This window comes from Paenibacillus sp. FSL M7-0420 (genome assembly GCF_038002345.1).
GTDB lineage: Bacteria > Bacillota > Bacilli > Paenibacillales > Paenibacillaceae > Paenibacillus_AQ.
On sequence record NZ_JBBOCJ010000001.1, the window covers coordinates 3805707 to 4036392 of the forward strand.

210 protein-coding genes and 2 riboswitches (2 of these 212 only partly in view) are annotated in these 230686 nt (G+C 53.4%); of the genes, 47 read left to right on the forward strand and 163 right to left on the reverse strand.

The features are described 5' to 3' along the window. The 7 genes from MKX51_RS16065 to MKX51_RS16095 all read right to left on the reverse strand — a co-directional run. Window positions 1-626, reverse strand: the 5' portion of a protein-coding gene (locus tag MKX51_RS16065) for a DMT family transporter (protein ID WP_340940413.1). It extends 289 nt beyond the left edge of the window; 626 of the gene's 915 nt are visible here — the first part of the coding sequence; the start codon lies at window positions 624-626; its stop codon lies beyond the left edge, outside the window. Between the two features lie 199 nt (window positions 627-825). Next, complete coding sequence (locus MKX51_RS16070) at window positions 826-1644, reverse strand: VanW family protein (RefSeq protein ID WP_340993123.1); 819 nt, start codon at window positions 1642-1644, stop codon at window positions 826-828. A gap of 168 nt (window positions 1645-1812) precedes the next feature. Beyond that, window positions 1813-2535, reverse strand: coding sequence for a 7-carboxy-7-deazaguanine synthase QueE (gene queE, locus MKX51_RS16075; protein ID WP_340995620.1), 723 nt, complete (start codon window positions 2533-2535; stop codon window positions 1813-1815). Then, complete coding sequence (locus tag MKX51_RS16080) at window positions 2528-3010, reverse strand: 6-pyruvoyl trahydropterin synthase family protein (protein ID WP_340993124.1); 483 nt, start codon at window positions 3008-3010, stop codon at window positions 2528-2530. The genes queE and MKX51_RS16080 overlap by 8 nt, the downstream gene beginning before the upstream one ends. Then, complete coding sequence (queC, locus tag MKX51_RS16085) at window positions 3010-3675, reverse strand: 7-cyano-7-deazaguanine synthase QueC (protein WP_340993125.1); 666 nt, start codon at window positions 3673-3675, stop codon at window positions 3010-3012. Before queC ends, MKX51_RS16080 begins: the two co-directional genes overlap by 1 nt. 45 nt (window positions 3676-3720) lie before the next feature. After that, window positions 3721-4221, reverse strand: coding sequence for a preQ(1) synthase (queF, locus tag MKX51_RS16090; protein WP_036726570.1), 501 nt, complete (start codon window positions 4219-4221; stop codon window positions 3721-3723). 82 nt (window positions 4222-4303) lie between these two features. Beyond that, window positions 4304-4347, reverse strand: a riboswitch (PreQ1 riboswitch). A gap of 72 nt (window positions 4348-4419) precedes the next feature. Continuing rightward, the gene (locus tag MKX51_RS16095) at window positions 4420-5160 is read right to left on the reverse strand and encodes a ZIP family metal transporter (protein ID WP_340993126.1); all 741 of its coding nucleotides are present in this window, start codon (window positions 5158-5160) and stop codon (window positions 4420-4422) included. Window positions 5161-5334: 174 nt separating this feature from the next. On the opposite strand from MKX51_RS16095, the gene MKX51_RS16100 reads away from it, so the two are divergent. Beyond that, window positions 5335-5670, forward strand: a complete 336-nt coding sequence (locus tag MKX51_RS16100; RefSeq protein WP_340940404.1) for a hypothetical protein — start codon at window positions 5335-5337, stop codon at window positions 5668-5670. Between the two features lie 96 nt (window positions 5671-5766). On the opposite strand, the gene murB is transcribed toward MKX51_RS16100, so the two are convergent. From murB to MKX51_RS16185, 17 genes are all read right to left on the reverse strand, one after another. Further along, window positions 5767-6681, reverse strand: a complete 915-nt coding sequence (gene murB, locus MKX51_RS16105) for a UDP-N-acetylmuramate dehydrogenase (protein ID WP_340993127.1) — start codon at window positions 6679-6681, stop codon at window positions 5767-5769. 167 nt (window positions 6682-6848) lie between these two features. After that, entirely contained in the window at window positions 6849-7658 is an 810-nt protein-coding gene (locus MKX51_RS16110) for a (2Fe-2S)-binding protein (RefSeq protein WP_340993128.1), read from the reverse strand. A 43-nt stretch (window positions 7659-7701) separates the two neighbouring features. After that, window positions 7702-8508, reverse strand: coding sequence for an ABC transporter ATP-binding protein (locus MKX51_RS16115; protein ID WP_340940398.1), 807 nt, complete (start codon window positions 8506-8508; stop codon window positions 7702-7704). 40 nt (window positions 8509-8548) lie between these two features. Next, window positions 8549-9583 carry a FecCD family ABC transporter permease gene (locus MKX51_RS16120; protein ID WP_340993129.1) on the reverse strand — a complete coding sequence of 345 codons (1035 nt, stop codon included), beginning with the start codon at window positions 9581-9583 and terminating at the stop codon, window positions 8549-8551. Beyond that, window positions 9580-10641 carry a FecCD family ABC transporter permease gene (locus tag MKX51_RS16125; protein WP_340993130.1) on the reverse strand — a complete coding sequence of 354 codons (1062 nt, stop codon included), beginning with the start codon at window positions 10639-10641 and terminating at the stop codon, window positions 9580-9582. The genes MKX51_RS16120 and MKX51_RS16125 overlap by 4 nt, the downstream gene beginning before the upstream one ends. A 152-nt stretch (window positions 10642-10793) precedes the next feature. Further along, window positions 10794-11831 (reverse strand): ABC transporter substrate-binding protein, encoded by a 1038-nt coding sequence (locus MKX51_RS16130; RefSeq protein WP_340993131.1) that lies wholly within the window; start codon window positions 11829-11831, stop codon window positions 10794-10796. A gap of 175 nt (window positions 11832-12006) precedes the next feature. Continuing rightward, the gene (locus MKX51_RS16135; RefSeq protein ID WP_340993132.1) at window positions 12007-13824 is read right to left on the reverse strand and encodes an APC family permease; all 1818 of its coding nucleotides are present in this window, start codon (window positions 13822-13824) and stop codon (window positions 12007-12009) included. Window positions 13825-13952: 128 nt separating this feature from the next. After that, window positions 13953-14113: riboswitch (cyclic di-AMP (ydaO/yuaA leader) on the reverse strand. A gap of 226 nt (window positions 14114-14339) precedes the next feature. Then, window positions 14340-14774, reverse strand: a complete 435-nt coding sequence (locus MKX51_RS16140; RefSeq protein ID WP_340993133.1) for a disulfide oxidoreductase — start codon at window positions 14772-14774, stop codon at window positions 14340-14342. Continuing rightward, complete coding sequence (locus tag MKX51_RS16145) at window positions 14771-15535, reverse strand: DsbA family protein (protein ID WP_340993134.1); 765 nt, start codon at window positions 15533-15535, stop codon at window positions 14771-14773. The genes MKX51_RS16140 and MKX51_RS16145 overlap by 4 nt, the downstream gene beginning before the upstream one ends. A 93-nt stretch (window positions 15536-15628) precedes the next feature. Further along, entirely contained in the window at window positions 15629-17548 is a 1920-nt protein-coding gene (locus tag MKX51_RS16150) for a sensor histidine kinase (RefSeq protein ID WP_340940394.1), read from the reverse strand. Window positions 17549-17709: 161 nt separating this feature from the next. Next, the gene (locus tag MKX51_RS16155; protein WP_340940392.1) at window positions 17710-19026 is read right to left on the reverse strand and encodes a hemolysin family protein; all 1317 of its coding nucleotides are present in this window, start codon (window positions 19024-19026) and stop codon (window positions 17710-17712) included. Between the two features lie 315 nt (window positions 19027-19341). Beyond that, entirely contained in the window at window positions 19342-19743 is a 402-nt protein-coding gene (gene gerQ, locus MKX51_RS16160; RefSeq protein WP_340995622.1) for a spore coat protein GerQ, read from the reverse strand. Between the two features lie 147 nt (window positions 19744-19890). Continuing rightward, on the reverse strand, window positions 19891-20313 hold the full coding sequence (locus MKX51_RS16165) for a cell wall hydrolase (protein ID WP_340940390.1): 423 nt from the start codon (window positions 20311-20313) through the stop codon (window positions 19891-19893). A gap of 238 nt (window positions 20314-20551) precedes the next feature. Then, window positions 20552-20950, reverse strand: a complete 399-nt coding sequence (locus MKX51_RS16170) for a DUF2500 domain-containing protein (protein ID WP_340993135.1) — start codon at window positions 20948-20950, stop codon at window positions 20552-20554. Between the two features lie 174 nt (window positions 20951-21124). Further along, window positions 21125-21301, reverse strand: coding sequence for a hypothetical protein (locus MKX51_RS16175; protein WP_179090460.1), 177 nt, complete (start codon window positions 21299-21301; stop codon window positions 21125-21127). A gap of 217 nt (window positions 21302-21518) precedes the next feature. Beyond that, on the reverse strand, window positions 21519-22766 hold the full coding sequence (locus MKX51_RS16180) for a WD40/YVTN/BNR-like repeat-containing protein (protein ID WP_340993136.1): 1248 nt from the start codon (window positions 22764-22766) through the stop codon (window positions 21519-21521). 85 nt (window positions 22767-22851) lie between these two features. Further along, window positions 22852-24237 carry an APC family permease gene (locus MKX51_RS16185; protein WP_340940383.1) on the reverse strand — a complete coding sequence of 462 codons (1386 nt, stop codon included), beginning with the start codon at window positions 24235-24237 and terminating at the stop codon, window positions 22852-22854. A 199-nt stretch (window positions 24238-24436) separates the two neighbouring features. Between MKX51_RS16185 and MKX51_RS16190 the strand changes: the two genes are divergently transcribed. Continuing rightward, window positions 24437-25360 carry an L-lactate dehydrogenase gene (locus MKX51_RS16190; protein WP_340993137.1) on the forward strand — a complete coding sequence of 308 codons (924 nt, stop codon included), beginning with the start codon at window positions 24437-24439 and terminating at the stop codon, window positions 25358-25360. Between the two features lie 324 nt (window positions 25361-25684). Here the strand turns inward: MKX51_RS16190 and MKX51_RS16195 are convergent, their stop codons facing one another. Further along, complete coding sequence (locus MKX51_RS16195) at window positions 25685-26614, reverse strand: tyrosine-type recombinase/integrase (RefSeq protein WP_340940380.1); 930 nt, start codon at window positions 26612-26614, stop codon at window positions 25685-25687. A 35-nt stretch (window positions 26615-26649) separates the two neighbouring features. After that, window positions 26650-27561 (reverse strand): LysR family transcriptional regulator, encoded by a 912-nt coding sequence (locus tag MKX51_RS16200; protein WP_340993138.1) that lies wholly within the window; start codon window positions 27559-27561, stop codon window positions 26650-26652. Between the two features lie 120 nt (window positions 27562-27681). On the opposite strand from MKX51_RS16200, the gene MKX51_RS16205 reads away from it, so the two are divergent. Then, window positions 27682-28956 carry an APC family permease gene (locus tag MKX51_RS16205; protein WP_340993139.1) on the forward strand — a complete coding sequence of 425 codons (1275 nt, stop codon included), beginning with the start codon at window positions 27682-27684 and terminating at the stop codon, window positions 28954-28956. A gap of 440 nt (window positions 28957-29396) precedes the next feature. Here the strand turns inward: MKX51_RS16205 and MKX51_RS16210 are convergent, their stop codons facing one another. Then, entirely contained in the window at window positions 29397-30773 is a 1377-nt protein-coding gene (locus tag MKX51_RS16210; RefSeq protein WP_340993140.1) for a DUF4179 domain-containing protein, read from the reverse strand. Continuing rightward, on the reverse strand, window positions 30770-31306 hold the full coding sequence (locus MKX51_RS16215) for an RNA polymerase sigma factor (protein WP_340993141.1): 537 nt from the start codon (window positions 31304-31306) through the stop codon (window positions 30770-30772). Before MKX51_RS16215 ends, MKX51_RS16210 begins: the two co-directional genes overlap by 4 nt. A 137-nt stretch (window positions 31307-31443) precedes the next feature. On the opposite strand from MKX51_RS16215, the gene MKX51_RS16220 reads away from it, so the two are divergent. Then, a complete protein-coding gene (locus MKX51_RS16220; protein ID WP_340993142.1) occupies window positions 31444-32394 on the forward strand; it encodes an alpha/beta hydrolase in 951 nt (316 codons plus the stop codon). Between the two features lie 140 nt (window positions 32395-32534). Here MKX51_RS16220 and MKX51_RS16225 read toward each other — a convergent pair whose 3' ends face one another. Both MKX51_RS16225 and MKX51_RS16230 read right to left on the reverse strand, forming a co-directional pair. Continuing rightward, window positions 32535-32891 carry a hypothetical protein gene (locus tag MKX51_RS16225; RefSeq protein ID WP_051478104.1) on the reverse strand — a complete coding sequence of 119 codons (357 nt, stop codon included), beginning with the start codon at window positions 32889-32891 and terminating at the stop codon, window positions 32535-32537. Window positions 32892-33005: 114 nt separating this feature from the next. Then, complete coding sequence (locus tag MKX51_RS16230) at window positions 33006-34226, reverse strand: aminotransferase class I/II-fold pyridoxal phosphate-dependent enzyme (RefSeq protein WP_340993143.1); 1221 nt, start codon at window positions 34224-34226, stop codon at window positions 33006-33008. A gap of 319 nt (window positions 34227-34545) precedes the next feature. Here MKX51_RS16230 and MKX51_RS16235 point away from each other — a divergent pair, with 319 nt between their 5' ends. Further along, window positions 34546-34719, forward strand: a complete 174-nt coding sequence (locus MKX51_RS16235) for a hypothetical protein (protein WP_340993145.1) — start codon at window positions 34546-34548, stop codon at window positions 34717-34719. Between the two features lie 76 nt (window positions 34720-34795). Here the strand turns inward: MKX51_RS16235 and MKX51_RS16240 are convergent, their stop codons facing one another. Next, window positions 34796-36580: an ABC transporter substrate-binding protein gene (locus MKX51_RS16240; protein ID WP_340993146.1), complete on the reverse strand. Its 1785-nt coding sequence runs from the start codon at window positions 36578-36580 to the stop codon at window positions 34796-34798. A gap of 145 nt (window positions 36581-36725) precedes the next feature. Between MKX51_RS16240 and MKX51_RS16245 the strand changes: the two genes are divergently transcribed. Further along, window positions 36726-37967 carry an MDR family MFS transporter gene (locus MKX51_RS16245; protein ID WP_340993147.1) on the forward strand — a complete coding sequence of 414 codons (1242 nt, stop codon included), beginning with the start codon at window positions 36726-36728 and terminating at the stop codon, window positions 37965-37967. A 513-nt stretch (window positions 37968-38480) separates the two neighbouring features. Here MKX51_RS16245 and MKX51_RS16250 read toward each other — a convergent pair. The 8 genes from MKX51_RS16250 to MKX51_RS16285 form a co-directional block, all read right to left on the reverse strand. Further along, entirely contained in the window at window positions 38481-39830 is a 1350-nt protein-coding gene (locus tag MKX51_RS16250) for an FAD-dependent oxidoreductase (RefSeq protein WP_340993148.1), read from the reverse strand. Window positions 39831-39843: 13 nt separating this feature from the next. After that, on the reverse strand, window positions 39844-40692 hold the full coding sequence (locus MKX51_RS16255) for a carbohydrate ABC transporter permease (RefSeq protein WP_340993149.1): 849 nt from the start codon (window positions 40690-40692) through the stop codon (window positions 39844-39846). Beyond that, the gene (locus MKX51_RS16260; RefSeq protein WP_340993150.1) at window positions 40676-41590 is read right to left on the reverse strand and encodes a carbohydrate ABC transporter permease; all 915 of its coding nucleotides are present in this window, start codon (window positions 41588-41590) and stop codon (window positions 40676-40678) included. The genes MKX51_RS16255 and MKX51_RS16260 overlap by 17 nt, the downstream gene beginning before the upstream one ends. Window positions 41591-41609: 19 nt before the next feature. Beyond that, window positions 41610-42302, reverse strand: coding sequence for a hypothetical protein (locus tag MKX51_RS16265; protein WP_340993151.1), 693 nt, complete (start codon window positions 42300-42302; stop codon window positions 41610-41612). Between the two features lie 86 nt (window positions 42303-42388). Continuing rightward, window positions 42389-43678, reverse strand: a complete 1290-nt coding sequence (locus tag MKX51_RS16270) for an ABC transporter substrate-binding protein (RefSeq protein ID WP_340993152.1) — start codon at window positions 43676-43678, stop codon at window positions 42389-42391. A gap of 130 nt (window positions 43679-43808) precedes the next feature. Beyond that, window positions 43809-44576 carry a response regulator transcription factor gene (locus MKX51_RS16275; RefSeq protein ID WP_340940356.1) on the reverse strand — a complete coding sequence of 256 codons (768 nt, stop codon included), beginning with the start codon at window positions 44574-44576 and terminating at the stop codon, window positions 43809-43811. Then, on the reverse strand, window positions 44569-46398 hold the full coding sequence (locus MKX51_RS16280) for a cache domain-containing sensor histidine kinase (RefSeq protein WP_340993153.1): 1830 nt from the start codon (window positions 46396-46398) through the stop codon (window positions 44569-44571). Before MKX51_RS16280 ends, MKX51_RS16275 begins: the two co-directional genes overlap by 8 nt. A gap of 204 nt (window positions 46399-46602) precedes the next feature. Beyond that, window positions 46603-47574: a helix-turn-helix transcriptional regulator gene (locus MKX51_RS16285; protein ID WP_340993154.1), complete on the reverse strand. Its 972-nt coding sequence runs from the start codon at window positions 47572-47574 to the stop codon at window positions 46603-46605. Between the two features lie 101 nt (window positions 47575-47675). On the opposite strand from MKX51_RS16285, the gene MKX51_RS16290 reads away from it, so the two are divergent. Then, window positions 47676-48623 (forward strand): Gfo/Idh/MocA family protein, encoded by a 948-nt coding sequence (locus MKX51_RS16290; protein ID WP_340993155.1) that lies wholly within the window; start codon window positions 47676-47678, stop codon window positions 48621-48623. A gap of 529 nt (window positions 48624-49152) precedes the next feature. Here the strand turns inward: MKX51_RS16290 and MKX51_RS16295 are convergent. The 5 genes from MKX51_RS16295 to MKX51_RS16315 form a co-directional block, all read right to left on the reverse strand. After that, on the reverse strand, window positions 49153-49641 hold the full coding sequence (locus MKX51_RS16295) for a flavodoxin domain-containing protein (protein ID WP_340993156.1): 489 nt from the start codon (window positions 49639-49641) through the stop codon (window positions 49153-49155). 11 nt (window positions 49642-49652) lie between these two features. Next, complete coding sequence (locus MKX51_RS16300; RefSeq protein WP_340993157.1) at window positions 49653-50552, reverse strand: hypothetical protein; 900 nt, start codon at window positions 50550-50552, stop codon at window positions 49653-49655. Window positions 50553-50562: 10 nt separating this feature from the next. Beyond that, window positions 50563-51186 (reverse strand): TetR/AcrR family transcriptional regulator, encoded by a 624-nt coding sequence (locus tag MKX51_RS16305; protein ID WP_340993158.1) that lies wholly within the window; start codon window positions 51184-51186, stop codon window positions 50563-50565. 189 nt (window positions 51187-51375) lie between these two features. After that, complete coding sequence (locus tag MKX51_RS16310) at window positions 51376-52398, reverse strand: hypothetical protein (RefSeq protein ID WP_340993159.1); 1023 nt, start codon at window positions 52396-52398, stop codon at window positions 51376-51378. A gap of 72 nt (window positions 52399-52470) precedes the next feature. Then, window positions 52471-52980, reverse strand: a complete 510-nt coding sequence (locus MKX51_RS16315; RefSeq protein WP_340993160.1) for a GNAT family N-acetyltransferase — start codon at window positions 52978-52980, stop codon at window positions 52471-52473. A gap of 135 nt (window positions 52981-53115) precedes the next feature. Between MKX51_RS16315 and xerS the strand changes: the two genes are divergently transcribed. The 4 genes from xerS (at window position 53116) to map (ending at window position 56691) form a co-directional block, all read left to right on the forward strand. Beyond that, window positions 53116-54210, forward strand: coding sequence for a tyrosine recombinase XerS (gene xerS, locus MKX51_RS16320; RefSeq protein ID WP_340995625.1), 1095 nt, complete (start codon window positions 53116-53118; stop codon window positions 54208-54210). A gap of 49 nt (window positions 54211-54259) precedes the next feature. Beyond that, the gene (locus tag MKX51_RS16325) at window positions 54260-55129 is read left to right on the forward strand and encodes a pentapeptide repeat-containing protein (protein ID WP_340993161.1); all 870 of its coding nucleotides are present in this window, start codon (window positions 54260-54262) and stop codon (window positions 55127-55129) included. Window positions 55130-55271: 142 nt separating this feature from the next. Then, window positions 55272-55898, forward strand: a complete 627-nt coding sequence (locus MKX51_RS16330; RefSeq protein ID WP_340993162.1) for a TetR/AcrR family transcriptional regulator — start codon at window positions 55272-55274, stop codon at window positions 55896-55898. A 43-nt stretch (window positions 55899-55941) separates the two neighbouring features. Beyond that, complete coding sequence (map, locus tag MKX51_RS16335) at window positions 55942-56691, forward strand: type I methionyl aminopeptidase (RefSeq protein WP_340993163.1); 750 nt, start codon at window positions 55942-55944, stop codon at window positions 56689-56691. Window positions 56692-57330: 639 nt separating this feature from the next. Here map and MKX51_RS16340 read toward each other — a convergent pair. The 8 genes from MKX51_RS16340 to MKX51_RS16375 all read right to left on the reverse strand — a co-directional run bounded on the left by MKX51_RS16340 (window position 57331) and on the right by MKX51_RS16375 (window position 63822). Further along, window positions 57331-58623: a molybdopterin molybdotransferase MoeA gene (locus MKX51_RS16340; RefSeq protein WP_340993164.1), complete on the reverse strand. Its 1293-nt coding sequence runs from the start codon at window positions 58621-58623 to the stop codon at window positions 57331-57333. A gap of 182 nt (window positions 58624-58805) precedes the next feature. After that, window positions 58806-59312, reverse strand: coding sequence for a DUF4178 domain-containing protein (locus MKX51_RS16345; protein WP_036695414.1), 507 nt, complete (start codon window positions 59310-59312; stop codon window positions 58806-58808). 41 nt (window positions 59313-59353) lie between these two features. Then, on the reverse strand, window positions 59354-59764 hold the full coding sequence (locus tag MKX51_RS16350; protein WP_036726501.1) for a DUF350 domain-containing protein: 411 nt from the start codon (window positions 59762-59764) through the stop codon (window positions 59354-59356). A 126-nt stretch (window positions 59765-59890) separates the two neighbouring features. After that, window positions 59891-60559, reverse strand: coding sequence for a PspA/IM30 family protein (locus tag MKX51_RS16355; RefSeq protein WP_340753376.1), 669 nt, complete (start codon window positions 60557-60559; stop codon window positions 59891-59893). A 68-nt stretch (window positions 60560-60627) separates the two neighbouring features. Beyond that, window positions 60628-60978, reverse strand: a complete 351-nt coding sequence (gene lpdD / locus MKX51_RS16360) for a prenylated flavin chaperone LpdD (RefSeq protein ID WP_340993165.1) — start codon at window positions 60976-60978, stop codon at window positions 60628-60630. Between the two features lie 87 nt (window positions 60979-61065). After that, window positions 61066-61998: a dihydroorotate dehydrogenase gene (locus tag MKX51_RS16365; protein WP_340993166.1), complete on the reverse strand. Its 933-nt coding sequence runs from the start codon at window positions 61996-61998 to the stop codon at window positions 61066-61068. Beyond that, the gene (locus tag MKX51_RS16370) at window positions 61991-62695 is read right to left on the reverse strand and encodes a dihydroorotate dehydrogenase electron transfer subunit (protein ID WP_340940340.1); all 705 of its coding nucleotides are present in this window, start codon (window positions 62693-62695) and stop codon (window positions 61991-61993) included. Before MKX51_RS16370 ends, MKX51_RS16365 begins: the two co-directional genes overlap by 8 nt. Before the next feature lie 86 nt (window positions 62696-62781). Beyond that, complete coding sequence (locus MKX51_RS16375) at window positions 62782-63822, reverse strand: NADH:flavin oxidoreductase/NADH oxidase (RefSeq protein ID WP_340993167.1); 1041 nt, start codon at window positions 63820-63822, stop codon at window positions 62782-62784. A gap of 173 nt (window positions 63823-63995) precedes the next feature. Between MKX51_RS16375 and MKX51_RS16380 the strand changes: the two genes are divergently transcribed. Further along, window positions 63996-64892, forward strand: a complete 897-nt coding sequence (locus MKX51_RS16380; RefSeq protein ID WP_340993168.1) for a polysaccharide deacetylase family protein — start codon at window positions 63996-63998, stop codon at window positions 64890-64892. Window positions 64893-65008: 116 nt separating this feature from the next. On the opposite strand, the gene MKX51_RS16385 is transcribed toward MKX51_RS16380, so the two are convergent. Continuing rightward, window positions 65009-65692, reverse strand: coding sequence for a 3D domain-containing protein (locus tag MKX51_RS16385; protein ID WP_340993169.1), 684 nt, complete (start codon window positions 65690-65692; stop codon window positions 65009-65011). Window positions 65693-65991: 299 nt separating this feature from the next. Between MKX51_RS16385 and ppk1 the strand changes: the two genes are divergently transcribed. Then, window positions 65992-68112, forward strand: coding sequence for a polyphosphate kinase 1 (ppk1, locus tag MKX51_RS16390; RefSeq protein WP_340993170.1), 2121 nt, complete (start codon window positions 65992-65994; stop codon window positions 68110-68112). Here the strand turns inward: ppk1 and MKX51_RS16395 are convergent. From MKX51_RS16395 to MKX51_RS16410, 4 genes are all read right to left on the reverse strand, one after another. Then, window positions 68060-69586 carry a Ppx/GppA phosphatase family protein gene (locus tag MKX51_RS16395; RefSeq protein ID WP_340993171.1) on the reverse strand — a complete coding sequence of 509 codons (1527 nt, stop codon included), beginning with the start codon at window positions 69584-69586 and terminating at the stop codon, window positions 68060-68062. The genes ppk1 and MKX51_RS16395 overlap by 53 nt on opposite strands. Window positions 69587-69695: 109 nt before the next feature. After that, window positions 69696-70418 (reverse strand): amino acid ABC transporter ATP-binding protein, encoded by a 723-nt coding sequence (locus MKX51_RS16400; protein ID WP_340993172.1) that lies wholly within the window; start codon window positions 70416-70418, stop codon window positions 69696-69698. Next, window positions 70405-71064 carry an amino acid ABC transporter permease gene (locus tag MKX51_RS16405; RefSeq protein WP_076079313.1) on the reverse strand — a complete coding sequence of 220 codons (660 nt, stop codon included), beginning with the start codon at window positions 71062-71064 and terminating at the stop codon, window positions 70405-70407. The genes MKX51_RS16400 and MKX51_RS16405 overlap by 14 nt, the downstream gene beginning before the upstream one ends. A gap of 135 nt (window positions 71065-71199) precedes the next feature. Then, window positions 71200-72024 carry a transporter substrate-binding domain-containing protein gene (locus tag MKX51_RS16410; protein ID WP_209873716.1) on the reverse strand — a complete coding sequence of 275 codons (825 nt, stop codon included), beginning with the start codon at window positions 72022-72024 and terminating at the stop codon, window positions 71200-71202. A gap of 283 nt (window positions 72025-72307) precedes the next feature. Between MKX51_RS16410 and MKX51_RS16415 the strand changes: the two genes are divergently transcribed. Together MKX51_RS16415 and MKX51_RS16420 are read left to right on the forward strand one after the other, a co-directional pair. Continuing rightward, the gene (locus MKX51_RS16415) at window positions 72308-74071 is read left to right on the forward strand and encodes an alpha-glycosidase (RefSeq protein ID WP_340993173.1); all 1764 of its coding nucleotides are present in this window, start codon (window positions 72308-72310) and stop codon (window positions 74069-74071) included. Continuing rightward, window positions 74064-74435: a nuclear transport factor 2 family protein gene (locus MKX51_RS16420; protein WP_340993174.1), complete on the forward strand. Its 372-nt coding sequence runs from the start codon at window positions 74064-74066 to the stop codon at window positions 74433-74435. Before MKX51_RS16415 ends, MKX51_RS16420 begins: the two co-directional genes overlap by 8 nt. Window positions 74436-75375: 940 nt before the next feature. Here MKX51_RS16420 and glgA read toward each other — a convergent pair. Together glgA and glgB are read right to left on the reverse strand one after the other, a co-directional pair. Beyond that, window positions 75376-76812, reverse strand: a complete 1437-nt coding sequence (gene glgA, locus MKX51_RS16425) for a glycogen synthase GlgA (protein WP_340993175.1) — start codon at window positions 76810-76812, stop codon at window positions 75376-75378. A gap of 46 nt (window positions 76813-76858) precedes the next feature. Beyond that, on the reverse strand, window positions 76859-78775 hold the full coding sequence (gene glgB / locus MKX51_RS16430; protein WP_340993176.1) for a 1,4-alpha-glucan branching protein GlgB: 1917 nt from the start codon (window positions 78773-78775) through the stop codon (window positions 76859-76861). A gap of 216 nt (window positions 78776-78991) precedes the next feature. Between glgB and MKX51_RS16435 the strand changes: the two genes are divergently transcribed. Beyond that, window positions 78992-80215, forward strand: coding sequence for a glucose-1-phosphate adenylyltransferase (locus MKX51_RS16435; RefSeq protein ID WP_340993177.1), 1224 nt, complete (start codon window positions 78992-78994; stop codon window positions 80213-80215). 100 nt (window positions 80216-80315) lie between these two features. Here the strand turns inward: MKX51_RS16435 and MKX51_RS16440 are convergent, their stop codons facing one another. The 5 genes from MKX51_RS16440 to MKX51_RS16460 form a co-directional block, all read right to left on the reverse strand. Beyond that, the gene (locus MKX51_RS16440; protein ID WP_340995628.1) at window positions 80316-81749 is read right to left on the reverse strand and encodes a sensor histidine kinase; all 1434 of its coding nucleotides are present in this window, start codon (window positions 81747-81749) and stop codon (window positions 80316-80318) included. Beyond that, entirely contained in the window at window positions 81746-82444 is a 699-nt protein-coding gene (locus MKX51_RS16445; protein WP_036695433.1) for a response regulator transcription factor, read from the reverse strand. Before MKX51_RS16445 ends, MKX51_RS16440 begins: the two co-directional genes overlap by 4 nt. Next, a complete protein-coding gene (locus MKX51_RS16450) occupies window positions 82437-83744 on the reverse strand; it encodes a hypothetical protein (protein WP_340993178.1) in 1308 nt (435 codons plus the stop codon). Before MKX51_RS16450 ends, MKX51_RS16445 begins: the two co-directional genes overlap by 8 nt. A gap of 33 nt (window positions 83745-83777) precedes the next feature. Next, complete coding sequence (locus MKX51_RS16455) at window positions 83778-84503, reverse strand: phosphonate ABC transporter ATP-binding protein (protein WP_036726471.1); 726 nt, start codon at window positions 84501-84503, stop codon at window positions 83778-83780. An 89-nt stretch (window positions 84504-84592) separates the two neighbouring features. After that, a complete protein-coding gene (locus MKX51_RS16460; protein ID WP_340995630.1) occupies window positions 84593-85753 on the reverse strand; it encodes an MFS transporter in 1161 nt (386 codons plus the stop codon). A 160-nt stretch (window positions 85754-85913) separates the two neighbouring features. Between MKX51_RS16460 and MKX51_RS16465 the strand changes: the two genes are divergently transcribed. The 3 genes from MKX51_RS16465 to MKX51_RS16475 all read left to right on the forward strand — a co-directional run bounded on the left by MKX51_RS16465 (window position 85914) and on the right by MKX51_RS16475 (window position 88455). Then, the gene (locus tag MKX51_RS16465; RefSeq protein WP_340993179.1) at window positions 85914-86831 is read left to right on the forward strand and encodes an ArsR/SmtB family transcription factor; all 918 of its coding nucleotides are present in this window, start codon (window positions 85914-85916) and stop codon (window positions 86829-86831) included. Between the two features lie 24 nt (window positions 86832-86855). Further along, on the forward strand, window positions 86856-87608 hold the full coding sequence (locus MKX51_RS16470) for an HAD family hydrolase (RefSeq protein ID WP_340940318.1): 753 nt from the start codon (window positions 86856-86858) through the stop codon (window positions 87606-87608). Window positions 87609-87717: 109 nt separating this feature from the next. After that, window positions 87718-88455 (forward strand): DsbA family protein, encoded by a 738-nt coding sequence (locus MKX51_RS16475; protein WP_209873688.1) that lies wholly within the window; start codon window positions 87718-87720, stop codon window positions 88453-88455. Window positions 88456-88539: 84 nt separating this feature from the next. On the opposite strand, the gene MKX51_RS16480 is transcribed toward MKX51_RS16475, so the two are convergent. From MKX51_RS16480 to MKX51_RS16490, 3 genes are all read right to left on the reverse strand, one after another. Further along, on the reverse strand, window positions 88540-90819 hold the full coding sequence (locus MKX51_RS16480) for a type IA DNA topoisomerase (protein ID WP_340993180.1): 2280 nt from the start codon (window positions 90817-90819) through the stop codon (window positions 88540-88542). A gap of 103 nt (window positions 90820-90922) precedes the next feature. Then, on the reverse strand, window positions 90923-91336 hold the full coding sequence (locus MKX51_RS16485) for a hypothetical protein (protein WP_340993181.1): 414 nt from the start codon (window positions 91334-91336) through the stop codon (window positions 90923-90925). 64 nt (window positions 91337-91400) lie between these two features. Then, on the reverse strand, window positions 91401-93131 hold the full coding sequence (locus MKX51_RS16490) for a proline--tRNA ligase (protein ID WP_340993182.1): 1731 nt from the start codon (window positions 93129-93131) through the stop codon (window positions 91401-91403). 524 nt (window positions 93132-93655) lie between these two features. Here MKX51_RS16490 and MKX51_RS16495 point away from each other — a divergent pair. After that, window positions 93656-95656 carry a methyl-accepting chemotaxis protein gene (locus MKX51_RS16495; RefSeq protein WP_340993183.1) on the forward strand — a complete coding sequence of 667 codons (2001 nt, stop codon included), beginning with the start codon at window positions 93656-93658 and terminating at the stop codon, window positions 95654-95656. A gap of 115 nt (window positions 95657-95771) precedes the next feature. Here the strand turns inward: MKX51_RS16495 and MKX51_RS16500 are convergent, their stop codons facing one another. The 7 genes from MKX51_RS16500 to pdhA form a co-directional block, all read right to left on the reverse strand. Beyond that, window positions 95772-97259 carry a glutamate synthase subunit beta gene (locus MKX51_RS16500; RefSeq protein WP_340940310.1) on the reverse strand — a complete coding sequence of 496 codons (1488 nt, stop codon included), beginning with the start codon at window positions 97257-97259 and terminating at the stop codon, window positions 95772-95774. Window positions 97260-97415: 156 nt separating this feature from the next. Continuing rightward, window positions 97416-97907, reverse strand: a complete 492-nt coding sequence (locus MKX51_RS16505) for a dihydrofolate reductase (RefSeq protein ID WP_339309993.1) — start codon at window positions 97905-97907, stop codon at window positions 97416-97418. Then, the gene (gene thyA / locus MKX51_RS16510; RefSeq protein ID WP_340993184.1) at window positions 97904-98698 is read right to left on the reverse strand and encodes a thymidylate synthase; all 795 of its coding nucleotides are present in this window, start codon (window positions 98696-98698) and stop codon (window positions 97904-97906) included. The genes MKX51_RS16505 and thyA overlap by 4 nt, the downstream gene beginning before the upstream one ends. Before the next feature lie 250 nt (window positions 98699-98948). Then, entirely contained in the window at window positions 98949-100361 is a 1413-nt protein-coding gene (lpdA, locus tag MKX51_RS16515; protein ID WP_076079331.1) for a dihydrolipoyl dehydrogenase, read from the reverse strand. 3 nt (window positions 100362-100364) lie between these two features. Next, on the reverse strand, window positions 100365-102020 hold the full coding sequence (locus MKX51_RS16520; RefSeq protein WP_340993186.1) for a 2-oxo acid dehydrogenase subunit E2: 1656 nt from the start codon (window positions 102018-102020) through the stop codon (window positions 100365-100367). A gap of 106 nt (window positions 102021-102126) precedes the next feature. Next, a complete protein-coding gene (locus MKX51_RS16525) occupies window positions 102127-103104 on the reverse strand; it encodes an alpha-ketoacid dehydrogenase subunit beta (RefSeq protein WP_036726449.1) in 978 nt (325 codons plus the stop codon). Window positions 103105-103119: 15 nt separating this feature from the next. Continuing rightward, on the reverse strand, window positions 103120-104187 hold the full coding sequence (pdhA, locus tag MKX51_RS16530; protein WP_340753349.1) for a pyruvate dehydrogenase (acetyl-transferring) E1 component subunit alpha: 1068 nt from the start codon (window positions 104185-104187) through the stop codon (window positions 103120-103122). A gap of 265 nt (window positions 104188-104452) precedes the next feature. Between pdhA and MKX51_RS16535 the strand changes: the two genes are divergently transcribed. Next, window positions 104453-105184, forward strand: a complete 732-nt coding sequence (locus MKX51_RS16535) for an alpha/beta hydrolase (RefSeq protein ID WP_076079333.1) — start codon at window positions 104453-104455, stop codon at window positions 105182-105184. Window positions 105185-105319: 135 nt separating this feature from the next. Here the strand turns inward: MKX51_RS16535 and MKX51_RS16540 are convergent, their stop codons facing one another. Continuing rightward, on the reverse strand, window positions 105320-105793 hold the full coding sequence (locus tag MKX51_RS16540) for a low molecular weight protein-tyrosine-phosphatase (RefSeq protein ID WP_340944521.1): 474 nt from the start codon (window positions 105791-105793) through the stop codon (window positions 105320-105322). Window positions 105794-105958: 165 nt separating this feature from the next. On the opposite strand from MKX51_RS16540, the gene MKX51_RS16545 reads away from it, so the two are divergent. Next, a complete protein-coding gene (locus MKX51_RS16545; RefSeq protein ID WP_340995633.1) occupies window positions 105959-106600 on the forward strand; it encodes a thiamine diphosphokinase in 642 nt (213 codons plus the stop codon). A gap of 281 nt (window positions 106601-106881) precedes the next feature. Then, window positions 106882-107421 (forward strand): C40 family peptidase, encoded by a 540-nt coding sequence (locus MKX51_RS16550; RefSeq protein WP_340940304.1) that lies wholly within the window; start codon window positions 106882-106884, stop codon window positions 107419-107421. Between the two features lie 76 nt (window positions 107422-107497). Here the strand turns inward: MKX51_RS16550 and MKX51_RS16555 are convergent, their stop codons facing one another. From MKX51_RS16555 to MKX51_RS16640, 18 genes are all read right to left on the reverse strand, one after another. Further along, on the reverse strand, window positions 107498-108256 hold the full coding sequence (locus tag MKX51_RS16555) for a response regulator (RefSeq protein WP_340993187.1): 759 nt from the start codon (window positions 108254-108256) through the stop codon (window positions 107498-107500). A gap of 133 nt (window positions 108257-108389) precedes the next feature. Beyond that, window positions 108390-108695, reverse strand: coding sequence for a Dabb family protein (locus MKX51_RS16560; protein ID WP_340993188.1), 306 nt, complete (start codon window positions 108693-108695; stop codon window positions 108390-108392). A gap of 16 nt (window positions 108696-108711) precedes the next feature. Then, window positions 108712-109755 (reverse strand): ThiF family adenylyltransferase, encoded by a 1044-nt coding sequence (locus tag MKX51_RS16565; protein ID WP_340993189.1) that lies wholly within the window; start codon window positions 109753-109755, stop codon window positions 108712-108714. 79 nt (window positions 109756-109834) lie between these two features. After that, entirely contained in the window at window positions 109835-111394 is a 1560-nt protein-coding gene (locus MKX51_RS16570; protein ID WP_340940299.1) for an ABC-F family ATP-binding cassette domain-containing protein, read from the reverse strand. A 145-nt stretch (window positions 111395-111539) separates the two neighbouring features. Further along, window positions 111540-113060: a serine/threonine protein kinase gene (locus MKX51_RS16575; protein ID WP_340993190.1), complete on the reverse strand. Its 1521-nt coding sequence runs from the start codon at window positions 113058-113060 to the stop codon at window positions 111540-111542. 127 nt (window positions 113061-113187) lie between these two features. Next, a complete protein-coding gene (locus tag MKX51_RS16580; protein ID WP_340940297.1) occupies window positions 113188-114225 on the reverse strand; it encodes an SAM-dependent methyltransferase in 1038 nt (345 codons plus the stop codon). After that, the gene (locus MKX51_RS16585) at window positions 114222-115004 is read right to left on the reverse strand and encodes an ABC transporter ATP-binding protein (protein WP_340940296.1); all 783 of its coding nucleotides are present in this window, start codon (window positions 115002-115004) and stop codon (window positions 114222-114224) included. The genes MKX51_RS16580 and MKX51_RS16585 overlap by 4 nt, the downstream gene beginning before the upstream one ends. Next, a complete protein-coding gene (locus MKX51_RS16590) occupies window positions 115004-115327 on the reverse strand; it encodes a thioredoxin family protein (RefSeq protein WP_340993191.1) in 324 nt (107 codons plus the stop codon). The genes MKX51_RS16585 and MKX51_RS16590 overlap by 1 nt, the downstream gene beginning before the upstream one ends. Window positions 115328-115329: 2 nt before the next feature. Continuing rightward, entirely contained in the window at window positions 115330-116181 is an 852-nt protein-coding gene (locus MKX51_RS16595; RefSeq protein ID WP_340993192.1) for a deoxyribonuclease IV, read from the reverse strand. Further along, window positions 116171-116986, reverse strand: a complete 816-nt coding sequence (locus MKX51_RS16600; RefSeq protein WP_340993193.1) for an Fpg/Nei family DNA glycosylase — start codon at window positions 116984-116986, stop codon at window positions 116171-116173. The genes MKX51_RS16595 and MKX51_RS16600 overlap by 11 nt, the downstream gene beginning before the upstream one ends. 45 nt (window positions 116987-117031) lie before the next feature. Next, a complete protein-coding gene (locus tag MKX51_RS16605) occupies window positions 117032-117820 on the reverse strand; it encodes a TIGR01457 family HAD-type hydrolase (RefSeq protein WP_340993194.1) in 789 nt (262 codons plus the stop codon). Between the two features lie 293 nt (window positions 117821-118113). Further along, on the reverse strand, window positions 118114-119064 hold the full coding sequence (gene rnz / locus MKX51_RS16610) for a ribonuclease Z (protein WP_076079343.1): 951 nt from the start codon (window positions 119062-119064) through the stop codon (window positions 118114-118116). A 235-nt stretch (window positions 119065-119299) separates the two neighbouring features. Then, on the reverse strand, window positions 119300-122677 hold the full coding sequence (gene metH / locus MKX51_RS16615) for a methionine synthase (protein ID WP_445322070.1): 3378 nt from the start codon (window positions 122675-122677) through the stop codon (window positions 119300-119302). Between the two features lie 168 nt (window positions 122678-122845). After that, complete coding sequence (locus tag MKX51_RS16620; protein WP_340993196.1) at window positions 122846-123268, reverse strand: FixH family protein; 423 nt, start codon at window positions 123266-123268, stop codon at window positions 122846-122848. A 280-nt stretch (window positions 123269-123548) separates the two neighbouring features. Then, window positions 123549-124334 (reverse strand): HAD family hydrolase, encoded by a 786-nt coding sequence (locus MKX51_RS16625; protein ID WP_340993197.1) that lies wholly within the window; start codon window positions 124332-124334, stop codon window positions 123549-123551. A 35-nt stretch (window positions 124335-124369) separates the two neighbouring features. Further along, window positions 124370-124897: a hypothetical protein gene (locus MKX51_RS16630; protein ID WP_036726420.1), complete on the reverse strand. Its 528-nt coding sequence runs from the start codon at window positions 124895-124897 to the stop codon at window positions 124370-124372. Window positions 124898-124944: 47 nt separating this feature from the next. Further along, entirely contained in the window at window positions 124945-125154 is a 210-nt protein-coding gene (locus MKX51_RS16635) for a DUF896 domain-containing protein (protein ID WP_036695465.1), read from the reverse strand. A 109-nt stretch (window positions 125155-125263) separates the two neighbouring features. Continuing rightward, on the reverse strand, window positions 125264-125680 hold the full coding sequence (locus MKX51_RS16640) for a LysM peptidoglycan-binding domain-containing protein (protein ID WP_340993198.1): 417 nt from the start codon (window positions 125678-125680) through the stop codon (window positions 125264-125266). 197 nt (window positions 125681-125877) lie between these two features. On the opposite strand from MKX51_RS16640, the gene lexA reads away from it, so the two are divergent. Then, the gene (gene lexA / locus MKX51_RS16645) at window positions 125878-126504 is read left to right on the forward strand and encodes a transcriptional repressor LexA (RefSeq protein WP_036695466.1); all 627 of its coding nucleotides are present in this window, start codon (window positions 125878-125880) and stop codon (window positions 126502-126504) included. Window positions 126505-126692: 188 nt separating this feature from the next. Continuing rightward, window positions 126693-127031 (forward strand): L,D-transpeptidase, encoded by a 339-nt coding sequence (locus MKX51_RS16650; protein WP_076079347.1) that lies wholly within the window; start codon window positions 126693-126695, stop codon window positions 127029-127031. A gap of 79 nt (window positions 127032-127110) precedes the next feature. Here MKX51_RS16650 and MKX51_RS16655 read toward each other — a convergent pair whose 3' ends face one another. The 4 genes from MKX51_RS16655 to MKX51_RS16670 form a co-directional block, all read right to left on the reverse strand. Continuing rightward, window positions 127111-127329 (reverse strand): hypothetical protein, encoded by a 219-nt coding sequence (locus MKX51_RS16655; protein WP_340993199.1) that lies wholly within the window; start codon window positions 127327-127329, stop codon window positions 127111-127113. Window positions 127330-127443: 114 nt separating this feature from the next. Further along, window positions 127444-127665 (reverse strand): hypothetical protein, encoded by a 222-nt coding sequence (locus MKX51_RS16660; protein WP_036695469.1) that lies wholly within the window; start codon window positions 127663-127665, stop codon window positions 127444-127446. A gap of 91 nt (window positions 127666-127756) precedes the next feature. Continuing rightward, window positions 127757-128116: a hypothetical protein gene (locus MKX51_RS16665; protein ID WP_340993200.1), complete on the reverse strand. Its 360-nt coding sequence runs from the start codon at window positions 128114-128116 to the stop codon at window positions 127757-127759. 15 nt (window positions 128117-128131) lie between these two features. After that, the gene (locus MKX51_RS16670; RefSeq protein WP_340993201.1) at window positions 128132-128401 is read right to left on the reverse strand and encodes a hypothetical protein; all 270 of its coding nucleotides are present in this window, start codon (window positions 128399-128401) and stop codon (window positions 128132-128134) included. 193 nt (window positions 128402-128594) lie between these two features. Here MKX51_RS16670 and MKX51_RS16675 point away from each other — a divergent pair, with 193 nt between their 5' ends. Both MKX51_RS16675 and MKX51_RS16680 read left to right on the forward strand, forming a co-directional pair. Beyond that, entirely contained in the window at window positions 128595-128720 is a 126-nt protein-coding gene (locus MKX51_RS16675) for a hypothetical protein (RefSeq protein ID WP_340940277.1), read from the forward strand. Window positions 128721-129083: 363 nt separating this feature from the next. Next, the gene (locus tag MKX51_RS16680; RefSeq protein ID WP_340993202.1) at window positions 129084-129671 is read left to right on the forward strand and encodes a GNAT family N-acetyltransferase; all 588 of its coding nucleotides are present in this window, start codon (window positions 129084-129086) and stop codon (window positions 129669-129671) included. A gap of 420 nt (window positions 129672-130091) precedes the next feature. On the opposite strand, the gene MKX51_RS16685 is transcribed toward MKX51_RS16680, so the two are convergent. From MKX51_RS16685 to mutS, 15 genes are all read right to left on the reverse strand, one after another. Beyond that, window positions 130092-131324 carry an IS110 family transposase gene (locus MKX51_RS16685; RefSeq protein WP_340990933.1) on the reverse strand — a complete coding sequence of 411 codons (1233 nt, stop codon included), beginning with the start codon at window positions 131322-131324 and terminating at the stop codon, window positions 130092-130094. 1293 nt (window positions 131325-132617) lie between these two features. Continuing rightward, the gene (gene glnA / locus MKX51_RS16690; protein ID WP_036724635.1) at window positions 132618-133946 is read right to left on the reverse strand and encodes a type I glutamate--ammonia ligase; all 1329 of its coding nucleotides are present in this window, start codon (window positions 133944-133946) and stop codon (window positions 132618-132620) included. A gap of 29 nt (window positions 133947-133975) precedes the next feature. Then, on the reverse strand, window positions 133976-134386 hold the full coding sequence (locus tag MKX51_RS16695; protein ID WP_019910684.1) for a MerR family transcriptional regulator: 411 nt from the start codon (window positions 134384-134386) through the stop codon (window positions 133976-133978). Window positions 134387-134662: 276 nt separating this feature from the next. After that, window positions 134663-135196 (reverse strand): AAA family ATPase, encoded by a 534-nt coding sequence (locus MKX51_RS16700; protein ID WP_340993203.1) that lies wholly within the window; start codon window positions 135194-135196, stop codon window positions 134663-134665. A 28-nt stretch (window positions 135197-135224) separates the two neighbouring features. Continuing rightward, on the reverse strand, window positions 135225-136478 hold the full coding sequence (locus MKX51_RS16705) for a methionine gamma-lyase family protein (RefSeq protein ID WP_340993204.1): 1254 nt from the start codon (window positions 136476-136478) through the stop codon (window positions 135225-135227). A 202-nt stretch (window positions 136479-136680) separates the two neighbouring features. Beyond that, window positions 136681-137970: a GTPase HflX gene (gene hflX / locus MKX51_RS16710; protein WP_340993205.1), complete on the reverse strand. Its 1290-nt coding sequence runs from the start codon at window positions 137968-137970 to the stop codon at window positions 136681-136683. 32 nt (window positions 137971-138002) lie between these two features. Continuing rightward, window positions 138003-138977 (reverse strand): AAA family ATPase, encoded by a 975-nt coding sequence (locus MKX51_RS16715; RefSeq protein WP_209880048.1) that lies wholly within the window; start codon window positions 138975-138977, stop codon window positions 138003-138005. 90 nt (window positions 138978-139067) lie between these two features. Continuing rightward, complete coding sequence (locus MKX51_RS16720; protein WP_340993206.1) at window positions 139068-139724, reverse strand: YdcF family protein; 657 nt, start codon at window positions 139722-139724, stop codon at window positions 139068-139070. Between the two features lie 3 nt (window positions 139725-139727). Beyond that, the gene (locus MKX51_RS16725; protein WP_076079356.1) at window positions 139728-140282 is read right to left on the reverse strand and encodes a DUF402 domain-containing protein; all 555 of its coding nucleotides are present in this window, start codon (window positions 140280-140282) and stop codon (window positions 139728-139730) included. Between the two features lie 158 nt (window positions 140283-140440). Then, the gene (locus MKX51_RS16730; protein ID WP_340993207.1) at window positions 140441-143092 is read right to left on the reverse strand and encodes a transglycosylase domain-containing protein; all 2652 of its coding nucleotides are present in this window, start codon (window positions 143090-143092) and stop codon (window positions 140441-140443) included. Between the two features lie 139 nt (window positions 143093-143231). Beyond that, window positions 143232-143471: an RNA chaperone Hfq gene (gene hfq / locus MKX51_RS16735; protein ID WP_036724623.1), complete on the reverse strand. Its 240-nt coding sequence runs from the start codon at window positions 143469-143471 to the stop codon at window positions 143232-143234. Between the two features lie 19 nt (window positions 143472-143490). Continuing rightward, window positions 143491-144471, reverse strand: a complete 981-nt coding sequence (gene miaA, locus MKX51_RS16740) for a tRNA (adenosine(37)-N6)-dimethylallyltransferase MiaA (RefSeq protein WP_340993208.1) — start codon at window positions 144469-144471, stop codon at window positions 143491-143493. Next, window positions 144461-145240 carry a class I SAM-dependent methyltransferase gene (locus MKX51_RS16745; RefSeq protein ID WP_340940257.1) on the reverse strand — a complete coding sequence of 260 codons (780 nt, stop codon included), beginning with the start codon at window positions 145238-145240 and terminating at the stop codon, window positions 144461-144463. The genes miaA and MKX51_RS16745 overlap by 11 nt, the downstream gene beginning before the upstream one ends. A gap of 41 nt (window positions 145241-145281) precedes the next feature. Beyond that, a complete protein-coding gene (gene mutL / locus MKX51_RS16750; RefSeq protein ID WP_340940256.1) occupies window positions 145282-147387 on the reverse strand; it encodes a DNA mismatch repair endonuclease MutL in 2106 nt (701 codons plus the stop codon). An 896-nt stretch (window positions 147388-148283) separates the two neighbouring features. After that, window positions 148284-151142 carry a DNA mismatch repair protein MutS gene (gene mutS, locus MKX51_RS16755; RefSeq protein WP_340993209.1) on the reverse strand — a complete coding sequence of 953 codons (2859 nt, stop codon included), beginning with the start codon at window positions 151140-151142 and terminating at the stop codon, window positions 148284-148286. A 1549-nt stretch (window positions 151143-152691) separates the two neighbouring features. On the opposite strand from mutS, the gene MKX51_RS16760 reads away from it, so the two are divergent. Then, window positions 152692-152946, forward strand: coding sequence for a hypothetical protein (locus MKX51_RS16760; RefSeq protein ID WP_340993210.1), 255 nt, complete (start codon window positions 152692-152694; stop codon window positions 152944-152946). On the opposite strand, the gene MKX51_RS16765 is transcribed toward MKX51_RS16760, so the two are convergent. The 7 genes from MKX51_RS16765 to MKX51_RS16795 form a co-directional block, all read right to left on the reverse strand. Next, a complete protein-coding gene (locus MKX51_RS16765) occupies window positions 152900-154756 on the reverse strand; it encodes a putative amidoligase domain-containing protein (protein WP_340993211.1) in 1857 nt (618 codons plus the stop codon). The two genes, MKX51_RS16760 and MKX51_RS16765, sit on opposite strands and share 47 nt — an antisense overlap. Before the next feature lie 372 nt (window positions 154757-155128). Then, window positions 155129-155686, reverse strand: a complete 558-nt coding sequence (locus tag MKX51_RS16770) for an outer spore coat protein CotE (RefSeq protein WP_076085230.1) — start codon at window positions 155684-155686, stop codon at window positions 155129-155131. A gap of 258 nt (window positions 155687-155944) precedes the next feature. Further along, the gene (locus MKX51_RS16775; RefSeq protein ID WP_036699042.1) at window positions 155945-156964 is read right to left on the reverse strand and encodes an HD-GYP domain-containing protein; all 1020 of its coding nucleotides are present in this window, start codon (window positions 156962-156964) and stop codon (window positions 155945-155947) included. 136 nt (window positions 156965-157100) lie between these two features. After that, window positions 157101-158090: an aromatic acid exporter family protein gene (locus tag MKX51_RS16780; protein WP_340993212.1), complete on the reverse strand. Its 990-nt coding sequence runs from the start codon at window positions 158088-158090 to the stop codon at window positions 157101-157103. A 95-nt stretch (window positions 158091-158185) separates the two neighbouring features. Further along, on the reverse strand, window positions 158186-158938 hold the full coding sequence (locus tag MKX51_RS16785) for an ABC transporter permease (RefSeq protein ID WP_445322071.1): 753 nt from the start codon (window positions 158936-158938) through the stop codon (window positions 158186-158188). Between the two features lie 80 nt (window positions 158939-159018). Next, a complete protein-coding gene (locus MKX51_RS16790) occupies window positions 159019-159798 on the reverse strand; it encodes an ABC transporter ATP-binding protein (protein ID WP_340940249.1) in 780 nt (259 codons plus the stop codon). Window positions 159799-159812: 14 nt separating this feature from the next. Continuing rightward, window positions 159813-160823, reverse strand: a complete 1011-nt coding sequence (locus MKX51_RS16795) for an ABC transporter substrate-binding protein (RefSeq protein WP_340993213.1) — start codon at window positions 160821-160823, stop codon at window positions 159813-159815. A gap of 82 nt (window positions 160824-160905) precedes the next feature. Here MKX51_RS16795 and MKX51_RS16800 point away from each other — a divergent pair, with 82 nt between their 5' ends. Continuing rightward, a complete protein-coding gene (locus tag MKX51_RS16800) occupies window positions 160906-161055 on the forward strand; it encodes a hypothetical protein (protein WP_340940247.1) in 150 nt (49 codons plus the stop codon). Here the strand turns inward: MKX51_RS16800 and MKX51_RS16805 are convergent. Further along, on the reverse strand, window positions 161052-161696 hold the full coding sequence (locus MKX51_RS16805) for a hypothetical protein (RefSeq protein ID WP_340993214.1): 645 nt from the start codon (window positions 161694-161696) through the stop codon (window positions 161052-161054). The two genes, MKX51_RS16800 and MKX51_RS16805, sit on opposite strands and share 4 nt — an antisense overlap. 183 nt (window positions 161697-161879) lie before the next feature. Between MKX51_RS16805 and MKX51_RS16810 the strand changes: the two genes are divergently transcribed. Continuing rightward, window positions 161880-162119 carry a hypothetical protein gene (locus MKX51_RS16810; protein WP_036699054.1) on the forward strand — a complete coding sequence of 80 codons (240 nt, stop codon included), beginning with the start codon at window positions 161880-161882 and terminating at the stop codon, window positions 162117-162119. A 148-nt stretch (window positions 162120-162267) separates the two neighbouring features. On the opposite strand, the gene MKX51_RS16815 is transcribed toward MKX51_RS16810, so the two are convergent. Further along, complete coding sequence (locus MKX51_RS16815; protein WP_179090468.1) at window positions 162268-162405, reverse strand: hypothetical protein; 138 nt, start codon at window positions 162403-162405, stop codon at window positions 162268-162270. 327 nt (window positions 162406-162732) lie between these two features. Between MKX51_RS16815 and MKX51_RS16820 the strand changes: the two genes are divergently transcribed. After that, the gene (locus tag MKX51_RS16820; RefSeq protein ID WP_340940244.1) at window positions 162733-163359 is read left to right on the forward strand and encodes an FMN-dependent NADH-azoreductase; all 627 of its coding nucleotides are present in this window, start codon (window positions 162733-162735) and stop codon (window positions 163357-163359) included. Window positions 163360-163883: 524 nt separating this feature from the next. On the opposite strand, the gene rsgA is transcribed toward MKX51_RS16820, so the two are convergent. The 4 genes from rsgA to MKX51_RS16840 all read right to left on the reverse strand — a co-directional run bounded on the left by rsgA (window position 163884) and on the right by MKX51_RS16840 (window position 167526). Next, complete coding sequence (gene rsgA / locus MKX51_RS16825; RefSeq protein WP_340993215.1) at window positions 163884-164987, reverse strand: ribosome small subunit-dependent GTPase A; 1104 nt, start codon at window positions 164985-164987, stop codon at window positions 163884-163886. A gap of 524 nt (window positions 164988-165511) precedes the next feature. Next, on the reverse strand, window positions 165512-166183 hold the full coding sequence (locus MKX51_RS16830; protein ID WP_340993216.1) for an HAD family hydrolase: 672 nt from the start codon (window positions 166181-166183) through the stop codon (window positions 165512-165514). 158 nt (window positions 166184-166341) lie between these two features. Next, complete coding sequence (locus MKX51_RS16835; protein WP_340993217.1) at window positions 166342-166809, reverse strand: DUF3939 domain-containing protein; 468 nt, start codon at window positions 166807-166809, stop codon at window positions 166342-166344. 120 nt (window positions 166810-166929) lie between these two features. Beyond that, entirely contained in the window at window positions 166930-167526 is a 597-nt protein-coding gene (locus MKX51_RS16840; RefSeq protein WP_340940239.1) for a DUF2087 domain-containing protein, read from the reverse strand. Window positions 167527-167724: 198 nt separating this feature from the next. Between MKX51_RS16840 and MKX51_RS16845 the strand changes: the two genes are divergently transcribed. Together MKX51_RS16845 and MKX51_RS16850 are read left to right on the forward strand one after the other, a co-directional pair. Continuing rightward, on the forward strand, window positions 167725-168711 hold the full coding sequence (locus tag MKX51_RS16845; protein ID WP_340993218.1) for a YpdA family putative bacillithiol disulfide reductase: 987 nt from the start codon (window positions 167725-167727) through the stop codon (window positions 168709-168711). A gap of 20 nt (window positions 168712-168731) precedes the next feature. Then, the gene (locus MKX51_RS16850; RefSeq protein ID WP_340940236.1) at window positions 168732-169175 is read left to right on the forward strand and encodes a DUF441 domain-containing protein; all 444 of its coding nucleotides are present in this window, start codon (window positions 168732-168734) and stop codon (window positions 169173-169175) included. Between the two features lie 105 nt (window positions 169176-169280). Here MKX51_RS16850 and MKX51_RS16855 read toward each other — a convergent pair whose 3' ends face one another. Further along, window positions 169281-171029: an ABC transporter ATP-binding protein gene (locus MKX51_RS16855; protein ID WP_340993219.1), complete on the reverse strand. Its 1749-nt coding sequence runs from the start codon at window positions 171027-171029 to the stop codon at window positions 169281-169283. A 119-nt stretch (window positions 171030-171148) separates the two neighbouring features. On the opposite strand from MKX51_RS16855, the gene MKX51_RS16860 reads away from it, so the two are divergent. Continuing rightward, window positions 171149-171664, forward strand: coding sequence for an ADP-heptose synthase (locus tag MKX51_RS16860; RefSeq protein ID WP_076085194.1), 516 nt, complete (start codon window positions 171149-171151; stop codon window positions 171662-171664). A 132-nt stretch (window positions 171665-171796) separates the two neighbouring features. On the opposite strand, the gene MKX51_RS16865 is transcribed toward MKX51_RS16860, so the two are convergent. Further along, window positions 171797-172099: a HesB/YadR/YfhF family protein gene (locus MKX51_RS16865; RefSeq protein ID WP_339310032.1), complete on the reverse strand. Its 303-nt coding sequence runs from the start codon at window positions 172097-172099 to the stop codon at window positions 171797-171799. A 519-nt stretch (window positions 172100-172618) separates the two neighbouring features. Between MKX51_RS16865 and MKX51_RS16870 the strand changes: the two genes are divergently transcribed. From MKX51_RS16870 to MKX51_RS16880, 3 genes are all read left to right on the forward strand, one after another. Next, complete coding sequence (locus tag MKX51_RS16870) at window positions 172619-174367, forward strand: ABC transporter ATP-binding protein (protein WP_339310034.1); 1749 nt, start codon at window positions 172619-172621, stop codon at window positions 174365-174367. Window positions 174368-174389: 22 nt separating this feature from the next. Then, a complete protein-coding gene (locus tag MKX51_RS16875; protein WP_340993220.1) occupies window positions 174390-176483 on the forward strand; it encodes an ABC transporter ATP-binding protein in 2094 nt (697 codons plus the stop codon). A 183-nt stretch (window positions 176484-176666) separates the two neighbouring features. Then, window positions 176667-177986: a winged helix DNA-binding domain-containing protein gene (locus MKX51_RS16880; protein ID WP_340993221.1), complete on the forward strand. Its 1320-nt coding sequence runs from the start codon at window positions 176667-176669 to the stop codon at window positions 177984-177986. A 416-nt stretch (window positions 177987-178402) separates the two neighbouring features. Here the strand turns inward: MKX51_RS16880 and MKX51_RS16885 are convergent, their stop codons facing one another. The 5 genes from MKX51_RS16885 to MKX51_RS16905 form a co-directional block, all read right to left on the reverse strand. Next, entirely contained in the window at window positions 178403-178867 is a 465-nt protein-coding gene (locus MKX51_RS16885; protein ID WP_339310040.1) for a hypothetical protein, read from the reverse strand. A gap of 146 nt (window positions 178868-179013) precedes the next feature. Further along, window positions 179014-179724: a hypothetical protein gene (locus MKX51_RS16890; RefSeq protein ID WP_340993222.1), complete on the reverse strand. Its 711-nt coding sequence runs from the start codon at window positions 179722-179724 to the stop codon at window positions 179014-179016. After that, window positions 179721-180665 (reverse strand): ABC transporter ATP-binding protein, encoded by a 945-nt coding sequence (locus MKX51_RS16895; RefSeq protein WP_340993223.1) that lies wholly within the window; start codon window positions 180663-180665, stop codon window positions 179721-179723. Before MKX51_RS16895 ends, MKX51_RS16890 begins: the two co-directional genes overlap by 4 nt. Window positions 180666-180870: 205 nt before the next feature. Beyond that, window positions 180871-181218 (reverse strand): four-helix bundle copper-binding protein, encoded by a 348-nt coding sequence (locus tag MKX51_RS16900; RefSeq protein ID WP_340940225.1) that lies wholly within the window; start codon window positions 181216-181218, stop codon window positions 180871-180873. Window positions 181219-181313: 95 nt separating this feature from the next. After that, window positions 181314-182315 (reverse strand): CobW family GTP-binding protein, encoded by a 1002-nt coding sequence (locus MKX51_RS16905; protein ID WP_340940224.1) that lies wholly within the window; start codon window positions 182313-182315, stop codon window positions 181314-181316. A 182-nt stretch (window positions 182316-182497) separates the two neighbouring features. Between MKX51_RS16905 and MKX51_RS16910 the strand changes: the two genes are divergently transcribed. Both MKX51_RS16910 and MKX51_RS16915 read left to right on the forward strand, forming a co-directional pair. Then, complete coding sequence (locus tag MKX51_RS16910) at window positions 182498-183013, forward strand: MogA/MoaB family molybdenum cofactor biosynthesis protein (RefSeq protein WP_340995634.1); 516 nt, start codon at window positions 182498-182500, stop codon at window positions 183011-183013. Between the two features lie 109 nt (window positions 183014-183122). Then, a complete protein-coding gene (locus MKX51_RS16915; protein WP_081751113.1) occupies window positions 183123-183338 on the forward strand; it encodes a hypothetical protein in 216 nt (71 codons plus the stop codon). Window positions 183339-183440: 102 nt separating this feature from the next. On the opposite strand, the gene MKX51_RS16920 is transcribed toward MKX51_RS16915, so the two are convergent. The 10 genes from MKX51_RS16920 to miaB form a co-directional block, all read right to left on the reverse strand. Further along, complete coding sequence (locus tag MKX51_RS16920; protein WP_340940223.1) at window positions 183441-184040, reverse strand: DUF1349 domain-containing protein; 600 nt, start codon at window positions 184038-184040, stop codon at window positions 183441-183443. Beyond that, window positions 184040-185248, reverse strand: a complete 1209-nt coding sequence (locus MKX51_RS16925) for an MFS transporter (protein WP_340993224.1) — start codon at window positions 185246-185248, stop codon at window positions 184040-184042. Before MKX51_RS16925 ends, MKX51_RS16920 begins: the two co-directional genes overlap by 1 nt. Window positions 185249-185496: 248 nt before the next feature. Continuing rightward, window positions 185497-187803, reverse strand: a complete 2307-nt coding sequence (locus MKX51_RS16930) for a thiamine pyrophosphate-dependent enzyme (RefSeq protein WP_036724568.1) — start codon at window positions 187801-187803, stop codon at window positions 185497-185499. Window positions 187804-187829: 26 nt separating this feature from the next. After that, window positions 187830-188840, reverse strand: coding sequence for a 2-oxoacid:acceptor oxidoreductase family protein (locus MKX51_RS16935; RefSeq protein WP_036724606.1), 1011 nt, complete (start codon window positions 188838-188840; stop codon window positions 187830-187832). A 395-nt stretch (window positions 188841-189235) separates the two neighbouring features. After that, complete coding sequence (locus MKX51_RS16940) at window positions 189236-190465, reverse strand: glycosyl hydrolase family 8 (protein ID WP_340993225.1); 1230 nt, start codon at window positions 190463-190465, stop codon at window positions 189236-189238. Between the two features lie 356 nt (window positions 190466-190821). Beyond that, complete coding sequence (locus MKX51_RS16945; protein ID WP_340993226.1) at window positions 190822-192273, reverse strand: nicotinate phosphoribosyltransferase; 1452 nt, start codon at window positions 192271-192273, stop codon at window positions 190822-190824. A 56-nt stretch (window positions 192274-192329) separates the two neighbouring features. Next, window positions 192330-192881: a cysteine hydrolase family protein gene (locus MKX51_RS16950; RefSeq protein WP_340993227.1), complete on the reverse strand. Its 552-nt coding sequence runs from the start codon at window positions 192879-192881 to the stop codon at window positions 192330-192332. Between the two features lie 48 nt (window positions 192882-192929). Beyond that, a complete protein-coding gene (locus MKX51_RS16955) occupies window positions 192930-193700 on the reverse strand; it encodes an NUDIX domain-containing protein (protein ID WP_036699096.1) in 771 nt (256 codons plus the stop codon). A gap of 142 nt (window positions 193701-193842) precedes the next feature. Continuing rightward, window positions 193843-194295: a RicAFT regulatory complex protein RicA family protein gene (locus MKX51_RS16960; RefSeq protein WP_076086829.1), complete on the reverse strand. Its 453-nt coding sequence runs from the start codon at window positions 194293-194295 to the stop codon at window positions 193843-193845. 24 nt (window positions 194296-194319) lie between these two features. Further along, entirely contained in the window at window positions 194320-195870 is a 1551-nt protein-coding gene (miaB, locus tag MKX51_RS16965; protein WP_340993228.1) for a tRNA (N6-isopentenyl adenosine(37)-C2)-methylthiotransferase MiaB, read from the reverse strand. A gap of 175 nt (window positions 195871-196045) precedes the next feature. On the opposite strand from miaB, the gene MKX51_RS16970 reads away from it, so the two are divergent. Together MKX51_RS16970 and MKX51_RS16975 are read left to right on the forward strand one after the other, a co-directional pair. Further along, entirely contained in the window at window positions 196046-196831 is a 786-nt protein-coding gene (locus MKX51_RS16970) for a MerR family transcriptional regulator (RefSeq protein ID WP_340993229.1), read from the forward strand. After that, window positions 196824-197300 (forward strand): hypothetical protein, encoded by a 477-nt coding sequence (locus tag MKX51_RS16975; RefSeq protein ID WP_340940214.1) that lies wholly within the window; start codon window positions 196824-196826, stop codon window positions 197298-197300. Before MKX51_RS16970 ends, MKX51_RS16975 begins: the two co-directional genes overlap by 8 nt. A 110-nt stretch (window positions 197301-197410) precedes the next feature. Here the strand turns inward: MKX51_RS16975 and MKX51_RS16980 are convergent, their stop codons facing one another. From MKX51_RS16980 to MKX51_RS17010, 7 genes are all read right to left on the reverse strand, one after another. Continuing rightward, window positions 197411-197593, reverse strand: a complete 183-nt coding sequence (locus tag MKX51_RS16980; protein WP_340993230.1) for a hypothetical protein — start codon at window positions 197591-197593, stop codon at window positions 197411-197413. Window positions 197594-198258: 665 nt separating this feature from the next. Further along, window positions 198259-199509: a BclA C-terminal domain-containing protein gene (locus MKX51_RS16985; RefSeq protein ID WP_340993231.1), complete on the reverse strand. Its 1251-nt coding sequence runs from the start codon at window positions 199507-199509 to the stop codon at window positions 198259-198261. A gap of 224 nt (window positions 199510-199733) precedes the next feature. After that, the gene (locus MKX51_RS16990; RefSeq protein WP_340993232.1) at window positions 199734-200828 is read right to left on the reverse strand and encodes an NADH:flavin oxidoreductase; all 1095 of its coding nucleotides are present in this window, start codon (window positions 200826-200828) and stop codon (window positions 199734-199736) included. A gap of 150 nt (window positions 200829-200978) precedes the next feature. Further along, a complete protein-coding gene (gene rhaD, locus MKX51_RS16995; protein WP_340993233.1) occupies window positions 200979-201824 on the reverse strand; it encodes a rhamnulose-1-phosphate aldolase in 846 nt (281 codons plus the stop codon). Window positions 201825-201911: 87 nt separating this feature from the next. Beyond that, window positions 201912-203168: an L-rhamnose isomerase gene (gene rhaA, locus MKX51_RS17000; protein ID WP_340993234.1), complete on the reverse strand. Its 1257-nt coding sequence runs from the start codon at window positions 203166-203168 to the stop codon at window positions 201912-201914. An 11-nt stretch (window positions 203169-203179) separates the two neighbouring features. Beyond that, the gene (rhaB, locus tag MKX51_RS17005; protein WP_340993235.1) at window positions 203180-204655 is read right to left on the reverse strand and encodes a rhamnulokinase; all 1476 of its coding nucleotides are present in this window, start codon (window positions 204653-204655) and stop codon (window positions 203180-203182) included. Between the two features lie 29 nt (window positions 204656-204684). Further along, complete coding sequence (locus tag MKX51_RS17010) at window positions 204685-205836, reverse strand: iron-containing alcohol dehydrogenase (protein ID WP_340993236.1); 1152 nt, start codon at window positions 205834-205836, stop codon at window positions 204685-204687. 264 nt (window positions 205837-206100) lie between these two features. Between MKX51_RS17010 and MKX51_RS17015 the strand changes: the two genes are divergently transcribed. After that, window positions 206101-206856 (forward strand): DeoR/GlpR family DNA-binding transcription regulator, encoded by a 756-nt coding sequence (locus MKX51_RS17015; protein WP_036724867.1) that lies wholly within the window; start codon window positions 206101-206103, stop codon window positions 206854-206856. 39 nt (window positions 206857-206895) lie between these two features. Beyond that, window positions 206896-207951 carry an ankyrin repeat domain-containing protein gene (locus tag MKX51_RS17020; RefSeq protein ID WP_340993237.1) on the forward strand — a complete coding sequence of 352 codons (1056 nt, stop codon included), beginning with the start codon at window positions 206896-206898 and terminating at the stop codon, window positions 207949-207951. 31 nt (window positions 207952-207982) lie between these two features. Here the strand turns inward: MKX51_RS17020 and MKX51_RS17025 are convergent, their stop codons facing one another. From MKX51_RS17025 to MKX51_RS17055, 7 genes are all read right to left on the reverse strand, one after another. After that, window positions 207983-209275, reverse strand: a complete 1293-nt coding sequence (locus MKX51_RS17025) for an L-cysteine desulfidase family protein (protein ID WP_340993238.1) — start codon at window positions 209273-209275, stop codon at window positions 207983-207985. 100 nt (window positions 209276-209375) lie between these two features. Continuing rightward, window positions 209376-209570, reverse strand: coding sequence for a hypothetical protein (locus MKX51_RS17030; RefSeq protein ID WP_340993239.1), 195 nt, complete (start codon window positions 209568-209570; stop codon window positions 209376-209378). Window positions 209571-210770: 1200 nt separating this feature from the next. Beyond that, window positions 210771-211664, reverse strand: coding sequence for a phosphogluconate dehydrogenase (NAD(+)-dependent, decarboxylating) (gnd, locus tag MKX51_RS17035; RefSeq protein WP_340940187.1), 894 nt, complete (start codon window positions 211662-211664; stop codon window positions 210771-210773). A 68-nt stretch (window positions 211665-211732) separates the two neighbouring features. Further along, window positions 211733-213271 (reverse strand): glucose-6-phosphate dehydrogenase, encoded by a 1539-nt coding sequence (gene zwf, locus MKX51_RS17040; RefSeq protein WP_340993240.1) that lies wholly within the window; start codon window positions 213269-213271, stop codon window positions 211733-211735. A gap of 189 nt (window positions 213272-213460) precedes the next feature. Beyond that, complete coding sequence (locus tag MKX51_RS17045) at window positions 213461-213691, reverse strand: hypothetical protein (protein ID WP_340940184.1); 231 nt, start codon at window positions 213689-213691, stop codon at window positions 213461-213463. A 6-nt stretch (window positions 213692-213697) separates the two neighbouring features. Next, the gene (locus MKX51_RS17050; RefSeq protein WP_340993241.1) at window positions 213698-214921 is read right to left on the reverse strand and encodes a Ger(x)C family spore germination protein; all 1224 of its coding nucleotides are present in this window, start codon (window positions 214919-214921) and stop codon (window positions 213698-213700) included. A 1-nt stretch (window position 214922) separates the two neighbouring features. After that, on the reverse strand, window positions 214923-216431 hold the full coding sequence (locus tag MKX51_RS17055; RefSeq protein WP_340940180.1) for a spore germination protein: 1509 nt from the start codon (window positions 216429-216431) through the stop codon (window positions 214923-214925). Window positions 216432-216608: 177 nt separating this feature from the next. Between MKX51_RS17055 and MKX51_RS17060 the strand changes: the two genes are divergently transcribed. Further along, on the forward strand, window positions 216609-217709 hold the full coding sequence (locus MKX51_RS17060) for a GerAB/ArcD/ProY family transporter (RefSeq protein ID WP_340993242.1): 1101 nt from the start codon (window positions 216609-216611) through the stop codon (window positions 217707-217709). 9 nt (window positions 217710-217718) lie between these two features. Here the strand turns inward: MKX51_RS17060 and MKX51_RS17065 are convergent, their stop codons facing one another. Continuing rightward, a complete protein-coding gene (locus MKX51_RS17065) occupies window positions 217719-219326 on the reverse strand; it encodes a glycoside hydrolase family 43 protein (RefSeq protein WP_340940176.1) in 1608 nt (535 codons plus the stop codon). Window positions 219327-219488: 162 nt separating this feature from the next. On the opposite strand from MKX51_RS17065, the gene MKX51_RS17070 reads away from it, so the two are divergent. Both MKX51_RS17070 and MKX51_RS17075 read left to right on the forward strand, forming a co-directional pair. Next, window positions 219489-220349, forward strand: coding sequence for an AraC family transcriptional regulator (locus tag MKX51_RS17070; protein ID WP_340993244.1), 861 nt, complete (start codon window positions 219489-219491; stop codon window positions 220347-220349). 102 nt (window positions 220350-220451) lie between these two features. Next, a complete protein-coding gene (locus tag MKX51_RS17075; protein ID WP_340993245.1) occupies window positions 220452-221558 on the forward strand; it encodes a glycoside hydrolase family 88 protein in 1107 nt (368 codons plus the stop codon). 264 nt (window positions 221559-221822) lie between these two features. Here the strand turns inward: MKX51_RS17075 and MKX51_RS17080 are convergent, their stop codons facing one another. Next, the gene (locus MKX51_RS17080) at window positions 221823-223940 is read right to left on the reverse strand and encodes a glycoside hydrolase family 52 protein (RefSeq protein ID WP_340993246.1); all 2118 of its coding nucleotides are present in this window, start codon (window positions 223938-223940) and stop codon (window positions 221823-221825) included. Window positions 223941-224116: 176 nt separating this feature from the next. On the opposite strand from MKX51_RS17080, the gene MKX51_RS17085 reads away from it, so the two are divergent. Further along, window positions 224117-225103 carry an AraC family transcriptional regulator gene (locus tag MKX51_RS17085; protein ID WP_340940168.1) on the forward strand — a complete coding sequence of 329 codons (987 nt, stop codon included), beginning with the start codon at window positions 224117-224119 and terminating at the stop codon, window positions 225101-225103. A gap of 44 nt (window positions 225104-225147) precedes the next feature. On the opposite strand, the gene MKX51_RS17090 is transcribed toward MKX51_RS17085, so the two are convergent. The 5 genes from MKX51_RS17090 to MKX51_RS17110 form a co-directional block, all read right to left on the reverse strand. Beyond that, window positions 225148-225978: a carbohydrate ABC transporter permease gene (locus MKX51_RS17090; protein WP_042141275.1), complete on the reverse strand. Its 831-nt coding sequence runs from the start codon at window positions 225976-225978 to the stop codon at window positions 225148-225150. A 7-nt stretch (window positions 225979-225985) separates the two neighbouring features. After that, entirely contained in the window at window positions 225986-226924 is a 939-nt protein-coding gene (locus tag MKX51_RS17095; RefSeq protein ID WP_340940167.1) for a carbohydrate ABC transporter permease, read from the reverse strand. An 82-nt stretch (window positions 226925-227006) separates the two neighbouring features. Then, complete coding sequence (locus tag MKX51_RS17100) at window positions 227007-228359, reverse strand: ABC transporter substrate-binding protein (protein ID WP_340940166.1); 1353 nt, start codon at window positions 228357-228359, stop codon at window positions 227007-227009. A gap of 240 nt (window positions 228360-228599) precedes the next feature. Continuing rightward, window positions 228600-229925, reverse strand: a complete 1326-nt coding sequence (locus MKX51_RS17105) for an ABC transporter substrate-binding protein (protein WP_340993247.1) — start codon at window positions 229923-229925, stop codon at window positions 228600-228602. A 37-nt stretch (window positions 229926-229962) separates the two neighbouring features. Then, window positions 229963-230686: the 3' portion of a cache domain-containing sensor histidine kinase gene (locus tag MKX51_RS17110; RefSeq protein WP_340993248.1), read on the reverse strand. Its footprint extends 1046 nt past the window's final position; 724 of the gene's 1770 nt are visible here — the last part of the coding sequence; the start codon falls outside the window, past its right edge; it ends in the stop codon at window positions 229963-229965.

Genomic DNA, 230686 nt, shown 5'->3' on the forward strand with positions numbered 1-230686 from the left:
TAATCGAAGAACGGTGTGCCGGTCACGAGATTGTAGACGGCAAATACGGCGGCCGCAGCGATAAATACAATCAGGCTGTACAAATAGGACGGCATACGCGCCACCAGCTTTTGTCCAAGCAGCATATGTGCGGCTACCGCTACGGTTCCGCCAACCGACAGCATATCGCCCTTCAGATTCTCAGCAGACAAGCCAATGTCTCCCCAGCCGATAAAAGTAACGCCGAAGATGGCAATCGCCATCCCCAGGATAGCAAAGACCGAATTACGCTCTTTATACAGTATGTACGCACCGAGCATAATGAATAACGGCTCCAGCGCCATAATCATCGTCGAGCTGGCTACCGAGGTATAATTCAGCGAACCCATCCACAGCAGAAAATGCAGGGCAAGCATGACACCGGACACTCCCAGCAGCAGCCAGTCCCTCCGCCGCAGCTGAAAGAGTGCTCCGCTATAGGGACGGGCGAACGGCAGCATCAGCAGCGAAGTGAACAGCAGCCGGTACATCCCTTGGACCGATACAGGCGCGGAGGACCATTTAATGAAGATGGAAGAGAAGGATATGGCCACAATTCCGATTACCATCAGGAGAGGCACGGGAACGGGCGGTTTATTGGTACGCATGACAGAACGCCCCTTCATAGGATGTAAGACTCATTATGTTAATTTAACGTAAATCGCCGAAAAAAGCAGCATTTTTTCAAAATATAGAATCTATATGTTGCTATTCAGCACAAAAAAAGGCACTGAATCCGCCTCTGACGGGTCCCATGCCTTATACTTGTTCTCCTTACACTAGGGTATAACCCCAACTCCACCGGATTTATCCGTGCAGCAGCGGAGAATACATCATCAGTGCGTGGTTCTCGGCCACTGCTTCGTCACCTGCCAGCTCCCCGCTAAGCGTAAGCACCCTACGACGGATCGCATTGCGCCGGATATACCCGCCCCACGGCTCCAGGCTGATGCGGTGGCCGTCTTCATAGATCTCATAACGGTAGAGCTGCTGTCCCTCACAGCGCCATTCCCCGTGTAGATAGGTCTCATCCAGATGCAGCTTAAGCTGATAAGCGTGCTGTGTATCATTGCGCAGCTGCAGATCCAGATAATTATACGCACAAGTAGCCCCGCTGCCAAAAGGCTGGGTCCGCTGCTCATCGGGAAAGACATCATAGCTGTGCCGGTGCCGTTCGGTAACCGTCAGCGGCGTATGCAGCGTCATCCAGTAGATGAGATTGGACAACTGGCAGAGCCCGCCGCCTGTGCCGGAACGGAACCCGCCATAATGGAGCACCATTCCGTCCAGGTAGCCTTTTCTCCGCGTGGGCTTGCCGATCCTGCGCCAATATGATAAGCTCTCGCCCGGTTGAATGACAAGCCCGTCCAGCTTCGCCACCGCGAGCCTCAGGTTCACGATTTTGTTGTGCTGAAGCTGCATATCCACATTTCGCAATTTGCGCAGCAGCGGGGTAGCATGGCTGGCCGCTTCGTACGGCAGAGCTTCACTGCGCTGTTCTGTAGCCAGACGTCCGCTGGCTGTGATCCATTTCCAGTATCTTTTCCAGGTGAAATACCGCTTGCCTGCAAATAATCGCAGCTTGGACCGCCGGATGGGCTTCATGTTGCTGATTACCGAATTCATGGAATGATTGCCTCCCTCTCCCACATTATTGTTCAATTATAGTACAACTGAACCGGCCGGAGGCTACAATTCTGTCCCATTTCTATTACAGCAAAAGACCGGAACCCCCCTGTAACGGAAGCCCGGCCATCAGTAACTCTATTCGGATTCATCCCGGCAGCGGGCGCGCTATTTCCCCCGCTTATTATGCCAGATCAGGGCATGCAGCTGCGGCAGCACCCGTGCGCGGTTCATCTGCGGATCGGCAATGACCAGGCCGAACAGCCATTCCAGCCGCCCCAGCAGACGGCCTGAGATGTCACCTTCCTCGGTGACGTTATCGTTGCCCGGCTGCAGGAACAGCGGGACCTCAGGGTGCCTGAAGTGAACCTTGCGGGCATACTCATAATCCTCCTGGTTAAAAACAACCACCTTCAGGCTATGCGCAGCCTTGCCGTTATCAGCGACTCTATTCATGATTTCATCCAGCTTATCCCAGTCCGTCTGCATCCCGGAGCTGGGCGGCTTGGGGCTGATCGTCAGCACATCCACCTCATGGAACCAGTCCTGCCAACGGCTGCCCTGCGTCTCAATCGCCGCCTGGATGCCCCGCTCGTGGAGGAGGGAGATGAATTCTCCCATCGCCTCCCCGATCAGTGCCGGGTTCCCCCCGGAGATGGTCACACAATTGAAATTCTCCCCGGCCAGCTCCAGCAACCCGGAGAGGATCTCCTGCGGCGTAAGCATCGTTACTTTATCCTTAGCCGAGCCGTCCCAGGTGAAGGCGGAATCGCACCAGCCGCAGCGGTAGTCGCAGCCGTAGGTGCGGACGAACATCGTTTTGACGCCAATGACCGCCCCTTCCCCCTGGATTGTCGGGCCGAACATTTCAATGACCGGGATTCTACTCATCATCGCAGCCTCCATACAGCCGGTAAGCCGGTCCCTCCTTGGGAATATCTGCTGCCAGCACCTCAGCCCAGGAGGTCGGAGTCTCCCATAGCTTGACTGAATACACCGGCAACGCCGCTTGCTTCAGCTCATAGGCAATGTAGGCAGACAGATTCTCCGCGGTGGAGCGGAAGGAGAGCAGCGCTACCTTCGAGCCGGTCGCCTTCAGCGTCTCCAGCACAGGCTCATTGCCCATCGCCAGAAAAGCATGATCCAGACGCCCAACCACCACCTCCTGCACAGCCGCCTTAATATCGCTGAAATCGATGACGAACCCCTCATCCGACTGTCCTTCCTGAACGGACGGCACACCTTTCAGCACTACCTCAAGCCTGTAGGTATGCCCGTGCAGATTACTGCATTTCCCCTTGTGTCCGATCAGCTGATGGGCAGCGTCGAAGGTGAATATTTTGCAGACGGCTACTTCGCCCCGCATTATAGTCCCGCCTCCTGACGCTCTGCCTCATACTGCTCCAGACCCCGCTTACGCAGAAGACAAGCCGGACAGGTGCCGCAGCCGCTGCCGATGATTCCGTTATAGCAGGTCAGAGTCTGCTCCCGCACATAGTCGAACTGGCCCAGCTCGTCTGCCAGCTTCCAGGTTTGCTTCTTGTCCAGCCACATCAGCGGGGTATGAATGACGAACTCCACATCCATGGACAGATTAAGCGTGACATTCAGCGACTTCACGAACACATCACGGCAGTCCGGGTACCCGCTGAAGTCCGTCTGGCAGACCCCGGTGATAATGTTGGAGTAGCCGAGCTGCTTGGCCAGAATGGCCGCGAAGGACAGGAACAGCAGATTACGTCCATCCACGAACGTGCTGGGCAGCTCTTCCCCTTCACCTGCGGTAATGTCAATATCATCCCGGGTCAAAGCGTTCGGAGCCAACTGGTTCAGCAGCCCCAGGTCCAGAATATGCTGCTTCACGCCGAACCTTGCGGCTATCGCCTTGGCGACTTCAATCTCGGCCGCATGACGCTGATTATAATTGAACGTAACCACCTGAACCTCCTGGAATTCCTGCAATGCCCACGCCAGGCAGGTCGTGCTGTCTTGGCCGCCGCTGAAGACGACTAATGCTTTTCTATTTACCATACTGATCTCTCCTCCTCATTGCTCTGTGAAGCTGGTTCCTGCGGATTAACGGTTGTCCACTTTCTCGGGATACAGATCATGATTCATCAGCCGGTGTTCGGCCATCGCCTCATATTTGGTTCCCGGACGCCCCCAGTTGCAGTAAGGATCGATGGAAATACCGCCGCGCGGCGTGAATTTGCCCCACACTTCGATATAACGCGGCTCCATCAGCGAGATCAGATCATTCATAATAATGTTGACACAGTCCTCATGGAAATCCCCATGATTGCGGAAGCTGAACAGATAGAGCTTCAGTGACTTCGATTCCACCATTCGGATGTCCGGAATGTACGAGATGTACATCACCCCGAAATCCGGCTGACCGGTCACGGGACACAGGCTGGTGAACTCGGGACAGTTGAATTTGACGAAATAATCACGGCCGGGATGCTTGTTATCGAACGCCTCCAGAATTCCCGGATCATAGCCGAATTTGTACTGCGTGCCTTGGTTGCCCAGCAGGGTAACCTCCTGCATTTCCTCTTGCATTCTGCCTTCTGACATGACAAAAAACCCCTCTCTTTTCCCTAGGCCCCTGGCCTGAACTGGAAAGAAGAACGAGATTTCGAAAACCTGGCTCTACTAAGAACGCTTAGTTTTTTATAGAGGGAGTTCGCGAACCTCTCCTGCGCGCGGCGCAGATTCCTTCTTTAGCTTGGTGCGTCTTGAACTATACCATGATTGCAGCGGGCTTGACAACCCTCACAGCTGATCCAGAATCAGCGAGCACAGCAGTCCCATCGCAGCGATGAATCCTGTTAGCGGCCCCCCTTCTTCGTAGGCTTCGGGCATCATGCTGGAGGACACCATAGCAATAATCCCTCCTCCGGCAAAAGAGGCAATCAGCGCTTCCGTATACCCGCTTGCGTGATCCATGAACGCATATCCCGCCCCTGAGGCCAGTGTGGAGATAGCGAGTACGCCAAGCCACAGCAGCATAATCTTGCCTTTGCCATAGCCGTCCTGCTTCAGTCCAGCCGTGCTGGACAAGCCTTCGGGAATATTACTGATGAAGATGGCAATGACCAGCAGTATGCTAACGCCTTGACCCGCAATGAGACTTGCGCCGATCATGATCGATTCAGGAATCGCATCCAGTACCGTTCCGGCAAAAATAGCCAGCCCTCCGCCCTTGGCATCGCTCTTCCCTGAAGAAGCTCTGGCTGAGCGCTTGCGTCCGGCTCCCCCTTTACGCGAGATCAGCCAGTCGAACAGCGTGAACACCAGCGCTCCGGCGGTGAAGCCGATAATCGTCGGGGTCAGCCCGCCGTCACTTGCTGAATCCTCTAACAATTCATACGCCGCCGCGCCGATCAGCACACCGGTCCCGAACGCCATAATGAAGCCAATCAGCTTGCTTCGAATCTGCAGGAATAAGGCCAAGAGCGCGCCAATCATGACCGCCGAGCCGGAGACTGCGCCCCATAGCAATGCATTCCCCATCCGATTCACCTTCTTGTAGGATATTGGCATCATTACAATGCATAAGAATAGTTTACACACGAATGAAGAACGGCAAACACCTTGCATAGTTCAACTAATTTGCACGGATTCATTTGTATGGAAAGGGGTAACTTAGAATTAACAATCTCTATTAACCGAAGGATGGGATCATCTATGGAAGCAAACGTACAGAAGCTTATCGATTGGCTGGAAGCCCGGAAGGATACGACCCTTGTTATCGAAAAACGGGAGCTGGAGGATCTGGACACCGTCCACTTCAAGCTGGAGACCGTTGACTACCGGAACGCTGACGATGTCATTGATGATTATCTGGACAGTGCGGTCATTCTGCGCGGCACAGGCAGTACCCTGAATGCGGACGGAGAGCTGGTGCCCCTGCCGCAGCCGGGATATGAGCTGGCAGTGAGCGGTCTGCAGCTTCATGAAGTGTCCGAAGCCAAGGTGGATCTGCAGACTAGCCGGGCGAAATATTCGCTGGCTGTAAGCTGATTATCCGGCGGCTCCGGCCGTAAGAATCTAAGGAGGGTGCAGTCCTAAGCCAACATTCCGGCTTAGAGCTGCACCCTCTTTTTCCACAACTATCGCCTACAATTCTTCCCCGATAATCTCCACTTCCGTCTCCAGCTCCACATCGAACTTGTGCTTCACCGCTGAACGTACATGCTGGATCAATCCGATATAATCACTGGCCGTTGCATTGTCGGCGTTAATAATGAAGCCCGCATGCTTGCGTGAGACCTCAGCGCCTCCGATGCGCGTACCCTGAAGACCGCTCTCCTGAATCAGCTGCCCCGCGAACCGGCCCGGCGGCCGCTTGAATACACTGCCGCAGGACGGATACTCCAGCGGCTGCTTCGATTCCCGGAGATAGGTTAACTCATCCATGGACGCCTTAATCGCGGCAGGATCGCCTGGAAGAAGCGCAAATCTGGCCTCCAGCACGATATACTTTCCGCTGGAGAAGATGCTTTTGCGGTAGCCCCATTGAAGCTGGTCGCTGTGCAGGGTCACAAGCTGGCCGTCCGGGTCAACGACAAGCGCACTGTGCAGCACATCCTTCACTTCCCCGCCATAGGCTCCCGCGTTCATGTAGAGTGCCCCGCCTACCGTGCCGGGGATGCCGCAGGCGAATTCCAGACCGGTCAGCGCCTGCTCCAGTGCATAGCCCGAGACATCGATAATCTTCGCCCCGCACTGCGCATAGAGCATCCCCTCGCGGATGCCCATCTCTGACAGATCGGAGGTCTGGAGCACGATGCCCCGGATGCCACCGTCCCGGATAATGACATTGGAGCCGTTCCCCAGAATCGTAAGCGGGATCTGATGATCATGGGCATAGGCAGAGATGCTCCGGATCTCTTCATATGTAACAGGGGCCGCCAAGATATCTGCTTCGCCGCCCATGCGGGTATAGACCAGATCCTTAAGGCTCTCACGGCGTTTCAGTGAGCCTGCTGTAATGAGCGGCTGCAAATCCTCATATATGTTGTCAATATTCATTCTTCATGCTCCTAACTCTATGAACAAGATAATAGTGGTACATATCGCCGGGCAATCACGCTTCAGCAACCACAACTTTAACAACGAACAGGCTCCCTTGTCAATGACAGGAGCCTGTTAAGAAGCTGCATACAGCATTATTATGTTTCGAAATTCCCATTTATACCCTATTCGCCTGCTGCTGCGCGCTCGGAGCGGAATTCCTCCCGCCGTGCGGACCGCTCCTCCTCCTTCATACGGGGACAGGTATAACACAGCCGCCCGCCCTCTGTCCGGTAATACATACAGCAGCGGTTGCGCATCTGCACCGTCTGCTGCGGGTCCGTGAGCGACTCGATTCTCCGCACCTTCACCTGGAACGGATTGCGCGGCAGCCCGAATACGGCAGCAGGCAGCTCATCCTTCAGATAGGCGTAATCCTCCTCCAGCCGGCGGAGCAGGGGCGGATCTGTAAGCTCAGCGGCAAAGGCTTCCGCATAATAATTGAATTTGGTCGGCATCTGTCCCCAGATCTCCCCAAGCGAAAGGCCGCTCACTTGTGAAGCCATGCGAATCAGCGGTCCGGCTGTACTCTGATAGAAGCTCGTGAGCACCTCATTGCGCCAAGCCTTCCGGCCAGGCTCATCTGCAGGAGCTTGTACAATACCCCATTCACGAAGCGAGAAGGCAACACGGCAGTAGCCATCTGCCGGAACAAGATGCAGCCGCAGATTTCGTAAGCTGAAGTCCGGTACGCATAAGAAGCCGGTCACGGAATATTGGACAGCGAGTGCAATAATGCTTAAGTAACCGCCGAAATATGCACCAGCGGCTTTATCATCGAGCGCCTTCATCAGCGGACGGTAAGCCTCCATGAAGGTCCTCATCCCCGCCTCTTCTGCCAGTTCAGCAGCGGCGAAGGAATGCACGGTTCCCTCTGGTACTGTAGAATGGAGATCGAACTTGGAGCTATATTCTTGCATCAGATGTTCATTCATGCTGCTGTCCACTCCCCGCTTGCACAATTCTGTATCATCCAGCCTATAACCCTACTGCCTTATATGCCGCCAGCTCATAAGGCAGACAGAGCGGCACGCCTGTACGCGGATCAGGCACAATATCTGCCTCAATGCCGAATACCTCACGCAGCACCGCCGGTGTCATTACCTCATTCGGAGCGCCTTCGCTGATCACATTACCGGATTTGATCGCTACCATATGTTGCGCGTAACGGGAGGCATGGTTTAAATCATGGACAACCATAATAATTGTCCGGCCTTCCTGCTCATTGAGCTTCTGCAGCAGCTGAAGCACCTCCAGCTGATGGGCCATATCCAGGAAGGTCGTCGGCTCGTCAAGGAACAGAATATCCGTCTGCTGGGCCAGCGCCATGGCGATCCAGGCCCGCTGCCGTTGTCCGCCGGAGAGACGGTCAATCGGCCGGTCACGGAATTCATTCATGCCGGTCAATTCAATCGCCTCGGCAATAATGCTGCGGTCTTCAGGCGTCAGGCTGCCGAAGCCCTTCTGATGCGGATACCGTCCATACCCTACCAGCTCAGATACCGTTAAGCCGTCCGGGGCCGTAGGATTCTGCGGCAGAATCGCCAGCTGGCGGGCCACCTCTTTGGTGGAGAGATTGTGAATGGACTTCCCGTCAAGCATTACATTGCCGCTCTTCGGCTTCATGATCCGGGCCATCGTCTTCAGAATCGTGGACTTCCCCGAGCCGTTCGCCCCGACAAGCGCTGTAATCTTCCCTGTCGGAAGCGACAGATTCAGCCCCTTTACAATCATAGTCTCCGCATATCCGATGCTCAGCTGCTCTGTATTTAAACGTTCCGACATGATACACACTCCTTAGTTTTTTTATTTATATCCATCCCTGTTACGCTTTCGATGTAGCCAAAAGATATAAAAAGTACGGGGCTCCAATAATCGCCACCACGATACCTGCCGGCACCTCTGCCGGCTGCAGAATCCAGCGCCCGATGGTATCTGCCGCAAGCAGCAGCAGGGCTCCAATCAGGGCAGCCGCAGGCAGCAGGATCTGATGGCGCGGACCGACCAGCCTGCGGGCCAGATGCGGCGCAATGAGCCCGACAAAGCCAATGCTGCCGCTGACCGATACACAGGCTCCTGCCAGCGCAACAGCCGCAGCCAGCAGCCACCGCCGTTCCCGTTCCAGTGGCAGGCCCAGTCCCTTGGAGAGCTCATCGCCCAGATTCAGTACATTGAGCACCCGGGCTTTGTAGAATGCGAAGGGCAGCAGGATCACGATCCAGGGCAGCAGGGCCAGCACAAACCGCCAGTCTCCACCCCAGATTTTGCCGGCCAGCCAGATGGCTACGAACTGATAATTCTGCGGGTCCAGTCTTAATGACAAAATAAGCTGAAAAGCATATATCCCGGCACCCACAGCAATCCCAATCAGGATCATCCTTGTCGGTGAGAGCCCGTCCTCACTCCTGTATGACAGGAAATAGACCAGCGTTGCTGTAAGTGAAGCTCCTGCCAGGGCCAGCAGCGGAAGCACAAGGATCGGAGCTGCTGTTGTAGCCGGTACGAAGGAGATAAAGATCAGCACTGCGAATCCTGCTCCTGCATTGATCCCCAGGGTGGAAGGCTCGGCGAGAGCATTACGCGACAAGCCTTGCAGAATTGCTCCGGCTACCGCGAAGCCTGCACCAATCAGCAAGGAGATCACGATGCGCGGCAGCCGGAAATCAAACAGAATCAGCTGCTGCTGCTTGGTACCGTTGCCGGATAGGGTATGTAGAACTTCGAGCGGTGACAGCCGCATTAGGCCGGTATTCATACTGACCAGAAACAGAATGACGATAAGCACAGCAAGCAGTGTCAGAATACCGGCCTCTCTGGAACGGCGCGGTTTGGCCGGGGGGAATGAGATGGGACGGTTCATTTCAGCTCCCCCTTGCGTTTGCTGGCCAGATAGATGAAGAACGGTACGCCGAATACTGCAATTAAGGCACCGATCGGTGTTTCGTATGGCGCATTAATCATTCTGGCCGCAATATCGGCCACCAGGACCAGAATGCTTCCAAGGACCGCGGAGCAGGGAATAATCCAGCGGTAGTCAACCCCGACGAGGTAACGCGTAATATGCGGAATCATTAATCCGACAAAAGCGATCGGGCCCACTGTGGAGACTGCCGCTCCGGCGAGGATGACCACAATAATCATCCCTGCGGTCTGTACCAGACCGGTGCGCTGTCCGAGACCTGCGGCAACATCCCGGCCCAGGCTCAGAAGCGTAATCGAACGCGACAGCAGCAGCGCACCGGTCAGGGCCGCCGCGACCCAAGGAGATATTACCTGCAGCTGCTTCCAGCTCGCTCCGCCAATCCCGCCAGCCATCCAGAAGGCGATATCCCGGGAGAGGCTGAACAGGATAGCAATACCCTGGCTGACCGCCAGCAGCATGGCGCTTACCGCCGCACCGGCGAGGGTCAGCCGGAGCGGGGTCAGTCCGCTATGGGAGAGTGAACCGATCCCGAATACCAGCAGCGAGGCCACAGCCGCTCCAAGGAAGCAGTACAGCATGATGTACGCGAAGGATAACGATGGCGCGAAGGCAAAAGCCAGGGCCAGCCCAACGCCCGCTCCTGCATTAAGACCGAGCAGTCCGGAATCCGCCAGCGGGTTACGGGTCATCCCCTGCATAATCGCACCGGCAACGGCAAAGCATGCGCCGACCAGCGCCCCTGCGGCAGCCCGGGGAATCCGCAGCTCACGGATGACCTGATGCTGCGGCAGCTCCGGATTGAACCGGAAGACCGCCTCCCATACGGTAGCCAGGCGGATATCCGCCGCACCAACCGATACGGATACCATCAGGCCGAAGACAATCCCTGCTATTCCCAGCACCAGAATAACAGTAGCGGCAAGCGGCCGCGACCGGACAGTTGTGTTCCCTTCATCAGAAGGAGCTTGTAGAGCAGAATCTGTGGATGAAGCCATATGCCGTCTCCTCATCAGGATTATTAGGGAAATATAGATGATTATGATTCTCATTATCGCAAAGATATGAATATTGTTCAACTTAAAAAAAGAGGCAGGCTTCTATATCCTGAGGATATAAAAGCCTGCACCATTCTCCGGCCGGTAAAGAACTATTTTACAAAACTGCTCAGAATATCATCGATAGTCTTGGAATTGGCTATAGGACCGCTATACAGCCAGCTGGTATCTTTGCCGAATTCGTGAACATTCCCTGCCTTAACGGCCGGAATTCCCTTCCAGACCGCCCCGTCTGTAATCTCTGCTCCGTCCGCTTTGTCACTGTTCACCAGAATGATATGCTCTGCAGTCAGCTCGGACAATTTCTCAAGTGAAATCGGGTTCCACGGGGCTCTGGACTCCGCAGGAATATCGGTCACGAGATTCGGGAGCTTCACTCCAAGATCGCCATACAATACTGCGCCACTGCTGCGGGTCTCGTCCACGATGAAGAAGTTCTTTGACACCAGCCACAGAACAGCTACTGAATCATCTCCGATCGCCGCAGAGACAGCCGCTTTGGCCGAAGCCGCTTTCTGGTCATAGTCTGCAATAGCCTTCTCAGCTTCTGGTGTTTTATTAAGCAGCTCACCGATTTTGAGCGTAGCCGCGCGCCAGTCACTGCTGACTTCGTCGCCCAGTACATAGGTTGGTGCGATTTTGTTCAGCTGGTCATAGAGACCATTCTGAACCGAGCCTTCCGACTGCACGATATGGAAATCTGGCATGAAGCCGGTGACGGATTCAAGCGGCAGATCATAGCTGATCGGCGGAACGTCCTTAAGCTCAGCAGCGAGGTACGCCTGAGTACCGTTCTTCGTAGACCACTGCGCAACCGGAGTCACGCCGAGTGCTACCAGATAATCCTCCAGATAAGAAGCAATTACACGCTGCGGATTAGCGGGAACGGTCACTTTATGTCCCATGGCATCCGTTACGGTCTTCTCCACAGCGGGTGCAGCAGTTGCTGCAGGTACCGCAGTGGCCTCCGCAGTCGCTTCCACGGTTGCTGCAGGTGCGGTGCTTGCTCCACCGTTACTGCCTGCGTTGCTATTATTATTTCCGCAAGCGGACAGCAGCAGTGTTGTAGTCATAAGTCCGGCCACCGCCAGCTTCCCGCTTCTTGATCCTTGCAGGTTGAACGAAAACATTAAAATACCCCTCCTGTATGTTGTCTTCATGATTGGCAAAAGTCCTTTTACCTTCAGCTTGTCTATACTGATGATATTGATTCTCATTCTCTATGTCAACCAATAACTTATAATAACGACCAAACGGCCGTCTCCGCATCAAGCAGAAACAGCCGTCTTCCTATAATCTTCTATATTATTTATGCAGATGGAAAGGAACCGTGGCGATGACAATGTCCTTCTGATTCATCAGATAGGAGCGGATGAACAGGCTGGTCTGATTATGCAGCACCGCCTGCCACCAGTGCTTGGTCACGAATTGCGGAATCAGGACGGTAATATGATCCGTTGAAGAGGTCTTCCACTCTACTGTATCGATGAACTTCACCAGCGGGCGGATAATGCTGCGGTAGCGGGAGCGCAGGACAATCAGGCGTACGCCGGGGTTCCACTCCTCCCACTTCTGCTCCATCTTGTGAATCTCTTCTTCATCGAAGCCTACATATACAGCGACCACATTATCCGTCAATGACTTCGCATAGCTGATCGAATGCAGTACAGCGCGAGTCACACCGGCGACCGGAACGACTACGGTGCTTCCTTTGATACAAGGCTTATCGGTAGCTGGACAGATCCGCAGCTGATCGGCAATATTCATATAATGGCGGTGAATCCGGTGGAACACGATGATAACAACCGGCAGGAAGATGAAGGCCATCCACACGCTGGAGAATTTAGTGATTATGAAAATCAGGGTGATCGTTAATGTAGTGAGCATCCCCACCGTATTGACGGCGAACTTGCTCTGCCAGCCTTTCGGCTTCGTTCTGTACCATTGGACCATCATGCCAAGCTGCGACAGCGTGAACGGAATGAATACCCCTACTGCATATAATGGAATGAGTCCTTCCGTATTCCCGTGAAACGCCGCTACCAGCACAGCCGACATGACACCGAGGAAAATAATGCCGTTGGAGAAGCCCAGCCGGTCGCCGCGCACCATGAAGGCATGGGGCAGATATTTGTCTTTGGCGAACATGAACGCCAGCAGCGGGAAGGCCGAGTACGCCGTATTGGCTGCCAGGAACAGGATAACCGCCGTAATCCCCTGAATGAAGAAGTACAGTCCGCCGCGGCCGAAGGTAGACTCGGTAATCTGTGAGACCACGGTAGCCTTCTCATCAGGCATGATACCGTACCAGTAAGCGAGCAGCGTAATACCTGTGAACATTACCCCGAGAATGAGGCCCATGAGCATCAGCGTTTTGGCTGCATTTTTCTCCGCCGGCGCTTTGAAGTTAGGAATGGCATTAGAGACTGCCTCAACCCCCGTCAGAGCCGAACAGCCGGAGCTGAAGGCCTTCAGCAGCAGGAACATACTCACGTTCGATACCGCCGAGCCAATCTCAGGAACATGGGCATGGGCGCCGCCGGTCATATATTTGAAGACCCCCGAGATGATGAGCACGAAGATGGAAACAACGAACAGATAGACCGGAATAGCGATGAAGGAGGCAGATTCGGTCACTCCCCGCAGGTTAACAATCGTTAAGAGCACGATAACAGATACCGCTATGAGGACAGTATGATTATGGAGATTTGGAAAAGCTGAAGTGATCGCATCCGTCCCCGCCGAGGCGCTTACCGCCACCGTCAGAATGTAATCCACCAGAAGAGAGCCGCCGGCCAGTAAGCCGGTATGAACCCCGAGGTTGGTTTTGGCTACAATATAAGCACCACCGCCCTGCGGATATGCAAATATCGTCTGCCGGTAGGATAGAATCAGAATGGCCAGCAAGCCCAATACGGCTAATGCAATTGGCAAAGAGTACCAGATAGCGGTGAACCCGGCGGCCACCAGTACAATCAGAATTTGTTCTGTTCCGTAGGCTACAGACGAGAGCGCATCAGAAGACAGGACAGCCAGTGCTTTCACCTTGGATAACTTTTCATGATCGAGTTCGTTCGACTTCATCGGACGCCCGATCAATAGTCGTTTTACCTTGCTTACCATTGTAGTAACAGTTCCTCTCTTGGTTAAGTTGAAATGGGCTTTCCCTGCGCTGTTTTCATAAGTGGATTTCATAAATGCAGGCACCAAAATAAGCATACGGAAATGATCCGCATGCCTAATGTGCATGGTCATTATCCCACTTGTAGCTTACGAGGTTAGCTGGCGGATTCGGACTGTGGTAGCCCTACGGTTACAGGCCCTTGCGGCCCGCTCCGATTCACCCCTTTTGGCCTTGGCCAAAGTGTGGTTCCCCCGTTTTTCCTTCCGGAAAATTCAGCGCATATTCAACTTCTCACAAGGACTAATATTAAGCTACAACACGTCTTCCGTAAAGCGTGGAAACAAATGAAAAAAGAATGAAAAGCACTCAAAACAACCAAATCCATCATCCGGTATGTCTTGATCTTTCATTCTCTTTCATTATCCCTTTAACACGTGATTTTACAGGGTTTTTGCATATTATTTTTTGCTAAAATTAAGGGTATTCTCTTCTCTTCCTTCTGCCCGTCAGCTTCTTACTCAGCAGGCTCTTCTTTGCGTCCTGTCCAGAGCAGAATGGAGATTAAGGCAAAGGCTATAAGTGCAAGCAAAGGGACTGTTACAAAACCGAACCAATTCAGATAATCCTTATTGCACGGTACGCCGATGGTACAGGGAAGCACCTTGCTGAGCGCCGGAATTTTTTGCTCCGCATAATGATAAATCGAGATGCAGCCGCCGATTAGGCTGAGCGGAAGCACATAAGGAATGATCCGCTTGTCCGCCCGGTAGGTGGCAATTCCCAGCAGGAACAGCTGCGGGTACATGAAGATCCGCTGGAACCAGCACAGCCTGCACGGTTCGTAATGCAGGACCTCACTGAGATACAGGCTTCCCGCTACAGCCACCACACAGACGAACCAGGCCAAGTAGAGACAGTTACGCCGGCAGAAGGCAGAGAAGGCGGTCATTGGGCGGCCCCTGCTCCCGCTGCTGCTGTTGCTGCCTGAATCTGGGCGTCAATCGCCTCCATATTGAAAGGCTCATTCACCTTGATTCCGTTCACGAACAAGGATGGCGTATTCGTTACACCCGCATCCGTGCCCACCTGAATATCCCGCTCCAGCTCATTTACATAAGTACGCTCGTCAATGTCCTTGCGTAGCAGGTCATAATCCACCGGCAGCTCCAGCTGCTTGGCGAGACTCACCAGGAAGTCAGGCGTAGCCCATTCCTCCTCTTCATTCCCCTGATTGGCATAGATCGCATCGAAGTACTTCCAGAACGCTTCCTGGTTCTGATGATACACCGATAGGGCTGCCAGGGAGGCCGTTCTCGAATCCTTGCCGATGAAGGCCAGATTCACGAAATAGAAGGCTGCTTTATTCTGATCTACATAGCCCTGAACGATCTGCGGCTTGATGACACCGGTGAACTGGGCGCATGCCGGACATTTGAAATCGCCGAATTCCACAATTTTGACCGGAGCATCCTCCTTGCCCAGCCGCATCATTTCACTGTAATTGAAGGCAACAGGCTTGCTGTCTGAGCCTGCAGGCGAAGAATCCTTGGAAGCAAGCATGAATAAGCCTACAAAAATAATAATGACGATGGCCACCGTACTCACGATAAGAATTCTCGTTTTCTGCTTCTGCTGCTCCTGTTCTGCCCTGCGCTTCTCCTGCTTGCTCATCTGGGGAGCCGTGACATTGTTCTTTTTTGTTTTGCTCAAAGAGAGTTCCTTTCCGTCCTCAGGACTATCGTGATAAAAGAATAGTTACTTTCAAATTATATAATGTTAACTCTCTTGTTGGCAATCGCTGTCTTATACGGCTTCATTCTCCTCTGCTGACTCCCCTTCCCCTGTATCCTTGCCGAAAAATACCTCCGGGGAATGCTCCTGCGACTGCAGCTTAATTCTGAAGAAGAATTGTGTGCCGCCCCCTTCTGCCGGTTCTGCCCAGATTTCTCCTTGCATCAGGTCTACAAGCTTCTTGCAGATCGCCAGGCCCAGACCCGTGCCGGGGTACTTGCGGGTATGCGACCCGTCCACCTGCGAGAAGGACTGGAAGAGCAGCTGTAGCTTATCCGGTGAGATGCCAATGCCGGTGTCGCGTACCATGAATTGCAGCGCCTGAGCGGTCTCCCTGACGCCATAGGACTCCACTTTAACCGTTACCGTGCCGGATGGCGTGAATTTCACCGCATTGCCGATCAGGTTGATGAGAATCTGGCGGATACGCGCAGCATCCCCGGTGAACTTGTCGGGAAGTCCCTCCTCGATCAGAAGCTCCAGAGATAACGGCTTGTCTTGTGTGCTCACCATGAACAGGTCCATACAGCCCTGGAGCAGCGCCTTCAGCCCGAAAGTATCCTTGTTCAGTGAGAGGCCATCCGCCTCCAGCCGGGAGATATCGAGAATATCGCTCATCACATGCAGCAGAGCGTGGCTGCTTGTACTCTGAAGCCGCAGGAGCTCCAGATGCTCAGGATTGCTGATCTCCTCGGACAGCAGCTGGTTGACACCGATAATGCCGTTCAGCGGCGTGCGGATCTCATGGCTCATGGTGGCGAGGAACTCGCTTTTCATCGTCACAGCACTCTCCGCGGCATCCCTGGCCTCCAGCAGCTCATACTGATACTTCATCAGGGCAGTCACATCCTCGGCCACAATATAGACCCACTGCTCCGTATGATGCAGCAAAGGAAAGACAGTGACACTACAGATCAGTTGCTCCCCGCCTTTGCTCCGTACCTTCAGTTCCAGCTTGGAGGACTGCCCCCGTGAAGCGCGCGTTATGGCATCCCGTACGGCCGCTTCATCCCGTTCGCTGTATAGTATCGCCTTATAATTCCCCAGTTCTTCGCTGCTATATCCGGTAATGTCCCGCAGAGCAGGATTAGCACTGATTATCTTCTTGCGAGCAGGATCAATGCAGATCACCATATCAGGGTTATGCTCGAACAGCGCAGTATACCGCTGCTCATTGAAGGCAGCTGACTGGAGTACCCGCTGCCGGTCCCTGTACAACAGGGCAAGGACGATCGACACAATGAACAGGAAGGAGCCGCAGAGGATCATTCCCAGTATCGAATCCTGCAAATAGAGCACGTGCGCGGCTGCACTGGACGGTTCTCCTAGAGGGAAGGAAGCGCCCGCCATGGCAGCGTAATGGATGCCTGTGAACGCGCCGGTCAGGGTCAGGACAAGCAGCAGCTTTTTGAAGCTGAACATATTGTAGGCCTGCTCCAGCCACTTCGGATCGTAGGATGCGGTGATCACCGGGATGATCAGGGCGAACAATACCGCCAGAATAATGGAAAAGGCGCCTTGCTCATACGTTGCCGTAAGTCTCATCGACAGAATGCCGCTGAAATGCATAATCAGGATGCCGCTGCTGAACAAGAGGCCGCCCAGAGCCAGATAGACCCTGCTGCGGGTCTGCGGGTTATTCAGCATAGCTAACAGCATATAAGAAGCTGCTACGGGAATTACTAGAGAGAACGCCAGTAGTGGCAGATTATACGATACCGGAACGGCCATATCCATTGCGCGCATCCCGATGAAATGCATGCTCCACAGGCCTGTGCCAAGCACCAGGGAGATGAGCAGGATGAACCGGGAGCTCCGCTGGCCGCGAAGCAGACGTTCCGTCAGATCGAGCGCCGTGAAGCAGGAGAGAAAGGCTATCGCAACCGACAAGAGGACAAGCAGATCATTGTAATTGTTGTGAGGATGTTCCAACGCTCCCGCCCCTTTCTTGAATCGGATATATTACATGTATTTACACTTCCTTACCCGCCTTAAATCCGGCCGAATCGGAGACAGGTCAGAACCATTCATCCTTATAATGACAAAAAAGCACAGCGCTGTAGTAGCGCCATGCTTATATTGTATGCAGCAGCTTATGCTCCGGCTTCTTCCGTCAATAACTGCAGCTTCAGCAGCTTGATCCGGGAAATCCGCTTATTATCGGTTTCTTCGACCACGAATAAATGATTGTCGAACTCAATGGACTGGCCCTTTTGCGGCGGATTGACCTCCAGCTTGGAATACAGCCAGCCGCCGATCGTATCATAATCATCAGTCTCCATATGGATTCCGAGCTTGTCGTTAATCTCTTCAATCAGCATCAGTCCGTCAACGGAGAACTCATCCTCTCCCAGCTTCTCAATGCCGGGCCGCTCCTCGTCGAACTCATCCTGAATCTCACCGACAATCTCTTCCATAATATCCTCCAGTGTAACCATCCCCGAGGTACCGCCGTACTCATCAATAAGAATGGCGATCTGGGTCTTGGCACGCTGCATGACCTTCAGGAGACTGCTGATCTGAATCGATTCCGGTACCGTCAATATCGGACGGATCAATTCATTATAGCTCGGCGCCTTCTCCCGGATCATATCCTTAATATGAATGAAGCCAAGAATATGGTCCTTGTCTCCGTCACAGACCGGATACCGGGTTCTCATTCCATCGAAGGCAATCTCCAGATTCTCCTCCGTCTCCAGATGCGTGTTCAGACAGATCATCTCGGTACGCGGAATCATAATCTCCCGGGCCATCGTGTCCGCAAATCCAAAAATATTATCCACCAGCGTCATTTCTGTGTTGTCGATGAGGCCGCTTTTGTTACTCTCCTGCATCAGGATGCGGATTTCTTCCTCCGTATGCGCAGTAGCCAGCTCGGAAGCCGGTGTCAGACGGAAGATCCGCAGCAGTCCCCGGGCCAGCCCGTTAACGACCCAGATGAATGGAAACATGATCCGGTAGAAAACGTTCATCGGTCCCGCAGTTAACAGAAGCACCGCCTCAGCCTTATTCACAGCAATGGTCTTCGGTGCAAGCTCGCCGAGTACGATATGAAGAACCGTGATGAACATGAAGGCAATAATCAGGGAGATGACAAATACAGTAGTTTCATCAAAGCCCAGACCCCTGACCAGCGGCCCCACAATCGTGGCCACGGCCGGCTCTCCGAGCCAGCCCAGTGCAAGTGAAGCAAGGGTTACCCCAAGCTGGCAGGCCGACAGGAAGCCATCCAGATTATGGACGATGTTCCTTGCGGCCAGCGCTCTCTTGCTGCCTTCCTCAATCAGCGATTCAATGCGCCCGCTGCGCACCTTCACCATCGCGTACTCCACCGAAACGAAAAAACCGTTAAGCAGCACCAGCAAAATAATAAGTCCTACATGTAATATACCGGGTAAAGGGTCGCTCAATTTATACTCCTATCCACCGTAATCTGTACGGCTGGATAGGCCCACCTCCTTCGTTTGCTCAAAATGTCAGACTCGATTACGCTAAGAGAAACCTTGCGTATCAATTCCCCAATGCCCTCATCTCCTATACAAAATCACGGATTATAAATAATACTTTCATTATATAAATATATTAGGTGAAACAGCAAGCATGCGTGTCCCCTCGAAAAATACAGCATATGTACGTACGGGAGCATAAGTAACGGCTGACCGCCTCAAACCAAGGCGGACAGCCGTTTTTGGATGATTCTATGGATAAATGGCCGGAAAAGCGGATTAACAGTTGCGCACTCCAAGCGGATTCCCGACAACGCCCGGATATTGATAGACGAGCGGCTCTTCGAAAGTAGCGTAATCAAAGTTAACCATCAGCAGCACCACCCGCTGTCCGGTAGCCCGGTCGCTGATAATCAGGTGGTCACGGCCCGCAGCTTCCAGCACCCCGGTATAGACCTTGGCATTCCAGTCCTTGTTGTTCTCATATGTGAAATAGAAGGTGCCCACCTTGCCCAGGTTCAGGCGAAATATATTCTCCACATAGGACTGTTCGTACACGGGCGCGGCTGTGGAGATCACGGTGCCGCCGGGCATCATGGGACTGCCGCTGCTGACCTGAGGCGGCATGGCGGCCATAGTGCCCATGTTTCCCATTTTCCCCATATTCCCGATGTGCCCCATGTTGTTCATGTTATTCATGTTCTCCATATTATTCATATTGTTCATGCTGCCTGCTGGATTGCTGCCCATCATATAAGGAACTGGGCGGTACGGTTGAACGATCATGTACGGATTACCTCCTAAATTGTAATAATGATTCTGTCCTGCTTAGTATACTGCCGGACAATCTCCCTGTGTCGGAGTGAAGAAGCAGTGAGCCTTGTAGCGTCCGGTATTCTGCTGATTGTACCAGGTCCCCGGACAGTCGCCGACAGGGCGGAAGAACCAGAGCGCATTCGAGGCCGGCCAGGTTCGCTCCCCGGCAATCGCACGTTTCGCGAGCCGGATATCGGCTTCCCGCGCCCGTTGATAGAAGTATCCCTTCTGCGGGGCTTCGAAGCCGCCGGGGCTCTGGTACACCATGTCGTTCACACTGCGGATGTTGTTGAAATCCAGACAATTGCCAAGAATCCGGTTCACGCCGACATTGCCGACCATCAGCATGCCTGACTCTCCATCCTCTTCAGCCTCTGCCCGCATCAGCCGTGCAAGCACTCTTACGTCCTCCGAGTTTGTTTTGATGACAGCCACGCGTTCTCCTCCTTACATTCATTTCATAGACGGGTGTAGCTATGCAGACTATGTGATTCTCCGTTGTTCTTTTGCTGCTCGCTGTATTGTATGTGTATTCGCCCAGGAGGTGACAGTCTGCGCCCAATTTGCTGTTTCCTCTTCTTCCGTCTCTATGCCGGATACACGCAAAAACCCCCTTGCTCCACAGCGGGAACCAAGGGGTCCTATCACCATCTATAATACATTGCCATCTTAGCTACTCCGCCGTGGAGTAGTGAGGACGCCGCTGAAAGCCATGATACCGTGTCCCCTGATACGTCAGTATGCCTTGATCCCCCTCAGCGCTCATCCCGTATTCCTGTCCCTCCACCTTGAATTCCCTGCGCACCCCATCCTCAGCTTCATAGGTAAGATAGTAGGTGGTGCTGGTCCGGCTGGAGAGACTATCCTCCTGGGACTGCTGCTGGCGCACTTCGGTCCGCTTGCTCACGATACGGGCGGGAATGGACTGCAGGGGGGCTTTATTGTTCCGGCTCCACTGAAGCAATCCCCGGCCCGCAGACACAGCGATGATCCCCAGGACCAGAGCGAGAAAGACCGGCAATACCGTTCCTGTAAAATCGAACAGCCAGGATGGATCACTCCCCGTTCCCATTGTCTCTTCCCCCTTATTCCCAAGTAGTTAGCACACCTGCCCATATAGGCTTCTCTACATGTATATGCCTCTTGTCTGTCTGGCAGCACCGGTACACACGGCAAAAAGACCATTCAGGCTCCGGTACTTCCGGGAACTTAAATGGTCTTCTATAATACCCGATTGGCGGTTACATTAAGCATGTACGAGGTCTAAGAGTTGTCTGGTTTCGTTCGTTTCTTCCGGCATCATACCGTTCTCTGCCCAGCAGGCTTTGCATTGTTCTTCAGTCTGGCACAGATGAGCGTCATCGCAGTTGTAGCACAGTTGCATCAGGTTTCTAGTCATATAATCCGTTTCAAAAGTTGTCATTGTAATCTCTCCTCTTCGGGTTGGAAGTTTGTGAAAAAAGTAACTTGTTCTCTATGTGTTAAATATATCACAGGATTCAAAGTTTGTCATGTGATTTTTTTCACATTTTTAAAGAAAATTTTAAATAAGATTTTTCCTTATATTGTAGAGGCCTTTAAACAGATTTAATGTGAAAAAAAGAGGCTGTCCGTCAGAACGGACAACCTCTTGTACAGTATTACATTACACGCCAGCTCTCGCCGCCGTTAGTGGTCTGAAGCAGGATCGACTTGCGGTCCTCCTCCTTCGAGATCAGCAGCCAGCCGACATCACTTGAAATGAACTGCAGCTTCACTACCTCCGGATACTCCAGGAGCTTGGATTGAAGCACCGTGCTGGCCGGGAGGGCCGTCCAGGTCACTCCTTGATTCACCGTCTTATAGAGCAAATTACCTTCCAGCGACCAGCCTGTCATAGAATTCAGGAAGTCAGGTGCCACATTCCGGTTCATGCCGGACAGCGCCGGCCGCCCGAATGTGGTGAATTTCCAGTTCTCTCCCCCATTGGCGGTAAAATAGCCGTTAAAGGTCATGCTGCCTTCCTTTTCCTTCTGACAGCCGACCGGCATCCAGCCCCCCGCTGCATGTTCTCCGAAGAATTCAGGGACACCTGTAACCACCCGGTCACATCCGGCAAAGCTGTCATTGACCAGGAATTCCGAACCCGATACCCATGTCGCTCCTCCGTCCCTCGTCATATAAATCTTGGGCAGAGCGCCGGTCTGCAGCATAACAAACCCCCGGCTCTCGTCATTAAAGATCATCCCGGTCGTTACCCCCGCATGCGGAATGGAACTAGTCGGCAGATTCGGATTATACTGCTCATTCTGCATCACCAGATTCCAGGTGGCTCCGCCATCCTTGGTAGCGTACAAGGCTTTGCTCTCTTTGGTCGCACTTGCATCCCACTTGGTCATCAGCCAGCCGCTGCGGCTAGAGCTGAAATAGATGGAGGACAGCTTGTTGGAATCGGGGAACGCTGAGATCTGCCAGCTGTGTCCACCGTCTGTGGTACGCAGCACCACGGTCTCGGTGGAGCCGAACGAGCTGCGGATGATCCAGCCATGCTCGGGGTCGGTGAAAAAAATCTCTTTGCCGTAGACCGGATTGCTTAGAAATTGTACATTCGTAGCTGGAGAGATATTCGCCCAGGTCTTGCCGTTATTGAGCGTCATGTACATTCGAAGCTCGTTGCGCGTTACCCCCCAGGCTAGTCCTGCTGAGGGGTTGAGCAGCCGGAAATCGGTCAGCCGCGTCTGAATCTGGTATTTCTTTGCATTTTCGGGTTCGACATTCTTGTTATCCGGGGTAATGACTGTAATCATCTGCCCTTCTTCCGGCGCTTCAGTCGGCTGAGGAGGCCGGGTAGCCTCCGGCGGAGGGGCGGACGAGCAAGCCGAGAGAATCAGCAGAGTCATAAGAAGCATCAACGCCACTCTTAGAACCTTGGAACATGAAGCTTTGGCTGACAATGCTCTCTCTCCTTTTCTGCATTAATGAGTATTTAAAAGATTATTTCTTCGTATTCAGATTACTGCGTTTGTAGCCGTACAATGAGTAAATTACCAGTCCGAACGCAACCCAGATGATGAAGCCAATCCAGGTCTCTCTGCCGAGATTATACATTAAGTAGCCGCAGGCTGCCGCACTAAGGAGTGGAACCAGCGGAACCCAAGGAACCCGGAAGCCTCTGCGGAGATCTGTCTTCGTCCGGCGGAGCATAATGACCCCGAGAGACACAACCAGGAAGGCAAATAAGGTGCCGATACTCGTCAGATTCGCCAGCCTGTCCAGCGGTACGAAGCCGGTAAGCACAGCGATCAGGCTGCCCACCATCCAGGTACTGCGCACCGGGGTATGCGTTGTGGCGCTAACCTTGGACAAGCTCTTCGGCAGCAGGCCGTCTCGCGAGATAGCGAACAGCAAGCGGGTCTGGCCGAACAGCATAACCAGCAGAACGGTCGTCATTCCGGCAATCGCCCCGATGGAGATCAGTCCGGCAATCATATTCTGGCCCACGAACCGCAGCGCAAAGGATACCGGATCGCTGACATTCAGGCTCTGATAAGGAACAATGCCCGTCAGGACCAAGGATACGGCGATATATAAAACTGTACAGATAGCAAGGGATGAGATAATCCCGATTGGAAGATCGCGCTGCGGACGCTTCACTTCTTCTGCGGCGGTTGAAATGGCATCAAAGCCGATATAGGCAAAAAATACAGTGGCCGCTCCGTTCATCACGCCATGAATCCCGAACGGCAGGAAGGGCGTCCAGTTCTCCGGCTTCACATAGAAAATACCGGTGATGATGAACAGCAGCACCACGGATATCTTAATGGCGACCATCACTGCGTTGAAGCGGGCGGTCTCCTTGACCCCCCGTGTCAGCAGATAGGAGATCAGCAGGATAATGATGACGGCAGGCAAATTGATGAATGTTCCCTTATCCGCATTATACGCTCCAGACAAAGCTGTGGGCAAATGTATCCCGAAGCCCTCCAGCAGACCCTGGAAATAACCGGACCATCCGCTGCTTACCGCTGCGGCGGCAACCCCGTATTCCAGGACAAGATCCCAGCCGAGCACCCAGGCCAGCAATTCGCCGAAGGCCACATAGCTGTAGGCATAGGCGCTGCCGGATACCGGCAGGGTCGATGCAAATTCAGAGTAGCACAAGGCGGACAGTACGCAGGCAATCCCCGCGATGATGAAGGACAGCACCAGTCCCGGTCCGGCATGCTCCGCAGCAGCCACACCTGTCATTACAAAGATCCCGGTGCCGATGATGGCTCCTACCCCAAGCATCGTCAAATCCAAGGCGCCCAGTGTCTTGCTAAGCTTCTCCGCTCCGGCATTCTGGGGAATAGCCAGCGGTTTTTTGCGGAATAAATCCATACTTCAGTTCGCTCCTGTCAAGTGGTTGAGTGGATAACAGAAAAATCGTTGTTAGCTTACCCTATTTCGGGTAATGGATGAAATACGGACAGCTTGAAAACACTATCCCTAGCGATTATGATGGATAAGATTGGACAGCAAGTGGAATGGCTCTGCCTTCCTTATATTACCAAAATACAAATGCTGGAGGAGATTTAACATGGCCCCATTTAAGCCCAATCGTGTTGTAGTCATCGGTACCGGTGCAGTCGGAACCACTACAGCCTATACGCTGCTGCTGCGTAAGCGCATGCCCGAGCTTGTACTGATCGATGTGAACCACCAGAAGGCGCTTGGTGAAGCGCTGGATATGAACCATGGTATGCCTTTTGTAGGAGGCGTGAAGCTTTGGGCCGGTACCTATGAGGATTGCCGCGAAGCCGACATTATTATCGTCACTGCCGGAGCCTCCCAGAAGCCTGGTGAAACCCGGATCGACCTGCTCCGCAAGAACATCTCGATCTTCAAAGATATCATCCAGAAAATCACGAAATACAACCATCACGCGATCCTGCTGATTGCGACCAATCCGGTCGATATCCTGGCGTACGCCACCCTGAAGATCAGCGGCTTCGACCGCAGACGGGTTATCGGCTCAGGAACGGTACTGGACAGTGCCCGCTTCCGTTACCTGATCGGGAAGCACAAGGAGATTGACCCGCGCAGCATCCATGGACAGATCATCGGGGAGCATGGCGATTCCGAGCTGCCGGTCTGGAGTCTCGCCAATGTCGCCGGGATTGATCTGGGCTTCGATGAAGACGAACGCAAAGAAATCTTCGAGGATACGAAGAATGCAGCTTACGAGATTATCGATGCCAAGGGATCGACCTCCTACGCCATCGCGCTTGCACTGGACCGCATTGTATCGTCCATCCTGAACAATGAAGGCTCCGTTCTGAATGTATCTACATTACTGAACAACTACAACGGCGTCTCCGATGTGTTCCTCGGCGCTCCGTGTGTTGTGGACCGCTCCGGTGTGCGTGAGGTGCTTGATCTTCCGCTCAGCGAAGAAGAACAGAGCTTATTCCAGCAGTCCGGTGACAAGCTCAAGAGTGAAATCGCCAAGCTGGAGCTATAATTCCAGCCGGAATGAGCCGGCCGCCAATCCGCAGGGATTGGCGGCCTTTTTTTTGAAATCTAAGCATTGAAATCTAAGCATTGAAATCTAAGCATTGAAATCTAAGCATTGAAATCTAAGCATCCAAGCATTTACAAGCCGCGAAGACGCGTTAAGCGGCTAAAGCGAATGTTGCGGTTGATTTCATGCCCCCGTTTTTCCCTTTCTCATGGTAGCAATTCAGAGACAAGTTGTCATCATAAAAATGCACATTCCATGTAATTTATGCGTTAGGGTTTGAACAAAAGTTCATAGTTCAAGTGATAATATTGCTAGACAGACGGATTACAGGCTGCCGCTCAGCTTATCAGCACTGCTGATTTGCAGTCTGGACATCGCCTCTTCCTTCTCCCGGCTCGTGATATGCGTATAGACTGTAGTTGTCTGAATGGAAGAGTGACCCAGCAGCTCCTGCACCGTCCGCAGATCCGCGCCCTTGCGCAGCAGCATAGTGGCGAATGAATGCCGCAGCTTATGGCTCGAATAGGCACGCTGCTGGGAAGAGGGCAGCTCACTCTGGAAGCGGCTGAAGGTATCCGCAGCAATGCCCTGAATTCCCCGGATCGACAGTCTGCGGCCCTTCTGCGAGATGAACATGGCCTCTTCTTTGCTGCGCCAAGGGACCAGCCGGTCCGCAATCGCCTGATCGAGATACGGGGCTACATCCTCGGGAACCGGTATGCCCCGCCATTTGCGCCCTTTGCCGAAGACCCGCAGCGTGCGCCGGTCTACATTATAATCACTCAGATTCAGCGTATGTACTTCCCCTACCCGCAGCCCCATATAGGACATAAGCAGGAAGACCGCCAGATTGCGGCTTCTGTACTTGCCGTCCACCGCCGAGAGGAACCGCCCCAGCTCTTGCTCCTCCAGATAGACCGGCTCACGGTTTTTGTCGGTCTTGGATTTCTTGATCCCTGCCGCCGGGTTAATAGATAACAGCTCCAGCTCGGACAGTGCCTTGAACAGACAGTTAACCGAGGCGTGCTTGCGGTTACGGGTGGCATCGCTGACTCCCCGCTCACGGACCGAGGTCAGGTAGGACACCACATGCAGCTTCTTAACCGCTCCCAGCTCCTTGCCGTTCAGATGGTCCAGGAATTCCCGCACATCAGCAAGGTAGGATTTCTGGGTATGTGCTGTATAACCAGCGTCCTTCATCCAGATCAGGAAGGCCTCCAGCTCTTCTTCGTATGTTAGTTCCAGCTCATTCATGATCTGTCCCCTCCCTCTTAAGTACAACTATTATATCATTCCTCCACAGTAGCTTCCCTCCATCCGGCAGCATGCTTCCCTACCATTCTGAGGAATTCACTGAGCGCAGGAGACTTCCATTTCTTGTTATGGTAAGCGATCTGGGTGGCCACCCGCTGCGACTGGTCATTCCAGTTCAGCCGGCCCAGCTTGCCTTCCGCCAGCTCGCGCTTCACCGTAATCTGCGGCAGAAAAGAGAGACCGAGTCCGGCCATCACGCACTGCTTGATTGCTTCAATGCTCCAGAACTCCAGATTCGGATCAGGAAACACACCGTGGCTGTTCAGATGACGTTCAAACAAGGTGCGGTAGGTGCAGCCCGCTTCGGTATGCAGAATCGTTACGTTCTTCAGCTGATACGGCTCCACTTCAGCAAGCTCCAGCAGCGGATGATCCAGCGGAGCCACCAGAGCCATGGCTTCATGGATCAGCGTCTCACAGTGCATATCCTTATACTCTGTTTCCGGCTGCAGCAGGAAGGCCAGATCCAGCTCCCCGGAGCGGATGAATTCGGTCAGCTCCCAGCAGGCCCCCGGCTTAAGGGTAATCTGCACCTGCGGATACCGGCTGCGGAAATCTTTGATAATTCCCGGAAGCCGGAAGGCCGCCAGGGATTCCGGTGCACCAATCCGCAGCGAACCGGCGATTTCGGTCTCAGACCGGAGGGCATTCTCAGCCATCGTGTGCATCTTGGAGATTTCCTGGGCATACGGCAGCAGGCGGCGGCCTGCATCCGTGAGCATAATCTTTTTGCTGATCCGGTCGAACAGGGGTTGCCCCAGCTCTGCTTCCAGAGCCTGAATCTGTGCGGTAATGCTGGACTGGGCATAATCCAGCTTCTGCGCAGCGCGGGTAAAGCTTCCGGTCTCTACCACAACGAGAAAGGTGAACAGATGCTTCGATTCCATAGCGGACCTTCCTTTGATCCATCGGTTTTTTGAATGGATGTTATTTGATAATTCCGTTTTTCCAATGGATCTATTATCTGATACTCTAGAACTAAATACAAGGAAAGCGGGATTATACATATGAAGAAACACACCTCGTTACAACGTACCATCGGCATGCCTCAGGCCATTGCCTTATACATCGGGGCTGTCCTCGGTTCGGGGGTATTAATTGTCCCCGGACTGGCAGCCGAGATGGCTGGCCCAGCTTCGCTGCTGGCCTGGGGCTTCATGACCCTGCTCATTCTTCCGCTTGCCTTATCCATGGGCCTGCTCTCTGCCAAGTTCCCGAACGCCGGAGGTGTCTCCCACTTCGTTACACTAGCCTTCGGGCCGAAGGCCGGGGCCCTTGTCGGATGGTTCTTCCTGATGTCCGTTCCGATCGGCGCACCGGTCGCTGCATTGACCGGTGCAGGATACATGACGGCAGCGATGGGCTGGGGCGATCCGGCCAGAATCGCCCTTGCCGCCGGGATGCTGGTAATCGGACTCCTAACGAACTGGATGGGTATGCAGGTCGCCGGTAAAGTGCAAATTGCTGTGGTGATCGCTATTATTGCCGTACTGGTCTTCTCTTTTGCCGCTGCGCTTCCGAGGATGGAGCGTGCCCACTTCACTCCGTTTGCGCCGCATGGCTGGATGAGTGTCGGGCAGGCGGCCGCTATCCTCTTCTGGTGCTTCATCGGCTGGGAAGCCGTCTCGCATCTGTCCGAAGAATTCAAGGAACCTGAGCGGGCTGCAGTCAAGGGTGTGACTATCGCTGCTGTAATTGTCGGCGTCCTGTATTTCCTCTCGGCACTTGCTACCGTAGGTACGCAGAGCTATCTGCACGGCGGGGCAGATAGCTCCCTGCTCTGGATCATCAGCCAGCCGCTGGGGGTGTGGGGCGGGTTCATCGCCGGACTCACCGGTCTCTTCATCTGCACGGCGACGATCATTGCCTATGCTGGCGCGGCTTCACGCGTGGCGTATGCGTTGTCCCGGCAAGGCTATGCTCCCGGCTGGATGGGCCTTGTATCCAATCGGTATCAGACGCCTGTAGGGGCCATCGGCTTCCTGGCGCTCTGCTTCACCTTGATATTATCGCTCTACGGCAGCGGGTCGCTCTCGATAACGACACTAATCACCTTCCCCAACGCTACCTTCATTCTTACCTATATTGGGGGCTGCGCCGCCGGAATCCGCCTCTTGCGCGGTAGCCGTGCAGGCGTAACGATTAGTTGGATTTCTTTTGCCGCTACCCTGGCCGTGTTCCCGTTCACAGGCTGGGCGATTCTGTACCCGCTGCTGATTACAGTGTTGTTTGCCGGGGTGGACTATTGGAGATACGGGGCAAAGCGTGTGGGGAAGCGGTGAGGGGATTTTAATGCTACATACTTAAGGGCTGGACTCGAAGCTTGGTCGTCGCTGCGATGAACATTTGGCCCTCCGGCCGCTGCCCAATTTGGATTTCCTGATTATAACCGCTCTTCGCGGTAGAAATCCAAACCAAGCTTATGCTTACGATGCGAGCTTTCCTGCGGAAAGCTTTCAGGCGGACGCTATCGCTCCTCCAGTTCCAAATTTCCCCTCCGCTTCTTTTTGCTTTTCGTTATTTCTTAAGTGCATTAAAGAAAGTCACCTGCGGCTGCGCATCCAGCCCGTGTACCTGCATGCCTGCACATTGTCTTACATCTGGCCTGCACGCCTCCGCACTGCCCAACGTGTTCGTAAAATTCTTCTACAACCACAAACAGGCCACGCCATCCATAACAGGACGGCGCGGCCTTTCTTTTATAAGCGTTGAATTTCAGCAGCTATTTGGTCCACTCAATTGGAATGCGAAGACGGAACTGTTGTATATCCTTGGTATAAGTGAAGGAATTAGCCACAATTTCGAGCTTATCGGATGGCTGCACCGGCGGGAAAATCAGCTTAAAGGCTAATTTATCCCGGCTGATGCGCACCGGCTGTCCTTTGGGGAAGATTGGATGCCCTTGCTCCTCCTCTAAGCTAAGTGGAGTAATCTGGCTCATCACCTGACTGGCCTCATAGTATACAACCGTCTGCTTCTCCTCATAGTCAACGGAAGTTATCTTCACTGTTCCTCCTTCATTGCCCTTCAACGTTATAGGAAATGATCCATTCAGGCGCTGACGGTCCTCCGCTTGCTTGGCTTCTCCATTTTTCGGGGGTTCAGTAACGATCAAGGTCACATAGGCCGGCTTAGGATTGAGCGCTGTCAGCGGTGAGAAGTTGAAATAATAATAGTCATTGGTGGCCCCATCTCCACCTTGATTCATATATAAGGTTCCAATATCATCTTCGAGCATTACATTAAGCCATGTATCAGGATACCTGTTCATCACAATAACTTGCGAAGTTACAGGACCCAGGGTCAGCTTGTCTACAGTGTAAAGAGATTTATCGTATATGAAATCCAGATTCTTGGGATAGACGGTAGTGCTCAGCGCGTTACTCTTAGCCCTATCTAGCAGGACAGATAAATCCCAGTTCCCCCTCGTCGTCCCTATGCAGTCGATACTCATATTTAATCTTAGCTGATCAGGCAGATCCTTATCCCCGAAGCTTAGACGGGTTGTACCTACGAAGGTATGGTCTCCTGTAATTGTGAAGTCATGGGTTGATATTGTTTGTGGATGATGCCCTACAAAATTAAGCTTATAGAAGACTGCCGCTTCTTTGCCGGTAATAGGCTCTGACGATGACGGATAGGTTACCTCATAATTTAGCACCAATGATATACCATCGTAATATTCCTCTACCAGATGGAAGGTTATTCCTTGATCTGCAATGACCGCACCTGTCGGACTGCTTAGATGCTTCTCTTCAATGGACTTCAATCCCTCTCGATCCCCACCTTTCGCATACAAATAATCGAAGAACGGAATGACGCGCAGCGCTTCAGCAACCGGAGGCGAGACGAATCCGATCCCAATAATGGATCCGGCTGTAATAACCAGCGCAGCTGTGGCTCCGATGACCCACTTCCTGTACGATGATAACCGGTGTCTGTATCTTGGGGCTTTCCCTACTCCTCCAGTATGTAGCTGCCACAATTCATCAAAATCAACAGAAGAAGGCATACTGTGTATCATGTGTTCAGCTTCCTTTTGTAATTGTGCGGTTACTGCTCCGGATTCAACATCCAGCCTGTCCCTAGCTGTCGTCATTTCAGCCCCTCCTTCATCATCAGTACACCGGGGTCAAGCTCGCCGCATTCTCTCAGCTTGCGCAGTGCCGCATGAAGCCTGGATTTGCAGGTTCCCAGCGGAATGCTTAATACCTCTGCGGTCTCAGGCAGCGATAATCCGGCATAATAGTGCAGGGTGATCACTTCGCGCAGCTTCGCGGACAGACGGCTGACCGCCTGCCATAATTCCAGCTGATTCTCACTATGCAGGGCGAAGCTCTCGGCGGAGTGCTCTTTTCCCTCTATAGGAACGCCTGCCAGCAATTGTATCCAGGTCTTCCTGCGTAACAGATTACGGGACGTATTGACGGCAATCCGGTACAGCCAAGGCCGAAGCGGCCTGGAGGAATCGTACAAATGATATTTTGCAAAGGCACGCAGAAAAGTCTCCTGGGTAATATCATCGGCCAGCATCCGCTGCTTGGTCATCATAAGTGCAATCCCATAAATATAAGCGGAGTGTGCTTCAAACATGTCCTTGGCCTGCTGCTCTGTGATGGGATAATCCTTCACGCTCGCTTCCCCCCCTTTCTTACTGGATATACGCTTTGACCCGGGCGATCCGTTCGCTTTACGTTTCAGAAACTTGTCAGGCGGTTATGGATGAGGAGAGCTTGACCTAATCTGCTAGAAGAAGGAGACTGTAACCTATGTCTGATCATAAAAAAGTTATTCTTGAACCTGCAGCTCAGAAATTCGCCGATGATAATGCCAAGCCTCCCTTCCTGCCTGATCTGGGTCCGGAAAAAGGCCGCGAAACGGTCAACACCGTCCAGGCTGGCGATATCGAAAAACCCGAGGCAGATCTTCAGGATCTGACCGTAGCCGGCGGCCCCGGCGGTGAAGTGAAGGTCCGCATTGTCCGTCCGGTAGGCACCTCCGGCACTTCCTTGCCGGTCATTCTCTACATTCATGGAGCAGGCTGGGTATTCGGCAACAGTCACACCCATGACCGGCTCATCCGCGAGCTGACTGTGGGTACGGGCGCTGCCGTGGTATTCCCGGAATACAGCCTGTCCCCGGAAGCCAAATATCCTACGGCCATTGAAGAAATCTATGCGGTACTGGAATGGATCGCCAGTGAGGGCTCCACGTATGGACTCGACGCCTCCAGGCTGAGTGTCGCTGGGGACAGCGTCGGCGGTAACATGACTGCTGCCATCACCCTAATGGCCAAAGAACGCAGCGGTCCTGCTATCTCTAAGCAATTACTTTTCTATCCGGTTACAGATGCCTCCTTCGATACGGAATCGTATCATCAGTTCGCAGAAGGATATTTCCTCCAGCGCGAAGGCATGAAATGGTTCTGGGATCAATATACCACCGATCCTGAGGAGCGGGCACGAATTACGGCCTCTCCGCTGCGGGCCAGTCTGGACCAGCTTAGCGGTCTGCCGGAAGCCTTGATTATCACCGGTGAAGCCGATGTGCTTCGTGATGAAGGAGAGGACTATGCGAATAAGCTTCGCGAAGCAGGCGTTCCCGTTACGGCTGTGCGCTTCCAGGGCATTATCCACGATTTCGTGATGCTGAACGCGCTGGCAGACACTAAGGCTAACCAAGGAGCATTGCTGCTGGCAACGGCTTGGTTGAAGCACTAAGTCCCTGGAATATAACTATGTAAAAATAAAGCAAGCCCGTACCGGTGAATTCCAGTGCGGGCTTGCTTACATATATGAGGTTGCCAGAACCGGCAGCAGTGCGGTTTAGACTACCTGCCTCAAACCAACCTACGGTCCATCTATTTCCGCTGGGAATAGAACTCCGCTGCTTTGATCAGCATATCCTTCAGTGAACCGAAGGAAGTAGTCTTTGCTACATGCTCATCAAGCTGATCCGACGGGAGCGATTTTATCTCCTCTGCTGATCCGGCAGAGAAACCCCCTTTTTGCAGCAGATCCTTCAAGGACTCGAACGGAGTGAACTTTTGCAGAAAAGAACTAGATAGCAGTTGCTCCAGCGGCAGCTTCTGCAGCAATTGCTCGACAGGCAGCTTGTCTAGCGGTAATTTCTGCAGCAGCTCGTAGGCACGGCCTTCTTTGAGGGAACCGACTACTCCTTGTATTTTATCGCCTAATCCTCCAATGTTAAATCCCATAAGGTCAACCTCCTGAAAATCTGTAGTTGATCCTTATTACCCCGAATTCAGATCAGCGAATTACATTGGTTGACATAATGTTGATTATGTTACTCAATGGCACATCTCACATCCTCATCTCCCCGAACGCAGAAACTTCCCGATCCTCCGGGCAGCTTCCAGCAGACGTTCTTCCTCCTCTACCAGTGCAATTCGCACATACCCTTCCCCCTGGCTGCCAAAAGCATCTCCCGGAATGACCGCTACTCCGGTTCTCAGCAGCAGGTCATGCGCGAAGCGGCGCGAACTTCCGGCTTCACCCCTACTCCCATAGGTATCCGGCAGCCTCGCCCAAATAAACATAGTAGCTTCCGGCGAGGGCACCGCCCACCCTTCAAGATGCAGCGCCTCTACCAGAAGATTCCGCCGCCGCTCATACAGCTCAGCCACCCCTTGGTCCGGCCCGGAGTTCATCGCTTGCTCCAGCGCCACAACCGCCGCTTCTTGAATCGGCTCGAAGACGCCGTAATCGACATTGCTTTTCAGCTCCCGCAGCGCCCCGACGGCCTGAGCATTGCCCGTCATGAAGCCGATGCGGCAGCCGGCCATGTTGAAGCTTTTGGAGAAGGAATGAAATTCAACGGCGGTGTCCCGCGCCCCAGGTACCTGGAGGATGCTGATCGGCCGGTATCCATCGAAGCCCATCTCTGAATAAGCCAGATCATGCACGACCAGCACCTCCCACTTACGGGCAAGCTCCACGAGCCGTTCCATATAAGCCAGATCCACAGTAACCGAAATCGGATTGCCGGGAAAGCTGAGCAGAATAAAAGCTGCTTCACGCCAGACCTCATCAGGAATTCGCTCCAGATCCGGCCGGAACGCATTCTCCTCCAGGAGTGGCAGCGGCCAAGACCTAACCCCCGCTATTGCGAGCGCCCCTGAATAAATGGGATAACCGGGGTCCGGCACAATCGCCAGATCACCGGGATTGCAGATGGCCAGGGCCAGATGCGAGAGTCCGTCCTGTGAACCCATCAGGGACACGATTTCCTCCTCCGGATCTACCTCCGCGCCAAAACGCCACTGCATCCATCTCGCTGTCTGATTACGGAATGCCGCACTTCCTTTGGACGACGGATACGCATAGCTATCCTCCCGCAGTACTGCTTCACTTAATACCTGACGGATCTCGGGCAGAGGCGCCCGGTCCGGACTGCCGATTCCAAGATCGATAATGTTAAGTCCCGCTTGCCGGGCTTCTGACTTCCATGCCGCCACCTCGGCGAAGATGGATGATCCCAGATGAGACAGCTTGTCTGATCTCCATTTATGCTGCTTGCTGCTATGAATCAATGGACTCCCTCCAGCGTATGTTTTTCAATAGTATAGCATGGGTCAGGAGCCTCGAAGCAGAGAAAGAACAGACGAATGCTCGAAATGGGCATTAATTCCATTATTAATATATTATTCTACTAAAATCACTCTATTTAAGGTGACAACTAGTGCGGGAAGTGATATAGAAATCGATATGAAGCGAAACAGCGTATAATTTATGTTATACGCTGTTTTTTGGAGGCGATTTTGTTTGTTATTAAGGAATATATGCCTCCGTCGAATCGCCGCTGCCATCCGGGCATAGGATAGAGTATTACAGATGAAAGTGGGAATATACATGTCCAAGAATAAGCGCGGCAAAGCACTTTACACTACCCCCTCCCGGGCCAGGGGCACCTGTCCGATCTGCGGGAGCACACGGATTAAGCTTCTGTATTTCGGCAAAGGCCCGGAGGGCGAGAAGCTGACGGTCTGCAAAAAATGTGACGGCAAGCAGCAGAAGACGGGTTGAATTCCGGTGTAACTTTAAATGTACCATAAAAAAACGGCCTGCCTTCCCCTTCAGGAGAGCAGCCGTTTCTTTGTGCCTACTCAAACCCCGATTTCACCCACAGCTTGGAGATATCCAAAAATCCGAAGGAGCCGGGCTCCAGTCCGAACAGATTCTGACTTAATTGCGCTTTTTTATTCATGTGACAGCCATACAGTACCCAACCGTTATCACGCAGTTTGCCTTCGGCCAGTTCCAGTACCTCTGCCCTCTCCCCGGCGGCCAGCCGGGCGAAAGGCTTCAGTAGCTCTGTCAACTCAGATTTCTGGCTGTCCAGCAAGAGGTGATGCAGATAATTCGACTCATTGCGAAAATAATTAATCATCCCCCACTGCCAGTCATCCTCCAGTACTTCTTCGCAGATCACAAGATCCGCTTGGTTCACCAAGTCCGGCAGATCATAATCCCCTAAAGGATACAGCTCAAGCTGTAATCCAATTTTCCTGCTGCGCTCCTGCAGCCAAATCGCCTCATCCTGATCCTCTTTGCAGGTCCGGTAGGCCAACTTCACTGCCTCTCCTCTGTATCCGCCTTCCTCAAGCAGCGCCCGCGCTTCCTCCAATTGTGGCTCAGCGAACTCATACTTGCTGCTCTGCCAGGGAAGGAAGCTGCCTGCCGGCATAATCCGGTTGCCTCCCAGCTCACGAATCAGAGCAAGCTGATTATAGAGGATACGCATGGCCTGCCGGAGCGCGGGATGATGGTGTACGCCTTCTTTTAGAAAATTAAACAGAACGTACCTGCACCCGACAGCCGGATAATCGATACTGTGGCTCCTCCCCTCCTCTGCTGCGGCCACACTGCTCAGACTGGTACTGGCACCCGTCAGCTGATATTGACGTACCCCCGAGGCCAAATGCGGCAGGTACCAGATCTCGACCCGGTCCAGCAGAGGACGGATTCCGTAGTAAAGATCGTAAGCGCTGAGTACAAGCACATCCTGGCTCAGATCCGCTACCTGATAGGGCCCCGTGCCGACCGGATGCACAGCGAAATCCACATCATACGGAACAATCGACATATAGATTGAGCTGAACAGATGCAGGAAGAAGAAATTAGGCTGCACCAGATCGAACCGGATACGGTAGTCCCCCTCCAGCTCCACATGAATGATATCCTCAAAATGACAGATCGCCGGACTTCTAAGTCCGATCAGACGTAGGAGGGTTTCTTTTACATCCCGGGAAGTCATCATGCGGCCGTGGTGGAACCGCACCCCCTTGCGCAGATAGAACAGATAGCTTGTACTGCTCTCGTTAGCCTCCCATGTGTGGGCCAGCCCCGGCAGGAAAACCCCGTTCTGTGCATCATAGGTAATCAGGGTACTGCAAATATGCCCCAGCAAATAGGTCTCAAAAGCGGTGTATACGGTGGCCGGGTCCAGCTTCTCCATCGCACGGTTACGGGAGATTCGCAGCACCTCCTGCCCGGATGTGGAGCCGGGTTCGCTCCAGAAGCCCATTTGCTTATCGAGAACTGCCAGCAGGCGTTCTTTGAGCGGCTCGTTAACCGGGTATTGACCAATCAATTCGACGGCAGGCTTAATCCGGCCTTTGGAGACTAACTCCTGAAATCTCTCCTCCAGCACCTCATCTATGTGACGCAAAAAAGTCATCTGCGAGCGATTTCCTCTCCCTCTTCCGGGTATCCAGGCAATCAGCTGCTGCTCCTCCAGCTTCCGCAGAATAAACTTCACATTGCGCGGTGTGCAGCACAGGATACCGGTCAACTGCTCAATTGTCACCGGAATCGGCTGCTGAAGGTTATATGCCGGAGCCAAGGCTGCGGCCAAACAGAGATAATGCGTGCTGCTGGTGTCCATTTGATCAACCCCCTTTTAAAAGGTGAAAAGTGACATATAATTCTTACACTTTTATTTCCCCCTTTGTTCTATACAATTATACATAATCATTCGATAAGAAGTATGCTTCATATTCAAAAACATGGACTAGGAGACGGGGATTCAAATGAAACAACATCTGCGCCACATTCACCCGCTGGCCTGGACCATCATCATTGGAACGATGTTCGGCCGGCTGGTTACTTCAATGAGCATTCCTTTTCTCTCTATTTATCTCACGCAGGTGCTTGGCGCATCCGCTACCCAGACCGGGTTCACCGTGGCCGTCAGCTCGCTGGCAGGGGTAATGATCAGCTTCTACGGCGGTTATATCTCGGATGTGATCGGGCGCCGGATCGTCATGCTGGTCTCCGTGTTCGGCTGGGCCTGCGTATTCTTCGGCTTCGCTGCAGCGCAGCATTTATGGGTCTTCTTCCTGGTGAACACGCTCAACGGACTGTGCCGCGCCGTATTTGAACCAACTTCACGGGCATTATTGTCAGATATCACCCCGCCGGAGCAAAAGCTGCTGGTCTTCAATCTGCGGTATGCGGCGGTGAATCTGGGTGTGGTCTTCGGTCCGATTATCGGCCTCCAGCTCGGCTCCGCCAAGTCCACCTTCCCGTTCGTAATCGCAGGGATCGTCTATATCGCCTATGGACTTGTTCTGTTCCTGCAATTCTCGGTGCACCGTGCCAGTCTGCCTGTGCATGGAGAAGCCCGGACGCCGAAGCTGCTCGATGCGCTCGCGGTCACCGGAAGGGATAAGGTATTTCTGCCCGTTCTGCTGGGAACCATCTTCTGCGTCCTCGGGTATGGCCACTTCAGCTCTACACTGGCGCAATTTCTGGCGATGAACACCCATTTCAGCAATGGCAGCCAAGTCTTCTCTTATATGCTGTCGCTTAATGCAGTGACGGTGCTGGTCGTACAGTATCCTATCGTTCGTGCAGCCAGCAAGTTCGCGCCGATTATCCCGCTCATTCTGGGCAATGTCTGCGTAGCCCTTAGTCTGCTGCTGTTCGGAATGCCTGGAGGGGTGCCCCTGCTGATGTTCAGCGTGGTTCTGTTCACTGTCGGGGAAGTCCTGCTCTTCACGATGATGGATATGCTGATTGACCGAATCGCCAAGCCGGAATGGAAAGGCACCTACTTCGGTACGATTGGCTTCAATAATCTGGGCAGTGTAATGGCTCCTATCCTTGGAGGACTGCTGCTGGATCAGTTCGGCGCTCTGAATGGCCCTGCGGTGTTCGTACCGCTTGCGCTGACCACGGCGCTCGGCCTTCCTTTCCTGATTACCGCGCATAAAAGACTCCGCATCCGCGAGGCCGCCGAAGCCACTGAAGCAAGGCGGGTTGGCGCTTGAGACGTTGAACACATTAATAAACCCCAGACCTGCTGTAAAGCGGGTTTGGGGTTATTAATATATACTTATCATTGTTTTTAACTCTTGTGATCGTTAATAAGTTAACATAATAATTGTTATGTTGCAAAGTAATGATTATACTGCAACTAAACGCCGCTACACTAGCCCGATGTAATCGGTTTTCCGACTACATTCCGCCCACGAACCATCCCAGTGCCCAATGTGGTCGGTTTTCCGATTACATTCCGCCCACGAACTATCCCAGTGCCCCATGTAATCGGTTTTCCGATTACATTCCGCCCACGGACCATCCCAGTGCCTAATGTAATCGGTTTTCCGACTACATTCCGCCTACGAACCCTCCCAGTGCCCAATGTGGTCGGTTTTCCGACTACATTCCGGCCACGAGCCCTCCCAGTGCCTAATGTAATCGGTTTTCCGACTACATTCCGGCCACGAGCCCTCCCAGTGCCCGATGTAATCGGTTTTCCGACTACATTCTGCTCCGCAGCTCTATAATACTACCCCATCCCGCTTCAGCTGCTCCTGCAGCTGCGTGATATCGAGCGCCTGCGGCTTCACCCCTGCGGCCGCCGCGAGCGCCGCTGCTGTTCCGGCGGCCTGGCCCGTGGCCATGCAGCTTGGCGTCAGGCGGGTCGTGGCCAGCGCTTCGTGCGAGGTCGAGATGCATCTGCCTGCAGCCAGCAGATTGGACACATTGGCGGATAGCAGACAGCCGTACGGAATGTCGTAAGCGCCGTCTCCGGCGATGAAGGAAGCCGTTACCCCCTTGCCGGACGGATCGTGAATGTCGATCGGGTAGCCGCTGCGGGCAATGACATCACTGAACTTCCGGCCTTCTATGACATCTTCTTGGGTCAGCTGGTAATAGCCTTTAATCCGCCGCGATTCGCGGATGCCGATCTGCGGTGCAACCGCTGAGATCGAGGCCCGTTCGAAGCCCGGAACGTCGCGCTTCAGAAACTCGGCCATCAGCAGCACCTGCTTGCGGCCCTCCTGCTCCGCCAAGGTCAGATCCTCCGCATTCGTTGCGTCCAGCCCCTGGACGCGGGTGCAGTTGATCAGCACCTCATCATCTGCCGGACCGGCAAAGAACAAGACCTGATCGCGGTTAATCGGCACCTCGGCCCGCTTCCATTGCGAGTAGAATCCGCTTACCCCGGTGAGCGGCAAGTCCGGCAGTTCAGCGATCGGCGTTTTGCTGTAGAACTCTTCGGGATGGCTGATCATATATGCTTTGACCTTGTGCAAATCAACGCCGCGCATTCTGAACTTCATCGTCATCGGCTGGGAACGGTTATCCCCCTCCCGGCCCTGCAGCGTTTCAGCCCCGGACAGCTTCGCTACATCGGCATCTCCGCTGCAATCCACGAAGATGCGCCCCGTTACAGGCGTACGCCCGGATTTATTAGTCACCACGACATGTTCAATTGCGCCGTCACTGACCAGCACCTCATCCACAAAGCTGTGCAGAAGCAGCTTCACCCCAGCTTCATGCAGCATATCTGTAGCTACCACTTGATAAATCTCAGGATGGTACGGCGTCAACGTATGCACGAAGCCTACCGTATCCCGGAGATGGCCCGGCGAACCACCGCTGGCCTGCAGCCGGTCTACGATTTCCTGGGCGATGCCCTTGATCACCTGCTCGCCGCTATCGGTGTGAAAGGTCATCCAAGGATAGACCATAGCAGCGGTGGACATCCCGCCCACGAACCCGTAACGTTCAATGAGCACGGTCTGTGCTCCCAGCCGTCCGGCGGCGATGGCCGCCGTGATTCCTGCAGGGCCTCCCCCCACTACAACGACATCTGCCTCTATTGCAGGATTCATATCATCCACTCCTTTATGTGTGCTATTCCTTCAGCCCTGTCATGGCTACGCCCTCGATGAACCGCTTCTGCGCCATGAAGAAGACGATCAGCAGCGGCACGGTTGCCATGACGGTGGCACTCATCAGATAATGCCAGGAAGTGCCCACTTCATCTGTAAACAACGATAATCCCAGCGGCAAAGTCATCAGCTCACGCGTATTAATGAAAATAAGCGGGTCGAAGAACTCATTCCAGATGGACACGAACGTGAAGATCGTCAATGTCGCCATCCCGGGACGGGCAATCGGCAGCATAATGGTCCAGTAAATGCGGAATCGGCTGCAGCCGTCGATCATCGCCGCTTCCTCAAGCTCCGTGGGTACAGTAATGAAGAATTGCCGCATCACGAAGATGCCGAACACGCCGCTTGCGCCGAAGATCGGCAGCAGAATCAGCGGCAGATGCGTATCAATCCAGCCCAGGTCACGCATGAACAGGAACATCGGGATCGCCGTCACTTCATGCGGAATCATCATGGCGCTGAGCAGCACCAGGAACACGGCATTTCTTCCGGTAAAGGGAATTTTGGCAAATGCATAACCAGCCAGCGAAGCGAAAAACACGGTTCCCGCCACGACGACAAACGAGATATAGACACTGTTAAAATAGAAGCGGTGAAACGGGATCAGTGTAAAGACATCCACATAATTCTGAAACTGGAATACCGGCGGAATCAGCTGCGGCGGGTAGGTGAAAATATCCTGCGGCCGTTTGAAGGAGGTGGACAGCATCCACAGGAACGGAACAAGCATAATCAGCGATACCGCCGTTAATGCAGCATACACTCCTGCTACAGACCACCTTTTGCTGTTGTTAGGCGTCGCCTTCATTGAATACCCACCTCTTTCGCAGCTGCCACTGCAGCAGAGTCAAGATCAACACGACAAAGAACAACACAAATGCCAGCGCCGAAGCGTAGCCCATCTGGAACAGCTTGAACGCTTTTTCCCAGATGTAATAGACCAGCACCTTGGTGCTGTTACTCGGTCCGCCCTGGGTCATGACGTAGATCTGGCCGAACACCTTCAGCGAGCCGATTACGGTCATCACCACGGTCAGAAATACGGTGGGCGTAATCATAGGCAGGGTCACGTTGAAAAAGGTTTTGGTCTTGCCTGCCCCGTCCAGCTCAGCCGCCTCATATAATGAACGCGATACCTGCTGGATCGCAGCGATGAAGAGCACCATGTTCAGCCCCACGTTCTTTAGCACACTTGTCACAATAACGGCTGGCATCGCCAGTCTCTCATCATACAGCCAGGCGGCCCCTTTAATGTTGAACAGCATCAGCAGCTGATTGATCAGCCCGGAATCGGTGGCGAACATATACTTCCAGACGATGGACCATACGATCAGCGAAGTCATCACGGGAACGAAGATCGCGGTGCGGAAGAAGCCGATGCCCTTCAAGCTTCGGGATAACAGCAGCGCCAGCATCAGAGCCAGCACAATGTTAAACGGCACCAGACCCAGCGTGAAATAAGCCGTGTTGCCGAAGACCTTCCAGAACAGCGGGTCCACCGCAATATCCTTGTAATTATCCAGACCGACGAACCGGTGCTCACCAAGCAGCGGCCAGTCATTTAGGCTCATATAGAGCGCTTTCCCCATCGGAAATAACAATAATAACGTGAAACCAAGCAGCATTGGCGATATAAAAAGCCATCCGGTCACCTGTGCCTCGCGGGCAAGCGGACCCTTGTTTCGTCTCTTGACCTTTCTGTTCATGCCGGAATTCACCGCCCCCCTAGCTCAATTTGTCTATGGCACCACGGAACGAGCTAACCGCACGCCGCAGCTCATCTTCTGTCTTGCCCGTCACCACCGCACCTAACATGATTGCCTTCACTCCGGCACGCTGCAAGGCAGGAACATCTCCCTCTACCAGCTTGCGCTGGGAAGGCACCAGCACGGGAAGACCGGAATGGTCGGCCAGATACCGGTATTTCAGCAGGTCTGCGAAGCTGAGGGCCGTACCGTATTCGCTGCCAGGCACAATGGAAGCTTCAAGCGCCGTGATCCCGAATTGCGCCCCCGCCTGAACCTGACTGAGATCATAGGTGTCATTAATGGCAAAGGTCCGGTCCAATCCATGGTCCTCCAGCATAAAGGATGGCAGATGATGGGCATAGATCGAATAGAAATCGAACCCGAGCGGAGCAAGCCGCCTGATCTCTTCTTCCGCCACACCTTCCAGACTGCCGGAGGGCACTACCCCAAAGGGACCGTCAAAGGCAGACCGGATGTCGCTAAAAATATCCTCATAGCTGTCAAGCGGACCGAAATGAGTACCACTGGCCCGGTGGCCGACATTAAAATGAACCTTCAAAGCATCCGCGCCTTCCTCAAGCGCTGCCTTCGCCAATCTCACATCGTTAGCAGGAAGGCTGATGATCAAGGATAGGGCGTTTTGCTCCAATCTTTGCTTCAATTTACCCATTGTATTTCGCTCCCTGTTTCGGGCAGTCCGTCAAGCCGGACGCTGCTCTCTGCTGAACGCCGGTTGACGGTCCCTTGCCCGGAGTCTTATTTCAAAATAGCCTCGACATCAGTCTGCATCTTCGCCATATTGTCCTTGGCGGACGCCGATTGGCCGAACAGGCGGTCAAAGCCTTGCAGCACAGCATTGTCGATATCCTGCCAGCGGATGTGGCCCGGAATGATGCGCGCCTTCGGCATTTCATCGATAACAGCTTGCACGATGTGCTCGGCTGGCGGGTTGTTCGGCTGATTCAGGAACGCATCGGAACTCAGCACCGATGTACGCGGCGGCACGAAATAAGTGGATGTCGCTTCGATCCCCGACTGGCTGGCGAACAGTTTGAGCAGCTTTTTGGCTTCCTCCGGATGCTTGCTGTCCTTGAACAGCGTATAGCCTGCTTGACCCAGCATCGGAACACTGCCTGCGGAGCCGGACGGCATCGGCGCAATGCTCCATTCAAATCCTGTAATCTCACGCGCTTTCGAGACATAGCTGTAGTTGTCGAAGAACATTCCCAGATTGCCTGCGTCGAAGCTAATCTGTTCGCCTGCTTTCGGGTGGGATTCGTCCTCATACATCATCCTCTCCAGCAGCTCCATGGTCTCCACGCCATACTGGTCATTCCAGGTGAACGCGGTCAGATCCTCATTGAACGGGCCGCTTCCATAAGACCACGAGTACGAGGACAGAATGGCCCAGGTCTTCCAGTCACGGAAGAAGTTCGCGCCATACACCCGCCCCCCAGCATCTTTGACAGCAATCGCTTTGGCCGATTCCTCAAAGGTCTTCCAGGTCCATTTCCCTTCGGAAGCCAGCGTATTCGGGTCCGTCAGATTCGCCTTGTCGAACAGCGTCTTGTTGTAGAACATGACCACCGGCGGTGTCGAGAACGGCAGGCCCAGCAATTGATCCCCGTCCCGGAACAAATCTAGCGTGCTCGGAATATAATCGTCCAGGTTAAAGGAAGCATCGTCCTTGAAGGAGGAGACATCCGCCAGAATGCCGTTGGCCTTGAACTGCGGGATCATCCGCTCCGAGACCCAGGCGATATCCGGAAGGGATTTCCCTGCGGCCAGCACCGATATTTTCTGCTGATAATCCGTGAATGGCACCGAATCCATAGTCACCTTAATCCCCGGATTGTCTGCTTCAAATTGGCTGATCAGCTTGTTGTACACATCCATATGCCCTTGATTGCCCCACATAAGAAACTTTAACTCCACATCTTCCTGTTTCCCGGGACTCTCGGCATTTCCGCTTGCTGCGGGCTTGGCACAACCTGCCGTCAAGCCCAGCAGCATGGCTGAAAGAAGCACTGCTCCTGCTTTTTTCATGAACATCCCCCTTTGATATGTTAGTTTTAATGACTCTTTTAGTATAAAGGAGACGTATTCGGTGTAGAAATCATCCAAAATACAGGAATGGTTCGTTATATTTATGTTTTACGTTAGATTAACTAACACTTCACTCTTGATTATTAAATTGATTACGGTATTCTCCCCCCGTCATCCCCGTCTGCTGCTTGAACACCAGCATGAAATGCTTCGGGCTTTGATGGCCGGATAACCGGGCCACATCATATATTTTGAGCTGGGTATGGCTGAGCAGCCATTTCGCACGTTCCATCCGGGAATCGGTTACATAGTCTGAATAATTGCAGCCCGCCTCTCCCTTGAACAGCTGGCTCAGATACGTAGCGTTCAGATTGACATGGGAAGCTACCGTCTGCAGCCGCAGATCACCGTCAATATGCAGTCTGACATATTCCTTAACATCCCGTATAATCTTGCGTGTATCTCCTCCGCTCTCCACCCGCAGGGGGCCTGGCGTCTGTTCCAGGGAAGTTATGCCATGACGCTTATCGAGCAGCAGCCGTGCTTTTTCCATCACGCTAACCAGCTCATGGCGTTCTACGGGCTTTAGCAGGTAATGAAGAACTCCGTATTCTATGGCTTTTTGGGCATATTCAAATTCGCCGTATCCGCTCACAATGATGACCAGCAGCCCGGGATACATCGACTTCACCTTCCCGGCCAGCGCCAGTCCGTCCATTTCCTTCATGCGGATATCGGTAATCATTACGTCCGGCAGCTCGGACTTTAAGTACAGGAGCGCCTCCCGTCCGCCCGGCATTTCAGCGGTCACCTCGAAAAAGGGCGCCGACCTGCTAATTAGCTCGCGCATCCCTTGTCTAATCACGATCTCGTCCTCTACGAGCAGCACTTTATACATTCTCTTCTCCCCCTGATTCCGGTATCGTTATCGTAATAGTCACAGCCAGCCCTTGTCCCGGACTTCCGTCAACCGTGAGGCTCCCGCCTTCCCCGTACAGCAGCTTGATCCGCTGGCCGATATTGCGCAGCCCCAGACTCTCCTCCTCGCTGCGCCGGAGCGAATCCATGGAAGGATCTTGTTCGATCTCCCGGTTCAGCGCCGTGAGTTCCTCCTCCTCTAAGCCGTTCCCGTCGTCACGCACCGTAATCAATAGCTCGTTGTCAAAACGCAGCGCTGACACCCAGATCCTCCCTTCTTCTCGCCCGGCGATCCCGTGATCGATGGCATTCTCCACAAGCGGCTGAATGGTGAGCTTCGGAATGCGCAAATGCTGCACATCCTCTTCAATCTCGTTATGCACCGTCAGCTTACCGCCAAAGCGGATCTGCTGGATACGGACATAGGAGTCCACGAACGCGATTTCCTCTCCCAGCGATACGAGCCGGCCGGCCTTGTCAATCGTATAGCGAAGCAGCTTGCCCAGTGCGGATACCATATCCGATACCTCATCATGCCTGCGCTGGACGGCCATCATATTGATCGATTCCAGCGTATTATAGATAAAATGCGGGTTGATCTGACTCTGCAGGGCGGACAGCTCAGCCTCCTTTTCCCGGAGTCCAATCACGAGTACCTCATGAAACAGGCGGTTGATTTCCTCCATCATCTTATTAAATCCGCGCCCGAGCTGCCCGAATTCATCTCCCCCCAGCGGACTGACCCGCATGTTGAAATCGCCCCGCTCCACCCTGGACATATTGCTCTTGAGCTCCACCAGAGGGAGGGTGATCCGGTACGATACCGCATAAGCGAGCAGCAGCACCGTCACCAGGCAAAAGAGGGCAAGCCATAACGTGAAAATCATCATCGCACGCGATTCCTTCAGCATGACTCCAATGGGGGTCAGGCCGATGACGGACAAGCCCGAATACGGGGACTTATGGCTGACAAACAAATAATCTGTGCCTCCCAGCCTCTCCCGCTCCCCGCCATGCAGGTCCTTGATTCGCCCGGAGCCCATCAGCTCGCCGTAGGCCGACTGCCCGTTATCCGGCTTTTGCTCATACAGCAAGCGCTGGTCTCCGTCAATGATCATCAGGTTCGTGGATTGTTCAATCTTCAGCTTAGAGAAGACGGAGCCGAAGGCTGACTGCTTAGCGTCGATGAGTATGTAGCCCAGACGCCTCAGTGTTCTGGGTTCCTTGATCACCCTGGCTACCGAAATATAGGCTGAGGGGTCGGTTCCGGCATAATAAGAGGGATGATGCGGGGGAAGAATGATCCACTCGCCGTCCGACTGCTCCAAGGCGCTGAACCATTCGTCATGCCTGCCATCCCATGAGGTGTTGACCGCCAGCGGCTCCACGTTGGAGAACAGGGTTCCGCTGTTGCTCAGCAGATGGATGCCCCGGATTTCCGGACGATCGTACGCCTGTGCGGAGGTATATAGTTTCATTTTCTGATAATCATCAGACAGCGCCCATGTGCCTGAGCCCATAGGACCATCGTATTTAGCCAGAATAGATAACACCTGCTCGTCATACAGAGGCATCAGCGACAACCGCTCCAGATCCTTCAGCAGCCTGTCCAGATTGGCGTTGGCCTGTCCGGCGACATCCACCGTATATTGCTTTGTTTTCTCGTTCAGGGTGGAGGAGAAATGACGGTACGTCACCATTCCCTGCACACTTAACGGCAGCAGCGTCAGCATGGTGAACAGGAGCAGCAGTCTGGTGCGCATTTTACTTCTTCTCAACCGTAGGATCAGCCCCCGCAGCATCTCAAGCCCTCCTTTTGTTAAGTAAGCTGACATCTAAACCTCTATACAGTTTATCGTATAATGTTCCGTAATTGAATTCTATCCTCTTATATTTGGAAAAGGTACGGTTCAACAAAGTCAATAAACCCCAAACCTGCTGAAAAGCAAGGTCTGGGGCTTATTATTTTCACTCTTCGATTACAGAATCAGTTAACATAATATTGTTTATGTCTCCTTGCTGCGATTATACATTTTATCCCACACTCGCACTTGATTGCTGACATACTCTCTCAGCTCTGGCGGCCCCACAATTTCAGCATGAACCAGTAGCGGCAGCACCCTTGCACAGGCCGAGCTATAATCGTACATATTTACAGTAAAAATCCAGGCATCTCCATCAGATCCGGTATTCATGACCTCCAGCCCCTGCAACATCTGCTCATGCTTAACACGGGTACGGATGACCACCGGATAGAACTCCCGCGCTCTGCTGGTCTGAACGAAGGCTTGCTCTGCATGTTGCCAGTAATGCTGCAGGGAGAACTGCTCAGGGATGGCATAGGTCTCCTCCAATAAAGTAACAGCTGTGAACCGTTCGCACTTGAATGTCCGCAGATTCCCGGCGCTCTCGCAATAGGCGGCAAGATACCATTCCCCCTGCTTCACGATGAGTCCATAAGGCTGCAGCTTCCGCTGCGAGCTCTCCCCATTCACCTTAAGGTACTCTGCCGCAATCTTCCGTTCCCGCCATACCGCAGTGCGCAGAATCTCAAGATACGGCACCGCAACATGACCGCTCCACCACGGCGTATCATCGAACAGAAACCGGCGCTGCGCGGTACGGATATCCTCCTGATAGGGAGCAGGCAAGCTTGCTTCCAGCTTCAGGAGCGCATTTTTGAGCAGCAGACTGGTCTCTCCTGAACCGCCCGCCGGCATTCCCATCCCGGTCAAAAAGAGCTGGACTACCTCTTCCCCATGCAATCTCCGCAGACTCACCGTATAGCCTTCCATGAGCGAAATCCCGCCGTTCGGCCCAGTGGTGGTGACCAGCGGAATTCCCGATTCCGCCAAAACATCGATATCTCTGTAAATGGAGCGGACGGACGTTTCGAGGGCGATGGACAGCTCGTTCGCCTTCATCCGGCCCCGGGATTCAAGCAGTAAAAGTATAGCAATCAATCGGTGCAGCCGCATGCTTCTCCCCCAAACCTTCTTATTCGTCAACTATTCTTGCCACTCTGTTGTCAACAATACTGCGTTAAGATGAATGTATCAAAATCAAGGAGCTGCTGCAAATGAATATTGGCATATTAGGAACTGGGTTCGGGGCGTATCACGCCTCTCTTCTGAAGCAAATGGAGTTCGTGAACAGGATCGTCGTCTTCGGGAGAAATGAGGACAAGCTGCTGAAGCTGAAGGAAGAGCTGGGGGTAGAGATTACGATGAATGCTGAGGACATTCTGTCTGATCCCTCGATTGACGTAGTGGATATCTGCCTGCCGTCTGCGCTGCATAAGACCTATGCGGTAGAGGCGCTGAGACGAGGCAAACATGTTTTTTGCGAGACGCCGGTTGTTCTGGAGCCGGAAGAAGGGCGGGAGCTGCTGGACGCCGAACAGCGGTATGGCCGCAGAATCCTCGTCAATCAATTCATCAAATTCGATTATGCCTATGAATACCTGGAGCAGTCCGCCCGTGAATCCACCTACGGCCAACTGCTGCATGTCAGCTTCCGCAGGGAGACCGCCCCGGTGTGGGGGGATCTGGGCCTGTCCGCGATCGCTGTCAATCTGATGATTCATGATCTGGATGCTAGCGCGTGGCTGCTGGACACCCCTGTACCCTCTTCCGTCTGTGGGACATCTGGAGGTGTGGACGGTCAGGCGCTGGTTCATGCTACTTTCACTAACGCTGATGTTAGCGCGCACATAACCGTCTCTTCACAAATGCCGGAGGCGTACCCGTTCACGGTTGGTTACGAAGCGTATTTTGAGCACGGCAAGCTGGTATTCCACGAGACCAATGCTGCGAATGGAGAGGTTGAAGCCAGCCTAACCCGTTATACTTCTGCGGGCAAGACGGCTATCCCGGTGACCCCGAACAATCCTTATGAGAAAAGCCTGCGGCATGCCTTATTGTCTCTCCGGGACGAGACGGACTCCTGCCTGGCGCTGGAACATGCACTGAAATCCGTGAACCTAGCCTTCCAGTTGACGGATCAGCTTACAGTAGCCCCGGTGTAACGGGCTTTTGGATGGAGTACGGAAAGAGTTGGATTTGCTACACTTGCTGATGAACGAACGGCCCCTGCTGGGGTAACAGTTGGAAAAATGGCACTTACTTAGGCGTATTCTCAGTAAATCTGCAAAAGCGCCTCCAGCAGGTGCTGTTTTTCCAAAGCCTACTGACCCCCATAAGTCCATGTCAATAACGAAACCTCGCCCGGACGGTTGACAGCGAAGCCCTGCTTTGGCAGGTTTGGGCCTCACTTTTTCCTTTGTTAATGGCTAAGTCCTTCAAGCGTATGGGTTTGAGTGATGTGGTAAGGGGAGCGGATATTTCAGGTTTTTCTATTGTGAATTTTTCATATGTTGAAATTATATAATTAAGGGGTCGGGAAAGGTGTGTGTTTCATGCTTTTTCATACTCCTCATTAATCAATGGTTAACATAATTATTTTTATGTCACTTCTATACCCCGACGTTATAACGCGTTGCCGTTACAATATAGTACCGTTTATTTTCGTTGTCGATACCCTTGGTTCCCGCCCCTCTACTCCCCTGCCAACATCGTCTGCGCAAAGCGCTCCAGCTTATCCATGGACAGCCCGCCTCCTGTCTTGTGCTCCTTGCCTTTGACCATACGTATAACCCACTTATCCAGCGCAGATATCCGGTCCGGGTAGATCTCATCGCCCATGATTTCCTTGGCAATCGCCTTGTTATAGATGATCTCAGGATAAGCCTGCTTAAGCTCCTGCTCCCCCTTCTCCCCTGTCATTCCTGCACAGATGAACAGTCCCAGCCGTTTGGTTAAAAGCTCCTGCTTGTGCTGGGCTGTGAATGCACCCATCTCCTTACGGATTCTGCCATAGTAGATGGAGCCGCCTAGGATTACTGTGTCATAGCCAGTTAGAACCGGCAACTTGCCAGTTCTCAGATTCACCACTTCGGCCGCGTTCAGCCTGGCTTGCAGCAGTAATGCGGCTTTTTCGGTGCATCCGTATTTGCTTGCATACACGATCAAAATCCGATTGCTCATTAGGTCCGCCTCTATTCTATAGGTAATGGACTTGCAGGGGATGCGGGTTCCTGCGCGTTGCGCAGTACAAAAATGAGACACCAGATGACTGCCAGATTGAACATTGGAAACAGGATCAACTCTGCCATGGAGACATGAACTCCTGCCCTTAACATTCCAATCATCATGGAGGAGATGGAGGTCAGCAGGGTTGCAGCTTTTACCAGGACAACAGGAGCCAGAAGGTAACCGTAAGACTGTCTGCGGACGAGCAATGCCCCTGTCAGCACCATGAGCGGAAGCAATACAGCTAAATCAAGTGCCTGAATCACCAGCGTGGTGTAATGCTCAAGCAGAGCAGGCGCAGTTCCATTCCGCCAGCCGCCGGCAATCCGGCCCAGCCATAGCATGATAATCAGGAAGGCGATCAGCAGCAGGATGAAGCCAATGCTTTTACCCGGAAGCTGCGTCTTCATCAACACCCCCTCCCGCTCCACCGAGCGAAAGACCAAAATAAATGCAAATAAGCTGCCCGAGAACAGCAAGACGTAGACCAAAAACAGATCATTATACATAGCCAGAAAACAATATGAAGCATAGGTATAGGTGAAGTATCCGAGCGCTCCAGCAAGCAGCAGCCGACTCCGTATCGTTCCTCTGAGACTCAGCAGCAGGGATACGAGCAGCAAAGGAATGCCCACCACTAAAGTAACGCCATCCTGAGCGATAGCCTGGGCTGCTGCGGACAAAGAATCATTCTTGTAGATTCCGCTTCCGTACAATTCAATCTGTTCTCCCCGGATGGAGGTGAAGATGGGATGGCTCCCCTCATTCTCAGATCCTTCACCTGAAAATAGCCCGATGCCTGACGCAACAACACCGAGCACGATCACCATCCACGTTAAAAAGGTAATGGCTCGTCTATGGTTCATTCTAATCCTCCTATCCTTGTGCAATATGCACCATGGCTTCTATGTGCCGGGTAATCAGAGCCTCCTTCTGCCCCTCAGGCAGATTCCCCTCCACCATCAGCCTCATAATCAGCCCGAAGGCTGCGCTCCAGATGATTTGGGCGGTGAGTTCAAGCTCCCTCTGCTCGCAGGAGGTCATCCCGCTGAATTGACGGAGCGTCTCACAGAGACCCGCGATCCCGCTGCGTTCCAGGGCTGCTCCCTGATGCAACACCCCGGTGTGGCTAAGCACGGACGGCGAATCATTCAGCATCATACTCCGGTACTGTGAGCCTTCCGCCGTTGTAACCTTAATGAACTGTCTAAGCGTGCGTCTTAAGCGCTCTTCTGGAGATTCTTCATCCGGTGAGGCCTCCGATCCGGCAATCAGTCCGCCCATTAGCTCCCGGTAGCCCCGCTGAAGAAGCTGTTCCACAATCTCCTCTTTTCCTTGAAAATAGTGATAAATAATGCCGGCCGAATACTCCATCCGTTCCGCGATTTTGCGGATCGACAGCTGCCTGATCCCCTCCTCCGCCAGCAGCTCGCCCGCCGTAGTGAGAATCAGATTACGCATCGCTTCGCGCTCCTGCTCTTGTCTCTCTGCTTTGCCCATGATCGTTAGACTCCTTCTGTCAGAGTGTTGCTGTTCCGCTGGATTGAACACTGTAATGTTTTTGAACATCGTTCAACTTAGATTATAGCCGCCGGTACTTGGAAAGGTTGTGATCATTTATACATTACGGCAAAAAAGCCTGAAACCCCGCAGGTGTCTCAAGCTTTCGAGCTTCGGCAGATGCTCCGCCTAATCAATATTGGCAATCTTCCACTCCCCCTGCTTATTAGGCAGCAATGAAATCTCGTAATTACCGTCAGTAATATAGCCCTCAGAGGTCATCTGCGTAAACTCCACATAGAAGGCCGCCCGTTTGGCTCCCTCGACAGGAATTCCGACTACGGTCAGTTTATGGAAGCGGTAAACATTCTTATGATCCAGCAAGTACTGTAAGTTGTCATTAAGCAGCGGTGAATACATCGTGGCAGCGAACTTCTCTTTGTCTCCGGCGGCCCAGGCTGCAATACAGTCCAGTGTCTCCTGGAGCGCTTGCTTGTTGCCCGGACTGGAGCCTACATCAGGGACCTTGAAGAAGACTCCCGGCTTAATCGGCGGTTGCTTCTCCATGTACTCCACACCACTCAGCATGGATGTGAAGAGTGGAAGCAGCGCATCCCGTTGTTCGTCCTGAATATGGATCTCGGCCCGGTAAGTATCCTTATAGGCTGAGAAAATAAATGCCTCAACCCTCCGGTCCCCCTCCACCCTGCTCCCTTCATATTCCTTGAACTTCAGCAGTCCCGGGTCTGTACCGGGTTCGAACTTCCCGCCAGTTGCAGCCTTCTCAGTGCCTAACTTAATTAACGTAATATAATTATGCTTGTCCGCAGTCCCCCACGCCGTTCTGCCATCCTGTTCAAAACGGATCATCGTCTCCGGCAAAAACACCCCGAGCGGTAAAGTCGGGTCTGCGGAGTAATCCGCTTGGACATTGACGCCATCCAGTTCGTAGCCCCTGCCGCTTCCTGAATAGTCCCGTACTTCGGGAATCAGCGACACGGATTTAACAGCAGGCGCAGCTGTTGCAGCCGGAGTAGGAACTGCGGTCGCAAGAGCTGCTATTGTAGCCGTAGCGGCCGCGGGCGTTGCTGACGGCTGAGCCGTGCGCTCTGCACCCGAAGAACCCTGATCCGCTCCATTGCTGCAGCCTGTGCTGATTGCTATTGTAACCGCTATACAGCCCGCTCCCCATAAGCCCATTCGCTTGGACAATCTAATCACCTCAGTTACCAGACGCCGGATACGATCCAAAGTTGCGCTGAAGTCTGCCAGGAACAGGTAAATTTATTTCTTAACTCTGTTAGTGTTTAATGTACTGAAGTATTGACTCGGATTGCCTTGGCGGGAATTGAACCGCTCCTGGAAATCACCGCCGGTGTAAGCTCCGATGACCCGGTGCCAGAAATCCCGCGCAGGAGTGTTGGCACGAATCTGCGACACCTTCCAGTTGCCGGGGAACATGTCGAACAGCCGGTGTGCCGCCCAGGTCCCTACGCCGCTGCGCCGGTAGCGCTGCATCACAAAAAACTCCGTCATATAGAACTCGCCCTCCGGGTCGCGCAGCAGACGGTCGATCAGGGCAAAGCCTGCAACATTGCCGTCTACGGTGAGCAGGTAGGCGAATTTATTTTTACCACTGCTCCAGTAAGCTTCCAGACCGGGATATGACGGGAACACCCCCTCACGGTCGACCTGCAGCTCCAGATAGCGGGTAAAGTCATACAAATAGAATTGCATCAATCTGCTGATAATCTGCTTCTGCTCTTTAGGAACCAGCTCGATTCCAAGTTCCATTAAGGTTCACCTCTGCCGTTTTCGTTTACTACCCATCATATAACTTTGTCTCATCAGGAGCAAGGTTTGCCAGAAACATGGTAAGATAGAAGGACAGCCCTCCCCCTTGGGGAAACTTTAAAGAAGGTGAAGCTCATCAGTATTCAAAAAGCGACCGACCGGGCAAACCTAGATCAGCGGCTGCCGCAGATGCCCTGGTTTGTCCAGCAGTTTATCGACTATAAACGGCCGGATTTGTCCCCCTCCACGCTGCTGGAGTATATCCGGGACTATGAATCCTTTTTCGGCTGGCTGCGGGGTGAATGTCTCTCTGTTGCGGCCAGCAATGCTGACATCACACTGCTTGAGCTGGAGACGCTGCATATGGACAGCATTGTCGGCTACCGTCTGCACTTGACCACCCGGGCTGAGAATGCCAATTCGCGGGTGACCGTATCCCGTAAGCTGTCTGCGCTGCGCTCGCTGTTCCATTATCTGAGCCAGATTGCCGAGGATGAGAACTTCTACCCGCTGCTGAAGCGTAACATTATGGCGAAGGTTGAGATCAAACGCATTCACAAGCCGAAGGACACCGCCGCCAAGCTTAAAGGTAAAATTCTGGAGGACGAGGAGCTGCTGGAGTTCGTTGGCTACATTTATGAAGGATATGGCACAGCTGTGGAAGCCAATAAGCAGGCTTATTATTCTTGGCAGCTTAACCGTGAACGGGATGCCTGTATTGCCAGTCTGATTCTGAATTCCGGCCTGCGCGTCTCCGAGGTGGTCAACCTGAACGTGGATGATCTGGATGTCAACAATAAGCTGCTCTATGTCTTCCGCAAGGGTCATAACGACGAGACCTTCAAGACCCCGGTCTATTTCCGGGAACAGTCGAAGGATGATCTCAGCTTGTATCTAAACCTCCGCCAGAGCAGGTACAAGACGCCGAAACGGGAAAAAGCGCTCTTCATCGCCCTGCCCAACGGCAGCAAAGAAGGCAAACGGATGACCAAACGGGCGATCCAGGAGATGATCATCAAATACGCCAAACGGTTCGGCAAGCCTTATCTGACGGTGCATAAGCTGCGGCACTCTTTTGCCACCGATTATTACCTGCAGAATGACATCTACCGGACGAAGGAACAATTGGGCCATGCCTCTACGGAGACTACCGAGATCTATGCCCACCTCACGGATAAAACGATGTCGGAGGCGATTGAACGCCGTATGGACAATGAACCGCCGCAGTAATCTGCATGAACTGCTATGTTAATCTCATTTATTTTTTGGAGGAATACGTTTGTTAGACAATCATTCATTTCCTGAATCCCATACTACGAATCCCGGACTGCCGGAGCTGCAAGCGGATTGCCTGAACTGCTTCGGGTTATGCTGCGCAGCGCTTCATTTCTCTGCATCCTCAGACTTCGCCATAGACAAGCCTGCCGGACAGCCCTGTCCCAATCTGCGGGAAGACTTCCTCTGCGGCATTCATACTGAGCTACGGGAACGCGGCTTCCGGGGCTGCACCGTGTACGACTGCTTCGGGGCCGGGCAGAAAATCTCTAATCTGACCTATGGCGGACGCGACTGGCGTCAGGCTCCCGAGACTGCAGGACAGATGTTCGAGGTTCTTCCCGTAATGCGCCAGCTGCATGAGCTGCTATGGTATCTGCACGAGGCACTCACGCTGCGCGGGGCCGAGACCCTGCATGATTCGCTTATCAAAATGCTGGAGCAGACGCAGGCCCTCACCCTGCTCAGCCCCGACAAGCTGCTTCAGCTCGAAGTGCCCCTGCACCGCGCTGAAGTCAACGAGCTGCTGCTGCGTGCCAGCGAGCTGGCGCGCACCGCTGCCCGTAAGCAGCTCTCCCCGGCTCCGAAGCGCCAGAAGAACTATGGCCGCGGAGCCGATCTGATTGGGGCCAAGCTGCGCGGGGCCGACCTCCGCTGCCTCAGCTTACGCGGCGCGTATCTGATCGCTGCAGATCTCAGCGGCGCTGACCTGCGGTTCGCCGATCTGATTGGCGCGGACTTCCGTGACACGAATCTGCGCGGAGCCGATCTGCGGGGCAGCCTCTTCCTGACTCAGGCGCAGCTGCAAGCTGCGCAAGGCAGCCCGTCCACCAAGTTGCCGGAATCCTTAAGGCATCCGGAGCACTGGGCTTGAGGAGAATAAACCGGATGATGTTCTATCCGGTTTTTTTGTGACGTCCAGAGGGTTGGTTCAACGATTTTCCCTTGCCATTTGCCTGCCGATGTTTTATATTGACATGACAGCAGGTCTATAATAAATGAGGTGAACGGATAAGATGACTCCCCGCACGAAGGAACAGAACGAAGATATCCGGCTGCGGCGGCTGGTGCAGATCCGCAAAGCAGCAGCGGACGTATTTTTGAATAAAGGGCCTTTATTAGAAATCCGGGATGTGGCTGCGGAGGCCGGTCTCGGTTATGGTACGGTCTATCATTATTACAGCAATAAGGGTGATTTGCTTCACGACTTGTTATGGGATGCGCTCGACCGGGCCGGGGAATGGCTGAAGTTCCCGCCTATGGCAGAGCCCGGGCTACCGCTAAAGATCCCGCTGGAGGGTTCTGCCGCCGGGGTGCGGCTATTGCAGCTATGGGCGGAGGATCACGCTATCTATCTGCTGTGTAAGCAGGCTGGTGAGGGATTCCCTTCCCTGCCTGAAGCCCGCTCTTCCCCGCTCACTGCCGAGTTCCGGCGGGAGGTGCTGACCCCGCTGTCCATGATGCTTGGCACTGGACTTACGGAGGAATCACTTTCTCCTGGAGGGACAGTAGTCGATGCGCCGTCTGGATTACAATATACAGAGATGCTGTTAGCCGCTCTGGTTGGCTGTGCTGCTTTGTCCCTCCGGCGGGGACAGCTGAATGAAGAGGCACCGGAGATCGTCAGGGTTCTTAAACTATAAAAGATTGAAACTATTAAAGGATGAAGGAGCGGATACACACAGCATGATTATTCTTAAATCCCCCAGAGAAATTGAAGAGATGAAGCAAGCCAGCCAAATTGTGGCCGACTGCTACCGTGAGGTGTCCAAGCGGATTGTACCCGGAATCACTACGCTTGAAATTAATGACTTTGTGGCAAAACATATCACCAAGCTAGGCGGCAAGCAGTTCACCAAAGGCTACAACGGATTCCCTGCCGAGACCTGCATATCCATTAATGATGTGGTTGCCCATGGGATTCCATCCAGCAGACGGGTCGTGAAGGAAGGCGACTTGCTGAAGCTGGACATTGTGGCGCAATACGGGGGTTGGTTCGGAGATTCGTGCGTGAGCTACGCTGTCGGTGAGATCGGGCCGGAGGCACAGAGATTAATGCAGGTAACGAAGGAGTGCCTGGATCTGGGGATCGCCCGGGCTGTTCCGGGAGGACGGCTGGGCGACATCATATCGGCCATACAACAGCATGCCGAAGCACACGGTTATTCGGTCGTGCGCGATCTGCTGGCGCATGGCATCGGACGAAGCCTGCATGAAGAGCCGAGCTACGTGCACATCGGCACCGCAGGCAAAGGCCTCCGACTCAAAGAAGGCATGGTATTTACGATTGAGCCGATGATTAACGAAGGCACGTACCACATCACCATAGACGATGATGAATGGACAGCGAGAACGGCTGACGGCAAGCTGTCCGCGCAGTATGAGCACACCATTGCCATCACTGCAGATGGACCGCTGATTTTAACGGCCCAGTAATCATTGAAGTAGAACGTTAACACATATAGGCTAGATTAAGTTGACCACTTACGAACCCTACAAACCCTCCCGTTTCTGTCTAGGAACTGACCCCAATTAGAGATCGGGAGGGTTTTGTTTTTTACCTTTATGACCGGGTTTTGCAGTTACGGCGTTGGATGCTGTCGTGCGATTGGGTGGTCCTGCTTGTCGGTTGCTGGGTAGTGTCTTGGGGTTAGGTTTTGAACTTACTATTGTGAATTTTTCATGTATTGAATTTTTAACTAATTTTGAGTTCAAAGCAGCAGTTATTTAGGTGCTTTAGACGCTGGAACGACAGCAAATGTATTTTGTACAATAGAACGCGGTAAAAACGGCTTCGAAAAAGAATCTATTGTATTCGGTACAATTGAATGTTGTACCAAGGCCCTTTTTCATCCAAAACACAACATTCCACTGTATGAAATACAATAGAATCTCATTTCACGGTCAGGTATGTGTTTTCTATTGCAGGAAATACAATCAGCTACCGGTATCCAGATAAATGACCGGGTTTTGCGGTTCTATTATGAATTTTTCATATGTTGAAATTTAATAATCAATATTTAGGTGGTTAGTCCTTTGACTTGTCGGTTTGCCGGCCGGTCGCTACTAGAAATACTAATCCTTGCCGTGCTGCTCCCCTCGAATCTCACCCGGCAGCTTCAGCACAGTTACCTTGTCACCGGCAGATAATTGTCCGCTGTCCGGCGGGATGACGATCAGGCAATCGCTGTCTTTGATCGTAACCGTGACGGATGACTCGTCTACAGCGGCTGGATAAGCATAGAGCACTGCTTCGCGGATCTCCAGACGGGCGCGGACATAGCGGGTGAAGCTGTTGGCCCGCTTATAATCTTCACCCAGCACCGCGGTCCACTCGGGCAGATACGGCTGGGCTGCACCCTGCATCAGCCCGATGACCGGACGGGCAAACAGCTGGAATCCTACGAAACAGGCGCCCGGATTGCCGGATAAGGCGAGCAGGATGCTCCCGCCGCGAACGGCTGCTGTAGTGACGCTGCCGGGGCGCATGGCTATTTTATTGAACAGCATCTCTCCGCTCTGCTCACGGACCAAATCCCCCATAATATCATAATCACCGACAGATACGCCGCCGGTAGTAATCACCAGATCATAGCTCTCCAGGGCCATCTGCACCTTACTGCGGGCCAGCTCCAGATCATCGATGATCGCTCCCAGCATCACGGGCTCACCGCCCGCCTCCCGGATTAGCGCCTCCAGCATGGGGGAGTTGCTGTTGCGGATTTTGCCCGGGACTAACGGCTCGTCCACCTCCAGCAGTTCAGTTCCGGTAGCGAAGACCGCTACCTTGGGTCTGCGGCGGACCGGAACCTCCGGCACCCCGAGTGCTGCCAGAACAGCAATTTCACCAGCGCCGATTAGAGTCCCTTCAAGAAGCACTGGATCACCTGTTCTAAGCTCTAACCCGCAAGGGGTAATATGCAGCCCCCGCTCTTGCGGCTTGCGAATACCGACATAGGTAACTCCGCCTTCCATCCGGCTCTCCGTAGCTTCCATCATAATCACTGTATCTGCGCCGCCTGGAATCTGCGCTCCCGTCATAATGCGCGCAGCAGTACCTGCTGTAATCTCTCTGGAGGCTACTGCGCCGCAGGGAATGAGATCTACGACTTCAAGCCATACCGTGTCAGGTTCTCCTGCCGCTAAAGTGTCTGCCGCAATCACGGCAAAGCCGTCCATGCTGGAGCGGTCAAACGCCGGAAAAGGATGCGGTGCATGCGCAGACTCAGCCAGATAACGCCCGCTGCTGAGATGCAGGGGTACAGCTTCCTGTGCAAGCAGCGCAGCATAAGGCTTCAGCCTGCCTTGCGCCTCTGCAACTTGAAGCGCTGCCCGCTGAAATTTATCATTACTATATTCGTTTGTCACTCTTCAATTCACTCCTTCTGTTTCATCCGGTGGTTTGCTGCTCATAAAGCCAATTATGCCCTATTCTAACATGAAGACATAGCAAAAGGGATGCACAGGCCTGTAACAAGCGCATGCATCCCTTATTCCATTGTGATTCTATTCCGCAGTCAGCAGCGCAGCCGCCCCTGCTTCAGTTCAGCTTAAGATGCGCGGATCACTCTGACATCAGCCGAAAGGACACTTTCACCCTCATAGAGCATAAACCGTCCATTCTGCCATTCCACGCGCAGCAGCCGCGAATCATCTGACTGGTATTGCCAGACATGCTGCTCCCCGCCGTTCATATAAGGCGTCTGCCCGGTGACGGCGGCATATCCTTCATATTCTTCCTCCAGATAAAAGGTCCGGTCATCCAGCTCAAGGGTAGCCGGAACCTCGGATGGACTGTCCAGACGCCCGTCTATCGGGTGATACAATCTGTATTGCAGCTCTTCCCGCTCTTCTATATACAGATAGGCGATCCGGCTCCCGTCGCGCAGCGTCAGTACAACTGCATTACGGCCGCTTGTCTTCGTCCGGCCCGTCACTTCATAAGTGACCAGGGAGACCTCACAGATATCTCCGGGAGACAGGGTCAGCATGCTTGCAGGCGCTTTAGGCGCCTCCGGCTTCGAGAACAGATTGCCGATTCTTTTCCAAAGACCCAAAGCCATCATCCTCCTACAGATTGGTACGCTAATCCTTCTTCTTATCCGCGTATAAAGGCCGCAATAATCAAGGCTCCCGTCACATGCAGCGAGCCTGCCATCAGGCCGTAGCCGACCTTGCCAAGCTGAGTCCCATGATCCAGCTCAAGGTTCCCCCACCGGCTCAGCAGCTGCTCTACCGTCTTCTCCAGCACGAATAACAGGATAAAAGAGACAATCGAGACGATCAGGGCGGTTCCGAGCCGATTCGCCGCAGCAATGGATGCCGATAGAATATAGCCTTGTGACAGCAGCTTCAACACCAGCCGGGTAGTCACGGCCATATTTCCTGCCTTCAGCTCTTCCATATCATTATAACGGGTAAACAGCGAATCCACGAGCATCAGCACACACAGCAGTACTGCGCCGCTGACCGTCCATACTACCATGGACACCAGGGTATCGAAATCCATTACTCCAGCCCCCGCTTGTTCATATTTCACAACTGGTAAGACAAACATAAAGCGAAGGAGAAACCGCTGGTTCTGTCTCCCCTTCGCCTGTGGACAATTGCCTAAAGTCCGGCTTATGCCAATATGTTATTGTTTCTCGTATTGCTTCATCAGCGCAGCCAGCTCATCTTCAACCGCCTGGTCTTTGCCCAGCTTCTCGAACTCATCATCCAGCGATTTGTTGCCTGAGCTCATCTCGTTGCTGGCTTCCGCCTGTGCTTCGGCCTGCAGCATCTTGTCTTCCATCCGTTTGAGTCCGGCAGAAGCAGAGTCGGAGCTGAAGCCGCTCATCGCTTTGTTAATTTCGGTCTGTGCCTTCGCAGCGTTGTAACGGGCAACGAGTGTCTCCCGCTTGTTCTTCATCTGGGTAAGCTGTTTGCGCATTTCGTCAAGCTTGCCGCGCAGGTTGTCTGCGGAAGCCTTGTTCTGGTCGAAGCTGGTCTTGTACTCTACAAGCTTGGCTTCTGCCGATTTCTTCTCTTCAAGAGCACGGCGGGCCAGATCGGCGTTACCGGCTTGAGCGGCTGCATGAGCCTGTTGATTACGCTTGTTCACGAGCGCTTCCTGCTCTTCGTACAGCTGTTTGAATTTCTTCTCAATAGCGATCTGGGCAGCTACCGCTTTCTCAGCATCCTCCAGATCCTCCGTCATGTCACGAATGTACTGGTCGGTCATTTTAACCGGATCTTCCGCTTTATCGATAATCGCATTCACATTGGACATGGTCAGATCACGCAATCTTTTAAATATAGACATCGTTCATTCCTCCAAAATAAAAGTTAGTTGTTCAATGGTATCTTTTACGCAGGGAGACGGGGATCGTTTCAAAAATTTGTGTCAGCCTTCTGTACTAAATATTGCTCCACCTTATCATTCACAATATTTACGACCGCAAGGATGCCCTCTTTGCTCAGATCGTCATAGTGAATGCCCATCACAACTGTGACTGTCCGGTTCAATGTTGCAGCAGCCTTCAGCGCAATGGCTTCACTGATCGTATGCTCCTTATGATGGGGAACGGCAGAGGTCATCACCCGCGCGAATTCTCCGTCCATGTACGCCGTGCTTGCGGCACCGATATGGCGCACGCCCCCGGTAATCAGCAGCAGCAGATCACGGCCCACCTCGGTCTCGGACAGCACAATATCGTCAGGATGCACCAGATTCGTTGTCAAGCAGAACACCCCTCCCTTTATATTAACCATAGGCTGTAGAGATCTCTCATTCTGCGTCAAAAAGATCATTGCAATCCGGCTTGCTGCCTATACAATACCACGGATCTCATCCAGTGAGGAAATATTCTCTTCCTTCATAAACTGCTGCAATTCTTCTACAAGCGTGCTGCCGGCCCGCAAATTCATGAAATTGTAGGTTCCAACCTGTATAACAGTCGCTCCCGCCATAATAAATTCAATAATATCCGCGGCCGAAGTGATGCCGCCCATGCCGATCACCGGAATAGTTACCCTGCGGGATACCTGATGCACCATACGCAGAGCTACCGGCTTAACCGCTGGTCCGGACAGTCCCGCATAGAGGTTATTGAACACACTGCGGCGGCGGCGGACATCAATCTTCATCCCGGAGATCGTGTTGATCAGAGAGACGGCGTCCGCGCCTTCTGCTTCGCACATCACAGCCATCTCTGCGATATCCTCAGCATTCGGCGACAGCTTCACGGCCAGCGGCAGACTTGTAGCCGCCCGTACCGCACGGACCACTTCCTGGGCTGCCGGAGTCTTCACGCCAAAAGCAATCCCGCCCTCCTTCACGTTCGGGCAGGAGATATTCAGCTCAATCATATCCACTGCCGGCTTCCCGGCCAGAAGACGGGCATCCGCGTCCCGCTGGATCAGCTCCGCGCCCAGTACGTAATCCGCCAGCGTATTGCCGCCCAGATTCACGATACGTGCGGTATCCAGCGTCTCCCAATACGGCAGCTCCTTGGCCAGAAAGGCCTCTACTCCCGGATTCTCAAGCCCTACGCTGTTCAGCATACCGGAAGGCGTCTCATAGACGCGGATTCCGGGATTCCCGGCTTTGGCATGAAGCGTAAGCCCTTTGCCGGAGATTCCGCCCAGCAGGGACACATCGTATAACCGGCCATACTCACGGCCGAAGCCGAAGGTGCCGGAAGCCATCACAATCGGGTTCTTGAAGGACACACCGGCAATCGTTGCAGTTGTATTAATCATGGAACAGTACCTCCTCAGCCAGGAAGACAGGACCGTCTGCGCAGGCTTTGCGTTGCCCGTCCTTGCAGGAGACGCTGCAGACCAGACAAGCGCCGATTCCGCAGGCCATCCGGTTCTCCAGTGACAGATAGACGTCAGGGTGCTTACCCGCAGGATCTGGAGCGCTGCCCTTGAGCTGTGCAGCCTTCAGCATCGGATGCGGGCCGCAGACGAAGATATGGTCATACGCCGAGAAATCCACGCTGTCCAGAATCAGTCCGCCTACATCAACGGTCAGCTCAGCAGCCAGAGGACGGAAGGCTTCTGTACGGAACGGCTCGCGGCTGAAGCCGAGATAGATATCACTCCCTGGAAGCTTCTGCGCACAATAATACAGCGGAGCAATTCCGATCCCCCCGCCCACTAACGCTACCTTACCTTCGACCTGCGGGAAGCCTGTGCCGAACGGTCCCTCCAGCTCCAGCGGATCGCCCGGATTCAGTCCGGCAAGGATCTCTGTTCCTTCACCTACTACGTGATACAAGAATTCAACACCGTTATCATTCACCTGATGTATGCTAAGCGGTCTGGACAGCAGCGGATAGGCTCCCCATGCCCGCAGCATGTAGAACTGACCCATCTCCCCGCTGTTCCCCCCTTCAACTGCCAGGTGGTACACTCCTTCAGCCAGCCGCTCATTACTAATCACCGTCGCCACGTTATCAAGCTCCTTCAAATTTAATCTTATTAACCATGCCTTAGAAGGAACTTAAAATCTGTGACATTATTCACAAATGATGCCCTCTATTTCTTATTCCAGATTCCGCGCAAATAAGGTACGGGCAGATCGGACGTATTAATTCCGCCCAGCGCCTCCGCAGCATGAAGTGCCCAGTACGGGTCACTGAGCATACCTCTGCCTACAGCTACCAGCTCTGCCTTCGCTTCCGTAATCACCGCCTGCGCTTCCTCATACGACTCCAGACGCCCGACTGCGATAACAGGAACCTGTAATCCGCTGCGTATGTATTCGGCAAGCCCCACCTGATAAGCCGGCCCCGCATTAGGGCCTCCATTCGAGCCTATCGGCCCTTCCCCGCCCGAGGATACATGGAACAGGTCTACCCCTGCCTCCTTGTAGCGGCGGCAGAATTCCAGCGCATAAGCTTCATCATAACCGCCCTCGACGTATTCCTTGGCGGAGACCCGCATGATTAGCGGCATTTCAGCCGGCAGCACCTCACGCACCGCCTCCACCACTTGTTCCCCGAACAGGATAGGATCTTGGCCGTACTCATCATCCCTGACATTGGAGAGCGGGGAATGGAACTGGTGAATGAGGTATCCATGGGCTCCGTGCAGCTCGACGGTATCGAATCCCGCTTCAACCGCACGGCGCGCTGCTTCCCGGTAGGCGGTGATCAGCCCGGCGATCTCTTCACGGCTAAGCGCCTTGGGCATTGCATAGTTGCCGTCGAACGGAATCGCTGAAGGAGCAACCGGCGGGGCGGCATCGACAGCTTTGCGACCGGCATGACCGAGCTGAATCGCTATCTTCGCTCCATAGGCATGAACGGCCTCCGTCAACTGCTTGTACGCCGGAATCTGTCCATCGTCCCAGATCCCCGTGTCCTGATTCGAGATCCGTCCGTCCGGATGAACCCCGCTCATCTCTACAATAATGAAGCCTGTTCCGCCGACCGCACGGCTGACATAATGCACATGATGCCAATCCGTTGGAATACCGTCCTGCTTCTCAACCGCATACTGACACATTGGCGGCATAACCACGCGGTTCTTCAGGGTCAGAGCCTTCAGTTCATAAGGTGCAAACAAATCGGTCATTCTTGTCTCCATCCTTCCCGTATCTATGATCCATTTCAGTATACAACGATTTGCGGATGTGATAAATCTTTGAATGCTCCGCGGCCCGTAGGGCATAAATTCACGGCTGCATGGAAATAACAACCTTATATTCTAAACTAACCGGACCCGTGGTTGGAGGAGGCATCGTTCCGATGAAACTGGTAAAATTCCGCCGCATTGTGCTGCTCATATCCGTCATTGCCCTGGCCCTGTCTGCACCGGCTGCGGAGCTTGTGTCTGTCTCTGCTGCAGCGGCAGATAGTCCTGCGCCAGTGCCGGCACAAGAGATCCTGCCATCTTCCCGGCCACAAGCTTCTATTGAAGAGGAAACGGCGATACCGGCGGGATCAGCGGCCTCCCAATCTTCAGTAAAGCGCCATAAAAAAAGCAAAGGCCTCTCCCTCAGCCAGCTGCTGCGCAAATACCCGGAGACCCTCAAGACCCAGGGTCCCCGCCGCAAAATGATCGCTCTCACCTTCGATGATGTGCCTGATCCGCGCTTCACCCCGCAGCTCCTGGATGTGCTGCGCAAATATAAAGTCAAAGCTACATTCTTCGTGGTCGGCAGCCGTGCGGAGAAGCATCCCGCCCTGGTAGCCCGGATGATCCGCGAAGGCCATGCTATCGGCAATCACTCCTATAATCACCCCCAGTTCAGCAAGCTGAGTATGAATGCCTTCCGCATCCAGATTATCCGGACGGAGAATATTCTGCAGCTGCTGGCCGGATACAAGCCGAAGCTGATCCGCCCGCCGTATGGCGACATCAACGAGCCGCAGCTTAAATGGGCGAAGGCGCATGGCTATAAGCTGGTGAACTGGAACGTCGACTCGCTCGACTGGAGAGGACTGTCCAAAAATCAGGTCAAGCATAACATCCTCTCCCGGGCCGGCAGAGGGGCCATCATCCTTCAGCACGGGGGCGGCGGGAGGGGCAGCAATCTTCAGGGAACATTGCAGGCCTTGCCCGAGATTATCAGCAATCTACGCCAGCGCGGATACAGCTTCGTAACCGTTCCCCAGATGCTCCAGGTCAGCAAGAGCAAATAGCCGCTTGATAAGCAGGGTAACAAAAAAGGAAACAAAACCGGCGGAAGCTGCCTGGTTTTGTTTCCTTTTCATTAATACTTGTTATGCTTGCAATGGTGCAACTTATCATTATCGGTTTAATCAATAATATATAAATGTACATACTGATAACCGAAATTGGCTACAAAGCTCTGGCTGCCCGGAATAAAGATATCGATCCGGTTGCCCTTGATCGCACTTCCCATATCCGTGGCTGTAGCTACGAAGGCTTGCTTCGGAAGGCCCGGATGGGTATACCCGGTTACGAGCACCTTCGTTCCCAGCGGAATCACGCTCGGGTCAACGGCGATGGTTCCGAGCTTCAGCGTATTGCCGAAATAATCGACTGCGCCCCACTTGCCGTTCTCGCTGGCTGCCGAGGAATAGGCGGAAGCCTTGACCTGCAGCACTTTGGCATAATTGAATTCTTTGCCCCAGGCTTGAACAGTGTTGGTTGCCGGCTGCACACTCAAGGCTTGAACTTCTGCAGCGTCCACAGCTTCTACTGAAGCTGCTGCCGTATTAGCTGCTGCCACAGTCTTGGCTTGAACATCACCCGGAATGGTGAATTTCAGCCCGGGATAGATATTTAGCGCTGAAATCTGCGGGTTCGCATTCATAAGCTCTTCTACACTTATGCCATAATGATTGGATAGAGTATAATAGGTTGTAGTCTCTCCAGCGATATGTACGCTGTCGGCTTGAACGGGAGCTGCGTGAAGCAAGGTGCCGAGTCCCAGTACGGCCGCCAGGGCGGTGATGGCTCTGATCTTGAGTTTCATGAATTGCCTCCTTCAATGGTGACGAGCGGTTTGTAAACTAACAGTAATGAATATATCACAACTTTGTAACCATTGGCTATGTTTTTGTGGATATTGGAAATAATTAGCCCTAATAAAGCGTTATCAAGGATGCAAATATTACATATTCTTAATCATTATGAAGAGACTCTGCAGAATTATGCCATGTTTCCTGAATATTCGCAAAAATTTTACACAGTTTTAACATTTCTCGCTTAAGCAAATAGTAGAATGAAAGAATACGATATCTTAACTAGACATTGAAGCAACTTGGAGGGTCCATGAACGTGAATACAGATGAGAAAAAAATCAACAATATCAGTCCTGCAACAGCCTATCTTAACCGTGACCTCAGCTGGATCGAGTTCAACCGCCGGGTGCTCGGCGAGGCACAGGACCCGGAGAACCCGCTGATTGAGCGGGCCAAATTCCTGGCCATTGTGTCCAGTAACCTGGATGAGTTCATCAGTGTCCGGGTAGCGGGCATCCAGGATCAGATCCGGGCGGGATATACCAAAAAAGATTTTACCGGCTACACGCCCTCCGGCCTCTATAAACGCCTCAGCAAACGGGTGACCAAAATCGTCGCCGACCAGTACCGCACCTTTAAGGATATTTCACGCAGCCTGCACAAAGAGGGCATCGTGTTCGTTGATTATGAAGACTTGACACCGGCACAGGAGCTGTCGGTTGAGGAATACTACCGTGATATTATTTTCCCTGTGCTGACTCCGATGGCTGTGGACCAGAGCCGTCCGTTCCCGCTGGTTCACAGCCAATTCATCTATCTGGCTGTCGTGCTGACACGCAAGGACAGCCAGGAGGATGAGCCTTACTTCGCCATTCTGCAGATTCCGTCCAATCTGCCGCGCTGCATTCCCTTGCCGCACCGCTCGAACAGCAAAAAACGGCAATTCGTATTCATTGAAGATGTGATCCGCCATCATATTCAGACCTTATTCAGCGGTTATGATCCGGTAGCTGTCAGCGAATTCCGCCTGACCCGCAACTCCGACCTGACGATAGATGAAGAAGGCGCGGAGGATCTGCTGGAGGAGATTGAGAAGGAGCTCCGCAAACGCCGCCGTGGTGTGCCTGCCCGTCTGGAGGTCCAGAAAGGCATCCATCCCTATGCACTGGAGCAGCTTCAGGCTGAATTCGAGCTGGAGGACTTCCTCTTCGAAATTGAAGGTCCGCTTGATCTCGGGTTCCTGCGCAGCTTCACCAGCAGTCTGAAGGGCTTCAGCTATCTGCTCAATCCGCCTGTCGAGCCGATGTATCCGGCAGAATTCGATGAGAATGAGGATTTCTTCGAGGTGCTGAGCAGCCGTGATGTGCTGGTCTATCATCCGTACGAATCCTTCGATGCGATGACGGATTTCATTATCCAGGCCTCCGAGGATGAGCAAGTGATGGCGATCAAAATGACGCTGTACCGGGTCAGCGGCAATTCTCCGCTGATCACTGCCCTCGCCAACGCGGCCGAGTCCGGCAAGCAGGTTACGGTAGTCGTGGAGCTGAAGGCCCGCTTCGATGAGGAACGCAACATCGCCTGGGCGCGTAAGCTGGAGCAGTCCGGCTGCCACGTGGTCTACGGTCTCGTCGGCCTCAAGACCCATGCCAAGGTGACGCTGATCGTCCGCCAGGAAGGCTCAGAGCTGCGCCGTTATGTTCATGTGGGAACAGGCAACTATAATGACAGCACGGCCAAGGCCTATACCGACCTTAGCCTGTTCACCGCCAATCATGAGATTGGCCTGGATGCGTCAGAGCTGTTCAATCAGATGACAGGCTACTCTGCCAATTACAACTGGAACTCCTTCATCGTAGCACCGACCAATATGAGTCTGTCGCTCCAGAAGCTGATTCTGCGTGAGGCGGAGCATGCCGCCGCAGGCCGTCCTGCCCGGATTATCGCCAAGATGAACTCTCTGTCGAACCAGGAGGTTATTGATTATCTGTACAGCGCGGCCCAGGCGGGAGTGTCTATCGACCTGATCGTCCGGGGAGTCTGCTGTCTGCGTCCGGGAATTGAAGGCCTCAGTGAGCGCATTACGGTCCGCAGCATTGTGGACCGCTTCCTGGAGCATTCACGCATCTATTACTTCGAGAACGGCGGCGATCCCGAGGTCTACCTGTCCAGTGCCGACTGGATGACACGTAACCTGACCCGGCGGATCGAGCTGATGTGTCCGGTGAAGGATAGCAGTATCCGCGATCAGATTGTCAAGATTCTGGAGCTGTCGCTGATGGACAATGTCAAATCCAGCTTCCTTCAGCCCAACGGATATTATGAACGGATCGACGACAAAAAGGCCCCGCTCCGGAGCCAGTTCGCCGCTATGGATGTTACCCGCTGGAAGGGAAGCCGAGCTTTACCTTCACCGACCAAGCATTCCTGAAGGCTTTGAGTGCATTCTCAATGTCCTCCAGGCCGATCAGCACTTGTCCGCCCTGAAGCTCCAGATCCAGCGTATGATTATGCAGACGGGACTTCAGCCCGCTGACAATGCCGATCTCGGTGCTGTCCAGCGCAATGCTTAACTGCACTAATGTACCCAGCTTATGAATCCATTCCTCGTCGGAAGGCAGCAAAATGTCCTTATGCATCAGGGACAGCTTCTGCTTCCGGCTTTTTGTGCTGTAGGAAGCGATATACGCGCTAAGAATCAGCTGGCGGTGCGTCAGTCCCCGGATGGGTGAATTCATCAGCCAGTAGTGGGTGTGCCGCTTGGATTGATAATAGTTAATGTTAGAGCCTGTCCGGTGCAGCATAATCGCCACATAGACCAGCATCTCCTGCTCCTCCCGGTTCCCTTCCCGCTCAAAGGCCCCCAGCAGACTCAGCGCCAGCTTGTTGATATGGTCGAGATGCCGCTTGGAGGTACGGATATCGAAGCGGATAATGGTATCCAGACTGTACTCCAGCGCGCTGTCACGCACCGGCTGCTCCGGCTCCAGCAGATCATGCAGCATGCCCTCACGCAGGCCTTCGCCGCTGATCAGCGCCCGGCTGGCACCAATGTAATGATAGACGGTATGGAAAATAATCAGCCCGGACACGATGATATCCGCCCGGCTTTTGGACAGCCCGTCCAGGTCCTTGCGCTTCTCAAACGAAGTAGCAGGCAGAACCTCCATGAACCGTTCGATCGTCTCGTGCTCCAGCGCGTAACCATGGGAATTAGGCAGCGAATAATCGCGGTTCCTCTGATCGAGCTTAGCCAGTGAGCGAAGCGTTCCTCCCAGCCCGTATAGCGGAAGTCCTGTGCCCGTCGATAGCCAGTCATGCTCCACCAGCCTGCCGGTTACGTATAATTGCAGCTTGCGGATCTGATCCGCATTCCAGTTGCCGCCCTGGCTGAACATCTGATTGGTGTTGACCGCACCGAAAGGGAAAGAAATACTCTGCTGATAACGCCGTCCGCGGAATAAGGTAACCTCGGTACTGCCCCCGCCGATATCAATCACGAAGCCATCCTGGACGTCAAAAGCATTAATCACCCCAAGGAAGCCGAAATACGCCTCCTGATATCCGCTGACCACCTCAATCCGAATCGACGAGGCCTCTGACAGATAGCTGATGATCTCCGCTGAGTTCGCTGCATTCCGGATGGCGGCGGTGGCGCCTGCGCGGATTCTCTCTACTTCAAAATCATCACAAATCTCCTTGAACTGCTGAAGAACAGGTATGATCGTATCCATATCCTTCTTCTCCAGCCTGCCCTCCTTCGTAATCTTCTCGCTCAAACGGGCAGAGTACTTACATTCCTTGATGATTTTGTAGCCGCCTGCCTGCGTCGTGTCATAAATTACAAGCCGTATAGAGTTGGAACCAATATCAATAATGCCGATCCGGCAAAGATCATCTCTCATCTGTATGTACTCCTTTTCAAGTAGATTGATCATTTGTATACTATATCACCCATTGTGCACTCCGCCAAAATAAAATAACCCCATATGGTGGGGTTATTTAACCAGCCTTCTATAATACCTTGCTGAGAAAATCGCGTGTGCGGGCATGCTTGGGATGACCGAACACCTCTGCCGGTGTCCCCTGCTCCACAATCACTCCGCCGTCCATGAACAGGATCCGGTCCCCCACTTCACGGGCAAAGCCCATCTCGTGCGTTACAATCACCATCGTCATACCGCCCACGGCCAGCTGCTTCATAACCTCCAGCACTTCACCGACCATCTCCGGGTCCAGCGCCGAGGTCGGCTCGTCGAACAGCATGACATGCGGCTGCATGGCCAGCGCCCGGGCGATTGCGATCCGCTGCTTCTGTCCGCCGGAGAGCTGGGCCGGATAAGCATCGCGCTTGTCTTCAAGGCCTACCGTTCGCAGCAGCTCCATCGCGTACTTCTCCGCCTCGGCAGCCTGCTGCTTCTTCACCTTGAGCGGGGCGAGCATAATGTTCTGCAGCACGGATTTGTGCGGGAACAGGTTGAATTGCTGGAACACCATCCCCATTTTCTCACGGGTCATGTTGATGTCATGGCGCTTCGCGGTAATGGATTCACCCTCGAAGCTGATCTCCCCGCCTGTGGGCTGCTCCAGCAGGTTCAGGCAGCGCAGAAAGGTGCTTTTACCCGATCCGCTGGGACCGATGACAACAACGACCTCTCCCTTGTGAATATTCAGATCAATGCCCTTCAGGATCTCCAGCTTCCCAAAGCTCTTCCGCAGGTTCTTAACCTCGATCATCCGTGTTCAGCCTCCGTTCCAATATACCCAGCAGCTTGGATAGTGTGAATGTTAGTACGAAATACATGACCGCAATCACAAGCAGCGGACTAAGTCCTTCATAAGTAATGGTGGTTATTGTTCTGGCTTGGAACAGCAGATCCGCTACACCAATCATCGATACGATAGAGGACTCCTTAATAATTGTAATGAATTCGTTGCCGATGGCAGGCAATACATTCTTCAATGCCTGCGGCAAAATGATGTAACGCATGGTCATACCCTGCTTCATTCCGAGTGAACGAGCCGCCTCCATCTGGCCGCGGTCCACCCCTTGAATTCCGGCACGGAAAATCTCAGCCAGATATGCGGAGCTGTTAATCGTAAGTGTGATCGCACCCGACTGAATCGGGGACAGCGAAATACCAAACTCCGGCAGGCCGTAGTGAATCAGAAACAATTGCACCAGCATCGGCGTCCCGCGTAAGAACTCCACCCATGCGGTGGCAATAAAGCGCAGAATTCTCCATTTGGACATCCGCAGGAGCGAAACCAGGATGCCTAGTACGAAACCGAAGAATACCCCCAGCACCGCAAGCAGCAGTGTGTACTGCAGACCGGATAAGAATAAATTGCGGTACTCATAAGCCATATCGAATATATTCATTGCCCTCAAACCCTCCTCTTCTCAAAAAAATAGAAAACGGCGGATCACCGCCATTTTCTGCATGGTAGAGCATGATCCCGCAGCCGGCTGCGGGCTTATCTTGATCTCCGCTAACCGTATATGCGGCTTCGCGTGTTATTTGCTCTCAGCAAGCTCGCTTGCTGCCGCTACGAATTCATCAATCTTGCCTTCGGAGTTCAGGCGTCCGAGTGTCTTATTCACTTGATCGAGCAGCTCGGTGTTGCCCTTCTTCACACCGATGACATAGCCGTCATCTTCAACCTCCGGCTTGGCATCCGTGATCACGAGGCCCTTGACGTTCTTCACAAAGGACTTGGCAACAGGTCCTTCCATGATGGAAGCATCCACCCGGTTCGACTGCAGCTGCAGGACGATTTCGGAGATTTTGCTGAGGGAGGTCAGCTGTGCGCCTTCGATGCCCTTGGCAATCCCCTCCTGGATGGAACCGGTCTGAATTCCGATCTTGGCGCCCTTCAGTGCGTCCATGCTGGCGAATTTGTCCTTGTCGGCTTCACGCACTACGACAGCCTGCTCTGCCTTATAGTAGATGTCCGAGAGACCTACAGCTTCAGCGCGTTCCGGTGTCGGGCTAAGTCCCGAGATCACCATATCGATCCGGCCGCTCGCCAGCTCATTCAGCAAAGAGTCGAACGGAAGATCCTTAACCTCCAGCTCCTGGCCCAAATCAGCAGCGATCTCCTTGGCAATCTCGATATCGAAACCAACAATCGTATCCGTACCTTCAACCATCTTGTGGAATTCATATGGAGGAAAGTCTGCGCTTGTACCCATAATCAGCTTCTTGGCAGGAGCCTCTGTGCTTGCTGCTCCGCCATTTCCGCTTGCTGCGGTGTTGTTCTTATCATTATTGGAGCCGCATCCGGCCAAGAGTCCTGCTGCCAGCAGCAGCCCCATAGAAAGTTTACCCCATTTGTTCATTTGTTCCGTCTCCCTTACTCTATTTATATTCTATCTCTAATCTGTCCCAATGACTAACTGACCGATTGACCGATTTATTATAAAACACTTCGCATGAATATGCAAAGACGAATTTGTGACAAAAACCTGTTACGAAGACAAAAAAATGCACATCCTATGAAGGTGGTATATAATACTATCTACTATAGATTATCTCCAATTGCCGCACGAATCATTACACTGGCGTATATAGGAAGTATCGTATGTTTCTCAAGCTTCCACCCAACTTACAGGAGGTGCTACTATGCTGCTTGAAGCGATGTACCATGTTCCCCGTGACAAATGGGCCTATGCCTATGATACTGAAACGATTCATCTGCGTGTGCGCACCAAACGAGATGATGTGGACTACGTAGTTGCCCTGACCGGCGACAAGTACGATTGGCAGCATACCTCTTATGATATTATCATGGAGAAGGCCGCCTCCGATGACAAATTCGACTACTGGGAAGCGGCGGTCCGGCCCAAGTATAAGCGGCTTAGCTATACTTTTCGCGTGAGTAAGGGGATGGAGACGGTCTATCTGCTTGATAACGGTATTCGCTCTGAGTGTCCCCCGCCGCCGAATCACTTCTACGAATTTCCTTATATCCACGGGATCGACTTGTTCCGGGTTCCTCCCTGGGCAAAGGATGCCGTGTTCTACCAGATCATGACCGAACGTTTCGCGAATGGCAATCCCCTGATTAACCCGGAAGGCACTCAGCCTTGGGGCGGCAAGCCCGAGCTGAATAATTTCTTCGGCGGAGACCTTCAGGGCGTGCTGGATCATCTGGATGATCTGCAGGAGCTGGGCATCAATGCCCTCTACTTCACGCCGCTGTTCGTCTCCCCTTCCAACCATAAATATGACATTGTGGATTACCGGAGAGTCGACCCGCATTTCGGCGATAATGAGCTGCTGAAGCAGGTCGTCGAGGAATGCCACAGGCGGGGCTTGCGCGTCATGCTTGACGCGGTGTTTAACCATTGCAGCGACCAGTTCCCGCCCTTCCAGGATGTTCTGGCCAAAGGGGAGTATTCAGTCTACCGGGACTGGTTCCATGTGAACTCTTTTCCGGCTGAGATTGCGGACGGTATCCCTACCTATGACACGTTCGGCTTCTACGGCAATATGCCGAAGTTCAACACCGCCAATCATGAAGTAAAATCTTATCTGCTGGAGGTGGCCGAATACTGGATCAAGGAGATCAAGGTAGACGGCTGGCGGCTGGATGTGGCCAACGAGGTGGACCATCACTTCTGGCGCGATTTCCGCAAGGTGGTCAAAGCCGCGAACCCGGATGCCTACATCGTCGGCGAGGTATGGAGCGACTCCTTAACCTGGCTGCTCGGCGACCAGTTCGATTCGGTGATGAACTATCCCTTCTCGGGGACGGTGCTGGAATTCTTCAACGGCGGGATGGACGGCATCACCTTCGGTCACCGGATCGGCGGCCTGCTCATGCGTTATCCGCAGCAGACGAACGAGGTGGTCTTCAATCTGCTCGGCAGCCATGACACTCCCCGCCTGCTCACCGTGCTTGGTGAAGACAAACGGAAGCTGAAGCTGACGGTCGTCTTCCTGTTCACCTTCATGGGCACCCCCTGCATCTATTACGGCGATGAGATTGGCCTGACCGGCCACGAGGACCCGGATTGCCGCAAATGTATGGAATGGGACCTGGACAAGCAGGACCGTGAGCTGTATGGCTTTTACCGGATGATGATTAATCTGCGCAAGGAGAATAAGGCGCTTCGTGAAGGCCGCTTCCGGATTCTTCAGGCTTGCGAGCATGACCCGTGCATCGTCTATGAGCGTGCAGATGAGCTGATCCATTTCACGGTCTGGATGAACAATTCGCCGCAGCCCCGCACGCTCAGCCACCCGATGGAGACCAGTGACTGGCTGGATGCGCTGACCGGCGAAGCAGTAGCCCCGGAACGCGGGATGATGAATGTGGCGCTGGAGCCGTACGAGTACCGGATTCTGTTCCGGCATATTTTGGAGGTGGGATCTAATGATTGAACGTGAGCAGCGGATCAGACAATATTTTGATTCCTGGATCAACAAGGACAGCTCTATGTTAAGCACCATCTTCGATCCGAACATCGTGTATACCGAAAGCTACGGTCCTCAGTATCGGGGATTAGGCACCCTGTTATTATGGTTCGAGGACTGGAATACACGCGGAACCGTATTGAACTGGACGATCAAGCAATTCATCCATCAAGGCCATATGACTGTGGTTGAATGGTACTTTAAGTATGAGTATGATGCAGTGAACGATGCGTTTGACGGAGTCTCCTTAATCGAATTGAATCCCGGGAACCAGATCGTGAGTCTAAAAGAATTTCAATCGAAAATACCGCATTATTATCCGTATACCTGACTTGATTTTAAGACATATTTAGGTTTTGAACACGTCGCATGGTCGTCGCTGCGGTGAACATTTGGACTTCCGGCCGCTGTTGTCTGCAGATTTCTTGATTTTCATACCGCTGTTAGCGGGTGGAAATCCGCAGACAAAGGCGGTCGCTACCGCTCCTCCAGTTCCAAATTTCCCCTCCGCTCCTTTTGCTTTTGTTGATTTTTTTAATATTTCTTATTTTTGTGGAAGAACGCATCTTAATTTCGCCAACTTTCAAGCGTTGGCGTTAAATAATTACGGTTCTTTGTCCTTGTATCTTAGGTAGCCACGTGCAACAGAAAAACAGCTGTTCCAAAAGTATACTAGCGGAGACAGACCTCTATCTTCAAAAGCTTAAGGTTCAAAACAGCAGCGATTCTCCTATTATTGGAAAATCGCTGCTCTGTATTTTTGTCATTTACAGCTTGTTTTTAATACATTAAGGGCAAGTGAAAGCCAACTAACCTTGAGCGTCACTTTTCAATGCCGCAAAGGTGCAAACGCCGGAAAGCCCAATTGTTCTTCAGTTGACCAAATACGCTTTCCAGGCTTTGTTCTCTTCCTTGAGTAGCGGCCGTAGATCTGCGATGCCGGTCTTCTTTAGGGATGGTTGGTCGTACTTTCATTTTACTAAAGGGCGATTTCTTTTTGTGATTTTTGAAAGACTTTTTAGAAATGGTCCCCCGCTTAAACAGCGGAGAGAACGAAATGATTGTGGAAAAGCGATAGCGGTCGCCTTGGTCTCCGGATTTTCACCGTTTAGGGGGATGAAAAAAATCTGGAGAGCACAGCGATTGTAACAACGTTTCGTTCGTGGAGCGTTCTCACCACGTTCACACGTTAATCCAACTCAAAAAAGAGGGGCCGTCCCAAGCCATTTCATGGCTTATGGCCCCCCTTTCCTTTCTAAACCGTACAGTACCTATTCCTCAACAGCAACAGTAATCTTGTTATAAATATCAATATACTGCTGAGCGGATACGTTCCAGCTGTAGTCGCCGGAGAATGCGTTTTTGGCTACTTTTTTCCAGTGCTCGGGCTTGTGGTAGAACGATACGGCGCGGCGGAGCGTATGCATCATATCATGGGCGTTGTAATCCTTGAAGGTGAAGCCATTGCCCTCTCCGGTATATTCGTTGTACGCCTGCACGGTATCGTTCAGTCCGCCTGTCTCACGGACCACCGGAATGCTGCCGTAACGCAATGCCAGCAGCTGGCTGATGCCGCAAGGCTCGAATTTGGACGGCATCAGGAAGATGTCGCTGGCGGCGTAGATTTTGCGGGACAAGGCATCACTGAAGGTAATCTGTGAGGACAGCTTGGTCGGATAACGCCACTGGGCCTCGCGGAACCAGCGTTCGTAGACTTCATCCCCCGTCCCCAGCAGCACGAACTGAATGTCATCATAGTACAGCAGCTCATCCAGCACACGGGTCAGCAGATCCAGTCCTTTGGAATCCACCAGACGTGTAACCATCGCTACCATAGGAATGTAAGGGGCTACCGGCAATCCAAGCTCCTGCTGGAGTCCCAGCTTGTTCTCGGCTTTCTTAGCCAGGTTGGAACGGTACTTGGTGAAGATTGCACTGTCACTGGACGGATTATAGCTCTTGGTATCAATTCCGTTAACAATGCCGCTCAGCGCGTCAGAACGCGCAGTCAGGAGACCATCGAGACCATACCCGTAGTACGGGGTCCGGATCTCATCAGCATAGGTCGGGCTGACGGTGGTGACATGGTCACTGTAAACAATCCCGCCCTTCATATAATTCACATTCCCGTAATACTCCACGCCCAGGAAATAACTGTCGTCCAGACCCAGCAGCTCTCCCAGCACCGTATACGGGAAGACTCCCTGATACAGGAGATTATGTATGGTGAATACCGTACGCATCTCACTGTAGAACGGATTATGCCGGTAATGCGCCTGCAGCAGCAGCGGAACTACCGCAGCATGCCAGTCATGGCAATGGATTACATCCGGCTGGAAGCTAATGGCCGGCAGGCATTCCAGCACCGCCCGGTTGAAGTACGCGAACCGCTCGCCGTCATCCATATAGCCATAAATCCCGTCACGGCCGAAGTAATACTCATTGTCGATGAAATAGACGGGAATCCCTTCAAAAACCACCTTCTCGATCCCGCAATACTGATTACGCCAGCCAATCGGGACCTCCAGCGTGGCGACATGCTCCATCTGTGCGGAATACTTCTCAGGAATGCCTTTGTATTTGGGCAGAATCACCCGGACATCGACCCCGGCCGCCTTGAGGGCCTTCGGCAAAGCGCCGATGACATCGGCCAGTCCGCCTGTTTTGATAAATGGATGGGCTTCCGCTGCGGCAAATAATACTTTCATTCCATTCTCCCCCTTATATAGTCGCTTACTCGGACACTTCCTGCGTTTAAACGGTCTTGCGGCCTGACTTCTTAAGCACCACGAAGCTAAGCGGCGGCAGGGTCAGCTCTACACTGTTCACCTGATTATGCCACTCGGTCTTGGTGCTCTTCAGCGGCTCGTTGTGGAAGCCTGATCCGCCGTATTCGCTGTTCTCTGAGCTGAATAATTCCTCATATATGCCAGGGCGCGGTACGCCAATGCGGTAATGGCGGCGCTCCACCGGCTGGAAGTTGATGATAATGAGCAGCGTATCCACCGGACGTTTGCCTCTGCGGATATAGGATACGACACTCTGCCCGCTGTCGTCGGCATCGATCCACTGGTAGCCCGCCATGTCATGGTCCAGCTCCCACAAGGCTTTTTCGGCAAGGTACAGCTTATTCAGTGCAGCCGTATAGGCCAGCATCCGGCGGTGGCTCTCATAATCCAGCAGCAGCCAGTCGAGCTGATCCTGATCCTTCCATTCAATGAATTGCCCGAACTCTCCGCCCATGAACAGCAGCTTCTTGCCCGGATGGCTGATCTGATATCCGAGAAGCTGGCGCAGACCGGCGAATTTCTGCTCATAGGACCCCGGCATTTTGTCCAGCAGCGACTTCTTGCCGTGCACCACTTCGTCATGCGACAGCGGCAGTGTATAGTTCTCGGCATACGCATAGCATATCGGGAAGGTCAACAAATTATGATGATAAGGGCGCGAATCGAAATCCCGTTCTATGTAGCCTAAGGTGTCATTCATCCAGCCCATATTCCATTTGTAGTTGAAGCCCAGGCCCCCTTCATGCACCGGCGAGGTGACGCCCGGCCAGGCACTGGATTCTTCCGCCATCATGAGCGCCTTCGGATAATACCGGAAGATCGTCTGGTTGAGCTGCTGAATGAACCGGATGGCCTCCAGATTCTCCAGCCCGCCATGCTCATTCGTCCGGAACTGATGGGGTTCCTTCTCGAAATCAAGCCGCAGCATACTCGTAACCGCGTCCACCCGCATGCCGTCAATATGATACTTCTCGAACCAGAACAAGGCATTGGAGATCAGGAAGGATGAGATTTCCGGCTTGCTGAAATCGAAGGACAAGGTGCCCCAGCCCGGTTTCTCCGCCAGCATCGGATCGGCATACTCATACAGCGGCGAACCGTCGAACAGGCGCAGACCATGAGCATCCTTGGCAAAATGGGCCGGAACCCAGTCCAGAATGACTCCGATGCCTGCCTGATGCAGCTGATCGATCAGATACATCAGATCCTGCGGCTCTCCGAAGCGGCTGGTAGCCGCAAAATAACCGGTTCCCTGGTAGCCCCAAGACAGATCATAAGGATGTTCAGCGAGCGGCATGAACTCCACGTGGGTATAGCTCATCTCGCTCAGGTAAGGAATCAGCAGACTGCTGATCTCCCGATAAGTGTAGAGCTCACCGTCCTCCTTCTGACGCCAGGTGCCTAGATGCATTTCATAAATATTCATGGGTGCCTGATACGGACCTTTACTCTTCCGCCGCCAAGCAGCATCCCCCCATTTGTAGCCGTCCAGATTCGCTACAACGGATGCAGTGGCCGGACGCACTTCCGCGTGGAAGGCATATGGGTCTGCTTTGAGGAAGCTTGTCCCATCTGCTCCTGTAATCCTGTATTTGTAAAAAGTTCCCGGCTCCATTCCCGGGAAAAAACGACTCCAAAATCCTGAATCGGGTATCTTATATAACGTATCAAGATCGGATGTTCCATCCCAGCTGTTATGATCTCCCGCCAGTCCTACATATGCCGCATGAGGAGCCCACACGGTAAAGCGAACGCCGGCCTGCCCTTCTTGGACGGCAATGTGCGCGCCAAGCATCGTATAGCTGCGATAATTCGTGCCCTCATGGAACAGATAAATATCTTCAGCGGACGGGAGGTTTTCTGTTTTTGGTAAATCGGCCAAATCATCACCACCTTAGGATATATGATGCACCTATTACATTACCCGAATATATAGATTTTGAAAATGATTTTGAGCGAAGGCGGGGCAATTTCTGAATATTGAAAATAAAAATGTAATTTTTGCAGATATGCAGCAATATAATTCACCTATGCCGTTTCAAGCGCCCAGCTTGCGTGTATATTACAAGCATTGACAAAAAAATGGGAGGGATAACACATGAGTAAGAAAGAATGTATTGCTATGCTTCTTGCAGGCGGGGAAGGCCGCAGATTGGCCCCGTTGACTTCCAGCATGGCTAAGCCTGCAGTCCCTTTCGGCGGACAGTACAGAATTATTGATTTTCCCCTCAGCAACTGTGTGAATTCCAAGATTAATACTATCGGAGTACTGACTCAGTACGAAGCAGAGTCCTTGCATCAGCATATCGGTGAAGGTGAGCCCTGGGGGCTGCACAGCCGCAGTGACCGGGGTGTAAGGCTGCTCCCTTCAGGGATTGAAGGCAGAGACAGCTATACAGGCACCGCCGATGCTATTTATAAGAATATTGAATATATTGACAGTCAGAACCCGGAGCACGTACTTATTCTGTCGGGAGACCATATCTACCACATGGACTACCGCAAAATGCTGGATTATCACATCGCCAAGTCTGCGAAGGCAACGATATCGGTTATGGAGGTTCCTTGGGATGAAGCGAGCCGCTTCGGCGTGATGAACGTGGATGAAGATTTCAAGATCTCTGAATTTGCCGAGAAACCGAAGGCGCCGAAGAGCAACCTGGCTTCCATGGGTATTTATCTGTTCGAGTGGGCGTATTTGAAGGCTCATTTGCTGCGGGATGCTGCAAATGCGGAGTCCGGTCATGACTTCGGTAAGGATGTCATTCCATCCATGCTGGATGCGAATGATGAACTGTTCGCTTACCGCTTCGAGGGCTACTGGAGAGATGTGGGTACTGTTGGCAGCCTCTGGGAAGCTCATATGGATCTCTTGCAAGAAGACGGCTTCCAGCTTGATAATTCACGCTGGCCGATGTACAGCCGTGCACAACGCACCAAGCTGGCTGCGATCAGACCCCGCACTCAACAAGCTGCTTCAGCAGATTGCCTGATTCACGAAACCTGCCAGCTCGAAGGCAGCCCTCAGCGCTCGGTCATCTTCAGCGGTGTAGAGATCGGCAAGCAGAGCAGAATCAAGCAGAGTGTGGTAATGCCCGGTGCCCGTATTGGACGCGGTGTTCTGATTGAACACGCCATTATCGGCGAAGGAGCTGTAATCAAGGATGGCGCTGTGATCAAAGGCAGTGCAGACAACATCGTAGTTGTCGGCCCGCATGAGATTGTCGCAGCCAAGCCGCTGGTCCGTACCCAGCCTGCCCGCCTGCTTCAGGAGGTCTATGAGAATGCCGGCCGTCTGCGTGCGGAAGGAATGCCTTCATAACAATCGTTCAGCACAATCGTTCAGCCCTTAGGGCTGCTACATACAAAGGGATACAGCTCCGGTCTGTCCGGATGAATGCTGTATCCCTTTTGTATGCCTTCTATGAAGTTACCGGTGAGTTGCCGGGACGGGTATTCCCCTGCTGGCCGTCATCCAGCGGCAGAATGACGGTAACCTGAGTGCCCTTGCCCAGCTCACTGTCCATTTCCAGCTTGCCGTTATGAAGCTCTACGATCTGCTGGGAGATCGCCAGCCCCAGGCCCGTGCCTCCGTTCAGGGCATCGACCTGGAAGAAGCGGTCCCGTACTCTGGACAGATGCGCTTCACTAATGCCAATACCGCTGTCACGAACAGTAACCGCCATCTCCGTACCGGACAGGCGTTCCGCCGACAGCACGATGCTAGAATCCTCGGGCGAGAACTTCACCGCATTATCCACCAGATTGAGGAAGACCTGCTTCAGGCGGTTGGCATCCCCCTTGATGAAGATCGTCTCCTCACATTCCAGCAGCAGGTGAATCCGTTTCTTCTCGGCCTTAGCCCAGATATTGAGCAGCGTCTCCTGCAGCAGAACCTTAATATCCACCTGCCCCATCGACAGCTTCATTTCGTTCTGCTGCAGCTTCGAGAAGTCGAGGATTTCTTCCACCAGCCCGATCAGCCGGTCACTCTCCCTGGAGATAATTCCGACCCCAAGCTTAGTCTCTTCAGGGTCGTAGCCCCCAGAGACCAGCGTCTCGCTCCAGCCCTTGATGCTGGTCAGTGGAGTGCGCAGCTCATGGGAGATCGAGGAGATAAAATCATCCTTAATCTGATTGCTGCGGACAATCTCGTCCGCCATATAGTTCAGCGTTGAAGCAAGTGCCCCGATCTCATAACGGTAATCGCCTTTGATCCGGGTCGTGAACTTGCCCTTCGCCATCTGTGCTGACACTGCCGTAATATTATTCAGCGGACGCACAATCGAATTGGCCAGACCGAAGCTGAGCAGCAGCACGATGGTGAGGACTGCTGCACCGATGCCAAGGGAGAGCAGGGTCAAATTAAGCAGATCTTTATTTACGCCTTCCATGGAGGTCAGATACCGCAGAATATAAGTATCGTGAGCATTAATACGCACCATCTTGGATACGGCCATGACACTTTCATTGGTGCCGGCCTGCCGCCCCACCCAGCGTCCTGTACTGCCTCCCACCGCCTCTGGGACATCACTGGTGGTGATCGTCCGGTCCGGCTGAAACCCGGTGGAGCTCGTAATAATATCTCCTTTAAGCGTCAGGACCTCCAGCTCTGTATTTTCCAGATTGAACAATTCGAGTAACCCTTGCAACTGATTCGCTGATGCGCCGTTTAAATTTCCATATTTAACCATACTTTCGGCTGCACTAATCTGTGTAGTGATCTTGGTGTAGATGCTGTCGTAATAATACGTACGGATCGCCAGCAGAAAGGTTGTCTCAACCAGGAGAAGCGCTACAAAGACTACAAGAATATAGTGCAGTACGATCTGTCTGCGCATCCCCTTCTTGATCATTGTACCTGGCCTTTCCATTTATAGCCGTGTCCCCACACCGTCTGCAGGTATTCAGGCTCTGACGGATTGTTCTCGATTTTTTGGCGCAAGCGGCGGATATTGACGTCAACGATCTTAGGGTCCCCCATATATTCCTTGCCCCAGACATGATCGAGCAGGGAATCACGGCTGAGCGGCGTATTCTCCTTCTCCAGGAAGAACTGCACCAGCGAGAACTCTGTTGGCGTAAGCTCAATGGCTTCCCCGCTCCGCTTGAACTGCTTGGAGATCAGATCCAGGGTGAACGGACCCGACTGGAACGATACCTTGGCTGACTGCTCGCGGTGAACATTGACCCGGCGCAGCAGCGACTGGATACGGGCGATCAGCTCGGTTGGACTGAACGGCTTGCTGACATGGTCATCAGCCCCTACGGACAGCGCATAGACCTTGTCCTGCTCCTGTACCTTGGCCGTCAAGAAAATAATCCCCAGCCGTTCATTGGTCTCCCGGATGCGTCTGCATACCTCAAAGCCGTCGATGCCCGGTACCATCACATCCAGCAGGGCGATATCAATATCATGTATAGTAGTAAGCTTATGCAGCGCCTCATGGCCATCCGCCGCCTCCAGCACCTCAAAGCCGTTGCGCTTCAGATTAATAACAATAAAACTGCGGATAGACTCTTCGTCCTCCAGTATCAGTACTTTACTCATTGATTCCCTTCCTTTCAATAGAGGATTGAATTCGCCCGTCTCCTCCTCCGATTGTATTTTGTTCCAGTCCTCCCCGGTACCCGATCATTTTATCCAGATCGCGGCCGAGCAGCTTCCAGCCGTTGTTCTTCGCATTGTCCCATTCTGCTGGAGAGAAGAACGTTACTTCAGCGACGGTCTCTCCGGTATCCGTCATAATGAATTTGAGCGATTTGTTCTGAACCGACTTCGTGTCCACCGTCACTCGCTCCTGCCATTCGGGGGCGAAGTTAATCGTGAACCGGTCCAGCGGATCATTATAGAGCTGGGTACTGAAGGTCAGGCCGTCTTTCCCGTCCCAATTGTAATAGGAATTGAAATACGGAATGGTCTCCGGATCGAAATACTCCCAGCCCTTAGGGGGAACCAGCATCCCTATCTCAATAATTCCGTCCGAATCAATATCCTCGCTGACAATTTTGCGGTCCTTGAAGGTGCTGGCATCCCCTGGAATAGCGACACGAAGCTTGTTATTCTCCATTACAACCACTGTTGTATACGCTGAGTGAGAATCCACGGCAGAATCCAGTACAATACCTTCTTTATTCGCAGCAACTTTTCCTGAGACAATATTGTAATAATTATTGAAATAAGGGTCCAGGTCGTCCAGTTGATCCAGCACCTTGAAGCTGTCATTGTACTGGTAGGTAGTTATTGTAGCGAATTCATTACGCTTGAAATACACGACGGTAATATCCGCTATTCCATCCTCGTTCAGATCATCGATGATGTATTTGGTGTAAGGCTTGGTTAGAATCTCTTCCAGCACTCCCCCTGAATAACTGTAAACAACCATGCCCTTCACACCCTTATCTTCCGTGCGGGAATACCCGGCAATAATGTTGAGCTTACCGTCACCTGTTACATCCTTAAGCTCCACAGAATCCAGCTTGGTGCCGTCGCCATCGAATGTAAGCTTCTTGACCCAGGTATCCCCCTGCTTTTCCAGAATCATCCCGTGATTAACCACGGCTTCATTCTTAGTCTGGTAGAACACAAGCGTCTCCATCACACCATCCTGGTCCAGGTCCTCTGTAAAAATAGATCTGTTATCATCATTGGCCGGACGGGTCAAGGTGCCATCCAGTGCCTTCAATGAAGAATTAATCGCTGCCATCAGCGAAGCCTTGTCCGCAGGCAGCTGGGGCACCCTCATCTGGGATACCGGATCGCTGATGAAGGTGCAGCCGGGCAGGGTAAACAGCGACAGGGCGGCTGCGGCAAGTCCTCCCAGCACACGCATACGCATATTCAACTTCATTTACGCTCTCCTTACTGAACGCCTTGCCTTACTTCACAGATGCAGCCGCTCCTGTGAGGTCAGCCGGCGTCCTTTGACATCATGCTTAATTCTTCCGTCCTCCAGCACCCACAGACGGCTGGCATAACGCTCGGCCAGCTCGATCGGCAGCACCGTAAGCACGGTAAGGCCTGTCTCCTTGCACAGATTGCGGAGGGTCTCCAGCACATTCTCCGCAGTCTTGGGGTCAAGGCCTGTCACCGGCTCATCCGCCAGGATGACCTTGGCGCCGTGGACCAATGCCCGGGCAATGGCTACACGCTGACGTTCACCGCCGCTGAGCTGGCCGGATTTCAGCTTGGCCTTGTCCAGCAGGCCAAGCAGATCAAGCTGGTCCATCGCCCCCATATAATCATCTGAACGGACCATGCCTGTAGCCATTCGCCACAGCGGCGTCTGGGAGGCCTGTCCGATCAGCACATTCTTCAGTGCAGTGCGGTTCGGATTCAGCTCCGCATTCTGCTCCAGATAAGCCCATTCCCGGCGGATCTTACGTTTGCCGGCGAAGGGGCTCTTCATAATATCCTGCCCATCTACCCTGAAATTCCCTCTGTCCCACTTCTCACGCAGGGCAAGGCAGCGCAGCAGTGTGGATTTCCCGCTGCCGCTGGCTCCCAGCAGCGCTACAAACTCTCCCGGTTCTAATTGAAATCCAATATCCTGAAGCACCGGTGTTTTATCTTCCCCGACCGCTTTGGCCAAATGTTCAACTGTAATCATAGGTCAGCCTCTCCTGTCTTCGACTCTACTCTATAGTGTACTCTGAAAGCGGGATCAAATTCCATGCGAGCATTCGTTCTTATTCTACCTCATATCGCCTTCCGTGGCGAGAACAATAACCCTGCCAGCCCAAATACAATATACAGGCCGCCCATCACGGCAAACACACTGCCGCCCCAGCCGAATTGCAGCAGCAGCCCGCCGATGCCCGGACCCGCAATACTTCCCAGACTATAATGGAAGGAAGCGACTACATTGGCAGCGGGAAGCAGCTTGCGCGGCAGGATATCGGCGGCATAGCTTAATCCTAGTGAGAAAAAGGAGCCGACAAGTCCCCCGGCCGCCATCAGCACCAGCAGGGTGAGCAGGAAATGGTCGCCGGTAAGCGGCAGCAGTGTGAAGGCCAGGCCTCCTCCTGTCCCCGCAGCAATCAGGATGGCCTTGCGGCCATAACGGTCGCTCCATATGCCGAGCGGCAGCTGGAGCAGCAAGCCTCCAATGCCTGCAAAGGGCAGCAAAGCGGCAATCTGGTCTGCACTGAATCCGGTGCGCAGCCCGTATACCGGGAAGCTGCTGTTCAGGCTGGCTTCCATATAGCCGTATAGCAGCGCCGGAATCAGCGCATACCAAGCAAGCCGGTAGCTCCGGCCGAATCTGCTCGCCTGGCCTTCGCTGTGATCCATAGCTTCCGGCCGCGAGTCAGGCAGCTTGAAGCCCACAATCAGCAGCACGATTACGAACAGCAGGGCTGTAATCAGGAACGGTGCGGGCTGCCCGAACCGCAGCAGGCTGATGCCCAGCGGTCCGAGGCTGAAGCCCAGTCCGTAGGACATCCCGTAGAGAGACAGGTTCCGTCCACGGTGCTCCGCCGGTGTCATGAGCAGCACCCAGAGCTGCGCGGCATAATTCACCGCCGAATCGCCGATCCCGACCAGCACGCGGAGCACGAACCAGACCTTCACGCCGGTAAGCAGCGGGAACAGCAGGAGTGATACCAGCACCAGCGCGAGACCGGCGGCGATTAGCTTCTTGAAGCCGATGGCGCCAAGTACCCTTTCTGCAATCAGGGTCATGGCAAATGAGCCTACATACAAGGCGGCCGCGTTAAGTCCGTTCAGCGAGGACGATACGCCTTCCTGCTCCAGCAGAATAGATAAGACCGGCAGCAGCATCCCCTGGCTCAGCCCTGCCAGAATAATCACGGCAATCAAAATCGAATAATTCATTCTACCGCTCTGTCCATGCGGCATCGGTGTAGAATCTGACACAAATAAATCCTCCTATGTAATTCATTGATGTGCGAACCTGATGTCCATGCAGGCAAACACCGAACATTATAGTAGACAACCCTCTTCAAAACAAGAGATAATATATAGAAGTGACTGATTTTCTGGAGGTGACCCGGCTTAAATGAAGTATGAACTGAGCATTGATGTTTCCCCCGTATATGAACTGCTGGACAGTTTCATGTTATATGTAACCAAGAAATGGACCTCCAATCTGGACATCGGCACCGACTGGATCCGGGATGTGGATGGCCGCTTCACCCCCGCACAGCTGGCTGCACTGAAGCAGGCCGCCGAATGGCCGTTCGAAGATTATGATGTACTCTACGCCTGGGCCTACAGCCGGGGCGAGGCTTCCAAGGTGCTGCAGTTCCTGGCTGAGCTGGAGAGCTCGTCTCTGGAGGATTGCCTCCGGCGGACCGAGCCGTTCTTCCACAGCTTTACGGCCGAGGAATGCGCACGGATCAAGAACGGATACACGCCTCTTTTGCGGATATGGTATGAGCATTATTTCCGCCATGTGGAGCATACCCTGCTGCCGCTGCTGATTGAAGACGCCTCTGAGAAAAAAATGCTGGAGAGCAAAATGGACATGGTCCCGCTGATCGAATATGCTTCCGGCGGAATTGTCATTGAGGACATTCCCGGGCTGAAGACGATTGTGCTGCTGCCTACCGTGCATAACCGGCCGATCAACACGTATTGCTTCTACAAGAACCTGATGCTGGTGCAATATCCGGTAGATGTCCCTTCAGACAATGAGGAGGAGCCTCCAACGGTGCTGCTTCGTTTAACACAGGCTCTCTCTGATCCTACCCGGCTGAGACTGCTGCGCTTCGTAGCGAACGAACCGAAGACACTGTGGGAGATGCAGTCCGAGCTGAGCCTGTCCCGGGAGATGCTGATGCATCACCTGCTTAGTCTAAGAGTCGCCGGACTTCTGCGGGTCCATTTGCGCGGTGAAGGCACCGAACGCTACAGTATACGTCCTGACGGGGCCTCGGAGCTCCAGATGTTTCTGGAGTCCTACATCCGTATCTAACAGACCAACTTAGGAGTGAACCTCATGAAGTATTTGACCCAACAAGTGATCTTTGATCTCGACGATACCCTGGTGCATTGCAATAAGTATTTTGACCTTATCCTTGGACAGTATTTCGAGCTGATGTCTGACTGGTTCAGCGATTACCAGCCTACCATCGGCGAACTGCGCAGCAAGCAGGTGGAGATCGATGTCGAGACTGTTAGCACAAGCGGCCTGGCCAGCGACAATTTCCCGAAATCACTGATTGCCACCTACCGTTACTTCTGCAGCAAATATAACCGCAAGCCGGATGCCTTCGAGGAGCGGCAGCTGATGAAGCTGGGAATGAGTGTGTACGACCAGGAGGTGGAAGCTTATCCCGGCATGGTAGAGACGCTGGATACCCTCAAGCAGGACGGCCATTCCCTCTATCTCTATACCGGCGGCGACGACACCATCCAGCAGCGCAAAATCGCCCAAATGAAGCTTGACGCTTATTTCGATGACCGCATCTATATCCGCCAGCACAAAAATGTGGAGGCGCTTGAGAATATCCTGACCACCTATCCGTTCGACCGCAAAATCACCTGGATGATCGGCAACTCCCTGCGTACAGATGTACTGCCCGCGCTGACTGCCGGGATCAATAGTATCTACCTGAAGCAGCCGAATGAGTGGCTCTACAATCTGATTGAGCTGGAACGGGAGATGCAGCAGTCCGTCATGACCATCTCTGCCATTCACGAGGTGCCTCCGGTGATCCGCACCGCTGCGCTGCGGGAGCATCACGGCTGATTGACATGCATCATCAGAATCGGGCAATTGTTACAAATGGCATAGGCAGCCTGCCGCCGGTATGATTATACTATTTGAGTAGATTTTCACATCGTGCAGGAGGCCGGCCATGAATAACAAAGCTAACCGTTCCAGGAATACCCCGAATCACGGGCGTCTGCTCCCTATGCTGCTTGCAGTGATTGCCGTGCTGCTGATCGCCCTTCTTGCCTTCTTCCTTACGCAGGGCAAATCGTCCGGCACTGAGGCGCTCGATAATCTCCCCAACTACACCGATGTGAAGGGCAAGATCGTGGTGGACGGGCTGAAATACGAGAAGCAGCCGCATCTGGGCAGCGAATCCGCCAAGGTGAAGGTGATTGAATTCGCCGATTTCAAATGCCCTGCCTGCAAAAATTGGACCGCCTCCTACCTGGATACGTTCATCAAAGACTACGTAGACAGCGGGAAAGTCCAGTTCTACTTCATGAACTTCGCCTTCATTGACCGGGACTCTTATCTGGCCGCAAGTGCCGGGGAAGCTATCTATCAGCAGAATAATGAGAAGTTCTGGGAGTATCTCCACAAGCTCTACGAGAGCCAGGGTGATGAGAGCAAGATCTGGGCAACCCAGAAGTTCATCCTTAAGTTCGTGAAGGACAATATTGCAGGGATTGACCAAGAGCGTTTCGAGCAGGATCTGAAGAACCATACGTATATGTACGATGTAAAAGAGGACTTCAAAATCGCCGGAGCCTACGGCGTCAACGGCACACCGAAATTCATGGTGAACGGCGTCCTGCTGCCGGATTCCTCCTATGAAGGCTTAAGTGCCGCCATTGAAGCAGCTTTGAATGAATCCCCGTAATCTTGCTTGCAGGTGAAGCTCATCATCCTATAACAAAGCGCCCCGCCATGAAAATTTGGCCGGGGCGCTTTTGGTATTTAGGAATTATGATTCCACGGCCAGCTGGCCGGTATCCCTATTCTGCAGCACCAGCTTGCCTTCAAGCGGCGCGCCGTCTTCATCTGTCAGCTTCAGCTTCCCGGTTCGTCCCTTCTCAATCAGGGCCTTCACCTGGGTGTCGGTGAGCGTGCGTCCGTGATTCTCCTTCCAGATCACGAAGGCGCAGCCCTCCTTATAATGGGAACAGCCGTAGCCCTTGCGGCCCATGAAGATCATACCGCCGCAGCCGGGACGCGGGCAGCTGCCGATAACCTTCGGCCCGGTATCCCCGCTCTTCCCGGCCGCGGCAGACACCGCGCTGCGCGGTTTGGCCGTTGCCGGCTTGCGTTCAGCCGCTTTGGATTCGGCGGGCTTGCGCGACCCAGCAGCCGGGCTGCGGCCCTTGCCGCCGCTGTTCAGCGAAGGTGTATCCCCTTCGAAGGAGGTCTTGGCGGCGCGCGACTGCACGCGGACCTTGTCCACAATCATCGAAGCGAACCGCTTGACGTTCTCCATGAATTGTCCGTCCGCTGCGGTGCCGCGGGCAATTTCATTGAGGCGGCGCTCCCACTGCCCGGTCATTTCCGGAGAGGTCAGCAGCTCCACGCCTGCCCCGCGGATCAGTTCAACCGCCGTCCGCCCCTTTTGGGTGATGGCGATCTTTTTCCCCTGCATCTCCACATAGCCGACATTCTTCAGCCGTTCAATCGTGGCCGCCCGGGTGGCCGGAGTGCCCAGCCCTGAATCCTTCATGGCATCGCGCAGCTCTTCGTCCTCAATCTGCTTGCCTGCGCTCTCCATCGCCTTCAGCAAGGTCCCTTCCGTGTAATGCTTTGGTGGCTGGGTATCCTTCTCCTTCACAATGGCATCGCTGCAGAGCACTTCCCCGTCTGCCTGAACCGAGAACGGCTCGTTCACCTCAAGCTCTTCTTCCTCCTCATCCTCCTTGCCTTTGCCCTTGGCCGGTTTGGACTTGTCCTTCTTCTGGTCTGCGTAGATCACCTTCCAGCCGAGGCTGAGCAGCTCCTTGACCGTAGTCTTGAACTTCTCGCTTTCCACTTCGGTCATCACCGTATGCACCTTATATTCCGCTGCCGGATAGAACTGGGAGAGGAAGCGGCGGACAATCAGATCGTAGAGCTTGGCCTCGTCTGCACTCAGTCCGTTCGCCTTACGGTTCGTAGGCAGAATCGCATGGTGATCCTCCACCTTGGACGGATTACAGATAAACTTATTGCCTTTATGAACCAGGTTACGGTTCGCACCCTTCACCCAATCGTCGTACTGCGTGCCCTGAAGGGCCGACAGCGTCTTGTGCATTTCAGGAATATTCTGCTCCGTGACATAGTTAGAGTTAGTACGCGGGTACGAGATTACCTTATGCTTCTCATACAGCGCCTGGGCGATGTCCAGTGTCTTCTTGGCGGAGAAGGCATATTTCCCGTTCGCCTCACGCTGCAGCAGCGTCAGATCGTACAGCTTGTTCGGATATTCCTTGGTCTCTTTGACCTCATAGAGAATAATCCGGGCGGGCTTGCCTTTGACCTTGGCCGCAAGCGCCTCTGCCTTCGCACCCTCCGTTAACCGGTCGCCCTGCCACATTCCCTTATACGTCAGCTCATTCTGGGTGAAATGTCCTTCCACCTCAAAGAACTTCAGCGAGGAGAATGCTTCAATGGTCTTCTGACGGTCATAGATCAGCGCCAGCACCGGGGTCTGCACCCGGCCTACAGAGAGCAGTACATTATGCTTGGTGGTAAAAGCGCGCGAGCCGTTCATTCCGATCAGCCAGTCCGCCTCGCTGCGCGCCCGGGCCGCTTTGGTCAGATTCTCGTATTCCGATCCGTCCTTCAGCTCCTGGAAGCCCTTGCGGATCGTCTCCGGCGTCAGATCGGAGATCCACAGCCGCTTCACCGGCTGGTTCAGCTCCAGGTAGCGCTGGATCAGCGAGAAAATATGCTGGCCCTCACGCCCGGCATCACAGGAGTTCACCAGCAGATCGCTGCGCTTCGCCAGTTCCCCGATCACCTTCAGCTGATCCATGGTGCGTGCATTGGGCAGCAGCTTGAACTCCTCGGGGATGATCGGCAGATCATTAATGTTCCATTTTTTATATTTATTGTCGTAGGCTTCGGGCTCTGCCAGGCCAATCAGATGGCCGATCGCCCAGGTGATGATGTACTGCTCCCCTTCCAGATAGGAACGGTAGTTTTTGGCCTTCGGTTCTATTGCGGCGGCGATATTCCGCCCCATGTCCGGTTTCTCCGCAATAATGAGTGTCTTCAACAATAATCGCTCCTTACCCTCGGTTCATTACAAAAGTTGTCCAGTAGTCTATTATACCATTCCTGGACCCCAAAATCCGCTGCTCATTATTGAGGCCTGCCGCTTAAGGGCGAAATACCGCCATCAGAATGAGCAGCGCCCCGATGATCAGGCTGAACAGCTCAAGCACATCTCCCCTGGACCAGTGCTTGCGGAAAAATACGATTGCAGGCTGGGCAAGCCCCGCGATCACATACAGAACAGCCAGCAGCAGACCAAAGGAAAGTATGGTGAAGACGGGCGCATTACTCTGCGGTCCCCCCAGGAAGGTAATCAACACAATAAGCACGGTCAGAAAATACAGAATACACCGGAAGAAGATAATCCACGGCCCGGACTTTGCGGGTGCAGATGCAACCGGGACTTGCTGTTCCCTGGCCCGCTCATCCAGTAGACGGCGGATCTCCTCAGGATGCTCCTTACGCATTTTCTGCATCTGTCTGGCATTGTCAAGCCTGCGCCTCAGGCGTCCAAACATGCATTTTCCTCCTCTCCAAGGCGGCAATTCATGCGGTATTCCCCTATTTTACCAGAGCTTCAATTCAAGCAAAAGCAGTATCCGGTACGGACCTCAGACTGCTTACGCGCAGCACGGCCTCTCCAATATCAATTACTTCCTTGTTACCCGTTCTGCGGTCCATGTATTCAACCCTCTGCTCAGCGGCCAGCTTGCCGACCACCAGCGCAACCGGTATACCGATCAGTCCGGCATCCTTGAATTTGACCCCGGCCCGCTCATCGCGGTCGTCCAGCAGGGTATCGATGCCCAGGGCGGTCAGCCGTGCATACAGGGCTTCGGCCAGCTCACGCTGCGCTGTATCTTTGACCGACATCAGAAGAATATGAACTGTATATGGAGCCAGACCCGGCGGCCAGATCAGCCCCTGGTCATCGTTGTTCTGCTCAGCCACTGCAGCCAGCAAGCGGGAGATTCCGATGCCGTAGCAGCCCATTACCATAGACCGGGTGCGGCCGTCTGCATCCAAATAATCTGCCCCCAGCTTCTCACTGTAGACCGTGCCCAGCTTGAAGACATGCCCAACCTCGATGCCCTGCTGGAAATCCAGCTCGCCTTCGCCACACTGCGGACATCTGTCGCCGGTAACCGCATTACGGAAATCCCCCACCTGCGTCAGCGGAAAGTCCCGGCCGGGCACCACTCCACGCAGATGGTAATCCTCTTCCCCCGCGCCTGTGACTGCTTCTGTCATGGCTGCAACAGCAGCATCCACCAGGATAGGCACGGACAATCCGGCAGGACCGACATAACCGCTTCCGGTTCCGGCAGCCTCCTGCACATGCTCAGCATCAGCCAGCGTAATGTCACCGCAGCCGAGGTACTTTTGCACCTTCAGCTCATTCACCTCATGATCTCCACGGACCAGCACAGCAACGGTCTTGCCTCCGCCCGTGTAGATTAATGTCTTGATGATCTCCTGCGGTCTGAGCTGACTCTCCTGCTCCAGCTGCTGAATAGTCTTCTGGGCAGGCGTATGGAATCGCTCAGGGGCAGGCCGTCCGGCACAATCTTGTATATGCGTTACGGCCCCGCTCTGCACTTCCGCCTGCTCCAGATTTGCGGCATATCCGCACAGGGAGCACACAGCTATCTTATCCTCACCTATCTCTGACAGGGCCATGAATTCATGATTCTGGCCTTTGCCGCCAATCGCTCCGGCATTCGCCTGCACCGCCCGGTACTTCAGGCCGCAGCGGTCAAAGATCCGCTCATAAGCGCTGTACATCACCTGATAGGCCAGATCCAGGCCCTCCCAGTCGGTATCAAACGAATAGGCATCCTTCATCAGGAACTCCCTGCCCCGCAGAAGCCCTGAGCGCGGACGACGTTCATCCCGGAACTTCGTCTGAATCTGATAGACAGTCACCGGCAGCCGCCGGTAAGAGCTGATCTCTGCGCGCATTAGCGCTGTAACCACTTCCTCATGGGTCGGACCCAGCACGAACTCACGGTCGTGACGGTCCCGGAGCTTCATCAGCTCTTTGCCGTACACCTCATAACGTTCCGATTCTCTCCAGAGCTCTGCCGGCTGCATCGAAGGCATGAGAACCTCCTGCGCACCGGTGGACTCCATCTCCTGGCGCACGATCTGCTCCATCCTGCGCAGCACCCGCCGTCCGAGCGGCAAATAGGTGTATACCCCGGCGGCCACCTGCCGGATATATCCGGCACGCAGCAGCAGCTGGTGGCTCCTTGTCTCAGCTTCGGCAGGAGCTTCGCGCAGAGTGGTAACTAATAGATTGGTTTGACGCATACAGATCAGCCTCTTTCGTCGAAAAGTGTGTACAGCTCCGGAACATTTCGCTGCCATAATGAGAACGCAAAAAAGACGCATCCGTCAGGGACGAATGCGCCGTGTTACCACCCTGTTTTAACCCCAAGACTATCCAAGCCTGCGGTCCTCTAATCCGGATAACGGCCGGTTCCGGCAGACTTATACCCCTCTTCAGCATAAGCTGCAGCTTCCAAGGCAGGATTGGTGTCTTACGCACTCGGGGGATCTTTCAGCCGGTGAATCCCCTCTCTGCTTCCGGCGCTTACGGATACCAGGTCCTTGGTCAACGCTGTTACGTTATAAATGTTGGTTCTTAATCTATATGATATTTCAGGCCGCGTCAAGCGGACGATAAATAGATTGTGAATGCAATTAATTATTTTGCAACAAATATCTTCAGATATGAACAGAATGTGTCGATAAACCGAATAGGAGTTGAGGTATTTAGAGAGAAACGGCTAGCTACCAGCCGATTTCCATGTACCAGAGGGGGAACCGTTCCAATGTTCAAGTCAGTCAACCGCTTCACCGGCAAGCTCAGATCACGATCACTGCAAAGACAAATGATGATGCTGTTCACCATTATGCTGGTGATCCCGATCCTCTTGGTCAGTTATTTCTCCTATTCCAGTGCGAAACGGGAATTGGAGCTTAAGATGCAGAAAGCCACGCATTCCAGTGTCGATCTGGTCGCCGGGACCATCCAAGAATATGTATCCGCTGCTATGCGGAATGTAGATTTGCTCAGCCGCCAGATTGAGTCTTCCGGGCTCGATGTGAAGGCTCCCGCAACACGTGAACTCATCGATGAGTTCATGAAGGCACATCCCGAGCTGGAGATTCTTACGGCGGGTAACGAACAAGGTGCCTGGATGAAGGCCCCGGACCCCGGCAAACAGGATTATGATCCGCGTACACGGGACTGGTATAAGGCGTCCATGCAGAATGCCGGTACCACTACAATCATTGATCCCTTTGTCTCCGCAACAACCGGCAATTATACGCTGTTCATCTCCCATTCACTGGAGGATGGCAAAGGAGCTGTGACCACAAGCCTCAATCTCAAGGCAATGAGTGAAAGAATCCATACCACCCATCCAGGTGAGACCGGCTACTTCTACATTGTGGACCGTAATGATAAATTCGTCTCTTATCCGGGCAAAGCAGCAGGTGAAGATGTAGCAGATTATATAGTGAAAATGCTGGCAAACGACAGCGGGGACCTGCACTATACCAATCCGGACACGGAGATGGAGATGCAGGGTTATTATACAACGGATCCGAGTACAGGGTTCAAAATTGTCGGCATCCTGCCTACCCAAGAATTCTCGGATGCCTCACAGCCCATTATCTATACAGGACTGATGGTTCTGGCTGTTGCCCTGCTTGTCGCCCTAACCCTGATGTATCTGATTGTCCGCTCCATCACGAAGCCGATCCGCAGCCTGAACCGTTCGGCACAGCGGGTAAGCGAAGGCTATCTGAATGAGCAGATTCAGATGAACCGGGTAGATGAGATCGGTCAGCTGGCACAGAATTACAACCTGATGGTAGGCTCTCTGCGCGGCATCGTCTCGGATATTTCGGAAACCTCGGGACAACTCGCTGCCTCCAGCCAGCAATTAAATGCCACAACCGAAGAGAACTCCAGAGCCACCGCTTACGTGGCTGAACTGGTGCAGGACTCCTCCGAGGGTGCGCAGACACAGACCTCGGCCATGGCAGAGACCTCGCGCGCGATGGAGGAAATGTCCTCCGGTATTCAAAGGATCGCCGAAGCCGCCGCCTCCATCGTCGATTCTTCCGCAAGCACTGAAGCAGATGTGCGCAGCGGCAGCCGGAAGATGGAACAGGTCAGCCAGCAAATGGATGCCATCCGGACCTCTACCCACCACTCTTCGCAGCTGATCGGGCAATTAAACGGCCTGAACGATGAGGTGTCCGTGATGAGCAGTGCGATTACGGCGATCGCCGTACAGACGAATCTCCTATCGCTGAACGCCGGCATTGAAGCGGCCCGGGCCGGAGAACAGGGCCGGGGCTTCGCCGTCGTGGCTGCTGAGGTGCGGAAGCTGGCCGATCAATCCAAGAATACCGCCGGAGATATTCAAGATACCCTCCAGCAGATGACCCGGTTGATCGACCAGACCTATGAAGCGATCCGGCATACCGTCGCAGCTGATGTTGAGCTGGGTATTCAGGTCACCGCCGAAGCCAAGGAATCCTTCAACAGCATTGAACAGTCTACAGCCAAAATCAACAGCCAGCTGCATGACATCTCGGCTATTACCGAGCAGATGTCAGCGGGAGCGCAGGAGGTCGCCGCTTCCGTTCACGAGATCTCCGGTATCTCCCGTTCTACTTCTGACGCCTTCCAGAGTGTAACGGCAGCTACACAGGAACAACTCGCTTCCATGGAAGAGATCTCCGCCTCCTCTACGGAGCTGTCCAGGATGGCGGGCGATCTGCAGCTTAAGATTGAACGGTTCAAGCTGGAAGACTAGCTCCCGTGATCTTTTGGGCATTGAAGGCCATTCAATGGTATAGCAGCATAATAAGAGCATAATAAAAAGCCGTCTCTCAGCATTGCTGAAGGACGGCTTTTTCGTACATATAGAATTAAGCAAGTACAGTCGAACCCATCAGGTATTTATCCACTTCACGCGCTGCTTCGCGTCCCTCGTTGATAGCCCATACCACCAGACTCTGTCCGCGGCGCATATCTCCGGCTGCGAATACTTTATCCACATTCGTGTTGAATTTGCCATAACGGGCCTTCACATTGGTACGGCGGTCCGTATCCAGCTTAAGCTCCTCAATGATATCCTGCTCCGGTCCGTCGAAGCCAATCGCAATCAGTGCCAGCTGGGCCGGATAGACAGCCTCGGTGCCCGGAACCGGCTGGTAGATCTTCCGTCCGGTCTCATCCACCATACGGCGGATCTGCACGGTGTGCAGCTCCTTCAGGTTGCCTTCATCATCACCGACAAATTTCGTCGTCATGATCGAGAACTCGCGCGGATCTTCACCGAAGACCGCCTTGGCTTCCTGCTGGGCATAATCCAGCGTATAGACATTCGGGAATTGCGGCCAAGGGTTGGCAATCGGATCACGCGTAAGCGGCGCTTTGTCATGCGTGCCGAATTGGGTAATGCTGTTGCAGCCATGGCGCAGGGAGGTCGCGACACAGTCAGAGCCGGTGTCGCCTCCGCCAAGTACGATGACATCCTTGCCTGCGGCGGATACGTAATTGCCATCCTCCAGATTGGAATTCAGATAGCTTTTGATCGTGCCGTTCAGGTAATCCATGGCATACATAACCCCTTTGAGGTCATGACCCTCCACATTGAAGCGTCTTGCCTTGGTCGCGCCGCCGCAGAGAACAACGGCATCATATTCATCCACCAGCTGCTGCGCCGGAATGTCTTTGCCAATCTCAGTGTTAACCACGAACTCGATACCTTCTGCAGCCAGCAGATCGACGCGGCGCTGTACGACACGTTTGTCCAGCTTCATCGTCGGAATGCCGTACATCAGAAGGCCGCCGATCCGGTCACTGCGCTCGAAGACCGTTACCGTGTGACCCGCCTTATTCAGCTGCGCTGCTGCGGCCAGTCCTGCCGGACCGGAGCCGACAATGGCGATCCGTTTGCCTGTACGCTTCTCCGGCGGACTCGGGACTACCCAGCCCTCTTCAAAGCCCTTGTCCACAATGGCCAGCTCGATCGTCTTAATCGTAACAGGCTGTCCAATCAGACCGACGGTACAGGAGCCCTCGCAAGGTGCAGGACAGATGCTGCCGGTGAATTCAGGGAAGTTATTCGTCTTGTGCAGGCGCTCCAGCGCTTCCTTCCACAAGCCCCGGTAGACCAGGTTATTCCACTCCGGAATCAGGTTATGCACGGGACAGCCTGAAGTACCGCCGCTCATATCCATGCCAGTGTGGCAATACGGTGTGCCGCAATCCATACAACGGGCACCCTGGGTCCGAAGCTCGTCCTCGGTCAGATGCTCGTGGAATTCTTCCCAATCCTTCACGCGCTGCTCGGGATCGCGGTCCCCTGGGAGCTGGCGCTTATACTCCATAAATCCAGTAGGTGTAGACATATATACGTTTCCCCCATCCGTTCTCTTCGTGTTGATGTATAGTACACCATTTCTAATTTTAATTATATTAGCATTCAATACTTTCGCACTGTAATGGACTAATCTGCTGATTATTTGTACTATTTCACATCTTGTGTCAGAGAAAACGCTTCATTGTCACTCCTTGCGGTCGTACACCATAAAACGATAATCATACGGATTCTGCTCATTCTTGAGTCCCGGTGTATTGGAAACTTCCTTCCACTGGCTCCAGTCTACCTCAGGGAATCTCGTATCGCCTTCAATCTCCGCCTCTATCCGTGTAACACGCAGCTTGTCGGCATACGGCAGCATCAAGCTATAGATCTCGGCTCCGCCGATCACCATCAGCTCATCCTCCTTGCGCCCCTCAGCCAGCGCCTCAGCCAGCGTATGGATGACCTCAGCCCCTTCGGGTGCGAAGCTCTTATCGCGGGTCAGAATCAGGCTGGTACGGCCCTTCAGCGGCTTGCTGCCCAGCGACTCCCAGGTTTTTCGGCCCATCAGCATCCGCTTGCCGAGTGTCTCTGCTTTGAAATAAGCGAAATCCAGCGGCAAATGCCAGGGCATGTCATTATTTTTGCCAATTACGCCATTTGAGGCCATCGCCCATATCATGGTAATACTCATATAGCAACCGGTGCCTTGATTCCCGGATGATAGACATAGTCGGTAAATTCAAAATCCTCAAAGGTATAATCAAAAATACTGTCCGGTACTCTGCGGATGTTAAGCTTCGGCAGCGCATAAGGCTCCCGTGCAAGCTGTGTAGCCACTTGTTCCATATGATTTGTATATATATGCACATCTCCGCCGGACCAGATGAATTCTCCGACCTCAAGCCCCGTCTGCTGGGCCACCATATGGGTAAGCAGCGCGTAGCTGGCAATGTTAAACGGAAGCCCAAGGAACGTATCCACCGAACGCATCGTAAGCATGCAGGAGAGCTTGCCGCCCGCTACATAGAACTGAAACACGAAATGGCAGGGCGGAAGCTTCATCTGCTCAATCTCGCCTACATTCCACGCACTGACGATATGACGCCGCGAATCGGGATTATGCTTAATCGACTCAATTACTTTCGCAATCTGATCGATATGCTGCCCGTCCTTGCTCTCCCAGGCCCGCCACTGCGAACCGTATACCGGTCCCAGCTCCCCGTTCTCATCGGCCCATTCATCCCAGATCGAGACGCCATTCTCCTTCAGATACGTTGTATTGGTATCCCCTTTGAGGAACCATAGAAGCTCATGTACCACCGACTTCAGATGAATGCGCTTGGTGGTCACCAGCGGGAAGCCCTTCGACAGATCGAAGCGGAGCTGACGCCCGAAGACGGACACTGTACCTGTACCTGTCCGGTCGCTCTTAGCTGTACCGTTGTCGAGAATATCCTGCAATAAATCCAAGTAGTTACGCAAGCCGTATCACACCCCACTCTCTTTTTTCTTCTATCAGTTTACCATGAGCTGACGGTCGTTGTAACTTCCCTAACGATAAAAAAACGCAAAAAAACAAACATTTATCTACCCGAATTGGCCTGACTGCCAGCTATTTCCGAACGTTCATGACAGAGACTTCAGGCATTATCTAAAAGAGGATGTTCCCTGACCATCTGCATGGCTTCGGAAACATCCTCTTATATTCTTACCGCATAAGCTTAAGCGGTTATTATTTCATTACGTGGATCGGGTGGCCTTCTACCAGCTCAGCCGCTTCCATAACGATCTCGCCAAGGGTTGGATGCGCATGGATGGTCAGTGCGATATCTTCAAGCGTTGCGCCCATTTCAATCGCCAGACCCAGCTCAGCGATCAGGTTGGAAGCTTCGATACCGACGATTTGTGCGCCAAGCACCTGATTGTTGTCGCTCTTCGCTACAATCTTGATGAAGCCTTCAGGAGCATTCAGGGACACGGCACGGCCGTTGCCTGCGAACGGGAACTTGCCGGCTTTCACCGCATAGCCCTTATCCTTAGCTTCCTTCTCGGTCAGACCTACGCTGGAGCATTCAGGATCTGTGAAGACTACAGCCGGCATTACCTTGTAATCCACAACCGATTTGTGTCCGGCAATGGCTTCCGCAGCAATCTTACCTTCGTAAGAAGCTTTGTGCGCCAGGGCAAGACCCGGAACGATATCGCCGATTGCGAAAATGTTAGGAATGTTAGTCCGTCCCTGATGGTCTACCTTCACCAGACCGCGGTCATCCAGCTCAACGCCGATCAGATCCAGGCCCAGCTCGCCATCAGTATTCGGACGGCGTCCTACGGTTACCAGCAGGTATTCAGCAGTCACTTCTTTGGACTCTCCGCCTACGGAGTACTTCACAGTAACTTCCTTATCGTTCTGAACCGCAGATTCCGCTTTGGCGTTAGTCACAATTTCAATGCCGGTCTTAGCCATATTCTTGGCAACCAGACGGGTCATGTCTTTGTCGAAGCCAGGCAGAACAGTATCCAGACCTTCAATGATGGTAACCTTGGTGCCGAATTTGGAGTACATCTGACCCAGCTCCGCACCAATGTAGCCGCCGCCGATAACGATCATGCTCTTAGGGATTTCAGGCAGATCCAGCGCTTCCGTGGAGGACAGGATGCGTCCGCCGAACGGGAATGGCTTCAGTTCAATCGGACGGGAGCCCGTTGCGATAATGCAGTTATTGAACTTATAGCGCGGGGATTCATGATCATTGAACAGACGGGCTTCGTTTGTGCTGATGAACATAGCTTCTCCGCTGAATACCTCGATCTTGTTGCCCTTCATCAGGCTCGTAACGCCGGAAGTCATTTTCTTGACTACGCCGTTCTTGAAGGCCTGAGTCTTGGACCAGTCCACCTTGACGTTCTCGGCAGTAACACCGAATACTTCACCGTGCTGGGCAGCCTCGAATTGATGTGCGGCCGAGATCAGGGCCTTGGAAGGAATACAGCCGCGGTTCAAGCATACGCCGCCGAGTTCCGATTTATCTACAATGATTACCTTCTGGCCGAGCTGGGCGGCACGGATTGCCGCCACATACCCGCCGGGACCTGCACCAATTACCAATGTGTCGATTTCGATTGAAGCGTCTCCGACTACCATTAATTACACCTCCATAACTAACATATCAGGATTTGCAAGCAGGGTCTTAATGTAATTCATGAAATTCTGTGCTGTTGCGCCGTCAATAATCCGGTGGTCAAAGCTCAGGGACAGAGCCATTACAGGTGCTGCTACGATTTCGCCGTTCTTCACAACAGGCTTCTCAGTGATACGTCCGGTTCCGAGAATAGCAACTTCAGGGAAGTTGATAATCGGAGTGAAGAACATACCGCCGGCAGAGCCGATGTTGCTGATCGAGATCGTGCTGCCCTTCATTTCATTCGGAGCCAGCTTGCCGTCGCGTCCGCGTACAGCCAGATCTGTAATCGCGCTTGCGATCATCCAGATACTCTTACGGTCAGCGTCCTTGATGACAGGAACGATCAGGCCGTTGTCTGTATCTGTAGCAATACCGATGTTGTAGTACTTCTTGTAGACAATTTCGTTCGTAGCTTCGTCAATCATCGCGTTAAGCGCAGGGAACTGACGGGAAGCGGCCACGAGTGCCTTCACGATGAACGGAAGATAAGTAACCTTCACGCCCTTCTTCTCTGCTACCGGCTTCATGCGGGCACGGAAGGCTACAAGCTCCGTAACATCCACTTCGTCCATAATGGTAACATGCGGTGCAGTGTAAGCCGATTTAACCATAGCATTGGCAATCGCTTTACGGATACCCTTGAATGGCACGCGTTCTTCTTCCAGGTTAGCATTGCCGGAAGCGGAAGCTGCTGGTGCAGCTGCTGCCTTAGCTTTTGGCGCTTCTGCTGCTGCCGGTGCAGATGCTGCAGGAGCCGCTGCTGCTGGTGCTGCAGAGCCGCCCTTCAGGAAGGCTTCCACATCTTCAAGTGTGATCTTACCGTTCTTGCCGGAGCCGTTCACCTTGGAGATATCTACGCTCTTGTCACGGGCATATTTACGCACGCTTGGTGTTGCCAGCACTTCACGGTCAGGAGCTGGAGCTGCCGCTGCTGCCGGTGCAGTACCTTGGGAAGGAGCTGCTGCCTGGGCACCGGATGCTTCAGCGTGGCCGCCCTCCTGCTGAGGAACATCGCCTTCTGCAGCAATGATAGCCACAACTTCACCTACACGGCAGATCTGGCCGTCTTTGGTGAACACTTCGACTACAGTACCGTTGACTGGGGAAGGAACTTCCACCACCGCTTTATCATTCTGAACTTCCATAATGATATCGTCGTCGGTGATTTTGTCTCCAACCTTGATGTGCATCTTGATGATTTCCCCTTCATGCAGGCCTTCGCCCAGTTCAGGGAACTTGTATTCGAAGTTCGTTGCTCCGCCAGTAGCCGGGCTGCTGGTTGCCGGAGAAGAAGTAGTATCCGCTCCGCCCTTGGCTGCATCAGCTTCCTGGGAAGCCTGCTCTGCCGGATGGCCACCCTCTTGCTCAGGGATGTCGCCTTCTGCATCAATAATGGCTACAACTTCCCCTACACGGCATACTTGGCCGTCCTTGGTGAAGACTTCAAGCACTGTGCCGTTGACCGGACAAGGAACCTCTACTACCGCCTTGTCGTTCTGAACTTCCATTACGATATCGTCATCGGTTACTTTGTCGCCGGCTTTGATATGCATTTTGATAATTTCGCCTTCATGCAGACCTTCGCCCAGCTCAGGGAACCGGTACTCAAATTTTGCCACCTTGATAACCTCCTATAAATTATGTTGAGTTATTCCAACAGCTCTGTTTGGTAGAAGACAGAAACGGCTGCCGCCCTTTATACAAGGACGGCAAGGTCGTTACTTCCTAGAATTCCATGACTTTCTTAACTGCCGTGATGACACGTGCAGGGGTAGGAATCCAAGTATCTTCGATTTGAGCAAACGGGAAAATTGTATCTGGACCTGCTACACGAAGCACAGGGGCTTCCAGGTGCAGCAAAGCTTTTTCATTAATCTGGGCAATAACCTCAGCGGCTACGCCGGAGCTCTTCTGAGCTTCTTGCACAACAATCGCACGGTTAGTCTTCTTGATGGAAGCCACAATGGTGTCGATATCAATCGGGCTAACGGTACGAAGGTCGATAATTTCGACTTTGATGCCTTCTTTTTCGAGCTGGTCGGCCGCTTTGGTCGCTGTATGTACCATTAGACCGTAGGTAATGATAGATACATCCGTACCTTCGCGAACTACATTCGCTTTGCCGAGTTCAACGGTATATTCACCTTCAGGCACCTCTGCACGGAAAGCATGGTACAGGTTCAAGTGCTCCATGAAGAATACAGGGTCATTGTCGCGGATCGAAGCAATCAGCAGTCCCTTCGCATCGTATGGGTTAGAAGGAATAACTACCTTGATACCAGGACTCTGGGCAATCAGGCCTTCCAGGGAATCGGTATGCAGCTCGGCTGCCTTAACGCCGCCGCCGAATGGAGTGCGGAAGACTACAGGAGCATTGTACTTGCCCCCGGAACGCCAGCGCAGACGCGCTGCCTGAATAACGATCTGATCAAGCGCTTCGAAGATGAACCCTACGAACTGGATCTCAGCGATCGGGCGGAAGCCCTGCACGCCAAGACCGAAAGCCAAACCGCCAATGGCGGACTCTGCCAGCGGTGTATCGAATACGCGCTCCTCGCCAAATTCCTTCTGCAGCCCTTCCGTTACACGGAATACGCCGCCAACATTACCAACGTCTTCTCCGAAGATAAGAACATTGGGGTCACGAGTCAGTTCAACGCGCATTGCGTCACGAATTGCTTCTTTCATATTCATCTGTGCCATTGCCTGATATCCCCCTTATTCAAAATCGGCTTTTTGTTCTTCAAGATGTTTCGGAGTTACCTCGAACATGCTGTCGATCAAGCCGGGAATGGTCATTTTTTCGGTCTGTTCTGCTTTCTTAATCTGCTCGTTAACCGTTGCTTTCGCTTCTTCTCTTACGCGCAGAGTGTCCTCTTCTGTCCAGAGGCCTTTCTTCTCCAGGTACTTGGCGAGACGGGCAATCGGATCTTTCTCATTCCATTGACCTTCTTCTTCCTTCGTACGGTACTTACTGGCATCATCGGACAGGGAATGCGGACGGAAACGGTAGGTTACCGCTTCGATCAGTGTGGCGCCTTCGCCTTTGCGGGCACGTTCAGCAGCCTGCTGTACAGCAGAGATTACTGCAAAGACGTCCATACCGTCGATCTTGATTCCGGGAATCCCTGCGGCAACCGCCTTGTGGGCAATGGATTTCGCTGCTGTCTGCTTCGAGAACGGAGTAGTGATGGCATAGCCGTTGTTCTGAACGAAGAAGATCACCGGCAGCTTATATACTCCTGCATAGTTAAGGCCTTCGTAGAAGTCGCCTTCAGACGAACCGCCGTCACCGGTATATGTGATTGCAACGTTCTGCTGTTTCTTCAATTTGAAGCCCATAGCAATACCGGTAGCATGAAGGATCTGTGCTCCGATAATGATCTGAGGCATCAGTACATTCACGCCATCAGGAATCTGTCCGCCATGCTGATGTCCGCGGGAATACAGGAACGCCTGATATAACGGAAGGCCATGCCATACGAGCTGTGGAATATCACGGTAGCCCGGGCAGACGAAATCTTCCTTCTGCAAAGCGTACTCGCTGCCGATCATTGTAGCTTCCTGTCCGGATACCGGAGCGTAGAAGCCTAGACGGCCTTGACGGCCCAAGTTAACAGCACGGTCATCCCAGGTACGGGTAAATACCATACGGTACATAATTTCTTTCAGTTGGTCATCAGTAAGGTCAGGCATCATTTCCTTGTTGATAATTTCTCCATCCGGGGAAAGAACCGTAAGGGCTTCAACGTCCTCTGTATACACTTCATAAGGAACTCTAGTCATTATCTTCACCTCAATAAAAAAATTTGAATATCAGTGGTCTCTGTTATAGAATTATTATACACCTGTTGTATCTGTTTCGTCAAAGAAATACGCATAAAATTTATGTTTCCATAAATTTTGTATGTATAACAGGCGTTCAAATATCCTATAACAGATTAAAGGATATTTATCAAGTAAATGATATATCCCACATTTGCCGCTTGGCTAATTTTAACGCAACACTAAGTCTTAAGCAAAATTCGACATGAAGGGTGACGATTTGACAATGAGCGAACCTGTTTTTCTGAAACGTACAATTGTAAAACAAACACTGTGGAGCGAACACCTGCAGGAAGAGCGCAAGCTGCGTATCTATCTTCCCCCCGGATATAATGAAGTACTCAGCTATCCCGTCGTCTACTGCCAGGACGGTGAAGAATTCTTCAACTTCGGCCGGATTGCCACCTTGGCTGGTCAGCTGATTCTGGAGCAGGATGTGGAACCCTTCATTATAGTGGGCGTCGAAGTGAACGTGGCAGTCCGCACTGCTGAATACGCACCGTTCGGCAGCCGCTTCAAGCAGTACCTTGCATGCTTCGCCGAAGAGATTATTCCCTTCATTGAACATAATTATCCTGTCCGGCGCACACCGGAGGAGCGGATCGTAGCCGGTGATTCCCTGGGCGGAAGTGTCTCCCTCCACCTGGCGCTGGCGTATCCGGGATTATTCAGCCGTGTGCTCAGCCTCTCCGGCGCTTACTATCCCGAGACCCGCGAGCTGCTATCCCAAGAGGAGGATCTCTCCTGGCTTCAGATCAACATGGTTGTAGGGCTTCAAGAGCGCGACTACAAGACCGATACCGGCGTCTATGATTTCGTGGAGATGAACCGGGAGACCAAGGCTATGCTTGAAGCCAAGGGGGCCACGGTGTCCTACCGCGAGAAGGACGGCCAGCATCTTTGGGGTTTTTGGCAAAAAGAGCTCCCGGAATCATTACTCTATTTCTTCAGCTCCTGAAACAGCAAATAGAACCCCAAAAGTGAACATCTTACGAACTTATGTATACAGCACGATTGACTGCGCTTTCATCACGAATCGGACATACGGTGCCGTTCCTTAAATTATAAGGACGGCAACCGGTCCGGCTGTACACTATGCCTGCTGTATCTTCTCCTGAATAATCCGTTCCAGCAGCACATCACAACCGGCATTGATTAAATCATAGACCTGCTCGAAATTACCGGTGAAATACGGGTCAGGCACTTCACGCAGCTCCTCATCCGGCAACAGATCCATGAAGAACAACAGCTTGGACTGCTCGCCGCCGGGAATTTTGCGCACATTCTCCCCGTTGGACTTGTCCATGCAGATGATATATTCGAATCTCCCGAAATCCTCACTGGCTACCAGCCTTGCTCTCATATGCTCATAGCTGATGCCGTGCAGATCAAGGATACGCCTTGTCCCTTCATGCGGCGCTTTCCCGATATGCCAGTCTCCCGTTCCTGCAGAATCCACTGTAATCTGATCCGCAAGCTGACGCTGTTCAATCTTGCTGCGCAGCACAGCTTCCGCCATCGGCGAACGGCAAATATTCCCCAGACATACAAACAACACATTAACGATCCCTCTCACCTCCTGCGCTCAAGCACTCCTAATCATCCGTAAGGGATGGTGCGGCGAACCGCACTAACCCTATTTTAGCGTCAGCGGGGCAATTGTACAACTTTTGAAACTGCTATATACTGTTCAGGATGATGAACTTAAATGAACAACAAGGAGGGGGAGCTATTGCCATCCGGGCGTATTGTAATTGTTGCAGGCGGTGAACTGACCGCGGAATGCCTGCACTTATTAGATGAAGAGGATTATATTATCGGTGCTGACCGGGGAGCGCTGTTCCTGATTGATCATGGCTTCACCCCCCAGCTTGCCGTTGGTGATTTCGATTCTGTCTCTCCTGAGGCACTGGAGCGGATTCAGGCGGGAAGCAAGGAGACTATAAGCTGTGATCCGGTCAACAAAGACCTCACCGACAGTGAAATGGCCCTGGATCTTGCCCTGAACCTCCAGCCGCAGTCTATTCTGATGATCGGGGTAACGGGTACGCGCATGGACCATACGCTGGCCAGCATTCAAATGATGACAAGAGCACTGCAACGGCAGGTAGCCTGCTCTATTATGGATGCGAACAACTACATTACGCTTACCGGCTCTCAGGCGGTTGTAGAGGAACGGGGGTATTCCTATGTCTCCTTGCTGCCTCTGACTCCCGAGGTAACGGGCATCACCCTTCAGGGCTTCCAATATCCTCTGGAGAACGCCACCCTCAAGTTAGGGCAATCCCTGGCCGTGAGCAATGTGCTGCTGGAGCAGAGCGGGACCGTTCAGATTGAGAGCGGACTTCTGCTGATTATTCAGAGCAAGGACTGAATACATAGATTTCTGGAGACATCGCTGTAACCTTTGTTTCAAAATCGAAAAGCCGGGATTCTCCTTGATGCTCAAGGGATTCCCGGCTTTTTTTGTTGAGCAAGATAGCTAAATATTAATATTTTGTAACTTTTAATGCGATTTTAATAAAACGCTTACATTGTATATCCCGCCTGCATTTAGCCCATCTCTTCCATAATTTAGGCCTGTCATAACCTGCTATACTACGAATCAGACGAACGAAACTACTAGAATTCATTACAACCTTGGAGGTATACAACATGAATAAGCAACAATGGTTCAAGCAAGCAATGACAATCGGTCTGTGCACAACAATCGGGTTCAGCGCCTTACTCGCAACCGGAGCAGGAACAGCCCCTGCTGCCGCTTCAGCTGTATCCGCCGATTCTGTAAGTGCCGATTCCGTATCCGCATCTTCCACCGGCTCCAAAGTGGTCAGCTTCGGTAAAAAGTATCTGGGGACGCGTTACCAGTTCGGTGCCTCCACTTCAACTACACGTTATTTTGACTGCTCCTCCTTTACTCAATTTATCTTCAAAAAATATGGTGTGGATCTGCCCCGTACGTCCGTAGCCCAATCTAAAATGGGTAAATCGGTCAGCAAAGCCAATCTGCGTGTCGGCGATCTGGTGTTCTTCTCCAGCGGAAGCCGGGCCAACGGCAAGAACGTAACCCATGTAGCGGTATATGCCGGCAATGGCAAGATCCTGCACACTTACGGCTCACCCGGCGTGACCATTTCCGATCTGAATTCGGGCAACTGGAAAAAAACCTACCTGAAATCACGCCGCGTACTATAACAGCGGAAAGCTTAATTGTAGCTTGTACCAAGAGAGTACAAGTTCTAATAGCCGGAGAGCTGCTTCGCAGCGGCCGTCAGCTTGTGGCCCCGCTCTCCGGTGCCCGCAGTACATATCCGGTTCCACGCACCGTATGAATCAGTTTATTCCGGCGGCCTTTATCCACCTTCAGTCGCAGATGCCGGATGTAGACATCCACCACATTGGTGTCCGCATGAAAATGATACCCCCATACCTGCTGTAATATCTCAGCACGGGGACAGACTTCACCCAGATGCTCTGCCAGATAATACAGCAGATCGAATTCCTTGGGGGTCATCTTCAGCTCGGCTCCATCCCGGCTGACCTGCCGGCGCCCGGGATCGAGGAGTAATCCGTCCACCTTAAGCAACGAGGCCGTATCTCTGCGGCGGCCTGTCAGCTTAAGTAAATTCAATATTCTGCATTTGAACTCACCGGTATGTACAGGCTTCTCCATATATTCATTGCCTCCGGCATCGAATACGGAGACAGCCGCTTCCCCCTTCACTTCAGGTGCCCCTCCGGATATGACCATCACCGGCAGAATCATCCCCTCCTTCCGCGCCTCCGAGACAGCTTCCCAGCCCGCCCAGCCTCCGGGTTCCTCCAGCTCCGCGAGCAGAAGCACAGGCTCACCGCCTGAGAGCAATAAGCGAAGACTATTCAGGTCTTCGCTTATTGCTGTTCTTATACCAAGGCTATGGATGGCCTCCTCTAGCCCGATATGGCCGGCAGCCCTATCCTCTCTGTCTGCATCAGCTTCATGGTTATCCGGGCGCGGACCGGGTATATACCATGCTATCTTTTCATTCACCGGGATAGTCCCCCTGTACCAGTCTTGCACCGGCTGTGCCGCCGCAGATGATACCTAGAATTCCCGCAAAACAAAGAGACCATTCGGGGGAATGGTCTCTTTGCGGTACAAATCGTATGAAACCTATAAATTCTTATATTTGTACGAAATCGATCTCCTGGAATGCCGCTACCTGGGTGTCCCAGCGCTCTGCTACAAAAGCCTGGTGCGCCGGATGACTATTGTAAGCATCATAAGCCGCCTGATCGGCGAACTCCATTGAGAAGCCGTACTGATGCTCACACTTGGCGCTGACCTGACGCAGCACCTCGAAATTCTCCACCACCGGAATCCCGCTAAGAATCTCAGCTCCATCCCGCAGGAAAGCTCTGGTCTCCTCCGAATCCGGGGCAGATTTCAGTGTGAATACAGCCATATGACGGATCGTTCCTTTGTTCATTACGTTTCTCCTCCATTCAACCGAAATACCGGTGATAATAGCTGCGGGCGGCAGCGATATCACTGGTTCCATGTATTAAGGCTCTCCCGTCTGCGAACACAACCATCCGGTACGGCTCCTCTGTAAAAGAAACCAGATACGGGTTGCGCTCCACCTTGCCGCTGCCGAGCCTGGACAGGCGGGCAGCCGTCTCCTCCAAGTCAAGACTTCTGCGGTGTGCCGGACGGATCTGCACCGTATCCCTGCCGCACAGCACGTCGCTGCGCTCTGTATTAGAGGCTGACAGATACGGATAGCTCCGTGATTCACCGCATGAGGGACAGTCGTTCTTCTTCGCCGCCCTCACGCCAATCTCCTGCTGCTCGTTATGCCAGATATCGAAGGTCAACAGCTTGCCGCGCAGCTTGTCCTTGAACCCGCCGAGCAGCTTCAGCGCCTCAGCCGTTCCGTTCGTAGTCACCATCTGCACTGCTTGCGGAAGAATGCCGGCTGTGTCGCAGGTATCCCCGCCCAGCGGAATCGTGCCCAGCAGACAATTCAGACAGGGGGTTTCACCCGGCAGAATCGTATACGTAATGCCGTAACTGCCGACACAGGCTCCATAGATCCAGGGAATGCCGTGCTTTTGCGCCAGGTCGTTGATAATCAGCCGGGTATCGAAATTATCGGTCCCGTCCATAATCAGATCCACGCCGGGAAGCAGGCTCTCCAGCTCCTCTGCACGTACATCAAGCACATGAGCCTCGATCACAATCTCCGAATTGACCGCCATCAGCCGGGTACGGGCTGCAGCCGCCTTGGGCGTGCGCACACGGGCATCATCTTCCGTATACAACTGCTGGCGTTGCAGGTTACTCCATTCCACATAGTCACGGTCAACAAGGATAAGCCGCCCAACCCCGCAGCGGGCCAAAGTCTCGGCGATGCCTGTTCCCAGCGCCCCCATGCCAACAACCAGCACACAGGAACGTCCCAGTCCCTGCTGTCCTGCTGCGCCGAACGGCGCGAAGCGGACCTGTCTTGAATATCTGCCAACCGGCGTGTTTTGATCAGGACCCATCTCTGAACAGCCCCCTATGTATGTAGGTTTTTGGTAAAAAACCGGGAAAAGCGCAGACCTCCACTTTTCCCGGACTCCATTAGTATACGGTCTGCGCGGACCATTGCTCCACATTCCAGACCTTCGTCACCCAATCCTCGTAAAATTCCGGTTCATGAGACACCAGCAGAATCGTTCCCTTGTATTCCATAAGCGCCCGCTTAAGCTCAGCCTTGGCCACAATATCAAGGTGATTCGTAGGCTCATCGAACAGAATCCAGTTGCTCTCACGCATCATCAGCTTGCACAATCGTACCTTGGCCTGCTCACCGCCGCTCAGCATGTTCATCGGACGGGTGATATGCTCGTTTTTGAGACCGCAGCGGGCCAGATGGCCACGCACTTCATTCTGGGTCAGACCGGAGAATTCATTCCATACGTCTTCAATCGGCGTGATATTCTCTGCTTTCAGCTCCTGCTGGAAATAGGCTGAACTCAGGTAGTCTCCCAGGTAGGTTTTGCCGCTGTACGTAGGGATGACACCCAGGATGGTTTTGAGCAGCGTCGATTTGCCGACCCCGTTGTAGCCGACAATCGCAATCTTGTCCCCGCGTTCTATGATCATATTCAGCTTGCTTGGCAGCAGCGGACGGTCATACCCGATCTCGAAATCAACGCCCTCGAACACCGTCTTCCCGCTGGCCCGGCTCTCCTTGAACTGGAACACAGGCTTCATCGCCTCTTCCGGCTTATCAATCCGCTCCATCCGTCCAAGCTGCTTCTCCCGGCTCTTGGCCCGGCCTGAGGTGGAGGCACGCGCTTTATTGCGCTGGATGAAGTCCTCCTGCTTTTTGATGAAATCCTGCTGCTTCTCGTACGCATCAATATGCTGGGCCTTGTTCATCCCCGCCATCTCCAGGAATTTCTCGTAATTGGCCGTATAGCGGGTCAGCTTCGAGAACTCCAGATGATAGATCACATCGACCACTTTGTTCATGAATTCCGTATCATGGGAGATCAGCATGAACGCATACGGATATTGCTTCAGATAATTCGTCAGCCAGTCAATATGCTCCACATCGAGATAGTTGGTAGGCTCATCGAGCAGCAGTACATTCGGTTTCTCCAGCAGCAGCTTGGCCAGCAGAACCTTGGTCCGCTGTCCCCCGCTCAGGGAAGTGACATCCCGGTCCAGACCGATCGCCGTCAGGCCCAGTCCGTTCGCCATCTCTTCAACCTTCACATCGATGAGGTAAAAGTCGCCGATATCAAGCTGCTCCTGAATGTCGCCCATTTGCTCAAGCAGCAGGTCCAGCTCCTCGGGACTCGCCTCCCCCATCTTATCGGTAATCGCCAGCAGCTCATGCTCCAGCTCCAGCAGCGGCAGAAAGGCATCTTTAAGTACATCGCGCACGGTTTTACCGGCGGTAAGCAGGGTGTGCTGATCCAGATATCCGTAACGGACCCGCGGCGTCCACTCCACCTTGCCGTTGTCCTTCAATAATTTGCCGGTCAAAATATTCATCAGCGTCGATTTGCCCACGCCGTTCGCACCCACGATTCCCACATGCTCTCCATCCAGCAGACGGAAGGAGACATCCTTGAACAACACCCGGTCCCCGAAATTATGGGAAACGTCTTCCACACTAAGTAAACTCATAAATTCTCTGCAAGCTCCATTCTATATTGTAAATACCAAGAGGTTCAATCATTATAGATATCGCTCCATTCTAGCACACCTGCACCCTGCACTGAAATAGAAATAAAGCCCGATTTCTGAAAAACTGTCAAAAAGCTCTGAGCGTTCAGCTCTTTTTCTGAAACAATCTAATATTCTTTGCAGGAAAACGGGCACCCTTAAGCGGTCCAAGCATCCCCCTGATGGCCTGAACCAGCTTCCCTTTACTCTGAAAAGGGTCCTGCTGAAGCGGCAGGCTGTATACGCTCGCAGGTTCAAGCAGGGAAGCCAGCAGCGCCACAGTATGCTCCCCGGCCAGCGGCAGGCAGATCCGCCATTCCGGCCGGGGAATCAGGCCTCTGCGGCGCAGCCAGTGCAGGGTATCCTCCAGCCGCCAATCCGCACCGGAGGCAATCAACAACGGGAAGCTGCTGCCTGTGAACGCTTCCAGCGCCCCCTCACCGCCGCCGGTTCCAAGATCCATGACGATGTAAGCATAGGCTTGCTCCGGTACCTGCGGGAGTCCCTCCGAAGGGAGCAGCCTCCAGTAGTCCACTCCCATGCAGTTGAACGGTTGCACCTGTGTCCCCAGAACACCGTTTATTTCAGGGCTCCCCGCCATTTCCTTCATGCGGTTAAATACCTGCGAACCGGGATTACAATCTACCCATGCCGTCCGTCCGGCGGGCGACAGGCAGCGGCTGACAGCAAGCGAGGTATGCGTGGTCCCAATCCCGGGGGACACTCCTAATACTGCCACTACCACAGGAGATTGCTGCGATTGTATGTCATCCGGAGCCTTACGTATGTCCGTCCGCTCATGTCTAGATTCCCCCGCACCGCCAATCTCCAGCTGCTGGAGGACCCTCCTTACCTCCTCAGCACTGCCATACCGTTCCTCCGGGTGATGCCGCAGCAGCCGTCTGATGACCGGAATCATCCGGTCCGGGAGCTGACCCTGCAGCTTCCGCTCCATCCCGGGCTGCCAGGCGCTGAACTCCCCGCCGGAGGCCATATACAGCAGCAGCGCGCCAAGCCCGTACAGGTCCGACACCGGGCAGCTCTGCCCGCCGCCGTATTGCTCCGGGGCTGCGAACCCGGCTGTTCCAAGCTTCTCCGTGTCCTCACCGGAGCCGCCTCTCAGCCTGCGCGCAATCCCGAAGTCAATGAGCTTCAGCTCATGCTCTCCAGTCAGCATGATATTCGAAGGCTTGAGATCCCGGTAGACGATAGGCGGCTCATGGCTGTGCAAATAATGCAGCACCTCCAGCAGCTGCCGCGCATAGCTTAGGATTCGCTTCCCCGTCATTGAATTAGACTGCTCTGCCATATACTGATGCAGGGTGATGCCCTCAATATAATCCATCACCAGGTAGGTGTAGCCGCCTGAGTCCGGCGGGAAGAAATCCGCAATCTGCGGCAGCAGAGGATGACGGAGCGAAATTAGCAGCTCCGCTTCCGCCTGAATGGCGCCTGCACCATAACCTCCCTCCCGGATGACACTTTCTTTAATGGCCCGCAGCATACCCGGCAGCCGCATATCCTCCGCCAGATATACCCGGCTCATTCCGCCTGTCCCGATCAACCCGGTTACATAATAACGCCCTCCCAGAATCTGTCCGGGACTTAACTTTCCTGTGAATTCCATCTCTTCCCCGCCTGTTCATATAGAATGTTGTATAACGCAAAAAAAGCCCCCACTGCCCGCACCGGAACCGGCAAGAAGCCGGAGGTGCAGACTGCGGGATGCTTTCCCATAATCCTGCAAATATGAATTAATACTTAATCATATAAAGTGTAATCTCGTCCCGGTTGTGGAACAGCTGCTTCGCACGCTGGACCTGCATCCGCTGGCCTTCAAACATGGTGATGATCTCCTTGATCACCGCCATGGGCTTCTTGTGCATCAGCTTCACGGTAACAATCGCGCTGCCGCCCGGTGTCAGGCTATGCAGCAGCTCAGTGACCAGCTTCGCCATCAGCTTGGGGCTCCAGCTCATATCGCAGACCAGCAGGTCAAATTCGTTCTCACGGAATTTGACCTCTCCGGCATTTTTGCGCAGAATCTTGAGTGCCGGATTCTTACGTAAGGACTCGTGCATCAGCGCCGGATCAACAGCAGTAACCTTGAGGCCGCGCTCCAGCAGGAATGAGGTCCAGCCTCCCGGAGAAGCGCCGATATCGACCGCATTCTTGAAGCTGTAGAACGGAATGGCGAATTCCTTCTCCGCCTCCATCAGCTTGAATTTGGCCCGCGAGATCTGTCCGTCCTCCTTGCGGAAGCGGATCATGCCGCCATTCCAGCTGGACAGGTTCGCCTCCGGCCGGGATACCCCGGCATACAGCGCGTCACCGTCCGCATAGACGGAGATCACCCAAGCGGGCTCCTGCACGGTGAACTCGGCGTCCAGGCTGTCAAGCCTGCCCTGCAGCCATTCACGCAGCTCGCCGGGACTCTGCTCCCAGAAGGAGGACGGGCCTTTGCGGACATGCAGCGACACCTTCTCGCCTTGCAGCTCCGAACGCCGGCTTAAGTATACCGCCAGCCGTTCCAGAGCCGGCAGATCGCCGGTGTCCTGGAAATCTACTGGCTGAATGTGGCGCAGGAAGACCGGCAGGTTCTGTGCCAGCCGCTGCGCTACCTCCTCCGGCTCCTCCTCAAGCGTGGCCAGGAAGATTTCTCCCGGCAGCAGCAAGGTGCTTTTAACCGCTCCGAACAGGCGTCTTAGCTCCTCCTGTGCATAGGGGGCGAAACCATGATTCGCCGTGCAGATATATCTTGAAATACTCTTGTCTTCCGTAACATCGTTCAAATCGCTTTGCCTCCAGAACTTATTTTTATCCAGGGACGTCCGTTATCCCATTCAACCTTGACCGGAAGATCATAGGTAGCCATCAGCATCTCCTGTGTCAGCACCTCTTCCTTGGGACCGGCTCCTGCCAGCTTCCCGTCACGGATCAGCGCCACGTGAGTGAAGAGCGGAACAATCTCCTCCACATGATGGGTAACATACACCACTCCAACATTATGCTGCCGCAGCTTGTCGATCTCGGCGAGCATTTTCTCCCGTTCATATAAATCAAGACCGGCGCAAGGCTCGTCCATAATCAGCAGCTTAGGCTCTGCGATCAGGCAGCGGGCCAGCATAGCCTTCTTGCGCTCCCCTTGGGATAACAAGCCGAACGGATGATACGCCAGTTCGCCGAGGTTCATCTCCTCCAGAAGTTTAAGCGACCGGTCCTTCACACTTTGCGGAATCTCCTGATAGAAGCGTAAATACGCATAGGCACCAGTAGCTACAACCTCCCAGACCGGGTCGGTTAGCGAGAGCTTTTCCATCAGGGACGGGCCGATATAACCGATTCGCTTGCGCACCTCGCGCAGATCACATTGACCATACTTGTACCCCAGCACTTCAACAGAGCCCTTGCTGGGGAAAAGGTAGCCGGTCATCATTTCCAGCAGGGTGGTTTTGCCGGAGCCGTTACGCCCGAGAATGACCCAGTTCTCCCCCGGCTTCATATCCAGCGATACATCGTCAAGAATCAGGCTCTCCTCCCTGCGCAGGGACAGATGTTGTAATGATATCATTATAATGTCACTCTCCTTATGTATGCCAGCACCCGTTCAACAGAGTGAATGGAATAGATGATGTCAGGTTCAGCGCTGCGGTCAGCAGATACGGCCAACAGAGCGGGCACACTTGAGATTTGATAGGTGTTCACCAGATCAGGGAGCCTATTGACATTCCCCTCAGCAATCAAAAGGCCAGGCGGAAGCAGATGCTCCGCCACCTCAATCATCCGCCGGGCTGCCTTACAGGTTCCGCATAGCGGGGTATGCAGGAACAGGACGAGCGGCTCGCCCTTCGTGGCCAGCAGCTCCAGCAGCTCCGGCTGATTCATTTCCTTCATTCTCAATCCTCCCCCGACTCAAACCAGGTCCTCACAGCAGCAATCTCCGCTCTGTGCGTGCCATCCGGTCCCTTTTCTGTTTCCATAACGATCACTTTATCAGCCAGGGCCTCCATCTTCACAAGCTGGCTAAGCGCCGCTCCCCCGATATATCCGCTGCCGATTCCGGCATGTCTGTCCCGCCGGGAGCCGTAGGGAAACCGGGAGTCATTCAAATGCACAGCCGCCAGATTCGCCCAGTACCCCAGCTGCTCACCGCGTGCGATAAGCTCCTCCGTCTGCTCCGGGTTCCAGATGCCCGCAGCGAAAGCATGGCAGGTATCGAAGCAAAAGCCGATCTTCTCCGGGTAGCGGCTCAGCTCACGGACCTTGACCAGCTCTTCGGGCGTCATGCCTTCATGCCCATGATTCCCTGCCATATTCTCAAGCAGCAGCTTGGTTCGTCCCGTCCAGTCTGCCAGTACCTCGTTCATGCATTGTATAATTTTTTGATAACCCTGTAACGGCTCCATCCCGGCAAAATGTCCGAAATGCACCACAATGCCCACCGATCCGCACGCCTCGGCAATCTCCAGATCGTTGCGCAGGGAGGCAATCATCACCTCTCTGTCGCCCGGGCCGGCAGCCAGATTCGTCGGATACGGGGTATGGGCAATGGAAGCCATTCCCTGCTCCCGGCAGTATTCTGCGCAGCTGCTTGCATCGCGGTAGTCTACCGGCTTCAGCTTCAGACTGCGCGGATTCTTCGGAAAATACTGAAAACATGTAGCACCGCTCTCCCTGGCGGACCGGGCAGCCTGCCCGTACCCGCCGCGTATGCTGACATGTGCCCCTATGAAGGGGCTATGCGTCATGCTGGCAATCCGGGCAATAGAACACCTTGCGTCCGGACAGCTCTGTCTTCACTATGGTTCCCCCGCCGCGCAGGCAAAGCTCGCCTTCACGGTCATACACTTTACAGGCATCATTATAAGAACCGGTCACCGTATCGCCGGTCATGAACGGCATTTCCATATAACCGCCGATTTCAGTGGCCTCCGTTAACACCTTACGCACGCTGTCGTACAGCCGGGCCACCGCTTCCGGTGACAGATTCTGAACCAGCGTAGACGGAAGCAGACGGGCTTCATAAGCAATCTCGTCAGCGTAGCAGTTGCCGATTCCAGCCATAACATGCTGGTTGACCAGCAGACTCTTCAGCGCACCGCGCCGTCCCTTGAGCAGTCCGGCGAAGCGTTCGGCCGTCATCCGGCGGTCCAGCAGCTCCGGTCCAAGCTTCCCCATTGCCGCTTCACCTTCCTTAACAGACAGCAGATGGAGATAGCCCAAACGCAGTCCCATGAAGTAGAGGATATGCTCACCGAACGCAAGCTCAACCTGTGTAGTACGGTCAGGACGTTCTTCCTCTGTACCATAGAACAGTAGTCCGCCCAGCATCAGATGCAGCAGCAGTCTGCGGCCGTCATGCAGGTGGAAGAGGATATGCTTGGCGCGGCGTTCCACGAATACAATTCGGGCACCAACCAGTCCCTTCACGAATTCTTCAGTCTCCATATTGATGGTCTTTTCTCTATTTACGGTTACCCCTGTAATGGGTACGTTTATTAGATGCTGGCTAAGCAGCTTTCTGTAATTCTCCATTTCCGGCAATTCCGGCATATTGTCATCTTCCCTTCTTGGATGGTCAAATGGTCACCTTTGTCATTATACACCGAGCAGTACCATAAGTTCAGCTAAATCAGCACAAATTTCATCAGGCTTGACTCCGGTCAGCTGCTGGTAATGCTCCAGATTATCCCGGGTTGTCAGTCCCGTAAGCACCAGCACAGTCCGGCAGCCTGCATTGGCACCCGCCAAGATATCCGTTCTCATATTGTCACCCACCATCACCGCATCCTCCGGCTTGATGCCGAGCAGAGATGTCGCATATGTCACCAGGTGCGTCTCGGGCTTGCCGATGACCACGGGCGCCACTCCGCTGGCTGCTTCAATAGCTGCACCTATCGTACCTGCACCGGGCATCACTCCGTCATCGGAGGGAAGCATCAGGTCGGGATTGGTCAGGACGAATCTGGCTCCTTCACGAATCCAACGTGAGGCGCGGGCCAGTGCTTCATATGTAAAAGAACGGTCGATCCCCTGCACGACAACCTGCGGATGCTCGGAGACCAGGGTTAGCCCTGCCTCTGTGCAGGCTTCCACCAGCCCCTCTTCTCCAAGTATCGCCACGGATGCTCCCGGAGATTCTCCGGCAATGTAACGGGCGGCAGCCAGCGCTGAAGTGCAGACCTCCTCGGGCCTGGCTTCAATGCCCATTCCGCGCAAATGGGCAGCTACACTCGCCGGTGTTCTTGAAGAGTTATTCGTCACATACAGGAACGGAATCTCCGCCGCACGAAGCGCTGCTATCAGCCGCTGGGCCCCGGGGATCATTCTGCCGCCATGATACAAGGTGCCATCCAGATCAATTAACAAGCCTCCAATATTGTTCATAACTCCTCCTGTCGATTCGTACTAAGTGGTTCATCTTATTTATTATTAACCCTATGAATTATATTTCAGAGCAGCGGCAGCTTCTCCAGGAAGCGCGCTTTGAAAGGATTTATTGCCCGCCTGCCTGCGATTTTTAGCCGCTTCGTTTCGGCATTTTCTCTACTGCTTCGTACGCTTAATCCTCAGCTTTTACTTTAAATTTAACGTTCTTCGTCGAACGCTAGCGAACTCCTGCAGCGCCCGGCTATTTTTGGCACAGCCCTGTCATTTCCTGCGCTTTCCCGGAAAATAATTCAGTCCGCAGCGTCATTTCCAGGGGTTCTCCGGTAGACCGGGAAGGTGCAGAATTCCTCTGCCAGCAGTGTATTCGGGAAGATCTCCTGTGCTTCCTTCAGCAGCGGAGCGAGCTCCTCCTGCGAAGTGTAACGCGAGCTGAAGTGGGTCAAGATCAGCTCAGCCCCGCCTGCATCCCTTGCCAGTTCCGCAGCCTGCTGTGCCGTGCTGTGATGATATTGATGAGCCATTTCCGCCAGGCCATGGGCAAATGTCGCCTCATGAATAATCAGATCGGCATCCTGCGCCAGCGGCAGTGAGCCCGCACAAGGCCGGGTATCTCCCAGAATAACTACGATGCGTCCGCGCTTGGGTGCATGAATCACCTCGGCCGCCCGGATCAGCACGCCTTCATCGGTAGTGATATCCTCGCCTTTTTTTAACCGGCCATATAGCGGTCCCGGCTTCAGCCCGTAGCTCTTCAGCAGTTCTGTATTCAGATTACCCGGACTGTCCTTCTCCGTTACCCGGTAGCCATAGCTGTCAATCCGGTGCTCCAGCAGTCCCGCTTCCACCTTGAAGGTCTCATCCTCAAAAATCAGCCCGCCGCTGTGCTCCACAATCTCCAGCTTATAAGGAATGCGGGACTGGCTGACAGACAGCGATATGTCCAGATATGCCTTGAGCCCGGGAGGTCCGTACACCGTAAGCGGTGAAGTCCCGCCCTGGTAGCCCCTGCTGGAGATGAGTCCGGGCAGGCCAAACAGATGATCACCGTGCAGATGGGTGATAAACAGCTTCTCCAGCTTGCCCAGCCGCAGCGGCGAGCGCAGAACCTGATGCTGTGTCCCTTCCCCGCAGTCGAACATCCAGAAGGTCCGCCGTTCTTCAAGCAGCCGGAGTGCAACCGACGTCACATTGCGCTGCAGCGTCGGCACCCCGGCATTCGTTCCGAGAAAATAGATTTCCATTATGCCCCTCCCCTCTCTCATCCTGATGTCTTTATTATTTTTTGTGATCTTGTCTGTTCTTATGACAAGAATTCTACTCTGTTTTGGCTGCAAAAGCATCTTTTCAAGTGGAAACGGCTTTGCCGTATAGCGTGAACATATAAATTCTTGTATTTGCAGCAAAAAACCTCCCGGTAACGGGAGGTTCCGAAAAGTCGGGGCATAGCCCCTTCTGACCGGTAAGCATGCGGAAGGCTCAGAGCTTCTCCACATTGAAGTACTGCGCTTCAGGGTGGGCAAAGACCATCGCCGAGACCGAAGCCTCCGGCTCCATCATGAAGCCCTCGGTAAGCTGCACGCCGATATCCTCAGGCTTCATGAGCTTGAATAACGGCCCCTGATCCTCCAGATCCGGGCAGGCCGGGTAGCCGAAGGATACACGGATGCCCTGGTAACGCGCGCCATGTCTTTGCTTCATAGTCATATCTGCCGGGTCCGGGAATCCCCAGGTATCGCGCATCATATGATGGACACGTTCAGCCAGACCTTCCGCGACCTCAAGAGCGACTGCCTGCAGAGCATGGGAACGGAGATAATCACCCTTATCCTTAAGTTCAGTCGATAATTCACGGACACCATGTCCCGCAGTAACCACCAGGAAGCCCACATAGTCCATGACTCCGCCCTCCACTGGCTTCAGGAAGTCAGCAAGGCAGAGATACGGCTCCACATTCTGGCGCGGGAAGGTGAAGGTATGCAGCACCTTGGCCTGATCCTGCGGATCATAGATCAGAATATCATTCCCGCGTGACTGGGCCGGGAAGAACTGATACATCGCATGCGGCACAATCGTGCCTTCCAGCATCGCCTGATGCAGAATATCGTCAACGGTCTCTTTCAATTCTACCGTACGCGGTTCCCGCGCTGCCAATTGCGCCTCTACAGAGCCGCGCAGACCGAGATGATGGCCGAGCAGCATCTGCATATTCACATAAGGAATCACATGTCCCAGCGGATAATTCCGCAGGACATGACGCTCCAGATCAGGCGGGATGAACACCGGGGCATCTGCCGAGATTTTGGAGCGGACTGCGCGCGTAAGTTCGGGAAGCGGCGCTTGCGGAGCGACAGCTACGGCAGCCTCCGCCTCCTCGCGGACTTCCTCCTCAATCTTCACCCGCTCCAGCGGGTTCATCAGCCGGTTGGCGATATCCAGACCGTCCATGGCATCCTTGGCATATAAGACGAGCCCGTCATACTCCGGACGGATTCGGGTCTTGGTGAATTTGCGGGTCAGTGCCGCACCGCCCACCATAATCGGCACATCAATCCCGGCGGACCGCAGATCCTGCGCAGTCAGCACCATTTGCTGCGCCGACTTCACCAGCAATCCCGACAAGCCGATGGCGTCAGCCTTTTCCTTGCGGAAGGCTTCAATAATATTCTCCGGCGGAACCTTGATGCCCAGATTGACGATCTCATAACCGTTGTTGGAGAGAATAATCTCGACCAGGTTTTTACCGATATCATGCACATCACCCTTGACGGTCGCAAGCATGATTCTCCCCTTAACCGAGGTCTCATCCTTCTGCATGAACTGCTCCAGATGGCTTACAGAGGCCTTCATGACCTCCGCACTCTGGAGCACCTCTGCCACGATTAATTCATTGTTATTGAACAGCCGTCCGACCTCAGACATCCCCGCCATCAGCGGTCCATTAATGATCTCCAGCGGAGGCGAGGTCTTCAGCGCTTCATCCAGATCCGGGATCAGTCCCTCCTTAGTGCCTTCTACCACATAGGAAGCTAGGCGCTCCTCCAGGGAGAGATTGGAGATCTTCTCCTTCTTCTCGACCTTTTTGCCGCGAAAAGCCGCCACGAACGCTGACAAGGTGTCGTCATTCGTATTATAGATCAGCTCTTCTGCGAGCTTGCGCTCCTCTTCAGGGATCGATGCGTACCGCTCCACCTTCTCGGTGTTCACAATGGCATAATCCAGACCAGCCTTGGTGCACTCATACAGGAATACTGAGTTCAGCACCTCGCGGCCGGCTTCCGGCAGACCGAAAGAGACATTACTGATACCGAGAATCGTGTGAACAGCAGGCATAGCCTCCTTGATCAGGCGGATACCGTCAATCGTCTCCTTCGCGGAGCCGATATACTGCTCATCCCCGGTTCCAACAGGGAACACAAGGGTATCGAAGATCAGATCCTCGGGAGCCAGACCGTATTTGTTGACAAGCAGATCGTAGGAACGTCTGGCAACCTCAAGTTTGTCCTTAGCCAGGATGGCCTGACCGGTCTCATCGATGGTTCCTACTACAATCGCTGCTCCGTATTTATGAATCAGAGGTGTGACATGCTCGAATTTCTCTTCACCATCTTCAAGGTTAATGGAGTTAATGATCGCTTTACCCTGACAATACTGCAAGGCCAGATCAATGACCTTGGGGTCCGTCGTATCGATCATTAACGGCACCTTGACCTTCTTCACCACCAGCTCCAGGAACCGCATGATGTCTTCCGTCTCATCCCGGTCCGGGTCCTGCACGCAGACATCAATAACCTGTGCGCCGCTCTTCACCTGGGCACGGGCTATCTCCGAAGCTTCCTCATATTTTCCCTCGACGATTAGACGCTTGAACTTCCGGGAACCGAGGACATTGGTCCGTTCACCGACCATATACGGACGGTTCTCACTCTCCACGTACACCGGCTCTATCCCCGACAAGGCCGGAGGATGCTGGCCGTCAAGCTTACGCGGCGGGTAAGCCGCCATCACTTCAGCCATCGCCCGGATATGATCAGGAGTCGTTCCGCAGCAGCCGCCGGCAATGTTCAGCCAGCCCTTCTCAGCGAAGCCGCCCAGCTTACGGGCCAGAGAATCCGGGGATTCATGATAATTCCCGTTCTCATCCGGCAGACCTGCGTTCGGGTAGCAGCTGACGGCCGCTGAAGAGATCGCGGACAGCGAACGGATATGATCCCGCATGAACTCCGGTCCGGTAGCACAGTTCAGTCCGATGGACACCGGCTTCAGATGCTCCAGCGAAATATAGAAGGCTTCTATATTCTGACCGGCAAGTGTAGTTCCCATAGGTTCAATCGTTCCTGAAATCATCACCGGCAGCGTAATTCCGCTCTTCTCAAAGGCGTTACGGATGCCAATGCTTCCAGCCTTCACGTTCAGGGTATCCTGGGATGTCTCCAGGAGCAGGGCGTCCACCTTGCCGTCGATCAGGGCAATAGCCTGTTCTTCATAGCTGTCTATAAGCTCCTTGAAGGTGACTCCCCCGGTAACGGAAAGCGTCTTGGTGGTCGGTCCCATAGCTCCTACAACATAACGCGGGCGCTGCGGTGTATCATATTTATCAGCGGCATTACGTGCAAGTCTGGCGGCCGCAAGGTTAATCTCCCGGGCACGGTCCTGAATATCATATTCGGCAAGCACCACTGAAGTGGCACCGAAGGTATTCGTCTCAATCAGATCTGCACCGGCCTCCAGGTATTTCTCATGAATGTCCTGAATAACCTCCGGCCGGGTCAGGACCAGCATTTCATTACAGCCATCCAGGTCATCCCCGCCGAAATCCTCACCGGTGAGCGGCACCTGTTGAATCATGGTACCCATAGCTCCATCTAGTATCAATATGCGCTGCTGCAAGCTCTCAGCAAGTGTGTATTTAGCCACTTTCCATCCCCCCAGTGAAACATTAGAGTAATTTTAGCAGAATAAAGGGATTTCGGAAAGCCTTCCTTTCCACCCTGCATTATTTGTATTTCATTGATTTCATTTCTTTTAAGGCGCTACCACCAGTTGCTTGCTTGGCATGGAATGCTGCGTCCGGGCAGTCACATGTGAAGTGACACTGAATTCGCCTGCCTCTTCAAAGGTATGATCCCCAGTATATGCGCCTTCTCCGGCACTTTCACCCTTGATTTCAACCTTCCGGGTCTTATCCGCTGCCTCGTTGACTTCAAACATTACTTCTCTCGCATCATCAACCGGTTCACCGTCCTGTGTCACCACAGCCTTGAAGCTAACTGCCGTACCTGCGGTTACTTCCTCCGGGGTCCAGCTCAGCTCCACCTTAATCGGTGACATGGAGGAATTGGCCGCAGCATGCATCTGCATCTCATCTTCCTTATTCCCCGAGCATCCGGCTAGCGTCATCCCCATTATAATGCATATAAGTCCCCTGCGTATCCTTGGCTTCATCATCTGAAGTCCTCCCGGTTCATTAGGTAGATTCTTCTTCATCCACGAACATATCAATTCTATATTACAATGAAAGTCAGATCGCTACTCTTCTTATTATACACATTTTATTCAATTTGCCTTAAAGAAGCTGCAGGATTCACTCGTGAACATGAGAATAGTCATATCTTTTATGGTGCGCACTTGGGTTTTCAAATAAAAAAATAAAGAGCAACAATTCTCCAGTGACGGGAGGACCGTTGCTCTTTGACCTTTTACAATTTTAAAAACACAGATGTTTCAATTATAGGGAGTCTACAAGCGGCAGTAGCTCGGAGAGATGACTGATCTGGTAATCCGGCGTAATCTCCGGGTCCGCAGCTTTTGCGTTGCGGTTGATCCAGACCGTGGTCAATCCGGCAGACAAGCCGCCAAGAATATCTGTCGTAAGCTTATCGCCCACCATTATCCCTTGCTCTGGAGTAATATCCAGCAGTCCGAGCGCATGCTCGAAGATTCCCTTGTCCGGCTTGCCTTTGCCGAAGCTTCCTGAAATTACAATGTGGTCAAAATACGGAGTAAGCTCCGGCACACCATCCAGCTTCTCCTGTTGAAGTGCCGGGCAGCCGTTCGTCAGCAGCAGCAGCTTCACCTTACCGCGCAGTTCGTTCAGCACCTGAAGTGTCTCCTCATAGATATAGGGACGGCTACGGCGCTCTGCGGCGAACTTGTCAGCCAGCTGTGCAGCCAGCGCTTCATCCTCTACCCCGAGTGAGGCCAGGCCGCGGCGCCAGGATTCCTTACGGTAGACAGGGGCAAGCTGTTCCAGTTGACGGAACTCCGGCTGCTCACCGGCAGTAAAGTTCGCCCACAGCGCTTCATACGGGTTAATACCGATCAGCTTCGTGAACGGATACGTCTCATAGGATTCGTACAGTGTACGAGCTTCCCTGCGAACAGCAGCTTCAAGCTCCCCGGGATCAACGGAATCTCCAGCATGCTCACAAGCATAGCGGAAGGCTTCTTCCACACTGCGGTCATCCCACAGCAGAGTATCGTCAAGGTCAAATAGTACGGCGGTAATCGGCATTTGTTCTTCCACTCCCTATATGCTGGTCTGTCTTCCTATTCGTGCACAACCTCAATGTTGTTGTTCTTGGCGAACTGCTCCAGGCGTTCCCCCATCGCAGCGGTGTCATATCGGTTAATCAGCTTGGAGAAAATCCACTGCTTGCGCTTACCCTTATACTTAATAGTAACTACACTGCGCGATAAAGTGATCTTTTCAATATCCGCCGCAGCCAGGAAGCGTTCGCGGTTGTATTTAATAGTAGAGATACGCGCACGCTCAACCTTAAGGAAGGGACGGCGGAAGAACAGCAGCGCAGCAAGCAGGAAGTACAGCACTACACCCAGCCAGTTGGCCAGAATCCCGCTTCCTTTGGCTTCGTCAATTGAGCCGACCACCCAGAACATGATGCCAAGCAGCATCAGTACAACGGGGAATACAATATTGCGGCCTTTGAAAATATCGATGCTTTTCGCAGCAGTCTTAGTGCTGGAAGTGTAAATGGAGTCCTTCCCCTGCTTCTTTCTTTGCTGGTTAATTTGCTTGGTGTTGCGTTGAACCATTCTTTCCCAAGAACGGGCCATGTAAGTTCCCCCTAGTCATCCTGTATTATCTATGAAAAGGCAACCGGCTAATGCTTAAGTCCGTTATTGCCCTCTTCATGCTCCGGATTGTCCACAATTTCGATAGTATCAAGCTGGGCCCGAAAGTTAGTGCGGATATTCCCCAGGTAAATCTCGCGGAGCTTGGCTCGTTCAGCCAGTTCCTCTTCATTCAGGCCGCCGTTCTTAGCTTTGCGTGCCAATTCATTGATGCGTGCGACCAATTCGTCAATATTCAATACGTTTCCCTCCCTCTAAATTCATTTTAACTTTGCCATGAGAAAAAGAGCTTGTCAAGGTCTACCCCCTGAAAGCTCTCTGAGTCGATCATTAGCATGACACATTCCTTCAATATACAGGTAAAGTGAGAATATCTCCGGCCTTAATGACGCTGTTCTCCAAATGATTACTCTTCATTATTCCTTCTATATATACGGCTGTCTTCATGTCCTCAGGCTTGTTGCTTAACGCAATACTCCATAAGGTATCCCCGCGTTCGACTACAATCCGCTTATCCGGCTTCATCGACGAAACCGAACCGGCAAAAACATTCCCCACCACAGTGAATCCCGAAATAACAAGCATCAGCACCAGAACCAGCTTCATCAGGCTGACCTGACGGAATAGCGATGATAGCGCAGCGACACTATGAAGAATCGCGTCCTTGATCTTGGTTACATTACTATGAGCAGTTGGATTACCGGGAGCGGACACCTTGATATCCTCATTATTGTAGATGCTGTTGTATGTACTATACTTTAACATGATTATCATCCTCCAAACACATGTTCTTGCTTTCGAAAATAATATAACACGAACATGTGTTTCGATCAATAGTTTTTTCGGAACATTTGTTCTCTTTATTTCCGTTCTCTTATTTTCCTCATTTTAGAACTTATGTTTGTACGAACGGAAGTTCTATGTTATAATTTTCCCAAACATAGTATATGGGGTTGATACCGATGTCAAAGATTTCTAGTCGTCAGCTGGCGATCCTGGAATTTATACGTAATGAAGTCCGCAGCAAGGGTTATCCTCCGTCCGTCCGCGAGATTGGCGAGGCTGTCGGACTGGCCTCCAGCTCCACCGTGCATGGTCACTTGGACCGGCTTGAGAAGAAGGGCCTGATCCGGCGTGACCCAACAAAACCGCGTGCCATTGAATTACTCGGCCAGGAAGATTCAGAGAATGTGCATCAATTCGTCCAGACCGTTACCCGCATCCCGGTAGTGGGTAAGGTTACAGCTGGTGTTCCTATTACAGCAACAGAGAATATTGAGGATTACTTCCCGTTGCCTGCTCATTATGTAGGTGATAACAAGGTATTTATGCTATCTGTCCTTGGTGACAGTATGGTGGATGCCGGAATTATGAACGGGGATTATGTCATCGTGCGCCAGCAGCAGACTGCCGACAACGGCGATATTGTTGTAGCGATGACCGAAGAAGATGAAGCAACTGTCAAGACCTTCTACAAAGAACGGGATCATATCAGGCTGCAGCCGGAGAATCCGGCGTACGAGCCTCTCCGCCTCAACCGCGTTACAATTTTGGGCCGGGTCATCGGATTATTCCGCGATATCCACTAATCTACTCCCCGCTTAAGAACAGGCTGCTCCGCACCATGCGAAGCAGCCTGTTTTATGTTCATTTTACTTCGTGTAGTGGCCAAAAAGCTGTATACAAACATTTGTTCGCATTCGGCTTTTTGGCCATTTTTTCTGCGAACCGCTGCATAGCTCCGCACATATCCTGTTACAAAGGAGTGCTGATCTGTATGCCCAATTACCGAATTATCGTCGATCTGTCACAGCGCATGCTGTACCTGCTGGATAATGACGTTGTCACCAGAGGCTTCCCTGTCGGCATCGGCAAAATGTTAACCGTCTCGCCTGTAGGCGAATACACCATCATTAACAAACAGCCCAATCCGGGCGGTCCGTTCGGTGCCTTCTGGATGGGACTGTCCAAGCCGCATTACGGCATCCACGGAACCAATGACCCATCCTCCATCGGCCACATGGTCTCACACGGCTGTATTCGAATGTATAACGCAGATGTTCTGGCTCTAGCCGCCCTCGTTCCCATAGGTACCCGTGTCACCATCCGGGAATAGGAACGTCGCAAAAACCCTTGAGACGCCAGATTGCGCCCCAAGGGTTCCTGTGACTCCTATGAATTAGAGAGGATACAGACTACAGTACACTTCTCAACAGACGGATAGCCACCGTATTCAAACGAATGGCCTCGCGGATCGATTCTCTGGCTGCCAGCAGCTCTCTTCTGGCCCGCGAACCTCTAGGCACTCTACGCAGATTCTCATTGATTTCTTCCAGTCTCTCCAGCAGGACAGCCCGCTGTGTCAGCAGGACATTAATGGCTCTGCGAATCCGGTTACGTTCTCTTTGGTTCATCTTTACACCTCTTTTACACTTGGATAGTATAAGAGATGCCAAGAATGGCTCCAAAGATTGTGTGATTCGGCAGTAATGTTAGTTAGAGCTGCAGGTAGTGGGCAGCGAATCTGCTTACTTCTTGTTCAATCGTACCCGGAATTCAAATTCATCGCGTCTATAAGTCATTCCGGCCAGCACAATGTACTCCGGTGTCCATTTCTGTACAGGTCCGGCATAATCAGCAATCACATGCGGTTTGCCATCAACCAGCTGAACGACGTAGACCTGTACCTGTGCCAGTGCGGCAGCGAATAGATCAGCATCACTGGACAGTACTTTATAAGCCGTATTCAACTTCGTTCCTCCTTGTTCCACAACCATATTAAAGATTCCGTCTCGAATCTATTCAATTATACCGGGTCATGGAACAATATGTAAACCATATTTACAGCTTAATAAAAAGGATTTTGAACAATCCGATATACTTCTTCGTGGCCCCGCCATCCCGGGTAAAAAAATTGGTATTCTTAAGGTCTGGTACACTGAATACTGAGAACAAAATGTAGTTATCCCTCTCGGTCAAAGACTCAATTACAGGCTGGGCCACCACTTTGCTAATTCCGTCGCCTATTTCCTGATCAATCGTATTCTCCAGATTCTTTACAGAATATTCACTGAATGCTTCCTTTCCCGGATTCGTAACCGCCATCACAATCAGAACAAGGATAAGGACCAGTAACGACTTACCGCCCGATCTCCTGCGGACTCTGCGTGCAGGGCTTGGCGTATCATAACGCGAATTCATTCTTTTCCCCCTCTACTACAGAATATATAGTATCTCTTGCAGCATGACCCCCAGCGGATTCAACATCATCCGGTACACGAAGAGCATCCCACTGCTAATACCACTGCCCCCGACATCCATGCTGCTCCAATCCCACAACGGCAGAGCCGGCGCATCCAGCCCATATTGCTCCATAAGCCTAGCTTGGGTCTCCGCTGGCACAGCCACTCCTTCCGCCCCAGCCACCGGACCTATCAACGCCAGGATGAGCATCAGCGAAAGCATAATCTTATATGTATTCTTCATCATCCGCTCCCATGTCTGCCACTAGGATTCTCTTCTGGTTAAGTATATAGGAGATGGAATAGTATGTAAAATGGATTGATCTGAAGTTATAATTCCTTTATATTATGATGTAAGGGCTTTGCTCAGTCGTCATCTTCACTCCTCTCCCCCATACTAAAAATCGGGAGAGTTTTTTTATGTAGGAGATAAATGTATGAATGGAAATAAAGTTATCCTCATTCTTCTGTCCATATCCATACTGGGTGTAATCCTTTACTTCGGAATAGCTTATGGACTGCTATGGTATGCCTTCCGGTCCCCGGTTCCCATTGAAGAATAATCTATAAAACCTGGGAGGGAACGTGAATGGATTTTCGCTTAAGGCTATGCCGCTCATCCAAGGTGTTCTGATCAGCGAATATTCGCCAGAGATCCTCCCTACGATCAACCAACTTACAAAGCAGCTAGGCACATACTACGCTTGGTGGTAGTAGGCGCCTTTTTTATAAACATACTTCGGAATAACTTATATACTAATGTAGCAGATCTTCCGCCCCCCGTTTGACTTTGAACAATAATCTTAGAACTACACCATCTAAGTAATGTCATCATGTTAAGATTACTTATAATCAAAAAGCACCTCCAAAATATATATTTCATGAGATAAACTTATAGAATCGTGATATTATTTGGAGGTGTACTTATGCGAAATATAGATTATACAAACTATTATTGGCAAGATGATGAAATTAGATTGCGTTCAATAGAGGCTGAGGATTGGGAAAGTATATATTTAACTGCATTTGATACCCCTGCCCGTCGTTTTCTGGAATGTACTATTGAATTGCCGCCTACAATCTCGGATGCGAAGAAATTCGTTGAAGAGAACGTTGAATTTTCATCCACTAATGGCCGAATCATGTTTACTATTGAAAATATGAATGGTGAAACGGTAGGTGGTATTAATCTAAACAGCATTGACGAGAGGAATGGTACTTTCAGCATAGGTATTGTAATTGATCATCCCTATCGAGGTAAGGGTTACGGTACCAGGGCAGTGCACATGCTCTTAAAATATGCATTTTTCGAGCGTAGACTTAATAAATTTAATGATTATGTTCTGGACGCAAATAAGGCATCGGCTGCTATGCTTAGAAAAGTAGGATGCGTTCAAGAAGGAGTCCGACGTCAAATCTTCTATATCAATGGTAAATATCATGATTCTATGTTGTTTGGTTTAACAAAGAATGAATATAGGGATCTTCATCATAAGGATCACCAAAATATATAATCATACATTAACCTAATCAGAGACGTTCAGTTCCATATACCAACAGCAGTCCGGGATTTATTTCTCGGTAAAAGAGAGCTGTTGGTTTTTTATATTAGAGTTTGTTGAGGTGATCAAATTGAAGAAATACAACAGATCTGAAAAAGTCATTATTGGAGTGCTGCTTGGTATGACTGCTGTGCTAGCTTTAGGAAGCCTGTTCTTTTGTTATGTCTTCAGCACAATATAAAATAATCTCCTCGCTGCCGCCAATTGTATTCGGTTTTTTGCATACATTGGGCCTGGTCGTCTCCGTGACACCCATTGTATTCGGTTTAATACGAAAATAAAAGTACCGGACAATGCACCGCAGACTGGATTTTGACAAAAAAAGACCCACCGCCCTAAAAAAACGTTTCGTTTTTTTTGAAAAAGGGGAGACTATGGGGTAGGATTTAGTTGCACGCTATATCCTAACTGCTGGATATATTGCACGTACCGATCCAACCGGTTTTTCTTGGACGTCTCATCGCCTAGTGAGACGTCTATTTCTTGGTAGGACCTCTTCTCCCGCATCAGGGCATGGAGGATTCGAATCAGCAAATGCGCGGTGGCGACGTTTGCTTTTTTATCGCCTCGTCTCTTACGTATTCGTCGAAAGAATTGGCCGATCCGGTTCGAGGACCGAGAGTTCGCCCAAGCCGCCTGACACAAGGCCCCTTTCAGATGCTTGTTCCCTTGCATCGTTTTTGACTTTCTTCGCTTTCCCGCGCTTTCGTTGTTCCCTGGACACACCCCCGCCCATGAAGCAAACTGCGCATCACTCGGGAACATTTCCGCGACATGCGGCCCCACTTCGGCAAAGATGGTCACGGCAGACGTCCGCTCAATTCCTGGAATGGAGTCAATTTGTTCAATCACCTCCAGGTACGGTTCTGCCTTCGCCTCGATTCGCGCTTCCAGCTCCGTGATCCTTTTCTCCAAATAGACCAAGTGGTCCCAATGGTCTCGAATCATCTCCCGATGATGACGGCGCAACTTGCCATTGAGCGCGTCTAGCAACTGCGGAACTTTCTTTTTTAAACGGGTTTTGACCAGGCTTTTAACGGCCATTTCGTCTACGACCTCGCCGTCCATGATCTTCTGGAGCAGGCCCCGGCCCGAAACCCCATATAGATCGGACATAAAGGTGGTCAGCTTGATGTTAGCATCCTGCAGGATTTTGTGAATACGGTTTTTCTCCGCCGTCACCGCCTGCACCATCTTACTCCGGTAACGGGTCAAGTCTCGCAAATCCCGGATGTCCTGTTCTGGCACCATACTGCCTTCAATGAGCCCGCAACGGTGCAATTGCGCTAACCAGCGCGCATCTTGCATGTCACTTTTTCGACCCGGCATATTCTTTACCCGCTGGGCGTTGGCCAAGACCAGATCACAACTGCCCTCTAAGATATTCCATACCGGTTTCCAAAACACGCCGGTACTCTCCATCACCACTTCCCGACAGCCGTGTTCATTCAGCCAATCTTGCAGGCCTAGCAATTCTCGGGTTGTCGTCCCAAAGGTTTTCAGGTGACATTGTGGTTTCTGTTCGATCGGTCCTTTCAACACGCAGGCCACAACGGTTTCCTGGTGCACGTCTAGACCGGCGCAACACATACGTACAGCATCCATTCCAATCATCCTCCATCGTCAGCTTACAAATCATGCGCTCGAGTGAGTGTAATTTAATACACGTACTTTTGGGGGCTACAATAGGCGATGCTCGAAAAGCGCAATAGAACAGTTTTTCGCACGGGGTGTATCCCAGTAACCGTTTCCGCCCTTTGATTTGTATATGTAGTGTTGACGACTACAGCCTCATTTAGAATGGTTGCGACGGATGCCACCCACTTATTTTCATTCCTGGGGGTGACAAGGCCTCTGTCTTGTCATGCCTGTTTTTCGCATACATTTGGCCCTCATGTCCTCGCCACTGTCCAATGTATTCGGTTTTTCACATATATTTCGCCTTGTCGCCCCCCGGCGATCCATTGTATTCGGTTTTCCGCATACATCTTGGCCCCCACATACGTAAGAGCACTAGATCCCCGGACAGATGTAAATCATACTCTCTAAAAAAATACAAAAAGCCCCTAGCGTGTATAGCGACAGGGGCTGCTTGTATCCTAGTAAAGCGTCATGTACTGATCTCTTTCATTTTTTACGATTATTTTTAATTATCCTATATCTTTCCATTTTATGGATTGAGCTTTCATTTATCTATTTTTGATAGTTTTGTCTGTTGTAGCATTAGCTTGCCTACCTGGTACCTCTTTCGCAGATAATGCCCAAGCCTCTTTCTCAAAACAAAAGCTATAACCATAATGGGTGACGTATTTAATAGTCAGGATACGTACTTATTAAGTTCCGTCGAAACGTACACATTTGATTATGATAAAAGTGATGGAAGCTTTTTGAGATTTTATTTGGTAGACAAAAACCACAAAGGAATGAAAATAATAATATATTCGCCTACCGCTCCTGTCCCCGCAAAAAGAGGCAGTGGCTCCAATTCCCCTCTAATTTGCAGGGGCTTGGTGGGGATTGAACAATTTTCGAGGAGAGGTTGGTTAATCCGCCCCTTTATTGAAGTGTAGTAACTACGTCCACTCCATATTGATCCCAGGAACATATTCTGTTATATGTCAAATCAATAGGAGGCAGCTACTATGTCTTGCCCGAAGCATCGAAAAGTAATTGTCGTAAAACTGCACCCGGGTCAAAAAGCGATTATCGTTTGTAAGCATAAAAAACGCCGGCGGCATTGCTAAGATGAATTACAAGGGGCTGTTCCAAAAGCCATGAAATGGCTACTGGGACAGTCCTTTACTTTGGAGTAGAACATCGTTAAAAACAAAAAGAAATCCTCTCGCGTCCACATACAAAAAAGCCCCCGGCGCTTAGAGCGCCGGGGGCTGCTGTATCCTAGTACAATGTCATGTACTGATCTCTTTCCCACTCGTGGACCTGGGTCCGGTAGATATCCCATTCGATTTCCTTCAGCTCGTAGAAGTGGGCCAGGGCGTGTTCGCCGAGGGCTTCTGTGATCACGTGGCTGCGGATCATTTCGTTCAGGGCTTCCTTCAGATCGGCTGGCAGACTTGGGATGCCTTCTTCGATCCGCTCTTCTTCGGACATCACATAGATGTTACGGTCGATAGGAGCCGGAAGATCGAGCTGACGCTTGATTCCATCCAGACCTGCCTTCAGCATAACAGCCAGTGCAAGGTAAGGGTTAGCCGCCGGGTCCGGGTTACGAACCTCAACGCGTGTGCTGAGTCCTCTCGAAGCCGGAATACGGATCATCGGGCTACGGTTACTTGCAGACCAGGCTACATAGCAAGGTGCTTCATAACCAGGCACCAGACGCTTGTAAGAGTTGACAGTCGGGTTAGTGATCGCTGCAAAAGCACGTGCGTGCTTCAGAATCCCGGCCATGTAATAACGGGCAGTCTTGCTAAGGCCCAGCTTATCGCTCTCATCGTAGAACATATTCTCTTTGCCTTTGAACAGGGATTGGTGAGCGTGCATACCAGATCCGTTCATACCGAACAGCGGCTTAGGCATAAAGGTTGCATGCAGGCCGTGATGGCGCGCTACCGTCTTCACGACAAGCTTGAAGGTCTGAATCTGATCCGCTGCCTTGATGGCATCGGCATATTTGAAGTCAATTTCATGCTGGCCGGAAGCCACTTCGTGGTGGGAGGCTTCAATTTCAAAGCCCATCTCTTCCAGTGTCAATACGATTTCGCGGCGGCAGTTCTCCCCAAGATCCATTGGCGCCAGATCGAAATATCCACCCTGGTCATTCAGCTCTGTAGTCGGATTGCCCTTCTCGTCTGTTCTGAACAGGAAGAATTCCGGCTCCGGTCCAACATTCATAGCTGTAAAGCCCATTTCTTCCGCTTCCTGCAGACAACGCTTGAGGATACCACGCGGGTCTCCGGCAAACGGTGTGCCATCCGGCATGTACACATCACAAATCAGACGTGCCACACGGCTGTCAGTCACCCAAGGGAAGATAACCCAGGTGCTCAGGTCCGGATACAGATACATATCGGATTCTTCAATCCGCACATAACCTTCGATGGACGAGCCATCGAACATCATTTTATTGTCGAGTGCTTTTTCAAGCTGGCTTACCGGAATCTCTACATTCTTGATCGTTCCCAGCAAATCGGTGAATTGCAGGCGAATAAACCGGACGTTCTCGTCCTTGGAAATGCGCAGAATATCCTCTTTAGTAAAGCTCACGTTACCCTCTCCCTTTCAACAGCTCTATATTATTTATTAAAAAACCGGGATAGCTCACCTTGGATTAGAGACACTTGTCCCGGTCTTTTACCGGAAACCAGCTCCTGCTTCAGCAGACGGTGAAGCTGCGAATCAGACAACTCTCTACGTCTCACCTCTGTGTCAGGGGTAATAACCGTAGCTTCTTCAGATTCCTTCGAGACAGGATTCATCACCTGCTTAATGCCGGCAATATTAACACCCTTCTCAATCAACGCCTTGATCTCAAGCAGACGTTCCACATCATTAAAAGAGAACAAACGCTGGTTGCCGGAGGTACGCGCAGGTACGATCAGGCTGTGCTGCTCATAATAACGAATTTGTCTGGCGGATAGATCTGTTAACTTCATTACGATTCCAATCGGAAATAATGCCATATTTCTGCGGATTTCATCACCCATGACTCATCCAACCTTCCAATGATCTTTTTCTCATCTCATTGTACATTTCCTTATATGGCGTGTCAATGGTATGTGAGTTTTTCTCACAAGATTTCTTTCACCCATTGTGAGATTAACAGATCAAAGTGCCCGATGCATGGGATTTGGTTCCCCGAAGTATATCACAAAGAGCAATCCGCAGGCAAAATCCGCCCACATAACAGGGCTTTAGTTCCGATGACGAAATAGATGCTTTGCGGGGGCCTTAAAGGCTTACTGTACATGTTTCATGGCATGTCACGCTTCAACGACCCATTCCCCTTCTCCAGCCGGAGTCTCGAATCCGTTCAGGAAACGGGTCAGAATCTCATCGGTAATGGTGAATGCCGCATTGGCATCCATCCGCTCGCTTCTTAACAGGAGCCGCCGCCGTAGCTCTTCAGGCTGTACCTTGAGGAAGATCACAGCCCATTTCCCGCCATACTCCCCGATCAGCTGCTTGTAATCATCCCGGCGCTGCCGCTGCCAGAAGCTGAAATCCACCACCACATGACGCTTCGCCTGAACCAGCTGCACCAGCTCTTTGCGCAGCTTGCGTTCCGACTGTTCCTTCAAGGATTCATACTCCTCCTCAGGATAATCTATCCCGTAGCGGCCATATGTACTCCAGATATCCTCATCGATGGACAGCCGGACGAACCCCTCATGCTCCAGCTTAAGCGCAAAAGTCGTTTTGCCCGAACCCGCTACTCCGCACATCATGACGACTAGTGGAGCCTTGTCCGCACTCCTTTTCTGCAACAATCCCTCGATTGCTTCTGCTTCGTACATCGGCCTCTGCCTCCTATGTGTTCGAGAACTACAGCAGCTTGCGCTCCCTCATGCTCTGAAGAGCCATTAATACCCCGTATTTGACATGAGAATAGGTTAATCCGCCTTGCATGTACCCGATATATGGTGCGCGGATGGGCGCGTCGGCTGACAGCTCCAGGCTTCCGCCCTGGATGAAGGTCCCGGCAGCCATGATGACTGGATGCTCATACCCCGGCATGTCCCAAGGCTCAGGCACGACATGGCTGTCTACCGCTGCTGCGCGCTGGATGCCTTGTACGAACGCAATCAGATGCTCGGGTCCGTCAAAAGCCACCGCCTGAATCAGATCCGTACGCGGTTCATGCCAGGCAGGCTTGGTAGTGAAGCCGCAGCGCTGGAATACCGCCGATGCGAAGATACTTCCCTTCACAGCCTGTCCCACCGTATGCGGGGCCATGAACAGGCCTTGATACAGGCCGCGCGTCGTGCCGAGCATCGCTCCTACCTCACCGCCGATTCCAGGGGCAGTCAGGCGGTAGGCCGCCAGCTCCACCAGCTCTGCACGGCCGCAGATATAACCGCCGGTCTCAGCGATTCCGCCGCCGGGATTCTTGATCAGCGAACCGGCTACCAGATCAGCGCCAACCTGCGGCGGCTCCAGCGTCTCGGTGAACTCACCGTAGCAATTATCCACGAATACGATCACATCCGGCTTAAGGGCTTTTACCCGCGCTGCCATCTCGCCAATCTCAGCGACCGTGAAGGACGAACGCCAGTCATAGCCTCGCGAACGCTGGATTCCGATGACCTTGGTCTTGTCATTTATTGCTAAGGCGACCTCCTCCCAGTCAACCTTCCCCTCTTCTGTCAGCGCTGTCTCCCGGTAGCCGATGCCGAAATCTGCCAGAGAGCCGCTCCCGTCTCCTGGCTTCCCCACCACCTTGTGCAGCGTATCATAGGGGCGTCCTGTAATGTACAGAAGCTCATCTCCGGGCCGCAGCACACCGAACAGAGCGGTTGATATGGTATGAGTTCCTGAAGCGAAATGCGGCCGGACTAGCGCAGCTTCCGCACCGAATACTTCAGCATAGACCAGATCCAGCACCTCACGCCCCCGGTCATTGTAGGCATAACCGGTAGAACCTGCGAAGTGAAAATCACTCACATGCTGACGCTGGAAGGCTTCGATCACCTTCCACTGATTATGATCCACAATCCGGTCCAGCGCCTTGACAGCACCTTCAATTTCAAGCTCTGCAGCTTCCGCTGCCTGTAATAAATCCTCTGCAAATCCTGCCATGTCCCCTTCATCTCTCCTAACATTCTGTATAATGATGCCACGCTTCCGCAAGTGATGTACAGCCTGATAGGCATCGATTCCTGGAAAACCCGCACAACAAAGCCTGCCTGGATCAATATCCGAAGCAGACTGTTGCTATGCGGGCTATGAATGCTTCCTATCTTAGCGGTTCATGCCAACTCCCGGCGGGTCAGATAAGCCATTATTGCGGCTCCACGAATTCAGCCAGCTTGTAGCTCCATTTATCGTAATCCTCTTTGTTCAGCCTCACGTTATAGAGTACATCGCTTCCGTCATAATCCTGTTCAAGCACCTCGCCCACCCGGTAGAGCAGAGAGGACATATCCCCGCGGTCACCGGGAATGCGGAAGATTAGAGTATCCCCGGCCAGCTGATCGCTGATGATCTCCGTGATCCGTGAGAGGTCCTCCTCATTAAAAGCACTGATCTTCAGGAAGCCCTCACCGGTCGGGAGCATCTCCAGCTGCTCCGGCTGACACAGATCGATTTTGTTGAACAATACGATCTGCGGCTTGCCTGCCGCGCCCAGATCCTGCAGAATACTCTGAACGACCTCCATCTGCTCCTCACGCATCGGAGAAGAGGAATCCACCACATGCAGCACCAGATTGGCTTCATTCACTTCCTCCAGCGTAGCGCGGAAGGAGGCTACGAGATCATGCGGCAGATTCTGAATGAAGCCGACGGTGTCCGTAAGCACGACCTCCTTGCTGCCCGGAAGCTGAAGCACACGCGAGGTCGGGTCAAGGGTAGCGAACAATTGGTTCTCGATGTACACATCGGCATCGGTCAGCTGCTTCAGCAGCGTGGATTTGCCCGCATTGGTATAGCCTACCAGTGCCACCTGAACCGCACCGCTCTTGCGGCGGTGTTCACGGTGCAGCTCACGGGTCTTGACCACCTCATCCAGCTGGCGCTTCAGCTCGGTAATCCGCTCACGGATATGCCGGCGGTCCGTCTCCAGCTTACTCTCTCCGGGACCTCTCGTGCCAATTCCGCCTCCCTGACGCGACAGATTCTTGCCTTGCCCGGACAGGCGCGGCAGCAGATAAGACAGCTGGGCCAGCTCTACCTGGATGATCCCTTCCCGGGTCTTCGCGCGTCCGGCGAAGATATCGAGAATCAGCTGTGTGCGGTCAATGATTTTGAGATCCAGCGCCTCTTCCAGATTACGCACCTGCGCCCCGGACAGCTCCTGATCGAAGATCGCGGTATTCGCGCCAAGCCCGTCAGCGGCCATCCGAAGCTCTTCCACCTTACCTTTACCGATAAACCACCTGGAATCGGGGGTCTCCTTATTCTGCCGCAATACATCCAGCACTTCTACCCCGGCGGTCTCTGCTAGTTGTACCAGCTCCTGGAGCGAGAGCTCAGGGTCGATCCCGGTGCGTTTGATCTTGTCAGTTACCAGACTGACAAGAATCGCCCGGTCCTGCACTTCTGTCTCTGTGTCATGTGTTGTAGTTGCCATTCGTTCCATGCTCCTCATCTATTCTTCCTGGACTATCCTTTGAAATCCTCGGTCCGCAGCGTCATCAGCTCCTGCTTGCCCGGACTTGTACTCTCATACTGGTTCAAGAGCCGCACAGCCTGTGCGCGTACCGCCTTCTCAATACTGTTGCGTACATACCTTGCATTGCTGAAAGCATGCAGACTCTCTGTCTTCTCCATAAGCAAATGCTGCTTGAGTCTGAGTATGGCCTGCGGCATCAAAATATAATCACGGTCCTTGGCCATCAGCTCGGCAATCTGCAGCAGCTGGTCGATGGTATAATCGGGAAATTCAACCTGGATCGGAAACCGCGAGGGCAGACCCGGATTGCTCATCAGAAAATAGTCAATCTCGCCGGAATACCCGGCCAGAATCAGGACAAACTGGCTGCGGTGGTCCTCCATCGATTTCACTAAAGTGTCGATGGCCTCCTTGCCGAAATCCTTGTCTCCGCCGCGGGCCAGACTGTAAGCTTCATCGATGAAGAGAATACCGCCGAGCGCTTTTTTTACCAGATCCCGCGTCTTCTGGGCAGTATGTCCGATATATTCGCCTACCAGATCTGCGCGCTCTACTTCAATCAGATGCCCTTTGCTGAGCACACCCATCCGCTGGAACAGCTTCGCCACAATCCGTGCAACCGTGGTTTTGCCAGTCCCCGGATTGCCCTTGAATACCATATGGTAGGCCTGGCCTCCGGTGGCAAGTCCGGCTTCACTGCGCATCTGGGCCACCTGCAGCAGGGCATAGATCTCGAAGACCAGCTCTTTGATGTTATCCAGACCTACAAGTGCATCCAGCTCCCGGCTCAGCTCCTGGAACAGTCCGCTATGGCTGCCGGGCTTGGGAGCTGCCGTGCCGCCTGCGCTATCAGCCGGCAAGCCGGACACCGGGGCCGGAGCCTGATTATTCAGCACAATGTTAATCTGCCTGGACGGTCTGCGTTCTTCCCGTCCGCTGCTTGCCGCCGCTACATGTCCGTTCACCTAGTTCACCTCATTATACAGGTCTGACTTGCTCTAACCAGTCTATTCCAGTATAAAAGGCGTTATTAGCAGTTTTGGAAATTAGCAGATTTACAGCGACAGCTCCTGCAACTTCCATTTGGTGTAGGCCAGAATCTCGCGGGACTTATACTTAAGCATCCACATCACTTTAGACTCTGTGACGCCAAGCTCCGGGTTCTTGTACCCCAGCTTATGCGCAATTTCCAAGGCGCGGCGGCCATGGAAATCATGGGTAATCACGACGGCTGAAGACAAGCCCTCCTGCTGCATGACTGTCTTGCTGAAGAGCAGGTTCTCGTAAGTGCTGGTAGACTGGTCCTCCAGATAGATCACCTTATCCGGTACTCCATGGGCAACCAGATACCTCTGCATGCCTTCGGCTTCTGTGTACTTATACTCCGGCTGATCCAGCCCACCAGAGACAACAAAATGGCTGAATGCACCAGACTTATACAGCTCAAGCGCATAATCCAGCCGTTCCTTCAGCCCGGGACTCGGTTCATTCCCCCACATCGACATCCCCAGAATAACTCCGGCGTCCGCCTTCACCATGGGCGAGGTAGTTGCTGCACTGTTAATTCTGTTAAAAGCTACTCCGCACCAGATGAATCCGGCCACAATCAGTACCAGCAGCGAAACCGCCAGCACCCGCTTTGTACGGTGATGGCGCTTGCGCGACACTTTACGTATCGGGGATGAACCCCGATGATAGACATACCAATCCATGATCTACTTCCTCCTAAATTCTCCGTGATGAAACAATTCGGCACGATGCTTCAGTGAAAGGGAGAAATACGGAAAGGCATGAGCGTCTATCGCACGCAGTATTGCATTGGCTGTTGACCAGGCTAACTGGTAATCACTGTCCGTGATATCTTCCCGCTCCAGCGCTTCCTCCAGCTCATCCTCATCCAGCAAAAACACTTCACCATTCCACAGTACGACAACATCCAGATACAGATCGTCGAACCAGGGAACCCCTTGATCGGTCACACCCTGGACCTTGCAGGTATCAATGTACCACTGCACAATATTTTGCCGTTCATCAAACATGGCCGTCACAATATAGTGGCTGTCCTTGGGAAAATACTGCAGCCATGAATATCCCTTGTCCGCAATGCGGTATGTATGCCTGCCGTAACTCTTCCATAGCGGCTCCTTCAGCCCGTATATAGTGTAGAGTGTGATATAACCGCTGAACTCCCGGGTCTCCACATAGCGGCAGGCAAAATGGCGGCGGGTAATCCTGCGCCAGTTGGCCCGGTCTCCGAATTTACGTTTCATATGAATAACCCTCTTCTGATAATGGTGCATTCAGCTTAACACATTTTGCAGAGACACTCAAAACAAGAAAACCCCGACATCCGGCAATTCTGCATCGCGCAGAGCTCCCGGAGCTGTCAGGGTAATCGTTCATGCTATGAATTTGACTTCAAGTCAGTCTAATGCACATTGCCGGGTCCTTCGACAAAACCGCTGCCCGGATCACTTGCCGGATCGGTTCCGGCATTCGGGTCAGGGATGATTCCGGGATCAACCGTACCGGTTGTCGCCTCCGGTGTCGGTAACGGCTCTGTCGTGGCAGGCGCAGGCGGCGGTGTTATCTCAGGCGGGGATGTGGCGGCTCCGCTGCCGTTATCCCCGCCTTGACCGTTGCCGTTATTACCTGGACCGTGATTGCCTGGACCATTATTACCTGATCCGTTATTCCCAGGTCCATTGTCTGGCGGATTGCCGCCGTTCTCTCCATTTCCGGAATCGCCGCCGTTATCGGGGCTATCCGTAGGCAGATTCGGGTCAGGCGTCATCTCCGGCTCAGGGGTCTGAAGCTCGTCCTGAACGGACACCGTTATAGTCTCAGAAGGCTCGCTCTCCTGATCAAGCTCCTGATAATATGCAGTAACATAATATTCGTAAGACAGTCCCGGCATCGCACTGATGTCCCCGATATTCGAGGCCATGGTGTTCATGAGCGGGGTGAAGTCTGCTTCAGACGTCTCGCGGCGGTAAATACGGTATTCTACCCCGCTGGCCGCAGCAGGATTCCAGCTCATATTGACCGTCATCGTGGATGGATCATACGCAGCCTGGAAGCCCGTTACCGCCGATACCGCTTCAGGCGTCGGCGTAGCCTCTACCTCTGGAGCAGCGCCCTTCGGTACCGGGAACTGCTTGGCAGGTACACCTTCCAGCGCCTTCTCCATGACCTTGCCCCAGAAGGCAGCGGCCAGCGGACTGCTGTTCTTCAGCAGATGGGTCTTGCTCGGCTTGTCGTAGCCCATCCATACCGCTGCCGTCCATTCCGGCGTATAGCCGACGAACCAGACATCACGGTTCGAGCTGATGCCCTTATAACCGCTTTGTGTTGTACCGGTCTTACCGGCTACCGGACGGTTAATTTTCGCTTTTTTACCTGTACCGTCCTGTACAACACGCTGCATCATCTCTGTCATCTGATAGGCCGTCTGTTCACTCATCACACGGTCTGCCTTGGTGTTCGCCTTGTAGACGGTCTTGTCATCAGCGTCAGCTATAGACTTGATCGAGTATGCCTCCCGCAGTTCTCCCCCGTTAGCAAAGGCACTGTAGGCCTGGGCCATCTCCATCGTGTTCGTTCCCTCACTCATCCCGCCCAGGGCGAGCGACAGGTTCTTGTCTTCATCCTTCAGGTTGATGCCAAGCTTCTTGGCGAACTGGAAGCCGGTATTCACACCGATCTCATTCAGCAGCCAGACTGCCGGAATATTCTCCGACTTCGTCAGCGCATCGCTCATACTGATCGACTTCGAGTACCCGTGCAGATTGTTCGGACAATATTTGCCGAAGCACTGCTTCTCATTGCTCAGCATGGAATCATTCGTGAATTTGCCGGATTCCAGTGCCGGTGCATAGGATACCAGGGGCTTGAAGGCAGAACCCGGTGAGCGGCGGCTGCCGTCGATCCGGCTGTAGCCTTTTTTCTCATAATTACGTCCGCCCATCAAGGCTACAACGCTGCCGTTCTCCTGATTCACAATGGTCATCGAGCCTTGTACCAGCTCATCGTCCACACTTTTCTCAAAGTTATCACTGTCGGCAAAAGCATCCTCGATCGTCTCCTGGGCATGCTTATCCATAGTTGTATAAATCTTATACCCGCCGATGTTGAGATCATCCTCGGTCAGCCCGAATTTGTCCTCAGCCTCACCAATCGCATAATCAATGAATGCCTGGTAGCGCTGCTTCTTCTCAGGCGGCTTGTAGTTGTAATCCACAGCCTTCGCCTCGTCCATCTGCTCCTTGGTAATCAGCTTCTGCTCATACATGAGTTGAAGCACTACGCCCCGGCGTTCCTTCGACAGCTCGGGGTTACGCAGCGGATTATAGCGGGACGGCCCTTTGGGCATTGCAGCCAGAGTGGCTATTTCCCAAAGCTCGAGTTTATTCAGATCGCTTTCCCCAAAATAACGGATGGAAGCGGCCTTAATACCATAGATCGTCCCTCCGAAGGGGATGCGATTCAGATACATGGTAATAATTTCTTCCTTGGTCTGGCTTTTCTCCAGTGCAACGGCAATCGAAACCTCGGTCGCCTTACGGAAGAAGGTCTTGTCGCGGTTCAGAAAGATGTTCTTCGCCAGCTGCTGGGTAATTGTACTCCCGCCTTCTACCATACTGCGGGCCGCAATATCCTTAACGGCCGCGCGTCCGATGGACCAGAGGTCCACCCCGTTATGCTCGAAGAACCGTTTATCCTCGGTGGCTACGAATGCTTTAACAAGCATCTGGGGAAGATCCTCATATTCCACCGGATCGCTTTTCTCCAATGACAGCTCTCCGATCAGGTTCCGGTTCCGGTCAAAAATCTGTGTCGGCGGATTGATCGTCAGCTTATCCCTGTTCTCCTCCAGCAGCTTCTGCCCGTTCAGCATGATGAACAAATAGCCGCCCAGCGCACAAAAAATAGCCAGCGCAACTGAAAAAAACAAACTCCACAGCACACGTTTTTTGGTTAAGTATCTTTTCTTTTTTTTCTTCGGCTTCCCTTGGGAGCTTGGCGGCTGACTTCCTCTGTTTCTGTTACCGCCGCTCCGGGTTAACTGGTCTCTGGACATGCTGCCTCCTGACTCCCTTAACGGAAAAAACATAAATGATGTTCACGAATGAAAAGAACAACCTTCGCAGGTTGCTCTCTCGCACTCTCTATTCAAACGATTTATAAACAAAAAGGTTTCGCTTCAAGACGGTAAAATCTTAATTCTCGCTGTTGTTGTCCTGCATCAGTGATACGCTCCGCTGCGGCGTAAATGTGGAGATCGCATGCTTGTACACCATCTGCTGGCGCCCGTCACTGTCGATGACAATGGTGAAGTTGTCGAACGCTTTGATAATTCCCCGGATTTGAAAGCCGTTGGTCAAATATACTGTAGCAGGGATATTCTCTTTGCGCAGCTGGTTCAAGAACGTATCTTGAATATTAATGGACTTGTTCATATGACGTACCCCCAATGGTTCAATTAGATTGTTCAGAAGTATATTCAAGACCTGTGAGAAACTTTCCTGCTATTATACCATTTAATTTCGCAAAATTCTCAGAAAAGTTTTGGCTCTCCAGGACGTCAATCCACTGAATCTCCTTCATGTGGCGAAACCATGACAACTGCCGCTTGGCAAACCGGCGGGTGTCACGCTTCAGCAGCACCACGGCTTCCTCAAGCGTCATCTCCCCCTCCAGGTAAGCGGCAATTTCCTTGTAGCCCAAACCCTGCATAGACACAAGACTCCTGCCGTAGCCTTGATCCAGCAGCCGCTGCACCTCAGACACGAGGCCATCCGCCAGCATCTGATCGATTCGCTCTTCAATACGTTTATATAGTATTTTCCGGTCCATTGTCAAACCGATCAGGCATAATTCATAGGGAGACTCCTTCTTCTGGACGGCCAGCGAGTCGGATAACGGGACGTTCGTCTGGTGATAAATCTCCAGCGCGCGGATGATCCGCCTGCGGTCATTGGGATGCAGCCGCTCCGCGCTGGCCGGGTCTACCGCTGCCAGCCGGGCATGCAGGGCATCAGCCCCATGCTCCTCGGCGTAGGCCTCCTGCTGCTCGCGGAAAGCCTCGTCAGCCACCGCTTCGGAGAAGCGGAAGCCGTAGCATAACGATTCAATATACAGTCCAGTACCGCCCACAATAAAAGGCAGCTTGCCTCGCGCGCTGATCTCCTCGATCAGCCGCGCCCCCTGCTCCTGGAATTCAGCCGTGGAATACGCATCCTGCGGATCATGAATATCAATCAGATGATGGGGGATGCCCTTCATCTCCTCCGGCGTAATCTTGGCGGTACCAATATCCATCCCGCGGTAGACCTGCATCGAATCCCCGGAGATGATCTCGGCTCCGTGGGCCTCGGCCAGCTCCAGACTCAGTCTGGTCTTTCCGACCGCTGTCGGACCCAGCAGTACAAGCACTTTGCGTTTCTTCTTAGTTGTCAATGGTAATCACCCCGTACGATGTTTTGGCATTGGCCCGCAGCAGCTCCTTGAAGCCGAGGCGGGTGAATTCTCCGCTCAGCGCCTTCTCCTTGAGCAGCACGGTCTTGCGGGCCACCCTGGTGGCCTCAGCCACGCTGTCAGCCGATAGCGCAGCCGGATTGGCGAATTGCCGCAGCGGCGAGATCGCCGCCGAATCCGTCAGCGGCACCCGGAACATCGGGTCGAAGTAGACAATGTCGATGCTCTTGTCCGGCTGGGCACGCAGATATTCCAGGTGATCCCCGTGCCGCACATCAATACGGCGCAGGGCTTCGTTCACCTTCACCTGGCCGGATACATAGCCGCTCATCCCTTCCAGCAGGAGGGCGTACAGCGGCAGCGAGCTCTCCAGCGCCGTCACCTTGGAGGTCTCCCCACCGGTGACGGCGAACAGCAGCGAATCCGCTCCGAGTCCGGCCGTGCAGTCCAGCACGCTATCACCGGGGAGCATGCCTGCGGCATCGATCATAGGGTCGGGCTCGCCTCTTAAGATTCTTTTGGCGCGGACGAACCCCATGCTGGGATGGAATTCCATCGGCGGCATTCCCGGCGTAATCAGCCGGACGGCCTCCTGCAGAACCACCAGAACCTGTTCGTCCCCGTAATGCTCCACCAGCTTGCCCATCGAGAATTTCGCTCTCGGAGCATAGGCGCAGCCTGTGCGGTCCGCAAGCTCCCGGGCCCGGGCCACCACTTGCGGTATCGGGTCAAAGCCCGTAGTTATAATCATGTTGCCTCCGTTCTGCACTCTATAAATGTACAATATAGCCACTACATAACGCGCTTAAACAGCTTCTCCAGATCATAGGCCGAGAACGACACAACGATCGGGCGTCCATGCGGGCAGGTATAAGGCTGACGGCAGGCCGCGAGCCTGGTGAGGAGCGATTCCACTTCCAGCTCTGTAAGCTTCTGGTTGGCTTTGATGGAAGCCTTGCAGGAGCAGAGAATGGAGGATTTCTCACGCAGCTTGGCGAGGTCAATCGACCGTTCGCTTAAGACCCACTCCGCCATCTCTTCGATGACCGCCTTCTCATCCCCTTCCGGGAACCAGTACGGCAAGGAACGGACCAGGAAGGTCTGCCCGCCAAAATGCTCAAGCACGACCCCCGCCTGCTCGAACCAGTGCAGCCGTTCGCTAAGCTGCCTGCTCTCCGAAGGCGTGAACTCCAGCGTAATCGGCAGCAAAAGCTCCTGTGAGGCATCTTCAGGCTTGCCGAATTTCTCATAGTAAAATTCATAATTCACCCGCTCATGCGCAGCGTGCTGGTCAATCAGGTACAATCCGCTGTCATTCTGGGCGATAATATAGGTTCCGTGATGCTGGCCGATATAATTCAGCTCGGGGAACTGCGGAAGACCAGTGCCGGTCTGCTCCGCAGGAGCATATAGCTCCCCGGCCGCCTGCTGCTGCCCCCGGCCAGCGATGGCTGCCGGAGGGCGGTAGCTGTCGCGGGGGCCGGAGGACGGCTGGCGGTATGAACCCTGGGCGGTGTTCCCGCCGCTGTAAGCAGCAGCCGTCTCTCTGGCCTGCTGCTGCTCCTGTGCATTGCTGCCGCTATAAGGCCGGGTATTCCCGGATGCTTGGGAAGCCGCATAAGGGCCTTCTGCGGCTGGAGCGGCAGCGTCCGTTAATGGACCAGCGCTGCCGGAGAACGGAGCGCCGCTCCCTCCGCTGGAAGGCAGCTGGTTGCCCCCTCCGCCGCTGGAAGCGCCAGGCATTCCCTGGCCCTTGCTGCGCGGAGCTGCTGACATATCCGCACCGCCCGCTTCCGTGCCTTGCTGGATATTGCCCGGAGCCGCGCCTTTGGAGAAGGCGAATTGCTCCTGAATGAAGGAGCTGCTGTTCTTGCCGCCGATGATCTCCTTGGTAGGGCGCGGAATCAGGCTCTGGCCCATCAGCAGCGAGCGGAGCTGCTGTTCTATGAAGCCGTACAGCTCGGGTTCCTTGCTGAAGCGCACTTCAAGCTTGGCCGGATGCACGTTGACATCCACGAGTGACGGGTGCATCTCCAGCTTCAGGACCAGCAGCGGATAACGGTTAATCGGCAGCAGCGTATGGTAAGCGCGCATGATCGCCGCGTTCAGCCCGTTGCTGCGGATGTAACGTCCCCCGACCAGCGTCGTCACCGCATTGCGGTTCGAGCGTGTCCACTCGGGACGGCTGATATAGCCGGAGATCCGGAAGTCCGGATCTTCCGCCGACACAGGGAGCATGGCCTTAGCCGCTGAGGTGCCGTATACAGCAGCAATCACCTGCAGCAGGTCTCCGTTGCCCAGCGTATGCAGCAATTGATTGCTGTTATGCTGGAGGGTGAAGGAGATATCCGGGTGGGCCAGCGCCATCCGGTACATGGCATCCGAGATATGGCCCAGCTCGGTCTGGATGCTCTTCATATACTTCAGGCGGGCAGGCGTATTATAGAACAGCTCCCGCACGGTAAGGTCACTGCCTTGGCCGGAAGCTGCATCTTCATTACGGATCAGCCTGCCGCCCTCAATGTCCAGTACCCGTCCCTTCCCGTCGTCTCCGCTTGCGGTCAGCAGCGTCAGCTTCGATACCGCTGCGATACTCGCCAGCGCTTCTCCACGGAAGCCGAGACTGGTGATCAGGAATAGATCACGGCCGCTGGCAATTTTGCTGGTCGCATGGCGGTAGAAGGCGGTCTCGCAGTCCTCCGGCTCGATCCCCGAGCCGTTATCCTTCACCCGGATGCTCTGCAGTCCCCCCTCTTCCACAGAGACTTCAATGCGGGTGCTGCCCGCATCGATCGCGTTCTCGACAAGCTCCTTCACTACAGAAGCAGGACGTTCCACTACCTCCCCGGCAGCAATCTGGTTGGCAATATGCTCATCCAGCACATGAATTTTGGCCATATTCGTTCACCCCGCATGTATTTATTTTATAGATAATATTGATCATTAACGGACTGTAAAGACTTATTCGGACAAGTAGAGACGGCTTTGCCGTCCTTTGCGGTCCTTTTAAAGGACGTACCGTATCAAAGAGATAATCATTCTAACGGATGAATAAGATTACCTTCGCGCGAGCACAATGTATGCTGTTTTTCACATACAATCAGACCGTGTGCCTGCTTGCGAGTATAATGTATGCTGTTTTTCACATACATTCGGCCGTGTGGCTGCTTGCGAGCACAATGTATGCTGTTTTCCACATACATTCAGGCCGTGTGCCTGCTTGCGAGCACCATGTATGTTGTTTTCCACATACATTCGGGCCGTGCGCCTGCTTGCGAGCACCATGTATGTTGTTTTTCACATACATCGGGCCGTATGCCTGCTTGCGAGCACAATGTATGCTGTTTTTCACATACATCGGGCCGTATGCCTGCTTGCGAGCACCATGTATGTTGTTTTCCACATACATTCGGGCCGTGTGCCTGCTTGAGAACACAATGTACGCAGTTTTTCACATATATTTAGGCCGTGTGGCTGCTTGCGAGTACAATGTATGCTGTTTTTCACATATATTCGGCCGTGTGGCTGCTTGCGAGTACAATGTATGCTGTTTTTCACATATATTCGGGCTGTGTGCCTGCTTGTGAGCACAATGTATGCTGTTTTTCACATACATCGGGCCGTATGCCTGCTTGCGAGCACAATGTATGCTGTTTTTCACATACATTCGGGCTGTGTGGCTGCTTGCGACCACAATGTATGCTGTTTTTCACATATATTTGCTACATATTCCGCTGTAATAGCCAATCGTATTCGGTTTTAAGCACACCTTCAACGGCAGCAGTTCCGCTGAACTACAGCTCCCTTGCCTTCAGCTTCAGCTCATTCAGCAGGCCCATCGCCTGCAGCGGGGTCATATTCATCAGATCCGCGCCTTGCACGGCGGTGATTAGCTCTTTGAGCAGCGGATTGTCTTTGACGGCAGGTGCCACGGCTCCGCCCTTGCGGTTCTTGCGCGGCTCCACCTCGCCAAAGATAGACAGCTGCACCACTTCATTGTCCTCTTCCTCTACAGGAGAAGCAAGGGTAACGGCAGCTTCACGCTGTCCGGCAGCCATAGAAGCTGCGGCTTCGGAAGACGGGTCCGAATGGGCTGAAGCTTGGGTGGTGCGTTCAGCCGAATAGGACTGGCTGCCTGGGGCAGCTCCTTCTCCGGCATCCGGCGTCTGCGCAGCGGTAGCCTGATGCTCCTGTATAACCGTTGCGCTCCCGCTCCGGTCACTGTAACCCGTGCCGTAATTCAGCGATGTACTGCCCGGCGGAGAAGCCTGTTCAATGCTCTGGAGCAGCCCGTAAGCCCGGTCAATAATTCCTTCAGGCAATCCAGCCAGCCTTGCACAATAGATCCCGTAGCTGCTGTCCGCAGCTCCCGGCACAAGCTTGCGGAGGAAGTTCACCTTGTCGCCGCTCTCCTGTACCGCCATCGAATAATTCCGCAGCCCCTCAAGGCTCTGCTCCAGATGGGCCAGCTCATGGAAATGTGTGGAGACCAGTGCCTTGCAGGCAATGGTGTCATGCACATATTCGATCACCGCCTGGGCAATCGCCATCCCCTCACTGGTTGAGGTCCCCCGGCCCAGCTCATCGATGATGATCAGGCTGCGGGCAGTTGCTTTCTCGGTCATGACCTGAATGTCGGACATCTCGACCATGAACGTACTCTGGCCGCCGATCAGGTCATCCGCTGCACCGATCCGTGTGAATATGCGGTCGATCAGCGCCACCTCGGCGCTGGCTGCAGGCACGAAGCAGCCGATCTGGGCCATGATGCAGATGAGCGCCACCTGGCGCATATACGTGCTTTTGCCGGCCATGTTCGGTCCTGTAATCAGCAGGATATTGCCCTCGTCCTTGCTTAGCGTGCTCCCGTTCGCAATGAATGCCGAATCCTTCAGCACCGCCTCCACAACCGGATGGCGTCCGCCTTCAACCCGCAGATCATAGCTGTCGGACAGCTTGGGCTTCACGAACCGGTGCTCCGCACTGACTGCTGCAAGGCACTGATACACATCAATCTCTGCCACCTTCTCGGCCAGCGCCTGCAGGCGCGGAACCTGGCTGCTGATCCGCTCGCGCAGCTCGGTGAACAGACTGTATTCCAGATCTGTCATCTTATCCTGGGCCTCCAGGATCAGCGCTTCCTTCTCCTTCAGCTCCGGGGTGACATACCGCTCGGCGTTAGCCAGCGTCTGCTTGCGCTCATAGCGGCCTTCCGGCAGCGCGGACAGATTGGAGCGGGTGATTTCTATATAATAGCCGAAGACTTTGTTGTAACCGATCTTGAGGGATTTGATCCCGGTCACCTGGCGTTCCTTCGCTTCAAGCTCGGCAATCCAGCGCTTGCCGCTGCTGCTGGCTTCCCGCAGCTCGTCCAGCCGCTCATGGTAGCCCGCGCGGATGATTCCGCCGTCTCGCACGGACACCGGTGCATCCTCCACAATCGCCCGCTCGATATCCTCACGAAGCTCCGCACATTCGTCCATGGACGCGCCAATCTCCCTTAAGGTAGTGGAGCCGGAGGTCAGGCACATCTCCTTCAGCGCAGGAATCTGGGCCAGGGACAGCCTCAGTGCGTTCATATCGCGCCCGTTCGCGCTGCCGAAAGCAATCCGCCCGACCAGCCGCTCCAGATCGTAGATCTCCTTCAGTGCCCCGCGCAGATCCTCGCGGACGATGAACTGGTTATACAGATAATCGACGGCTTCCAGACGGCGCTCAATCGGCGCGCGCTGCAAGAGCGGCTTATCAATCCGGCGGCGCAGCAGGCGGCCGCCCATCGAGGTCTCGGTGCGGTCCAGGAGCCAGAGCAGCGAGCCTTTTTTGGAGCGTTCCCTCACGGTCTCGGTCAGCTCCAGATTCCGCCGGGTGAACGGATCGAGAATCATATAATTTCCCGGCTCGTAAGGTGAGATCTGGGTAAGCTGTCCGAGTGAACGCCGCTGGGTCTCGCTGAAATAGGAGATCAGCAGCGCCAGCACACGGCCGCGCTCCTTCTCCAGCCGGACCCAGGCCGCTTCGCCGAACTGGCGGCGGGCCAGCGCCTCCTCCTGCTTGTCCCACGGCGTATAGACCACAGGCTTGGCCAGCAGGGAAGCTTCACTGCGCAGCTCCTCCAGCAGGGCCGAATCCCCGATAATCTCCGCCGGCTCGTAGATGCCGATCTCGTCGCGCAGCCACTCGGTGCTTGCGAGTACCGATGTGACATACAGCTCACCTGTCGTTAAATCGCAGGCAGCCAGCGCCATCATCCCGTCTTCCTCTGTTACGCAGACGAGGTAGTTGTTGCTTTTGTCCGAAATAATCTTGCCGTCCATCACGGTACCCGGTGTTACGACCCGGACGATATCGCGGCGGACCATCCCTTTAGTCACGGCAGGATCATCCAGCTGCTCGCAGATCGCGACCTTGTAGCCCTTCTCGATCAGTCGCTGTATGTACCCCTCGGCGGCATGATACGGCACTCCGCACATTGGAATCTTCTCACCCACTCCACCGTCGCGGCCTGTTAATGTAATCTCAAGCTCTTTGGATGCAAGCAGCGCATCCTCGAAGAACATCTCATAGAAATCGCCCAAGCGAAAGAAAAGGAAAGCGTCTTTAGCCCCTTCCTTGACTTTGAGATACTGCTGAATCATCGGCGTATAGTTTGCCATCGTCTACCTCCATACCTACTTCATACTGTTCTCTATTATAGCAGAAACTCCGCTCCCCGGGTTACCCCTGGCACGCCCGCAAAGGTTCCTAAAAGTTGGTGGGGGTATTCAGGGGGATGTCGGGCGGGCTGGCGCTTGGGGATTATGGGTTTGTGGGGGAGGCTTGAATGTGAATGTGTGAGATATATTAGTTGGGGGGTGGGAGGAATGTGGAGATGTTGGGGCGGGTGTAAGGGCGGGGTGAGACGGAATGCGGGGCTGGGCGGGGATGTGGGGAGCGTGAGTAACTTGGGGGGATGCGAGTGTTAGGGGCTGAGTGAGGCGGAGTACGGGGCGGGGCAAGGATGTGGGGAGCGTGAGTAACTTGGGGGGGGATGCGAGTGTTAGGGGCTGAGTGAGGCGGGATGCGGGGCTGGGCGGGGATGTGCGGAGCGTGAGTAACTTGGGGGCGAGTGTTAGGGGCTGAGTGAGGCGGAGTACGGGGCTGTGCGGGGCTGTGCGGAGCGTGAGTAACTTGGGGGCGAGTGTTAAGGGCTGAGTGAGGCGGAGTACGGGGCGGGGCGGGGATGTGCGGAGCGTGAGTAACTTGGGGGCGAGTGTTAGGGGCTGAGTGAGGCGGAGTACGGGGCTGTGCGGGGATGTGGGTGAGCAGTAAGAGCGGCTGAGAATGTTTGGTCAGAGTGCGGGCTATATGTGGTGGGAATACAGGTGAGAATACTTGGTCCAGATGCGTATACGCGAGTGCGAGTGCGAAGTGGCAAATGCGGATGCTTGTGTGAGTGCGAAATATGGTGACGGAGGCTCAGGCAAGCATAGTCAGGTATGGTGATGAGAGTTCCTGGCAGGTTTTTTATTCTATTGTAGTTTGTGCATTAGATGGCCCTGTGATTGGCTGAAAAATAGGATCTATTGCACTTCGTACATTAGAAATCCTTAAAAGGAGAGTTTTCGGACCAAATCCCACAAATCTAATGTACGAACTACATCAGAATGGATCTCAGCGCTGGCAAACGGCGATTCTGCTGCAGTAAATGCAATCACTCAGATAATCAGCTTTGTTAATCACTTCGTTAATTACTTCAACAGACCCATATAGCTGCGATAGCGGGATTAGAATAGTAACTTGCACTGGTAAGAATACGTCAGATTTTTATTAGTGGAAGTAACGAACAGCAATTTGACCAACCGCATCCTGAGGTTCTTCTGTGTCCCCTTTATATACAAGCTACAGTGGTATGCTTAAATGCATTTTGTACAACTAAAGTGTCCGATGTCCTACCAATGATCCGTTTAGTTGTAGTTTGTACATTTAAAAATCCATCTGTACTCGGGTTCACGCCATTCGGGCAAATTTAGTTGTACAGACTACACTTAGAAGAGAAAAAGCTTCTTTTGGAGTGCGTTTAGTTGTACAGAATACACCTATGGCTGAATGTTCACTTCGAACGAAACTTCATGAATGGGCGCACGTTTGAAGGGGATGATTGGTTGAGTAACTTAGATAATGGAGAGTAAGCCAGAGTAATTGAGAGTACATGAGTACGATTGTTTGTTTAAAAATATAGCCGCCATAGCTACAGCTTCCCACACCTGGCGGTGCAGAAAAGCTGTAAATGGCGGCTATCGGGACTTGACGGGCGGCGGGCTCTATTGCTATGCATCCGCCCGCCCGGAAGGCAGCGCCCCGGAGTCCGGCGGGGCGCTGCGTACCCAGGAGCCGCGGATATCCCGCGACTCATCCCAGCTCTGCTGCTCCGCTATGGCGCGCAGCAGCGGATCAATCCACCGGGCGGCGGCTGCGTAGCCGCCCAGTGCGCGCGCAGCTGCGCCTCCAGGGGAGGCCAGGCTGTGCGCAGAGGAGATTTGCCGCCGCTATAGAAGGCGGCATGCAGGTCTTCCCGGTCGAGCGGGCGCAGCGGCAGGTCTTCATAATGGCTCACGATCAGGTGAGCCAGACAGACCGCGCCTTTGGCGATGACCGGGGAGACCAGGAAGCTCGGCAGGGTCCGGTACTCGAAGCCGCCATGCGGCTGCCGCCGGAAATCGCCGAGCACGCCATAGCGGGGACGCCGGGCCGCAGCCCGGATGTCCTCCAGCAGGAACAGGGGCAGCGCTAGATAGTTATCTAGCGCGCGCAGGAGCGGCGCACACAGCGTGACGCCGCTGAAGTGCAGGTGGCCGCCGAGGGCCCAGCCCCGCAGCGGCATACCTCCCGCCCGCCAGCGGAGCGAGCGGTCGGCAATGAGCCGGTCCGCCTCGCGTGCGGCGGACATCAGCTGCGCCAGCAGCGCGCGCGGTTCCCCGCGCGGCGCAGGGCGCAGCTCCGCCACCGGGAACACGCCGCGCGTTCCCGGGGGTCCGGCGTCGCAGCCCGCGACGCCGTCCATGGGCAGGTACCGCGACGCCGGCACGACGCGGCCCGAGGATTCCCGAAGCAGCAGGAACTCCGGGTCCATGCCCATGAGCAGCCCCGGCCGGCCCGGCTGCTCACTGTCAAGCATCCGCGCAAGCGCTGCGGATGCTGACCGGAATGGCTCAGGCAGCGCTCCTGCGGGATCAGGCAGCACCGGAGTGATGCCTGTCACCATATACCGCCGCCCGCCCATGGCCCGCAGCTCCACCTCGCCGCTATCCAGTCCCAGGCTATACAGCGCCCGCACCGCAGTAGTCCGCAGAACCCCCGCAGAACCCCGCAACTCACTTCCCCCGCCACCTAAACTGCCAAACGCTTCCTCACCATTCCCATACTCCTCCTGCCCTCCAGCTCCTACGACGCCACTCTCACTCCCATACTCACCCTGACCCCCAGCTCCTACCCCACCACTCCCATACTCACCCTGCCCTCCAGCTCCTACCTCACCACTCCCATACTCACCCTGCCCTCTAGCTCCTACTCCACCACTCCCATACTCTCCCTGCCCCCCAGTTCCTACTCCGCCACTCCCATAATCACCCTGCCCTCTAGCTCCTACTCCACCACTCCCATACTCTCCCTGTCCCCCAGTTCCTACCCCACCACTCCCATACTCTCCCTGTCCCCCAGTTCCTACCCCACCACTCCCATACTCACCCTGCCCCCCAGCTCCTACTCCACCACTCCCATACTCACTCTGCCCTCCAGCTCCTACCCCACCACTCCCATACTCACCCTGTCCCCCAGCTCCTACCCCACCACTCCCATATTCACCCTGCCCTCCAGCTCCTACTCCACCACTCCCATAATCACCCTGCCCCCCAGCTCCTACCCCACCACTCCCATATTCACCCTGCCCTCCAGCTCCTACTCCACCACTCCCATACTCACCCTGCATCCCAGCTCCTGCTCCACCACTCCCATCCCCACCCAACCATCCAGTCCCAAGTCCCCCGCCCATAGCCGCCCCCGCTCCAAGGGGCTGGCAGTCCAGCACGGCCAGATTGAAGATGAGCACACGGTAGTGCTGTCTGTAGCTTTCGGAGTCTTGTCCATGCGACTGGGTACGGATGTCTCTTGTATCTTGCCGCCGCGCCCCTCTGCCGATAGAATTGGAGTCGGCCTCAATCCCGCAGCGCCGGAGCCTGCGTTCGATCTGCTCCGGCGCAAGCTGCCGGAATACGCTCAGCCCTTCATTCATGTCTAATGCCTCCGCCCATACGAAAATTCCTCAGGGCCATATCCCCTCGCGCACCGTCCTGTACCGGACAATACCCTTTGAGCGATAAGCCGCTGAGGAAGCCTGACCCCCAATTCATTTCGAAATCGCAATGACGCTATCATGTTACAGCCAAAGCCCACAGACAGTCGCTGCCGCTTCTCCCGCTCCAGCATCCCTCTCCGCTTCATTTCGCCTTGAAGGATAATGCTCAGCGTGAAGCATACATTTAACGTTCAAAAAATTATTTTGCATTTTTAAAAAAAAGAGGGCATTCGCCCTCTACGCCGCTGCCCTCTCATCATATAATGGATCATAACCCACACAGTACTTCAGGCAGCGGCGCATTCCTTCCTAGAGCTCATCATCCAGAGCGTCAGGGTCCATATCATCGTAATCATAGTTCTCGCCTTCAAAATCATAATCCTTGTCTTCCAGATCGTCACTCTGATCACTGACAAACACGCGGAGCTTGGTCTCAGCCACCAGTTCCGCATCGAACTCGCGTTCCACCCGGAGTGTCACACTGCCTCCGCCCGGCGATACCCCGGCTTCCACACAATTGGGTTCCTGCGTTGCCTCCGCAGAGACCTGTGCCGTGGAAGCACGGTGTCTCGGGTCGAGGTACGACAATGGAATAAGCTCCACATAGGAGACCGTTTCCTTGGCAACCTCGGTCTGCTTGTTTTTGTCGTACGAATACCAGATGTTCACATCATAGGTACCAATCACTTCGATTCCGTTCCCGGCGGCAACCGCTTCGTACTGGTGGTTAATGATCCAAGCCCCCAGAATACTAGTCGGATGATGTGGCGGAGTCACGGTATGGGTTGCTGTAGAGAACTTACGACCTTTGCCGCAAATTGCCTTCGTAATGATCTCCCTTGTTTGACGTTTATGGCTTAATGACATCTTTGAACCTCCTCCATACAATCATTCACTATCAAGTGTATGCACGTTCTGGGCATTTGTTGATTGTTAGAGTAGAAATAAATTTGGGTAAGCCCTCAGATGCCGTAACTGAAGCCCTTTGCTTCATTTTATTGCCGGATTTAGTCCATTATGAGTCTCCTGACCTGAAAAAAAACAAAAGTAGCGGCTCCCCCAAACCGGGAAAACCGCTACTTTTTATTGTGCCAACATCTTAAGCCGGGAAGAGCAGAGGCCCTGCTAGGAAAGTACACGTACGATGCCAAGCTGCCGGTGGCGGCTGAGATCGATGAAGTCCTCACCGATGTTCACCAGCGGACGCAGCGGGTCATGGGCCAGAATCATAATAATTTTGCCGATCTGCCCGTCCGTCAGGAGCACCTCATTGCCGATCATCGACTGCATCAGCTTATTAATGAACACACTGCAGATATACGGGTCCAGCTTGCCGTAGACGTTCTCGTCCATCTGCTTGAGCACCTCATACAGCGGCGCGGCTGTACGGTAGAACCGGTCCGAAGTCATCGCGTGGAAAATATCCGCCACCGCCACGATCTTGCTAAAATCCGTAATCCGGTGGCCCAGCACGCCGAAGGGATAGCCGCTGCCGTCCATCCGCTCATGGTGCTGCAGCGCCACAAGCGCCTGCATATGATTGGTGCCCACCGTATCGCGGATCATCTCATAGCCATAGGTGGTGTGCTTTTTCATCAGAGCATATTCATCCTCACTCAGCGGACCCGGCTTGGTGAGGATCTCGGCCGGAATCATAATTTTGCCGATATCATGAAGCGTCGCAGCAATCGTCAGCATGCTCAGCTCGTCCGGCTTCAGCTTCAGCCATTTGCCGAGCAGCGTAGAGATGATGCCCACCGCCACATTATGCCTGTATGTATAGTCATCCTTAGTCTGCAGCGCAGACAATATTCCGAAGAAATCATTCTTCTCGCTCACCTGCTGGATGAACGGGATCACTTCATTCCTGAGCTCAATCATCGGCAGACGCTTCGTCTTCGTATAACGCAGCTGCTCAAAAATACTCTCCATCGCCGCCGTACAATCATCCACAGCCAGCTGATAGAATGCAGCGCTGTCGACCTGGACCACATCCTGCGGCTCCAGAACGATCTTGTGCTGCGTAATCAGGCGGATATGCTCTCCGGTGAGCAGGGTCAATGCCGGCAAGACAAATACACCGCTATGATTAAAAAGGTTCGCTACCAGCTGTTTGCCGATATATTGATCATTGCTGTTATTCATATTCCTCACCTGCCAGACCAAGATTCTTGGGTTTTGGACATAACTTAAGAGACAAGCTCACTTTGGGTGCTTATGTTTCTTATCGTTATTTTACACCGGAATGTGAATACCTGACACCTAAATTACATGGATTTGCTTATGCTTTGCCTTTCGCAGGCTGCTTGTCCTTAGCCGGACGCAGCTCCACCGGGCTCTTATAGCGCTTGGCAATCTTAAGATACAGCGCAAGCTCGCGGCATAATTGCAGAATCGCGGAGCGGATCTCGAATTCCTCACGCGAATCCGGCAGCTCCATCTCCTGGAACTCCTGCTGCAGCTCCTCCAGCAGCCGCTCGGTCCGGCCGGTATATTCCTCAGCCAGCACATCGCCGCTAAGCTGGTCGAACAGCTCTGCCACCATATCCCCATGCGGCAGCTGGCGGTACACCTGCGAGAGCAGCTGCATCATATTCTGGATGGACTCCAGCTGCTCTTTACGCATATAGAAGTACACGTTCCAGGCTTCATCCGGATGAATCACATGATTCTCCATTTCCCTGGAAGCCGCGCTCAGCCCCTTTTGCACGGTCTCCCCTGCCCCGATCAGCTCTTGACCATCCCAGATATAGCCGGGATCACGGAGCGTCCTGGCCATCTGCCGGAAGATCACCGAGAAGTAGCCGTCCACCTCCTTGCGGATGCCTGCAATCATCCCGCCGGTCTCCGGCATATAGATGAAGTTCACAAGGCCGGCCGAGCCAAGGCCGATAATCAGCAGCTCCACCTGCTGCAGCAGGATATGAACCGTGATATCAGCTTGTCCAAATACGCGGAACACAATTACCGAGCTGGTGACGATCCCTTCCTTGAAGCCGGCTTTGACAATCAGCGGGAAGCCGAACAATACATACAGTCCGAGTACCCAATAATGAAAGCCCAGGGCGAAGAATAGAATACAGCCCAAAAAGAGTCCCACCAATGAGGCGAAGAAGCGCGCCGAAATCGTGCGTAGACTCCTTTTACGGGTTGTTTCCACCCCGAGAATGGCCAGCAGTCCCGCGCTTTGCGCATTAGGGATACCAGCGGCGGCTGCCAGCAGAATAGACAGCAGAGTTGCAGCCGCCGTTTTAATAATACGAAATCCCATGTGAATATCTCTCCTACACCGTTAAGCTTCATCATTCAAATAAAGATATAGTCATGGTACAAGATTTTGCCAAGAGACACAATATGACATGGTTCTTACCGTCTCGACAGCAGCAGCTTCTCCACATACACCACCAGCTGGTACATGGCCGTAGCCACAGCCGCAATAATGAGCAGACTCGACATCACCAGGGTGAAGTTGAACACCTGAAAGCCGTAGATGATCAGATACCCCAGCCCCGATTTCGCAACCAGAAATTCACCGACAATAACGCCGACCCAGGACATGCCGACATTCACCTTGAGGGTGGAGACCACCGCCGGGAACGACGCCGGGAGAATGACTTTGCAGAACTCCTGGCTTTTGGAGGCACCGAAGGAGCGGACCACCTTGACCAGATTCGGGTCCACGCTGCAAAAGCTGTTGTACACCACCAGAGTCGTGATAATCACGGTAATGGATAAGGTGGTAATGACAATGGCGGTGAAGCCTGCCCCGAACATTACAATGAAGATCGGCCCCAGCGCCACCTTCGGCATACTGTTGAATACGACCATATAAGGGTCCAGGACGGCGGATAGAAAAGGTGACCACCAGATGACGACAGCCAGCAGCGTCCCGATTAAGGTGCCCAGAATAAAACCCACTGCGGTCTCGCCCACGGTCATTCCCAGATGCGGCCACAGACTGCCGCTGACCATGTCCTCCCAGATCTGACCGAAGACCTTCGTCGGATAACTGAACAGCAGCTCATCGATCCAGCCCATTCTGGCCCCGGCTTCCCAGAGCACGAAGAACACCAGCAGCAGGCTGCTCCGGACCATAAGCACCTGACTTTTGCGGCGCAGCTTCTTCTTCCTGTAATCCGCATGCTTCTGTTCGAGCCACTGCGCACGGGAAGCCGTCTCACGGGGCTGCGCTTCTGTATTCACATCTCTTCCCTCCCTGCCAGCTCCATTTCCTTCCATACCTCGTGAAAAAGCCCGGCGAAGCCCGGCAGGTCCCGCGCATACAGCGGCGGTGTTCTGCGAATCACTTCCGGAATCTCAAAAATCCTGCGGATTCTGCCCGGATTCGGCTGGAGCAGAATGACCCGGCTGCTGACCGCAATCGCTTCAGACAGGTCATGCGTAACCAGAATCGCCGTGGTTCCCCGGCGCATCAGCGTCTCCGAGACCAGATCCTCCAGCTGCAGCTTAATCTGGTAGTCCAGCGCCGAGAATGGCTCATCGAGCAGCAGCAGGCCGGGGTCGGTAGCCAGTGTCCGCACCAGAGCGACACGCTGGCGCATCCCTCCCGAGAGCTGTGCCGGATAAGCCTGCTCCTTGCCCTCCAGCCCCATATCGGCCAGCAGCTGCAGCGATTTGGCACGCGAGCTTCCGGTGAGCCTTCCGGTCAGCTCCAGCCCGAGCAGCGCGTTATCCTCAATCGTCCTCCAGGGGAAGAGATAGTCCTGCTGGAGCATATAGCCGACCTCCGGCGAAGGTCCTGCGGCCTTACGTCCGCTAAGCAGCACCTCACCGCGTGAAGGCTGCAGCAGCCCGGCGATGATCGACAGAATCGTCGTTTTGCCGCAGCCGCTCGGTCCGACCAGGCTGACGAACTCGCCTTGGCCGACGCTGAGATTCAGATCCTCTATAGCAAGCGAAGCCTCGCGGTCTCCCAGATAGGCGTGCGTGACTTCCTTCAACTCGACTACTGGAAGCATAGTGGTCGGCCTCCTCACTCCTTAATGGTGCTCTCTGCGTGCTCTGCAAAGCTGTTATTCACAATCTTAGCGGCTGGAATCCGTTCCTTCAGCTCACCGGCCTGGTCAATGACATCCAGCAGATTATTCCATTCCTTGTCATCAATTACCGGATTCACCGCATAGGTATCCTGTTCCTTATAACGGCTGATGGCAGAGACTACAATGCCCCGGTCAATCTTTTCAAAATACGGCATGACCGCGTCAGCAATCTCCTCAGGATTATGAGCCTTCACCCATAACTGGGCACGCTGGACCGCATTGGTGAATTTCTGCACCGTGTCCTGATTCTTAGTGATGTAGCTCTGCTTGGACATGAATACCGTATACGGCAGATAACCGCTCTCTACCCCGAAGGAAGCGACCACCTGGCCCCGGCCTTCACTCTCGAAGATCGATGCCTGAGGCTCGAACAGCTGCACATAATCCCCGGTCCCGGAAGCAAATGCACCGGCAATATTGGCAAAATCAATGTTCTGGATCAGCGTCAGATCCTTCCCCGCATCAATCCCCTTGCTGCGCAGTGTGAATGCGCCCGCCATCTGCGGCATGCCCCCTTGCCGTTGCCCCAGGAAGGTCGAGCCCTTCACTTTGTCCCATGTAAAATGGCTGTCCGGTGTACGCGCGAACAAGAAGGTTCCATCCCGCTGCGTAAGCTGGGCAAAATTAATTACAGGATCATCCGCCCCCTGCTGGTACACGTAAATGGAGGTCTCCGAACCGACCAGCGCCACATCGATTGCCCCTGAGAGCAGGGCCGTCATGGTTTTATCTCCGCCAGGTATCGTCTGCAGCTCCACATCCAGCCCTTCATCCTTGAAAAAGCCCTGCGATAAGGCCACATATTCAGGCGCATAGAACACGGAACGGGTAACTTCGCCGATCTTCACCTTGACATTAGCGGATTTACTGCCGCAGCCTGCAAGAACAGAGCCAAGCACAAGCATCAACAAGAACGGCAATGACAGTTTTTTGAACCCTTTCATCCTCTCCACTCCTTTCCTTCCGGGTCTTTCGCCCTTGCTCTATGCATATGCGGGAGTCTATGGAAAGGTTAAAGTGCAATATATGAAGCGCTTACATTATATTCAGTTCGTCAACCCAGCCCGCTCTATGAATGATCGCAGCGCCGTATTCACGCTGTACCGGACCAGCGAGCCGGACTCGTCAGAATGGGGCGGTGCTTCCGCCGAGGTTATTTTGCAAGAACAATCTTAATAGAGCAGCCATTCCCCAAAAGCTTGACACAGCTCCGCCCGGGTCAGCGGGAACGCAATGATATAACCGTCTTCCTGCTCACTGCTGCTGCGCATTAGCCATCCGCCCGAAGAAGCTTCAATGTAAGAAATCTCCTGCAGGGTCCAGCCTTCCCCATTCCTCGCACATAACCGCAGTTCACCGGACGCTGTCCGGTTCTTAAGCACTTTAGCCAATTCGGCAGAGCTGTCAGGATCACCTGTCTCCGCTTCCAGTGAAGCCGCCAGCACACACAACGTCCATGTTCCGGCCTTCTCATGAATCTCCTCATAACTCCGTCTGGACAGGAATACCGCAGGAGCGGACGGCTTCCTGGGCTGCGCACGCTCGAAGCAATTGAACAGGTAATAGCAGGCGCGCTTCATCTCTGCCGGCTCCTTCAGCTCGTATCTGAAATCGTCCTCTTCCGTTAACCCTGTCAGGAGGATCTTATCCTTATGTACTTGCAGGCATACATCCTGCGCATATTCACGCTCATTGAATTTCATTCTGCAGATCCGCTTGGAGCCGGAGGCTGTGTGCAGGAGCTCTGCCACCACTCTACGCCCGGTCTCACCCGGGAACAAATACTGTGCCAGACAGATACAATCTTGCTTATTCACATTCTTTATCCCTTCCTTTTAGGCATACATGTAAGTATAACTGTAAATGAGTGGCTTTCAAAAAAACTGCAAAACTATAAAACTTGCAATCTTTATGTTATCATAAGCTAATTTTAAGGTAAAATTAAGAAACACAGGGTAAGATCAATACCATGAAATACTTTTAGCGAGGTGGTTTTCAAAATGAGAATGCTCATCACTTTTCAAAACAAGCTTGTCCCTGTATATTTCACAACAGAAAACAAACAGCCGACCCAAAAAGTACTTCGACTGCTCAACAGCACCCTTGAACTCAAAATTCAAAAAGGCAAAAACGCCCTGCAGACCTGTTTGAATTCCCTGATCAGTATCGAAATTAAAGGCTCAGAAGCTATATTGCACAGTTACAGTGAAAATGATTCATTGGCCTTATCCCTCTATTAAACAGAGGGATATTTTTTTGCCTGAATAAGTACATACTTGCATAAATATAAAGGTACACAACAAATAAGCACATACCCGCATGTTTGTTGAGGGGATGCGCTTATTTTATAGGATGGTAGGCGCTTAGCAGTCAATATTATACCGTCACTCAGCCAATCCGGAGGTTCCGGTTCTCCTCTTTCTCCGCCTTTTTAATTCGCAATTTGAACAACTTCACCAGGTTACGCCGGGTATGCTCTTCGTGACAGCTGTCCAGCTTCTTCAGGATGAAACGGTCGATGGACATGTCAATCGCTCCTTTAAATGGGGGCTTAGTCCCGTGATATGGAGAGGGAATCATTTCCTCTTCTCCTTATATCACCTATATAACCGGACCGTTGATCCCCTAAACTTGTCCTGATGCGCACCTGCACCGCTTGCGAAATTAGTCAAACTACATATGGGCCTTTCAGCGGCAAATTAGGAATCCGTTATAGAAGATATGGTACATTTGCGAAGGATAGCAGCTTCTGTAAGCAGAAAAAAAATTTATCCGACGGATATTTACAAACTAAATATTAAATGCTATATTATCGATAGTTAATATTAAATATATACCTAAGGAGAAATCATAATGTCGAATGTACTGTTTATCAAAGCCAATAACCGCCCTGCCGAGCAATCCGTAAGTGTTCAGCTCTACAACGAATTCCTGTCCAGCTACAAGGAGACTCATCCGCAGGACCAGATCACTGAACTCGACCTGTTCGCTGAACAGCTTCCTTACTACGATAACACACTCATCACTGGCGTATACAAAGCAGCCCAAGGCTTCGAAGCCACTCCTGAAGAAGCAGCAGGCGCTGCACTTGTTAAGAAATATCTGGACCAGTTCCTGGCCGCTGACAAAGTAGTCTTTGCCTTCCCGCTCTGGAACATGACCGTTCCGGCTGTACTGCACACTTATATCGACTATCTGAACCAGGCTGGAACTACCTTCAAGTATACTGCTGAAGGTCCTGTAGGACTGTTGACTGGCAAAAAAGCAGCTGTTCTGAACGCCAGAGGCGGCGTGTACTCCGCAGGCCCGGCTGCAAGTGCTGAAATGGCCGTGAACTTCATCATGGGCAACCTGAACTTCTGGGGCTTCAAGGAAACTACACAGGTAATCATCGAAGGACACAACCAGAATCCGGATAAATCCGCTGAGATTATCGCTTCCGGTCTGCAACTGGCTAAGACAGCAGCAGCATCGTTCTAATCTGATCATAAATAGCTTTTTGAAAGTCTCCGTAGGGAGACTTACCGAGAGCATATGAAGAGCTGTCCCAAATGCCATGAAGTGGCTGCTTGGGACAGCTCTTTTTTTTGGAGTTAGATCAACGTGAGCACTTGGGTGGACGCTGCGTGAACGGACCGTTGTTACAGTCGCTGTGCTCTCCAGATACCACTGCTATAAAAGTTGCTGAAGCAGGTGGATTTTCTCCACTTGCTATCGAACAAGAGACCTCAAGCTAGAGAGCAGTTGGAAAAATGGCACTTAATCTCCTCCAACTCTTCCCAATCGAGGCTTTTACGGTGTAACAAATGACGTTTATCCAACTAATTTCCTCTATAGCTCCCGAACCACCAAATTAAGATACGTTTTTCCAACTACTCCAGGTGGCGTAGCTCCTGCTTACACAATGCACAGCATCTAGCAAGTTTATTCCGTCATGCAAACTTTCATCCCTATTCCCATGCTCGCTTCTATGCTTCTACAACGCCTTGGGATTTCATCGCCGCTCAATATTCGTCCAGCACCCGCTGCCAGCTGTTGCCCTTGGCACGGGGCGGGGTGCTTTTGGCGGAGGCGGCGGCTGTCTTGCGCTTCTGTCTCGCTTCCTTGCTGTTCTGGAATTGCAGCTCCTTCTGTGTCTTGTGGTAATTCTGCAGCCGCTTCCCGTCCAGCATACCGCTGGCGGCAGCCGCAAGCACGGCGCAGCCTTCCTCCCGTGTATGAGTACAGTCACTGAAGCGGCATTCTGCCGCAAGCGTGCTGATCTCACCGAACGCCAGATCCAGTCCGCCGTCATCCTCCCACAACTGCAGCTCGCGCATTCCCGGAGTATCGACGATGATTCCGCCATCCGGGAGGACGAACAGCTCGCGGTGTGTGGTCGTATGACGTCCGCGGCTGTCCCCTTCCCGCACATCCTGGGTGAGCTGCAGATTCCGGCCGCTGAGCCAGTTGACCATCGTCGATTTGCCGCAGCCGGACGAACCGGTCAGGGCTACCGTCTGGCCGCTGCCAATGTAGGGCTGCAGCTCCTCCCGCCCGTCGTTCAGCAAGGCACTGACCGCATGGACCGGGACACCGGGAGCCGCCTGCTGCATTTCGGCCATTTTCAGCTCCGCATCGGTGCACAGATCTGCCTTAGTCAATAGAATGACGGGATTCGCCCCGCTGTTCCAGGCCATAATCAGATAACGCTCCATCCGCCGTACATTGAAATCATCATTCAGTGCACTGACCAGAAATAAGGTATCCACGTTGGAAGCCACAATCTGCTCCTCCTGGGTCGGGCCCGCCACCTTGCGCGAGATGACGCTGTGACGGGGAAGCACGCCATGAATCACCGCATGCGCTCCCCCATCCTGCATCGCCAGGATCACCCAGTCGCCTACCGCCGGATACTCACCGGACCCGCTCAGCGAATGCCGGAACTTGCCTGACAGCTCGCCCCACATTTCACCTGCTGCGGTAATCACCTTGTATTTACTGCCGAAATCTCCGGCAACCCGCCCCGGCGCATACTCCCTGTCGTCCAGCAGCCGCAGCTTATCTGTCCATTTTCCGTTCCATTCTTCATTCCAGCCGTACTGTTCTAGCTTGATATCGATATTCATGCATTTCCTCCTGAATGGGTTATTATCATACATCCGCTTATCACATCATCCATGTATCTCCGGGCAGCATTGGCTCGTCACGCCGCACAAAAAAAGCCGCCGGAACCCAAAGGTTCCGGCGGCAGAGGCAGACTCGGCTGCGGTCCGGCTTTTGCTGTTGTACAGCAAAGAACCGTCCGCTGCGGGCAGAGTCATTCCAGAATAGCGGAGGCTACTCCCTCTTAGGAAGAAGGAGCAGACACCGGTATTTCGGGCGTGATGCAGCAGACCTGCACACGCAAAAAAGCCGCCGGAACCGATACGGTTCCCGGCGGCTCTAGAAGGCATCATAGAGCTTACCTGCGAAGCTGGGGATCAATTATTACTCCACAGCCGCATTTCCCGGAAGACACGTATCCACAACAGTAGCAACCAATCCTGAAACGCTAGTATAAACTGCCATTTGACATCGTCTCCTTCCGAAATAATATGCTGTAATAATATACGGCCCGGATACCGTTTGTCAACAGCGGGCCCTAACTTGCTTAAATAATGTCCCGGAGCTCATCCAGCTCCTGAATCACAGCGAGAGGCTTCACGTTCAGTGATTCATCCCAAGGGTGGTTGCGCTTCAGCCAGATCGTATCCATACCGCTCTGCGCCGCCCCCCAGATATCATTCACCGGATGATCGCCGATGAATATAGTCTGCTCCGCCGTGGAGACCAGACGTTCCAGAGCTAACCGGTAGATCGCCGGATCAGGCTTGCTGATCCCGGCCTCACCCGAAATGACGATCGTGCGGAAGTAGCCGCGGAGTCCGAGCAGATCGATTTTGCCATATTGAATATCCCTGCCGCCGTTCGTGACCAGTCCCAGCGGATATCCCCGGTCCCGGCAATACTCCAGGGTCTCCACCGCATGCTTCATCATCGCCCCGTGGCGGATATAGGTCTCGTCATAATAGGCCCGGATGTCCGCAGCGGTCAATGCCTGCTCCCATGGGAGAACCTCGCTAAGCTCCGCGAAGAACCCATCCTTATCCCGGTATCCGTCGGCATCCCTGATAATCATATCCTCCACCACCTGCACGGCCTGCTCTTCGCTAAGATGTCCCAGGTGATCCTGCACAAACTTCATGCTGAAGCTGCGGAAGGTCTGATCCCGGTCCATCAGGGTATTGTCCAGATCAAACAGCAAAGCTTGTACCTCTCTCATGTCTATGCTCCCCTTTCTGTCGTCCATTTCTGCGGTCTACGCACCAGATGCTTATTGTACTACGCTCCCGGGCGCAAAATAAAGACCATTCCGCCAGGAAGGACAACCTCTCCTTCGTCAGAATGGCCTGTATAGGGGGAATCAGGTACGCAGAGCTTTCAGGATTCAAAGTGTTCAAAATGCTCTGCGCGATGCGTAAGCATCATTTCCTCATCGGTAATGTAGAGCGGGAACGGCGGTGTCTCCTTCAGATAACGCTCGGTGGACAGCAGCCGGTAATGAACCTCAGGGAGCCAGGCGTCTTCGAGCAGCGGCAGCTTGCCGGTGTCACTGATATAATTGTCTACCGCCGATTGAACCATATCGAGGTAGTAAGGCACCAGCTTGTCAGATTCTTCAAAAATCTCAAAGGTCTCGCTGGACATATAGAATTTCTGCTGCGGAACTCCGCCTAAATATCGTTTGAGCCGGTTCAGGTCAATACTCTTATCTTCCTGGATCAGAGCGGTACGGTTAATGGGAGCGGGCATATCTTCTTCAAATTGCCTTACAGCCTGCTTGATCTGCGGCAAGGTAACGGTTGGATGATTGGGTTGCAAGTTTTTTTTGGCACGTTTGAATATCATACTGAAGGTCTCCTTTCGAAGCTTTTGTCAGATAACGCTTACAATACCATTTTATTCGTTATTTGAACAATTAATCAGCAGTTTCGCACTTGTCATAAAAAATCCCCATTTATTAGATCATTATTTGACATTTTCCCAGTGAGTCCAGAGTTCGGGCGGGTTGAGCTCGTACTTATCATTCTCCCGGTACATGAACTGGTGCATAATGAACTCGCGGCGGATGGTGGCATAATCATCATGGAACGGCTTAATGAACTCGTTGATCTCTTTCTCCGAATAGACCACACCCGGTTCAAGCTTCTCCACCATATATTGCAGCGCGATTAATTTCTTCTTGTATTGTGCGGGAATCTGGCGCAGGCGTCCGTCTTTGGCAAAAAAATTACGGAGCACCGACTCCTTCAGACTGTGTTCAGGCGACTCTTCCTCCATCTCCTCCACCCCCTTTGCAAAAATAAATTTCAGCGAGGCCTCAGAGCCTGCCTGGATAAACTCGGGATTCAGCTTGAAATATACAGTGTTCTTGTCTCTGCGCTCCAGGATCAGTGCGGCTTCACGCAGCTTGGCTGCATGATGGGTCACCGTAGGCTGTGACAGATTCAGCTTCTCGGCCAAGGCATGACCGTGAACCTCGCCCCGTGACAGGAGCAGAAGAATACGCAGCCGGGTGGGATCGGATAAAGCTTTGTGATAGGCGACAATTTTGTCTAACTGCAAGCGGGATCACGCTCCTACGGATATTCGTAAGGCAGTCTGGGGGGCTGCCAATTTACATTTTAGATATATATCTAATTATATACCCATCTTGTCATCTGATCAATCCCCAATTTGCGGAATTCACCGGCCATGGCAAAAAACAAAAATATAAGGTACCATTTACTGAATAGAATACTACCTTAGGAGGACATAGATATTATGCTAGACGTTATTATTATCGGCGCCGGTCCCTGCGGACTGTCTGCAGCCATCGAATGCCAGCGCCAAGGACTCTCCAGCCTGATTGTGGAAAAGAACTTCATTGTCCATTCCATCTACCTGTATCCGACCAACATGCAGTTCTTCAGCACCACTCCGCTGCTTGAGATTGGAGATGTGCCCTTCACCTCTCCGAATGACAAGCCCTACCGCCATGAGGCGCTGGTCTACTACCGCCGTGCGGCCGCGCAGCATCAGCTTGAGATTGCCGCTTATGAAGAAGCGTTGTCCGTTCTGCCGCAGGAGGATGGCAGCTTCGTTGTACATACGGTCAACAAGCGCGGCGAGGAGCAGCAGCGCTGCGCTGCGAACGTAGTCATCTCTACCGGTTACTTCGACCAGCCTAATCTGATCGGGATTCCCGGGGAGGAGCTGCCGAAGGTTACGCATTATTTTGGCGAGGCTCATCCGTATTCCGGCATGAAGGTAACTGTAATCGGAGGCAGCAATTCAGCGGTGGATGCCGCGCTGGAACTGCTGCGGGTAGGCGCCAAGGTGGATATGGTCTACCGGGGAAGCAGTATCTCGGACAATATCAAGCCCTGGGTGCGTCCGATCTTCGAGAGCATGGTGCAGAAGGGGAGCATTACATTGCATCTGGAATCGCGCGTCACGGAGATCACCCCGGCCTCGGTGCGGGTAACCTCCTCCGTGAATGGGGATATTACCGAGCTCGACAATGACTTCGTGCTGGCGATGACCGGCTTCCGCCCGAGCAGGGCCCTGCTTACCTCTGCCGGGGTGCAGATGGATGACTCTATGGATAAACCAGCCTTTAACCCCGCCACAATGGAGAGCAATATACCAGGCATCTACGTCGCCGGGGTGATCGCTTCCGGACGGAACGCCAACGAGGTATTCATCGAGAGCGGGCGGGGGCACGGCAAGCTGATTGCCGATCATATTGTGAGCACAAGGCTTACTTAGAGAAGGAGTGTATCCAGGTTATGGATATAACCTCGTTATTGCTGCTGGGTCTGGCAGCGCTTGGTGTCGTCAGCAGCAACTCGCCGATTACCATTGCCATGGTCGTGCTGCTGCTGATCCGTGTGCTGGGACTTCAGCAGGCTTTTCCCTGGCTGGAGAAATACGGACTGACCGTCGGCATTATCATCCTGACCATCGGAGTCATGACGCCGCTGGCCAGCGGGAAGATCTCCCTCCAGACCGTCGGCCAGTCGTTCCTGCACTGGAAATCCCTGGCCGCCATCGGAGTCGGCGTCCTGGTCGCTTACCTGGGCGGACGCGGAGCCGTGCTCATGGGCAGCCAGCCGACCATCGTCGCCGGGCTTCTCATCGGAACCGTCCTTGGCGTGGCTCTGTTCAAAGGCGTACCGGTGGGCCCGCTGATTGCCGCCGGCATCCTGTCACTGCTGATCGGCCGGATGTAAGCCGGTAGCCACCTCAAGACCAAGGCAAGACGAAACAGGCTGCAAGTCCACCTAAGCGGGTGGACTTGCAGCCTGTTTCTTTTGACTAAGAATAGTATAGCCGTGTTATGCATCCAGCCGCTGAACGTTGAACAGCCTGGCGTAGCTCCCTGCAAGTCCCATCAGCTCCTCATGGGTGCCGCGTTCGGTGATCTCCCCGTTCTCCAGCACGATAATCTGGTCGGCATGGGTAATCGTGGACAGCCGGTGGGCCACAATCAGCGTCGTCCGCTCAGATGCCAGGGACTGCAGCGCCTGCTGGATGAGATGCTCGGACTCCAGATCCAGCGCGGAGGTCGCTTCGTCCAGAATCAGCACCTTGGGGTCCTTCAGGAATACCCGGGCAATTGCCACGCGCTGCTTCTGTCCGCCGGACAGCTTCACACCCCGTTCTCCCACTTCGGTATCATAGCCTTCAGGCAGCTGCATGATGAAGTCGTGGGCATTCGCAGACACCGCCGCCTTCATCACCTCCTCTTCCCCTGCTTCCGGGTTCCCGAACCGGATGTTGTCGCGTACCGAGCCGCTGAACAGGAAATTATCCTGCAGCACCATGCCCACCGTCCGCCTCAGACTCTCCTGCGTCAGTGCGCGGATATCGTGTCCGTCCATGCGCAGACTGCCGTCGCTGATATCATAAAAGCGCGGGATCAGGCTGATCAGCGAGGATTTGCCGCCTCCGCTCATTCCGACAAAAGCCACCGTCTGGCCCGGAGCAATGCTCAGATTAATGTCCCGCAGCACCCACTCGTGCTCGTCGCTATACTTGAACCACACGTTGTTGAATTCGATCTTCCCGGCTGGCTTCAGCAGCGGCTTCGCGCCCGGTGCATCGACAATATCATACGGCTCATTCAGCAGCTCCAGCACACGTTCAAGCGATGCCGAAGCCTGGGTCAGCACGGTCGAGGAGTTGATCAGACGGCGCAGCGGCGCATACATCCGGTCCAGATAGCCGAAGAAGGCCACGAAGGTCCCGAGCGTCAGATTGCCCTGGATGACCTGGTATCCGCCGTATCCGATCACAAGCAGCGGAGCAATATCGGTCAAGGTGTTAATTATCGCAAAGGTGAAGGCATTCCACCGCGTTTGCGCCAGCGCTTTTTGCAGAAACTTGCCGTTGATCTCCTCGAACTGCTGCAGGTCTACCCGCTCCATCGTGAAGCTGCGGATGACCGCAATCCCCTGAATCCGTTCATGCAGATAGCCCTGAATGACGGCAAGTGCCTGTGACCGGTCTTTGGTCAGCACCTTGAGACGCTTGTACAGCGTATTGACGGCAATGCCATACAGCGGCAGAATGGCAATCGCCACCAGCGTCAGCACCGGATTCAGATAGAGCATGAAGCCCAGGGCGAAGAGCAGGGTGAACATATCCAGCCAGACATTCATCATTCCGACCTCAACCAGGTTCTTCGACTGCTCGACATCGTTAATGAACCGGGAGATGGCCTCGCCTACCTTAGTATTCTGGTAATAACGCAACGACAGCCGCTGCAGATGCCCGTAGAGCTTATTGCGCATATCGAATAGCACCTTGCTCGTAATCAGCTGGGCGAAATACTGGCGGTAATACTCCACCGGCCCGCGGACAATCACGAACAGAATCAGGCCCCCGCCTATCACTGTCATCAGCTTCGAGACCCGCTCCGCTATCGTCAGTGCCGGATTACCCAGCAGCTCATCGACCACATATTTCAGAATCATCGGCAGGGTCAGCGGAATGCTGAATTTGACCATCCCGATGATCAGAGTGAGCACAATCCATTTCATATACGGCCGAACAAAGGTATAATAAGATTTCCAAGGTTTCACAGCGTGTCAGGTCCTTTCCAATTCATTCTTCATCAGGGTGCAGTTGACATTTGCGCGCTGCAGTGTTTTATTATTTTTAAACAGTTACGGTTGCAGTACCGGAATTCAGGAGGATAATGATGCCCAGACAATTTGTGACGGAAGCCGTCATGATGGCGATTTACGGCCAGCTTCTCATCCCGCGGAGCCCTGTAGAATATATAGTCCCTTATACCACAATTATGGAGCTTTACGAGCTGCGGGACAGCGATGAGCCGGTGATGAGCCAGGCGGATGATGACAAGCATGTCAGACTCAGAATCCGCGAGCTGATCAACTATTTCGAGGAGCCGCTGAATGCCAAGAAGATCAACCGCTGCCTGAACGTCCCCTGGGCCAAAAGCTCCGGTATCCTCCTCGGCGGACACGCGCAGATCACCATTATCAACAGCGTTGACAATGCCTCCTACGGAGAAGCATTCGATCCGATTGAGACAGAGCTGCTGCTGGCGTCCCAGCGTGAGAAGGTGCCGATTCTGACCGACCAGTTCGAGCTGATCCAGCGCATCATCGAAGGCGGAGTTCCCGTCCAGGTCTATGACATTGATGATTTCGAGTTCGCCATGGAGGAAGAGACCTTCCGCAGCTCGCACTGATCGCGTCACCTGAGCGGCGGGCAGCTTCGTTGGCCTGGGGCATATCCCCATGTAAAAGCCCTTGCCTCACGGCAAGGGCTTGTTCCGCATCCCCGGCAGTGCCGGGATCTGCCCTTTGCTGCAGCTCTCCCTTTATGCCACCGGCACAGGCTCATACTTATATTCGATGTCATCCTCAGCCTGGGAATAGACAATCGACAGATTGTACCCCTCCATATACCACAGATCCTGCTCTTCCATATAGAAGGTCAAGCCGCCCTCCATGAACTGCACAGCAGGACGTCCAGGCTGCTCGGTGGCAATGCCCAGCGAGAAGCCGGGATGCAGGCCTCCGCCTGAGCTGTACCGGGGAAACAACCGGATATATGCACCCTCCTGGAGGCTCAGTTCTCTTTTGAACCAGGCGGCTGCTTCCGGACTAATTAATATGTTCATCTCTCCACTCCTCCCCTCTACCCCAATCATACCCAAAAAACTTCAATTCACCAAATCGAAGCGGTATTACGGCAACATGCCGTCTCCGCCACAAAATTAAATTTGACAATTCTTAAAGTGTGATGATAAACTCGGAACATAACGAAACGTCTTCAAGTTATTACCAAAATGAAGAAAGGGTGATCTCGGTGTTTAACATTGATATGGTATACCTCGCCACTATTGTAGAAAACTATACCCAACTGAATACCGAAGCAGCCCGAGCAGTGGAGAATTCCTGAGGTTCATGCGTATTACGCGTAACGTATGAGAACAGGCTTAACTTATCTCTCACATGTCTCTGTGCTGCTTATAGCACCGTGGACATGATAACCGCAATTACAGGCGTATCATCCGTTTTCGGATGGTACGCTTTTTCGCGTGCTGTGAGAGTGTGATCTGCTGTCCAAGTGTCTATGAATGTTCCGTTAACCAAGCCAACTTAGTAATTACTCCAAGCACGAAAGGAAGGGATTCATCTTGTTCTCCGTACTCCGAAATCTCGGCTGGTTCTTCCGCCGGGAAAAAAGGCGCTATACTATAGGCCTTATTCTTCTTATCGTGGTAGGTGTGCTCGAACTGCTGCCTCCACGCCTGTTGGGCAACGCCATTGACGAAATCGTCACCGGTGCCATCACTGCAGGTTCACTGATGAAATACATTGGCCTGATCGTACTTATGCTGCTGATCATTTACTGGATCACCTACATATGGATGCATAAGCTGTTCGGGGGTTCGAATCTGGTGGAGCGCCTGCTGCGCTCGCGGTTCATGAATCATCTCATGACGATGACCCCCGCCTTCTTCGAGCGTAACCGCACCGGCGATCTGATGGCCCGGGCCACCAACGATATCCGCGCCGTCTCCGCAACCGTAGGCTTCGGGATGCTCACTCTTGTCGACTCCACCGTATATCTCACGGTCGTCCTGTTCGCCATGGGGTTCCTGGTCAGCTGGAAGCTGACACTGGCTGCGGTCATCCCGCTTCCGATGATTGCGGTAGCCATGGTGTTCTACGGCAAAGCGATCCACGACCGCTACAGTCTGGCGCAGGATGCCTTCGGCGACATGAATGACCAGGTGTTGGAATCCGTATCGGGTATCCGCGTCATCCGTGCTTATGTGCAGGAGCGGCACGATGAGAAGCGCTTCTCTGACATTACAGATGATGTGTACCGCAAAAATATGGCGGTCGCCCGGGTCGATGCCTTCTTCGAGCCGACGATCCGCTTGTTCGTGGGTCTAAGCTATATCATTGCCCTGACCTACGGAATCTATCTCGTATTCCGCAATCAGATTACGCTCGGCGATCTGGTGTCGTTCAACATGTACCTCGGGATGATCGTGTGGCCGATGTTCGCGATCGGCGAGCTGATTAATATCATGCAGCGCGGCGGCGCTTCACTGGAGCGGATCGACGAGACGCTGAATGCGAAGCCTGATGTCAAGGATGTGCCTCAGCCGGTTAAGGTGGCCCAGCCAACCACCATAGAGCTGAAGAATGTGACCTTCCGGTATCCGACCTCTACCATCGATAATCTCAGCGGAGTCAGCTTATCCCTCTCCCAAGGCCAGACGCTTGGCGTGGTCGGACGGACCGGCAGCGGCAAATCGACGCTGCTGAAGCAGCTGCTGCATGAATACCCGGCGGGCACAGGCGAGATTCTGATCTCCGGTGTGCCGATCACCCAGATCGCCCTCGACCAGCTTCATAGCTGGATGGGCTACGTGCCGCAGGAGCAGATCCTGTTCTCTAAGTCGGTTCGCGAGAATATCCAGTTCGGATATTCCGGGGCCAGCGATGAACGGATCATGCAGGCGATTACCGCAGCAGCCTTCCAGAATGACCTCGGTACCTTGTCCGACGGGCTGGATACAATGGTTGGCGAACGCGGTGTCTCCCTCTCCGGGGGACAGAAGCAGCGGGTCTCCATCTCACGCGCCTTCATCGCAAATCCTGATATTCTGATTCTGGATGACGCCTTGTCTGCTGTGGACGCGCGGACAGAAGCGAAGATCATCGAGAACATCCGCGAGGAGCGCAGCGGCAAAACCACGCTCATCTCCACCCACCGCCTCTCGGCGATTGAGCATGCCGATCTGATCGTTGTTCTCGAAGACGGGCATATTACAGAGCAGGGTACGCACCAGGAGCTGCTGGAGCTGAACGGCTGGTACCGTGAGCAGTTCGACCGCCAGCAGGTCGAGAATAATCTGACGAATGAATAACCCCATACAGGAGGTGTCACCGTTGACACAGAGTACAGGCAAACGTCTGCTGCAATATGCACTGACCGCCAAAAAGACCTTCATCGCCGCCCTTCTACTCCTGACCATCGGAGTAGCGGCTGAGCTGGCGGGGCCTTTTATCGCCAAGAGCATGATTGATAATCATCTGCTTGCGATTGAGAAGCCCTATTTCCAGACAGCCTCACCGGAAGGTGCCGCTGAATATAACAACACTTATTACAAACGCGGTGACAAATTTGCCGCTGACGAAGCCAAGGGCCAGGAGGTCCGCCTGCTTCAGGCGGGCAGAAGCTTCTACTTCATCAATGAAGCGGTAGCGAAGGCCGAAGGCGAGCGGAGCTTCGCGAACGGGAAGCTACAGATTAAGTACGGCGAGCAGACGACGGCTTATCCGGCCGTCAAGCTGTCGGCGGGTGATCTGTTTTCCTTTTACAAGCCGGAGCTTCCTGGTATCTATCAGTTAGTCGCTCTATACGCCATGTTCCTTGTTATCTCCATTATTGCTGAGTTCGGCAAAACCTACTGGCTGCAATCGTCTGCCAATCAGGTCATCCGCAAGCTGCGGACCGATGTCTATGCCCATATCCAGCGCCTGCCGGTCTATTTCTTCGATAATCTGCCTGCCGGTAAGGTAGTGTCCCGGGTTACCAACGATACGGAAGCAGTCAAGGATCTCTTCATTGCCGTGTTATCCAACTTCGCTACAGGAATCATCAATATCACCGGTGTCTATGTGGCCCTCTTCCTGCTCGATGTGAAGCTGGGACTGGTCAGCTTGTTCATCGTGCCGATTATTATTCTCTGGATCGTGCTGTACCGAAAAATCGCTACCAAATACAACACGATCATCCGCTCGCGGCTCAGTGAGATTAATGCCATTATCAACGAATCGATTCAGGGGATGTCGATCATCCGTATTTTTCGCCGCCAGAAGCAGAGTAGCGCTGAATTCGAGCAGCTCAATGACGACTATCTGAAATATCAGAACAAAATGCTCAACCTGAACGCCTTCACCTCCCACAACCTGGTGAACTCGCTGCGCAGCCTCTCCTTCGTGCTGGTGCTGTGGTACTTCGGCTTCGGCAGCTTGGACGGGTCGACCTTCGTATCGCTTGGTGTCCTGTATGCCTTCGTCGATGTGCTGGGCCGGATGTTCCAGCCGATTACGGGGATGGTCAACCAGCTGGCAAATCTGGACAGCTCGATGGTCTCTGCCGGCCGCGTGTTCACGCTGATGGATGAGCCGGGAGAGCCCGTCACTGACGGATCGATGCCGCGTTACAAGGGAAATGTCGTGTTCAAGGATGTCTCCTTTGCTTATAAAAAGGACTTCGTCCTGCGCGATATCTCCTTCGAGGCGCGCCCGGGCGAGACCGTCGCCCTTGTGGGCCATACCGGCTCCGGCAAAAGCTCCATCATTAACCTGCTGTTCCGCTTCTATGATCCGCAGCAGGGAAGCATAACGATCGACGGGCAAAAGGTCAAGGATCTGCCGAAGCAATGGCTGCGCAGTCATATGGGCATCGTGCTTCAGGACCCGTACCTCTTCACCGGAACCATTGCCTCCAATGTCAGTCTGGGTGACGAGCGGATCTCTAGAGAGCGTGTCGAACGCGCCTTGCGTGAGGTAGGGGCTGATAAACTGCTGGCTCATCTGCCGCAAGGCTTCGATGAACCGGTGATTGAGAAGGGCAGCACCCTGTCCGCCGGACAGCGGCAGCTGATCTCCTTCGCCAGAGCCTTATCCTTCGATCCGGCGATCCTGATTCTGGATGAAGCAACGTCCAACATCGATACCGAGACTGAGAGCATTATCCAGCAGGCGTTGGAGGTGCTGAAAAAAGGCCGGACCACCTTCATCATCGCCCACCGGCTGTCGACCATCCGCAGTGCGGACCAGATTCTGGTGCTGCACCGGGGCCAGATTGTCGAACGCGGCAGCCATGATGAGCTGATGGCGCAGGGCGGCAGGTACTTCCGCATGTATCAGCTTCAGCTGGGTGCGGGAGCCGGGAACGGCTCAGGAGAGCCGGCTCCTCTATCCGAGGGCCATGCTTCTTCCGCTGTACTCCGGCCATCGCTGGAACAGCTCTAATCCAGTTGCTTAGGGCTGGCTGCTTAAGTCCGCGTGCGGGCAACCGCTTGTACCGCTCAGATCGTTAATAATTCGTAACAAGAACACCCCTTGATGCTTACAGGCGTCAAGGGGTGTCTTATACTTGATATCAGAACATTTGTTCTGTATAATGAAGCAATACATATTATGGGTGAGGTGAAGATGATGATAACCTACAGTCTTAGCAAGCGGCAAGCCCGGCTGTTCCTGCTGCGCCATCAGCGGCTCGTCCCGGACGGATTGCCCGGCGGCAAGCAGAGCATCTATGACTTCGTCCGGCATGTAGGCTGTATCCAGTATGATCCGCTCAGCATAGCCGGACATAATCACGAGCTGGTGCTTCAGGCGAGAATCCCCGGCTTCGTGCCCGAAATGGCCAATGAGCTGCTATATAAGGACAGGCTGCTGATTGACGGCTGGGATAAGAACATGTCGATCTACTGCACGGAAGACTGGCCGTATTTCCAGCGCCGCCGGGAAGCTGCCGCCAGGCATCAGCATAACGAGGCCATGGCGGGCATGATTACCCATGTCCGTGCGGAGCTGGATGCACGAGGGCCACTCTCGTCACTGGACCTGGAGAGTACGGAGAAGATCGACTGGTCCTGGGCTCCGGCAAGACTCTCCCGGGCCGCCATGGAGAGCATGTACTTCTGGGGCGAGCTATCCATCCATCACCGGGTGCACACCCGGCGTTATTACGACTACACGGCCAAGCTGCTGCCTCCTGAACTGCTGAGCGCAAGCGATCCTAACGAGACGCTGGAGCAGCATCACGATTGGTATGTGCTGCGCCGGATCGGCAGCATCGGCCTGCAATGGAACCGGTCCGGGGACGGCTGGCTTGGCATCGCAGGCCTGAAGAGCAAAGAACGGACAGCGTCCGTGCAGCGGCTGCTGCAGAAGGACCTGCTCCGCGAGGTACAGGTGGACGGCCTGAAGCTGCCGCTATACATCCGCACAGCAGACGTCCCTGAGCTTGAAGCTATATTGCTTCAGGATGATACTGCGGGCGCAAATGAATCCGTAGCCGGGCCGCAGGCTGGTAATGAGGGTGGGGCCGGTCATGCTGGAGGAGCAGCCTCCTTCGCGGCGGCACTGGCTCCGCTAGACAATCTGCTGTGGGACAGAGAGCTGATCCTCCAGCTATTCGGCTTTCAATACCGCTGGGAGGTTTACAAGCCTGTGCTTGAACGGGAATACGGGTACTATGTCCTCCCACTCCTCTACGGCGACCGCTTCATCGGTCGGCTGGAACCGGTGATGAACAAGAAGACCGGCGTACTAACCATCGTCCGCTGGTGGTGGGAGGCCGGAGAAGCGCTTGAACGCTCCATGCTCCCCGCTCTCACCAGGGCCTTCTCCTCGCTGCAACACTCGACCGGAGCCTCCTCAATCCGCTTCGCGCCGGATGTCGTTCGATCTTGCGGGCTGCAGGAGCTGGAGGAGGCCCTGTCTGCCAATGCGGTAAAAACAAATTAATCCGATTATCTGATACCCCTGCGGGCGGAGGATGGAAGGACTTATTCGGTTCGTCCGCACAGCTTGTGCGGACTCCCTCCACATTGGTCATCCGCCCACTTCTCGGGCGATCGGCGAATTCAGGGGCACTAGTGCTCTTCATTTCGGCGTTCGGCTCCTATTCGCTGAATTCGGGGGCACTAGTGCCCCTCATTTGGGCGTTTGGCTCGTATTCGTTGAATTCAGGGGCACTTCTACCCCTCGTGGCTCTCCGTCAGCCCACATAACGCCTCTCCAGCACATTGTACTCGGTTTTCCGCATACATCCGGCCCACTATTACGCTCAGCTCGTATAACCAAAGAAAACTCCCGCTGTCGCAGTCTTACTGCGAAAGCGGGAGTCTTCTTGTAAGTGTAACTATATTTCATTGATTACCTTATTGGATATGCTCTTCCTCAAGGCCAAGCTTGCTGTACATCTCAGTACAATAGCCCTGCAGCTTAATCTCCAGCCGGCTCGCCTTGTTCTTGAAGCGTTTCAGTTCACGGATCATATGGGCCCGCCCGGCCGGAGTGAAGGTCTCTTGAATCCGTTCCTTGAAGTAATCATGGACAATATGATTGCGTTCCTTCCATACGGCCTGCAATTGACTCGTCTCTTCCTCAGAGAAGGGGAAGTGATGCTGGATTTCTTTGATGAGTTGGCCGAGTGAATTGCTAAGCTTGCGTTGATACAATTCTGCGATTTCGGCGTCAGTTGGCGTCTTGCCCCGCGACAGCTTCGTCAGCAGCAGCAGATTCGTTAATTGCTGCTCCAGCGCCTGGCAATAGTAGACAGCCAGCCCGAAATAAGCAAATAGCTCTTTGGACTGTTCACTCTCCGGTATTTGTGTATCCTTCATCGTTCCTCCCGTTCTTGATCTGGTTATTTGATTTGTGTGTAGATTGAACTTTTCGTTCTATTTCGGAATGGCCGTTGCTGCGGTGAACATTTGGACTTCCGGCCACTTTTTTCAAATTGTAAATCATCAAGGTCAAAGGACACAGCTCAGTTTGTTTTGTTATAGTCCATACGGCCGGTACGGTAAATGTAGAATCCGGCAAGCAATATTATGTACGCCAACGCGTGGGCATAGGCTACCAGCACAGAGGACACGGGCAGAGTCTCTGCATTCATCATCCTGTCCATGACCGGGTATACCGGGGGCAGGAGAATAGATACAACAGGCCCCGGCACCACATCAGCCACTTTACCGGCGCTAATAGATAGAATGAGGAGGATCAGCATCATTCCGGCCGCATATCCAGCCCGCGGTACCCACGAGGATTGCAGGTACAAGGAGAGTGTAATCCCTAATAACCCCATTAGAGCATGTCCGGCCAAACCAAGCAATATCCGCTGAAGTCCGGCAGGTTCATGGAAGCTTCCGGTCAAGACGGGGTACATAACAATGATGACATCCAGCAGCAGCGTAAGCAGGACCAGGGTCAGCAGACCGCCGATACTGTAGCGGCGGGCACTGCGGAGCTGAACGATAACCACCTGCTTCTGCACCGCCTGCTCATGGTTAAGGAAGCTTAAGCCGAGCCACGCACAGGCTATGAATAGAAAGACTGCCGTAGCCGAGTAGCTGCTCATGACCGGATTAGGCTTATAGGAATAGAGAATTAATACCGCAATTATTACACCGGCAACCGGTCCGAAGAACCGCTGGGAGACTGTATAACTATGCAAAAAATAACCGATTAGCCCTTTCACCCGCGTCCACTCCCGCTCTGATCCTTGGGGTCCATCCACTCGGCCAGGTCACTTAATCCCCCGAGAGGCTTCACTGAAACTATGGAACCGCCCGCAGCAAGAATCTGCTGCAGGCAGGTATCTGACATTTTCTGTTCTACAGTCAACCCTGTACACGCTGTACCGGCGAAGTCCGGCTCCGGCAGCACTCGGATGACTCCAGGCAAGGCTTCCAGAGCCCGCTGGGCTTGTCCCGGCAGTGCTGTATAGACGATATCCACTACTGGAGCACTCTTCAGCTTCTCCGCTCCATGAATCGTCCGGAGGGTCTGCCCTTCATGTAATACATATACTGTATCCACGACAGCTTCGATGATCTGCGGTTCATGAACGGACAAGACGAGTGCCGTCCCCTCCGCCTTCAGCTCCAGCAATATTTCGATAAGCGTATCTTGTGCGGGCAGATCCAGTCCCGACATGGGCTCGTCAAGCAACAGCAGCTGCGGCCGGATGAGCAGGCTCTGGATCAGGTTGACCTTCTGCAGCATTCCCTTGGAGAAGCCTGCCAGCTTGCGGCTGCGGGAGGCTTCGAGACTGAACAGCTGCAGCAGTTCGTTAATCCGGGACCCCGAAGCCTCTTCGGAGAGTCCGGCAATCCGGCCCATACAGCGCAGATAGTCTTCGGCGGTGAGCTTCAAGCCGGGAAACGCCTCAGGTGCATAACCTGTGGTTATCGCCCGACGGTCACAGATAAGATCACCGGAGGACAGCTTCAGCAGCCCCGCGAGGATGGATAACAGCGTACTCTTGCCGGACCCGTTACGGCCGATGAGAGCCGTGGCCGTGCCGGGAAGAACCGTCATCGATATTCCGGTCAGAACCGGGCGGCTTCCATATCGCTTGCTTCCTCCGGTAATTGTAATTAGAGATGTTGCATTCGTGGCTTCCAGGCCTCCTTCCATTCGTGCATGCCTCTGGGCCGCATCGAACGGCAGCCTGATTGTTCTCTTATGTAACATTCGCCGGAATGGCTTTATTCTCCTTTTTATTTTCGTGAATCCATGAATTTCACATTGAAAAAAACCAGAACTGTGCAGAAAAAATCCGCACCCGCCCTGGTTCCTGTTAAGTATTCAATGCTATATATGTTAGTCCTAATGGGTGATGTCAGGCGTAGACTTCAACAGCTTCACTGACCAATCTGCAGGCCATGGCTGCATTGCGGCAGGCATCAATGCAATCCTGGCAATGGTTATGCTTATGACGGCTGCTTGTGTCTGCGCAGCGGTCACAGATGTCAGCACATAATTTGAGGATTTCGGCCACGAACGGGCTTTGGCGGGTCATCGCCTGAATAGCAAAGGAACAGATATCTGCGCATTCACGGTCCAGCTGGATGCTCTCCCGCAGATCGGCCAGATCATATTCCTTTAGGCTTGAGACATAGCTATAGTTACAGGCATCCATACATTTAATCAAAGCATTAATGCATTCCTGATATTGAATTCGGGTCATAGCCTTACTACCTCCTGCAATTATTATAGGGTATGCCTATGTATTAACCTGCAAGAATAAGAACGAACCATTCATAAGGAACTGCAGATTGTTAACTATAGGCTTCGTTTGACCGCTGCGGGTCTGGACAGCAGACGTCCCTCCAGGCGCAGAAGTTCCCTGCGCAGCTCACCGGAGGAGAAATGCTCACCTATGAAAACCGCAACATCCGGCACCTCGCCCTGGGGCGTAATTCTCATGAAATCCGCTTCTCTGTAGGCGTACTGAAACAGAAACCGGCTGGAGGTATCGGTAAAAGTTACGATCCCCTTGGCCCGGTACACATCACGTGGCAGCTCCTTCACAAACCGTTCGAATTCCTCGCTGTTCACGGGATTCTGGAAATAATGCGTGTAAGCCATCACATGATCATGCGAAGCATGCATCGCCCCTTCAGCTCCGCCCTCCGTATGCTCCCCGCCCTCAGGCCGGTCTTCCCTATGAACGGCTCCCACACTGCCCAGCAGCACTTCCGGCTCCAGTTCACAGCGTACCGCCGGCAGAATCTCCGCGTACGCATTCCACTTACGCAGCACCTCCGAGATCTCTGCAATCTCTGCGGCTTGAATGCGGTCTGTCTTGTTCAGAATCAGGACGGATGCACAGCGGATCTGCTCCTGCATCAGACGGTAGGTAGCCCCTTGCTGGGAGCGGTACAGCTCCAGCAGATGGGCAGCATCGACGACGGTAATCAGCCCCTTCAGCTCCACCTGCTGATATAGCGAGGTCTCCGTTACTGCATCCACAATCTCCAGCGGGTTGGCTGCGCCTGTAGCCTCGATGATAACAACATCCGGCGATTCTTTTTTGACCAGCGTGGTCAGCTCCGTGCTTAAGTCCCCTCTGCTGGTGCAGCAGATACAGCCGCCCAGCATTTCTGCCATCGGCACAGACTGCTCCACCAGCAGGCCGTCCAGATTCACCTCACCCAGCTCGTTCATAATTACGGCCGGACGGAGGCCCTGAAGCTTCCAATGATCCAAGAGACGCTGCAATAATGTTGTCTTGCCGCTGCCGAGAAATCCCGACAAGATATATACTGGTAATGACTGTTCCAAGTTTGCTCTCTCCCTGCCTCAATCGGTTATGGTAGCGAGTGTACTACAATGACCGCCTCTGTGCAAGGCGGCACTGCCTGGTGAGGCATACATCAGCTTCCCCGGAGCTTGTTATTGCCGCTTCCATCCCCTATCATGGGAAATATAAGCTGCACAGCAGTTACAAAAAGGAGCTGGTTCGTATCTCATCCGTCGAAGAACACCGGAGCGAAGCCCCGGATTCAGTCGCTTGCTACATCATAACGGTCTCGGACACCCGGACCATCGATACGGACACCGGAGGGCCGCTGATCCAGAGTCTGCTGGAAGCTACCGGTTATACCGTGACCGGCCGCACCATCGTCAAGGATGATTATGAAGATATCCGGGAGCTGGTCTACAAAAGCTCCGTCCATTCCGGCATCGAAGCTGTGCTTCTGACCGGAGGGACCGGCATTTCCCCCCGTGACACCACCTATGAGGCCGTAGCCTCTCTGCTGGACAAGTCGCTGCCGGGCTTCGGGGAGATTTTCCGGCTGCTGAGCTTCACGGAAGATATCGGCTCTGCCGCCATGCTTAGCCGGGCCATTGCCGGGACGATCGGCAGTACCGCTGTCTTCTCCATGCCCGGCTCCACCGGTGCGATCAAGCTGGCCATGGAACGGCTGATCCTGCCCGAGCTGCGCCATGTCATGCGCGAGATCTACAAGCGTTCGTGAGACGCAGCATGGCCGGACACCTATTTTGCCGGAATCTAGACGAATGAACAAGCAGGCTCCTGCATAACGCGTATACTGGCATAAGTCCACTGCGAAGGAGCTGAGTGTAATGAGAAATTGTCCGAAATGTCCTGCTGAAACGGTTACAGATCCCACACAGGTTGTATATGAAGATTACTATCATCCCCAGGTGGTCCAGGTGGTCCACCATGTCGAGGTCGTCAGACGCCACCACTGTGTTCCGGTCCCTCACCATATCTACACTTATTCCGTCCGGGATGAAATGTGCGGGCCTACCGCAATGGTGCGCAGCAGAAAAAGATAGTCTAGCCTGCCTCTCCGGTCTATAAGATAGTTGTAAAAGGCAAAACCGCCGTCTGCGCGTGAAAGATACGCGCAGCGGCGGTTTTGTCTTTTCCGGGAAAGTCTATACAATTGGCGGGTCTGTATGAACGTCTGCATCGGGTGCTGTAGCCGCCCAGCGTGTGAAGGTGACCTGAAACCCGGCCCGCGTTGGAGCACACAGGAAGGGTCCCGCCTGACTGCCAGTCTCATAAGGAAACCGGGCAACGCGGATAGTCCGCCAGGGATGATTCTCTGTTCGCGCTCTGAGGATTACTGCATCCTTCATCCGTGAAGCCCGCAGGGTAATTACTTCGCCCTTCCACTCGGGCACAGGGGACAATGACCAGTCAGAGTAACCATCCGTCACGACTGCACCTATATGGGGAACCCCGTCATTCACCTCAATACCGGCTTTGATCCATTGCTCACCGCTGTGCCATAGCATAATACCTGCCTGGTCGTACAGCTCCGTGAACCCGTCCAACGCAAAGCTGATCTCTACCGCTTCTGCCTTATCCCAAGGGGCAAGCAGCGCATGACCGTTGTCATGCTGGAAGCCGTACATCGTCTTTTCCCAGTAATCACTGCCCTTCGCTGCATGGGCCACCAGTTGACCGTCTGCGGTCCTGCTGGACACCGGTTCATTGCTCCATACTCCATCCTGCCATTCTATGAATCTCATTACAGCCTCACCTCTCCTTGTCGTTTGCTCATCATCCGGTTAATGATTTCAGAGCTTACTATCATCACTATGATATACCCAATCATTGCCGGCGGGAGAATCATGAAGGTGCTCCGCGCCGCCGCCCAACCCAACAGTGGAGGCAGAAACGCACCGCCGGTGTAAGCCAAGGCCATCTGATACCCCATAATCTTCTGCGAATGCTCCGCTCCGAACCGGGCGGGCGTCTCATGCAGCATGCAGGGGAAGATCGGTGCTGAGCCCAGGCCAATCAGAATAAAGGCGACCAGTGAATACACATCCGGCAGCGGCAAGGCCAGCAGCAGCGAACCCGCGAGTGAGATCGCCAGCCCGCCGCGAATCAGCGTACGGTTGCTGAACCGGAAGGTAATGAAGCCGGTAATCAGCCGCCCGGCCGTGATTCCGCCATAATAGAGCGAGACCCATCCGGCAGCCGTTGCCGGGGATACCTTCTTGACGTTCACCAGATAACTGCTGCCCCATAGCCCCACCGTAGCTTCCACTCCGCAATAGAACAGGAAGGTGAGCATCGCCAGCTTCACGCCCGGGATGCGGAGCACCTTACCCTCAGCGGGAACGGCCGCAGGCCGGGAATCTAACTTCTCAGACCTCTCTACAGGCTTCTGGCCGCCCCGTTTGCTTACCTTTGTCCATAGCGGCAGACTGAAGAACAGTACCACGACTAACGCGAACTGAATCATGCTGACCGCGAAAAATCCTGTTCTCCAGGACTCGCCATTCGCAATATAACGCGACATCAGAATCGGCCCCAGCATAGCCCCTATCCCCCAGAAACAGTGCAGCCAGCTCATATGATGCGCTTTGTAATGAGTCGCCACATAATTATTCAACCCTGTATCAATCGAACCGGCCCCCAGACCCAGCGGCAAGGCCAGGAGAGCCACCCACACGACGGAAGAGGAATAAGAGAAGCCTAGCAGGGCCAGAGCGGTTACCGCCACGCTGATAAAAGTAACCATCCCCGTCCCGAGCCGCTTCAGCACCACACTGCTGGCCAAGCTTGAGATAATCGTCCCGGCGACTACTATCATCGACAGCAGTCCGGCCAGCTCAACCGGCGCCCCGAAATCCAGCCGGATAATCGGCCAGGCTGACCCAAGCATCGAATCCGGCAGTCCCAGGCTGATGAACGCCAGATAAATAATGATTAAGAATACCGTTGCCATGTTACTCCCGCCTAACCTTTCATTGTAGGTGAACTATCCCATCGATAGAGTTGCCAGCTTCTTGGAAGCGACTTTTTTTCATTAGGGTTTCCCCTCGTTACTATATCATGTTACATAATTATTTTATAATATTCTTCCGGGCTAGTTACAGCTGCAAAATAGCCCGGCAGAGTGACTCTGCCGGGCGGGTACTAACTTTAGCTATTGCTTGCTTTTATGAATGCTAAGACTCCAATAGACCTTACACCTTACAAGTCTGGATGCTCATGCTTCGCCTTGAGGCGGCTCCAGCGGCGTTGTACTTCACCCTCGAAGCTGCGCAGGGCCGGTTCATTCTCCGGCTTCAGCAGATGGCGGGTCTTGCCCATCGTCTTCAGCCAGGCGGATACTTCTATCCGTTTGTCCTTGTCTTCCGGGTTATAGGTGATACTCGTAATTCCCTGCTCTACTTCATAGAGCGGGAAGAAGCAGGATTCGACAGCCAGGGACACGATATCTGTGCCGTCCTTGTCGTCGCTCATCCAGTTCAGCGGACAGGCAATGAGAATCTTGCCGTAGACCAGACCTTCATTTTGCGCATACCACTGGGCCTTCGCCGCCTTCTTCAGCATATCCTGCGGATAAGCTTCACAGCCGGTGAAGACATAAGGAATATTGGTAGCCGCCATAATCTGCGCTGTATCCTTGTGCTGGGTCACCTTGCCCTGCTGGGTTTTGCCGATGCTTGAGGTGGAAGTCCGGTGTCCGAGCGGTGTCGAATAGGACTGCTGCGCCCCTGTATTCATATATCCTTCGTTATCATATTCCACAATGATCATCTTGTGGCCGCGCAGCGCTGCACCGATCGCAGGTCCCATCCCGATGTCCATCCCGCCGTCGCCGGTAACCATAACGAACGTGAAGTCTTCCTTCAGCCCCAGCCCGTCAAGCTCACCGCGGCGTTTGCGTTCCCAGAACATCTCAACCACACCGGACAGCGTAGCTGCGCCGTTCTGGAACAGATTGTGGATGAACGTCGATTTATGGGAGGAATACGGATAGCCGGTAGTCGTTACCATCGCGCAGCCGGTGTGGTAGAGCGCTACGATATCGCCTTCGATCCCTTTGAAGAACAGCTCCAGCCCGGAGAAAATCCCGCAGCCCGGACATGCGCCATGTCCTGGAGACAGGCGTCTCGGCTTCTTCATCAGCGAACGGACCGGCGGAACTCTGACACTCAGCTTGCCGGTCTCTTCGTTCCGGGTTACCGTGATCAGGCCGGTCTTCAGCTTATCGAAGTCCATCGGCTTCAAGAGGCGCTTCGGCGCATTCTCCGGCGCTCCCGGATTATGGCCATAGTAATCGAACGGAATCTCTACACGGTCCGCAACAACAGCATCCATAGCCAACTGGAAGAAGTGATGCCCGTCTTCGGCATAGAAGTCTTTACCGCCCAGACCGTAGATCCGGCTAATCACCTTAGTCGTTGTATTGCCGTAAGTGAACAGTGCAGCCTTAATCTCGTTCACCATGTTACCGCCGTGTCCGCCAACCGAATCGGCACGGTCACCTACAGTAATGGCTTTGACATGCTTCAGCGCTTCAGCAATCTGCTTCTGCGGGAACGGACGGATCATGTTCGGGGAGATTGCCCCTGCCTTGATTCCCTGCTCACGGAGCTGATCCACTACGTCCTTAATAATCTCCGAAGCCGAGTTCATCAGGAAGACAGCAACATCGGCATCCTCCATCCGGTACTGCTCGATCATCTCATAATGGCGTCCGGTCAGCTCTGCGAATTCCTGGGCGATTTCTTCAAAGACTTCACCCGCATTGTACATCGCAACGGATTGCTGATAGCGGTTGTTGATGTAATCCGGTTCATTCATGTAAGGTCCCACAGTGACCGGATTATTGCGGTCCAGGGTATCGGTGAAGCCGGCAGGCGGTTGTTCGCCAACGAACTTGTGAACATCCTCACGGTGGGCAAAAGCCTGTACCCGGCGCTTCTGGTGCGAAGTGAAGTAACCGTCAGAGGCTACCATCACCGGCAGCCGGACTTTGGCGTGTTCCGCCAGCTTCAGCGCCATCAGGTTCATATCATAGACCGACTGCGGATCACGGCACATCAGGATCGGCCAGCCGGTGTTCAGGGCGAAATACAGATCGGAGTGATCTCCGTGAATATTCAGCGGTCCTGAGATCGAACGGCAGACCAGATTCATGACCATCGGCATCCGCGTACCTGCTTGTACAGGCAATTGCTCCAGCATGAACATGTACCCTTGAGCGCTGGTTGCGTTGAACACACGGCCGCCTGCCGTCGAAGCACCGTAGCAGATCCCGGCGGAGCTGTGCTCGCCGTCGGACGGTACCAGCATAATATCGTGCTGGCCGCTGGCTTTCATCGTATCGAGGAACTGAGCCACCTCAGTCGATGGGGAGATCGGGAAATAACCCATGACATGATAGTTAATCTGATGCGCGGCATAGGCCGCCATTTCATTACCGGACTCGTATAGGAATTTCTGCTCCACCTTGGCGGAGCCTAGTTCTTTTTCATAATCAATAGCCACAATGTATTCCACCTTTCTTCCGGGTTTTAGACTGGAGTTACCAGATCGAACTGATGCTTCACGGCATGGCTGTCCGCATAGCCTTCCTTCTCCCTCATGCTGGATAATGCCGAGGTCGGGCAGGCACCGATGCATTTCAGGCAGCCTTTACAGTACTGGTAGTCAATACCGAGCAGGAACATCTGCGAACGGCCCTTGCGGTCCAGGCGCTCTTCCCACACGAAGCATTGGTCAGGACATACCGTGTCACACTGTGCACAGTTGATACAGGACTCGATCTCAAATGCCGGAAGCATACCGGAACGGGAGATGCTGAGATTCTTCAGGAAGCTGCTGCCCGGGTTCGTGATCGTACCGCCCATCGGCTGAGTCTCATAACCGAGAGCCGAGATATCGGAACGGACATATTCCGGCATGCTGTCGCCGGCAGCCAGCTCGAACTGCATGAATTTCACTTCATTGTAGCCGCGCTCAAAGGTGGTGATGGCCGACTGGACGGCCTGCGGATATTTTTTGCCGAGCGACTTCTCAATGACGCCCTTCATAATATCTGTATCCAGGAACGGGCAGAGCCGGAACAGCGCTCCGAGCATGGCCATGTTAACACGGTTCTTCTCCTTGAGTGCGATGCTGGTAGCATCGATTACCGCAATCGTGCCGGCCTTCATCTTCAGCAGCTCTCTGAGTTCTTCCGGCGTCTTGGCCGAGTTCACAAGAACGGTGCTGTGTTCATGAATTCCGCTGGTTACATTAACGGTCTTGGCAAGTGCTTCGTGAAATACGCCGACAACATGCGGACGCTCGACTGGTGAAGTATCGCGGATATGGGTATCCATATCACAGAAGCGGATGTGAGCCTTAACCGCAGACCCCTTCTTCTCCGAACCGTACGATGAGAAGCTGACGCCGTTCAGCCCTGCGCCGACCACTCCTGCTTCCGCCAGCATTTTACCTGCCAGGTTCGCGCCCAGGCCTCCAATGGATTCCAGACGAATCTCAAAGAATCCCAGTTCATTTACTATTGGCAATTGTACCACCGACATAACCCCTTTCTTAGTACATCCTTTTGACTTTTTCAACGATTGTAACTTGATTTTGCAAGCCGCGAAGTGACATATCTTGCATTTTCCACGCTCAGGAAATCACAGTTCTTTATAGATTTATGCAGGTTTCTTTATACGCGACAGTGCGGTGTTATTTCAATAGAAGGAAAGCTTCCATGAAAACGACAAAATGTGAAAATTCTGTGTAATCCCGCACTCTCCCAAGCAAACTGTGGATGAGATGTCATCCTTAATTTAGCAATAAAATTAAAAATTAAGATGTTAAAAATATCACAGAAATAATGATATATATCACAGGTGCCTGCTGCCAAAAGAAAGAAACTCCTGTCCATTCAAGGAAGGAGTTCCATCTTCATTGCTATAATCTTTTAATAGGCCCACCAGTTGCCTGACATGACAATCATCGAGAACAGCTTGAGGCTGTCTTCATAATAGTCCTCTGCTGCGCTGTGCGCCGTATGGCTCCAGAGGGAGTTCAGCCAGCTCTGGTTCGCGGATGAGGTCATTGCGCCTACACCGAAGGGGCCGTAAAAGGCTCCGCTGTTGTAGCTGCCAAAGGTGGTTCCGTCCAGCTTGTAGCCATCCTTGATATTGCCCGGCGTGCCTCCTGTCTTGGCCTTAATCCAGGTGTTGAGTTGGTTCAGCTGGGATAAAGCGCGGTTATCACCGGTGAGCAGATAATCGGTGGTAATCCGCCATGGCACCCGGCAGGAATTATAGTTGTAATCCCCGTCACGCTGAGATTCCAGGAAATTCGCGGCAGCAGGCTTATAGGTATTGTTAGAATAGACTACGAAGTCAGGAAGCAGACCGGTTGTGGAGCTATAACCCGTATAGAGGCTGTTGATTAAGGTGTAGGTCTTGTTCGTTACATTCTGCCAGCGGGCATCCCCGGTAGCGGCCTGGAAGGCTTTGAAATGGTTCACCATGAAATCCGACGGGCGGGTGGCTGTGTTATAGGAGCCGCTGGTCGCCCAGTCTCCGAGACGGATCGTCCACTGGGACTGATTGATGTCATTATTCATGATGGCATTGATGATATTGGTCGCGGCCTGCAAGTAGTTAACGGTCCCGCTGCTTCCCCATTGCTTGTGGGCGAGCAGCAGGGAGTAGGCAATATCCATGTCGCCGTCTGTAGCCGAATTCTGGCCTTCGACATTCTGGAAGCTGCTGTTCTGCTTCCAGGACATCAGGTAAGGATTAATAGAGCTCGGGTGTGCGGTGTAATAATTATAGAGTCCATTATAATAGTTCTGCGCGTTAGCGTCATAGCCGGCCATCAGGACGGTGAACAGCATCCCGTAGCCCTGAGCTTCCGATACGGTCTCCCCGGCTGAATTATATTTCACATAATACTTGCCGGTGCCAGCCGGTTTGAGGTATGCGCCTTTCCATGCGTCCCATTTGGTCTTAACAGCGTTATCCATGACTGTCTGCGTGACATTGTTCGGCTTGATGGTTCCGCTCGTGTAGGTTGTGTGCTGGGGGAACGGCTTGTTGACTGCTGCGAAGGCGGACCCGGCAGGCAGGATGAACATGGCCACACATAAAAGCATCAGACTTGTCAAATGCAGCTTGCGCCTCGCTGGTTTGTTCATAACTCTATCACTCCTCATAAGTTTGGTAGATGCCGTATAGATTTGCTGGTAAAGTGAACAGACAACTGCGGAAAAGCTCACCTCCTCCTTCGAGTGTGGCGGCTACAGTAGATAGCGTAGCGGTTATCATGAGCTTGAGGACGAATTTTAAAGCGCTTATACTTTCGTTGCAAAATCAGGTATCTTTCTTCCAAATCTGTAAAACCTAACATATTTAATATATGATTTCAGAGACTTGCTGTCAATGAGCAGATGGTCGCTCACACGAAAAGCCCTCTCAGGCCTACCGCCGAGTTCACACGGCAGGCCTGAGAGGGCTGACTATATTCCGGTTCTAATGAAATTCATACCAGGTTCTATTCTACATCTGTAATCATGTGCTCCGCAATCAGCTGCTGCTTGCGGTTCCATAGCTGTTCGCTGAGATTCACGCGGAAGACTTCCGGGTTCAGCTTGCGCAGGTACTCCGGCCAGAAGAGGTCGAGCTGCTCCTCATGGTAACGGCGGATCTCCGCCAGCTCCGGCAGAGTATAGACCTGGAATCCGTTCACCACAATCGGCTCCAGCATCCGCACCGCGTCGTAACGCTCCACATGCTTCTTCATATAAGGATGCAGCGGGTTGAACAGCTTCAGCCGGACACCGCTGCGGGGTGCAGGCTCATCGGCGAAGCTGATATAATCAGCCAGCGCCTTGCCGTTCTGGCCGATAATGCGGTAGACTTCCTTTTTGCCGGGCGTAGATACCTTCTCGGGATTGGAAGAGATCTTGATCGTTGGGATCATCTCGCCGCTAGGCGCTTCAATCTCGACCAGCTTGTAGACGCCGCCCAGTGAAGGCTGATCCGAAGCGGTAATCAGTTGGGTTCCGACCCCCCATGTGTCAATTGCCGCCCCTTGTGACTTCAAGTTCATGATGGTGTTCTCATCCAGATCGTTGGAGGCCACAATCTTCACATACTGCAGCCCGGCTTCATCAAGCATCTCGCGTGCCTTGCGGGACAGATAAGCAAGGTCACCGCTGTCCAGCCGGATGCCGTTCATCCGTTTGCCTTGCGCTTCCAGCTTCTTCGCCGTGTTGATCGCATTCGGCACACCGCTGCGCAAGGTATCGAAGGTATCCACCAGCAGCGTCACGCCGTCCGGCATTACTCGCGCGTAGGCGTCGAACGCCTCCTGCTCGCTCGGGAAGCTCTGCACCCAGGAATGGGCATGGGTGCCCTTCGTAGGGATGCCGAACTTTTTGCCGGCCAGCATGTTAGAAGTCGCATGGAAGCCGCCGACATAAGCGGCGCGAGCGCCCCAGACTGCGGCATCCGCTTCCTGCGCGCGGCGCGTTCCGAACTCCAGCAGCGTATCATTCGGGGCCACCTGCTTGATCCGTGACGCCTTGGTAGCAATCAGCGTCTGATAGTTCATGAAGTTCAGAATCGCAGTCTCGACCAGCTGCGCCTCCATAATCGTGCCTTCGACCCGGATCAGCGGTTCATCCTGGAACACCAGGGCCCCTTCCTTCATGGAATGGAGACTGCCCTGGAAATGGAACTGCAGCAGCTCCTCCAGGAAGGCCGGCGCATAGTTCTCCTCCTGCTCCGACAGGTAGCGGATATCCTCTTCTGTGAACCGCAGCTCCGCGATGTACTGGGCGATCCGCTCCAGCCCGGCGAACACGGCGAACCCGTTGCCGAACGGCAGCTTGCGGAAGTAGGCTTCGAACACCGCCCGGCGCTTGTGTGTACCATTCATCCAATGGGCATACATCATATTAATCTGGTATTTGTCTGTATGTAGAGCAAGTTCTCTCCTCAAGTCCTCATCTCCTAGTCGTTACACTGTTGTATTTGGGTTCTGTCTCTGCAGATGTGCTACTGCTCTGTTGCGCCCGTGACGACCTTCGCGCCAAGACTGCCGCGGAAGTGTCCAAGCGCCCACACGTGGCCGTCCGGGTTGAAGCTGGCTACGGCATCCTCATGCACCGTAATCCCGAAGCCGTGGTTGTAGGCATCCACTGCCGTATGCAGCACACAGATATCCGTGCATACCCCGATCAGATGCACCTCGGTAATGCCCCGCTCACGCAGCTTCAGCGCAAGATCCGTGCCGCAGAAGGCGCTGTAACGCGTTTTATCCATCCAGTAGATGGCTTCCCGGTTCGCCTCGTAGACAGCCTTCAGGCTGCCGTACAGCTCACGCCCCTCGCTTCCCCGCAGATTATGCGGCGGAAACAGCTTGGTCTCCGGGTGGTACGGGTCATCCGCTTCATGCAGATCTACAGCCATCACCACATAGTCCTCGCTGCGCACGAATTGCTCCGTCAGTTCACTGACTCGGGGTGCAATATCGATGCCGGGCTGGCCGACAGGCAGGTTCCCGTCAACGAAATCATTCGTGAAATCAATTACAATCAGTGCTCTCATGGTAGGATAGCCTCCTAAAAGGTTAATGGGCCTGCACTTCCCGGCAGCTTACGTATAAATGGATAATAACGGCTCATGGTCCGTGAACATATAGAGCTGTGCCGGGCGCTGGGAGTATTGATTGGAGCTGAGCGGATTCCCCGCTTCATCGCTCACTTCTTTTAATATACCCTGACGGCTGCGTGTTGACGTAATTTTGCGGATAAAATTCGGTTCTTTGAATTCGGGCACCACCGTCTGAATCACCTGGTACAGCTCGCTCAGCGTGAAATGGCGCGGCAGAAACTGCCGGGCAATCGTCGTCTGCAGCATCTGCTGCTGAATCCGCAGGTAGGCATCGGTAATAATATCATGGTGGTCAAAAGCCAGCTCCAGCTCCTCCAGCGCTTCCTGCAGTGTGAACAGGCCCACCTCGCCTGCATCATCCGAGGCCTGCCGCTGCTCCAGCATCCACTCTTCCACCAGTGCAAAGAAGGCATGGCTGATAATCCAGCCGCGCGGATCCCGGCCCGGCTGGCTGTAGACGCCGAGATATTCCAAATGCCCGCCGTCCACGCCGGTCTCTTCCTTCAGCTCGCGCGTAGCGGCATCATAGATCGATTCATCCTCCTGGCAAAAGCCGCCCGGCAGGGCCCACATGCCCGCACACGGCCATTTTTTGCGCCGGACCAGCATCACCTTCAGCTCGCGCAGCGGCAGCGTCTTCGTGACGGTCTTCCGCTCGCGCTTGGTCAGTGTAAACATGACAATATCCGCCGGAACGCCATCCGGAGTGCGGTACTTCTTGGCGTTATAGGTTTGTTCCGCGTTCTCAGTCACTATAGATCATCCTTTGCCGCAGCTATTGTTTGTTGTTCGTATCTTTTAATGTACCAAACCTGTGCGCCCAAAATCAACCGGAGCCGGCCCGCTGACTATGTAAAAAGGGACGGATTCACATCCGCCCCCGGGGTGTTCTGCCTTAATCTCCGCATGTAGAGGGCGGCGCTTCAGTGCCTGCTTCCACATTGATTTTATCCGAAACGGTATCCCTGATCACTGAAATCACCATCTGCAGCAGATAATTGATGTCGCTCTGGCTCTGCTGGAACTCATTCACGACCGGGATACTGTCGATTTCATCCTGCAGCTCTTCAATCTCACGTTCAATCTTCGCGACCATCGCCTGGTTCTTGAAGCTCTCGAACGCCACGATCTCCTTCTGCTTCTTCTTAATCGTAGCAATGAGTCCCTGCACACGCTCGTGATTCAGAATCTTCTGCTCGGCCTGCTGGAAATGGCGGACCTCCTCACTGGTGGAGATGAGTGCAGCCAAGTCCTTCGCCTTGCCCATAATATCTTCGCGGACAATTAAATCCCGGGTATTGTGGGTCTGCATGCCATATTCATTCAGTCGTGCTTCTTCCTGGCTCATTCTTCTCGCCTCATTTCTCTATAATTAGAGGACCGCTGCGGCTTCCGCCTGATAGTCCCCCTGGATGTACCAAGTCTTCGCGCCGGTAATGCTCACCTGCACCAGCGTGCCAATCAGGGAGGACGGGCCTTCAAAATGCACCAACTTACTGTCACGGGTACGTCCGGCCAGCATCCGGGCATTATTCTTGCTCGTACCTTCCACCAATACCTCCACCCGCTGGCCCAGCATCCGCTCATTCCCCAGACGGCTCTGCTCCTTGATCAGATCATTCAGACGCTGGAGACGCGCGCTCTTGACCTCTGGCGGAACATTATCGTCCATCCCAGCTGCCGGAGTCCCTTCACGCGGAGAATAAATGAAGGTATACGCCATATCATACCCTACTTCGCGCACCAGGGACAGTGTCTCCTCGAACTGCTCCTCCGTCTCACCGGGGAAGCCGACGATAATATCGGTAGTCAGCACCGCATCCGGCACGCCTGCCTTAATCTTACGGACCAGCTCCAGATAGGCTTCCCGGGTATATTTGCGGCTCATCCGCTTTAGCACGGCTGTACTTCCTGACTGCACCGGCAGATGGATATGCTCCACCAGATTGCCGCCTTTGCCCAGCACATGAATTAATTGTTCGTCAAAATCACGCGGATGCGAGGTCATGAACCGGATACGCGGAATATCAATCCCCCGCATGTCGTCCATCAGGTCGCCGAAGGTATAATCAATGTCCGTAAAATCCTTGCCGTAGGCGTTCACGTTCTGCCCCAGCAGCGTTACTTCCTTGAAGCCCTGGCGGGCCAGCTCCCGCACCTCGGCAATGACATCCTCCGGACGTCTGCTCCGCTCCTTCCCCCGGGTGAACGGCACAATACAGTAGGTGCAGAACTTGTCGCAGCCATACATAATATTCACCCAGGCGCGCAGACCCTCCCGCTTCTTCGGCAGATTCTCAATGATGTCGCCCTCCTTGGACCAGACCTCAATGACCAGCTCGCGGCTGAACACCGCTTCCTTAATCAGCTCCGGCAGGCGGTGGATGTTATGTGTGCCAAAGATCAGATCCACGAAGCCGTACCGGCTCATGATCCGGTTGACCACGCCCTCCTCCTGGGACATACAGCCGCAGATCCCCAGGAGCAGGCCGGGCTTCTCGAGCTTCAGTGTTTTGAGATGGCCCAGCTCTCCGAATACCTTATCCTCCGCATTCTCGCGGATCGCGCATGTATTAAGTAGTATAATATCAGCTTCGCTGCGGTCTTCAGCCGCCCGATAACCGAGCTGCTCCAGCATTCCCTTCATCGTCTCCGTGTCATGCTCATTCATCTGGCAGCCGTAGGTGGTAATATGATAGCTCTTGCCTGCGCCGAAATCCGCCATCTCCGGCGGGATGTCGAAATGATACAGCACTTCAATCTCTTCCTTGCCCCGCCGCTTGCCTTCCTTGTAATCGGGCTGGCTGTTGATCTGTACGTTTCTGCCTTTGATCCGGTAGGTGGTCTTGCCTTCAGTCTCGCTGATGATCTTGGCATCCGTGAAATCGAAATACTGCCCGTAATCCTTACTCCCCTTCGCCATGCTACTAACACATCCTCTGCTGATGTCCCCGTATTTTCAGAGCTTTTCTAGTGTAAAATTATATCATAAGAATCCCAATAGATACCATTCTATGTCCGGGGTCAAGTTGGATTTAAAAGCTTTACTATAACGTATACGTTATCGTTTATAGTGTTGTTGAGGAGGGAACGTAACTATGATCCGCATTGGGGAGTTGGCGAAGACCGCAAATATCAGCAAAAGAACCCTGTATCATTATGAACAAATTGAATTGCTGCAACCCGCACATATCTCAGAGAACGGATATCGCTATTATGATAGTCAAGCCATCCTTCGGCTGCAAAAAATTCTTTTACTGAAATCGATTGGCTATACCTTAGAACAGATTAAAGGGCTGTTGGAGAATAAGCATTCTGCGCAAGAAGATGATCATTGGATCGCTTCATTAAACGAGCAGATAGAGCTGATAGAACAGAAGAAGGAAGAGCTAAGCCGCAAGCAGTATTATCTCCGGTCAACCATTCATGCCATCCGGCTCAAGGGAACGGAGAATTTGCAGGATCTGACGCACATCATTAGTGCCATGAATAACCGCCCTTTGAGCGGAGAAATCATACCTGCCGAATTCACGGAGGACTCCCCCTTTACGGCTAAGGAAACCGGGATTCTTCAGCATCTCCCTGTGCTTGGCAGCAACAGCCAGCGATTGGAGGAGCTTGTAGACATTATGGGACAGGCAGCAGGTATGATGTCCTCCTCTCCCTATTCTTCTGAAGCTCAGGCTCTGGCGGGCCGGTTGTACGACAAGGCACTGGAGCTATTCGAGGGTGATGCCAAGCTGCTGGATAAGTATTGGGAGCAGATTAGACCCGCTGACGGGGCAGAGCCTGTCGTAATGGGCATGGATCGCGCAATGATGTCTTTTATAGATGAGATGATCGGATATTATCTTGGGCATAGAGAGGAGAACCGGCATGAATAAAGCTAAACAAATAGAGATGATGATCAGGAAAATAGGAAGGACAGCGCTGCTGGCCAGTGTATTGCTTCTATTATCGGCCTGCGGAATAACACAAGAATCCAAGGATGGAATGATCGCTGAGCCCTCCCCAGTACAGGCTGAACCGGATGCAGGTGCCATACGCGTAGAGGTGCTGATTAAAAGTGACAGCGATTCGGCAGTTAATCTGGAGGTGGACATCGACGCCCGGAAGCACCCGGAGAGTGTATACCTGGATACGATTGAACTTCCATATCGAGAGGAATTTAACGTCCCCAAGGACACCTTCATCCCGTTGAATTCCACCAAGGTGCTGGCAGAAAAGGATGAAGCGGCCACTTGGATCAGCTGCACCATTCTGTATGACGGAGAGGTAGTCGCAACTCACAAATCCAGAGGGGATAAGGCGAAGGCCGTTTGCGAGAAGAATTTCCGCCTGGGGCCGGGATAACGAACGGATAAGATATCAGGCTTCCCGGAAAAAAAGACCACCCTGTGCCCGAAGGCATCAGCGAACAGGCTGATGACGGGTGCACAGGGTGGAGTGTTGACCTCTATCTATTAGTACAAAGTCTTGGTCGCCGCGGAGATGAACGGAATAATCTCATCCGTCTTGCCTGTCTGCACTTTGGCAGGCCATGCGGGATCGCTGATCAGCGCCCGGCCTACTGCTACCAGATCGAATTCGCCCTTCTCCAGGCGTTCCAGCAGACGGTCGATGTTATCGTCCTCATTCTTCTCCATAACCGCACTGGTGAATGCGAAGATATCTACCCCGGCATTGTTGAGCGGGGTCAGGAAACGGGCCAGATACTCCAGCGTCTCCTCCAGCTTAGCGTCGTAGGCCCTGCCCTTCCACTACGAGAAGCGGAGTACGATCGGGAAATCCCCAGATTTAAAATAACTTCATTGCTTAGAGCTTCAGTGTGAGGCACGCAACTCAGGAGTATCTCCAGCGCAACAAAATCACCCTTCGGGTGGAAGAGATTACCTGCGCGACAGCAAATGTATGACGTTTTCCGCATATATTCGGGCCACCAGCCTGCGCGACAGCAAATGTATGCTGTTTTCCGCATACATTCGGGCCACAAGCCTGCGCGCCAGCAAATGTATGCCGTTTTCCGCATACATTCGGGCCACAAGCCTGCGCGCCAGCAAATGTATGCTGTTTTCCGCATACATTCAGGCCACAAGCCTGCGCGCCAGCAAATGTATGCTGTTTTCCGCATACATTCTGAGCTCCTCATATACTCATGCGACCTCCTGATCATCCAAAGAGTACTTCTCCCCACGCGATGCCCCCTTATCCACAACAGACGGATAATATAATTTCCTATACGACAAAAAAGCCCGGCCTAAAATGTAAGGTCCCGGACTTATTTATTACAACCAGCTTGCCACCGGACGTCCTAATCCCCAAGCCTATAGATCAAAATCGATGCGTTGGAGTTGACCTGCGTTCCTCCGGCTAAGGTCTGTAAATTGATTGCAGCGGCACTGGAATGGTTCCTTAAAGTGATTACATCGCCGGGGACTACAGAGATAATCACCATCCCGGGGTTAGGCTGTGTTCCCGCTCCAGAACCATAGACACTGCCACCAACAGGTGCACCGTTCAGATACAACGTGAACTGATTCGGTTCCACTGCGGTGACAATAAAGATTACCGCATAATCTCCTGCATTCTCAACATTAATCTGAGCGGTATTAGGGGTATGCGAGAAGCCGACAAGACTCTCATTGCTGTCAAAAGTAACATCTGCTTCCGTAGCCACGGTCTGGGCCCCCGTATTGAAAATATAGGCATAAGATGACGCCAATACGCCCGTCGCTCCCGTGGCTCCTGTTGCGCCCGTCGCTCCAGTTGCACCCGTTACTCCCGTGGCTCCCGTCACTCCCGTTGCTCCCGTGGCTCCAGTTGCACCCGTCACTCCCGTTGCACCCGTCACTCCAGTTGCACCCGTCACTCCCGTTGCACCCGTCACTCCCGTTGCACCCGTTGCTCCAGTTGCACCTGTGGCTCCCGTTACTCCCGTTGCACCCGTGGCTCCCGTCACACCCGTTACTCCCGTGGCTCCCGTGGCTCCAGTTGCACCCGTAGCTCCCGTTACTCCCGTCGCACCCGTTGCTCCAGTTGCACCTGTGGCTCCCGTCACTCCCGTTGCTCCCGTAGCTCCCGTCACACCCGTTACTCCCGTCGCACCCGTGGCTCCCGTTGCTCCCGTCGCACCCGTGGCTCCCGTTACTCCCGTCGCCCCCGTTACTCCCGTTACTCCGGTAGCTCCGGTGACTCCTGTTGCCTCTTCTCCCAGCAACTCCTGCGAGACCAGCCGGTGTGCTGTCACCAACTGCCCGCTGGTATTTTGGCCCCATAGGGACACCTGCGCTTCGGAGACCGCCGTTCCTGTCGTGTTGAACACGAATTCAAAAGCATCCAGGTCTGCATAGTAAATTTTGGTAACCACTTGGGAGGGGGCCACACTGATCTCCTCCTGCACATATAAGGTGCGTATGCCGTTCAGGGTATAACCCGAAATAAGCATATCGAAGAATCCGGTTATATTGCGGCCGTCTATTTTGAGTGTTACCCTTTGCGTCGGGCGGGTCCCCGTATTGCTTGAAATATTGTTCTCAATCGGTCCTGTAGATAAAATTGCCATTTCCAGCTCCCCTCTCAACCTAAATCAAGCTATATTAATAGCAATATTCGAGAGAAAACAGAAGAGTGTTGGCAAATTGGCATTATTATAAGAAATAGTCATAATCAGTACATCTTCAAAGATTCACCCGCAAAAAAACACCCCATGCGGGCAGCCATGAGCGGATAGACTTGAAGTCTAACCTAATGGCTTGGCACAGGGTGTTACAGATCAAGCTCTATTGATTAAAACAATGTCTTGGTAGACTCCGAGGTGAACGGAATAATCTCGTTAATCTTGCCCGCCTGCACTTTGGCAGGCCATGCGGGATCGCTGATCAGCGCCCGGCCTACTGCTACCAGATCGAATTCGCCCTTCTCCAGGCGTTCCAGCAGACGGTCGATGTTGTCGTCCTGGTCCTTCTCCGTGACCGCACTGGTGAACGCACTATCCAATCCCACAGAACCTACTGTAATGGCAGGCTTGCCCGTGATCTTCTTCGTCCAGCCTGCCAGGTTAAGCTCCGAGCCAGCGAATTCCGGCTCCCAGAACCGCCGGGTCGAGCAGTGGAAGATATCCACCCCGGCATTGCTGAGCGGGGTCAGGAAGCGGGCCAGGTCTTCGGGAGACTCGGCCAGCTTAGCATCATAGGCCCCGGCCTTCCACTGCGAGAAGCGGAGTACAATCGGGAAATCCGGTCCTACCGCGCGGCGGCAGGCATCGACCACTTCCACCGCGAAGGTGGTGCGCGCCTCCAGATCACCGCCGTATTCATCGGTGCGGCGGTTGGTCTTCTCCCAGAAGAACTGGTCGATCAGATAGCCGTGGGCGCCGTGCAGCTCTATGCCGTCGAAGCCGATGGCTTTGGCAGCCTTCGCTGCCTTGGCGAAGGCACTGACGATGGCCTGAATCTCGCTCTTCGTCATCGGCTCCGTCACCTGCTCACCGGCCAGATTCAGCCCGGACGGGCCAATCGGCAGCGCCGAAGCGTTAGGCTCCTCACCGATCTTACGGGCCATGCCGACATGCCAGAGCTGGGGCATAATCTTGCCTCCGGCGGCATGCACCTCGCGCACGACCTGCGCCCATCCCTCCAGAGCGGCTTCGCCATGGAAGTTCGGGATATCCTGATGGCTGACTGCCGCCGGATGATCGATGGCTGTGCCTTCGGTAATGATCAGGCCCACCCCGCCTTCCGCGCGGCGGCGGTAATACGCCGCCACCTCAGGACCAGGTACGCCTCCGGGAGAATACACCCGGGTCATCGGGGCCATCACCACACGGTTACTGAGAGACAAGCCCCCGTATTCAAAAGGTTCAAACAATGCAGCAGCATTCATAATTCACTAGCCTCCATTTCATACGATGATTACTTGATGATTACTTGATGATTACTTGATGATTACTTGATGATTACTTTAAGTAAGCATAGTATGACGCTTCCCGGCGGCAAATGCAAATGACTGCCAGTCTAAGCGGTTTGATAAATCTTATAAGTCCAGCACTCCGGCTTTTGGAGTCACCCGGAAGGCTGCGGCCAGATCTGCCAGCTGCTGATCGGTGATCTTCTGCCGAATCTCTCTTCCGCCGATCAGGTTATAGACAATCGCGGCCTTTTCAATCGTTTCAACCAGTCCGAAGGTGGCATCCATCGTCGCCCCGGTCACAAAGATCCCATGCTGCGGCCAGATGACTACGCGGTACTCCTTCATTTTATCCGCGGTAGCCCGGCCGATCTCGCTGCTCCCCGGCACCATCCAGGGAATGACGCTGACGCCATCCGGGAAGACCACCAGACATTCCGTGCACATCTCCCACAGCGTCTTGGTGAATTTCAGCTCATCCAGATCATGGGTGAAGGTCATGGCAATTACATTCGTTGCATGGGTATGCAGCACAATCCGGTGCGCCGGATCTACCTTCAGCCGTTCGATATGGCTCATGAAGTGGGAAGCCAGCTCACTGGTCGGAACAGTGCCGCCCCTCAGTCCCCATAACACCTCTACACTCTCGCCGCTGCTGCTGACACGCAACACACCCAGATTGGCCTCCGGGTCCTTGATCACATTACGGAAATACTTGCCTGATCCGGTAACAATGAAGTATTTGCCCGCCAGCTCGGCTACAGGGAAGGTAAGGCTGATCGTGCGCAGCGGCTCGCGGATATTAATATACTTGGCTACCTCTTCTTCATCCAGGAGGTAACTGACGTTGCCCCCATTCAGCTCATCCCAGCCCAGCGACCACATGTGATGGGTAATTTCAGACATTTCCTCGATAAAAGGCGCGGTGACGCCGGAGATATACCCTTTGGATTCAATTACGGAAGTACTCATATGCTCTCTCCTTCTATATGCACCCTAAGCGTGCGGGTACTTGTTATTTATTATTTCAGCAGTCATTGTAATTTCAGCAGCCTAATCTTATCTTAAAGCCAATACATCCTGTTCATAGCGCTTCACTTCAGCCAGCCACCCCTCGCGGACCGGGGTCCCCTGCGAAGCGCAGTAGTAGTCCCAGACAGCACCGAACGGGTAGGACTTGAATTCTTCCACCAGGGCCAGCCGTGAGGTGTAATCTCCGGCCCGTTCAATGTCCCGAAGCTCCTCTACCGGCTCTAACATAGCGCGCAGCAGCGCCTTGATCGTATTGCGCGTGCCGATTACCCAAGCTGCCAGATGATTGATACTGCCGTCGAAGAAGTCGAGCCCGATATGCGTACGCGGCAGCAGATCCCCGCGAACCAGCTCGCGGGCAATCTCCAGCAGCTCATCGTCCATCGTGACCACATGATCGCTATCCCAGCGGACCGGTCTGCTGACATGCAGCAGCAGCTGCTCGCTGAACATCAGGATGGAGCTGAGCTTGTTCGAGATCACTTCCGTCGGATGGAAATGCCCGGCATCCAGACAGATGGCTTTACCGCGTGTCAGGCCGTAGCCCATGTAGAACTCATGCGAACCGACAACGTAGCTCTCCGAGCCGATACCGAACAGCTTGCTCTCCACGGCATCGATAGTGTACTGCGGATCCATCTCCTCGCTGAAGATTTCGTCCAGCGATTCCTTCAGTCGCATGCGCGGTGCCAGCCGGTCTACCGGAGTATCCTTGTAGCCGTCAGGCACCCAGAAATTCGTCACACACGGCTGGCCCAGCTCGCGCCCGAAATTCTCGGCAATGCTGCGGGAAGCCTTGCAATGCTTAATCCAGAAGCTCCGGATCTCTTCGTCCGCATGGCTCAGGGTGAACCCGTCCGCCGCCTTCGGATGCGAGAAGCAGGTCGGATTGAAATCAAGGCCTAAGCCCTGCTCCTTGGCCCATTCCACCCAATTCGTGAAATGGCGCGGCGCGAGCTCATCCAGATCCACCTGCTCCTTCGTATCGGCATAGATCGCATGCAGATTGACCTTATGCTTGCCGGGAATCAGCGAGAGGGCCTTCTCCAGATCCTGACGCAGCTCATCCGGTGTACCGGCCCGGCCGGGGTAGCTGCCGGTCACGGCAATACCGCCGCTCAGCTCTTTATCCTTGAACAGGAAGCCCCGTACATCATCGCCCTGCCAGCAGTGCAGCGATACTTTGATCTGCCCCAGCTTCTCCAGTACCTCATCCGTATGAATCCCATGGGCTGCAAATAATTTCTTGGCTTCGTTGTAGCTGTTAATGATGCTCTGATCCATGCTGTTGCCTCCTAATACGTATTGTGAACATCCGCTCCCGGATGAAGCTGCTCCCAGCGGACCAGCAGCTCCGCCAGCTGAGGAACCGGCTGCGGAAGATAAGACTGAATCGCGAAGGACTGAGAGATGATCTGCCGGGCTTCATGGATATCTGCCATACGGCCCGCCTCAACCATCTGCACAGCCAGATTACCCAGGGCTGTAGATTCGGTCGGTCCGGCCAGCACTTCCCTGCCGGTAACATCCGCCGTCAGCTGGCACAGCAGCCCATTGTTAGCGCCGCCGCCGACAATCTGCAGCACTTCGGTACGCTTCCCGGTGAGATCTTCCAATTCAGCCAGATGACTGCGGTAGGATAATGCCAGACTGTCAAAGATACAGCGGGCCAGCTCGCCCGTAGTCTGCGGCACAGGCTGGCCGCTCTCCAGGCAGGCCCGCCGGATCTCCTGAATCATATCCCCGGGCTTAAGGAACCTCGGATGATTGCAAGGAATCAGGCTGCGGAAGCCAGAGCATTCCCCGGCCTGCTCTGCCAGTTCCGCGAAGCTAAATCTTCCGCCGTCCAGTCTGCGCACTTCCTGAATCAGCCAGAGGCCCATAATATTCTTCAGGAACCGGTAAGTCCCGTAAGCGCCCCACTCGTTGGTATAATTGGCGGCCATCGCTCTGCTGTTATTGATCGGGTGATCCAGTTCTACTCCCAGCAGAGACCAGGTTCCGCTACTAAGATAGGCTGACGCACGGTCCTTCTGAGCAGGCACACCGAGCACCGCAGATGCTGTGTCATGCGTAGCCACGCAGATCAGGCGGCACTCCGGCAGATCATACTCCGCGCGCATTTCCTGCGTAAGGAAGCCGAGCTCTTCCCCAGGCTCGGTTAACGGAGCGAACTGTTCACGCCGCAGACCCAGAAATTCCAGCAACTCAGGATCGTATTCACGGGTCGCAAGATTCAATAGCTGTGTCGTGGATGCATTGGTAACCTCGTTCATCTTACGTCCGCCGAGCCGGTAGTAGAGATAATCCGGTACCAGCAGGATCTGATCGGCCGCCTTCAGCTCTTCCCGGTCATGCGCATATAGCTGATACAGCGTATTGAAGGTAAGCTGCTGAATGCCCGTTTTGGCGTAGACCTTCTCTGGCGGAAGGAGCCGCCCGACTTCTTCCATCACCCCGTCGGTCCGGTGGTCACGGTAGGCATAGATCCCGCTTATCCGCTTGCCTTCGGCATCCAGCAGCACATAATCTACCGCCCAGGTATCAATGCCGAGGGTGCATTCGTGAATGCCTCTTAGCTTCGCCTGCTGCAGACCGTTAATAATTTCATTCAATAAATAATCCATATCCCAGAAGCAGGAGCCTTCCTGTTCTGTGAAGCCATTGCTGAAACGGTGAATCTCCTCCAGACGGAGGCTCCCGTCCACGAGCTGTCCGAGCACCAGCCGTCCGCTGGAGGCGCCGATATCGACGGCGATATGATAGGTCATAGGGAATCTCCTATTCTATGAGAGGTGATTTACAGAATTTTACGGAATAACGCGATTACTTCATCTTTGGCAGGAATAAAAGGATTACCGGGCGCGCAGGCATCCTTCATAGCGTTCTCAGCCAGCAGATCAAGATCTACTTCCGCTACACCCAGCTCGGACAGCTTGGCAGGTATGCCAACCTCCTTCGACAGGGCCTTGATCGCCTCAATGACATAATCCGCACATTCCTTGTCACTCCGTCCTTCAGTCTGCATACCGGCCGCTCTGGCAATCGCTCTGAACTTCTCCGGCACATGCTTGGCATTCTCTTCTTCCACATAAGGCAGCAGCATTGCATTGCACACGCCGTGCGGCAGATCATACACCCCGCCCAGCTGATGGGCCATGGCATGCACATAGCCTAAGCCTGCGTTATTGAAGGCCAGGCCGCCGAGGAAAATCGCATAGACCATCTGCTCACGCGCTTCAATATCCCCTCCGTTCGTTACCGTCCGCGCCAGATTAGCGAAGATCAGCTCCACCGCAGCCAGTGCCGTAGCATCGGTCACCGGATATGCGCCTGGAGTGACCAGCGCTTCAATCGCATGCGTCAGTGCATCCATGCCCGTAGCTGCCGTCAGCGCAGCAGGCTTATCGACCATCAGCTCCGGATCATTCACCGAGATGGTGGCGATACTGTTCTTGTCTACCATGACCATCTTGATTTTGCGCTCTTCATCTGTAATCACGTAGTTGATCGTCACTTCACTTGAAGTCCCGGCCGTCGTGTTCACCGCGACAATCGGCAGAGATTTCTTCTTGGATTTGTGAACGCCTTCATAATCGGCAATATGCCCCCCGTTGGTGGCCACAATTCCGATGGCCTTGGCCGTATCCTGCGGCGAGCCGCCGCCGATGGAGATCAGATAGTCACATTCGTGCTGCTTAAGGAAGTCTACGCCGTCATGAACATTTTTGCAGGTAGGGTTCGGCTTCACTTCATCATATACCACATACTGAATCCCCGCCTCCTCCAGCACAGCCAGCAGCTTGCCAGCGATTCCGCTCTTCATCAGGAACTTGTCTGTGACTACAAGCGCCTTGTTCAAATTCAGCTCTTGAATGTACGGGGCGATGTCCTTCAGACAGCCCTTCCCCATAATGTTGATTGACGGTACATAATAGACATGAGTACTCATTGCTTAACCAGCCTCCCGGGCACATGAATAATGAATGAACACTGTAAGCGTACATCTACCTGTTGACCTTCTCATCGTATAGCCGTTAATCTGTGTTGTCAACATTATAAATACAAATAATGTTGTTTTTATTTGTTTAATGTACGTTTCGTGGAAAACAAACGATCATTATCGTGGGTTTCAGAGCAAATCGGGTTCATAATGTTGTACAACACAGAAATAACAGTCTATATTAAGACTATCAACTCTGGAAAGGTGATACGTATGCTTGCTGCCGAAAGACGCAAAAAAATAATCGACCTTGTCCATCAGGACAAGCGGGTGCTGGTGTCCGATCTGAGCCGGATGTTCGAGGTGACAGAGGAGACGATCCGCAGAGACCTGGAGAAGCTGGAGAAGGATGGCATTGTAAGCCGGACCTACGGCGGAGCCATGCTGAACAGGCATACCAATGAGGACCTGCCTTTTCTGACCCGGGGAGCGCTCAATACGGATATCAAACGCGCAATAGCGATCCAGGCGCTGGATCTGATTAATGACGGGGATACGCTGATGGTCGACCCCAGCTCGACTTCGTTTGAATTCCTGAAGCTGCTGGGTAATAAAAGTAATCTGACGATCATCACCAATTCGATCAACATTCTCCATGAGTTCGCAAGTTCGAGCCACAGCATTATTTCTACAGGCGGCTCACTCCGCCACCGTTCCCTGTCGCTTGTCGGCCCCGTAGCCCATGAGACCATTCAGCGCTACAATGTGGACACCGCTGTAATCAGCTGCAAGGCCCTTGATATGGACCGCGGAGTCACCGATTCCAATGAACCGGAATGCGAGCTGAAGAAATACATGCTGCGCCAAGCCCACAAGGTAGTCCTTCTGGCTGACCATACCAAGTTCGACCAGACAGCCTTCGCGAGGCTCGCAGAGCTAAGCCGGATCGATGTGCTGATTACCGACCGCAAGCCTTCGGAAGCGTGGCTGAAGCTGTTGTCCGAGAAGAATGTGGAAGTATTGTATTAATATCACAAGAGATCATTTTGAGAGGGGATAAGTTTAGATATGGGCACAAAGAGGAAAACCTTACCCGCCGATTTCCGCGAGCTGGTTAAAACAGGGGATATCGATCTACTTAAGGCTGTTTTTGAGCAATGTGAATGGAATGCAACCTTGGGCTACTCCAAAGAACCTGCACTCAGCATCCGGCAAATTCCGGATGAGCTGGCCCGCTGGCTGGTGGAACAGGGTGCTGACATTAACGCCAGGGATAAATATCAGCGTACCCCGCTGCATTCACAGGCCGGAAACTGGTCGGGTAATATCCCGCTGTTCCTTGAGCTTGGTGCTGAGCTGGAAGCCCTGGATTATCAGGACGAGACCCCGCTGCACGCCGCTGTCAACTACTACCGGACTGGGGCGGTCCGTGATCTTATCGCTCACGGCGCCAACATCCATGCTGTGAGCAAGCGCGGGAATACCCCGCTGGCAAAAGCCTTGATCAATTGCCGGAATGCCGATATCACCGGCATGGCTGAGATCGCGCAGGCAATGCTTGCAGCCGGAACAGAAGCTACACCGGAGATGAGGGAATCCGTGAAGAAGATCGGCAAGAGCTTTGAATTCGCCCGCTCCAATTTCAATAAAGAGCGCTTGAGTGAAACCGCAGCTGCACTCGAATCCCTGTACAAGCTGTTCGATGTAGAGCCTGTAGCAGCGCGGGTGATGCATGACGGCGTTTCCAAGATCGAGGTAAACAGTACAAGATGGCAGGATCAGCACCAGGAGCTATGGGAATTACTCATCCCGGCGTCAGGACATGCACTCACCGTGCAGGGAGAGGTCATTCGCATCACCGGCCGGATCTCTCATGAAATCATGAATAACGGCGGAGGCAACTGGGATGCCGATTTCCGTAAAATGCTGAATGCGCTGCTCCGGCACTTCGCCTCGGGCACACCTCTGGACCCTGCGCACCTCAAGGAAGCAGCGGAATTAGCCGGTTACCTGCGCCATGGCAACGGCAATGATGAGCCGGCCAGATTATGCGAATTGGCCGTGAATTGGGTACTTGCCAATCCACAGCCTGTTTCGTTGCCGCAGCCGGATTACAAACGCTAAATGCTGAGACATCCAGTACTTGTCCTGCTCCCTATGAAGAAGCGGCTCCCTTGGAGAGCATAATATTCAGAATCGCCTGGTCTGTGGCGGCAAGCCCTTCCTGAACCAGGGTCTCCATATTCTTGATCGTATCCTCCACCTTCTCGAAGATGACACCGTCACTCGGACTAGCGGAGATATTGTTCATGGCGAGAGTAGCAGACTGAATGGCCGCGTTGGTGGCCGTTGAGATTTTGAGCGCACAGGTTGGCTTGGCACCATCGCAGATCATGCCGGAAGTAGAGGCAATCGTATTCTGGATGGAGTGCTTGATCTGCGCCAGCGTCCCGCCCATCAGATAGACAATGCCGCTGCCCGCCCCCACTCCACCGGCAATGCCTGAGCCGCAGAGCGGGGACAGACGGCCAATGTAATGCTTCACATGGATGGTAATCAGATTGCTGAGCGCCATCGCTCTGGCCAGGGTCTCCTCATCCTTGCCGAGGAGCTCGGCCAAGGCAATGACCGGCATGGTACAGGCAATCCCCTGATTGCCGCTGCCCGCCGTCGTCATTACCGGCATGGCACTGCCGTCCATCCGTGCATCGGATGCGGCTGCCGTTGCGGCAATGATCCGGTTCGCCACATCCGCGCCGAACAGATTGAGGGCGGATTGCTGGCTCATTTTCCGGCCCACCTGAAGGCCATACTCCCCGCGCAGCCCTTCCTCCGAGATCGCCTTATTCATAACCGCTCCCTCCAGCAGGAAGCGAAGATCCTCGAACGGTGTATTCTGAACGAAGGCATAGATATCTTCGAGTGAGACCGAGTATACCTCAGGGTCCAGACTAAGCGGGTCACCGCAGTCGGCCTTGTCCAGCTTCGGCTCAAGCCGCTGGCCATCCTTCGCCAGAAACTGCACATTCGTGTGCTCTTTTTCCAGGATCGCTGTGGCGGTATGGTTCTTGCTGTGTACTCTCGCTTCAATATATAGCTTCTCCGGCGTATCCTTCAGCTCAACCTCCAGCAGCTTACGCTCCAGCAGTCTCTCTGCACTTGCCAGCTCCTCCGGGGTCAGCCCGGACAGAATCTCCAGCTTCCGCTCCGAGCGGCGCACCACCGCACCCAAGGCAGCCGCTATCGGCAAGCCCGTCTGGCCTGTACCGGGAATCCCCACACCCATCGCATTCTTGATGATATTGCCGCTGAGGAATAGCCGAATCGCCGTAATCTCCTCTTCCACCAGTTCAGCGGCCAACGAGACGGCATAAGCTACCGCTATCGGTTCGGTGCAGCCTTCTGCCGGCATAATTTCTTTGTGTAATACTTCCAGTAGGTTAACCATCTGTGCATCACCATTCCCTCTGTCTGTCGATCTATGTCTATATCTGTTTCTTTATATAGTACATCAGATAGACAGTCCGGGGAATCCCCGTTATTACCCATCACCCGCCCAGCTTCACCAGCCGCTTCAGCCCTTCCGTACAGGCCCAGCCTCCGGCACCTGCCAGAATCGCATTATGACAAATGTTCAAAGCCAGCTTATACGTCATACTGCCGATAATGATTTCGACCACAATGAACCGTAAGATATCTCTTTTCGTGATCAGATAAACTCTAAATTCCTGATTATGGGACACCGGCTATCTCCCCCGTCCAATTCATGTTTCTGTACTTATATGCTGCCTGCGGGTTGTCTGATTCTCTGTGCCAGGCACAACAAAGAGCACTACTTCTCCATTGGGCTACATTGGTGGAAAAGTACTGCTTCATTGGCTTGATTGCTCGGCTGGCGGGCAGTCGGCGGATTCAGGTGCACTAGTGCTCTTCATTTGCGAGGTTGGCGGGTATTCGGCGGATTCAGGTGCACTAGTGCTCTTCATTTGCGAGGTTGGCGGGTAGTCGGTGAATTCAGGTGCACTAGTGCTCTTCATTTGCGAGGTCGGCGGGTATTCGGCGGATTCAATGGGGCTGTCTCAAAAGTCATGAAATGGCTGCTTGGGACAGCTCTTTATTGCGGAGTGGGACCAACGTGAGCACTTAGGTGGACGCTCTGCAAACGGACCGTTGTTCCAATCGCTGTTGCGTCCAGATTTTTTTCATTCCCCTTAGCGGTGAAAATCCGGACACAAAGGCGACCGCTTCCGCTTTTACACAATCGTTCCGTCCGCACCGCTGTTTAAGCGGGAAACGACTCATCCATGCTAAAAAAGAAACAAAAAAATCGCTCAGAGGGCGTTCGGCAGTTGCGTAAGGAGGTGTTGCCTTAAAAGACGACCCATTAGCTGTACGCTGAATGACAGAACCGGAAATTGCTTGGACAACTGAAGAACAATCGAGGCTTCCGGGAATTTCTGCAAGTGGCTGTCATCGTTCATAGAAAATTACTTTTGGGACAGCCCCTTCATTTCTCCATCTGGCCCGTTTCCGGCCAATTTAATGGGATTTATCCCCTTCATTTCCCCATCCGGCCCGCTTCCAGCCGATTCAATGGGATTATCCCCTTCATTTTCCCATCCGGCCCGCTTCCAGCCGATTTAATGGGATTAATCCCCTTCATTTCCCCATCTGGCCCACTTCCGGCCAATTTAATGGGATTAATCCCCTTCATTTCTCCATCCGGCCCGCTTCCAGCCGATTTAATGGGATTTATCCTCTTCATTTCCCCATCCGGCCCACTTCCGGCCAATTTAATGGGATTAATCCCCTTCATTTTCCCGTATAGCCCGCTTCCAGGCCGGTTTCCGCCCAAAGCCGAAACAGAAGAGGCTGCCCAAACAGCCATTACATGGCTATGGGACAGCCCCCTGATATCACCGCTTCAGCCTAAGTGCTGCTGCTTACTTCGACTCCACCGCATGGCCGCCGAATTCGTTACGCAAGGCGGCGACGACTTTGCCGGTGAAGGTGTCGGTCTCCAGCGACCGGTAGCGCATGAGCAGAGCCATGGCGATAACCGGAGTTGCTGCCTGGAGGTCGAAGGCCGTCTCCAGTGTCCAGCGTCCCTCCCCGGAGGAATGCATGACTCCCTTGATGTCCTCCAGCTTGGCATCCTTGGAGAAAGCGCGCTCGATCAGCTCCATCAGCCAGGAGCGGACCACCGAGCCGTTGTTCCAGACGCGGGCCACCTGCTCGAAGTCGAAATCATATCCGCTTTTCTCCAGCACCTCGAAGCCCTCGCCGATCGCAGCCATCATCCCGTATTCAATCCCGTTGTGCACCATCTTGAGGAAATGTCCGCTCCCGGATTTGCCGGCGTACAGATATCCGTTCTCTACCGCAGTGTCACGGAACAGAGGCTCGACCACCGCCCACGCTTCCTCATCGCCGCCAACCATGTAGCAGGCCCCGTTCCGTGCACCTTCCATTCCGCCGGAGGTTCCCGCATCCAGGAAGTGAATTCCGTGGGCACCCAGCTCCTCATGACGGCGGATCGACTCTTTATAATGTGAGTTCCCGGCTTCAATGATAATATCTCCCTTGGATAATAGCGGCGTCAGTTCAGCAATCACTGAATCTACAAAAGTATGGGGAACCATGATCCAGAGAACGCGCGGGGAATCAAGCCGGCCCGTAAGCTCCGTGAGGCTTGCTGCCCCGGACGCACCGCGTTCGGCCAGTTCCTGCACCGCAGCAGGATTCACATCATACGCTACCACTTCATGGGCATGCTCCAGCAGGTTCTGGCCCAGATTGAAGCCCATTTTGCCAAGTCCGATTAAACCGACTTTCATTACGAATCCCTCCGAATTGTGTAGTCATATATAAGCTAACTCTGTCCGCTTGCTGTTACCGCCGCCGCTTACGCTCCCGGCCGGATGACTTCCGGCTCTATCCCGGCTGTCCGGTGAACGCGTGCAGGCTCTGCATTCTCCGGCTCATCCAGCCACCAGTGGAACTCGCCAAGGAGCTGATCTGCCGCCGCCGGGCCGTTAGATCCGGCAGGATACTGGTGCAGCGGCAGGCTGCCTTCTGCTGTTGCTTCGATTATAGGCTGAACCCACTGCCAGGACAACTCTACTTCCTCCCAGTGGGCGAAGAACGTAGCATCGCCGAGCATAGCATCATAGATCAGATTCTCATAAGCCTCCGGCACATCGGGATTGCCCGGCTCATGCTTAATGCTGACCGGCTCAAGCTCCCCGTGCTGAAGCGGATTCTTGGTGTTAAGAGTCAGGGAGATGCCCTCATGCGGGCCAATATCAATCACCAGCAGATTAGGGTCAAGCGGCAGCTTGTTACGGTTCTTGTTATGCACATCATTAAACGGCTCTTTGAATTCTATAACAATCCGCGTGGATTTCTCCTTCATGCGCTTACCTGTACGAATGTAGAACGGCACATCATTCCACAGCGGATCTTCAATCCATAGGCGTGCTGCAATATACGTCTCATTCTGTGAAGTGGCTGCGATCCCCGGTTCAGCGGTATACGCAGGCACTTGCTGTCCGCGCATCTCCCCCGCTACATACTGGCCGCGCACTACATGCTGAGCCACCTCTTCGGGCAGCAGCGGCCGGACGGAACGGATGACATGCCGTTTTTTGCTGCGGACGTCTTCTGGTGTACTGCCCTTCGGAAGCTGCATCGCCATCATCATGAGCAATTGGAGCATATGGTTCTGGAACATGTCGCGCAGCGCACCAGCCTTATCATAGTATCCCGCCCGCTCTTCCACCCCAACCGTTTCACTGGCAGTAATCTGGACATTTGCGATATACCGGTTCTGCCACAAGGCCCGCAGCACAGGGTTAGAGTATTTCAGCACCTCCAGGTTCTGCACCATCGGCTTGCCGAGGAAGTGATCAATACGGAAGATTTCCTCCTCTGCAAAAGCTGCGCTCAAGCTCTCATTAAGCACACGCGCCGACTGCAGATCCCGTCCGAACGGCTTCTCGATGATCAGACGTTTCCAGCCCTTGGTATCCCCGAGTCCGCTGGCATTGATATTACCGGCAATCTCCCCGAAGAATTCGGGACCGACCGACAGATAGAACATCCGGTTCTGCGGAAGCCCCAGCTCTTCCTCCCGGCGCTGTACATGCCCAAGCAGCTTCACATAATCCTCAGGACGTCCGACATCCAGCACACTATATTCAAAGGCCTGCAGGAAATTCTGCAGCCCCGTTGTATCCTCTACCGGACGGCGCGAGAAGGTGCGCAGGGAATCCAGCACCTGACGCTGGAACGTCTCGTTAGTGAGCTCCCTTCTGCCCAGCCCAATGACTGAGAGAGGACCCGAAAGCTTGCCATCAGTGAACAGGTTGTATAGAGCGGGGAAGATTTTCCGCTTCGCCAAGTCCCCGGTTGCGCCAAAAAGTACAAATGTAGATGATTCCACTTTCATTCCTCCCGTTGTTATCATTTTAATATATAGTTACTTATTATTACTCAGAAACTTTATAACACACATCATACGACGATAAAATCAATTCGTCAATCTCAATTCGACATTTACGAAAATTAACCGGTGCATGACAAAAAGCAGGCCTTCTCGTTGAAGACCTGCCGGGTTGTTCCGAGCCCATGATCAGAACCATGAAGATACCAGATCATTGATCGGCTTGTAGATGAATATAATCAGCAGCAGCGGGCTGGGAACCTGAATTTTGAGCAGCGTGCATATCGTGGCAGTCATTCCGCCGATCCAGAGCAGACCCCACACCACACGATCACGCCGCTTCTGCCTGCCCTTCAGGGAGGACAGATCCATGGCTGCACAGCCTGCGGCAATCAGAGCAAACATCAGCACCAGCAGCATACAGGCTCACTCCTTAATATCTTCATAAAATGAATTATCAATCGTACCGATCCGGTTGATCGTTACACTGGCCTCGTAATGGACTGGCAGGGTCTTAAGATAGCCTTCTCCCCTCCGTGCCTTCAGCCTCTCCCACTCCTTGGGGCTCTTACGGTAAATGGATTGGCCGAAGCCGAAGATATCCACATTGAACTGCTTGCTGATTCCCTCTACAGCATCTTTCATCCGCTTGACAACCCGTTCCTCTGTCTCCTCTTCCAGTGATTTGATTTTGGCCTCCGTATCCAGCGTATCCGCGCCTTCAACTTCCTGCACATTGCATAGTGTTTCTGCGCTCAAATATATATGCGGCTCGCCGTCTATGATTTTCACCTTCCGGCTGGTAGTGGAGGTAAGCGCCTCTATAATGATCAGGCCTCCGGCTTCGTCTTTGAAATGCCCCGTATTTTTGGTGACATTATCAGTGACATAATTGAAGCCAACCGTTAGATCATCTTCTATCCAGCCAACCAGCTTATCCTTTTTGAATATGGCAACACTCTCATACCGGAGCTTCGTTCTGGGGTCTGTCTGTTCCACATTGCTTTTCTCACTGCCAGCCTCGGGATCACCCTGCACCACCACTCCGGTCAACACCGGGCTCTTGCCCTGGTAGAGCAGATCCTCGATGAATTTGTCCAGCGTGACCGCGACGGTCTTGGATGAAATTTTGTAGGATTTATCCAGGGAACTGAATAATTTAGTCGCCGGCAGCCGGTCCAGCGGGGTCAGCACCTTCAGAACATTCTCGGCGGTCGTCTTCCGTGCAACCATCACATAGAAGTCCATGCGCGGCTCCCGGCTTCTTTTAATCACATCCAGCGTCTTGCCCACCCCTTCCCGCGCCAGCTCTTCTCCGATCACCAGCACCCGGATATGGCCCAGATACGGAGAGCGGGAGCTGATCAGATTGAACTTACGGAGGGATTCATAGACCGTGGGCACTGTAAAATTATACTCAACCACGGGAACCCCGCTTCCCCCTGTTCCTCCCGCATTCTGTGAAGAGATCGAAGAGGGTATGACCACCTGCATCGTTACGTTGTAGCCATTCTCCGCTTTATCGAGGCCCATCGCCAGCACAAAAGCCAGTTCATTCAGCTCCTTCCTCTCCCAGCACCCGCTAAGCAATAGCGAAAGCAGCAGCAGGGGAAGGCAAGCCGCGACAGCTCTTTTTATTCTGCCTGCCATATCAGGAACCCCCGCGTCTGGATCTGTTCTGGCGGTGCAGATTCTGTGTTCTATTCTCTTGCGGTCTTGTTCTCAGGAACGGCCAGGGGAACCTGAAGAAAGAATCCTTAAGGTCTGCCGGCCTGAAGGGCCCCAGCGGACTCATATAAGGAACGCCGAAGGAGCGCAGGCTGACGAGATGCAGCACCACTAAGAATACTCCGCACAATATTCCGTACAGTCCCATGAACCCAGCCAGCGCAATCAGGAAAAACCGGATAATGCGTGCAGCAATGGACATCCCGGCCTCGGGAATCACAAAGCTTGAGATCGCTGTAATGGATACAATGATAACCATCGCCGAGGAGATGAACCCTGCCGCAACCGCCGCTTGCCCGATGACCAGTGTTCCGACAATGGATACAGCCTGACCTACATTCTTAGGAATCCGTACCCCTGCTTCACGCAGAATCTCATAGGTTAATTCCATCATCAGCGCTTCGACAAAAGTCGGAAACGGTACCGTCTCCCGCTGGGCCGCCAGACTGATCACCAGATTGGTCGGGATCATCTCCTGATGATAGGTTGTGATAGCCACATAGAACGCAGGGGCAAACAAGGTGAGAAAAAAAGCCAGAAACCGGATGAACCGCAGCAGGGTAGAGATATCCGCACGCTGATAATAATCCTCCGCCGACTGAAAGAAGGAGACAAATACGGTCGGGGCCAGCAACACAAAAGGGGTTCCGTCAACCAGGATAGCCACCTTCCCTTCCAGAATCCCCGCCGCGATGGTATCCGGCCGATCACTGTTATAGATTGTCGGAAAGGGTGTCGCCACCTTGTCCTGAATAAATTCCTCGATATAGCCGCTCTCCAGAATACTGTCCGTATCAATGCTGTTCAGGCGCCGCTTTACCTCCTGCACCAGCTCTTTATTCGCAATGTGGCTGAGATACATAATCGAGACACTGGTCTGGGTGACACGGCCGATCTGCATGGTTTCCAGCCACAGCTGGCTATCTTTGATCTTGCGCCGGATTAACGCGGTGTTGGTCCGCAGATTCTCGCTGAACCCCTCCATAGGTCCGCGGACCACAGACTGCGAGCTGGGCTCACTTACCCCTCGGTCTTCCCAGCCGGGCAGCCCGATTCTCAGTGCTGACATCGTCCCCTCCACCATCAGCATCACGTTGCCGGATAACAGGTCGTGTACGAACTGGGCGTAATCCTGAACCAGGGTAAGATCACCGGCCATTAGGACACGGTTCGTCAAGATTTCCAGTTTCTTATCGGGGTCCTGTTCCTCCAGCAGAGCCGAGGTCCGTCCCTCCTGAAGCGAATACAGAATCGAATTATGCAGCAGCTGATTATCTATCAGACCATCAATATAAAAAATAGCCAGCTCCGTATGCTCTCCCAGCTTCAGTTGCTTTCGCACCAGGTCAGTGCTCTCGCCCAGCAGCTTGTACAGCTGTTCATTATTGACCTCCAGCCGGCTGGACAACTTACCCTCAACCGTACTCTTCATCCGGGCCACCTCTCCTTCCCGTGAACATTCTATTCAGGTTAGTTTGGTAGCATTGCTTGATAATTATTCCTAAGATGAGATCCGTGCCTGATTCACATAATTCTGGAAGAGGATGCCATACTAAGAGGAATTCCGGGTTAATAGGCCCTGGCGGTCACAAGTAAATGGGGGATAGAGATGAGTATTGAAAAAGATCGGATCAGTACGGCACAGTTGGTAATCCTCGGTCTTTTTACCTTTATCGGAGACATGGCTCTGGTCTATCCGGCAGCCATGACTGCAGAAGCCCATCAGGATGCCTGGATCGCCGCCTTGTTCAGCATTCCTCCGGGAATTGCACTAGTGTTCCTGTTTGTCACAGTCGCTAATATTAATCCGGACAAAAATATTATTGAAATCAGCCAGCAGGTGCTGGGGAAATGGCTTGGCAGCGCGGTAGGCGGGTACTATCTGTTCTTCTTTATCATCGCGGCCTCTACGTATGTCCGGGAAATTGAGGATTTCATGTGTACACAGATCTACGAGGGAACTCCCGGCGGAGTGATCCGGTTCATGAGCATTGTTCTGCTGGTGTACGGTCTGCGCCTGGGGCTTGAGACAGTCGGACGGGCAGCGCAGGTGTTCTTTCCGCTGTTTGCCTTATTTCTGGTGGCCCTGATGGTGCTCTTATTTCCGCAGGTCCGGCTGGATCGTGTCTATCCCATGATGACTACACCTTTACCGGATATGCTGCATTCGATCATGATCGGTGTGTTTTACCCTTTCGGGGAGATCTGCGTGTTCTTCATGGTCTATCCTTACACCCGTAAGAACAGTAAAATTAACCGTGATATCTTCATCGCGCTCTGCATAGGCTCCGTAGGCCTGAACCTGATACTGTTCCTCTCGCTGACTGTTCTCGGTGTCTATTTCTCCGAGCATAATTTCTATGCCGCCTATATCCTGGCCCAAAAAATCAATATCGCCAACTTTTTGCAGCGGCTTGAAGCACTTATGGCTACAGCCTGGATTATCACAACCTATTTCAAGACAGCACTCTACTTCTATGCCTTTGTACTCGGAACCGCGCAAATATTCAAGCTGAAAAGCCACCGCCCTCTAATCTTTCCTGTCGCCTTCCTGATTTACGGACTTTCACAGCTCATCTCCAAGGATATCATCTTCTACGTCAAAGAAATTCCCCCCTACTGGGTGGACTGGAATTTAACCTATTCGCTCGCACTTCCACTTGTGATCCTCGTAGTATACAAAGTGAGGCAGCGCGCCGCTGCCTCATAAGCTGTAGAGCTATACGCTGTGCGGGGCTGATACGTCCAGACCTGTATACTCGAAGTAGTCAAAATATGCCGCCTTCGCCTGCTGGTCCAGATCCTGGGCGCAGATCCCGGCATAAGAGCCGGTAAAGCCCAGCTTGCCGCCATGCTCATCCGAGAGAGTACCGAAATCAAGTGGTGTACACATCGCTGTCCAGACCTCCCCGTCCCGCGAAGCGTAGAACATAATATCTCTGCCATGAATCTCTGCCTTCAAATAGTAACGCTCCCAGTCCTTCACCGATATCTGCATAGAGGAAATTTCCCCGTATTTGCCGGCCTGACACATTACGACCCCTAAAGCTACCCCTCTGAGTTCATCCGCTGTTACGCGCAGATAATAGTAATCCTTGTCATCATAGTAGAGCACCAGTCCAGCCATCTGCATGAAGCTGTCCGGCTTGTATTCCAGGCAGGTAGTCACGGTGCAGGCAAAATGCTGAATCGGCCTCCCGATCAGACTCTGGTCAAACAGCGATGCCAGGGATTCCCGGCCGCGGAGCCGCAAGAATCCGGGACGCTCCTGCAGGCTCACCCATGATTCATCGAACGGTACACGCAGACTCTGGTAGGGATAACCCAGCACACGGCCGTCAAAATCATCCCGCTCCGGCAAGGCATCGAACGGGTGCGGGGGAAGCTCCGGCGCTTCGGTCCGCAAGGCCGGCAGCTTCCCGCCGTGTGCCAGGCGCAGCCAGCCGTCCTCCGTCCATACGCAGCGCTGGATGGCCGTCTCCCGGCCCAGCGGATTCAGCTTGCCCGTTCCCGGGATCGGCCGGGTGCACAGATGAGCCATGTACCATTCCCCCGACTGCGTCTCCACCAGTGAGCCGTGCCCTGCCTGCTGGAAGGCATAGGTCAGATCATGAGCCGTAGTCATGACCGGGTAATCGGGATCGGTCTCATAAGGTCCGGTTAGGCTGCGGCTGCGCGCCATCGTGACCATATGATTCACTCCGGTGCCCCCTTCGGCAACCAGCAGATAGTAATAATCCCCGCGCTTGTACAATTGCGGTCCTTCCGTTACTCCTGTAGGAGTCCCCTGGTATATTTCATGAATAGGGCCGCTCAGCCTGCCGCTCTCAGGGTCATACTCCTGCATCACGATGCCGGAAAAATTGCTGTGATTCTGCCGGAAATCCCAGCGCATATTCAGCAGCCATTTGCGTCCGTCACTGTCATGAAACAGGAACGGGTCGAAACCGCTGCCGTTCAGCCGTACCGGCGGGCTCCAGGGTCCTTCAAGACTGGCAGCAGTGATCAGGTAGTTATGCAGATCCTTATATACACTTGAGCGGGACTTTACATCCGTAAACAGCAGGTAATATAAGCCGTTATCCCAGGAAATGGCCGGTGCCCAGATGGAGCCGGAGCTTCCGTTGCCGCGCAGGTCCACCTGTGAGGTCGCGGTCAGCACTCTGGTAAGCGTATGCCAGTGCACCAGATCACGGGAATGATGAATCTCCACACCGGGGAACCATTCGAAGGTGGAGGTTGCGATATAATAATCATCACCCACCCTGAGGAAGGACGGATCGGGATGAAAGCCGGTCAACACCGGATTGACAATGGTTGAAGCCATGAATGTTACCCCCTGCTTGATGTAAGTTACAGATTGAATTGTACCTCTTGGATTCTATTGAAGAATCCCCGCTTTTATTGTAGCGCGTGAGGGAGCAGAAAGTTATAATGGGTTATAATAAAATGTTTGTATTTTGTCTTGTTGGAGGCTTCATAGAGTGATATGAAACAGCTATTCGAACCTGTTCTGTTTGCGAACCGGCAGTCTCTGATCTGGGACTACCGCATCTATACCGACGACCATTACAAGGGATATTACCACTGGCATCAGTGCTGTGAGATCATGTTCGTGCATGGCGGGCAGGGCAGCATTGTTGTGAATCAGCAGATGTATGATATCCGGCCGGGCATGCTTTTCTTTTTCCAGCCGTATCAGCTGCACCGGATCTATTCAGAAGTATCACCAGCTTGTCCATTCGTACGCACGATCTTCTATCTCGATCCCCATATTGCCGAGAATCTGCTGCAGGGCTTCAGCAAGCGTAAGGCATTATTCTCTGCTCTCTGGCAGGGGGACAACCCGTATTGCGGCTTTGATCTTCGGGACCGGATTGAAGCCATAGAATGGTTCTATCAGAATTACAATGAGTTAAGGATGAAATCGTCTGAGGAAGACCCTGAGGATATCACGATGCTGCTCCTGCAGCTGCTAAGCTGCCTGGGAACAGACGGGCAGTCTCTGATCCCTGCCGGAGAACGGCGGAATCTCCGGTATTCGGAGCAGATCATGAACTGGATAGAGGCTCACTATCAGGAAGAGGTGAATCTGGATCAGCTTGCGGAGGAGACTCATCTCTCGAAATCCTATGTCTCGCGGATCTTTCATCAGGAAACTGGCGGCCGACTGGTCGACTATCTTACCGCCCGGCGGCTCAAGCAGGCCTGCCGGCTGCTCGGAACTACCGATATGCCTGTAGAGCAGATCGGCATCGCCGTCGGATTCCCGAACGCCTCCTATTTCAACCAGCTGTTCAAGCGGGTCCTCGGGACCACTCCGCTGAAGTACCGGAAAGGGAACATGTAGTTAAATGACAATATAACAATATTTCTTCATATCAAAGTGCAACTTTATATAACAATAGAACGCTATACTGAGGCCATATTCTAATTATTGGAGGCATCAGTGATGAGTACAGCATATTGGCAGGAAGTTATGAACCGGCTGGATACGAAGGTTACGCGGATGATCGAGCAGATCGGCGGGAAATGTCCGCATTTCGCCGGAGAAGACGGTAAGTTCGATGATATCGCCTCCGACTGGTGGACAACCGGCTTCTGGCCGGGGATGCTATGGATTATGCATGATATGACCGGCAAGGACCACTATAAGGATGCAGCCTGGCCCTGGGATGAGGCGCTGGAGCAATGGTTCGTTAAGCCGACCGTGGAGCTGCATCATGATGTTGGTTTTCAGTTCCTGGCTACAGCCGTAATCAAGAACGTTCTGACCGGGGATGAGGATGGCTTGCGCCGGGGACTTGAGGCCGCTAATTTCCTGGCCGCACGCTATAATCCGGTTGGCAGGTTCATCCGCGCCTGGAATGAGGACAAACATGGCTGGGTGATTATCGACTGCATGCTGAACATCTCCCTCCTGTTCTGGGCAAGCAAGGTGACTGGCGATCCGCGCTATAGACATATTGCGGTCAGCCATGCGGAGACTGCGATGCAGTATGGTGTACGGGAGGATGGATCGACCAAGCATATCCTCTCCTTCGATGCCGAGACTGGCGCATATATCGAGAATTTCGGCGGTCAGGGCTATTCCGCGGAATCCTGCTGGAGCCGGGGGGCTGCCTGGGGACTGTACGGCTTCATTAATACTTACCGCCACACCGGAGATGAACGTTTCCTAAATACTTCGAAGCGGATTGCCCATTATTTCATCTCTGCCCTTCCGGAGGATCATGTGCCTTACTGGGACTTCCGGCTGGCAGACGACAAGCGGATGTTCAGAGACAGCTCCGCTGCATCCATCGCGGCATCAGGCTTACTGGAGCTGGCTGACATCGTGCCGCTTGGCGAGAAAAGCCTCTACGCTAATGCCGCAGAGCGGATTCTGCGTTCACTGACCGAGAACTATGCTACCTGGGACCAGCCGGAGCATGAGGCGATTCTGCTCCATGGTGCAGGCAGCGGTGACTCCTTCATCGATGTATCGCTGATCTACGGTGACTATTACTATGTCGAAGCTGTCGCTAAGCTGAACGGCTGGAAGCATCGTATTTTCTAGTCTGGTTATGGCATAACAACAAACAGCGGGCCTCCTTATCCTTGGGGATTCGCGCATAATACAAACAGCGAACCCCCGCCATGGGAGATTCGCTGTTTGTTTTTTTAAACATATGATTCTTAAAAGCTCAAAGATTTGCAGGTAGGACTCCTGCATTTCATGCAACAATCTTCAAGAATACACAACTATTCGGATTCAAAGTTGTAATACATGCAGCACTTATAATGTTTAACACGTTCCCCCGCTTATGCGGTGTACGAATGCTTATCCCCGCTGCTCATCCAGCCACAGAATAGCCGTCACACCGCGCGGATAATATTTGCTGCCGGTGATCTCGCCAGAGATAATCTGGTCGCTCCAGCTCCAGACCGAGAGCTGCGGATGCGTAAGCCAGCTTACATGTGCCGAATCGGCTGCATGGCCCTTGTCCCCCCACTCCAGACCGAGAATTTGTCTGGCGATGAACTGACACAGATAAATCTTGCTCAGCCAGCTGTTGTTGCTGGTGGAGGAGATTTTCCAGCCACCGTCTTCGAACAGGCAGACTCCCTCCACAAGCACAGCCTTCAGATGAGTGTCAAGTGCCCCGATATATTCACCGAACCGCCCCCCGCGCTCCAGAGCTTCCTTGCAGCCGGTGAAGTAAGGGAACACGAGGCCTTCAATCGCCGGAATAATCTTCGAGTCATTGCCTTCTCCGATTACTGCCGGGATATAGCCGCCTTCGGTAACACTGCCCACGATGGTTGCTGCGCAGAGCTCGGCCTGTCTGCCGGCAGTCTGTGACAGCTCCGTATTGCCGTTATCGCGGAAAATCTTCTCCATCGCCAAATATGCTGCCCAGCACTTACCCGCCAGATAAATATTGTTTCGCGCCTGGCCCAGTGACACATCCAGACTGTCGTACGTAGTAATCTCCGCACCGCCCATGGTCCGTGAGCTGTCGAGCGCCATCACACCGTTGCGTTTCGCCGGGTCCGGATGATCCCGGTTGAGCATACTTTGCAGGCAGCTCTCCAGTACCGTCAGATTGCGCTCCATCCAGCTGCGGTCGCCCGTGTGCTCCACATAGGTTGCTGCAGTGAGAATCCAGTTGACCAATTGCTCGTGGGTCATATGCGAGAAGCAGCCGTCAATGCCGTACAGCTCATAGGAGGAATACCCCGGACGCGACACGGCGTTGGCTACTCCCATATCATGCGTGAAGCTAAGCCCGCCCGGATATTCGGTGCTATCTCCCGGGAAACGGACGGTGTCCACATAACTGAACCGGTCCACGAACATATCCAGCTCATTGCGTACGGTCCACGGGTTCATCTTCAGCTCGTAGAACAGCTGGTCTACCGTAAGGTCGAAGGTGTTCATCATCCGGTATTCGCCTTCGTTGACGACCCAGAATGGCTGGCCTTTGTACTCCAAGAGTTCGGTGGAGCCGTAATAGCTGCGGATGGCGTGAGCAAGCATGAAGGTCTGATCTTCGCTGAGCCCTGTTCCTTCCAGCATGGAATTAGCCTGCATGGCCTGCTGCTTCAGCTGATCGAAATGGGACAGCGCATATTCCGCTACCGCCTCTACATTGCTGTAATAACGGTTATAGTAATAACTGGCATCCATCCCCGAGGTCACATAGCCCGACCGGTGGAAGCAGACTGCGAAGCGGTAGACCTTCCGTTCACCCGCAGGCACATCCATGACAAGTGCACCCACTTGACCCAGTCCGAAGGTCCAGTTCTCCTCCAGCTCCGCAGTGAGGATATCCTCCATAGTGAAGTGCATGGCGGACTTGACGCTTCCCTGTTCAGCGGCGATCGCCAGGAATCGGCCCTGGCCGACACCGGTCAGATCCTCCTTGCCTCCATCGAATCTTCTAAGGGCGCTATACGGGTCATTCCCCTGGAAGCCGAAGAAAGCACGGCGCGCAGAGCTGCCCGCTGTGTTATCGACTTCAAGCTCTACCAGCACGGCTGGCAACAGCACTTCCTTCAGCTCTGCATCCGAGGCCGTCTCCGGGTCCGGCACCGGCCGCACTGGTGACAGAATGCGGAAGGTCAGATCGCCTGCCTGCCAGCTGTCGGCGGTAAGCCGGAAATCGCGCGTAATCTCGTCTTCCCCGAAGTGAAACAGTATCTGCGGCTTATCCGGGCTCGGGTCCGGGTTCTCGATGTCATAGCGCTTGCTCTCATCGTCACTGCCCTGCTCATGGAAAGGCAAGGTATCGAAGCCGCGGCCGTCCTTACGTTCCAGGCCAATATATACGTTCTGTCTCGGCGGCTTACCCGCTTCCAGATCGAAACCGCCGGACGCTCCCTTGAACCCCAGAGTGAAGCTGGAAAAAGAACCAATCGGTGAATGATGGGCATTGAAAAACGGATTTGTCGGCATAACGTAAATGCACTCCCTCCAGACTGTGTCCCGGCACTACCGGGATCATAGCTCTATGTTAGCGCCGGCCCGGCTTATGTAACAGGCGTAAAGCGGCCAATTTTTTGGACAAATCAATCGGACGCGGCAGCCTATGTTATAATAAAGCCAACTTTTAGTGAAAAAGAGGCATGCGTATGAACGTTTTAGAACCCGGTACACAGCATTCCATGGACGGCCGGATGTCCCCGGATATACAGGCTGCCTTCCATATATTCGCTGCCCACTGGCGCAAGGTGAACAGGGAGTGGCAATATCCGGCACACACCCATCCGATGTTCGAGATCAATATCGTCCTGCAGGGTTCGCAGCAAATGACCGTAGGCGGGCAGTCTTACATCCAGCACAGCGGCGACATTCTGTTCATCCGCCCAAGTGTCCTGCATTCCAGTCTGGGTACGGTTTCAGAGGATGAGATGACCTATTATTGCCTGCATTTCGACATTGATGATCTGGTCCTGCGCCGTTCCCTGATGACGATGGACACTGTCAGCCTAAGCGGTGACACTCCAGAGCTGCAGGCGATCCGTTCTTCGCTCGATGCAATTATCAGCTCGACGATCCTCCCTGATGCCAGCGATACCCAGCGGGGCCGGCTGGTGACGCTCAATGCTTCGCTGCAGCTGTTCACCGCACTCAGCAGCTGGGTGCTGGCTGCATTGCCCTCCCCTGCCCGAAGCACCCTGCCGGGCGTTACGGAGAAAACCGTTGCCCTGGCGAATGCCATTGAAGGACTGCTGCAGGAATCCGTATTCACCGCTGCGGCAACCGGCAGCCGGGGCGGAAGCATCGAAGACATAGCCGCAAGGCTTGGCTATAGCCCGAGTCACTGTAACCGCGCCTTCCGGCAAATCTACGGACTGCCCCCGAGGCAGTATCTCTCTGACCTGATTATCCGCCATGCCAAGCTGCTCCTGCTGGATAACAGCCTGTCCGTGGAGAGTATCGCCTACAGGCTCGGCTACCGTGATGTCTCCCATTTCAGCAAGCAGTTCAAGCGCTGGACCGGCCTGCCGCCCATGGGCTACCGTCAGCTTACGGAGGAACCGGGGAAGACAGACGGCAATGCGTTATCCGCTACTGCGCAGGGAATTATAACAAAAACTCCGCAAACCATTATATAATGGCCTGCGGAGTTTTTTATTCTCCCCCAGAAGACACACACCTCTTACCCCTTGGTGGCCCCTGACGCAATCCCCTTAACGAAATACTTCTGCAGGAAGATAAACACGATCAGCACAGGCACGACCGACATGGCGGTTCCGGCAAAAATCATATCCCAGCGCGAGGAGAATTCCCCGATATACCGGTAGATTTCTACAACCATTGTCTTAGCCTGGCCTGAAGGCAGAACCAGCATCGGCATCAGGAAGTCATTCCAGATCCCCAGACCGTTCAGCACCACCATACTTGCCGTAACCGGCCCGAGCAGCGGGAAGACGATCCTCCAGAAAATCCCGTAGCGGGAGCACCCGTCAATTTCTGCGGCCTCTTCAATCTCCCGTGGAATACCTTTGACGAAGCTGGTATAGAGCAGGCATCCGAAGCCTACGGCACCGGCGACATAGATCATGATAGGTCCCGCCAGACTGCCGTACAGGCCGAGTATTCTCAGCTCTTTGAACAGCGGAATCATATACGCCTGGAACGGAATCATCATCCCGGCCAGGAAATAGATGAAGACCAGCCGCGTCCAGCGGGCATTTCGGCGCTCTATCGCGTAACCTGCCATCGGAATAATCAGCACCTGGGCGACAATCGCCACAACGGTCAGAATCAGGCTGTTAAGGATCGCACGCGGAAATTCGGTCTCCGTAAGCAGATATTTGAAGCTGTCTAAATACAGTGTCTTCGGAAAAGCAACCGCATCGCGCATAATCTCGGCATTGCTTTTGAATGCGGACATCAGATTAAAGAAAATCGGGAAGAAAAAGATAACCGCTACCAGGAGCGTTATGACAAACAGGACAATTTCAGTGATTCTCCGCTTGGTCTGCATCGTCATCTTAGAGCTGCACCTCCCGTTTCTGCAGGAATTTAACCTGGATGACCGTAATGATGAGAATAATCAGGAACAGGACCATGGCCAGAGCAGTGCCGAAGCCTTGTCTCAGCTCCCCGAAGCCTACTTTGTAGATAATATAAGTTAATGTCTCTGTCTCAAAGCCCGGGCCGCCGTCGGTCATTACGGCAATCTGGTCAAATATCTTCAGCGCACTGATCATAGAGAGCACCATGCACACAGTCATCGAACCCGCAAGCAGCGGGAACGTAATATGCCGGAACTGCTGCCAGCCGCCTGCACCGTCAATGCTGGCCGCTTCATTAAGCTCCTGCGGAATGCCCTGCAGTCCGGCCAGATAAATGATCATATAATAACCCGCGCCTTTCCAGACCGTTGACAGAATAATCGACAGCATAGCGTATTTCGGATTACCCAGCCAGTCCACGATATAGTCGCCTAAACCGACGGAGGTCAGGATCTGGTTAAACACGCCGAAGTTGTAATTCAGGATCATGGCCCAGACAAAGCCCATGACGATCCCGCTGAGCAGGGTCGGGAAATAGAAGATACTTCTGAATAAATTGCGGAACCAGCGTACCTTGTCGACCATTAAGGCCATGGCGATTGCAGCAATGTTCTCAAGCAGTACCAGTGTAATTGTCATAACTAAAGTGTTCTTCAATGCGTTCTGCACCCGCGGACTCTGGAAGATCTCGACGAAATTGGCGAATCCGATATACCGGATATCGCTGCTAATCCCGTCCCATGATGTGAAGCTTAGGTAGACGCTGCCTGCTGTAGGGACAATGACAAACAGTGTGTATAAAAGGAATGACGGCAGGATGAACAACAGCGCGTAGGACTGCCATCTTTTCTTTTTCTTCCCCGGCTTCTCTGCGGCTATCAATGACTTGTCTGTATTCACGATGGATGTAGCCATGGTTCCTCTCCCCTCCCTGGGACGCGCTTGTTCAAATAAGGGAACCGCTGCCGGAGCAGAGGTTCCCTTCCGGCGCTTTTATTTACAGTGAATTGGCTTTGACCTGATTGTCATATTCGGTATCGGCCTTCTTCATATATTCCGTGACGTCCGCATCGTTCACTACCATATCCTGGAGCAGCTTATAGTACCAGTTGCGGAATTGCGGAGGAATCAGGTTATCGCCCCACCAGTTGTTGATGGCCAGAGATTTGGTTACGTTCGTGTCGGCAATGAGATCAAGTGCAACCTGCATTTGCTCGCTGGTCTCATAGGTTACTTTCTCTTTGGTGGAAGGAATGGCATTGATCGAAGCCAGATAGACCGAGTACTGTTCCGGTTCAAAGAAGAAGCGGATGAAGTCTTTGATCGCTGCCGTCTTATCGGCATCCTTAGCGGCATCCGCGGATAACGACCAGCCGGCCGGTGACGGCAGACCGATGACATTTACTTTACCTTCGCGGTCCGGGATCGCGTAGAAGCCGAATTCGAAGCCTGGATCAGCTTCAGCAATCTGGGTAAACATCCAGGTGCCGGAATACAGCTGTGCGGCTTTGCCGGATACCAGAATCGAAGCGGTCTGATTATCTGCGGTGCTCAGCCAGCCTTTGTCCACATAGTTCTTGAACAGCTCTTTGAAATCAGTCATGGCCTGAACTACAGCAGGATCTGCGAAGCTGACGGTCTTAGCCGTACGCTTGGCGTTCCAGTCCGGGTCTTTGCTGTAGACATCGTCAATCAGGAATTTATTGACCCAGAAGCCCATATGGAAGATATCCTTACCGCCTACTACCAGCGGGGAGATACCTGTTGTTTTCAATTTTTCCTGGATGGCAATGAACTCGTCATAGGTCTTGGGAAGCTCGGTGATCCCGGCGTCCGCGTAGGCTTTTTTGCTGTAAATGATCCCTTGTGGTGCGTTGACCTGCATGGGAGCGTTCCATACTTTGCCGTCCACCTGCGGCGGCGATTCGAACAGATCCAGCAGATCGGCTGGAAGCTCTACAATTTTGCCGGCATCTGCGAATACCTGGGTGTCACGCATTTCCACCAGATCCGGGAATTCTCCAACCGCATCCTTCGTCTTCAGCCAGTCCAGATAAGCCGCCGATGAGGTTTCACTTAAGTCTTTGATGGTGACGTTAGGATTCGCTTCCATGAATTTCTTAACGGTATCGGCTATGGCTTTCTTGGTCGCCGGGTCACCTGACGCATAACCGATGGTGAAGCTGACGTCCTTCTTCGCAGAATCAGTAGCTGCAGCATTCCCTGCCGGAGCTTCAGTCGCGGCTGCATTGCCGCCGCTGGCCTTGTTATTGTTATTTCCGCCGCATGCGGTGAGTACAGTGGTTGCTGCGAGCAGCATGACGGATAATTTCGTAATGGTGTTCTTCATATCTTGAGTAACCTCCCCTTGGGTATACAGCCCGGAAGCTGGCGGCCCGATGTGCGCATCATCGCCCGTAAGCGTTTCCTTATGCTCCAAGAATAGCATTCAGCCCTCAGGGTTAGAATGAACTAATTTAAGAGGGAGGTGCGGTAAATTTAAGAAGATGTGCAACATGTAACTTCTTATATTCACAGAAAAAAACGAAGGTCCGCTGACCTCCGTTCTTGCGCGGGCTATAGGGTAATGTCACTGCCAGTATTCCGCTACCTGTCTGTCATATTCAGTATCGGCCCGCTTCATATATTCCAGTACATTCCCGTCCTTAACAACCATTTCCTGCAGCAGCTTGTAGAACCAGTTACGGAACTGCGGAGGAATCAGGTTCTCTCCCCACCAGTTGTTGATCATCAGGGATTTGGTAACAGCGGGATCAGCCATCAGATCAAGCACCACCTGCATCTGTTCACCGGCTTCCCGCCTGAACTCCTGCCTGGTCGAAGGAACCGAATGAATCCGGCTCAGGAATGCGCCGTAAGGCTCCGGTGAGAAAAAGAAGCGGATGAAGTCTTCGATTGCCTGCTTTTTGAGCGGCTCCTTGGCCGCCTGGGCAGACAGCGACCAGCCGGAGGGCGACTGCAGACCGACCACATTCAGCTTCCCTTGACGGTCCGGCACAGCATAGAAGCCGAATTCGAAGCCCGGATCGGCTTCCTGGATCTGTGAGAACATCCAGGAGCCGGAGAACAGCTGGGCCGCCTTGCCGGATACCAGAATCGATGCCGTCTGGTTATCCCCTGTGCCCAGCCAGCCTGTATCCACATCATTCCTGAACAGCTGTTTGAAATCAGTCATGGCCCGGACTACATTCTCATCGGCGAAGCTAACCTCACCGGCCGTCCGCTTCGCGTTCCAGCCGGGATCGGCGGCATATACCTCATCTATCAGAAATTTATTAACCCAGAAGCCCATATGAAAAATATCCTTGCCGCCTACAACGAGCGGAGTGATCCCGCTTGCCCGCAGTCTGTTCTGGATCTCCAGAAACTCCCCGTAGGTTGCCGGAAGCGTCTTAATGCCTGCCTCGGCATAAGCTTTCTTACTATAAATAATGCCCTGCGGGGCAGAGACAAACAGCGGGGCATTCCACACCTTGCCGCCGATCTGCGGCGGGTGATCGAACAATTCCGCCAGCTCATCGGGGAGCGGAACGATCTTTTCCGCACCAGCGAAGGCCTCGGTATCCCTCATCTCTACCAGATCGGGGAACTCGCCCACGGCATCCTTAACCTTTAGCCAGTCCAAATAAGCAGAGGAGCTTGTCTCACTGACATCCTGGACGATTATGTCCGGATTCGCCTGCATGAAGGCCTTAATGGTACCCCCGATAGCCTGCTTCGTCGCCGGATCACCGGAGGCATACCCTATAGTAAAGCTTATTTTACCGCTCCGGGCTGTATCCGGGTGGCTCTCCTGATTGGCCGCCTGGCTCCCGCCGATTCCGCCTGATCCCGTTTTGCCTCCACAGCCGGACAGGATCAGCGCGGCCGCAAGCGACACTATTGTTATTTTCATAGCTGATATCCTCGGCATTTGCACCCCTGTGACCTCCTCATTCTGTGATAACCGGGAATGTCAGCGTAATAGAGGTCCCGACATGCTCTCTGCTGTTCACAGACAGGCCATACCCCTCCCCGAAGCTGGAGCGGATACGCTCATGCACATTTTTCATGCCGACATTCTTGCTTGGAGCCTCCGGGTCTTCCAGAATCTTATTCATGCGGGACAGCGTCTCCCTGCTCATCCCCACGCCATCGTCATATATCGTTATCGCCAGCACTTGCTCTCTCCGTTCAACCGTAATGCCGACGGTTCCTTTTCCCTGCCCCCGCAGCCCATGCTGAACTGCATTCTCCACCATCGGCTGCAGGGACAGCTTCAGGATGGGCCAGTCCAGGTTAACATCTTGGGCAATATCCAGATGCAGCTCGAAGCGGTTCTCATACCGCACAGAAATGATATAGAAGTAATTCTGCAGATGGGCGAGCTCGCTGGCAAGGCTTACACGGTCTTCCCCGTAATCAATGACATACTTCAGCTCATTGGATAACGCCAGAATCATATCCGCCACCTCGCCTGCTTCCTTATCCACCGCGTTCATCCGGATCACCTCAAGGGTGTTGTACAGGTAATGGGGCCGGATCTGACTCTTCAGTGCATTCAGCTCGGTCTGCTTCTGCTTGATCTGGGCCACATAGGCCTCATCAATGTAGACCTGCAGCCGTTCCACCATCCGGTTGAATCCGTGGGCCAGCCTGCCCATCTCATCATTGCTG

What these genes read in the sequence shown, in the direction of transcription:
- MKX51_RS16070 (WP_340993123.1), bottom strand. Translation starts at nt 1,644, where the DNA reads ATGAATTCGGTAATCAGCAACATGAAGCCCATCCGGCGGTCCAAGCTG.
- queE (WP_340995620.1), bottom strand. Translation starts at nt 2,535, where the DNA reads ATGAGTAGAATCCCGGTCATTGAAATGTTCGGCCCGACAATCCAGGGG.
- MKX51_RS16080 (WP_340993124.1), bottom strand. Translation starts at nt 3,010, where the DNA reads ATGCGGGGCGAAGTAGCCGTCTGCAAAATATTCACCTTCGACGCTGCC.
- queC (WP_340993125.1), bottom strand. Translation starts at nt 3,675, where the DNA reads ATGGTAAATAGAAAAGCATTAGTCGTCTTCAGCGGCGGCCAAGACAGC.
- queF (WP_036726570.1), bottom strand. Translation starts at nt 4,221, where the DNA reads ATGTCAGAAGGCAGAATGCAAGAGGAAATGCAGGAGGTTACCCTGCTG.
- MKX51_RS16095 (WP_340993126.1), bottom strand. Translation starts at nt 5,160, where the DNA reads ATGGGGAATGCATTGCTATGGGGCGCAGTCTCCGGCTCGGCGGTCATG.
- MKX51_RS16100 (WP_340940404.1), top strand. Translation starts at nt 5,335, where the DNA reads ATGGAAGCAAACGTACAGAAGCTTATCGATTGGCTGGAAGCCCGGAAG.
- murB (WP_340993127.1), bottom strand. Translation starts at nt 6,681, where the DNA reads ATGAATATTGACAACATATATGAGGATTTGCAGCCGCTCATTACAGCA.
- MKX51_RS16110 (WP_340993128.1), bottom strand. Translation starts at nt 7,658, where the DNA reads ATGAATGAACATCTGATGCAAGAATATAGCTCCAAGTTCGATCTCCAT.
- MKX51_RS16115 (WP_340940398.1), bottom strand. Translation starts at nt 8,508, where the DNA reads ATGTCGGAACGTTTAAATACAGAGCAGCTGAGCATCGGATATGCGGAG.
- MKX51_RS16120 (WP_340993129.1), bottom strand. Translation starts at nt 9,583, where the DNA reads ATGAACCGTCCCATCTCATTCCCCCCGGCCAAACCGCGCCGTTCCAGA.
- MKX51_RS16125 (WP_340993130.1), bottom strand. Translation starts at nt 10,641, where the DNA reads ATGGCTTCATCCACAGATTCTGCTCTACAAGCTCCTTCTGATGAAGGG.
- MKX51_RS16130 (WP_340993131.1), bottom strand. Translation starts at nt 11,831, where the DNA reads ATGTTTTCGTTCAACCTGCAAGGATCAAGAAGCGGGAAGCTGGCGGTG.
- MKX51_RS16135 (WP_340993132.1), bottom strand. Translation starts at nt 13,824, where the DNA reads ATGGTAAGCAAGGTAAAACGACTATTGATCGGGCGTCCGATGAAGTCG.
- MKX51_RS16140 (WP_340993133.1), bottom strand. Translation starts at nt 14,774, where the DNA reads ATGACCGCCTTCTCTGCCTTCTGCCGGCGTAACTGTCTCTACTTGGCC.
- gerQ (WP_340995622.1), bottom strand. Translation starts at nt 19,743, where the DNA reads ATGGGGCACATCGGGAATATGGGGAAAATGGGAAACATGGGCACTATG.
- MKX51_RS16170 (WP_340993135.1), bottom strand. Translation starts at nt 20,950, where the DNA reads ATGGGAACGGGGAGTGATCCATCCTGGCTGTTCGATTTTACAGGAACG.
- MKX51_RS16175 (WP_179090460.1), bottom strand. Translation starts at nt 21,301, where the DNA reads ATGACAACTTTTGAAACGGATTATATGACTAGAAACCTGATGCAACTG.
- MKX51_RS16180 (WP_340993136.1), bottom strand. Translation starts at nt 22,766, where the DNA reads ATGCTTCTTATGACTCTGCTGATTCTCTCGGCTTGCTCGTCCGCCCCT.
- MKX51_RS16185 (WP_340940383.1), bottom strand. Translation starts at nt 24,237, where the DNA reads ATGGATTTATTCCGCAAAAAACCGCTGGCTATTCCCCAGAATGCCGGA.
- MKX51_RS16190 (WP_340993137.1), top strand. Translation starts at nt 24,437, where the DNA reads ATGGCCCCATTTAAGCCCAATCGTGTTGTAGTCATCGGTACCGGTGCA.
- MKX51_RS16195 (WP_340940380.1), bottom strand. Translation starts at nt 26,614, where the DNA reads ATGAATGAGCTGGAACTAACATACGAAGAAGAGCTGGAGGCCTTCCTG.
- MKX51_RS16200 (WP_340993138.1), bottom strand. Translation starts at nt 27,561, where the DNA reads ATGGAATCGAAGCATCTGTTCACCTTTCTCGTTGTGGTAGAGACCGGA.
- MKX51_RS16205 (WP_340993139.1), top strand. Translation starts at nt 27,682, where the DNA reads ATGAAGAAACACACCTCGTTACAACGTACCATCGGCATGCCTCAGGCC.
- MKX51_RS16210 (WP_340993140.1), bottom strand. Translation starts at nt 30,773, where the DNA reads ATGACGACAGCTAGGGACAGGCTGGATGTTGAATCCGGAGCAGTAACC.
- MKX51_RS16220 (WP_340993142.1), top strand. Translation starts at nt 31,444, where the DNA reads ATGTCTGATCATAAAAAAGTTATTCTTGAACCTGCAGCTCAGAAATTC.
- MKX51_RS16225 (WP_051478104.1), bottom strand. Translation starts at nt 32,891, where the DNA reads ATGGGATTTAACATTGGAGGATTAGGCGATAAAATACAAGGAGTAGTC.
- MKX51_RS16235 (WP_340993145.1), top strand. Translation starts at nt 34,546, where the DNA reads ATGTCCAAGAATAAGCGCGGCAAAGCACTTTACACTACCCCCTCCCGG.
- MKX51_RS16240 (WP_340993146.1), bottom strand. Translation starts at nt 36,580, where the DNA reads ATGGACACCAGCAGCACGCATTATCTCTGTTTGGCCGCAGCCTTGGCT.
- MKX51_RS16245 (WP_340993147.1), top strand. Translation starts at nt 36,726, where the DNA reads ATGAAACAACATCTGCGCCACATTCACCCGCTGGCCTGGACCATCATC.
- MKX51_RS16255 (WP_340993149.1), bottom strand. Translation starts at nt 40,692, where the DNA reads ATGAAGGCGACGCCTAACAACAGCAAAAGGTGGTCTGTAGCAGGAGTG.
- MKX51_RS16260 (WP_340993150.1), bottom strand. Translation starts at nt 41,590, where the DNA reads ATGAACAGAAAGGTCAAGAGACGAAACAAGGGTCCGCTTGCCCGCGAG.
- MKX51_RS16265 (WP_340993151.1), bottom strand. Translation starts at nt 42,302, where the DNA reads ATGGGTAAATTGAAGCAAAGATTGGAGCAAAACGCCCTATCCTTGATC.
- MKX51_RS16270 (WP_340993152.1), bottom strand. Translation starts at nt 43,678, where the DNA reads ATGAAAAAAGCAGGAGCAGTGCTTCTTTCAGCCATGCTGCTGGGCTTG.
- MKX51_RS16275 (WP_340940356.1), bottom strand. Translation starts at nt 44,576, where the DNA reads ATGTATAAAGTGCTGCTCGTAGAGGACGAGATCGTGATTAGACAAGGG.
- MKX51_RS16280 (WP_340993153.1), bottom strand. Translation starts at nt 46,398, where the DNA reads ATGCTGCGGGGGCTGATCCTACGGTTGAGAAGAAGTAAAATGCGCACC.
- MKX51_RS16285 (WP_340993154.1), bottom strand. Translation starts at nt 47,574, where the DNA reads ATGCGGCTGCACCGATTGATTGCTATACTTTTACTGCTTGAATCCCGG.
- MKX51_RS16290 (WP_340993155.1), top strand. Translation starts at nt 47,676, where the DNA reads ATGAATATTGGCATATTAGGAACTGGGTTCGGGGCGTATCACGCCTCT.
- MKX51_RS16295 (WP_340993156.1), bottom strand. Translation starts at nt 49,641, where the DNA reads ATGAGCAATCGGATTTTGATCGTGTATGCAAGCAAATACGGATGCACC.
- MKX51_RS16300 (WP_340993157.1), bottom strand. Translation starts at nt 50,552, where the DNA reads ATGAACCATAGACGAGCCATTACCTTTTTAACGTGGATGGTGATCGTG.
- MKX51_RS16305 (WP_340993158.1), bottom strand. Translation starts at nt 51,186, where the DNA reads ATGGGCAAAGCAGAGAGACAAGAGCAGGAGCGCGAAGCGATGCGTAAT.
- MKX51_RS16315 (WP_340993160.1), bottom strand. Translation starts at nt 52,980, where the DNA reads ATGGAACTTGGAATCGAGCTGGTTCCTAAAGAGCAGAAGCAGATTATC.
- MKX51_RS16330 (WP_340993162.1), top strand. Translation starts at nt 55,272, where the DNA reads ATGACTCCCCGCACGAAGGAACAGAACGAAGATATCCGGCTGCGGCGG.
- map (WP_340993163.1), top strand. Translation starts at nt 55,942, where the DNA reads ATGATTATTCTTAAATCCCCCAGAGAAATTGAAGAGATGAAGCAAGCC.
- MKX51_RS16350 (WP_036726501.1), bottom strand. Translation starts at nt 59,764, where the DNA reads ATGGATTTCGATACCCTGGTGTCCATGGTAGTATGGACGGTCAGCGGC.
- MKX51_RS16355 (WP_340753376.1), bottom strand. Translation starts at nt 60,559, where the DNA reads ATGTCTATATTTAAAAGATTGCGTGATCTGACCATGTCCAATGTGAAT.
- MKX51_RS16365 (WP_340993166.1), bottom strand. Translation starts at nt 61,998, where the DNA reads ATGATTAATACAACTGCAACGATTGCCGGTGTGTCCTTCAAGAACCCG.
- MKX51_RS16375 (WP_340993167.1), bottom strand. Translation starts at nt 63,822, where the DNA reads ATGACCGATTTGTTTGCACCTTATGAACTGAAGGCTCTGACCCTGAAG.
- MKX51_RS16380 (WP_340993168.1), top strand. Translation starts at nt 63,996, where the DNA reads ATGAAACTGGTAAAATTCCGCCGCATTGTGCTGCTCATATCCGTCATT.
- MKX51_RS16385 (WP_340993169.1), bottom strand. Translation starts at nt 65,692, where the DNA reads ATGAAACTCAAGATCAGAGCCATCACCGCCCTGGCGGCCGTACTGGGA.
- ppk1 (WP_340993170.1), top strand. Translation starts at nt 65,992, where the DNA reads ATGAACGTGAATACAGATGAGAAAAAAATCAACAATATCAGTCCTGCA.
- MKX51_RS16395 (WP_340993171.1), bottom strand. Translation starts at nt 69,586, where the DNA reads ATGAGAGATGATCTTTGCCGGATCGGCATTATTGATATTGGTTCCAAC.
- MKX51_RS16400 (WP_340993172.1), bottom strand. Translation starts at nt 70,418, where the DNA reads ATGATCGAGGTTAAGAACCTGCGGAAGAGCTTTGGGAAGCTGGAGATC.
- MKX51_RS16405 (WP_076079313.1), bottom strand. Translation starts at nt 71,064, where the DNA reads ATGAATATATTCGATATGGCTTATGAGTACCGCAATTTATTCTTATCC.
- MKX51_RS16410 (WP_209873716.1), bottom strand. Translation starts at nt 72,024, where the DNA reads ATGAACAAATGGGGTAAACTTTCTATGGGGCTGCTGCTGGCAGCAGGA.
- MKX51_RS16415 (WP_340993173.1), top strand. Translation starts at nt 72,308, where the DNA reads ATGCTGCTTGAAGCGATGTACCATGTTCCCCGTGACAAATGGGCCTAT.
- MKX51_RS16420 (WP_340993174.1), top strand. Translation starts at nt 74,064, where the DNA reads ATGATTGAACGTGAGCAGCGGATCAGACAATATTTTGATTCCTGGATC.
- glgA (WP_340993175.1), bottom strand. Translation starts at nt 76,812, where the DNA reads ATGAAAGTATTATTTGCCGCAGCGGAAGCCCATCCATTTATCAAAACA.
- MKX51_RS16435 (WP_340993177.1), top strand. Translation starts at nt 78,992, where the DNA reads ATGAGTAAGAAAGAATGTATTGCTATGCTTCTTGCAGGCGGGGAAGGC.
- MKX51_RS16440 (WP_340995628.1), bottom strand. Translation starts at nt 81,749, where the DNA reads ATGATCAAGAAGGGGATGCGCAGACAGATCGTACTGCACTATATTCTT.
- MKX51_RS16445 (WP_036695433.1), bottom strand. Translation starts at nt 82,444, where the DNA reads ATGAGTAAAGTACTGATACTGGAGGACGAAGAGTCTATCCGCAGTTTT.
- MKX51_RS16450 (WP_340993178.1), bottom strand. Translation starts at nt 83,744, where the DNA reads ATGAAGTTGAATATGCGTATGCGTGTGCTGGGAGGACTTGCCGCAGCC.
- MKX51_RS16455 (WP_036726471.1), bottom strand. Translation starts at nt 84,503, where the DNA reads ATGATTACAGTTGAACATTTGGCCAAAGCGGTCGGGGAAGATAAAACA.
- MKX51_RS16460 (WP_340995630.1), bottom strand. Translation starts at nt 85,753, where the DNA reads ATGCCGCATGGACAGAGCGGTAGAATGAATTATTCGATTTTGATTGCC.
- MKX51_RS16465 (WP_340993179.1), top strand. Translation starts at nt 85,914, where the DNA reads ATGAAGTATGAACTGAGCATTGATGTTTCCCCCGTATATGAACTGCTG.
- MKX51_RS16470 (WP_340940318.1), top strand. Translation starts at nt 86,856, where the DNA reads ATGAAGTATTTGACCCAACAAGTGATCTTTGATCTCGACGATACCCTG.
- MKX51_RS16475 (WP_209873688.1), top strand. Translation starts at nt 87,718, where the DNA reads ATGAATAACAAAGCTAACCGTTCCAGGAATACCCCGAATCACGGGCGT.
- MKX51_RS16485 (WP_340993181.1), bottom strand. Translation starts at nt 91,336, where the DNA reads ATGTTTGGACGCCTGAGGCGCAGGCTTGACAATGCCAGACAGATGCAG.
- MKX51_RS16490 (WP_340993182.1), bottom strand. Translation starts at nt 93,131, where the DNA reads ATGCGTCAAACCAATCTATTAGTTACCACTCTGCGCGAAGCTCCTGCC.
- MKX51_RS16495 (WP_340993183.1), top strand. Translation starts at nt 93,656, where the DNA reads ATGTTCAAGTCAGTCAACCGCTTCACCGGCAAGCTCAGATCACGATCA.
- MKX51_RS16500 (WP_340940310.1), bottom strand. Translation starts at nt 97,259, where the DNA reads ATGTCTACACCTACTGGATTTATGGAGTATAAGCGCCAGCTCCCAGGG.
- MKX51_RS16505 (WP_339309993.1), bottom strand. Translation starts at nt 97,907, where the DNA reads ATGAGTATTACCATGATATGGGCGATGGCCTCAAATGGCGTAATTGGC.
- lpdA (WP_076079331.1), bottom strand. Translation starts at nt 100,361, where the DNA reads ATGGTAGTCGGAGACGCTTCAATCGAAATCGACACATTGGTAATTGGT.
- MKX51_RS16525 (WP_036726449.1), bottom strand. Translation starts at nt 103,104, where the DNA reads ATGGCACAGATGAATATGAAAGAAGCAATTCGTGACGCAATGCGCGTT.
- pdhA (WP_340753349.1), bottom strand. Translation starts at nt 104,187, where the DNA reads ATGACTAGAGTTCCTTATGAAGTGTATACAGAGGACGTTGAAGCCCTT.
- MKX51_RS16535 (WP_076079333.1), top strand. Translation starts at nt 104,453, where the DNA reads ATGAGCGAACCTGTTTTTCTGAAACGTACAATTGTAAAACAAACACTG.
- MKX51_RS16550 (WP_340940304.1), top strand. Translation starts at nt 106,882, where the DNA reads ATGAATAAGCAACAATGGTTCAAGCAAGCAATGACAATCGGTCTGTGC.
- MKX51_RS16560 (WP_340993188.1), bottom strand. Translation starts at nt 108,695, where the DNA reads ATGAACAAAGGAACGATCCGTCATATGGCTGTATTCACACTGAAATCT.
- MKX51_RS16565 (WP_340993189.1), bottom strand. Translation starts at nt 109,755, where the DNA reads ATGGGTCCTGATCAAAACACGCCGGTTGGCAGATATTCAAGACAGGTC.
- MKX51_RS16570 (WP_340940299.1), bottom strand. Translation starts at nt 111,394, where the DNA reads ATGAGTTTACTTAGTGTGGAAGACGTTTCCCATAATTTCGGGGACCGG.
- MKX51_RS16575 (WP_340993190.1), bottom strand. Translation starts at nt 113,060, where the DNA reads ATGGAATTCACAGGAAAGTTAAGTCCCGGACAGATTCTGGGAGGGCGT.
- MKX51_RS16585 (WP_340940296.1), bottom strand. Translation starts at nt 115,004, where the DNA reads ATGATATCATTACAACATCTGTCCCTGCGCAGGGAGGAGAGCCTGATT.
- MKX51_RS16590 (WP_340993191.1), bottom strand. Translation starts at nt 115,327, where the DNA reads ATGAAGGAAATGAATCAGCCGGAGCTGCTGGAGCTGCTGGCCACGAAG.
- MKX51_RS16595 (WP_340993192.1), bottom strand. Translation starts at nt 116,181, where the DNA reads ATGACGCATAGCCCCTTCATAGGGGCACATGTCAGCATACGCGGCGGG.
- MKX51_RS16600 (WP_340993193.1), bottom strand. Translation starts at nt 116,986, where the DNA reads ATGCCGGAATTGCCGGAAATGGAGAATTACAGAAAGCTGCTTAGCCAG.
- MKX51_RS16605 (WP_340993194.1), bottom strand. Translation starts at nt 117,820, where the DNA reads ATGAACAATATTGGAGGCTTGTTAATTGATCTGGATGGCACCTTGTAT.
- rnz (WP_076079343.1), bottom strand. Translation starts at nt 119,064, where the DNA reads ATGGAAATCTATTTTCTCGGAACGAATGCCGGGGTGCCGACGCTGCAG.
- metH (WP_445322070.1), bottom strand. Translation starts at nt 122,677, where the DNA reads ATGGGTACCATGATTCAACAGGTGCCGCTCACCGGTGAGGATTTCGGC.
- MKX51_RS16620 (WP_340993196.1), bottom strand. Translation starts at nt 123,268, where the DNA reads ATGATGAAGCCAAGGATACGCAGGGGACTTATATGCATTATAATGGGG.
- MKX51_RS16625 (WP_340993197.1), bottom strand. Translation starts at nt 124,334, where the DNA reads ATGCCGATTACCGCCGTACTATTTGACCTTGACGATACTCTGCTGTGG.
- MKX51_RS16630 (WP_036726420.1), bottom strand. Translation starts at nt 124,897, where the DNA reads ATGGCCCGTTCTTGGGAAAGAATGGTTCAACGCAACACCAAGCAAATT.
- MKX51_RS16640 (WP_340993198.1), bottom strand. Translation starts at nt 125,680, where the DNA reads ATGTTAAAGTATAGTACATACAACAGCATCTACAATAATGAGGATATC.
- lexA (WP_036695466.1), top strand. Translation starts at nt 125,878, where the DNA reads ATGTCAAAGATTTCTAGTCGTCAGCTGGCGATCCTGGAATTTATACGT.
- MKX51_RS16650 (WP_076079347.1), top strand. Translation starts at nt 126,693, where the DNA reads ATGCCCAATTACCGAATTATCGTCGATCTGTCACAGCGCATGCTGTAC.
- MKX51_RS16655 (WP_340993199.1), bottom strand. Translation starts at nt 127,329, where the DNA reads ATGAACCAAAGAGAACGTAACCGGATTCGCAGAGCCATTAATGTCCTG.
- MKX51_RS16665 (WP_340993200.1), bottom strand. Translation starts at nt 128,116, where the DNA reads ATGAATTCGCGTTATGATACGCCAAGCCCTGCACGCAGAGTCCGCAGG.
- MKX51_RS16670 (WP_340993201.1), bottom strand. Translation starts at nt 128,401, where the DNA reads ATGAAGAATACATATAAGATTATGCTTTCGCTGATGCTCATCCTGGCG.
- MKX51_RS16675 (WP_340940277.1), top strand. Translation starts at nt 128,595, where the DNA reads ATGAATGGAAATAAAGTTATCCTCATTCTTCTGTCCATATCCATACTG.
- MKX51_RS16680 (WP_340993202.1), top strand. Translation starts at nt 129,084, where the DNA reads ATGCGAAATATAGATTATACAAACTATTATTGGCAAGATGATGAAATT.
- MKX51_RS16685 (WP_340990933.1), bottom strand. Translation starts at nt 131,324, where the DNA reads ATGGATGCTGTACGTATGTGTTGCGCCGGTCTAGACGTGCACCAGGAA.
- MKX51_RS16695 (WP_019910684.1), bottom strand. Translation starts at nt 134,386, where the DNA reads ATGGGTGATGAAATCCGCAGAAATATGGCATTATTTCCGATTGGAATC.
- MKX51_RS16700 (WP_340993203.1), bottom strand. Translation starts at nt 135,196, where the DNA reads ATGTACGAAGCAGAAGCAATCGAGGGATTGTTGCAGAAAAGGAGTGCG.
- MKX51_RS16705 (WP_340993204.1), bottom strand. Translation starts at nt 136,478, where the DNA reads ATGGCAGGATTTGCAGAGGATTTATTACAGGCAGCGGAAGCTGCAGAG.
- hflX (WP_340993205.1), bottom strand. Translation starts at nt 137,970, where the DNA reads ATGGCAACTACAACACATGACACAGAGACAGAAGTGCAGGACCGGGCG.
- MKX51_RS16720 (WP_340993206.1), bottom strand. Translation starts at nt 139,724, where the DNA reads ATGGATTGGTATGTCTATCATCGGGGTTCATCCCCGATACGTAAAGTG.
- MKX51_RS16725 (WP_076079356.1), bottom strand. Translation starts at nt 140,282, where the DNA reads ATGAAACGTAAATTCGGAGACCGGGCCAACTGGCGCAGGATTACCCGC.
- MKX51_RS16730 (WP_340993207.1), bottom strand. Translation starts at nt 143,092, where the DNA reads ATGTCCAGAGACCAGTTAACCCGGAGCGGCGGTAACAGAAACAGAGGA.
- hfq (WP_036724623.1), bottom strand. Translation starts at nt 143,471, where the DNA reads ATGAACAAGTCCATTAATATTCAAGATACGTTCTTGAACCAGCTGCGC.
- MKX51_RS16745 (WP_340940257.1), bottom strand. Translation starts at nt 145,240, where the DNA reads ATGATTATAACTACGGGCTTTGACCCGATACCGCAAGTGGTGGCCCGG.
- mutL (WP_340940256.1), bottom strand. Translation starts at nt 147,387, where the DNA reads ATGGCCAAAATTCATGTGCTGGATGAGCATATTGCCAACCAGATTGCT.
- mutS (WP_340993209.1), bottom strand. Translation starts at nt 151,142, where the DNA reads ATGGCAAACTATACGCCGATGATTCAGCAGTATCTCAAAGTCAAGGAA.
- MKX51_RS16765 (WP_340993211.1), bottom strand. Translation starts at nt 154,756, where the DNA reads ATGAATGAAGGGCTGAGCGTATTCCGGCAGCTTGCGCCGGAGCAGATC.
- MKX51_RS16770 (WP_076085230.1), bottom strand. Translation starts at nt 155,686, where the DNA reads ATGTCATTAAGCCATAAACGTCAAACAAGGGAGATCATTACGAAGGCA.
- MKX51_RS16775 (WP_036699042.1), bottom strand. Translation starts at nt 156,964, where the DNA reads ATGAATAACAGCAATGATCAATATATCGGCAAACAGCTGGTAGCGAAC.
- MKX51_RS16780 (WP_340993212.1), bottom strand. Translation starts at nt 158,090, where the DNA reads ATGGGATTTCGTATTATTAAAACGGCGGCTGCAACTCTGCTGTCTATT.
- MKX51_RS16790 (WP_340940249.1), bottom strand. Translation starts at nt 159,798, where the DNA reads ATGCTTCCAGTAGTCGAGTTGAAGGAAGTCACGCACGCCTATCTGGGA.
- MKX51_RS16795 (WP_340993213.1), bottom strand. Translation starts at nt 160,823, where the DNA reads ATGAAAGGGTTCAAAAAACTGTCATTGCCGTTCTTGTTGATGCTTGTG.
- MKX51_RS16800 (WP_340940247.1), top strand. Translation starts at nt 160,906, where the DNA reads ATGAAGCGCTTACATTATATTCAGTTCGTCAACCCAGCCCGCTCTATG.
- MKX51_RS16810 (WP_036699054.1), top strand. Translation starts at nt 161,880, where the DNA reads ATGAGAATGCTCATCACTTTTCAAAACAAGCTTGTCCCTGTATATTTC.
- MKX51_RS16815 (WP_179090468.1), bottom strand. Translation starts at nt 162,405, where the DNA reads ATGTCCATCGACCGTTTCATCCTGAAGAAGCTGGACAGCTGTCACGAA.
- MKX51_RS16820 (WP_340940244.1), top strand. Translation starts at nt 162,733, where the DNA reads ATGTCGAATGTACTGTTTATCAAAGCCAATAACCGCCCTGCCGAGCAA.
- rsgA (WP_340993215.1), bottom strand. Translation starts at nt 164,987, where the DNA reads ATGAATATCGATATCAAGCTAGAACAGTACGGCTGGAATGAAGAATGG.
- MKX51_RS16830 (WP_340993216.1), bottom strand. Translation starts at nt 166,183, where the DNA reads ATGAGAGAGGTACAAGCTTTGCTGTTTGATCTGGACAATACCCTGATG.
- MKX51_RS16835 (WP_340993217.1), bottom strand. Translation starts at nt 166,809, where the DNA reads ATGATATTCAAACGTGCCAAAAAAAACTTGCAACCCAATCATCCAACC.
- MKX51_RS16845 (WP_340993218.1), top strand. Translation starts at nt 167,725, where the DNA reads ATGCTAGACGTTATTATTATCGGCGCCGGTCCCTGCGGACTGTCTGCA.
- MKX51_RS16850 (WP_340940236.1), top strand. Translation starts at nt 168,732, where the DNA reads ATGGATATAACCTCGTTATTGCTGCTGGGTCTGGCAGCGCTTGGTGTC.
- MKX51_RS16860 (WP_076085194.1), top strand. Translation starts at nt 171,149, where the DNA reads ATGCCCAGACAATTTGTGACGGAAGCCGTCATGATGGCGATTTACGGC.
- MKX51_RS16865 (WP_339310032.1), bottom strand. Translation starts at nt 172,099, where the DNA reads ATGAACATATTAATTAGTCCGGAAGCAGCCGCCTGGTTCAAAAGAGAA.
- MKX51_RS16880 (WP_340993221.1), top strand. Translation starts at nt 176,667, where the DNA reads ATGATGATAACCTACAGTCTTAGCAAGCGGCAAGCCCGGCTGTTCCTG.
- MKX51_RS16885 (WP_339310040.1), bottom strand. Translation starts at nt 178,867, where the DNA reads ATGAAGGATACACAAATACCGGAGAGTGAACAGTCCAAAGAGCTATTT.
- MKX51_RS16895 (WP_340993223.1), bottom strand. Translation starts at nt 180,665, where the DNA reads ATGGAAGGAGGCCTGGAAGCCACGAATGCAACATCTCTAATTACAATT.
- MKX51_RS16900 (WP_340940225.1), bottom strand. Translation starts at nt 181,218, where the DNA reads ATGACCCGAATTCAATATCAGGAATGCATTAATGCTTTGATTAAATGT.
- MKX51_RS16915 (WP_081751113.1), top strand. Translation starts at nt 183,123, where the DNA reads ATGAGAAATTGTCCGAAATGTCCTGCTGAAACGGTTACAGATCCCACA.
- MKX51_RS16920 (WP_340940223.1), bottom strand. Translation starts at nt 184,040, where the DNA reads ATGAGATTCATAGAATGGCAGGATGGAGTATGGAGCAATGAACCGGTG.
- MKX51_RS16925 (WP_340993224.1), bottom strand. Translation starts at nt 185,248, where the DNA reads ATGGCAACGGTATTCTTAATCATTATTTATCTGGCGTTCATCAGCCTG.
- MKX51_RS16940 (WP_340993225.1), bottom strand. Translation starts at nt 190,465, where the DNA reads ATGAACAAACCAGCGAGGCGCAAGCTGCATTTGACAAGTCTGATGCTT.
- MKX51_RS16950 (WP_340993227.1), bottom strand. Translation starts at nt 192,881, where the DNA reads ATGAGAGCACTGATTGTAATTGATTTCACGAATGATTTCGTTGACGGG.
- MKX51_RS16960 (WP_076086829.1), bottom strand. Translation starts at nt 194,295, where the DNA reads ATGAGCCAGGAAGAAGCACGACTGAATGAATATGGCATGCAGACCCAC.
- miaB (WP_340993228.1), bottom strand. Translation starts at nt 195,870, where the DNA reads ATGGCGAAGGGGAGTAAGGATTACGGGCAGTATTTCGATTTCACGGAT.
- MKX51_RS16970 (WP_340993229.1), top strand. Translation starts at nt 196,046, where the DNA reads ATGATCCGCATTGGGGAGTTGGCGAAGACCGCAAATATCAGCAAAAGA.
- MKX51_RS16975 (WP_340940214.1), top strand. Translation starts at nt 196,824, where the DNA reads ATGAATAAAGCTAAACAAATAGAGATGATGATCAGGAAAATAGGAAGG.
- MKX51_RS16980 (WP_340993230.1), bottom strand. Translation starts at nt 197,593, where the DNA reads ATGGAGAAGAATGAGGACGATAACATCGACCGTCTGCTGGAACGCCTG.
- MKX51_RS16985 (WP_340993231.1), bottom strand. Translation starts at nt 199,509, where the DNA reads ATGGCAATTTTATCTACAGGACCGATTGAGAACAATATTTCAAGCAAT.
- MKX51_RS16990 (WP_340993232.1), bottom strand. Translation starts at nt 200,828, where the DNA reads ATGAATGCTGCTGCATTGTTTGAACCTTTTGAATACGGGGGCTTGTCT.
- rhaD (WP_340993233.1), bottom strand. Translation starts at nt 201,824, where the DNA reads ATGAGTACTTCCGTAATTGAATCCAAAGGGTATATCTCCGGCGTCACC.
- rhaA (WP_340993234.1), bottom strand. Translation starts at nt 203,168, where the DNA reads ATGGATCAGAGCATCATTAACAGCTACAACGAAGCCAAGAAATTATTT.
- rhaB (WP_340993235.1), bottom strand. Translation starts at nt 204,655, where the DNA reads ATGACCTATCATATCGCCGTCGATATCGGCGCCTCCAGCGGACGGCTG.
- MKX51_RS17010 (WP_340993236.1), bottom strand. Translation starts at nt 205,836, where the DNA reads ATGAGTACTCATGTCTATTATGTACCGTCAATCAACATTATGGGGAAG.
- MKX51_RS17015 (WP_036724867.1), top strand. Translation starts at nt 206,101, where the DNA reads ATGCTTGCTGCCGAAAGACGCAAAAAAATAATCGACCTTGTCCATCAG.
- MKX51_RS17020 (WP_340993237.1), top strand. Translation starts at nt 206,896, where the DNA reads ATGGGCACAAAGAGGAAAACCTTACCCGCCGATTTCCGCGAGCTGGTT.
- MKX51_RS17025 (WP_340993238.1), bottom strand. Translation starts at nt 209,275, where the DNA reads ATGGTTAACCTACTGGAAGTATTACACAAAGAAATTATGCCGGCAGAA.
- gnd (WP_340940187.1), bottom strand. Translation starts at nt 211,664, where the DNA reads ATGAAAGTCGGTTTAATCGGACTTGGCAAAATGGGCTTCAATCTGGGC.
- MKX51_RS17045 (WP_340940184.1), bottom strand. Translation starts at nt 213,691, where the DNA reads ATGCTGCTGGTGCTGATGTTTGCTCTGATTGCCGCAGGCTGTGCAGCC.
- MKX51_RS17050 (WP_340993241.1), bottom strand. Translation starts at nt 214,921, where the DNA reads ATGGCAGGCAGAATAAAAAGAGCTGTCGCGGCTTGCCTTCCCCTGCTG.
- MKX51_RS17055 (WP_340940180.1), bottom strand. Translation starts at nt 216,431, where the DNA reads ATGAAGAGTACGGTTGAGGGTAAGTTGTCCAGCCGGCTGGAGGTCAAT.
- MKX51_RS17060 (WP_340993242.1), top strand. Translation starts at nt 216,609, where the DNA reads ATGAGTATTGAAAAAGATCGGATCAGTACGGCACAGTTGGTAATCCTC.
- MKX51_RS17065 (WP_340940176.1), bottom strand. Translation starts at nt 219,326, where the DNA reads ATGGCTTCAACCATTGTCAATCCGGTGTTGACCGGCTTTCATCCCGAT.
- MKX51_RS17070 (WP_340993244.1), top strand. Translation starts at nt 219,489, where the DNA reads ATGAAACAGCTATTCGAACCTGTTCTGTTTGCGAACCGGCAGTCTCTG.
- MKX51_RS17075 (WP_340993245.1), top strand. Translation starts at nt 220,452, where the DNA reads ATGAGTACAGCATATTGGCAGGAAGTTATGAACCGGCTGGATACGAAG.
- MKX51_RS17080 (WP_340993246.1), bottom strand. Translation starts at nt 223,940, where the DNA reads ATGCCGACAAATCCGTTTTTCAATGCCCATCATTCACCGATTGGTTCT.
- MKX51_RS17085 (WP_340940168.1), top strand. Translation starts at nt 224,117, where the DNA reads ATGAACGTTTTAGAACCCGGTACACAGCATTCCATGGACGGCCGGATG.
- MKX51_RS17090 (WP_042141275.1), bottom strand. Translation starts at nt 225,978, where the DNA reads ATGCAGACCAAGCGGAGAATCACTGAAATTGTCCTGTTTGTCATAACG.
- MKX51_RS17095 (WP_340940167.1), bottom strand. Translation starts at nt 226,924, where the DNA reads ATGGCTACATCCATCGTGAATACAGACAAGTCATTGATAGCCGCAGAG.
- MKX51_RS17100 (WP_340940166.1), bottom strand. Translation starts at nt 228,359, where the DNA reads ATGAAGAACACCATTACGAAATTATCCGTCATGCTGCTCGCAGCAACC.
- MKX51_RS17105 (WP_340993247.1), bottom strand. Translation starts at nt 229,925, where the DNA reads ATGAAAATAACAATAGTGTCGCTTGCGGCCGCGCTGATCCTGTCCGGC.